A 230,686-nucleotide genomic window follows, 5' to 3' on the forward strand; every position below is an offset into this window, starting at 1 on the left:
ACGACCCCGCCCACGGGGCCGGGCGTCGCGCGACGCCCGCGGCGGCTGCGCCGATCGCCGCGACCGACACCACGACGACGAGATCCGCGATGCCGATGCCGCCCCGGTCGACGGAGCGGACGAGCTGCGCGACCGTGAGCAGCACGAGCGCGAGCGCCCCGGCGGCGGCGACCGCGACGGGGAGTTCGTCGGGGGTCCGCGGCGGACGTACCCAGGCCCCGACCACCAGGACCGCGGCCGAGAGGACCGCAACCGCCAGCACGTGGACGAGATCTCCCGGGGCCGAGAGGGCGCTGGGAGCGAGCGCGACGGTGGTTCCCGCGGCGGCGATCACCGCGGGCGTGACCGCGGAACGATCCCCTCCCAGCCGCCGAGCGCGCTCGTGACCGGCCGCGATGCCGAGCAGCGCGATGCCGACCGGCACGGTGAAGAGCTCGACGGTCTCGGTCTGCTGCCAGAACAGTCGCGTCCACAGCGCGAGGGTGCCCAGCACGAGCGCGAGCCAGATGAGGTGCCGGCGCGGACCGCGAGAGCGGAAGAGACCGTCGCCGTCGGTCGCCCACAGCACAGCGGTCACCGCCGCGAGCAGGAGCGGAAGCCACCGGACTCCCTGCGAGGGGACGACGACGATCGACAGGGCGACCACGAGCGCGGCCCCCGCGTCGAGGCAGGCACGGGTGGACGTGTCCGCGCGGAGGAGGCGCAGGGCCGCCGCGGCGCTGACGAGGGCGATCGCCGCATAGACGATCGCCGGCACCAGCGGCAGCGGCTCGATCAGCCGGAGCGCAGAACCGGCCGCGCCCGCGACGAGCAGGGGCGTCATGACCGCCGCGAAGGGCCGCGCGACGCGCCACGGCCGGTACGGCGTCGTGAGGACAGCCGCCGACGCGACCGCGGCGACCAGCGCGCACACGAGCATCCAGCCGTCGGCCGCGGTGCCCGTGCGGAACCACAGCGCGGGGGCGGCGACCACCACGATCGCCGACAGGGCGGCGACGACGCCGGCGCTGCGTTGCGCGACGTCGAGACCCCGCCGTCGCCAGAGCGGGGCGACGACGGCGACGAGACACAGGGATGCCATCGCGAGAGGAACCGTGGTCGGCGTGGCGCCGGCGATGACGAGGTCGGCTCCGGCGCGCAGCGCCCCGGGAACGAGGACGGCGCTCCCCGACAGGAACAGGACGACCCCGACCGTGGACGGCACCCGGATACCGGGATGCGCGCCGGCGACCGCGGCGAGCACGGCGGCGACCACGACGCTGGACAGCCCCCACGCGAGCGGAGAGGAGAACGACGACAACCACCCCGCGCCGAGGGCGAGGAAACCCCCGACCGCGGCGAGGGAGATGTCGCCGCGACGGCGGCGGAGGACGATGACGGCGACCACGGCGAGCGCCAGGTACCAGGCGACCACGAGGATCACGACACGCAGCTGAGGTCCCGCGAGCAGAGCGACGGCCGCCCCGGCGATCAGCGCGGGAGTGCGGCGCTGCGCCCACGATCCCGACAGACGCCAGACCGCGACCGCGAGCAGGACGATTGCCGCGAGTGCGATCACGGCCGCCGTGCTGACGGCATCCGGGGCATCGAGGTCGAGGGCGGACCGCCCGAAGACGACGATCGACCGAACCGCCACGGCTCCGACAGCATTCATCGCGGCGACCAGCGGCAGGATCGCGGCGACGGCGGCGGCGATCGCCGCGGCCAGAGAAGCGACGACGACGGTCGTCCGCCCGAGGCCCGGAGCGGCGCGACGCGCGGCGGCGTCGAGCCCCAGCGCGACGGCCGAGGCGACGAGCACCGGGACGGTGACCGACAGGGTCGCGTCGACCGCACGGACGACCGTGCCCGCGATCTCCACCCCGAGGACGACGACCGCGGCCACCGCGGCCGTCGGCGCCAGGCTCGCGGCACCTCGGCGCGCGAACGACCGGGCGTGGAGGGCGAGACCGAGGGCGAGCACCGCACCGAGGACCGCGGGGGTCGCTGTGCTGCGCGGGTCGACGATCAGGGCGGAGGTCATCGCGACGACCGCACCGACGGCGGCGAGACCCCGGACGACCGCGATCTCGATCGTCAACGCCGGGCGAGGAGCCCGAGCGAGGAGCGGCGCGAACGGTGCCGCGAGGGCCAGAAGCAGCAGCACCAGCCCCCACGCGTACCACCCGAGGGCCGCATCGCGCGTGAAGAGACCGGCGACCAGCATCGCGGGCCCGACCGCGAGGGCCGCGACGGCGACCGAGAGCGGAGCGCGCAGGCGCGACAGACGCGACCAGCCCACGAACGCGGCACCCGCGACCACCGTCGTCGCGCCCCAGTACACGCTCGGTTCGAGGCTCGCCGCCCCGCCCAGGTCATTGGCGCGGACGGCCCAGACATCGAGAGCCACGAAAGCGATCCCGAGCAACGCGATGCCCTCGGAGGTGGCGCCGAGACCGCGTCGGCGCAGGAACGACGCGGTGGCGATGATCGCGGCCGTGACGAGTCCGATGATGACGGAGCGCAGGACGAGGCCGCCGCTGATCCACGCGACGGTGAGGAAGAAGGCCGCGGCCACGGCGAGGAGGACCACGCCGACCGACAGGAGGAAGACCTGGACGCTCGAACGCCGGGGCGCGGACGGCCCCGCGGGAACGGGTGAGGACGGCTCCACGGGGGGAACACCGTCGGGCGGGGGCACGGCCGGGGAGCCTGGTCCCGGCTGGACCCGCGGCCCCGGGGGGATCACCGGCCCCGACGGTGGCGCGAACACCACGTCGGCGGCTGCGACCGGAGCCGATGCCGTCGTCGAGAGTGGTGCGGGCGCAGCCGCGATCGAGTCGCCCGGGGGCGCCGCCACCGGGGATGGCAGCACCGGGTGGAGCTCGGGCGCCGGGGGAGCCGGCATCCGCTCGTCTTCTGCGCGGGCTGCCGCAGCCGCGGCCTCCGCATCACGGTGCACCCGCATGAGGACGTCGGCGCGCTCGTCGACGAGCGCGACGATCCGCTGGGACAGTTCGAGCACACGCGCCGTGCGCGCATCGGTCAGGTCGAGACCGCAGGAGGCACACGGGGATGCGGCGATCGGCGTGAAGCACGACGGGCAGCGCGAGGTGTCGACGAGTGCGCCCGGCCCCGGCGGCCATGCGAACCCGGAGAGTTGTGCCCCAGCGTCGACTTCCGTCATCGTGCCCCCTCGGCGTCGGTCGTCGCCCCAGGCTAGCGAAGTGCGAGGGCGGCGCCGAGGTTGTCCACCGCGTCCCTCCTCCCCAACCGGGGCGGCGAGCTCAGTGGCGCGGCGCGGAGCCCCCTGTCGTCTCCTCGAAGACCGTCTCTCCTGCCCGCACGGTCCGCACGACGCGCGCGCTCAGCAGCGTGGCCGCGCCCTCGGCGAAGGGGTCGGCATCGAGGACGGCGAAATCCGCCACGAAACCGGGGGCCAGCCGCCCGCGCCAGTCGCCGTCGCCCACCGAGGCCGCCGTGTCGCGCGTGGCGTGGGCGATGCTGTCGGCCAGCGGCAGGGCGAACTGGGGATGCACCGCCGGAACCGACGTGTCCAGCGCAGAGGCCCGGGTCGTCGCGACGTACATGTTCGCGAGAGCGTCGTACGGGGCGGTCGGGGCGTCGGTCGAGAAAGCCAGCAGCGTCCCCGCCTGCTCGTACTCCGGCCACGCGAAGGCTCGGTCGGCGCGCTCGTCGCCCAGCATGGCGGCCCAGTTCGGGTAGATCGCCGGGTCGGCGTGCACGGGCTGCATGGATGCCGTGACCCCGAGGCGTGCCATCCGCTCGGCGGTTCCGGGAGCGGCGTACTCGAGGTGCTCGATGCGGTGGCGCCGGGGCAGCTCGCCGTTGGCGGCGTAGGCGCGCTCGAGCGCGGTGAGTGCGTCGTCGCTCGCGGCGTCGCCGATCGCGTGCATGGCGATCTGCAGGCCCGCGGCGTCGGCGGCGCCCACGACCGGCGCGAGGTCGATGAGCGGCCAGATGGGTGCGGCGTTCGATCCGTCGGCGTAGGGCGCGCCCATCGCCGCCGTGCACGCGTCGATCGTGCCGTCGAGGATGAGCTTGATACCCACCACCCGCACCCACGACGATCGGGTGCGCTCCACCAGCTCGATCACGCGGTCGATCTGCGCGAGGTTCTGTTCGCGATCGCCCGTGTTCTCGACGAGCCAGTGCGCGGCGAGCCGGATCGGGAGCGTGCCACCGTGCCGCTCCGCCGCCCGCTCGAAGGCGGCGAGGCCGTGCTCGTTGAACGCCATGTCCACCACGCCGACCACCCCGGCGCGCACGTATGCGTCGATGACGCGATCGACCGCCGCATCGCGCTCGGCGTCGGTCGTCGAGGAGTCGCGGCGAGCCCAGGCGTACCGGATCGCGGCCGTCTCGAACAGCATGCCGTTCGGCTCCCCGTCGACGTCGCGGCCGATCTCGCCCCCGAGCGGATCGGGAGTGTCCCGAGTGATGCCGAGTTCGGCCAGAGCGGCGGAGTTCACCCAGCACGAGTGGTAGTCGTTGGCATCCAGGTACACGGGGACGTCGGAGACGACGGCGTCGATCATCGCCGCGGTCGGAGCCCCGCCGGGGACCGAGTCGAAGAGCCACCCGCGACCCCAGATCGCCGTCGCATCGGGCGCTGCGTCGCGCGCCTCGCGAAGGAGCGCCTGGATCGCATCGAGCGAACGCGCGTCGGTCAGCGGCACCTGCGCGAGGGCCGCGCCCATCATCAGCAGGTGGGTGTGGGCGTCGGTGAAGCCCGGGAGCACCACGGCTCCCTCCAGGTCGACCACCGTGTCTGCGGCGAACGCCAGCGCCTCGGATCCGATGGCGGCGATCGTCTCGCCGTCGACGGCCATGGCATCCGTCCACTGCCGACTCGGATCGGTGTGGGCGGTGAAGATCCGCCCCCCGCGGTAGAGCGTGCGCGTCATGCTGCCTCCTTCGCGGCGCGCTCGAGCCGTCGGGAGAGCACGCCGATGATGCCGGCCGGAACGGCCAGGACGAAGCTCGCCAGGGCGAGCGTGAGGGCGAAGCCCTGGTATCCCAGGAACCCCACCAGGGATGCGCCGATCACCGGCGTGAGCGCCGAGCCGACGAGGTAGGTCGCCAGCAACGGACCGGACCACCGACCGTCGACGTCGAGGGCCGAAGCGGTGGCGACGAAGTACATGAAGGCGACCGCGTAGATCGTGTTCCACGCGATGAAGACCACGACGAAAAGGGTCGGGTCGGACACGGAGCCTTCGACGATCTTCAGGATGCCGCCGGCCACCAGCAGCACGACGAGCGGGATGCCTCGACCCAGGCGATCGCCGACCGCGACGAGGGCGATCGTGCCGAGCAGGCCGCCGGCGGTGGCACCGCTGAGCGCGAGACTGAGCCCCTCGGGCGTCAGACCGGCGTTGTCGGCGCCCATGACCCCGGCCATGGCCCACAGCGAATCCTCGCTCGCGGCCCACAGGGCGAAGACCACGAGGAGCACGAAGCCCGCGATCGTGACCACGCGCGAGGGCGGCGCGGCCGTGCGGAGGGTTCCGGTGGGCGGCACCTCGATGGGGACGGCTTCGCCGACCGCCGCCGCCGCGTGCACGCTGGCGGCCGGGGCTGCCGGCATCCACGAGACCGTCAGCAGGGCGATGAGGCTGAACAGTGCCATCGACCCGAAGACGTCGAGCGGGGCGAGACCGATGAGCGGGACGACGGCGAGGATGATCGTGATCAGGCCGCGATTGGCGAGACCGTTCAGGCCCGCCACGCGATCGGGGTTGCGGAACGCGGCGAGCGCGGCACCCGCGGCGGCGACGGCCCCGCCCGCGCCGACACCGCCGACCAGCAGCCCGGTCACGACGAAGGCGGGGAGGAGCGCCGCAGCACCGAAACCCACGATCGCGAGGATCAGGCCGACCCGCGCGACCAGGCGGCGGCGCGGTCCCGCGCACGCGGGGGCGACGGCGAGGCCGACGAGGGCGGTGAGGAGCAGGGTGGCGGTGACGATCCAGCTGGCGGTGAGCACGTCGGCACCGATACCGGCCTGGACGGCGGCGATCATGTACGGCGACATGTTGACGCCGAGGTAGCCCGCGATACCGACGAGGAACGTCGAGGAGGCGGTGGGGAAACGGATGGGGAGCCGGGCGGCGCCGACGGATGTCGGAGTGGTCTGAACGGGAGTGGACACGGGAACCTCTCGGGGGAGCCGGCGAGCGGCGGACACGGGATGGGCCGGGACGCGTCGTCGTCGAGCGCGTCCGGTGACCCGAGGCTAGGGACCGTGTGTTTCGGTCTCCGTGCTCGTTGTGTTTCCCTGACATTAAACGTTTAAGTACGCGAGCCCGCAAGACTTCGCCGCACGGTCACCCCGATCCCGCGTCCGGTAACGTCACTGCTCGTGACCCCGCGCAAGCCGACGCTCCACGACGTGGCCGCCGGCGCGGGCGTCTCGATCGCCGCCGCGTCCTTCGCACTCCGGGGGAAATCGGGGGTGTCTGCTGAGACACGCGACCGCGTGACGGCCGTCGCCCGCGACCTCGGCTATTCGGTCAACATGCCCGCCCGGAACCTCCGCACCGCCCGATCGGGGGCCGTCGGACTCCACCTCCCGGCGGGAACGACCCACCTCCCGTACTACACCGACTTCGCCTTCGGAGTCGTCGATGCCGCGGATCGCCGCGGACTGTCGGTGATCCTGCTCCCCCATCGCGACGACGCCGCGAGCGGCGCCCCGGCATCGTTCGTCGACGGATATGTCGTGGTCGACGCCTCGATCGAGGATGCCGGCATCCGAGCCCTGCTCGACTCCGGTCGTCCCGTGGTCAGCGGCGAACACGTCTTCGGCGGGATGGGACGCACGAGTGCGAGCGTCGCCATCGATCACGCCGCCGCCCTGCGACGTCTGCTCGCCCACCTGAGCGAGCGCGGGGCGCAGCGCATCGCGGCGGTCCTCCCTCCCGACGGGACCGCATGGAGCCGGGAACTCGCCGAAACCTACGAGAGCTGGGCCCGCGAGCGCGGCCTCGACGGCCTGTCACGAACCGTGTCGTTCGTGCCGACGGCGGCCGAGATCGCCACCGTGGTGACGGAGATCGTCGCCGACCCCACCGTGGACGCCGTCGTCATCGCCCCGAGCGGATCCGCGGCGACCGCACTCGCCGCCGCCGCCCGCGCGGGGCGCCGGGTCGGCGACGACCTGCTCGTCGCTGCCTGCGTCGACGAGCCCGCCCACGCCCTGCTGTCACCGCCGGTCACCTCGATCGACCTCGCCGCGCGCGAGCTCGGTGCGGCATGCCTCGAGCTGCTCGTCGAGGTCTGGGATGCCGAGACCCTCGCCGATCCCGTCCGAGTCGCCCACCCGCGTCTCGTCGTGCGCGACAGCACGGCCGGACACGGGGGCGATCCGGGCGAGACGCTGCACCCCGCGACCTAGGGTGGACATCGTGCGGGTGCGGTTCTTCGGCGGATTGAGCGTCGACACGGGCGAAGGGCACGTCACGGTGCCCGGCCGCGGGCAGCAGTCGCTCCTGCTGCGCCTCGCCGTCGACGCCGGCACCACGGTGGGCTACCGGGCCCTGGTTGAGGACATCTGGGGCCTCGACACCCCCGACGATCCCCGCGCTGCACTGCAATCCCTCGTCTCGCGCCTGCGTCGGGCCCTCCCCACCGGCACGGTCTCATCGGCCCCCGGCGGCTATCGACTCGACCTGCCGCGGACGGCGATCGACATCACCTGCTTCCAGGATCTCGTCGCCCAGGCTCGCTCCACGGGCGATGCCGCACCGGCGCGGGAAGCATTGGCCCTGTGGAGCGGTGAGGTGTGGACCCCGCACGACGGGTTCGACTGGCTCGTCCGCGACCTGCTCGAGGACCGATCGCACGCCGAGCGCGTGGTCGCCACCGCTCCCCCGCCCGTGGCAGGGTCGTTCTCTGCTGCCGATGTCACGCCCGCCGCCCTCACCGCCCTCGTGGGTCGCGGGGTCGAGCTCGATGCCATCCGCGAACGTCTGACGACGGATCGCCTCGTCACCCTCATCGGTCCCGGCGGTGCGGGCAAGACCACCCTCGCCGTCGAGACGGTGCGCGCGGTCACCGACTCGATCGTCGTCGAGCTCGCCCCGGCCGCCGCGGGAGACGTATGGACGGCGATCGCGGGGGCGGTCGGTCGTCGCATACGCCTCCCCGAGTCGGCAGGTGCGTCCCTCACCGCAGCCGAGCGCGTGGCCGAGGCCGTCACCGGTCGACGCGTCGTGATCGTGCTCGACAACTGCGAGCACGTCATCCACGAGGCCGCCGAGGCCGCCCTCGCTCTGCTGCGCATGAGCCCGGGAGTGCGCGTGCTGACCACGAGCCGCGAACCCCTCGGCATCCCGGGAGAAGCCTTCGTCGATCTCGGTCCGCTGCCGCCCGAAGACGCGGCCACGCTCTTCGCCCAGCGCGTGCGGTCGGCGCGGGGACGCGTTCCCGACGACGACGAGCGCGAGACCGCGCAGCGCATCGTGCGACGCCTCGACGGATTACCCCTCGCGATCGAGCTCGCCGCCGCCCGCTCCCGCACCCTGTCGCTCGCCGAGATCGACGCGGGACTCGACGACCGATTCGCGCTGCTGTCGAACGGGCCGCGGCTCAGCTCGCAGCGCCACCGCACCCTGCGTGCCCTCATCGACTGGAGCTGGGACACCCTCGGCGCGGGCGAACGCACCGCCCTGCAGGTCGCCGCGGTGTTCCCCGACGGAATCGGAGCGGCCGACGCTGCCGCCGTGGCTCGCGCCTTCGACAGGGGTGCCGCCGATTTCGACGCCCTCGTCGACCGCTCGCTGCTCGTCCGACGCGAGGGACGTTTCCGCATGCTCGAAACCGTGCGCGAGTACGGCCTCGAACGCCTGCGCGAGGACGGGAACGAGGTGCCGTTCCGCGCGCGGGCGGCCGCAGTCCTGACCCGTCTCGCCGCACAGCGCGAGCAGACCGTGCGCGGACCGGGGCTGCGAGCGGCCCTCGCCTGGTTCGACGCGAACGACGAGAACCTGGCCGCAGCACTGCGCACCTACGTCGACTCGGGCGATCGGAGAGAGGGCATCCCGCTGCTGCGCAACCTGCTGTGGCCCTGGGCGGTGCGCGAGCGCGGCGACGACCTGCGCCGCGCGGTCGGAGAGTTTGCCGACGCCGACGCCCCGCTCGACAGCGAGGCCCGGGTGGTGGTCGAGTCTCTCGCCCTCTTCTCCGCGTCGTTCCCCGAAGCCGGACGAACCGCGACCGTGACCCCCGAAGCATATGCGGTCCGCCGCGCCGAGCTCGAGGCGGCGGCGGCGGCGTACCCCTCCGAGGTGACGGCGCTGGTGGCCCCGCTCCTGCGGCTGGCTGCGACCGTGATTCTCGCCGGAGGCGGCGAGGGCGAGCGCACCTGGCACGTCGAGGTGACCGATGACGAGCTCGCCGAGGCTCCCCCGTGGTCGCGCGCGATTCTGCACGCCCTGCGCGCGGGAGCCGCCCAGAACTCCGGCGACATGGACGCACTCGGGGTCGAGAGCGCGAAGGCGTTGCAGATGTTCGAGATGATCGGCGACCCGTGGGGCACGGGTTTCGCCAGCCAGCTGCGCTCCGAATGGCTCGTGCTCGCCGACCGTCTCGACGAGGCGCTCGCCGTCATCGACCGCTCCGGCGACGCGATCCGCGGCCTCACCTCCGCGCCGGATCTGCTTCAGCAGGAGGCTCAGGCGGTCGGCATCCTCCTCCGCCTCGGCCGCCTCGACCTCGCCCGGCGGCGGGCGGCCGACATCGATCGTGCGGCGGCGGCGGACGGATCCGTTCGCGCGCTGGGGCAGGCGCGCATGACCGCGGCCCAGATCGAGATCGCCGCAGATGACGGCGACGCCGCCCTGCGCCAGATCGAGCGCATCGATCTGGCCGGGCAACCCGGCATCCCGGATCAGTTCCTCGCGTGGATCGACGCACAGCGGGCCCAGGCTCTGCTGCTCCTGGGGCGTTGCGACGAGGCCCGCGACGTCCTGCGCACGGGGCTCACGCGCGCCGCCGACTCGCGGGACCATCCCATCATCGCCATCGTCCTGCTCACGGTGGCGGGATGGAACGCGGCCGTCGACCGCCTCGACCGCGCCGAGGAGGCACTCGCCCGGGCGGACGCCGTCCGCGGAGGCTCCGACGAACGCGCCCCCTTCGCCGTGTGGGTACGTGAGCGCATGACAGCGGGCGCCGAGGTGACCCCGGCGCCCGCTGTCGGCATCCGTCCCGCTCTTTCGAAGGTGGATGCCGAGACCCTTCTCGCGTTGCTCGACTAGGCCTTGCGCATGTAGGCGCGCACCGTGAGCGGGGCGAACACCGCCACGATCACCGCCGCCCCGACGAGCGAGATGATCACGTCGGAGCCCGCCGTGCCGGTGTTGACGAGGTCGCGCACCGCGGTGACGAGGTGCGAGACGGGGTTCACGTCGACGAACCACTGCAGCCACGACGGCATGGTGTTCGAGGGCACGAACGCGTTCGACAGGAACGTCAGCGGGAACAGGATCAGCATCGAGATGCCCTGCACGCTCGACGCGCTGCGCGCGATGACGCCGAAGAACGCGAAGATCCAGCTGATGGCCCACGAGCACGCGATGACGAGCAGGCCCGCGGCGACCACGGCCCAGATGCCGCCGGCCGGTCGCAGGCCCATGATGAAGCCCATCGTGAAGGTCAGCACGGTCGCGATCGCGTACCGCACCGTGTCGGCCAGCAGCGCCCCCGACAGCGGGGCGATACGAGCGATGGGAAGCGAGCGGAACCGGTCGAACACTCCCTTGTCCATGTCTTCGCGCAGCTGCGTGCCGGTGACGACCGAGGTCGTGATGACGGTCTGCACGAGGATGCCGGGAATGATGATCGGCAGGTAGCTCTGCACGTCTCCCGCGATGGCGCCGCCGAAGATGTACGTGAACATCAGGGTGAAAAGGATCGGCTGCACCGTGACATCGATCAGCTGCTCGGGCGTGCGACGGATCTTCAGAAGGCCACGGCCGGCCATGGTGACGGTGTTCTGCAGGGTCTGCGCGAGGCTCGCGGTGCGGGGCAGGTCGCGGGTGGCGGTGAGGGCGCTCATGAGCGGGCTCCTTCCAGGTCGTCGGCGCTCTCGCGCGCGGCGGTGTCGTCGGTCGGCACACCGGTGCCGGTGAGGGTGAGGAAGACCTCGTCGAGGGTGGGCTGCTGCACGCTGAACTCGCTCAGGTGCAGCCCCTCCTCGCGGAACGCCACGAGCAGGTCGGTGACCCGGTCGGGGTCGGACATGGGCACCGTGAGGCGCGCGGCCTCGGGCGAGACGATGGCCGTGGCATCCAGCACTCGTCCGACGGTCGCTCGTGCGGCGTCGAGGTCGGAACCCGGCTGCAACCGCAGGACGAGGGAGGCCTGGCCGACGGAGGCCTTGAGCTCGAGGGCCGTGCCCTCGGCGACGACGCGTCCGCGGTCGATGACGGCGATGCGGTCGGCGAGCTGGTCGGCTTCGTCGAGGTACTGCGTGGTGAGCACGACGGTGGATCCGGATGCCACGAGCCGGCGGATCGTGTCCCACATCTGTCCGCGGGTGCGGGGGTCCAGGCCCGTGGTCGGCTCGTCGAGGAAGATGAGCGGCGGCTGCGCGATGAGAGAAGCCGCGAGGTCGAGCCGGCGACGCATGCCGCCGGAGAACTTCGCCAACGGACGGGATGCGGCCTCGGTGAGCCCGAACTCCTCGAGCAGCTCGCTGGCCTTGCGGCGCGCATCACCGCGGGACAGGCCCAGCAGTCGGCCGAAGATCATCAGGTTCTCGGTCGCGGAGAGCTTCTCGTCGACCGAGGCGAACTGCCCGGTCAGGCCGATGAGCTGACGCACGACGTGCGGCTCGCGGGCCACGTCGTGGCCGAAGATCTCGGCCCGGCCGCCGTCGGGTCGCAGCAGCGTCGTGAGCATGCTGATGGTGGTGGTCTTGCCGGCACCGTTGGGGCCGAGCACGCCGTAGACCGTGCCGGCCTCGACGACGAGATCGACGCCGTCGACGGCCCGGTTGGCGCCGAACGTCTTGACGAGCCCTTCGGCTCGGACCGCGGGAGTGCGGGTGGATGAAGTGGTCATGACGACAGGATGCGCCGGAGGCTCTGCCGCACCGCTGTCACGGCGGCGGGAGCGCTGTCACGGCGCTGTCACGACTCCCCCGAGACGACGAGAGACCGGATGCCACGGCCTCGGGCCACGGCATCCGGTCTCTCGTTCTCGCGGGTCAGGCTCCGCGCAGGCGCTCGGCCAGGTAGCCCTGCAGCGCGTCGAGACCGATGCGCTCCTGGCCCATCGTGTCGCGGTCGCGCACGGTCACGGCGTTGTCGTCGAGCGAGTCGAAGTCGACCGTGACGCAGAACGGGGTACCGATCTCGTCCTGGCGGCGGTAGCGGCGGCCGATGGCGCCGGCGTCGTCGAAGTCGATGTTCCACCCGGCCGAGCGCAGGGTGTCGGCGACCTCGCGGGCCAACGGCGACAGACGCTCGTTGCGCGAGAGCGGCAGCACGGCGACCTTGACGGGCGCGAGGCGCGGGTCGAGCTTGAGCACCGTGCGGGTGTCGGTGCCACCCTTGGCGTTGGGCACCTCTTCTTCGCGGTACGCGTCGACGAGGAAGGCCATCATCGCGCGAGTGAGACCGAAGGAGGGCTCGATCACATAGGGCGTGTACTTCTCGCCCGAGGCCTGGTCGAAGAAGGTGAGTGACTGACCCGAGGCCTCGGAGTGGCTCTTGAGGTCGTAGTCGGTGCGGTTGGCGACTCCCATGAGCTCGCCCCACTCCTTGCCCGGGAAGCCGAAGCGGTACTCGACGTCGATCGTGCCGGCGGAGTAGTGCGCGCGGTCGTCCTCGGGGACGTCGAAGCGCTTCATGTTCTCGGGGTCGATGCCCAGCTCGATGAACCAGTTCCAGCAGGCCTCGACCCAGTGCTCGAACCACTCGTTCGCCTCGGCCGGCGGGGTGAAGTACTCGATCTCCATCTGCTCGAACTCGCGCGTTCGGAAGATGAAGTTTCCGGGGGTGATCTCGTTGCGGAACGCCTTGCCCACCTGGCCGACGCCGAACGGCGGCTTGCGACGGGATGCCGTGAGCACGTTCGAGAAGTTCACGAAAATGCCCTGCGCGGTCTCGGGGCGCAGGAAGTACAGGCCCGACTCGTCGTCGACGACGCCGAGGTAGGTCTTGACCAGGCCCGAGAACGACTTGGGCTCGGTGTACTGGCCCTTCGTGCCGCAGTTCGGGCAGGGCACGTCGGCGAGGCCGTTCTCGGCCTTGCGGTTCTTGCGGGCCTCGAAGTCCTCGATGAGGGTGTCGGCACGGAAGCGCTTGTGGCAGCTCAGGCACTCGACCAACGGGTCGGTGAAGGTGGCGACGTGACCCGAGGCCTCCCACACGCGCTTGGGCAGGATGATGCTCGAGTCCAGGCCCACCATGTCGCCACGACCGCGGACGAAGGTCTGCCACCACTGCCGACGGATGTTCTCCTTCAGCTCGGTCCCGAGGGGGCCGTAGTCCCACGCGGACCGCGAACCGCCGTAGATCTCACCGGCCTGGAAGACGAACCCCCGATGGCGGGCGAGGGCGATGACCTTATCGAGGCGGGATTGTTCGGCCACGGTGGCTCCAATGGTCGGGAAAGTTGTGGGGATCGAGCGCGAGTGCGCGGCATCCAGTTTATCGAAGCGGCCCGTGTTCTTCCGGCCCGCCGGTCAGCGCCCGATCGCGCTCCGCCCGCCAGTTCTGCAGGTACGGCATCGCGGTGTTCGCCGCATGGGCGCCGCGGGTGGCGCGCGCTGCGACCGCCAGGGCCGCGGGGCTCTCCGCCAGCGTCGACGGCATGTGCGCGATCGGGTAGGGGAAGCGGTTGCGGAACATGTCCATCCACAGCAGCACCAGATCGCCCTCGTGCGCCAGAGTCGCTCGGGTGCGGGAGCCGCGCTCGTGCCGCTCGATCGACCATCCGCCGCGGTGGATGGTCGCCCGATAGTCGGGATCGCCGCCCCACGCCCAGCTTCCCCCTCCCCCTCTCGGGGTGAACGGGCCGCGCACGGCGAGGGCTGCGGCGAGGGCCTTCGGCGTCCACGGCGCGGGGAAGAACGTCGACAGACTCACGCCGAGAGCGAGCGGCGACAACAGCGCAGACACCTCGGCATCGTTCCGCGGCATCTCGGCGGCGAGGGCGGCGAGCAGCGCGACGGTCGTGGGCGCCGGCTCTCCCTCGTCGAGCAGGGCGATGAACGTCTGCAACGACAGCACGTACGACCGGTGCGCCGCGGCATCCCGGAACGGGGGAAGGGGGATGCCGTCGACCGCCGGACGACCCCACGGGACGTCCTCGCCCGAGGTCTCGCTGAGCCCCTCACGGCCCGGCCGGGCGCCCCGGCTCATCGCGTGATCCGCTCGCGCCGCACCGTGAACCGCTCCAGCGCCGCGGTGTCGATCTCGACGCCCACTCCCGGCCCGGTCGGCACGCGCACGTATCCGTCGTTGAGCACGGCCGGTTCGGTGACGATGTCGCGGTCGTAGAAGCGGGCGGATGCCGAGATGTCGCCCGGCAGCGTGAAGCCCGGCAGCGCGGCCAGCGCGGCGTTGGCGGCGCGGCCGATCCCCGTCTCGAGCATGCCCCCGCACCAGACCGGAACACCCGCCGCGAGCGCGCGGTCGTGGATCGCGACGGCCTCGAGATAGCCGCCGACCCGCCCGGCCTTGATGTTGAGGATCGCCGCCGACCCCAGGGCGAGCGCGTCAGCCGCCGCCTTGTCGGAGACGATCGACTCGTCGAGGCAGACCGGCGTCGTCAGTCTCTTCGCGAGGGTGGCGTGATCGACCAGGTCGTCTTCCTGCAGGGGCTGCTCGATCAACAGGAGCTCGAAGCGGTCGAGTTCGGCGAGGGTGTCGGCATCCCGAAGCGTGTAGGCCGAGTTCGCGTCGACCTGCAGCGGGATCGGCCCGAACGCCGCGCGGACGGCGGCGGTGTCGTCGATGTCGCGACCGGGCTTGATCTTGATTTTGATGCGCACGTACCCCTCGTCGAGGTACCCGCCGACCGTGTCGACCAGCGCCGCCGGATCGCTCTGGATGCCGACCGAGACGCCCGAGGGCACGCGGGTCTTCTCGGAGCCGAGGTACTGCGCGAAGCTGCGGCCCTCGGCGCGGAGGGCGGCGTCGATGACCGCGAGCTCGAGGCCCGCCTTGGCCATGCGGTGGCCGACGATACGGTGCAGCGCGCCGGCGACCTCCTCGGGCGCGACGATCCGCCGTCCGAGCAGCGCCGGAGCGAGGAACCGGGTCAGCACGTCCCACGCACCCTGCGTGTACTCGCTGGAGTAGGACGGCTCGGACTGTGTCACCACTTCCCCCCAGCCGCGGCCGTCGGGCGTCTCGGCGGTCACGATGATCACCTCGCGCACCGTCTCGGTGCCGAACGAGGTGGTGAAGGGAGACACGAGCGGCATGTGCAGCACACGCAGTTCGACCGCATCGAGGGTCACGGGCGCGGCGGGGCGGATCGATGGCATGACGGCAGGCTAGCGGGCGCGTTCGCGAACCGATCGCGCGGTGGGCCACGCTCCCGAGAAACCGGCTCTGCGGGCGTTGTCGTCGGGATCTGGACGGACGGTGCCGCCCATCTCTCAGGAGTTTCGCTCGGGCCCCGTCGGCGGGCGGGCGACCGTAACGCCCGCGCGCGCACCTGGCAAGGGACCGTGCCCCCGTCCGACGCGCGCGTAGCGTCGGCCGCATGAGCGCTGACTTCACCCCCCGCCACGCGATCGTCACCGGCTCCGACTCGGGCATCGGCGCGGCGACCGCCCTCGCCCTCGCCGACGCCGGCATGGACGTCGCCGTGACCTACCACTCCGATAAGGACGGCGCCGAAGAGACCGCCGCGGCCGTGCGCGAGCGCGGCGTGCGCGCGATCGTCGCGCAGTTCGACGCCACCGAGTTCGACAAGGTCCCGGATGCCGTGAACGCGATGGCCGACGAGCTCGGCGGCCTCGACGTCTTCGTGAACAACGCCGGCGGCGGCATCGGCGGAAGCTTCCTCGACCTCGACTTCGACACCTGGCGCACCGACATCTCGCTCAACCTCGACGGAGCGTTCCTCGCCCTGCACACCGCGGCTCGACGCATGGTGAAGACCGGCAACGGCGGTCGACTGATCGTGGTGTCGAGCGTCCACGAGCACCAGCCGCGCGTCGGCTCCGCCCCGTACGTCGCCGCCAAGCACGGCGTCGGCGGCCTCATCAAAACGATGGCGCTGGAGCTCGGGCAGTACGGCATCACCGCCAACGCCGTCGCCCCCGGCGAGATCGCCACCCCCATCAACGACATGTCGGCCGAAGACGCCGAGCGCACCCACCGCCCCGGCATCCCGCTCGGCCGCCCGGGCAAGCCCGACGAGGTCGCCGACGTTATCCGCTTCCTGGCATCGCCGGCGAGCGCTTACGTCACCGGCGCGAGCTGGGTCGTCGACGGCGGGATGCTGCACATGGGCCCGCAGGCGGGATCACACATGGAGTCGGACGCCTGGCGTTCGGCCGGCGAGGAGTGAGAACGATGAGCGACGAGAAGAGCTTCGAAGAGAACCGTCACGACCAGCTGACGAGCGCACCGAAGGCGACGGAGGAAGACGCGGCCCCGCGTTTCGACGTCTCGGAGCACGACGGCGTGACCCGCATCGACGTGCGCGACGACGCGGCCGTGCGTCCGGGCCCCGGCCCGGGCGACCCGGCCGCCGAGAAGGACACGCCCATCACCGAGCAGTGACGCCTACCCGACGATGAGGTAGCCGCGACGGTCGAAGCCGCCGATCCTGCGACCGGATGCCAGCTGCCCCTGCACCTCGTCGCGCACGCGCCGACGCCATTCGGCGGCTGCCGCCGGGTCGGTCGAGCGCAGAGCCTCGATGTCGTCGGGCACGGGCACGACCGCTGAGATCTCGGCATCCGTCGGGGTGGGCGCGGGAGGTTCGGCGAGCGCCCAGACGGCGAGCAGGCGGTCGGATTCGTCGCCGCGGTTGACGGCGTCGGCCATCTCGCCGTACTGGTTCACGAGGTACTCGGTGGCACGCGCGCCGAGCACCGCGAGATTGAAGTGAGCGTTGCGGCCGACGAGCGGGTCGAAGGTCCAGGTGATGCGGCCGACGCCGCGCTCGAGGGCCCAGTCGCGCTGGTGGTTCTTGAGCTGGCGCCCGAGACCGCGGCCCTGGTAGCCGGGGACGATGCCCGTGATGTGCGAATGCATCGACCGATCGGCTGGGGGGCCGAAGAACGCCGCCGAGGCGCCGATCATCTCGTCGCCGTCGAAGAGTCCCACGACGTAGTTGCCGGCGTGCTCGAGCGCACGCAGGATGTTGGCCGGCATGGTGCCCGACTCACCCCACACGCGGTCGAGCACGTGCGCGGCCTCGTGAATACCCTCGACCGTGTCGAGCGTGCGGATGTCGATGGCACTCATGCTCTCGATCCTTCCACCGTGACCCGTGTGGGTCAGCGCGGGAGGGTCCCACCGACGTGACGGATCGTGCGCCCGCGCTCGATGACGATCGCGATCCCGCCCACGAGCCAGAGCGGCACCTGGGTGAGGAAGGCCAGACGGAACGCGTCGAGAGAGTAGGTCTCGGGGCTGCCGGCTCCCTGCACGTCCATCGCGATGCCGATGAACAGTATGGCGAGCAGCGCCGCGAGGAACCCGCCGCCGTTCACGATGCCCGTCGCCGTGCTCAACCGGTGGCTCGGCGTGAAGGTGCGCGCGTGGTCGAAGGCGATCATCGACGCCGGTCCCCCGGTCGACAGCGCGAACATCAGCACGATCAGGAGCCACACCGGGGCGGGGCCCGGCCACACGATCACGACGATCCACATCACGGCCTGGAACACGACCGTCGGCAGCACGAGCCAGCGGGAGCGGCGGGTGGGGTGTCGACTCGACAGCGCCCCGATCACGGGGCCGCTGAGAATGCTGAACAGCACGAGCGAGGTCATGACGAGCGACGCGGTGGCGGGCTCGAGCCCCTCGCCCGCGGTGAGGAACGGGAAACCCCAGAGCAGCATGAACGCCGTGCCCGCGAAGGGCGTGGCGAAGTGCGACCAGAAGCCGAGGCGCGTACCGGGATGCGCCCACGACTCGCGGAAGCCCTGCCGCAGATCGGGCGACGACCGCACCACGCGGATCGCGCCGGTCTGCGTGTCGACCGACGTGTCGACGGGGTCGGCCCGACGTTCGGGCGGGCGGTTGCGGATGATCAGGAACGTGAGGATCGCGAACAGCAGGCCCAGCCCCGCGACGCTGCCGAAGGCGACGCTCCAGCTGGTGGCGTGCAGCAGGGCGGCCAGCGGAACCACGGCGACGATCTGACCGAGCTGCCCGATGATCCCCGTCAGCTGCACGAGCACGGGTGCCCGCTGTGCGGGGAACCACGTCGCGATCACGCGCAGCACGCTCGGGAAGATCGCCGCGTCTCCCGCGCCGATCAGGACACGGGCCAGGATGCCGATCCCCACGGCATCCGCCGACGCCATGACGAGCTGGCCCGCGGCCATCAGGACCATGCCGATCGCGATCATCGGACGCGCGCCGAAGCGGTCGAGCAGGAGCCCGACGGGGATCTGCATCGCCCCGTAGACGAACAGTTGGATGACGGCGAACATCGACAGCGCCGAGGCATCCGCACCGAAGCGCACCGCCGCATCGACTCCCACGGCGGACAGGGAGGTGCGGTTGATGATCGACACGACGTAGGCGAGCACGCCCACGCCCCACAGCGCCCAGGTGCGCCACCCCGGCCGGTCGAGGCGGAGGGAGCTGATCACGCGTTCCAGGCTATCGCCGCCCACCGACATCGGCGGCGGGGAAATCTCCGTTAGTGTGCCCGAGGGGGGCAAGAAATGACACGACCAGAACGTCTGCCGATCATCGTCGACGCACCGGCTGCGGAACCGAAACTCGATTTTCACAACTACGCGGAGGGGATTGCCGCTGCAGCGCTCGATGGCGAACCGGCGCGGTTCACCATCGGCCTATACGGCCCCTGGGGCACCGGCAAGTCGTCGCTACTTCAAAGCATCCGACTGAACATCAAGAAGGAAAGCGGACGAAACGGCCGCCCGGACGCGACGGTCGTTCATTTCGACGCGTGGCGCTATGAACGCGAGCCACATCTGATCCTTCCCCTCCTCGCGCAGGTCCACGAGGCGGTCAGCGCTAACGATTCGTGGCATATCAAGGTGCGAGCCAGTATCGGCAAAGCGCTCAGGTCGCTCGAGGTTTCGGCCTCAATACCGTTGCTCGCCGACATCACGCTCGCCCGCTCCACGGACAGCGAATCTCGATACGTCAACCCATTTCAAGATCTCAGCGCCATCGGCTCCAGCATCACCGATGGGAACGGCGCCCAGCGCATTGTCGTTATGGTCGACGACCTCGATCGCTGCTCCCCAGCTGCCGTCGTCAACGTCTTGGAGGCCATTCACGTCCTCACCGATATCGATGGATTTGTGTTCATCCTGGCACTCGATTATGAGTACCTCGTCAAGGCGATTCGCAAGCAGTACAAGGGAGCGGACGGACATCGTTTCATAGAGAAAATCGTGCAGATACCTTTTCGAATTCCTCAGCTGGAAATATCGAGCGACCGGCTCGAGGAGCTCATTGGTTCGTGGAGCTCCCTCCGATCCGAATGGTTCACGGGGGTCACGGATACGACCTTGGAAGGCGTCGCCCTCCTCGGACTCCGATCCAATCCTCGCCAGGTCAAGCGTCTACTCAATTCCTTCATGCTCACCCGGTTTATGAAGTGGGACGATACTGCGGGCGACCCGGACCTCCTGCTTCGCATCATCGGCCTGCAACTGGCTTGGCCGTTCTACTTCATTAATCTGCACCGGGACATCGCAGAGACACTTGCGAACTTCGACGACGACGAAGTGGACCCGTCGACAATGACCCTGCAGGTCGTACCCGCCGTGAGCGTCTTCTTGTCGGAGGATGAGGACGTGATTGCACGGAAGCAGTACGCCGCGAGCAGCGACCCCGACGTTCACCGTGATTTAAAACGCTATCTGGAGCGGTTGTTCGATCGAAATCAGAGCGCAGACCACCTCCGCAGGCTCATGGACATGACACGCGAGATAGTCGAGACGGAGAACGACGAACCGGCGACGAGTACCCGTTCGCCTCAATGGGATAATCAGCGAGAGAAGGTCGTCGCCGACCCCGCCGCCGTGGAAGACCTTCTCGAAGAGCTGACACAGGAGGCCGAGCGCGTTGCAGAGGATGTGGAGATTCGTACGCAGCGTACGTACACCGTTGCAAGATTCCTGGGGGGAAATCGCCGCCTTGTATTCGCAACCTTCTTGAAGAAGAAGGGCCGCGTAGACGTTCAGGTGCCACTGGTCGCAGCTGACGTTGACGACATCGACTTCAGCCTGCCGCGGAACATCGATCAAACGGACGTCACCACCCTCGGGTCGGGTGGAGTGCTCGTGCAAGTACGCCCAGGGGACGGTGAAGCACTGCGGGATGCGGTGCGTCTCATGCGCCGAAGTCTTCAGGACCGCGCCAGAAAGGTCGGCGTTCCTGTCCGGTGGCGTGACGACGATGCCCCCAGGCAAATCGAAGAGTAGCTCCTGACATCTTTCGCGCGCGTGTTCAGTGCCGAGCAGAGATACTTGACAGCCCTTTGCCGCATCGGCAGGGGGCGTGAAATGCCTCGCGGCAGTGTAGCGGGTACCGCGCTATTCGTGAGTTAGGTCGGCGCGCAGAGCGGCGCGTCAGGCCAGAACGTCCGCCATCTCGCGGCGGACCCGCTCGAGATGCTCCACGAGCGGGGTGCCCGCCGTGTCGGCCGCCCACTGCTCGAGGGCCGTCTGCAGCAGGTCCACCGCGACCCCCGCGACGACGCGCGCCCGCAGCGCGTCCACACCACGCGCGCGATACCCCTCGGTCAGAACTGCACGCAGATCGGCCTGCTTCTGCAGGTCCCGCTCACGCAGGGCGGGCTCGGACTCGATCACGCGGCGCGCGGCCGCCATCTCGCGGCGGCGGGGCTCGAAGCGCTCGGCGGCGAGGATCTGGAAGCCGCTCCACGCGATCGCGAAGGGCGGCACGTCGGCGGGGGCGGCCGCGAGCATCTGGTCGGCGAGCCGAGGGATCTCGTCGTCGCCGAAGAAGACCTCGCGCTTGTCGCCGAAGTGCCGGAAGAACGTGCGGCGCGTCACGCCGGCGCGCTCGACGATGTCGGGCACCGTCGTCGCCTCGAAGCCGCGCTCGGCGAACAGCTCCATCGCCGCCGCGCGGAGGCGTTCTCGCGTATCGGGTGCCCATCTGGCCATGTCGAAATCCTAAGTGACGACACGTGGTGTCATCACGTCTATAGTGAAGACACTCCGTGTCATCACGCGAAAGGCTCCCCATGCCCGCACACGCCGCCGCAATCCTCCCCGCACCGCGGGCCGCGCTCACCGTCACCACCGTCCAGACCCCCGCTCCCGCCGCCGACGAGGTGCTCGTGCGCGTGCGCGCCGTGGCCATCAACCCCGTCGACTGGGTCATCCAGGGCACCAGCCGCGTCACCTACCGATGGCTGAACACGCCGGCCGTCCTCGGCTCCGACGTGGCGGGCGAGGTCGTCGCGATCGGTTCCGCCGTGACCCGCTTCCGCGTGGGCCAACGCGTGTTCGGCCTGGCCACCGGCACCGACCGCGGGCGTGACCCGCTCCGAGAGGGCGCCTTCCAGGAGTACACGACCCTGGTCGAGCGCCTCACGGCCCCCATCCCCGACGACCTCTCCGACGAAGAGGCCGCGGTCTTCCCCCTGGGTATCTCCACGGCCGCGTGCGCGCTGTTCCAACCCCAGCTCCTCGGACTCCGGATGCCGGGCGACCCGGCGCCGGCCGCCAGCCGAGGCGTCGTGGTGATCTGGGGTGGCTCGACGAGTGTGGGGATGAACGCCGTCCAACTGGCGCACGCCGCCGGATACGACGTGGTGACCACGGCATCCGCGAAGAACGCCGGGACCCTGCGCGGGCTCGGCGCGGACGCCGTCGTCGACCACCGGTCGCCCACGGCGGTGGCCGACCTCGTCGCGGCCATCGGGGGACGACCCGTCGTCGGGGCGGTGGCTCTCGGCGCGGGTTCGACCGACGCGTGCATCGACGTGCTCGCCCGCACCGGCGGGGAACGCCTGGCCATGGCCAGCACGCCGGTCTCACTGGACTCGCTGGTCGGTCGGCGCCGCCTGTTCCCCGCGATGCTGCCGGTCTTCACCCGCATCGGCCTCGGAACGCTCCGCTCGACGCTGCGCGCCCGACGCCGTGGCATCCGGGCCGCCTTCGTCTGGGGCAGCAGCCTGCGCGACGACGACATGGGTCCCCGGCTCTGGGGCGAGGTCGTTCCGCGGATGCTGGCCGAGGGGGCGCTGCGACCGATGCCCGCTCCGCTCGTCGTCGGCGACGGCCTCGCCGCCGTGCAGGATGCCCTCGACCGGCAGCGCGCGGGCGTCTCGGCGCAGAAGGTCGTCGTGCGTCTGTAGCCGGCGTGGGGGCCGGGCGGAGACGCGGTCTGTCGGGCGTTGCGGCCCGTGGCCCCGGGGCGGTAGATGCACCCCCGGGGCCACCAGCGCGCCAACGCCCCCGACGCACGCGCCGTCCCACGCGCCCGCACCCCCACAACGCACCCGCCCCGAAACGCGACGGCACGTGGTCGGCGACGCCACCCGCGCACGGCAGAATGGTCCGATGGTCTCCGCGAGCCCCCACCTGCAGCCCGATCACGCGTGCCTCATCGTCCACGGCAGCGACACCCCCGGCATCATCGCCGCGGTGTCGGCGCTCATCGCCCGTCAGGGCGGCAACATCGTCGCCTTCGACCAGTACTCCGACGACCCCCGCGGCGGTGCGTACTTCCAGCGGGTCGTGTTCCACCGCCCCAACCTGTCGGTGGCCCTTCCCGACATCGAGGCCGATCTCGCCACGACCCTCGGCGAGGGCTTCGAGCTCGAGTGGACCCTGACCGACCTGTCGACGCCGAAGCGCATGGCGATCCTCGCGTCGAAGCAGGACCACTGCCTTCTCGATCTGCTGTGGCGTCACCGCCGCGGCGACCTGCCCGTCAGCATCCCGATGGTCGTGTCGAACCACACCACGGCCGCCGAAGACGTGCGCTCGTTCGGCGTGCCCTTCTTCCACGTGCCCTCGACGCCCGGTCCCGACAAGTCCGAGTCCGAGGCCCGCATTCTCGAACTGCTCGTCGGCAACGTCGACTTCGTCGTGCTCGCGCGCTACATGCAGATCCTCTCGCCCGACTTCCTCGACAAGATCGGGGTGCCGGTGATCAACATCCACCACTCGTTCCTGCCGGCCTTCATCGGCGCCGAGCCGTACAAGAAGGCGAAGCAGCGCGGTGTGAAGCTCATCGGCGCGACCTCGCACTACGTCACGAGCGACCTCGACGAGGGCCCGATCATCGAGCAGGACACCGTGCGCGTGACCCACGCCGACTCGGCCGCCGAACTCGCCCGCCGCGGCGCCGACGTCGAGCGTCAGGTGCTCTCCCGAGCCGTGCTGTGGCACGCCGAAGACCGCATCATCCGCCACGGCAACCACACGATCGTCTTCTAGGGACCGGATGCCGCACCCCTGCGGCCACGCGCGGTGTGGCACGCGCGGTCACGGGCGGTGCGCGTGACGCTGCGCCGACGCGAGGAGCCCCCGCGCACCGCGAGACCGCATCTCGCTGACGTCTCGGTTGCAGGCTGCAACGGTTTCGTCGGCGAAATGCGGTCCCGGCGCGGAGGACCCGCGGGACGACCGGCGCGTGAGAGCTACTCCGGGTCGGTCGCCCGACTGAGCGGACCGGAGCCGCCGCGCGGTGGCTGCCTGCGCTGATTCGAGAGCTCACCGCCCTGGCGCCCCCCGTACGGACGACCGTGGTCGGCGAACTCGGCACGGAAGTACGCCAGTCGCCAATCCCCCAGCTCGATACGCGCGCCCGTGCGCAGGATGCGACCGCCGCCGGAACGCCCCGGACCCTGTTCTCGCGCCCCACCGCCCCCGACCGCGTCGAAGCCGTACAGCACGTACTCGTCGTCGCCCTCGTGTCGGATCTCGGCGTGCACCGGCGCGAGCCCCGGCAGTCGCAGGTCGGCGCCCTCGCCGGACCCGATCACGGTGGTGGTGGGCAACAGGTCGAACTCCCGCGGACGCGAGCCGTCCCACGACGAATCGCCCACCGCGAAGATCAGGCGCGGGCGGCCCGATCCCGGCGTGTAGTGCGTCGTCGTGATGCGGCGGCGCACCGTGCGGTTGACGGTGGGCACGAGCGGCAGGGGGGTCTCGGGCGGGATGGGGAAGGTCAACGCCTGCCCCTTGTTCCGCCGCGTCAGCAGCGGCGCGACAGCGGCGACCGAGCCCAACCGGATGTGCGCCGAGCCGGTGATCGCTCGCTGCAGGGCGCTCTTCTTCACGTCGCCGAGGTGCAGGATCGGTCCGTCCGGCCCCTCGAGCCGCACGGAGATGCCCCGGGATGCCAGCGCATCGGCGACCGTGGACAACTCGGTGAGCGTGCGGCGGCCGTTGCCGGGCAACCGAGAGGGGTCGCTCACGACGATGCGCACCTCGGTGCCCGCGGCCGTGATCGTTCCCTCGAACGGCGGGGTGTCGGCATCCTGGCCCTGCTCGGTTTCCGAGAAGGCGAGGTCGATGTCGAGGCGCACCATGATGGCGCCGCCTCTCAGTTGCCGCGGTACGGGTCGGACCCGGCCGCGGTGTCGTCGCTCGTGGTGACGCGGAGGGTGCCGTTGAGCTTCCAGGTCGCGCGCGGCGCGTCGGGGCCGATGTCGCGGGGCACCTCGACGGTCATGTCGACGAACGAGTAGTTGACGGCGGCGCCGCGGCCGGTCAGGTACGACCACATCTCGCGACCGAGGTCGGTCCAGTCGGTGATGGAGTGACCCTCGGGGCCGCGGGAGTCGGCGAACGGGTCGGTGGGTGAGGAGGAGTCGGACATGGCTTCGGTCCCTTTCTCGGTTCAGAGGAACACCAGCGTCCCAGCGCGTGGGGAGAGCAGAGGAGGGATTGCGCTCGAGCGAGCCGTGCGGGACGATTCTGTCTCCACGCCTCAGTACACGTACTCCATCAGTTCGACGCCGAGCACGCGGAAGGCGTCGTGCGCACGCAGGCGGTGGGCGATCGAGAGGTCGTCGAAGTTCACGATCAGCGCGTACGAGATTCCGGCGCGGGGTCCGCCGAGCACCCCCGCCTCGGCGCGGACACCCGGGGCACGCCCGGTCTTGTTGATGAACAGCAGCCCGTGCTGGTCGTTCTCGTGCGCGAAAGGATCGAGGCCGGTGGCGGATGCCACGAGCGACAGGTCGTGGTTCAGACTCAGCCACTCCGCGACCTGCGCGCTGACCTGCGGCGAGACGATCGTGGAGTTCACGAGCCCCGCGAACACCTGCGCCATCTCGCGAGCCGTCGACAGTGCCAGGTGGGGGGCGTCGTCGGGGCCGCGGTCGTCGCGGAAACGGTCGAGCAGGGCTGTGCGGCGAAGCCCCAGCTGCTCGACGCGCGCCCGCACCGATTGCAGGCCCACCCGGTGCAGCAGGGCGTTGACGGCGAGGGCGTCGCCGGAGGAGGCCGCGAGCATCGCCACGTCGGCCAGGGGCAGCGCCGGAGCCTTCAGGTGCTGCCAGATACCGCCGTGGGCCGCGCCGTGAACGGACGCGCGGTCGACGATCTCGAGCGGGTCGAGACGGCCCGTCTCGAAGGCGGCCGCCGCCTCGATGAGCAGCGGCACGACGCCGAGCCCGCCCACCGGCAGCGTGATGAAGTCGTCGCCCGCAAGAACCTCGGTCGAGCCCCCGTCGAGGTCGTCGATGCGCACCGAGACCCTGGCGCCCGACGCGGCCAGCTCGTCGAGCGAGCGCAGGGTCGCCGTGAACGATCGCCGACCCGCAGCCGCGCGACGGGGCAGGCGTTTCGGCCCCTTCCGTCCCGCTCCGCGGAGGGCCGGGGCGTCGCGTCTCGACGACTCCACCGGCCCGCCGACGGGGTCGGGCGTACTGGGCTCGGGAACCGGGGGCATGCCCACGAGCGTGGCTCCTTCCGCGTCAGCAGAGCAACAAACAGGACCTCACCAAATGGTGACGCGCTGGTCGGCGTCGAGCCAGAGGGCGTCGCCCTCGGTCACCTCGAACGCGTCGTAGAACGCGTCGATGTTACGCACGATCTGGTTGCAGCGGAACTCGTTCGGCGAGTGCGGGTCGATCGTGAGCAGGCGGATCGTCTCGGCATCCCGACCCTTCTGCTGCCAGATCTGCGCCCAGCTGAGCAGGAGCCGCTGAATGCCGGTGTACCCGTCGACGACCGGTCCGTTCAGATCGGTCTCGCCCTGGCTCTCGAGGAAGAGGCGGTAGGCGGCGATCGCGATACCGAGCCCCCCGAGATCGCCGATGTTCTCGCCGATGGTGAGGGCGCCGTTGACGTGGTGCTCCTCGCCGAGTCCCAGGGGAACGAGGGCCTCGTACTGGGCGATCAGGGCCTTGGTGCGCTCCTCGAACGCCGAGCGGTCGGCATCCGTCCACCAGTCGCGAAGCGACCCGTCGGCGTCGAAGCGGCTGCCCTGATCGTCGAAGCCGTGCCCGATCTCGTGCCCGATGACCGCGCCGATGCCGCCGTAGTTGGCCGCGGCGTCGCGGTCGGCGTCGAAGAAGGGGTACTGCAGGATGGCCGCGGGGAACACGATCTCGTTCATGAGCGGGTTGTAGTACGCGTTGACGGTCTGCGGCGTCATGTACCACTCGTCGCGATCGATCGGCTGTCCCACCTTGGCGAGCTGGCGGTCGTGCTCCCACACGTGCGCCCGGCGGACGTTGCCGACAAGGTCGTCGGCGACGATCTCGAGCTCGGAGTAGTCCTTCCAGCGGACCGGGTAACCGATCTTGGGCACGAAGGTGTCGAGCTTGGCGAGGGCGCGCTCGCGCGTCTCGTCGGTCATCCACGACAGGCCCTGGATCGAGCGACGGTAGGCCTCGATGAGGTTCGCGACGAGGCCGTCCATCGCGTCCTTGGCCGCGGGCTGGAAGTGGCGCTCGACGTACACCTTGCCGATCGCCTCGCCCAGGGCCGCCTCGACGAGGCTCACACCGCGCTTCCAGCGCTCGCGGTTGACGGGGACGCCCGTGAGCTGCGTGCCGTAGAACGCGAAGTTCTCGGCGACGAAGGCCTCGGAGAGGAAGGCGGCGGCCGCGTGCACGATCTTGAATCGCAGCCAGGCCTTCCAGTCGTCGAGGCGCTCCTCGACGAGGAGGGCGCCGAGGGATTCGACGAAGCTCGGCTGATAGACGACGACTTCGGCGAGCGCGTCCTCGTGGCCCGGGGCGACCCCCGCACGCCACGGCTCGAGGTCGAGTCCGGCGAGGGCGAGGGTGTCGTCCCACGTCTTCAGGTTGTAGGTCTTCACCGAATCGCGACTGTCTTCGCGCGACCAGTGGTGCGCGGCGATGTCGGTCTCGAGGGCGAAGGTGCGGTCGGCGGATGCCGCGGACTCGGCGACTCCGGCGAGCTCCAGGACGCGCTCGATGTGCGCGCGGTAGGCGGTGCGCGTCTCGTCGAAGTTGTCGAGGCGGTAGTAGCTCTCGTCGGGCAGGGAGATGCCGCCCTGGTAGACGACGGGGACGTAGCGGGTGGGATCGCCCGGATCGGGCTCGACGAAGAGCGTCAGCAGTCCGCTCACCCCGTCGCGCTCGAGCTCGCCGATGAGCCGGAGCAGGGAGGGGATGTCGGTGACGCCGTCGACGCGCTCGAGCTGCGGTGCGAGCGGCTCGCGGCCGGCGGACTCGATGCGGTCGGTGTCCATGAAGCTCGCGAACAGGTCGCCGATCTTGCGGGCTTCGCTGCCCGGCTCGGCATCCTGCGACTCCTGGACGATGGTGCGCACGTCTGCCTCGGCCTGCTCGGCGATGAGGTGGAACGAGCCCCAGCGGGCCTTGTCGTCGGGGATCTCGGTGCGCTCGAGCCAGCTGCCGTTCACGTGGCGGAACAGGTCGTCCTGCGGGCGGATCTCGTCGCTGAGCTCGTCGAGCGCGAGACCGGAGCGGGGGGTGTCGGTCATGCAGACAGGATATGTGCCTCACATCCCTGCGGGCTCCGAACATGGGCGGAGGTAGTGGTGGCAGCTCGGGATCGGTCGCGGCGAGGCTTCGCCGAGTATCCGCCAGCAGGGGACCGCTTTCGGACGCGGGCTCCGCCCTATAGGCGCAGGATGGATCGCCCGTATGCGCGACCAAAGCGTCAAAGTAGCCTCGTGGCGGGTACTGGAAGGTGAAGGCGCCGCGTGAGCTTGGAGGGGCCCTACTCTGAAGCCATGAACAAGGTCTGGATCGTCTACCGCAGTGACCAGGACACAGAGATTCTTGGCGTGTTCGACGATGAACTTGAGGCGTCCCGTTTCAACGAGCAGATGGCGGACCGCTTCGAAGGCGAACGGATCTGGATCGGCGCCTACCCGGTTCCCTACCGAGTGCAGGGCGGCTTCCTCGGATGACAAGTGGGGTCGAACGGGATGTCCGACCCCACTTGTCCGGTCACTCACCTGTGATCAGTTGCATTTGAAGGTGTACGACCCGGTCGAGTCGCGGCCCACGCCCGTCTGGCCTCGGCTGGTCGTCCCCCACGCTGTCGTGATGACTTGAAACCGGTTGTCACGAGTCTTCCCGTTGCACCAGTACGTCACGTCCTTGGACTGCATGCTGCTGGTGCCGTAGCTATTGAAGGGTCCGGCGACTTTCTGCCACCCCCACCATTCTTGGCGAAACACCTCGCTGGCCATCCCTGTCTTCACGACATTCGCGCTGCAATTTCTCAGTGAGGGCTTGGAGCCAACACCCCCGTAGTTCGACGACTTGCGCAACCACATGTTGCCCGGAACCAAGAAGCACTTTGACGACGCCATCGACGCTCGCGTCATGAGCCCAGCGGTCTGGATCTGCGTCGTGCGGAGACCCGCAGTCTTGACCTCGGACGCCTCCGGATCCGGCGACTCGAGGTTCAACGTCTCCAGCTTCGCCTCAGTCTCGGCGCGGGTCTCGTCGAACACGATTTTGTTGGTGTCGGACGAGAGCTCCGCCATCTCTTCGTTAGAGATCGTGTTCGGCAGCGGCGGAACATCGATCGGCGCGATCGACGCCGAGGCCTGCGGTGCGTCGTCAGCTGTGGCTGGCGACGCACACAGCAGCGCCGTGGCGAGCATGAATAGCGTCGGCACCGCGATCAGTTTGGTCGTCATAATTCCCCCTCATTTTGTTGCGCTATCCTCCCAAAGCAAGCGATAGACGTAAAACGCACCAGCCCGAGGTAACTGAAGTTCACCCCTGACCCGACCGGCCCTCACCACGTGACGACTCATGTCCCTCCTCCGAGGCGGCGAGTGTGCGTGAGCGCGCATGAATATAGGCGGGTGAAAGCAACGGAGAGCCGCCCGGGCGGTGTCGGAGGCCCGCCCTAGGCTCGGACCGTGACCGCTCCTGCGCCCGCGACGCTGAACCGCTCGATCCTGCGGCTCGCCCTGCCGGCGCTGGGCGCGCTCATCGCCGAGCCGCTGTTCCTCATCGTCGACGCCGCCATGGTGGGCCACCTGGGCGTCGCTCCCCTCGCGGGGCTCGGTATCGCCGGGGCGGTGCTGCAGACGATCGTCGGGCTCATGGTGTTCCTCGCCTATTCGACGACGCCCGCTGTCGCTCGGCGCTACGGCGCCGGCGAGTACGGCCGGGCCGTGCGGATCGGCATCGACGGCATGTGGCTCGCGCTGTGCCTCGGCGCCCTGCTGGCGGCGGCCGGCTCTCTCGCGGCCCCCGGCATCGTCGACCTCTTCGGCGCTGCTCCCGACGTCGCCGAGAACGCACGCACCTACCTCGCGATCTCGATGTGGGGTCTGCCCGCCATGCTCGTGGTGTTCGCCGCCACCGGCCTGCTGCGCGGGATGCAGAACACGGTGACCCCGCTCTGGATCGCCGGCCTCGGCTTCGGCGCCAACGCGCTGCTCAACGCCCTGTTCATCTACGGCTTCGGCTGGGGGATCGCGGGGTCGGCGATCGGCACGGTCGTGGCGCAGTGGGGAATGGTCGGCGCATACGTCCTGGTCGCGCGGCGCTTGGCGCAGGTGCACACGGCATCCCTCCGCCTCGAGCGCGAGAGTCTGGGCGGCACCGTCCGCTCGGGCGGCTGGCTGTTCCTGCGCACCGTCAGCCTGCGGGCGGCGTTCCTCGCGACGGTCGCCGTGGCGACGGGTCTGGGCTCGGCCGAGCTCGCGGGATGGCAGATCGCCTTCACCATCTTCTCGACGGCGGCATTCGCCCTCGACGCCCTCGCCATCGCGGCGCAGGCGCTGATCGGCCGTGCGCTGGGTGCCGCCGACACCGACACGGTCGGCCGGGTCCTCACGCGCACGAGCGCCTGGGGCGTGTGGTTCGGCGTCGCGGTGGGTGCGGTCATCGCCGCCGGGTCGGGCGTGATCGGCCTGATCTTCACGGGGGATGCCGAGATCGCCGCGCTCATCCAGCCGGCGCTGCTGGTGCTCGCCGTCGCGCAGCCTCTGGCGGGGTTCGTCTTCGTGCTCGACGGCGTGCTGATCGGGGCCGGCGATGCGCGCTACCTCGCCCTCGCGGGGCTGCTCAATTTCGTGCCGTACGCTCCGGCACTCGTTCTCGTGGCGCTCTTCGCCGGCGGCGGTGCCACCGGCCTCGCGTGGCTGGCGGCGGCGTTCTTCGGTGTCTACATGGTGGCGCGCGCGCTCACGCTCGGGCTCCGTGTGCGCGGACAGCGGTGGATGACGGCCGGAGCCTGACGTCCCCCGATCCACCGGTCTGGACGGAGTGCGGGGCGGGACCCTCGTCGGCGCCCCGCCCCGGCGTCTCACGTGTACCAGGTGGGTACCGGCACCTGGCTGAGCAGCACGTACTCCCCCACCTCGCGCTTCTTGTACGCGATGGGATCGTGCAGGCTGTGCGTACGGAGGTTCCGCCAGAAGATGTCGAGCCCGACGGCGTTCGACGTCGCACGTGCTCCGGTCAGCTCGTAGATCTTGGATGCCACCTCGAGGCCGTCGTCGACGATGCGGAGCTTGCCGGCCGCGATTCGCACCGCGATCTCTCCGCGCCGACGCTCGGTCAGCTCCTCGCGCGGGGCGTGCAACACGGCACTGATCTCCGCACCCACGGCATCCAGGAGCGCCTCGTCGGCCCAGAGTTTCGACTGCAGGGTGCCGTAGCCTTCGAGCACGTACCACTCCTCGGTGGCGCGCTGCTTGTCGTCACCGCCGTAGGGCCAGGGCCGGGTGCGCTCACGGGTGTATGCCGACGCGGTCTCCAGCGCGCCCTCGGCGATGCCGAGGTAGAAGTTCGCGAACACGAGCTGGATCGCGGGCACGTTGAGGGTGTTGTAGACCAGCGACTGGAACTGCTTGTCGACGAATCCCGCGGCATCCGACCAGGGAACGCGCACATCGCGGATCTCGACCGAACCCGACTCGGTCAGACGCTGGCCGAGGTTGTCCCAGTCGCCGGCGAAGACGATCCCCTCCTGCGCCGTGGGGACGATCGCGAAGATGTGCGTCTCGGTGCCTTCGAGCACGCCCTCGAGCACCGTCAGGTCGGACACCCGGCCGCCGGTCGAGAACGACTTGCGCCCCGAGAAGATCAGGTCGTCGCCGTCCTCGCGGATCACGAGATCGGAGTCGCGCGGGTTGACTGCGCCACCGAAGAGGAAAGCGTTCGAGGTGTACAACTCCTCGACCGCCGCGATCTGCGCGTCGGTGGCCACGAGGCGCGCCGCCCATGCCCAGAGGTAGTGGTAGCCGAGCACCTGCCCGATCGATCCGTCCCCGCGCGCGACGGCACGGATGACCTTGTACGCGGTGTCCCACGTCTCGCCCGCGCCACCATGCTCGCGAGGACCGAGCAGCGTCACCAGGCCCGATGCCTTCAACAACTCCACCTCGGCGAACGGGGCATCGTTGGCGCGGTCGCGCTCGACGGCGTCCGTCGCGAGGATGTCCGCCACCTCGCGGGCGCGCGCGATCCAGCCGACGCTATCGTGTGGAGCGGGGGCGTCCCGCCAGCGGTCCGCCAAGCCCGTCGTCGCTGAATCCGTGATCGTCATGGTCATTCCTTCCCAGGTGTGTGATTCGGTGTCGCGTCCTCCACCGGCTGCCACCGGCGAAGGACAGGCTGCGCGACTCGCGGCGGGGCGCTTCTTCGCCCCCGGGCCTTGCAACCGGTGCCGTCAGTAAACATCCGCCCGCCCGCTCACCGGCAGCGTGTTACCGACAAAGACCCCGCGTTTCACACGGTGGCGTCACGAGGGCGCAGCTCACGCCCAGCGGCGGCACCACTCGTACATGATCACGGCGGCAGCCGACGCGGCGTTGATCGAGCGCGTGGAACCGTACTGGGTGATCTCGACCACGCCGGTGGCCGCCTCGATCGCCTCGGGCGACAGCCCCGGACCCTCCTGACCGAACAGCAGGACGCACGCCTCGGGGAGCTCGGCACGGTCGACCGGCACCGACCCCTCGACGTTGTCGACGGCGATCACCGGGAGTCCCGCATCCCGCGCCCAGGCGGCGAAGGCGTCGACGTCTTCGTGGTGCCGCACGTGCTGATAGCGGTCGGTCACCATGGCACCGCGCCGGTTCCAGCGGCGCTTGCCGATGATGTGCACCTCGGCCGCGAGGAACGCGTTGGCGCTGCGCACGATCGAGCCGATGTTGAGGTCGTGCTGCCAGTTCTCGATCGCGACGTGGAACGGATGCCGCTTCTCGTCGAGGTCGGCGACGATCGCGTCCATGCTCCAGTAGCGGTAGCCGTCGACGACGTTGCGGGTGTCGCCGTTCTCGAGCAGCTCGCGGTCGTAGCGGGGATCGTCGGGCCAGGCGTCCGGGCCGCCGGGCCAGGGACCGACGCCGTGGGTGGCGGTCGCGGCCGCCTCCCCCTGTCGGGGCTCTGCCCCGTCGGCATCCGTCGGGGGCTGGGCCGCGTCGCCCTGCGACGGCGTGGGGGTCTCGGCATCCGTCACCGTTTCAGGCTACCCGCGCGGCCTGCCGACGCCCGGGCGAGATCGGACGATCGGCTCGAGATCACGGGGCGCACCTTTCGTCGTCTCGTGCCGCCCCGCGACCTGGACGCCTCTGGATTCATCACTTTTCGGTGGACCGAAAAATTGATACGGTTTCGGGATGCCGAAAACAGCCGATCTCGTGGGTCGCCGTCGCACATCGGGGCGGGCGCTCTGGCTCCTCGGCCCGGCGATGGTCGCCGGCGTCGCCTACCTCGACCCCGGCAACGTCGCGAGCAACATGACCGCGGGCGCGACCTTCGGCTACCTGCTCGTGTGGGTCGTGGTGCTCGGCAACGTGATGGCGTGGCTGATCCAGTACCTCTCGGCGAAGCTCGGGATCGTCACGGGTGAGAGCCTCCCCCAGGTGCTCGGCCGCCGCATCCGCCGCCCCTGGGCTCGCCGGGCCTATTGGCTGCAGGCCGAGCTCGTCGCGATGGCCACCGACGTCGCCGAGGTCATCGGCGGCGCCGTCGCGCTGCACCTGCTCTTCGGCATCCCTCTGGTGTGGGGCGGGGTGATCACGGGCGTCGTCTCGATGGGCCTCCTGCTCGTGCAGACGCGGCGCGGGGCGCGGGCGTTCGAGACGGTACTGATCGGATTGCTGCTCGTCATCGCCGTCGGCTTCACCTTCGGGCTGTTGTTCGCTCCACCCGAGCCCGCCGGGGTGATCGGGGGCCTCGTGCCGCGGTTCGAGGGGAGCACCTCCGTGCTCCTCGCGGCCTCCATCCTCGGCGCGACGATCATGCCGCACGCGATCTACGCGCACTCCGCTCTCGCGCGCGATCGGTTCGCGCCGGCGGCGGCGAGCTCAGCCGCACGCGTCGAGACGACGTCCACGCGCCCGGCACCGACTCCCGACCGCGTCACAGCCGCGGGAACAGACATCGCGCCCGGGACGACCGATCGAGCCACGGCGACGCCCTCTCCCGCGCCGAGCGGCCTCGGCGCGAACGCGGGCGAGAACGCGGGCGGGACTCCGGGCGCTCAAAGCCGCGCCGACGCCCTCGCCGACGCCCGCGGCATCTCGACTCCGCGTCTGCTGCGGGCGACGCGGTGGGACGTCACGATCGCGCTCGCTGTGGCGGGCACCGTGAATCTCGCGATCCTTCTGCTCGCCGCCGCCACCCTCGCCGGGGTCGAGGGCACCGACAGCCTCGAGGGCGCGTACGCGGCGCTACGTGAGGGCCTCGGCCCGCTCGTCGCCACCCTCTTCGCGGTGGGCCTGCTCGCCAGCGGTCTCGCGTCGACCTCCGTCGGCGCCTATGCGGGCGCCGAGATCATGCAGGGGCTCCTCCACGCGCGCATCCCCCTGCTCGTCCGCCGCCTCGTCACCCTCGTGCCCGCCCTCGTGATCCTCGGCCTCGGCGTCGACCCCACGCTCGCGCTGGTGCTCAGCCAGGTCGTGCTGTCGTTCGGGATCCCGTTCGCGCTCGTCCCCCTCGTGGCCCTGACCCGTCGACGCGATGTGCTCGGCGACTACCGCAACCGCGGGGCGACCACGGCGGCCGGGGTGCTGGCATCCGTGTTCCTCATCGCCCTCAACGCTCTGCTCCTGTGGTTGGTCTTCACCGGAGGTTAGGCTGACGCTGTGGACTCGCCCGTGGCCGACGACTATCTCAAGGCGATCTATCACCACACCGAGTGGCAGGACAGCCCGATCACGCCCTCGCAGCTCGCGGCCGTGCTGGGCCTCGCCCCCTCGAGCGTGACCGAGATGGTCAAGAAGCTCGCCGCGCAGGGACTCGTCACGCATCGGCCGTACGGACCGGTGTCGCTGACCCCCGCGGGTCGACACCGCGCGGCGGGCGTGATCCGCCGCCACCGCCTCATCGAGACGTGGCTCGTGCGCGAGTTCGCGTACTCCTGGGACGAGGTGCACGACGAAGCCGAGGTCCTCGAGCATTCGCTGAGCGACCGACTGCTCGAGGGCATCGACGAGCGACTCGGTCGCCCGCGTTTCGATCCCCACGGAGACGCCATCCCGGATGCCGACGGCTCGGTGCACCGCGAACCCTTCGTGCTCCTCGCCGAGGCGTCGATCGGCCACGCGGGGCGCGTCCTGCGCGTCAGCGATCGCGATCCTGAGCTGCTGAGGGCGCTCGTCGAGAACGGCATCGACGTCGGGCACGAGCTCGAGGTGCTGAGCGACGATGTCGTGCGCGCGGACGGCACCGAGGTGGCGCTGCCGGCCGGCGCGAGCAGTTCGGTCTGGCTCACGCGCTGAAAGGGAGTCTCCGCCGGCGTGCGCGCCGGAGACCGTTTGCGCGAGCCACTGTCGGTGCACGGGAGGAGACCCGTCGAGGGGAGGGCCCGGGCGAGGTTCTGCTTCCTCCGCTCGCGGATTCTCCTCCGCTCAGCCGTGCCGGGAGACCGGATTCAGGATGCCGCGCGCCGAGCTCGATCGAAGGGCCACCGCACGTGGGTCGCCGTCTCGCACGCGCGCCAGAGGTCGGCGCCGAGTTCGCTGCCCCGTGTGCGGCGGGCGGGGGTCGCCACGCGCGGGACTCCCCGGGCGACGAGCGCCGGTCCGTACATCGTGCCGCCCTCGGCGTGCGGGTCGACGAGCGCGCGGACGAGAGCCCAGGCCCCCTGCTCCTTGGACTGGGTGATCGGCGCCTGGAGATTGTCGAAGAAGCGCGTGAGCCGGCTCGGCTCGTTGACGCCGCGCACCCCGCGCGTGCGACCGCTGGTCGAGTAGCCGGGGTGGGCCACGAGGCTCTGGATCGGAACGCCGTGGGCGAGCAGCCTCTTCTGCGCCTCGAGCGCCAGCGCGGTCGTCGCCGCCTTCGACTGCACGTAGGCGCGCCACGGCGAGTAGCCCTCGCGCAGTTCGGGGTCGGTGGGCACATGTCGCCAGAGCGACGTCGACATACTGCCCACCCAGACCATGCGTCCGCGGGCTGCGGCGAGGGGCTTGAGCAGCTCACCGGCCAGGGCGAAGTGGCCCAGCACGTTGGTGGCGAACACGAGTTCGTGACCGCCGGCGGTCTCGCGCTCCTTGGGCGGGTGGACGATACCGGCGTTCAGCAGGAGCCCGTCGAGCCGTCCGCGCGCACGGGCGGTGGCGGCCGCCGCTCGCACCGAACCCATGTTGCTGGTGTCGAGCAGGAGCGTCTCGATGCTGGCATCCGGGGTCGAGCGCATGATGGCGGCCTTGGCCGCGGACATCTTGTTGGGATTCCGACCGGTGAGCAGCACGTGGGCGCCGGCGGCGGCGAGCTGCTCGCACGCGAAGAAGCCGAGCCCGCGGGTCGCGCCCGTGACGAGATACGACCGCCCGGAGAGGTCCGGCAGGTTCTCGGGATCCCATTCGGTTCGCGTCACCCTTCGACCCTAACGAGATCCGGTGCGTCCGTCACGGGTGCATTCCGGCAGCGGAATACCGTCCGGTAAAAAGTTTTCTACGACTTCGCGTGACGAATCGTGCCCGAGACCCGTCTTCTTCGTGAGCCACCCGCTCCGTCGCGACGAGATACCTTTCGCCGCCGACGCCGACACGAGAAAGAAGGAGTCAGATCATGGGTCTCGACGACAAGATCAAGAACGCCGCTCAGGACATCGTGGGCAAGGCGAAGGAAGCGATCGGCAACGCGACCGACAACGACAAGCTCGCCGCCGAGGGCAAGGCCGACCAGGTCAAGGCCGACGCGAAGAAGGCCGGCGAGAACGTGAAGGACACCTTCAAGTAAGTCGGCATCCGCGGACGGGCGGGCCACGACTCCGGTCGGGCCCGCCCGCGCTCTTTCAAGCCCCCCCCTCTTTTCGAGGCGGTGTCGGGGTCCGGGATTAGGCTGGCCCCATGCGGACCCGAGGCGACATCGAGTGCTGGCTCACCGACATGGACGGTGTGCTCGTTCACGAGAACACCCCCATCGCCGGCGCGTCGGAGCTGCTCGCGCAGTGGCGGTCCGAGGGCACACCGTTCCTGGTGCTGACGAACAACTCGATCTACACGCCCCGCGATCTCAGCGCACGACTGCGGGCCTCCGGCCTGGTGGTCCCCGAGTCCGCGATCTGGACCTCCGCGCTCGCCACCGCCGACTTCCTCCAGTCGCAGATGCCCGGTGGATCCGCCTTCGTCATCGGCGAGGCGGGTCTCACGACCGCCCTTCACGAGGCGGGCTTCATCATGACCGAGACCGCCCCCGACTACGTCGTCGTGGGCGAGACTCGCAACTACTCGTTCGAGGCGATCACCAAGGCGATCCGCTTCATCCGCGGGGGAGCGCGCTTCATCGCCACGAACCCGGATGCCACGGGCCCCTCGACCGAGGGCGTCCTGCCCGCGACGGGAGCCATCGCCGCCCTCATCACCAAGGCCACCGGCAAAGAGCCCTACATCGTCGGCAAGCCGAATCCGATGATGTTCCGCTCCGCCCTCAACCGCATCGGGGCGCACAGCGAGAACACCGGCATGATCGGCGACCGCATGGACACCGACATCGTCGCCGGCATCGAGGCGGGGCTGCACACCGTGCTCGTCATGACCGGCATCAGCGACCAGCGAGAGATCGAGCGCTACCCCTTCCGCCCCGACGAGATCCTCGGCTCGGTCGCCGAGCTCGTGCGCCAGGAACCCCTCGAGTCCGACCTCGCCGACGGCGAAGAGGGCCTCGAAGCGGGTCTCTGACCCGACCCCGACCCCGACGAGGAGACACCGTGGACGACCGTACGCTCTGGCTGATCGTCGCCTTCTTCATCACGGCGGGAACGCTCGTGGCCTTCATCGTGCAGTGGCGCCGCTCGCGGCGCGGCGGCGGGGGGCGTCGCGACCCGTTCGACGGGCCGGGGGACGGGTCGCCCTGAGGTGAGCCCCGCCGCCGCGGGGAGCATCGACGCACCCGGCGGCTGCGCGCTGGCATCCGTCACGCCGTCACCGAAACAGGGGATGCCACCAGAACAGGACGAAACGCCCTGTCCCCGTCGCACCGCCCTGTTCTCGTCACAGCGCGGCGACGCACCGACGCACCCCGGCGGCGCGCGCAGGCCGAGGGTCCGGCAGGGCGGGACTGCTTACTGCGGGGCGAGGCCCAGGTCGTCGAGGTCGATGGATGCCAGCCACTGCAGGCCCGCGGCCTCGATCGCAGCCTGCGCTCCGGTCTTGCGGTCGACGATGACGGCGACAGCGACGACCTCGGCACCCGCGCGGCGCAGCGCCTCGACGGCCTTGAGGGCGGACTGGCCGGTGGTCGAGGTGTCTTCGACGACGACGACGCGCTTGCCCTCGACATCGGCGCCCTCGATCTGGCGACCGCGGCCGTGGTCCTTGGGCTCTTTGCGCACGACGAACGCGTCGAGCGGGGTTCCGGCGTGCACCGACTCGTGCATCACGGCGTTGGCGATGGGGTCGGCCCCCAGCGTGAGGCCGCCGACGGCGACGACGCCGTCGAGGTCTTTCACCAGGTCGAGCACCAGCCGACCGATCGCGGGGGCGGCGCGGTGGTCGAGGGTGAGCTTGCGCATGTCGACGTAGTACGTCGCCTTCTTGCCGCTCGAGAGGGTGAAGTCGCCGTGGAACACCGCCTCGTCCTTGATGAGGCCGATGAGGGCCTGACGGTCGGCTTCGAGCTCGGGCGTGGAGGCGGTGGTCACGGCGTCGAGTTTAGTGCTCCGTCCTGATCACGCCGGGGCTGCTCCGCACGGCGATGTCGACGCACGAAAGTAGGCTGGATGCCATGCGCCTGGCCACCTGGAACGTCAACTCCATCCGCGCCCGCGTCACCCGCACCGTCGAGTTCTGCGTGCGCGAGCACATCGACGTGCTGGCGATGCAGGAGATCAAGTGCAAGACGGAGCAGTTCCCGTACGCCGCCTTCGAGGAGGCGGGGTATCACGTCGCCGCGCACGGTCTCAATCAGTGGAACGGCGTCGCGATCGCCAGCCGCGAGCCGCTCGAGGACGTCGAGATCGGCTTCCCCGGCATGCCCGGCTTCGAGAAGGGCAAAGAGGGGCCCGACCTCCCCCAGGAGGCCCGCGCGATCGGCGCCACCGTCGACGGCGTGCGCGTGTGGAGCCTCTACGTGCCGAACGGTCGCGGGCTCGACGACCCGCATTTCACCTACAAGCTCGACTGGCTCGACAAGCTGCGGCAGTACACGGCCGACGCCCTCGCCGCCGACCCCGATCTGCCCCTCGCGCTGACGGGCGACTTCAACATCGCCCCAACCGATGCCGACAACGGCGACCCCACGATCGTTCAGGGCGCGAGCACGCACGTCTCGCCCGTCGAGCGGGAGGCGTTCGCCGCGTTCGAGACCTCCGGGCTCACCGACGTCGTGCGCCCGCTCATCCCCACCGGTTACACGTACTGGGACTACAAGCAGTTGCGCTTCCCCCGCAACGAGGGCCTGCGCATCGACTTCATCCTCGGCTCGCGCGCCTTCGCCGACGCTGTGCACGGCGCCGAGATCCACCGGAACGAGCGCAAGGGCGAGGTCCCCAGCGACCACGTCCCCGTCGTCGCCGACCTCGACCTGTCGGGGGCCGACGACGATGACGACCTGCCGATGATCTTCGGCTGAGCGCCGAGGACACCGGGCCGGGGCGTCGCGCGGTCGAACGACCTCGTCAGAATCGGATGACCTCGTCGAAATCGGACGCCGTGCGCGCTGCCGTCCGATTCTGGTGCGATTCTCCGATTTCGGCGCCGTTACGCGGGCTCCGGGGCGGCGCGCCGCGATTGAGCGCACGGCATCCCGGGACGTCGGGCCCGCGGCATCCGGACCCGTTCGGGTGACACCTGCGGGCCTCTTCGTACGCGCGCAGCGCAGCAGAATCGGACCGCCGCAACAGAATCGGACCGACTCCGCGGCGGTATCCGGATCCGACGTACCCATCCGGATCCGCGGCCGGGCACCTGCCGTCGCATGCGACCGCGGAGGGGATCGCACGACGGCGGGGCCGAGGCGAACCCCGACCCCGCCGTGCGGGAGCGTCAGACCGCGGGCACCTCGGCCGGTGCGGTGCGCGCGATGAGCGTCACCAGCGCCTCGATGATCGAGCGGAGGAACGCCGCGGTGCCCTCGTCGGTCACGGTTCCGTCGTCCTCGAAGAGGCCGGGGGTCGACTGGATGTAGCCCTCGGGCTGGCCGAGGACGAGAGCGTTGTAGTGCAGGAGCACCGAGCGCAGGTGCTGCTGGCCGGCGGCCGTGGCGATACCGCCCTGCGAGGTGCCGATGACGGCGGTGGGCTTGTCGTTGAACGACGCCTCGCCGTAGGGGCGCGCCGACCAGTCGAGCGCGTTCTTGAGCACGCCCGGGATCGAGCGGCTGTACTCGGGGGTCACGACGAAGACGCCGTCGGCGTCTTCGATGGCCTTCTTGAATTCGGTCGCGACCTCGGGGAAGTTCCCGTCGTAGTCGGGTGAGTAGAAGGGCAGGTCCTTGATCGGGATCTCCTTCAGGGTCACGCCCTCGGGGGCGACCTTCTCGAGTGCCTTCGCCAGACGGCGGTTGATCGAGGTGCTGGAGATGCTGCCGACGATGTAGCCGATCGTGTAGTCGGTCACGATGATCCTCTTTCCGGACGACGGGGGCGCCGGGCGCCCTGGTTCATTCACGTGCAAGCATCGCGGTCGAACCTGTATTCCCCCTCTTCTTGACTCCGCCTCACGGGGGATGCAGGTGTCGGCGGTCGCCTCTAGCGTGGAGGGATGCCACGGATCACGCGCGCGCAGCAGCGGAACGACGCCGTGCTCGCCGTGGTGCTACTGCTCGGGGGGCTGCTGAGCGCGGTGCTGTCGTCTGTCGCGGGGATCTACGGCGAGCAGCAGGGTTCGCTGGCCATCGCCGTGGGGTACGTCGTCGTGCTGGCCGTCCCCGTCGCCTTCCGCCGGCGCTGGCCCTCGGTCGCCGCCGTTCTCGTCTCGCTCGCGTACTTCCTCGCCGTGACGTTCCGCATCCCCGAGATCTACGCCGGCAACATCGCCATGTTCATCGCGCTGTACACGGTCGGAGCATGGGAGCCGAACCGTCGCCGGGCGACGATCGTGCGCGTCGCGCTGATCGCGGGCATGTTCGTGTGGCTGTTCGTCGTGATGTTCCAGGCGGCGACCCAGCCGGTGGATCCGGACGTCGGGGGCGCCTTCTCTCGCGCCGGCGCTTTCTCACCGTTCGTCGCTTCCCAGCTCCTGGCGCTCGGCCTCAACGCCCTCTTCTTCGGGGGCGCCTACTACTTCGGCGACCGCTCGCACCAGCAGATGCGCGAACGCGCGGCCCTCGAGGAACGCACCGCAGAACTCGAGTCCGAGCGCGAGGTGACCGCGGCGCAGGCCGTCGCTCTCGACCGCGTCCGCATCGCGCGCGAGCTGCACGACGTGGTCGCCCACCACGTCTCGCTCATGGGCGTTCAAGCGGGTGTCGCCCGCTCGCTCCTCACTCGCGACCCCGACGCCGCTCGCGAGACGCTGTCGAGTGTCGAGAGCTCCGCGCGCACCTCGCTGCACGAGCTGCGCCAGCTGCTCGAGACCCTGCGTACGCCGGACGCCGACGCGGCCCCCGACACCGCGCCCACCACCCACGGACTCAGCACGATCCAGGCCCTCGTCGACGACGCCACCGCCGCAGGCCTCCCTGCGACCTTCACCGTCATCGGAGACCCCGCGTGCGATCCCCCGCCCCTCGTGCAGGTGAACCTGTACCGCATCGCGCAGGAGGCGTTGACGAACGCGCGCCGCCACGCGGGACCGGGCGCCACCGCCGACGTGCGCCTGCGGTTCGAGACGGATGCTGTCGAGCTCGAGATCTCGAACACGGGACGCCGGGGCTCGTCGACGCCGGGGCTCGGACAGCTCGGCATGCGCGAACGCGCGGCCGTGTCGGGCGGAACGATCGAGATCGGACCGCGCCCGCGCGGCGGCTACCTCGTGCGTGTGCGCGTACCGCTGATCACCGCGGAGGGGGCGCATGTCTGAGCTGCGTGTCCTGCTGGTCGACGACCACGCCATGATGCGGGCGGGGTTCCGCACGATCCTCTCGCTGGAGCCCGACATCGAGGTCGTGGGAGAGGCGGCATCCGGACTCGAAGCCCTCTCCGCGGCGGCGAGCTTGCGGCCCGACGTGATCTGCATGGACGTGCAGATGCCCGACATGGACGGCCTCGAAGCCACCCGCCGGTTGACCGCCGACCCCGCATCCGACGCGGCCGTGCTCATCGTCACGACCTTCGACCGCGACGACTACCTCTTCTCGGCGCTGGCGGCCGGAGCCAGCGGGTTCCTCCTCAAGAACGCGGGACCCGAAGAACTCGTCTCGGCCGTCCGCGTCGTCGGGGCCGGAGACGCGCTGCTCGCCCCCGAGGTCACGCGCCGGGTCATCGAACGTTTCGCATCGCCGGGTGCCGAGATGGCGGCATCCGCCCCCTCCGCCACGATCGAGCCGCTGCGCCTGACCGAGCCCCTCACCGAGCGCGAGGGCGAAGTGCTGCGGCTGGTGGCCGAGGCGCTCAGCAACGCCGAGATCGCCGCGCGCCTGTTCATCGGCGAGGCGACGGTCAAGACGCACGTGTCGAACCTGCTGCAGAAGCTCGGGGCGCGCGACCGCGTGCAGGCCGTGGTGCTCGCCCACCGGCACGGCCTGGCCTGACGGCGACGAGGGCCGCGCACCGGCCCGGGCAGCGCCCGAGACGACCGGACGGTCACGAGGTACCCCGCGATTCGGCACCGTTGCGTGTCCTTTCGAGCATCGAGGGCGATGTCGACGACGCGCGGCGCCCCGCCCGGGAGCCCCCGCCGCGACCCCTCGGCCGTAGCGCCCTCCCCCGTGCGGTGGAGACGCAGAACCGTCCCGGGGCGGAGGTGGTGCGGCATCCGGGTCCCTAGCGTGGGAGGCATCGAGAAGAAGGGATGCATCGTGCTCCATCTGGACGGCATCACCAAGAGCTACGGCGGACGCCGCGTGCTCGACGGCGTGGGCTTCGACGTCGCCCCCGGGCGCCTCACGGGCTTCGTCGGCGGCAACGGGGCCGGGAAGACGACGACGATGCGCATCGCGCTGGGTGTGCTCGGCAAGGACGCGGGCACGGTCGAGCTGAACGGCGCCGCGGTCACCACCGCCGACCGCCGTCGATTCGGCTACATGCCCGAGGAGCGGGGGCTGTACCCCAAGATGAAGGTGGCCGAGCACATCGCCTACCTCGCACGGCTGCACGGCTTCGGCAAGGCCGACGCGACCGCCAAGGCCGCGGCCCTGCTCGAGCGGCTCGGACTCGGCGAGCGCCTCGGCGACCTTATCGAGACCCTCTCGCTCGGCAATCAGCAGCGCGCGCAGATCGCCGCCTCGCTGGTCCACGAGCCCGAGGTGCTCATCCTCGACGAGCCGTTCTCGGGGCTCGACCCCCTGGCGGTCGACGTGGTCGCGGGCGTGCTGCAAGAGAAGGCCGCCGAGGGCGCCGCCGTGCTGTTCTCGTCGCACCAGCTCGACGTGGTCGAGCGTCTCTGCGACGACCTCGTCATCATCGCCGACGGCACGATCCGCGCGGCCGGCAGTCGCGAGGGCCTTCGCGCCGAGCACGCGACCCACCGTTACGAGTTGGTCTCGCGCGGCGACACCGGGTGGCTCCGCGACGAACCCGGCGTTCGCGTGATCGATTTCGACGGCGGCTACGCCCTCTTCGACGCCGACGACGACGGCACCGCCCAACGTGTGCTGCGCGAGGCCACCGGCCGCGGCGACGTCACCAGCTTCTCCCCCCAGCGTCCGACCCTGGCCGAGATCTTCAAGGAGGTCATCCAGTGAGCACCCCGATCACCGCTCCGGTCCCGGCCCGTACGACGACACCGCACCGCGCGCCGAGCGAGCTGCAGAGCATCTGGCTGGTCGCCGAGCGCGAGATCGGCTCGAAGCTGCGCAGCAAGGCCTTCGTCATCTCCACCGCGATCCTCATCGTCGCGGCCCTCGCGTCGGTGCTGTGGGGCGGTTTCACGGCCGCGAACACCACCGCCAGCGGCATCCCGGTCGCCGTCACCGCTCAGACGCAGGGCGAAGTCTCGGGGCTGGACGGCCTCGAGGTGACCGTCGTCGACAGCGACGACGCCGCCCGCGCTCTCGTGGCGGACGGGACGGCGGATGCCGCCCTGGTCTCGGGTGCGTCGGACTCGGCGTTCGACTTCACCGTCGTGGTGAAGGACAGCGTCCCCTCGACCCTGCTGCAGATGCTCAGCGACACTCCACCGGTGGACCGGCTCGAGCCGGGCTCGAGCGCCGCCGACGTGCTGCGCTACTTCATCGCGTTGGCATTCGGGATCGTGTTCCTCATCGCCGCGACGACCTTCGGCGGCACCATCGCGCAGAGCGTGGTCGAAGAGAAGCAGACGCGCGTGGTCGAGATCCTCATCTCGGCGATCCCGGTGCGGGCGCTGCTCGCGGGCAAGGTACTCGGCAACACGATCCTCGCGATGGCCCAGATCGTGCTGCTCGCGGCCGTCGCGGTGGTGGGGCTCGCCGTCACCGGTCAGGCCGGCGTGCTCGACGCACTCGGTGCACCGATCACCTGGTTCGCGATCTTCTTCCTCTTCGGCTTCGTGCTGCTCGCCGCCCTGTTCGCCGCGGCCGCCGCGATGGTCTCCCGCCAGGAGGACATCGGGGCGACCACGACCCCGATCACGATGCTGATCATGGCGCCGTACTTCCTGGTGATCTTCTTCAACGACAACCCCGTCGTGCTGACGATCATGTCGTACGTGCCGTTCTCGGCTCCGGTGGGGATGCCGCTGCGCCTGTACCTCGGCGACGCGCAGTGGTGGGAGCCCGTACTCTCCCTCCTCGTGCTGCTCGCCTCGTGCGTGCTCGCGATCGGTGTCGCCGCTCGCATCTACCGCAACTCGCTGCTGCGCATGGGGGCGCGTGTGAAGCTCGGCGAGGCTCTGCGGGGCTGATCGGTTCGGGTCCGGTCAGCGGGCGGGTGGATGCCGGGGGCACCGGCATCCACCCGCCCCTTCTCTTCGCCTTCGCCAGACGCGTCTAGGCTTTTCGGGTGCTTCGCCTTCTCGCCTCCGCCGCCTTCGGAGTGGTGATCGGCAGCCTGCTCGTCACCCTGCTCGGAAACCCGGACACGGGGATGCCGATCTTCGGTGTCTCGATCACGGTGTTCGTCATCGCGGTGACCGTCACCCGATTGGCGAGCGGACTCTCCGCCTCGATCCCCTCGCCCGCCGCTGTGCAGGAGGCGCGTGACGCCCGCCGTCTCGGGCGTGCGCGCATCGACTCGGTGAGACAGACCGGCACGTTCATCAACGAGCAGCCGGTCTGCGACGTCGACGTGACGGTGATGGCGCTCACGGGAGAGGCGTGGGCGACCACCGTCCGCAAGATCGTCCCGCTGACCGAGCTGCCGGCGTACCAGTCCGGCATCGAGCGCGATGTCGTCATCCTGCTCGACGGCGGCCCCGAGGTCGCCTTCGCCGACGGGGAGCTCTCGCCTGCCGAGATCGAGAGCCTCGTCGTCCCCCCGCGTTCCGAGGTCGAGATGCGGCCGATCCCCCCGGGGACACGCGTCGACAAAGGGCGCCGCCGCGGTCCCCTCATCGGCATCGGCCGCCGCGGACGCCCCCTGCGTCTGCTGGTGTTCGCTCTGGTCGCGGTCCTCGCGGCGGGCGCCGTCGTGCTGCCGTTTCGAGAGGCGGCCGGCCTGAGCCTCGCAGCGTGGTCGGAGGGCCGGTGGAGCGTCGATATGCGCCGACCCGACGCGCTCCTCACGGCCGAGAGGTCGCTCGAGGAGGCGATCGGCCACGACCGGGTGGTATCGATCACCGTCATTCCGGATGCCGTGATCGTGAACGCCCCGATCCGCGTCGGGGCCATCGAGACCGACGAATGGACCTATCGCGCGGGCCGCGTCAGCCACGACGGCCCGGCCAGCGGCCAGCCCCAGGTCGCGGAGGAGCAGTTCTCGTGGTCAGACGTGGCGCTCGAGCGGATCTGGCCGGCCATCGAGAAGGCGTCGGCCCAGAGCGGGCTGCCGGCAGACGGGGCGACGGTGTCCATCCGCCGCACGACCGACACCGACCTGGACAGCCCGACCTTCAACCGCAGCGTCGAGGCGCCGGAGATGTCGTTCGGACTGCGCGATGACTACCGCGACCAGTTCTTCCGCCTCGATGCCACCGGAACCGACCTTCGCGCGACGGGCTGAGCGATCTACTGCGCCACGTACGCGGTGACGCTCGGGGACAGACGGATCGGGATGCCGGTGACGTCGGAATCATCCGGGTCGCCGATCGCGACGGTCAGGGTGTCGTCGACGCCGAAGATCGCGGCCCCGTCCTGTGCTCCGCTCGCGCAGCCGGCCGACCAGGGCCGGTTGTCGGTCGAGGTGAACGTCACGATGCAGCGTCCGTCGCCGTCGTCGGGCTGGGCGAGGTAGATGCGGAAGTCGCTCACCGTCGCGATGTACCGCGTGCTCGCCGCGTCGATGCCGCTGTCGCGCAGGATCTCGGCCGAGATGACGTCCTCGACGGTCTGCGGGAACGTGAGCTCGGGGTAGGCCGCCGCCGCGGGATCGGGGGTCGCGGCCATCGTCGGCGCCGTGCTCGCGCCGATCGCGATGCCGATGCCGAGCAGGGCCAGAGCGCCGACGACGGCCGCCACGATACGCAGCGCGCGCCGGGGCGTGAGGCGAGTGGCATCCGGGAGACGGGAAGTCTCGGGAGGGAGCTGCTCTCCGGCGGTGGGGACCGGGGCGACGGCGGCGGGAGGCGGCGCTGGTGCGGCGAGGACGGGCATCGGACGGTCGGAGCGACGGGCCTGGTCCTCGAGTTCGGCGAGACGCTCGATCATCGCCGGCGTCGCGGACGCCCCCTCGGCCCCGTACACGCGTTCGCGCAGCCGGCGCAGCTCGACGTCGTCGTCCATGCGTCGACTCTAGGGCCGCGCCGGTGCGTCGAGGCGGACTCAGGACTCTGCGGGGGACGCCGTGGCGTCGAGCGCGTCGGCCGCGCCGACCAGGGCGAGGTGCGAGAGCGCCTGCGGGGTGTTGCCCGCCTGACGACCGGTGGTGGGGTCGTACTCCTCCGACAGCAGACCGAGATCGTTGGCGACGGCCGTCAGACGCTGCATGAGCGCGACGGCCTCGTCGCGACGACCGCTGTGGGCGTACTGCCCCACGAGCCAGAACGAGCACGCGAGGAAGGGATGTTCGTCTCCGGTCAGGCCGTCGACGCCCGTCGTGCGGTAGCGCAACAGCCACCCGTCGGGCATGAGTGTCTCTTCCATACGGGCGACGGTGGCGAGCATGCGCGGGTCGTCGTAGGCGCAGAAACCGACCTGCGGCAGGACGAGAAGGGACGCATCGACCTCGTCGGTGTCGAAATGCTGGGTGAACCACCCGCCCGCGTGCACGCCGCGGGCGTCGATGTCGGCCCGAACGCGATCACGAAGGGCGCGCCACGTGGAGACGTCGCCGTCGCGCCCGCCCTCTTCGACGGCCCGGATCCCGCGATCGAAAGCCGCCCACACCATCGCTCGCGAGTGCGTGAAGAAGTGGGGTTCGCCGCGCATCTCCCAGATGCCGAGGTCGGGGCGGTCGACCTCGCTCGCCAGCTGGTCGAGGAGTGCGCGCTGCAGCGACCACGAGAAGGTCGTCTCTTCGACACCCGCGGTGCGCGCCGCTTCGAGAGCGACCATCACCTCGCCGATGACATCGGCCTGGTACTGGTCGACCGCGCCGTTGCCGATGCGCACCGGCGCCGCGCCGCCGTAGCCGGGGAGGCTGGGGATCTCGCGTTCGGGGAGGTCGCGCTCCCCCGCGATGCCGTACATGATCTGCACGTCGGCAGGGTCGCCGGCGATCGCGCGCAGAAGCCAGTCGCGCCAGCGGTGCGCGGCGTCGAGGTAGCCGTGGTCGATGTAGGCGCTGAGGGTGAGCGCGGCGTCGCGGAGCCAGACGTAGCGGTAGTCCCAGTTTCGGGATCCGCCGAAGGCCTCGGGGAGCGAGGTGGTCGCCGCCGCGACGATGCCGCCCGTCTCGGAGTGCGTGAGAGCGCGCAGCACCATGAGCGAGCGGGTGACGAGGGCCGCGTGCGTTCCCGCGGACTGCACGCGGTCCGCCCACGCGGCCCACCACTCGCGGGTGCGTTCGAGCGCCGCCTCGACATCGAACGCGGCCGGAGGGTCCTGCCAGGACGGTCCCCAGGCCAGGACCGAGTCGACGCTCCGGCCCGCTTGCGTCGTCCACCGCGCACGGTGGGCGGTGTCGACGGCGATGAGACGCGGCCCGCGGATCGTCACGGCATCGGGGCCGGCCGCGGCGAGGATGACGTGCTCGTCACCATGACCGATCTGCTGCACCCATGGCACCGCTCGGGCGTAGTCGAACCGCAGACGCACCTCACTGACGAAATCGACCGCACCCGAGACCCCGACCACACGGCGGATGAGGGCCTCGACGCCCTCGTCGACGGGCATGGCGTCGTAGACGTCGGCGATGCCGGTCGAGGTCTCCCACCGCGTGACCAGCACGAAGGTGTCTCCGTCGTAGCGCCGGATCGCGCGCGCCTCGGGGTCGGCCGGGCGCAGCGACCACGCGCCGTGCGACTCGTCGCCGAGCAGAGCGCCGAACATCGACCCGCTGTCGTACCGCGGCAGGCACAACCAGTCGACGCTCCCCGCGGAGGAGACGAGGGCGGCGGATCGGCAGTTGCTGAGGACCGCGTAGTCCTCGATCGGAGTCGTCACCCTCGGATTGTGGCAGGTGCCGCCGACATCGGGGCTATCGATCTCGCTAGTGACTCCCCCGTGCCCGCTGCAAGCGTCCCGGCGATGTCGGAAGCGGGCGCTACGGTGGCCACATGGCGGCGGACACCACCCTGATCATCCTGGGCGCTTCGGGCGACCTCACCTCGCGACTGCTCCTCCCGGCCCTCGGCCAGTTGCTCTCGCGCGAGCCGAACCGGTCTGTGCGCCTGCACGGCGCGGGCATGGAGGACTGGACCGACGAGCATTGGCGCGAGGTCGTGCGAAAGGCCTTCCAGACGATGGATGCCGACGACGCCTTCGCCTCCGTCTCCGAGACGACGTACTCGCAGGCCGACATCACGAAGGCGGCCGATCTGCAGAAGCTGCTCGACGACGCCGAGGGCCGTCCGGCCCTGTACTTCGCGGTGCCTCCGGCGGTCACCGAGAAAGCGTGTCTCGCGCTCAGCGACGTGACCATCCCCGAGCACACGATCCTCGCCCTCGAGAAGCCGTTCGGCACCGACGAGGCGAGCGCCCACACGCTCAATACGCAGCTGGCGACCCTCGTGCCCGAAGACCAGGTCTTCCGCATCGACCACTTCCTCGGCCGGTCGACGGTGCTGAACCTCCTCGGCACGCGTTTCGCGAATCGCATCGTCGAGAGCGTCTGGTCGGCCGACGACATCGCCTCGATTCGCATCGACTTCCCCGAGGCCCTGGGCCTGGAGGGGCGTGCCGGGTACTACGACGCCGCCGGCGCCCTGGTCGACATGATCCAGAGCCACCTGCTGCAGGTCATGGCCTTCGTCACGATGGAGCCCCCGGCATCCCTCGATCAACTCGATCTGCGCGACGCGACGTCCGCGGTACTCCGCGCAACGCACGTGAAAGACGACGACCCGGTCGCAAACTCGCGCCGCGCGCGCTACACCGTCGGCGACGTGGGCGATCGCCACTTCTCGTCGTACGTCGACGAGCCCGGCGTCGACGCCTCGCGCGGCACCGAGACGCTCGCCGAGATGACCGTCGAGGTGCGCACCGCCCGTTGGCAGGGGGTTCCGATCCTGCTGCGCTCGGGCAAGGCGCTCGGCGCCGGAGACCCGGCCGTCACCGTGACCTTCAAGCCCGTGCGCCACCTTCCCGACGGGTTCATCGGCGAGAACGAGCCGTCCGAGATGGTGTTCTCGCTCGGGCCCGACACGATCAGCCTGGGCCTGAACATCAACGGCGCCGACGACCCGCTCGATCTCGAGCGGGTGAACCTCTCCGCCCATCTCGGCGAAGGCGCGCTCAAGGCCTACGGCGAAGTGCTCTCCGGCATCCTCGATGGGGACGCCATGCTCGCCGTCCGCGGTGATGCCGCCGAGCAGTGCTGGCGCATCGTGCAGCCGGTCATCGACGCGTGGCGCAAGAACGAGGTGCCGCTCGACGAGTATCCGGCGGGTACCGCGGGCCCCGCGTCGTGGAAGGCGTGATCGACGCCGCGACAAGGGGCGGTTCTGCGGCCCGGCGTGACGCGGGACGGCGTCTCATCACAGACGCATAAGTTCATACGGGAACACTCGGCCCATCGATGGCGTTGAGTGGTGCGGGTCAACGGCGTCCCGCATCAGTCCCCGTTCTCAGGAGTACCCATGTCTCTCGCGCTCGACCGCACCGCCCCCACCGACGCCCCCATCCTCGACGTGCTCGCCGAGCGATGGAGCACCCGCGTCTTCGACCCCGAGACGCCGATCGACGAGTCGGCCCTCCGCTCCGCCCTCGAGGCCGCCCGTTGGGCTCCCTCGGGCATGAACTTCCAGCCGTGGCGCTTCATCGTCGCGCGCCGGGGTACGGCCGCGCACGAGCGTGTCGTCGCCTCGCTGATGGGCTTCAACCAGGCCTGGGCCCCCGCGGCCGGCGCTCTGCTCGTCGTTCTCGCCGAGACCGAGACCGAAGACGGCGAAGCGCGCGCCTGGGCGATGTACGACAGCGGTCAGGCCGCCGCCCACTTCACGATCCAGGCCCACGCCGGGGGCCTCGCGACCCACCAGATGGGCGGATTCGTCGCCGACGACCTTCGCGCGGCGTTCGACATCGACCCCCGCTTCACCCCCGTCACCGTCATCGCGGTCGGCACCCTGGGCAATGTCGACGCGGCCGAAGAGGGCCTGCGTCAGCGCGAGCTCGCCCCGCGTGAGCGCCGTACGGTCGAGGAGTCGCTGCTCGTCGACGACTGAGTCACGGCATCCGGCCCCGTCTGCCGCGCCCACGCCGTCCGCCCGCACCACGCTGCGCAACAGCCGCGGGACGGGCGGCGTTCCTCTTGTCTTGACCACGCATAAACGCGATCCGCGCGTATAAACGCTCTCTCCTCGCGTTTATGCGCGGAAAGAGCGTTTATGCGTGACCGGAGCCGGCCGGGGCCCACGAAACGGCGGGCCGAACGCGGAGAAGGGATGCCACGCACCCGACGTGGCACCCTCGTCCGCGGAACTACTCGACGATCTCGGCCTCGATCACGTCGTCGTCGCCCGCCTCCGGTTGCGCGGGGCCGGTGCTGACGAGCGCGAGCGAGTCGCCGTCGCTCGCCACATCGACCCGCACGACGTCGCCGTCGCGCACCGTTCCGGCCAGGATGGCCATCGCGAGGCGGTTCTGGATCTCGGTCTGGATGAGGCGACGCAGCGGCCGCGCCCCGTACACCGGGTCGTACCCGCGCTCGGCGAGCCATGATCGGGCGTCGGGAGTGACCGCGAGGCTCAGCCGGCGCTCGCGTAGGCGCTGGTGGAGCGCGTCGACCGAGAGTTCGACGATCTGCGCGAGGTCGTCCTGGCTGAGAGCCTGGAAGATCACGATGTCGTCGAGGCGGTTCACGAACTCCGGCTTGAAGGCCTGGCGCACGAGTGCCTGCACCTGCTCGCGCTTGGTCTCCATCGACAGGGTCGGGTCGATGAGGATCGGCGACCCCAGGTTCGACGTCAGCACCAGGATGACGTTCGTGAAGTCGACCGTACGGCCCTGGCCGTCGGTCAGGCGGCCGTCGTCCATGACCTGCAGCAGCACGTCGAACACCTCGGGGTGCGCCTTCTCGACCTCGTCGAGCAACACGACACTGTAGGGGCGCCGGCGCACGGCCTCGGTCAGCTGGCCGCCCTGCTCGTACCCGATGTACCCCGGAGGGGCACCGACCAGCCGCGAGACGGAGTGCTTCTCGCCGTACTCCGACATGTCGATGCGCACCATGGCGTGCTCGTCGTCGAAGAGGAAGTCGGCGAGCGACTTCGCCAGCTCGGTCTTGCCGACACCGGTCGGACCGAGGAACAGGAACGAACCGACCGGCCGGTGCGGGTCGCTGATGCCCGCGCGCGAGCGACGGACGGCGTCGGACACCGCTTTCACGGCATCCCGCTGTCCGATCAGGCGCCGACCGAGCTCGCGCTCGAGGTGCAGAAGCTTCTCGGTCTCGCCCTGCAGGAGGCGACCCACCGGAATACCCGTCCACGCCGCGATCACGGACGCGATGTCCTCATCGGTGACCTGGTCGTTGACCATGCGGTCGCCCGCCGGTTCTTCGCGCTCGGCGACCATGAGCTCGCGCTCGAGAGCGGGGATCTCGGCGTACAGCAGACGCGACGCCCGCTCGAGGTTGCCCTCGCGCTGAGCGCGTTCGGCGTCGACGCGAGCGGCATCCAGTCGGGTCTTCAGATCGCCGACGCGGTTGAGCGAGGCCCGCTCCCGCTCCCAGCGAGCCTGCAGGTCGTCGAGCTTGGCCTGCTCGGCCGCGAGGGTCTCGCGAAGGGTGGCGAGGCGCTCCTTCGAGGCGTCGTCCTTCTCCTTCTTCAGAGCGAGTTCCTCGAGCTTGAGGCGGTCGACGTGTCGTCGCAGTTCGTCGATCTCGAGCGGTGCGGAGTCGATCTCCATTCGCAGGCGCGATGCGGCTTCGTCGATGAGGTCGATCGCCTTGTCGGGGAGCTGACGCGCGGGGATGTAGCGGTTGGAGAGGGATGCCGCGGCCACCAGCGCCGTATCGGCGATCGCGACCTTGTGGTGGGCTTCGTACCGCTCCTTGAGACCGCGCAGGATCGCCACGGTGTCTTCGACCGTGGGCTCACCGACGTAGACCTGCTGGAAGCGCCGTTCGAGGGCGGCGTCCTTCTCGATGAACTCGCGGTACTCGTCGAGCGTGGTCGCTCCGATCAGGCGCAGTTCTCCGCGCGCGAGCATGGGCTTGAGCATGTTGCTCGCCGCCACCGAGCCCTCACCGCCACCCGCGCCCATGAGCACGTGCAGTTCGTCGATGAAGGTGATGATGCGCCCGTCGGACTCGGTGATCTCTTTGAGGACGCTCTTGAGGCGCTCCTCGAACTGGCCGCGGTACATCGCACCGGCGACGAGCGCCGAGATGTCGAGAGAGACCAGCTCTTTGTTCTTGAGGCTCTCGGCGACGTCGCCCGCGACGATGCGCTGAGCGAGGCCCTCGACGACGGCGGTCTTGCCGACACCGGGTTCGCCGATGAGAACGGGGTTGTTCTTGGTGCGCCGAGTGAGCACCTGGCTGACGCGGCGGATCTCGCCGTCGCGCCCGATCACGGGGTCGAGCTTGCCCTGGCGGGCCCGGTCGGTGAGGTTGATGCCGAACTGCTCGAGGGCGCTACGCGCGTCCTCCTGCCCCGGCTGTTGTGTGGCGTTCATGTGCTCTCCCGGAAGTCTGTTCGCCGCTGCAAAAAGTTGAGCGGAATTGGCTCAAGTTTAGCAGCGAGGAGTGCGCGGGACAATGGGGGTCCAGTCGCCCCGATCAGGGGCCGCGGCACGGGGGCGACCCGGTCGACGTCGAGGCGGGCCGCCATTCGGAGCAGTGCCGCGACGCGCCGGTGGGTGCGGCGTCGACACGGCGCGTCGGCGTCGTTCTCCGTACGACGGTCGCGCTCCGCGGCTCGGCGTCGGGCACGACCCGCCTTCCGCCGCGCACGGCACCTTGGACCGTCACGCGGAGCTCCGGCCCGACACGCCGTGACCACGACCGCCTGAGCAGCGCATCGGCCGGGAACTCCGCACGACGGCAGGGGATGCCGGGCCGTGGGGCCGGGCCATAGGGCCGAGGTGCCGGGGCGTAGGGCCGAGGCGCCGGGGCGTAGGGCCGAGGCGCCGGGCCGGGGTGCCGGGCCGGGGTGCCCGGCCGTGGCGCCGGGCCGGGGCGCCGGGTGCCGGACCACCGGGACGGAACCCGTGGTGGCCGGAACCCCGAACGGCGGGGTCAGGCCGGGATCGGCTCCGCGTCTCGTGCGGCAATATCGGCCCCGGACGCCGCGGGCTCACTGCACGAGAAGCGCGCACGGTACGCCGTGGGGGTCAGCCCCATCGTGCGGGCGAAGTTCTGCCGAAGCACGGCCGCGGATCCGAAGCCGCACTCCGCGGCGATCCGGTCGAGGCCGAGGTCGGTCTCCTCGAGCAGCCGCTGGGCGTGGAGCAGGCGCTGCCGCGCGAGCCACGCGGCAGGGGTCGCGCCGAGGTCCGCTTTGAAACGGCGGGCGAAGGTGCGCGGCGACATGTGGGCGCGCGCCGCGAGTCGTTCGACCGAGAGCTCGGCATCCAGGTTCTGCAGCATCCACTCGGTCACCGGGGCGAGCGAGAGCGAGGAATCGATCGGGATCGGCGAGGCGATGAACTGCGCCTGACCGCCGTCGCGCTGGGGGGCGACGACCATGCGGCGAGCGATGCGGTTGGCGAGTTCGGAACCCAGCTCCTGACGCAACAGGTGAAGGCTGGCGTCCAGCCCGGCCGCGGTGCCGGCGCTGGTGATGATGTTCCCGGACTGCACGTAGAGCACGTCGGGGTCCACCTCGATCTCGGGGTACATCCGCGCCATGACGTCGGCGTAGCGCCAGTGCGTCGTTCCGCGCTTGCCGTTGAGGACTCCGGAGGCCGCGATCACGAACGACCCGCTGCACACGCTCAGCAGCCAGGCACCCCGGGCGTGCGCCGCGCGCACGACGTCGAGCACACGCGGGTCGACGGCTCCCCACGTCTCCCGGGGGATCGGCGCGAGCACGAGGATGTCGACGTCGGCGGCGGCCTCTAGACCACGTTCGACGTTGATCGAGAACCCGATGTTCGACGGCACGACGCCCGGGTCGGGCGCGACGATCCGGAAGTCGAAGTTCGGGATGCCGTCGTCGCTACGGTCCAACCCGAACGCCTCGCAGGCGAGACCGAATTCGAAGGGGGCGAACCCGGGCTGGATGACGACGGCGACCGAGCGCATGCGAACCTCCGGTGTGGCAGAAATCTTTTGGCAGGCGTCCATCATGCCACTCGTGGGCACCATTCCTCTACCCGTAGCTTTTCTGCCATGGCTTACTTCATCGCTCTCGGCATCCTGTCCCTCGCCGGCATCGTCGGAACCGTGTGGCTCATCCGCACCGACGGATACGGACGCATCCCCACCGACCCTCGACGCGCGGCACCGCGGGAGCCCCGCGAGAAACAGACGGAGGCTCCGCGCGAGACGCGGCGAGCGGCGAGTCCCGATGTCCCTCGCACCGCCACCAGCCCCATCGTCGTGCAGACGCCGTGACGGCCCTGCCGCGTGCGCGACGGCGGGCGCGGCAAGAGGCCTCACCCCCGGATGCCGGCATCCCGACGCGGCACGAACCCTCGGCCGTCGCACCCCGGCTTCCGTGGAACCGGGAGCCGGGTCATCGCCCTGCGGCGACCGCGCGGGCGTACACGTCGACCATCGCGGCCGTGCGGGAGGACTGGCGGAACCGCTCGGCGATCGAGGGATCCGGCGCGACCGGAGTGCCCGCGGCGATGTCGGTTGCGGCATGGCGGAGAGCCTGCGCGAGCGCCGGGACCGTGGCATCCGCGACGGCCCAGATCCCCGACCCCAGCTCGGCCGCGATGTCCGGGTCGCTCACCACGGCGGGGGTTCCGAGCGAGGCCGCTTCGAACACCGTCATGCCCTGCGTCTCGAATCCGATCGAGGTCTGCACGACGGCATCCGCGTCGGCGAGGCGACGCAGCGTCTCGGCATAGGGCAGGCGCCCCGCGAAGATCACCGACGCCGTCGGCGACGACCGCTCGATCAGACGTCGCGCGGCGCGAAGCTGGGCCCCGCCGCCGACGATCTCGACCTCGGCATCGATGCCCGAGGCCACGACCGCCTCGAGGAACGGCAACAGGCGCTTCTCGGGGCTCATGCGCCCGAGCCAGATGAACCGCGGGCGGCCGGGTCGACGCTCCGAGGCCTCAGCGCCGAGCGCGGCGTCGAGTACGTCGTCGTCGATGCCGTTCCAGATCACGTCGACCGCATCGGCGACGCCGTGGTTCTCGAGGCGGCCGGCGAAGTGGCTCGAGGGTGCCGTGACCGCTCGAGAGAGACGGGCCAGCTGGCGCAGGAACGCCCAGCCGTCGGCAGGACCGGCGGCCGCAGACCTCGCGATCGCGCGCCGATCTCGGGGCGACGCCCCCGAACGCTCCGCGTTCGGTGCACTGCCGTGCAGGGGGGCACCGCTCGGCAGCACCTTCCTCGCCCAGGCGTTCAGCGCGCGCAGCACGAGCCCGGGGAACGGCGCCGTCGCCTCGATCCCCACGTCGACGCGGTTGTGCATGGTGTGAACCACGGGCAGGCCGTGGCGCGCGGCGTAGCGGTGGCCGATGAACGCACCCCAGAAGTCGGCCTGCACGTGCACGACGTCGACCGGGAGTCGCGCGCCCATCTCGGCATCCAGGAATCTGTCCGTCCGAACACCCGGCCAGCTCAGCGCGTACTCGCGGTCGGGGGTGATCGGGATCGACGGGAGGTCGAGGTACGCCGCATCGTCGCGTGCCGGCCGGTGCAGGCGCGGCGCCACCACCGTGACGACATGACCCGCGCGCTCGAGGAAACGTTTCTGCAGACGCATCGACACCTGCGCGCCGCCGAGCGACTCGAGGTGCTGGTCGGCGAACATCACGACGTGCACGGGACTACTCCGGCAGGGGGCGACCGCGGTAGAGCGCCTCGAAGGTGTCGAGCGTGCGATTGATGTCGTGCACGGCGACCGCGTCGAGGGAGGCCTGCTGCATGCGCGTGCGCTCCTCGGGAGAGGCGGTGAGCACGTCGGTCAGGCGTGCGGCGAGCTCGTCGGCGTTTCCCGGCTCGAAGAGGTAGCCGTTCTCGCCGTCGTGCACGAGATGGGGCAGCGCCACCGCGTTCGCGGCGACGATCGGCAGACCGGATGCCATGGCCTCCATCGTGGCGATCGACTGCAGCTCCGCGATCGAAGCGATGGCGAAGACGCTGGCGCGCGAGTACAGCGTGCGGAGGTCTTCTTCGGAGGCGTGTCCGTGGAACGTGACGCGTGAGGAGACCCCGAGCTGCTGCGCGAGGGTTTCGAGCTTCGCTCGCTGGTCGCCTCCGCCGACGATGTCGAAGGTGACATCGAGGGCGGGGTCGAGCTGCGACAGCGCCGTGAGCACGACGTCGATGTGCTTCTCGGTCGTGAGACGCCCCACGAACAGGAGGCGATTCGCGTCGCGCGGCGTGAGGTCGGGCCGGTAGTTGGAGCGGTCGATGCCGCACGAGATGGGGATGACGCCCGAGATGTCGATCGTCGACTCGAGGAAGTCGGCGGCCTTGCGGGTGGGGGTCGTGACGGCGCGCGTCATCTTGAACGTGCGCTCGGCGTCGGCCCACGCCAGCTTCACGAAGAGGCGGTCGAGCGCGTCGGGCAGGGTCGTGAAATCGAGGATGTTCTCGGCCATCACGTGGTTCGTCGCGATCACCGGGATGCCGCGCTTGCGCGCCTCGCGAGCGAGACCGCGACCGATGATGATGTGCGACTGGATGTGCACGACATCGGGCTTGATCTCGTCGAGCAGGATGCGGGCGTAGTGCTTCGCGCGCCACGGGAACACGAAGGTGAGCCAGTCGTGCGGCAGGAAACGGTGGGAAGGCAGCCGGTGCACCGTCATCGGCTGGTCTTCGATGACCTCGGTGCCGGTGCCGACGGTGCCGTGTTGCGCGCTGGGGGCCGCGACGTGCACCTCGTGTGCGCGGGCGACGAGACCCGCCGCAAGACGTTCGGCGAAGCGCGCGGCGCCGTTGACGTGCGGGAGGAACGTGTCGGCGCCGATGAGGATCCGCAGCGGTCGGTCGGGGGTGGACGGCACATCGGGCGCGGCCGGGGATTCGGTCGTGGCGTCGGGCACGGAAGGATCGGCGGGCGTCGCAGGAGTGGTCACGAGGGGTGAGGCCTATCTATGCGGCGGTCGTAGCGAGGGCAAGGTGCAAGCGCCCGTCCACTGTACCCGAGCGGGTTTTGCGGCCCTGGGGCGCCGCACAGGTGTCGCCGAGGCTCCCCGGGCACCTACCCGCGCGGGCGGGTGCGGCGGCCCGGCGACGGCCCGGGGCGCAGCCGAGGGTCCGGGCCGGCCACGGTTCGCCGCGATGCGCCGAGTCCGCCCCCCACCCGAGCGGAAGCCCCGCGCGACGAAGCCCGCGCGGTGCGGGACCGAGCGGGCTTCGCGGGTGACGCGAGGCGGCGTTACTCGCCGGGTCGCGAACCGGGCGCAGGGACGCCCTGTGCCGGACGCGGCGGACCGTCGGTGCCCGCGGCGGCGGGAACCTCGGATGCCGCGGCCGCCATCGCCGACACGACCACGGCGTCGTCCGTAGCAGGAGCGTGCCGCGGGTCGTCCTCGCGCTGCGCCTCGACCCAGGCCGGGTCGAGGTCGGTCGAAGCCTGCTCGAACTGCGAGCGGTACAGGCGGTAGTACGCGCCCTCGACCGCGATGAGTTCGTCGTGCGTGCCCTTCTCGACGATGTCGCCGTGCTCCATCACCAGGATGAGGTCCGCATCGCGGATGGTCGACAGGCGGTGCGCGATGACGAACGACGTCCGGCCCTCGCGGAGAGCGGCCATCGCCTGCTGCAGCAACAGCTCGGTGCGCGTGTCGACCGACGAGGTCGCTTCGTCGAGGATCAGCACCGACGGGCGGGCCACGAAGGCGCGCGCGATGGTGATGAGCTGTTTCTCGCCCGCCGAGACGTTGGCGGCATCCTCGTCGAGCACGGTGTCGTACCCCTCGGGAAGAGAGTGCACGAATTGGTCGACGCGGGTCGCCACGGCGGCTTCGACGATCTCGTCGTCGGTCGCGCTCTCGCGGCCGTAACGGATGTTGTCGCGGATCGAGCCGGCGAACAGCCACGGATCCTGCAGCACCATGCCCGTGCGCGAGCGGACGTCGTCTCGCCGGAGCTCGGCGATGTCCTGTCCATCGAGGAGGATGCGCCCGCCGTCGAGCTCGTAGAACCGCATGATGAGGTTCACGAGGGTGGTCTTGCCGGCACCGGTCGGGCCGACGATCGCCACGGTCTGTCCGGGCTCGACGCGGAACGACAGGTCGGTGATCAGCGGCTGCTCGGGCGTGTACGAGAACCGGACGTTCTGGAACTCGATGACTCCGCGCCCATCGACCTGGGCCGGGGCGTCTGCGGCATCCGGGTCTTGCTCCTCCGCGTCGAGCAGCGCGAAGACCCGCTCGGCCGAGGCGGTGCCCGACTGCACGACCGCGGCCATGCCGCCCAACTGCGACAGCGGCTGCGTGAACTGCTGCGAGTACTGGATGAAGGCCTGCACGTCGCCGAGGCGGATCTGCCCACCGGCCACCATGAGTCCACCGAGCACGGCGATGCCGACGTAGGTGAGGTTTCCGACGAACATCATGCCCGGCATGATCATGCCCGAGAGGAACTGGGCCTTGAAGCTCGCCTGGAACAGTTCCTCGTTCTCGGCCTCGAACTTCTCGCGGGCGTCCTTCTCTCGCCCGTAGACCTTGACGAGGGCGTGACCCGAGAACGATTCCTCGACGCGGGCGTTGAGGCGACCGACCTTCTTCCACTGCTCGCCGAACGCCTTCTGCGACTTCGGTCCGATGACGCCGAAGATGACCGCCATGAGGGGGAGCGACACGAGAGCGACGAGCGCGAGCTGCCACGAGATCGTGAACATCATGATGAGCACGCCCACCACGGTCAGCACCGAGGTCAGGGCGCTCGAGAGCGACTGCTGCATCGTCTGGGTGATGTTGTCGATGTCGTTGGTGACGCGGGAGATGAGTTCGCCGCGCTGGACCTTGTCGAAGTACGACAGCGGCAGGCGGTTGATCTTCGCCTCGACGTCTTCGCGCAGACGCCACATCGTGCGCACCATGATGACGTTGATCACGTAGCCCTGGATCCACGACAGCAGCGACGAGCCGACGTAGATCGCGAGCACCGTCACGATCACGAGGCGGAGCGCGTCGAAGTCGACCCCGGCGCCCACCGAGAAGTTGCTCATCGCACCGACGATGTTGGCGATGTCGTTCTGACCGGCCGACCGCAATGCCGCGACGACCTCGGCCTGCGAGGTTCCGGCGGGGAACTGCTGAGCGAGACCCTTCGAGACGACCCCCTCGAAGATGATGTTCGTCGCATCGCCCAGGACGCGCGGGGCCAAGACGGCCAGCACGACGCCGAGAGCACCGAGGATCGAGACGAAGACGAAGGCCGCGGCATACGGCCGCAGGAGCCCGATGAGGCGACGGAAGCTGGGGCCGAAGTCCGACGCCTTGCCGGGTGCGACGCTGTCCCAGCTGCCGGAGTTCAGCCGCGCCTGCTCGGCGAGCTCGGCCTCGGCGCGCTCTTCTTCGGTGAGGGTGTCGGGAGTGCTCATGCTTCGACCCCCAGCTGCGACTCGACGATCTCGCGGTAGGTGGCGCTCGTGGCCAGCAGCTCGTCGTGTGTGCCGAGGCCGGCCATGCGACCGTCTTCGAGCACGACGATGCGGTCGGCGCCCGTGATGGTCGACACGCGCTGCGCGACGACGATCTTGGTCACCTCCGGCAGCTCTTTCCAGAGCGCTTGTCGCAATCGCGCGTCGGTGCTGAGGTCGAGCGCCGAGAACGAGTCGTCGAAGACCAGCACCGCGGGGCGGTGCACGATGGCCCGCGCGATCGCCAGGCGCTGGCGCTGACCGCCCGACACGTTCGTGCCGCCCTGTGCGATGCGCCCCTCGAGCCGGCCCTCCATCGCCTCGACGAAGTCCCGCCCCTGAGCGATCTCGAGGGCGTGCCAGAGCTCGTCGTCGGTGGCGTCCTCACGCCCGAACCGCAGGTTCGATGCGACCGTGCCGCTGAAGAGGAACGGCCGTTGCGGGACGAGCCCGATGCTCTTCCACAGCACATCGAGGTCGGCCTCGCGGACATCCACGCCGCCGACGCGCACGGCACCCGACGTGACGTCGAACAGACGGGGGATGAGCGAGACGAGCGTCGTCTTTCCCGCGCCGGTGGAGCCGACGATGGCGACGGTCTCACCGGGTCGAGCCGCGAAGCTGATCCCCGAGACCACCGGTGACTCGGCGCCCGGATAGGCGAACGCGACGTCGTCGAACACGATCGCGCCCGGTTCGGGCAGGCGCTCGACCGGGTCGGCCGGACGCTCGAGCGTCGACCGACTGTCGAGCACCTCGCCGATGCGCTCGGCCGAGACGGCGGCGCGCGGGATCATCACGGTCATGAAGCTCGCCATGAGCACGCCGCCCAGGATCTGCGCCACGTATTGGATGAAGGCGAACAGCGTTCCGATCTCGACCCCACCGGCGTCGACCTGGATACCGCCGAACCAGATGACGCCGACCACCGTGACGTTGAGGACCAGCATCGCCAGGGGAAACAGCAGCACGAAGAGGGAGCCGACCTTGCGGCCGACGACCAGAATGTCGGTGTTGGCCTCGCGGAAGCGCTCTTCTTCGATGCGCTCGCGGACGAACGCCCGCACGACGCGCACGCCGGTGAGCTGCTCGCGCATGACGCGGTTCACGCCGTCGAGCTTGGTCTGATAGCTGCGGAACAGCGGCACCATGCGCGCGATGATCAGCCCGGCCGCCACGAGCAGCGTGGGCACCGCGACGGCGATCAGCCAGCTGAGGCCGACGTCTTGCTGCAGGGCCATGACGATGCCGCCGATCGCGAGCAGCGGGGCGCTGACCAGCATGGTCGCGCCCATCATCGCGAGCATCTGCACCTGCTGGACGTCGTTGGTGTTGCGGGTGATGAGGGAGCCCGCGCCGAAGTGCGACAGCTCGCGCTCGGAGAACCCGCTCACGCGCTCGAACACGTCGAGGCGGATGTCGCGGCCCGCGGCCATCGCCGCCCGTGCGGCGAAGTACGTCGCGATGACGGACGCCACGATCTGGCCCAGCGAGATCACGAGCATGAGCCCGCCCTGCGTCCAGATGAAGCCGGTGTCACCGCGGGCGACGCCGAGGTTGATGATGTCGGCGTTCAGGCGCGGGAGGTAGAGCGTCGCGATCGCGGACGCGGCCTGGAAGACGAGGATCGCGACGAGCAGCCAGCGATAGCGCGAAAGATAGCGGACGAGGAGTTTGCCGAGCACGAAGCCCTCCGAGGAGATCGACGCGGTCGCGATGACCGCTGGTCTCAGCCTGGCACCGACCTCCGACATCGGCCACCCCGAGCCGAGACGGGCTCGCTCCTCGCGGTGCGGACCGGACCCGGCATCCCCGAACGTGTACCGGAGGAGAACGAATCGCCGTCAGCGGATGCCCTCGATCCATCGGGCGACCATCCCGCCGAAGACCTCCCAGTTGGCCGCGCGGCCGAGACCACCGTGGTCGAGATCGACCGGCTCGATGCGAAGCCGACCGTCGATGCGCGACCGCCAATCGGCGTCGCGGCGGGCCGCCGTCTCGGCGGTGACCCCCTGCGTCGCCGCCACCAGCAGCGTGTCGGCGTGCGCCGAGGCGGTGACCGCGGGAATCGACAGCCGGAGGTGACGCTCGAACGTCGACACGAGCCTCTCCCGCGCTTCGCCATCGAGATCGGCGAGGACCGGGTCGTCGGCCATGCTCCGCACGAAACCCGCGACCTGCTCGTCGACGGGGGCCCCGAGCTCGTCGTCCGCGCCGTCGGCGTACGCGTCGAGCAGGACGACGGATGCCACCTCGTCGCCGAGTCGAGCGGCGATCTCGTGCGCAAGCTGCCCCCCGAACGACCAGCCGAGCAGGTGATACGGGCCGTGGGGCCGGACTTCGCGGATGCGCGCGATCTGATCGTCGACGATCGCATCGACCGAGGTGAGCTCGGGGCCGCCCGACAGCGCCGGGTCCTGCAGCGCGAAGACCGCGAAAGCCGGGTCGAGGTGGCGACACAGACCCGCGTACGCCCACCCGAGCCCGCCGGCGGGCTGCAGGCAGAAGACGGCGGGGCCGTCGGCATCGCGCAGGCGGAGGACGGGGGCGAACATCGTCTCGCTGCGCTCGCCCGCCGCCGCGCGCGCGAGACCCGCCACGGTCGGCGCCCCGTACAGGTCGCGCACGCTCAGGTCGAGGCCCGACGACGTCCGCAGCCGCGAGACGACCCGCACGGCGAGCAGCGAATGGCCCCCGAGCAGGAAGAAGTCGTCGTCGCGGCCCACCTCGTCGACGCCGAGCACCTCGGCCATCGCCTCGGCGACGAGGTACTCGACATCGCCGATCGGGCGCTGCCGCTCCACCGACTCGCGCACGGGCTCGGGCAGGGCGCGCACATCGAGCTTTCCGTTGACCGTCAGCGGCAGCTCGTCGACGACGGTCACCGTGGCCGGCACGAGATAGTCGGGCAGCTGCGACCGCAGGGCGGCGGTGACGTCGGCGGTCCGCAGCGGCGAGACGTCGGCCACGACATAGGCCGCGAGCTCGGTTCCCCGGGGGCCTCGCAGCGGCACGACGGCGGCGCGACGGATGCCGTCGAGGGCGACGAGGGCCGACGAGACCTCGGCGGGCTCCACGCGGTGACCGCGGATCTTGACCTGGTCGTCGCTGCGTCCGAGGTAGCTGATGAGGCCGTCGCCACCGACCATCGCGAGGTCGCCCGTGCGGTACATACGCTCTCCCGGCATCCCGAACGGATCGGCGACGAACCGCTCGGCGGTGAGGTCGCTGCGGCCGAGGTAGCCGCGGGCGAGGCCCACCCCCGAGAGGTAGAGCTCCCCCGCGACCCCGGGCCGCGCGGGGCGGAGCGCATCGTCGAGAACTCGCGCGACGGTTGCGGTGATGGGTCGACCGATCGTCGAAGTGGGGCGTTCCTCGACATCGGCGCCGAGGGCGTTGATCGTGTACTCGGTCGGGCCGTAGAGGTTGTAGCCGCGGACACCGGGCGCGTCGCGCAGCGCCCGCCAGAGGTCGTCGGGCACCGCCTCTCCCCCCAGCGACACGAAGACCACACCCGGGCCGTCGGCGGTCGGGTCGGTGCAGCGCGGGCGGGCGAGGAGCCCCTCGTCGACGAGGATGCGGCCGTAGCTCGGCGTCACGTCGAAGCCGTCGATGCGGTGGTCGTCGAAGTAGGCCAGCAGCGCGCGCGGATCACGCCGCATGTCGTCGTCGATGACGTGCACACTGTGCCCTTCGAGCAGCCAGAGCAGCTGCTCCCACGAGGCGTCGAACGCGAACGACGTGGTGTGCGCGATCGCCAGGCGCCGGCCGCCCGCCGCCGTCACGACGGGCGTGAAGATCTCGACGCAATGATTCACGAACATGTTCGTCAGTCCCCGGTACGGCACGGCCACGCCCTTGGGCCGACCCGTCGACCCCGACGTGAAGATGACATAGGCGAGGGCATCGAGGGATCGACGGGGCTCGATGAACGATCCGTCTCCCGACGCATCGGGCGACAGCACGGGGATGCCGGCCGGAACGGCGGCGGAGAGCACGTCGTCGCTGACGACGACCGCCGGCGCCGCCTCGCGGAGGATGTCGGCGACGCGGGTGGCGGGCAGGGTGGGGTCGACGGGGACGTACGCCGCGTGCGCGGCGAAGACGGCGAACAGCGCGACGATCATGCGCGCATCGCGCGGCAGATAGAGCGCCACGCGCGACTCCGGCCCGATCCCGCGCTCCTGGAGGGCGGTCGCGAGCTGCGTCGCCCGGTGCACCAGGTCGGAGAAGGTCCAGCGAACCGGGCCGGCCACGACGGCGAGACCGTCGGGATCGACGCGGGCGCGTCGCACGAGCAGTTCCCAGACCGTCGCGTCGAGCAGTGCCGCGTCGTCGCCGCTCGGGGTCGCCCCGACGAGCGCACCCGCCCCGGCCTCGCCCGGGTCGCCGACGTCGAGCGCGGCGAGCGCGCCGGTGTGCGCGGCGATGCCCTCGAGCGCCCGCACGAAGGCGGCGACGATCCGGTCGGTCGCACGAAGGCCCTCGTCGTCGGGCCAGGCGCCGGGGCGCGTCATGACGCGCACGCGCGCGCCGGCGCCCTCACCGCCGGGGTTCACCACGACGGTGACCGGGTAGTGGGTGGCGTCGCGGACGGTCTGCGCGCGCTGGCGCAGGCCCCCGTCGGGGCCGAGCGCCTCGGTCGACGGCGTGACGGGGATGTTCTGGAACACGAACAGGGTGTCGAACAGTTCGCGATGCCCCGAACTCGCGAGGATCTCCGGCAGGGGCACCTCGGGGTGGGCCAGCATCACGCGGCGGAACCGGGTGAGATCGTCGAGGTGACCCTGCAGGTCGCCGCCGGGGCGGACCCGCACGCGGACCGGAACGGTGTTGAAGAGCAACCCGAGCAGGTCGTCGATGCCGGGGATCTCGGGGGGCCGCCCCGAGGTCACGGTGCCGAACGCGACGTCGCTACGGCCCGTCTCGTGCCGCAGCGCCAGGGCCCACGCGAGCTCGTACACCGCGCTGAGCGGCGCCCGCGCGGCGGTGCCGGCCTGCCGCAGCCGTGCCGTCAGGGTCGGGTCGAGGGTCAGGACGCGTTCGAGGGAACGCCCGTCGTCGCCGCGGTCCCGGACCGACGCGGAGGGGGCGACGAGGGTCGGCGCCTCGATGCCCCCGAGTGCGCCGCCCCACGCCGCGCGTGCCGCCTCCCGGTCGCGAGCAGCGAGCCACGAGACGTACCTCGCGTACGGCGGCCCGCAGCGTTCGGCTGCCGAGCCGTGCCGGGTGTACTCGTCGAGGATGCCGCGGAGGAACCGCCAGATCGACCAGCCGTCGAGGATCGCGTGCTCGACGGTGAGCACCCACGTGTGCTGCGAGCCGTCCGGCGTGCTCAGCAGCCCGAACCGCAGAAGCGGCCCCTCGCCGTCGAACCCGCGCCGGCGCTGCTCCGCGAGGAAGCGCTCGCGGTCATCGCCCACGCGCACATCCCATTCGATGCGCGGCGACCGCGGCACGATCAGCACCGTGCGCTCGCCGACGCGCCGGAAGTGGCCCGCCACGTGGGGATGCTGCGCGATCATCCGCGCGGCGGCCGCGCGGAGCGCCGGGATGTCGAGCGTTCCGACCAGGTCGGTGACGGTCTGCGACAGGTAGACATCGGTATCGCCGGAGAGGTCGCGATGAAACAGCAGGCCCTCCTGCAGGGCCGTCGCCGGGTGCACCGCTCGGAGCGATCCGGCCGTGCGCTCGAGGTCGCGGATCGCCGCGGTCCCGATTCCCGCCGTGTCGAGCACGCGCGTGTCGGCGGGGCGCACGATCGCGGTGAGTGTGCTCACCCCGGCGCCGGGGGTGACGCGGCGGGCGATGGCCGCCGCGATCTCCGCGGCATCCCGATGCCCCGACACCGTCACCCGCCACCGGTCGGCGACCAGGCTCGCGGTCACGGTGACACGGTCCGAGACGGGAGCGACGGGCTGATCGGACACGTGGATGTCGACCAGCACGTCGGCGTTCACGAGACCGTCGAAGACCCCCGGTGTGTGCGGACTCGCCTCGCGGGCGATCTCGTAGTCGCGCGCAGCCTCCGCGGTCGGCTCGACGATGGTGCCGTCGCCTCGAAGGAAGACGGGGAAGGCGCGACGCCGCACACCGACGGCGGAGGCCTGAGCGGGGTCGTCGCGGTCGGGCTCACCGACCATCGCGACGGCGGGTCCGGCGCAGAGGTCGCCGAGGCCCGACAACACGGCGGTGCGCAGGGCGGTCGTGGTGGTGGGCGGCGCGGGCAGCTCGGCGTGCGCCGACACCCCGGGGTCGAGGGCGGCCCACGACGGATCGACGGCCGACGCGGGAACCGACTCGATCACGTCGAGCCAGGCCTCGGCCGCATCGACGATCCCGAGGTCTTCTCCCCGGCGGGTGCGGGCCTCGACGTACTCGGCGGCATCGCGGATGCCGAGCGCCGAGCCCGTCGAGAGCGCAGCGAGCAGCGCGGGCCAGGACTCTTCGTCGATCGCTTCCGACGCCGCCGCGAGAAGGATGCCGTCGTGTCCGGCCGATGCGGCGACCGGCCGCCCGGCCACCGTATCGGGATCGCGGGGTTCATCCGTGATCGCGGCCGCATCGAGCACCTCGTCGAGGGTGAGCGGGACGAACTCGTCGCCGCTCCGACGGGTGCCGATCGCGTCGCTCGAGGCATAGACACCCACCAGCGCCGCGGCGGCCCGGTGCCGGGGCAGGGCGATGCGCCGCTCGGTGACCGCGGTGCCCGGCGGCCGTAGCGCGGGGCGGGGACCGGTCGTCCGACTCAGCGCGAGGCCGTCGACGGGCGCGGCGGCATCGCCGGTGAGGGCGACGAGCGCGAGAACGACCGACTCCAGCAGGGCGGACGTCGTCTCGGGGCGGAAGATCTCGGCGCGCGAGACGACGTCGACCACGAGGCCGTCGTCGCCCTCGCCGATCGCGAAGGTGAGGTCGAATTTCGCCGAAGGCTCGGCGTCGTGGCGCACCTCGGCGGAGACGTCCCCGAGCCCGACCCGGCGGGTGCGGCGGTCGACCTCCGCGATCATGACCTGAAACAGAGGGTGGACGCCCGCGGCGCGGGCGGGAGCGACCTCGGCGACGAGCTCGTCGAACGGCACGGCCCGGCGCTCCCACGCGTCGAGCGCGCACGAACGCACGCGGCCGATCACCTCGCCGACGGTCGTCGTACCGGTGAGATCGGTGAGACCGACGACGGTGTTCAGGAACAGACCGACCCCCTCCGCGTCGGAACCCTCCCGCAGATCGGCGGCCATGCCGAGCGGGATGCGGTCGCCCGCTCCCCTCGATCGCAGGACGAGAGCGACGGCCGCGTGCAGGAGCATGAGCCGGGATGCCGCGACCCGGCCCGACAGGTCGGTGAGCGCCCGCGAGACCCACGCGGGCAAAGGACGCTCCTCGCGATTGGCGACCGAGCTCGGCGCGGGGCTGCGCGGCCGGTCGAGGGGCAGCGGGACGACGCTCGGCATGTCGGCGAACAGCGGCCCGAGCCCGTTCGCCGACGCGCTCGGCGGCTCGGCGTCGGACGCGGGGCCTGCCGGCCAGGTGGGCGCACCGCCCGCGAGCCGTTGCGTGTAGGCGTGCTCGAGGTCGTCGAGGATCGTGGGGATCGACTGCCCGTCAGCCGCCACGTGATGGATGACGATCACGACGTGCTCGGCGTACACGGCCGCGGCGGCGGGGACCTCGCGACGGGGATCGGGAGTGAAGGGCAACCGCCCGTCCCATGTTTCACGCGACCGATCGCGGACGGGGACCTCGGCGGCATCCCGCATGCTCTCGGTCCAGCCGCCGTCGATCTTCTCGAAGGCGGTACGCAGACTCGCGTGGCGTTCCACGACGTCGCGGAACGCCGCGGCGAAGACCGAGACGTCGACGCGTCCGTCGACGATCCGCAGGACGAGGGGCATCGCGTATGCGCCCGGCGAGTCCTCGAACTCGGCGAGGAAGAGCATGCGCTCCCGCGCGCCCTGCACCCGGACCGTCTCGATCACGTTCTCGCTCATGCTCTTCCCTCTCCTGCACGTACTGCATCTGCACGCACGGCATCCGCCCCCGCCGTGCCCGTGCGCGCCACGTCACAGACCTCGGCGGCGAGACGACGCGCTCCCTGCTCCGCATCGGCGGGCAGCGCCATGCGGTGGACGACGAGACGCGGCGCACCGTCCGCGATCTCGACGGCGACGAGCCTTCCCTGCGCCAGGTCGACGCCGTCGCCGGGCGGGACGCGATCGACCTGGAACGCCCGCCACAGCCGCGCGCGGCTCCGGTCGAGGCGCACGCGCAACTCGGGTCGTGCCGCGACCACCGAGGTGAGCGCGCGGCGGGCGGCCTCGGCCTCCACGGTCTGCAGGGGCACGGAGACCGTCATCGTGTCGACGTCGAGAGCGTCGGTGCGAGCGGCGGCGAGCGACGGCGGCAGCGGAACGGGTCGCGCGGTCACGCTTTCGGTCGGCGGGGCGCACCGCGCCGCCAGTCCCTCGACGGTGCGGGTCTCGAAGAGATCGACGACCGACACCGGGATGCCACGGCGCTGAGCCGCGGTGACGACGGCGATCGCCGAGATGCTGTCGCCCCCGAGGGCGAAGAAATCGGCATCGGCCGGTACCGTCGAGGCCCCGAGCGCCGCGGCGAACGCCGCGGCCAGCGCGACTTCGGTCGTCCCCGCGGGCGCTCGACCACCGACTGTCACGGGGGCGCGGTCGAGCTGCGGCAGCGCCGCGCGGTCGAGCTTCCCGTGCGGGGTGAGGGGGAGGCCGCCCACCGCCGTGAGGCGCGCCGGGACCAGAGCGCCCGGGACGACACCGCCCGCGTGTGCGCGCACCGCCTCGGGGGCCGCCGTCCCCACGTACACGGCGACCAACGTGCTCCCGACGACGAATGCCGCAGCCGCCTCGACGCCGGGCGCCGACACCAGCGCCGCCTCGACGTCGCCGAGCTCGATCCGCTGGCCGCCGACCTTGACCTGCTGGTCGCGCCGGCCGAGGTAATCGATCGTGCCGTCGGGTCGCTGACGCACGCGGTCGCCGGTGTCGTACATGCGCGCGCCGGCGGCGAACGGATCGGCGACGAACCGCTCGGCGGTCAGCGAGGGCCGGTTCGCGTACCCGCGAGCGAGCTGCACGCCGCACAGATAGAGGTCGCCCACCGCACCCGGCACGACCGGCTGGAGCGTGGCATCCAGGATGCGGCACGCCACCCCGACCAGGGGCAGCCCGATGCCGATCGGTCGGTCGACCGTGACATCGAGTGCGGCAGTGACGTCGACGGCCGCCTCGGTCGGGCCGTACAGGTTGTCGACGCGCACGCCGGGCAGCAGCTCGGCAAGCCCGCGCAGGTGGTGCGCGGTCAGCGCCTCGCCGCTGCAGACGATCACGCGGAGGCTCCGCGCCACGGCGGCGGCCGTCTCGCGCGCACCCGACAGGTGCTCGAGGAACGCGGCCAGCACCGACGGCACGAAGTGCACGACGCTGGCGCGCTCCGCCACGATCGCGGTGGCGATCGCGGCAGGATCGCGGTGCGCATCGGGCGGGGCGACCGCCTGACGGACGCCCACGACGGCCGGGAGGAACAGCTCCCAGACCGACACGTCGAACGTGAAGGGGGTCTTGTAGAGGATGACGTCGTCGGGCCCGATCCCGTGCAGGCCGGGGGCCGCCAGCAGACGGTTCACGATCGCGCGATGACTGACGACGACGCCCTTGGGTCGTCCGGTCGAGCCCGAGGTGAACAACACATAGGCGGCGTCGTCGGGTCTCGGCGCGAGCGGCGGGGCGGTGGGAGCGGCGCGGTCGGGGACCGCCTCGAGCACGAGGTCGGCGCCCGCGTCGGCGACGACGGCCTCGCGTCGCGCGGCCGGCCACGCGGGGTCGATGGGCACGTAGGCCGCGCCCGCGAGCACGATGCCGTACACGAGGTCCACCTGGGCGGATCCGCGCACCGCGCACACACCGACCACCGACCCCGGGCCGATCCCCCGGGCCGCGAGCGTTCCCGCGATGCGGCGGGCCTCGTCGGAGACGCCTCGCGCGATGAGGTCGACGAGCGTGCGGTCGCGCCCGGCGTCGATCGCCCGCCCTCCGTCGAGAAGCGCCGGCGACACGGTGTCGACCGCGTCGACGCCCTCCAGGGCCGCGCGCACCTGGCGGAGGAAGCGCTCGGCCTCGTCGCCGGCGAGGGCATCCGTCGCGTATTCGAGCTCGACGGCGAGATCGTCACCAACCTCGGCGACGGTGATCGTCGCGTCGAACTTCGCCGTGCCCGTCGAGATCGGCATCCGCGACCCCTCGACCCCGCCCAGTTCGAGCCGGTCGAGACGCCGGGACTGGTGCACGACCATGATGCGCGGGGCGGCCCGGTCGCGCAGCTCCGGAGCCGCGGCCACCAGGTCGGCGACGTCGGCGCGGGTGTCGAGCGCAGCGACGATCTGCGGCCGCAGGTCGGTGCCACGCCGCGCGGCGAAGAGGGTCGTGGTGATGTGGCATCCCACGATCCCGTCGTCGGGCGTCGTGCGCGCCACCGGCGATGCGATGAGCAGATCCGCAGGGCCGCCGAGCCGCTCGACCGCCGTGGCGACCGCGCGGACGGCGAGTTCGAAGACGGTCCCCCCGCGCGCGCGATCGCGGACGGCCGCCGCCGACGTCCCCGTCAGCACGCAGGCCCGGGTCGCCCCGGCGCGACCGAAGCCGGCGGTGGTGACGGACCATCCCGGCACGTCGGCGCGGTCCGGCAGCGGGGCGAGACGTGCCAACGCCTCGGCGGCGCTCTCGCCGCTCGGCTCCTCGACCGCTGCGTCGACCTCGGCCCAGACCGGGACGGTGCCCGCGCAGCGGGCGCGCATGGACTCCGACAGCGTCTGCAGGAGCACGGGCTCGGACGCCTCGTCGACGGCGCTGTGATGCAGGGCGATGACCAGCAGCCAGCCATCGTCGCGCGGACTCAGACCGACACGGATCGGGATCGCGGATGCCAGGTCGAACGGCCGGCGAAGAAAAGCGTCGACGTCTGCCACGTCTTCGACCCCGGGGTGCGCTCGGGGGTCGTCTGCAGCGAGCCGGTCGGCGACCAGGGCATCGGGCCCGGGCGACAGCAGCGTCCGCAGCGCCGGATGCCGCCGCGTCGTGTCGGCCAGCGCCCCGCACAGCGCCGAACGGTCGGGCTCGCGGGGGAAGAGGAAGGCCAGGGGGACGGTGTAGGTCGCCGAGGTCGTGTCGAGCTGCGATGCGAGCCACATGCGCCGCTGTCCCGGGGTCGCCGGGAGGCGAGCCGCCCGGTCGGCGGCACCGGTCTCGCGCGGGCGAGCTGCCGCGGCGTCGGCGTTCTCGACGAACCGGGTGAGCTCCGCGACCGTGGGGTGGTCGAACACCGCCCGCGTCGGCACGGTGCGCATTGCGGCGCGCGACAGCCGGTTCGCCAGCCGCACCGCGGCGAGCGAGTCACCGCCGAGGGCGAAGAACCCGGTGTCGGGGCCGATCTGAGCCGGGTCGACTCCGAGCACCGCGGCCATCTGCTCGGCGACGGGCCGCTGGGCGGCATCGAGGGCATCCCGGCTGACCGCCTGCGAAACCGGCTCGGGGAGAGCGGCGCGGTCGACCTTGCCGTTCGCCGTCGTCGGCAGCGCGTCGAGTGCCGTCACCCACGCGGGCACCATGTGCCGGGGCAGGGTGGCGATCGCGCGCTCCCTGGCCGACACCTCGACGCGCTCCGGCGCGGCGCCCGCCTCGGGCACGACGTAGGCGTGCACGCGCGCTCCGCGCACGACGACGACGCAGGCGCGAACGCCCGGCGCTGCCGCGATCGCCCTCTCGATCTCCTCGAGTTCGACGCGCATGCCGCCGATCTTGACCTGGTTGTCGGTGCGTCCGAGGAATTCCAGTTCGTCGCGGTTCCACCGCGCGCGGTCGCCCGTGCGGTACAGCCGCGGCGTGGATGCCGGGTCGCGGGGATCGTGGAAAGGGTTCGCGACGAAACGCGACGCCGTCAGCGCGGCGGCGTTCACGTAGCCGCGGCCCAGGAGGTCGCCGGCGACGTAGAGCTCGCCGCCCATCCCCGCCGGGACGGGGCGCAGGGCCCGATCGAGCACGTACAACCGGCATCCGGGGTTCGGCCGGCCGATCGAGGTCGTGCTGCGCACGCCGTCTCCGCGGTAGACGATGTGCGAGACGCCGATCGTCGCCTCGGCGGGGCCGTAGCCGTGGTACATCGTGGCGTGCGGCAGGTGCCGGCGGAATCTGGCGAACAGCTCGGGGGTGAGCAGCTCGCCGCCGCACCACACGTGCCGCAGGCCCTCGAGGCGCGGGGCCGTCGTCAGCGCATCGCTGTCGAGCAGCGCGTCGAGCATCGAGGCGACGAGGTACGTGAAGGTGACACCGTGCTGCGAGATCAGCTGCAGCAGCCGCTCGGGCTCGCGCTCCTCCCCGTCGCGCGCGACGACGACGGTGCCGCCCGAGCAGAGCGGGAGGAGCACCTCGTTGATCGAGATATCGAACGACAGCGGCGCCTTGAACAGGCTCGCATCGTCGGCGCCGAACCCCAGCACGCGCTCGATCTGCCACCGCATGCGGCTCGCGATGGCGCCATGGCGGATCATCGCCCCCTTCGGGGTGCCGGTGGAGCCCGACGTGAAGATCACGTACGCGAGCGACTCGGGGTCGCGCGGCACGAGGTCGGCGGCGGGCTCGATCTGCGCGAGATCGACCGCGTGCGTGCGAAGACCGGTCGGCTCGCCCGCTCCGGGTCCGACGAGCACGGCCCGCGCCCCCGCGTCGGCGACGACGCTCGCGCGGCGCCGGTGCGGCCACGCGGGGTCGAGCGGCACGAACGCCGCCCCCGAGAGGAGGATGCCGAGGATCGCCGCGACCATCTCGGCGCTGCGGTGCATGTCGATGGCGAAGATCGTCTCGGGGGCCGCGCCGAAGTCGTCGCGCAGAGTCCGCGCGATGCGCGTCGCCGCCCCCAGCAGCGTGCGGTAGTCGATGTGACGGTCACCGTCGGCGACGGCGACCGCCGACGGCGCGTTCCGCGCCCGCGCGAAGACCATGTCGACGACGTCCGCGTCCGACAGGCAGCGCCCCGTGTCGTTGCGCGTGGCCAGCAGGAGCGCGCGCTCGGGCTCGTCGACGATCCGGTGCGCACTCAACGCCCGGTCGGGAGCGGCGACGGCGGATGCCAGGAACGCGGCGAGCCCGGAGGCATGGGCCGCGAGCTCGAGATCGTCGGCCCGGCCGCGCACGACGAGCCGCAGAGCGCGGCGAGCGATCTCGCCCTCCGCCACGATGTCGAGGTCGGTCGAGGGCCCCACCCAGGTCGACCGCGCGATGCCGTCGCCCGGGTCGGGGCCGAGCATGACGTTGATTCCCGGCACGACGAGCGTGGGGCTGCCGAAGCGGGTGCGCAGAGCGTCGGCGACGGCACCGGGGTCGGCGCCCAGGTGCGGGCGCTGCGCGCTCAGCGCCTCGTCGAACGATCGCAGGTACGCCTCGATCGTCGCGTCGCCGTCGGCGGCCGGCTGCAGGGGCACGACGGCCGAGCGCATCTCGACGACGTGCGGGTCGCCCGGGGCCGCGACGGCCAGGCGCACCGCGTGCGCCCCCGGTCCGCGCACCGTTGCCGTGTACGCCGCGATGAGTCCCGCCACCGTGCGACCGACGCTCAACCCGCACCGGTCGGCGAGACCGGGGAGCGAATCGACCAGGTCGGGGTCGAGCTCGACGGCGATGCTCCGGATGCCGCGTGCCGGGCGCTCGATCAGGCTCTCGGCGCGGCTCACCGCGGCGACCACCGCCTCCGCGTCCGACCGAGGCGTGTCCGCCGGACGCGCCCCCGACCTACCGGCATCCCCCGCCCGAAGCGACTCGGGCGCCTCCGCGGATCTCGACGCCGGGGGTGCGGCATCCGGATCTCGGAGAACCGCGAGTACTCGACGCGTCAACTCGCGAATCGATCGGCCGTCGACGAGCACGTGGTGGTACGCCTGCGCCCACACGTACCCGTCCGGGACCATGAGGATCTCGTGGCGGTGCAGAAGTCGTCCCGCGCCGAGAGCGACCTCGACGCGCAAGCCGTCGACGCGGGCGGCGACCGCCGCATCGGGCTGGTTCTCGCCGCGCAGGTCGACCACGGCGGGCGCCTCGAACGGGTCGCACGCGACCCATCGCGGCTCGTCTCCGTCGGCGACGACCGTTCGCGACAGCCGCGGTTCCCCGCGCAGCACACGGGCGACCGCCTGAGCGAGACGACCGGGGTCGTGCGCCGAGGAGAAGCGCGTCGTCCACCCGAGGTGGAAGTCGGTGGCGCTGTCGGGATCGACCTCCGATGCCACCCACACGGCGCGCTGCGCGGGGGTCAGGGCGACGGCGTCGTCGGGTCGATCGAGGGAGGGGCGCGCGGGGGCGTCGACGGTCACGGTTCAGGCGCTCCGCACCAGCTCACGCTCGCGGGCGTGCAGTCCCGCGGCGATCGAGTCGACGATCTCTGCCGAGCGCACGGCGATGTTCGACAGCAGCGAGGAGGTGAGCCCGTGCGTGTCCTCGGTGCCGCCCTGCAGGTAGAGGCCTCCCGCCGTCGGTCGCGTCGTCCGCAACCGGTAGTCGCGCGTCACCCGCGCATCGCCCGGCCCCTGGGGTGCGTAGAGGTCGCCGAGAATCGCGTCCAGCGGCATGGAGGTGAAGCCGGTCGCGTACACGACGGCATCCGCCGCGACCTGCTCGACCGCACCGGTGAGGCGGTTCTCGATCAGCACGGAGACCCCGTCGGCCCGCTCACGCGCCTCGGCGATCGCGCTGCCGCCGTGCACGAACAGGCGCCGGGCGCCGACGACGCGCTCCGCGTACTCGATCTCGTAGAGCCGCTCGATGAGCGAGAGGTCGACGGCCGAATAGTTGGTGCCGCGGTGGTAGGACAGCAGGCGGGCCTTCATCTCGGCGCTGCTGCCGTAGTAGTCGTCGACGGCCTCCGCGTCGAAGATGCGGTTGGCGTAGGGGCTGTCGTCGGCGGGGGTGTAGCCGTACTTGCCGAAGACGGCGTGCACGCGTGCGCCGGGGTACTGCTCGTGGAGGTAGTGGGCCACCTCGGCGGCGCTCTGCCCGGCCCCGACGACCACGAATGCGTCGTGCGTCGTCTCGGGCAACGCGGCGAGGCTGCTGAGCAGCGCGTGGTTGTGGAACTGGCGTGCGCTGGCCCTCACCCCCTCGGGGAGGCGCGCGGTCAGTCCGCCCGCCAGGACCACGTTGCGGGCGCGGACCGATCCGGCGTGGGCGCCCTCGAGCACGACCTCGAAGTGGTCGGGGTGGTCGATGATCCTCGTCCCGCGCGTGCCGTAGAGCACCTCGGCGTCGACCCGGTCGGCCGCCCACTCGAGGTACTGGTGGAACTCGATCCGGGTCGGGAAGAACGTCTGGCGGTTGATGAAGTGGGGCAGTCGTCCGCTGTCGTGCAGGAAGGAGAGGAAGCTGTAGTCGCTCGCCGCGTTGCGCTGGGTCACGAGGTCTTTGAGGAACGAGATCTGCATCGTCGCCCCGGGCAGGAGCATGTCGGGGTGCCACGCGAAGCGGGGCTTCGACTCGACGAATGTCGACGTGATCGGCGAATTGCCCGGGATGGCGTTGCGTTCCCGCAGCGCGATGGCGAGTCCGAGGTTCGACGGGCCGAACCCGATGCCGACGATGTCGACGACCCCGTCCTGCGTGCTGGTATTGCGCGGTTTCTCTGCCGAAACGCGGGCGTGCGTCATCCGTCACTCCTGTTCGTCACCGCCCTCGCGAGTCCGCGGGGGCGTTGTGCTAGCTTAGGCAAGCCTTACATAAGTAAGGGCAGGCTAACTGATCTACCGGCCAGCCGAAACCATCGAGGAGGGAAACGCATGCGGGTTGCGATGTTCGGGTACCAGACATGGGGACACCGCACGCTGGACGCCCTGCTCGGATCGACGCACGACATCGTCGGCGTCGTCACGCACCCGGCCAGCGACCACGCCTACGAGAAGATCTGGGACGACTCCGTCGAGCAGCTCGCGCAGGAACACGGCATCCCCGTCCACCTCGCGCGACGCCCCGACGACGCGATGATCGCCCGGCTCACCGAGTGGCGTCCGGACATCATCGTCGCCAACAACTGGCGCACCTGGCTCCCTCCCGAGGTCTATGACCGCCCCCCGCACGGCACTCTCAACCTGCACGACTCGCTCCTGCCCGCGTTCACCGGCTTCTCGCCCGTGCCCTGGGCCCTCATCAGCGGGGCGGAGCAGGTCGGCATCACGGCCCACCGTATGGACGGCGGGCTCGACACCGGCGACATCGCCGTGCAGCGTGCCGTTCCCATCGGTCCACGCTCGACCGGCACCGAGCTCGTGCGGGCGACGATCGACCTCATTCCCGAGGTGCTGCTCGACGCTCTGCAACAGATCGAGACAGGCACGGTCGAGTGGCGCCCACAGGACCTCGACCAGCGCGTCTTCTTCCACCGCCGCACCGAGCTCGACAGCCTCATCGACTGGACATGGCCCGCCGAAGACATCGACCGGCTCGTGCGGGCCATGTCGGACCCGTACCCGAGCGCACACACGTACTGCCGCGGCGAACGCCTCGAGATCCTCGAGGCGCACGTCTCGACGTTCCGCTACGGCGGCACACCGGGGCGCATCTTCATCAGGGAAGGCGACGGCATGGCCGTCGTCGCCGGCGGCGACGCCTACCGGGGCGACCGGCGCGCGCTCGTGATCGACCGCGTCCGCACGCCCGACGGGGTCGAGCACACGGCGAACGCCTACTTCCCGACCGGCGGCGGTTACCTGAGCCGCGAGCCGTGACCGCACGCGCGATCCGCTCGGGCAAGGACGTCATCCGGCGGACGATCGCCCGCAACCGCTCGGCGATCCTGATCGGCACGGTGCTGCTGTGCGTGCATCAGCTCGCCGAGACCTCGGTGGCGGTCGTGATCGGTGTCCTCATCGACGCCGGCATCGCTCCGGGACGCGTTCCCGGGATCATCACCGCCATCACCGCCCTCGCGGGGGTGTTCCTCGTGCTCACGGTGTCGTACCGGGCGGGCATGCGCGTCCTCAACATCGCCCTCCAGAAGGAGGCGCACCTGTTGCGCCTGGAGGTGTCCGAGAAGGCGCTCTCGCCGCGCGGCCTGCGCACCGATGTGACCCCCGGCGAGCTCGTCACCGTGTCGGGCAGCGACGCCGACCAAACCGCCTGGTTCCTCGACCTGCTCCCCCGCATGATCGCGGCGGCCGCTGCCGTGGTCGCGACCGCGATCGCCCTCCTCGTCGTCGACGCCGCGCTCGGCGTGGTCGCCCTCGTCGCCATGCCCGTGTTCTTCGCGCTGGCTCACGCAGCCGGACCGCGCATCACGGCGAGAGCCGTGCAGCAGCAGTCACGCGTGGCCGCGGCGACCGCTCTCGCCGGCGACCTCATCTCGGGCCTGCGGTCGATCGCCGGTATCGGGGCACAGGATGCCGCTGCCCGGCGATACCGTGCCGCGAGCCGCGTCGCCCTCTCGGCCGCGATGTCGACCAACCGGTGGATCGCGGTGCAACGCGGCGTCACGGCGGCGCTGAGCGGCGTCGCGGCCGCCGTGATCGCCTCGGTCGCCGGATGGTACGCCCTCACCGGGCACATCACGACCGGCGAACTGGTCACCGTCGTGGGGCTCGCGCAGTTCCTCATCGACCCCCTCACCACGCTGTCGGGTCTGCCTGCCACGGCAGCCAAAGCCCGGGGATCCGCCGAGCGGGTGGCCACCGTCCTCGCGGCGCAGCCGCTCCTCCCGGCGGTCGCACCGTCATCGCCCTCCACCGCGACCCCGGGGCTGCGTCTGCGCGGCGTGCACCACGGGTCGCTCGACGGCGTCGATCTCACGGCGCGGTCGGCCGAGATCACGGCGGTCTTCGCCCACGACACCGCGGACGGCGATGCCGTGGCATCCCTCCTCGCGGGGCGGGTCGCGCCCGAGTCGTATCGCGGCAGCATCGAGGTCTGCGGACTCGGGCCCGGCGAGACCGAGGCGTGGCTGGTCGCCGAACCCCACGAGGCGCACCTGTTCAGCGGCAGCATCCGCGCCAACGTCGTCGCGAGCAGCGACACCGTCGACTCCGTCCGCCTGACGCGCGCCCTGCAGTCCTCCGGGGCCGATGACGTCGTCGCCCTCTTCGAGCACGGACTCGACCACCACCTGGTCGACCGGGGCCACAACCTCTCCGGCGGCCAGCGCCAACGCCTTGCACTGGCGCGCGCCCTGTATGCCGATGCCCTCGTGCTCGTGCTGCACGAGCCCACGACGGCTGTCGATTCGGTGACCGAGCAGCAGATCGCGGTCGGCATCGCCGCGCTCCGCCGTCGCTCCGACGCGTCGACGGTCGTGATCACCGGCTCGCCCGCGCTGCTCGCGGTGGCCGACCGGGTCGCGGTTCTCCGGCACGGCCGGGTGATCGCCGAGGGCACGCACCGCGAGCTGCTCGAGAGCGACCCGCTCTACGCCGAGGCGGTGGCGAGATGACGACGCCGCGCCCGGTCTCCCTGCCGATCGCCCGCTATCGCGCCTCCCTGCGGTGGCTCGCCCGCACGACGCTGCGGCATCCGCTCCTCCTCGTCGCGGCCCTCGGAACGGGCGTGCTCGCTGCCGCCACCGCGCTGGTGCCGGTCTACGCCATGGGCTGGCTCGTCGACGCCGCCGTCGCCGGCAGAGCGGCATCCGACATCGTCGTCCTGGTCGTCGTGCTGGTGACGGCCGCCATCGTCGCCGGTGCACTCTCGGGGCTCAGCACGTACGTCATCGTGCGGCTCGGCGAGACCGCCGTGGCGGTCTTGCGCGAAGACGTCGTCGCGGGCGTGCTCGACCTGCCGTCGGGGGTCGCCGAGCGCGGCGGGCGCGGCGACGTGCTCTCGCGCGTCGGCGACGACATCGCCCGCATCACCCGCGCCAGCGGCGAGGTCGTTCCGGCTGTGCTGTCCGCGGGCCTGCTGGTGGCCGTGTCGCTGGGCTCGCTGTTCGGCGTCGATCCGGTCCTCGGGGCCGCCGGGCTGCTCACCCTCCCCCTCTACGGCGCCGCACTGCTGTGGTACCTCCCCCGTAGCGCTCACCTGTACGCGGAGGAGCGCGTCGCGGCCGGAGAGCGCACCGAGGCTCTCGCATCGAGCCTGCACGGCCGCGAGACGGTGCGTGCGTACCGGATGGAGGAGGCACGACTCGACGAGATCCGCACCGCGTCCGACCGTATGCGAGCTCTGTCGGTCTCGGTCTTCCGCCTGCTGCTGGGGCTCGTCGGTCGCGTGAATCTCGCGGAGTTCTGCGGCTTGGCCGTGCTGTTCGTCGTCGGATTCGTTCGGTACACCGACGGGGACGTCACGATCGGCGCGGTGACGACCGCGATCCTGCTCTTCCACCGCCTGTTCACTCCGCTCGGCACGGTGCTGTTCCTCTTCGACGAGATGCAGTCCGCCGGCGCGGCGATGAACCGCCTGGTCGGGGTCGTCGCGACGCCCTCCGTCCGAGTCCCCTCGCGGTCGACCCCGTCCGACGGCGCTCTGCGGGTCGACGACGTCCGTTTCGCCTACGGACCGGGCGACGACGTGCTGCACGGGGTGTCGTTCAGCGTTCCCGCCGGAACCCGGCTCGCACTCGTGGGCGCCTCGGGGGCCGGCAAGACCACGGCGGCGCTCATCGCGGCGGGCGCTCTCACTCCCGATTCCGGCGGCGTCCGGCTGGGCGGGGCGGCCCTATCCGACATCGGTACCGACGCGATGCGGTCACGCGTCGCGGTCCTCAGCCAAGACGTCCACGTGGTGGCCGGCCCCGTGATCGACGATCTCCGGCTGGCCGACGAGAACGCGGACGAGGACACCGTCTGGCGTGCCCTCCAGACCGTCGGTGCCGACGCCTGGGTGCGGGCCCTGCCCGAAGGCGTGCACACCGAGGTCGGCGCGCACCGTCACCGGCTCACCGCCGCACAGCAGCAGCAGATCGCCCTCGCGCGTCTCGTGCTGAAGGACCCCGACGTCGCGATCCTCGACGAGGCGACCGCCGAAGCCGGCAGTGCGGGGGCCGCCGCACTCGAACGCGCCGCCCTCGCGGCGACCGCGGGACGCACGACGCTCATCGTCGCGCACCGACTCACCCAGGCGGCATCCGCCGACGCCATCGCCGTCATGGAGGCGGGGCAGATCGTCGAGTTCGGCTCGCACGACGACCTCCTCGCCCGGGGCGGCGCGTACGCGCGGCAATGGGCCGCCTGGCGGGGGGATGCCGGGCCCGCGAGCACCCCTTCCGCACCCCGATGAAGAACCTCGACCCTCCACCGACACCACGCACACAGCAAAGGCGGTACCCATGAAAATCCGACCCAAGGTCACGGCTCGCGCGCTCGCGGTCCTCGGACTCGGCGCACTCGTGCTCTCGCAGGCGGCCTGCGCCTCCCCCACCGAACCCGGTGCCGCCACCACCGCGTCGGCGGAGGGCGGGTTCGACTACACCGACGCGCGCGGCGACACCGTCACGCTCGACACCGTCCCGCACAACATCGTCATGAGCGAACAGGCCGCGGCCGCGCTCATCCCCTACGGCATCCGTCCCGTCGGGATCTGGGGGTCGAGCACCCCCGACACGAGTGGTGTCCTCGCCGGGCTCGACGTGTCGGGCATCGAGTCTCTCGGCGTCTCGTACGGTGACGTCGACGTCGACAAGCTCGCGTCCCTCGAGCCCGACCTCGTCATCACGGGCTGGTACGCGGGCGGATACCTGGGCGGGCTGGGCGCCGAAGACGCAGAGGTGTCGAAGCAGATCGAGCAGGTCGCCCCCCTGATCACGGTCTCGGCGCAGAAGAGCGCCTCGGCGTCGCTCGACGACTGGCGAGGCCTCGCGCAGACGCTCGGCGCCGACGTCGACTCGGGCACGATCGCCGAGGAGAAGTCGACGTACGACGACGCCGTCTCGCAGCTGAAGAGCGCCCTGGCCGCGCGCCCGGGCACCACCGCCTACGCCGTCGCTCCCTCGACGCAGTTCTACGTCGCGATCCCGGGTGAGTTCGCCGAGCTGATCGATTACGCCGAGTGGGGCCTCGACGTGCGCGAGTCCCCGGTCGCCCGTGACAGCACCTCGGGCTCGTTCAGCCCCGTGAGCTGGGAGAACGCCGGCGACTACACCTCCGACCTGCTCCTCTACGACACGCGGGCGTGGACGACGCCGCTGGCACAGGTCGAGCGCGATCACCCCACGGTGGCGACGCTGAACGCCGTCGCGCGCGGGCACGTGGTCGACTGGACCACCGATGCGACGTTCAACTACGCGAGCTACACGAAGCAGATCGCGCTGCTGACGGATGCCGTGAAGGCCCTGCCCGCGAGCGAGTGACGTCCGAGCGAATGACACGCAATCGAGGAGTGCGATGACCCTGACCGATCTGGTGCCCGCGGCCCCGGATCGGCCGGGTCCCGCTCCCGGTCCGCCGAGGACAGCCCCGCGGGCGGCGGCACGTCTGGTCGACGTGCTGCTGCCCGCGGTGCCCGCCGCGATGACGCTCACGCTGATCCTCGCGATCCCCGACGAGCGCGGCGCCTGGCAGAGCGACCGGATCGTCGTCGCCGTCGTGGGTCTCGTGCTCGTCGTCGCCCTGGTCGGCGTGAACGTCTCGCGCGGCCGACGCGGCCAGAGCATCGGCATGGCGGCGCTCGGGCTCGTTCGCGTCCCCGGGCTCGGTGTGCGGTCGGTGGCGGCGCTCCGCCGAGCCCGGATCGACGTCGATGCGCTCATCGTCCGACCCCGTCGAACCGCCGGGGTCGTCGTGGTGCTCGCGGTGGTCGTCGTCGGAGTTGCGATGATCGCGATCGCCGTCGGGGCACGGAACGTGACGCTCCCCGAGGTCGCCCATGCCTTCGTCGGGGGTTCCCCCACCTACAACGACATCGTGATTCGCGAGCGGGCGCCTCGCGCGATCGTCGCGATCGCCGCGGGTCTGGCACTCGGCGCCGCGGGCGCCGTCGTGCAAGCGCAGACGCGAAACCCGCTGGCCGACCCCGACCTCATGGGGATCACGCGCGGCGCGACGCTGGCGACCGTGCTCGCGATCGCGCTGGGCGGTCTGACCACTCCCGCCGAGTACACGGCGTACGCGCTGCTGGGGGCGCTGGCCGTGACGGCTCTCGTGATCGTGCTGGCCGAGACGATGGGCGAGTCGATCATCGCGCTGCCCCTCGTCGGAGCCGCGGTCTCGTCGGTGCTCGGCAGCGCGACGGCCATCCTGCTGCTGCTCGATCAGACCGTCCAGCAGTCGTTCCGACGCTGGATGATCGGAGGCCTGTCCGACGGGCCGTTGTCGACGTACGCCGTGCCCCTCGTCGCGATCGGCGGGGGCCTCGCGCTCGCCCTGATGTGTGCGCCGTCGCTGAACGCGCTGAGCTTCGGTGCCGAGATGGCGACGTCGCTGGGTACGGACGTGCGCCGCGCCCGCATCGCCGGGCTGCTCGCCGTCGGGCTGCTCGCGGGTGCGGCGACGGCGGCCTGCGGCCCCCTCGCCTTTCTCGGGCTCATTGCGCCGCACACCGCTCGCCTCCTGGTCGGCACGGACCACAGGACGCTGCTCCCCGCGTCGGCGCTGATCGGTGCTGTCGCTCTGCTGTTCGCCGACGTCGTCGGACGCAGCGTCGCCCGCCCGGCCGAGATCCCGGCCGGGATCGTCTTCCTGCTCGTCGGTGCTCCCCTGTTCGTCGCGCTTGCGCGCCGGAGATCGGGGGCGCGATGAGCACGCGCGTCCCCGTCGTGCGGCTGGGCGGTCTCTCCCTCCCGGTGCGCACCCGGCCCCTCGTCACGTTCGTGGCGCTGTCGGTCGTCGCCGCGCTCCTGTTGTGCCTGTCGATCAGCGCCGGAAGCACGTGGGTGAATCCCACGACCGTCGTCGAGACACTCGGCGGGGGCGGAGGGCAGGCCGTCCGTTACCAAGTGCTCGGACTACGCCTGCCCCGCACGGTCATCGGAGCGCTCGCGGGCGCCGCCCTGGCCCTCGCCGGAGCGTTCCTGCAATCGGTCGCCCGCAATCCCCTCTCGAGCCCCGACGTCCTCGGCATCACCAGCGGCGCCAGCGTCGGCGCCGCCGCCGTCTTCGTGCTCGGATGGCGTGTCTTCGGTGCCCCCCTGACGCTCTCACTCCCCCTCGCCGCACTGATCGGCGGCTCGATCGCGGCGGCCGTGGTGTTCTCGTTCTCACGGGGAGCGGCCGGGGGGATGCGACTGATCCTCGTCGGCGTCGGAATCAACGCCGCCCTGCTGGGCGTGCTGCACGCGATGCTCATCGCGGGCGGCACCTACGACGTGCTCCAGGTGCAGGTGTGGCTCACCGGCGACCTGTCGTCCGACGCCACGCGCATCGCCCCGCTCGCCGCAGTGCTCGTCGTCGCCGCCCTCATCGCCGTGGCCACCTCCCGGTCGGTCGCCGCGATGCACCTCGGCGACGACGTCGCGCACGGGCTCGGCGTCGCCGTCGGACGCACCCGCGTCGTGCTGCTGACCGGGTCGGTGCTCTCCTCCTCGGCCGCCGTCGGCGCGGCCGGACCGCTCGGCTTCGTCGCCCTGTCGGCGCCGCAGATCGCACGGTTCCTGACGAGCGAGTCCCGCGCTCCGCTGGGGTGCACGGCCGCGTGCGGTACGATCCTGGTGCTCGCGGCCGACCTCGCCGCCCGAACACTGTTTTCGAGCGCCGTGTCGGTGGGACTGCTCACCGCGCTCGTGGGCGGCCCGATCCTGATCTCCGTGATGCTGCGACGGCTGAGGAGCTGGGCATGACCGACCCCGCGGCACACGCACTGACGACCTCCGGCCTCCGGGTCGGCTACGGCGGCCGCGAGATCCTGAACGGTGTCGACCTCGCGCTCCGAGCGGGCGCGGTCACCGCGATCATCGGGCCGAACGGCAGCGGAAAATCGACGCTGCTCCGCACGCTCTGCCGGCTCCTGGCCCCTGACGAGGGTTCCGTTGCGGTGCGAGGTCGGGCGCTCTCCACGCTGCGCACCCGCGATCTCGCGAGAGAGCTGTCGTTCCTCCCCCAAGCACCCACCGCTCCCGAGGGGATGACGGTGCGCGAGCTCGTCGCCCGCGGGCGCCACCCGCACCAGTCACTGCTGCGCCAGTGGAGCAGGCTCGACGCCACAGCGGTCGAGGCGGCCCTGCAGCTCACCGGGCTCACCGAGCTGGCCGATCGCGACGTGCAGACCCTCTCGGGCGGGCAACGGCAGCGGTCGTGGATCGCCCTGAGCCTTGCTCAAGACACCGGCATCCTGCTTCTCGACGAACCGACGACCTACCTCGACATCGCCCACTCCGTGGAAGTGCTCGACCTCGTCGACCATCTGTGCGTCGACCTCGGCCGGACGGTCGTGATGGTCATCCACGATCTCAACCTCGCCGCACGCTATGCCGACGACCTCGTGGTCGTGCACGAGGGCGGCATCGCCGCGCAAGGCCCGCCCGACGCCGTCATCACCGCGCGTCTCCTCGAGACCGTCTTCGGCCTGACGGCCCGGGTCGTCGCCGATCCGGCGTCGGGCCGCCCCCTCGTCGTCCCGGTCGGACGACGACGGGTCCACCGATCTGACCACCCCCACCCAGAAGAGACAGGAGACACCCATGTCGCATAACCCCTTCGACGACGAGTCCGGCCGCTTCCTCGTGCTGATCAACGACGAGGAGCAGCATTCGCTGTGGCCCGTCTTCGCCCCCGTGCCGGAGGGCTGGAGCATCGCCTACGGCGGCCCCGCCGGCGCCGAGCGCGCGGAATGCCTGGCGTTCGTGGAGACGAACTGGACCGACCTGCGACCCCTGAGCCTTCGCGAGGCGCAGGGCACGGCGGCGCCCTGAGCGGTTCATGATCGAAACGATCCTGCCGGCCGCCGCTCATGCCGTCGAGGAGTTCGGCGACACACGCGCGGGTCCGCTCTTCCCCGACGAAGAAGCGGTCGTCGCGAACGCCGTGCCGCAGCGCCGCAACGAGTTCAGCGCCGTGCGGCGCTGCGCCCGCCGCGCCCTCGCCGAACGGGGCCACCCGCCGGTCGCCCTTCTCCCCGGACCGGGCGGAGCTCCGGCGTGGCCCGAGGGCATCGTGGGCAGCATGACCCACTGCGCGGGCTACCGTGCGGCGGTGATCGCCGACCGCGCGCACCTGTCGAGCATCGGGATCGACGCGGAGCCCGATGAACCGCTGCCTCGTGATGTGCTGGGGATCGTCGCCCGACCCGATGAGATCGAGCGCTTCCGCGCGGGCATCCCCGTCCCCTCGAGGAACTGGGACCGCCTCCTCTTCAGCGCGAAGGAAGCCGTCTACAAGGCCTGGTATCCGTTGACCGGGCGATGGCTGGACTTCACCGACGTGTCGGTGACGCCCACGTCCGATCCGCGGGGCTTCACGGCCGACGTCCTCGTGCCGGCCCCCGGCCGCGCCCGCCTCTTCCGAGGTACCTGGACGACGGGGGACGGCCTGATCCTCACCGCGAGTGTGCCGGTCGAGCCCCACCGCCGATGACCGCCCGTTCGTCGGAGGCGGGCGCGCGATGCCCGTCCTTCCACACCGCCGCGGTCAGCGGCATCCCGGGCCGGTAGGCCAGGTGCGTCGCCGAGGGAGCATCGAGCAGGTGCAGGTCGGCGCGGTGGCCTACCGCGATCGAGCCCACCGCCCCCTCGCCGGTGGCGCGGCCGAGGGCGATCGCACCGCCGCGCGTCGCCGCGCGCACCGCTTCGGCGACGCTCAACCCCATCTGCAGCACGGCGGTCGCGACGCAGAACGGCATCGAACTCGTGTACGAGGTGCCGGGGTTGCAGTTCGAGGCGATCGCGACCTCCACGCGCGCGTCGAGCAGCCGCCGTGCGGGGGCGAGCGGCGCGCGGGTCGACAGATCGCAGGCCGGGAGCACCGTCGCCACCGTCGACCCCTCGGCGAGCGCGTCCAGGTCGGCGTCCGAGACGAAGTTGCAGTGGTCGACGCTCGCGGCCCCCAGCTCGACCGCCAGCCGGATGCCCTCGCCGTGCCCCAGTTGATTGCCATGCACGCGCAGTCCCAACCCCGACGTCCGGGCGGCCAGAAGCACCTCGCGCGACTGTTCCGGGCTGAAGGCCCCGCGCTCGCAGAACACGTCGGCCCACGACACGAAGGGCCGTACCGCCTCGAGCATCGGGCCGCACACCTCGCGGACATAATCGTCGGCGTCTCGGCCCGCGGGCACGAGGTGCGCCCCGAGGAAGGTCGCGTCATCGACCCCCGCCGCGGCGATCCGCGCGCTGCGCTCCTCGCTGGCGAGATCGAGCCCGTAGCCCGTCTTGGTCTCGATCCACGTCGTGCCCTGCGCGCGGGCCTCGCGGACGCGGGCGGTGAGAAGCGCGGCGAGACGGTCGTCGGAGGCGGTCCGGGTGGCATCCCGCGTCACCGCGATCCCGCCCGCGGCGTAGCTCTGTCCTGCCATACGGGCCTCGAACTCGGCCGTACGGTCACCGTCGAAGACAAGGTGGGTGTGCGAATCGACCCAGCCCGGCAGCAGCGCCCGGCCGGCGGCATCCACCCGCTCGTCTGCCGCGGGAGCCTCGGACGCCGCACCGATCCAGGCGATGCGGTCTGCGTCGATGACCACGGCGGCGTCGTGGAGCACGCGCTCCTCGTCGTCGACGGTCATGAGCTCTCCGATGCGGGTGATCACGGTCGAGGTCATGCGCTCATCGCCTTTCGCAGCAGATCTCCGATGGGTCCGAGGTCGGTGTGCGTGCCGCCCACGGCGCGCTCGCGTCCCCCGATGATCACACGGGTGACGTCGTGCGCGGTGGCGCTCAGCACGAGTTGACCGGGGTCGCTTCCGGCCGTGCGGGCGCTCGTCTCGTCGACGACGAGGAGGTCGCAGGGCTGCCCCACGGCGATCTCGCCGAGCGAGCGTCCCACCGCCGAGGCTCCACCCCGTGTGAGCGCCGCCACGAGCTCGGCGGGCGAGAAGCGCCCGCGACGCCGCGACGCGAGCCGCTCGCCGTGTTCGAGCGCGCGGGCCTCGAGCAGAGGATCGACCACGGCGTGCTGATCGGTGCCGAGCGCGAGACGCGCCCCCGCGTCGGCGAGGCGGCGGGCGGGACCGATGCCGTCCCCCAGGTCGGCCTCGGTGGTCGGGCACATCACGATGCTCGCGCGAGCGGCGCCGAGCGCGTCGATGTCGTCGTCGGTGAGGTGGGTGGCGTGCACGACCGACAGGCGCGACGACAGCAGGCCGCTGCGGGCGAGGAGCCCGGTGGGCGTGAGGCCCGTGGCCTCGATGCACGCCGCGTTCTCGGCGGGTTGCTCCGACAGGTGTACGTGCAGCGGGATCGCCGGGTCCAGCTCCGCGCCGATCCGCTCCAACGCGGCGACGGGCACGGCACGCACCGAGTGCACGGCCGCCCCGACCACGACCTCGGGGTGCTCGTCGGCGAACGCCCCGCGCAGCGCCGACAGACGCGTGAGCCAGGTCTCGGCATCCGCGTCCCCGAAGCGCCGCTGGGCGGGTTCGAGCGGTGAACCGAAGCCGCTGGAGAGGTAGCACGTGTCGAGCAGGGTGAGACGGATGCCACTGGCCCGGGCCGCGCGCGCGAGCGCGCGCTCCATGGCGTGCGCGGGGGCGTAGGGCGAGGCGTCGGGCGCGTGATGCACGTAGTGGAACTCGGCGACCGAGGTCCATCCCGCGGCGACCATCTCGGCGTAGACCGCCGTGGCCACACGCTCGTAGGAGTCCGGATCGAGTCGACCGGCCTCGCGGTACATCAGCTCGCGCCAGGTCCAGAAGCTTCCGCCGTCGCCGTGCGTGCGGCCGCGAAGCAGCCGGTGGAAGGCGTGCGAGTGCGCGTTGATCGCGCCCGGCAGGGCGAGTCCGTCGAGGCGATGGTCGGCGGCATCCGGGGTCGCCCCCGTCTCGACGGAGGCGATGAGACCCTCGGATGCCGTCACCCGCACGTCGTTCGCCACGGCGTCGCCGATCCACGCCCGCGGTGCCCAGAAGCGCGTCATGCCAGCAGATCCTGCAGCACGTCGGCGAGCGCCGCGGCGGAGGCATCCGCATCGGTGTCGACGACGTGCTCCTCGGGGGAGTGCGAGATGCCCGAGGGATTGCGGACGAAGAGCATGCCGGTGGGCACGGCGCTCGCGAGGATGCCGGCGTCGTGTCCGGCGCCCGTGCGCAGGTACGGAGCGTCGGGCAGCGTCGAGCCCAGGCGACGGGCGAGGCTCGGGTCGAAGCCGACCGTGGGGCTCCACGACTCCTCGACCAGGACGGCCTCGCACCCGCGGGCGGCGGCGAGCTCGACGCACATGCGGTCGATGTCGGCGACGAGACGGCGGGTGACGGCGTCGTCGGGATGCCGGGCGTCGATCCAGAAGTCGACCGACGACGCGATGACGTTGGTGCCGCCGGGCACGGGCTCGAAGCGGCCGACGGTGGCTCGGGCGTCGTCGACGGCGCCGGCGAGCTCGGCGATGCGCCCGACCATGCCGGCGGCGGCGACCAGGGGGTCGCGGCGATCGGCCATGAGCGTGGTGCCGGCGTGATTGCCCTCGCCGCGCACCGACACCTTGAACCGGCCGTGGCCGAGGATCGACTCCGCCACGGCGAAGGGGCGATCGAGGTCGATGAGCCCGCGCCCCTGCTCGACGTGCAGCTCGACGAAGACACCGATGCGCCCGAGCGTCTCGGGGTCGGGGCCGATCCTCGCCGGGTCGATACCGCCCGCGGCGAAGACCTCGGCGAGCGTGTCGCCCTCGCGGTCGGTGAGCCGCCGCGCAGCGTCGGGAGACAAGGCTCCCGTGAGCAGCCGTGAGCCGAGGCACGCGACGCCGAAGCGCGAACCCTCCTCCTCGGGGAACACCGCGATCGCGAGGGGCTTCGCGGGCGTGAACCCGCGCTCGCGCAGCACGTCGACCGCAGCGAGCGCCGCCGCGACCCCCAGCGGGCCGTCGAACGCCCCGCCGCCGGGCACCGAGTCGAGGTGGCTGCCGGTCACGACGGCGCCGGGTCCCGGCATCCCCCACCACGCCCACAGGATGCCGTTGCGGTCGACCTCGACGTCGAGCCCACGCGCCTCGGCCTCGGCGACGAACCACGCGCGCAGGTCGCGCTCGGCGGTCGAGAACACCGGGCGGGCGTACCCGCCGCTGCGGGGCTCGCGGCCGATGCCCGAGATGGCGTCGAGGAGAGCGGTGACGGAGGTCATGAATCGAGCATGGGTACGCGCACCCCGCGCTCTCGGGCGACCTCGATCGCGCGGTCGTATCCGGCATCCACGTGACGGATGACGCCCATGCCGGGGTCGTTCGTCAGCAGACGCTGCAGCTTCTCGGCGGCGAGCTCCGTGCCGTCGGCGACCGAGACCTGGCCCGCGTGAATGGAGCGGCCGATGCCGACGCCGCCACCGTGGTGCAGCGACACCCAGGTCGCACCCGAGGCCGTGTTGATGAGTGCGTTCAGAATCGGCCAGTCGGCGATGGCATCCGATCCGTCCGCCATCGCCTCCGTCTCCCGGTAGGGCGAGGCCACCGAGCCGGAGTCGAGGTGGTCACGACCGATGACGATCGGCGCCGAGATCTTGCCCTCGGCGACGAGCTCGTTGAAGCGGACAGCCGCCTTGGCGCGGTCGCCGTAGCCGAGCCAGCAGATGCGGGCCGGAAGACCCTCGAACTCGACGTGCTCCTGCGCCGCGGTGATCCAGCGCTTGAGTCCCTCGTTCTCGGGGAAGAGCTCGAGGATCGCCTGGTCGGTGACGGCGATGTCGGCCGGGTCGCCCGACAGCGCCACCCAGCGGAACGGACCGAGGCCCTCGCAGAACAGCGGGCGGATGTAGGCCGGCACGAAGCCGGGGAAGGCGAACGCGTCGGCGTAGCCGCCCTGGCGGGCCTCGTCGCGGATCGAGTTGCCGTAGTCGAATACCTCGGCACCGCGCTTCTGGAACTCCACCATCGCCTCGACGTGGCGGGCCATCGACTCGCGCGAGCGCACGGTGAAGCCCTCGGGGTCGCGGGCCGACTCGGTGCGCCAGTCCTCGAACGCGATGCCCGCGGGGAGGTAGGCCAGCGGGTCGTGGGCCGAGGTCTGGTCGGTGACGATGTCGACCGGCACCTCGCGGCGCAGCAACTCGGGCAGCACCTCGGCACTGTTGCCGACGAGGCCGACAGAGAGCGCACGGCCCTCGGCCTTCGCGGCGAGCACGCGCTCGAGCGCGTCGTCGAGGTCGGTCGTGACCTCGTCGAGGTAGCGCTTGCCCTGGCGGCGGCGGAGCCGCGTCTCATCGACGTCGACGATGAGCACGACGCCGCCGTTGAGGGTGACCGACAGGGGCTGAGCACCGCCCATGCCGCCGCAGCCGCCCGTGACGGTGAGGGTCCCGGCGAGCGTGCCGCCGAAACGCTTGCGCGCCACGGCGCCGAACGTCTCGTACGTGCCCTGCAGGATGCCCTGCGTGCCGATGTAGATCCACGAGCCGGCCGTCATCTGGCCGTACATCATGAGCCCCTCGGCCTCGAGGCGGCGGAACTCCGGCCAGGTGGCCCAGTCGCCGACGAGGTTGGAGTTGGCCAGAAGCACGCGCGGTGCCCACACGTTCGTGCGGAACACCCCCACGGGCTTGCCCGACTGCACCAGCAGTGTCTCGTCGTCGTCGAGGTCGGCGAGGGTCGCGACGATCGCGTCGTAGCTCGCCCAGTTGCGGGCGGCCTTTCCCGTTCCGCCGTAGACGATGAGGTCTTCGGGCCGTTCCGCGACCTCGGGGTCGAGGTTGTTCATGAGCATCCGCAGCGGGGCCTCGGTCTGCCAGCTCTTCGCTGTCAGCGTCGTCCCTCGCGGCGCGCGGATCTCCCGTGGTCCAGTCATGTCGTTCTCTCTCCCTCGAGGTCGGATACCGCACCGATCGAGCGGCTCTCCACGAGGAGCAAGCGCCCGATCTCGGCGGTCTTGGCTGCGGTGGTGCGGTAACTGGGGACAACGACGGAGAGGGATGCCACGACCCGCCCACCCACGACGACCGGTGCGGCGATCGCGGTGATGTCGTCTTCGACGCCCTGGGTGACGACGACGTAGCCTTCGAGGCCGGTCTCTCCGGCGAGCACCGCTCCGGCGGCGGAGCCGTGCAGCGGAATGGTGCGTCCGACCCAACTCGCGTGCCGGATCGAGTGGGTGCCCTCGACGATCGCGACGTAGAGCGCGGTGTCGCCCGCGCCGCGCACGGCGAGGTAGGTCGATTCGCCGGTCTGGGCCACGACCCGCGCCAGGGCGGACTCGGCGAGGGAGACGAGCGAGTCATTCGATAGGGCTCGCGCGCCCAGCTGAATCATGCGCGCGCCGGCCGCGTAGCGACCGTCGTCGGAGCGCCGGACGAACTCCTGCGCTTCGAGAGTGCGCAGGAGGCGCAGGGCGGTGCTGGCCGACAGCCCCGCCGCCCGCGCGGCATCCGCCAGAGTCAGCGGCCCGTCATTGCAGACGGTCGCGAGCAGCGACAGAGCCCGATCGACGGTGCGGGTGGGGTTCTCGGCCATGACCCTCCTTAATGCCGTCCAGTAAAATACATGTTTCACCAGATGACAAGCATGGATGCCTTCTAGGCTGGACCCATGTCCCGACTGCAGGCCGACGCCCCCGCCGACCTCTGGGTTCCCGTGACGGGTTCCCTCGGATTCCGTGGCCGCCGCCACCGGAAGGCCGCCATCGGCATGCTGCTGAGCCAGGCCAATCAGGCCACCGGCGCCACGCCGAAGCCGGGCGGCGGCGCCTTCGCCTGGATCCTCAGTCAGGCGGCGCCCCTGCTCATGCGCCGCGCGGCCGGGCGCGTGCTCGTGTGGGTCTGGAAGAGCGACCCCGAGCTGCTCGTCGTCATGGCGCAGCTGCAAGAGGCCACGCCCCAGCTGCGCACGGCGCGCGCCATGATGCCGATGGAGTACGACGACACCGAGTCGTTCCGAAACCCGCACCTCGGCGTGGGCGAGAAGCTCGCGATGCCGCTCCCGAGCGATCCGAAGACCCCGCCCTTCGCCACCTACACGTGGGACACGGGTTCGCACTTCGTCACGGTGACGGCCGTGTGCGCGGACCGCGAGCGCTTCGGCACGATCATCTCGTCGGTCGACGAGGTGGCGCGCACAATCCGCGTGGTCGACGACCTGAAGCTCGGCGAATCCCCGACGGTGCTGCGGCTCGACCCGGCCTGAGGCACGGCGCTGTCACCGGGAAGAGGCGTTGGATCCGCGACACGGACGCGCGCGGAGATCGGCGCGCAAGTCGACGCGGAACGGGCTCTCTGAAGCCCGGACGAAAAGACGACGTCTCAGTCGTCGTGCGGGCCACGCGGGCGCCAGAGCACGATGTCGGTGGCGCGGCGCACGCGGGCTCCGTGGCGGAGCGTGACGACCGATCCCGTCGCACCGGCCGCGAAGACACGGGCCCCGGGGCGGGATTGCCGCTCGACCGTGAGCTGACGTTCGAGGTCGTTCACGCGGCGGGCGAGCTCGTGCACCCGCTCCTCGAGGGCGAGCAGGCGGGCGATCGCCGGCAGGCTCATCCCCTCGCCGGAAAGACGGGCGACCTCGCGCAACTGTTGCACGTGTCGGCTGGAGTACCGGCGCGACCCGCCCTGGGTGCGCGCGGGCACGACGAGACCGAGCCGGTCGTACTGTCGCAGAGTCTGCGGGTGCATGTTCGACAGCTCGGCGGCCGCGGCGATGGCGAAGATCGGGGCGTCTTCGTCGATCTCTCTCTCGGACACGTCTTCACCTCTTTCGTCGTGCCGGACGGCGTGCCGGGTTCTCGGCATCCTGTCGTATCGGATGCCGAGAACCGCGGCGACGCGCGCGGTGTTATCGCGCCTTGGCCATCAGGTCGGCGCGGGGGTTCTCTTTGGGCTCGAGCTCGTGGAACCGCTCGAGGGCCTCGCGGGCGGCGTCGTCGAGATGAGTGGGAACCGCGACCTGGACCTCGGCGAGCAGGTCGCCGGAGCCCTTCGCGGTCTCGATCCCCCGTCCCTTGACGCGGAGCACGCGGCCGGACGGTGTTCCGGGGGCGACGCGCAGGCGGACGGGGTCGCCCCCCAGCGTCGGCACCTCGATGGTCGCGCCCAGCGCCGCCTCGGTGAAAGTGACCGGCACGGTGAGGCGGAGGTTGAGTCCGTCTCTCGTGAACACCGGGTGCGGACGCACCGCGACGGTCACGACGATGTCGCCGCTCTCGCCGCCGTCGGGCGACTTGCGCCCCCGTCCGCGCAGACGGATCTTCTGCCCGTCCGAGACGCCCGCCGGGATCTTCACTTTGAACGGCACGTTGTCTTCACCCGCGAGGGTGATGGTCTCGCCCTTGGCCGCGGTGACGAAGTCGAGCGTCGTCCGCGCGGTGACGTCGGCGCCCTTCTGCGGGCCGCCGAAGCCGCGGAACCCTCCGGTCGTCTGACCGAACCGGCCGGAGCCGAAGCCGCCGCCCTGCTGGTCGAACATCGTGAAGAAGTCGTCGAAGCCGCCCGACGGCGCCTGCCGCCCCTGGCCGAAACGGCTGAAGACGTCGTCGAAGCCGCCCCCGCCCCCGGCCCCGGGAGCCGAGAAGCGCGCCCCCGAGCCCATGGCCCGGATCTGGTCGTACTCCTCGCGCTGCTCGGGGTCGTTGAGCACCGAATAGGCCTCGCTGATCTCTTTGAACTTCGCCTCGGCCTTCGCGTCTCCCGGGTTCGAGTCGGGGTGGTACTGGCGCGCGAGCTTGCGGTACGTCTTCTTCAGATCGGCAGCGCTGACGCTCTTGTCGACACCGAGGACCTTGTAGAAGTCCTTGTCGAACCAGTCCTGACTCGCCATTCGTCCTCCTCCTAGGCCGGCACGGCGACGACGACCTTCGCCGGTCGCAGTTCGACCGAACCGAGGCGGTACCCGACCTCGACGACCTCGAGGATCGTCGTCTCGGTCACGCCCGGAGTCGGGGCCTGGAAGATCGCCTCGTGCTGCTGCGGGTCGAACACGTCGCCGACGGCGCCGTACGAGACCACGCCGAGGCGCTCGGCCACGGCCCGCACCTTGTCACCGATGGCCGCGAGCGGGGTGCCCTCGACCAGATCGCCGTGCTTGGCGGCGCGGTCGAGGTCGTCCATGACGGGTAGCAGGCCCTTCACGGCCTCACCCTTGGCGCGCTCGATCTCGCGCTCGCGCTGCTCCTCGGTGCGCCGACGGTAGTTGGCGTACTCGGCCTGCAGGCGCTTGAGGTCGATCAGCAGCGAGGCCTCCTTGTCGGAGGAAGCCCCCTCTGCGGCGGCCTCGGGCGTCTGCTCGGCCCCGAGGATGTCGTCGATGGTCAGGCCCTCGGCATCCGGTTCCTGCGTCTCGGACTGCTCGCCCGACGGCGCGGGGCCGGAGGTGTTCTCCTCCGGCCCCGTCTCGTCAGGACCGGCGCCCGAGCCCGTGGGCTGTTCGTCGTCCTTGTGTGCCATGTTCTATCGCTTACTTCTTGTTCTCGTCGGTCGGTTCGTCGTCGACGACCTCGGCGTCGATGACGTCTTCCTCGGGGTTCGGCGTCTCACCGTTGCCGGGCTGACCCACGTTGGGGTCGGCCTGCTCGCCCGCGGCCTGCGAGGAGGCGTAGATGGCCTCGCCGAGCTTGCCCTGGCTGGCGTTCAACTTGTCGAACGCGGTCTTGACCGCGTCGTCGTCGTCGTCGGCGAGAGCCGTCTTGAGTGCGTCGACATCGCCCTGCACCTCGGTCTTGACCTCGGCGGGGAGCTTGTCCTCGTTCTCCTTGATCAGCTTCTCGATCGAGTACGACAGGGTCTCGGCCTGGTTGCGGGTCTCGGCGGACTCGCGGCGCTTCTTGTCGTCGGCCGCGTTCTCTTCGGCCTCGCGCACCATGCGCTCGATGTCTTCCTTCGGCAGCGACGAACCGCCGGTGATGGTCATCGACTGCTCCTTGCCGGTGCCCTTGTCCTTCGCCGAGACGTGCACGATGCCGTTCGCGTCGATGTCGAAGGTGACCTCCACCTGCGGAATGCCGCGGGGAGCCGGGGCGATGCCGGTGAGCTCGAAGGTGCCCAGCGGCTTGTTGTCGCGGGTGAACTCGCGCTCGCCCTGGAAGACCTGGATCGCGACCGACGGCTGGTTGTCGTCGGCGGTGGTGAAGGTCTCGCTGCGCTTGGTCGGGATGGCCGTGTTGCGCTCGATGAGCTTGGTCATGATGCCGCCCTTGGTCTCGATGCCGAGGCTCAGGGGGGTGACGTCGATGAGCAGGACGTCCTTGCGCTCGCCCTTGAGGACACCGGCCTGCAGGGCTGCACCCACGGCCACGACCTCGTCGGGGTTCACGCCCTTGTTGGCATCCTTGCCCGTCTCCTTCTTGACGAGCTCGGCGACCGCGGGCATGCGGGTCGAGCCGCCGACGAGCACCACGTGGGCGATGTCGTCGACCTTGACACCGGCCTCGCGGATGACGTCGGAGAAGGGCTTGCGGGTGCGGTCGAGGAGGTCCTTGGTGAGGTCCTCGAACTTCGCGCGCGTGAGGGTCTCGCTGAGCGAGACGGGGCCCGAGTCGGTGAGCGACAGGTACGGCAGGTTGATGCTGGTCGAGGTCGAGCTCGACAGCTCCTTCTTGGCCTGCTCGGCCGCTTCCTTCAGGCGCTGCAGGGCGATCTTGTCACCCGAGACGTCGACGCCCGTGGTGTCCTTGAACTGCTTGATGAGGTAGTCGACGACGCGCTGGTCCCAGTCGTCTCCACCGAGGCGGTTGTCGCCGGAGGTGGCGCGCACCTGGATGGTCGAGAAGTCGTCGTCCTTGCCCACTTCGAGCAGCGAGACGTCGAACGTTCCGCCACCGAGGTCGAAGACGAGGATGAGCTCGTCTTCCTTGCCCTTGTCGAGGCCGTACGCGAGGGCCGCGGCGGTGGGCTCGTTGATGATGCGCAGCACGTTGAGGCCCGCGATCTCACCGGCCTCCTTGGTGGCCTGACGCTCGGCGTCGTTGAAGTACGCGGGGACCGTGATGACGGCATCGGTGACGCTGTCACCGAGGTACTCCTCGGCGTCGCGCTTGAGCTTCTGCAGGATGCGGGCCGAGATCTCCTGCGGCGTCCACTTCTTGCCGTCGACGTCGAAGGTCCAGGTGGTGCCCATGTGGCGCTTCACGCTGGAGATCGTGCGGTCGACGTTGGTGACGGCCTGGCGCTTGGCGGTCTCGCCGACGAGCACCTCGCCGTCCTTCGTGAAGGCGACGACCGAGGGGGTCGTGCGGAAACCCTCGGCGTTGGCGATGACCTTGGGCTCGCCACCCTCGAGCACGCTCACGACGGAGTTGGTCGTACCGAGGTCGATTCCCACTGCACGGGGCATATGTGTCTCCTTGCTTGTGAGCACGGCCGTTGCCGCGCTCGGGGTTCTGGATGAAAGTCTCTGCGCGGGTTGAGCCGCGATGACTCAAGGCTAACGCACGCCCGTCGACCCGTCAAGAAGAGTTGATATGAATCGGCTCAACTTCGGGATACCACGAGCGCGGAGACCCTGCGCCCAGCCCCGCGCGTCCCCGGCCCGCCCCGCGTATCCCCGGTGTTCCGGCATCCCTCCACCCCTGTCCCGATCTGCGCAGACCATGTCCCGAAATGGGCGGCCTAAGCGGGCCGCCGGCAACCAAAAGCGGGACATGGTCGGAAGAGACCGGGGCGGCCATCTCTCGCCCACCCATGTCCCGATCTGTGCAAACCATGTCCCGAAAAGGGCGGCCCGAGCGGGCCTCAGGCAACCAGGAGTGGGACACGGCTCGCGCGAACGCGCCCGCACCCCCACCACGCACGACGCCCCCGCACCCTCAACGGGATACGGGGGCGTCGAACGGATGCCGTGACTCAGTCGCGGTCGCGGTCGCGGCGCTGGGGACGGTCGCTGCGCTTGGCGGAGCGACCGCCCTGGTCGAGGCGCAGATCGATCAGCTGACCCGAGATCCGCGTGTCGGCGAGGCGGCCGATCGTGTCGCTCGACAGGTCGGCGGGGAGCTCGACGAGCGAGAAGTCCTGGCGGATCTGGATCGCGCCGAAATCGCCCCGGCGCAGACCCCCCTCGTTGGCGAGGGCGCCGACGATCTGGCGGGGCTCGACGCGCTGGCGACGACCGACCGCGATGCGGTAGGTGGCGAAGCGGCCGGAGGTGTCGCGGCGCGGGCCGCCGTCGCGCGACGCGCCGTCGCGCGAGTCGCGCGCGGGCCGGTCGTTGTCGAAGCGCTGCTGACGGAACGCCTCGGCCTCGAGCAGCAGCGGGGTGTCGCCCTGGGCGACCACGGCGAGAGCTGCGGCCACGTCGGCCTCGGGGACGTCGTGATGCGCCACGTAGTGGGCCACCACGTCGCGGAAGGTCGCGATCGCGGCGGTGTCCTCGAGGGCGGCGGTGATGGCGTCGTCGAAGCGGGTGAGGCGCGTCGCGTTGACGTCGTCGACGCTCGGCAGCGACATCTCGGTCAGCGGCTGGCGCGTGGCCTTCTCGATCGCGGTGAGCATGCGGCGCTCGCGCGGGGTGACGAAGCTGATCGCGTCGCCGGTGCGACCCGCGCGGCCGGTGCGACCGATGCGGTGCACGTACGACTCGGTGTCGATCGGCAGGTCGTAGTTGACGACGTGGCTGATGCGGTCGACGTCGAGACCGCGCGCGGCGACGTCGGTGGCGACGAGGATGTCGAGCTTGCCCGACTTCAGCTGGTTGACCGTGCGCTCGCGCTGCACCTGGGCGACGTCGCCGTTGATCGCCGCCGCGGTGTAGCCGCGGGCGCGCAGTTTCTCGGCGACCGTCTCGGTCTCGTTCTTCGTGCGGGTGAAGACGATCATGCCCTCGAAGTTCTCGACCTCGAGGATGCGCGTGAGGGCGTCGATCTTCTGCTGGTACGACACGATCAGGTAGCGCTGGGCGATGTTCGTCGAGGTCGCGGTCTTGGTCTTGACCGTGATCTCTTCGGGATCGTTGAGGTACTGCGCCGAGATGCGGCGGATCTGCGCCGGCATGGTCGCCGAGAACAGCGCGACCTGCTTGGTCGACGGGGTGTCGGCGAGGATCGTCTCGACGTCTTCGGCGAAGCCCATCTTGAGCATCTCGTCGGCCTCGTCGAGCACGAGGTACTTGAGCTCGCTCAGGTCGAGGGTGCCCTTGTCGAGATGGTCCATGATGCGACCGGGGGTGCCCACGACGATGTCGACACCGCGGCGCAGGGCCGACAGCTGCTGACCGTAGCCCTGGCCGCCGTAGACGGGCAGCACCGAGACGCCCTTGATGTGCGCGGCGTACTTCTCGAACGCCTCGCACACCTGCAGGGCGAGCTCACGGGTGGGTGCCAGCACGAGGGCCTGGGGGTTCTTGTGGCCGGTCTCCATCTGCGAGAGCACCGGCAGTGCGAAGGCGGCGGTCTTGCCGGTTCCGGTCTGAGCGAGGCCGACGACGTCGCGCCCCTGCAGCAGCACGGGGATCGTGGCGGCCTGGATCGCGGACGGGGTCTCGTACCCCACATCCTTCAGGGCCTTGAGCACAGCGGCATCCAGTCCCAGATCGGCGAAGGTGAGCTTCTCGGGGGCGGTCTCGGCTTCAGCGGAGTCGACGGGGGTTTCGGATGCCATGACTCCACGGTAGTCTCCTCCGCGCTCTCGCGCGGGCCGGGGTCTAACCTGAACCCGCGCGCCGACGACGGCGCGGCTGCCTCCCCGGCCGTACCGGGCGTTCACCGAAGGACCCTAGCGTGACCGACATGTCCTCCCCCGGCACCACCGCAGCTCCCGCCACCGACCGCCGACAGGTGATCGCCTGGGCCCTCTGGGACTGGGGGTCCGCGGCCTTCAACGCCGTCGTGACGACCTTCGTCTTCAGCACCTATCTGGCCAGCCAGCTCTTCGTCGATCCGCGGATCGTGGCGGCCGCGAACGGCGACGACAAAGACCCCGCCCTCGTGCGCGCCCTCGCCGACAACGCGACCCTCGTCGGGGTCGCGCTGATGATCGCGGGGATCGTGGTGGCCCTCGTCGCCCCCGTCCTGGGCCAACGATCCGACGGCACCGGCCGCCGCAAGCTCTGGCTCGGCATCAACACCGGTCTCGTGGTGCTCGCCATGGCGGCGATGGTGTTCGTGGAGGGCACTCCCCGGTTCCTCGTGCTGGGCGCGACACTGATCGCGGTCGGCAACGTCTTCTTCGAGTTCGCCAGCGTCAACTACTACGCGATGCTCACCCAGGTCTCGACCCGCGAGAACATCGGCCGCGTCTCCGGCTTCGGCTGGGGCATGGGGTACGTCGGCGGCATCGTTCTGCTGATCCTGCTGCTCGTGCTGTTCATCCAGAGCTTCGGGACTGCGGATGCCGGTGGGCTCCTCGCCGTGACCAAGGACGACGGGTGGAACATCCGCCTGGCGGTGGTGGCATCCGCCCTCTGGTACGCCGTCTTCGCGATTCCGGTGCTGCTGCGCGTGCCGGAGATCCCGGCCCGGGAGCGTCGGGTGAAGGTCAGCTTCTTCCGCTCCTACGTTCTGCTGTGGGCCACGTTGCGATCGCTGTGGAGCGACAGCCGACAGGTCCTGGTGTTCCTCGTCGCCAGCGCGGTGTTCCGCGACGGGCTGACGGGCGTCTTCACCTTCGGGGCGATCATCGCCGCGCAGGTCTTCGGCTTCAGCTCGACGCAGGTGCTGTACTTCGCCGTCGCGGCGAACGTCGTCGCCGGCATCAGCACCTTCGCGGCCGGACGCCTGGACGACCGGTTCGGACCCAAGCGCGTCATCATGGCCTCGCTCGTCGGCCTCATCGTGCTCGGCAGCGCGGTGCTGTTCATCGGCACCTCGCAGACGGCGTTCTGGATCGTGGGCCTGGGCCTGTGCGCCTTCGTCGGCCCGGTGCAGTCGGCGAGCAGATCGTTCCTGGCGCGCGTCGCTCCGGAGGGTCGCGAGGGCGAGATCTTCGGCCTCTACGCCACGACCGGTCGCGCCGTGTCGTTCCTGGCCCCGGGCCTGTTCGCGCTGTTCGTCGGACTGACGGGTGACACGCGCCTCGGCATCCTGGGCATCGTGCTGATCCTCGGCGCGGGGCTGCTGCTGATGATCCCGGTGAAGGCGAAGCCCGCCGTCATCGCCTGACACGCGCCGGCACGGAGCTTCGCCAGATCACACGGTGCGCGTGGTCCCGGTCGGGTGATCTCGCGCGGACCGCGTGGTCCACCGTCGAGAATCCGGATGCCGCGACCTCAGTCGCGCGGCCAGGAGTCGGCGAACTTCGCCAAGAGGCGGGCGAACTCCACGCGCTCGGCGTCGCTGAAGGACTCGAGCGCGGAGCGCACGGCATCCCGTCTGCGCCCCCGGAAGCCCGACACGAGCCCCTCGCCCTCGGGGGTGAGGCGCACGCGCGTGCGGCGGGCGTCGTCGGGATCGGGTTCGCGCGCGACCAGCCCCATCTGCGCGGCCTGCTGCACGAGGCGCGAGGCACGGGGCTGATCGACGCCCACGACCTCGCCGATCTCGCTGACCGAGAGGGATCCGGATGCCGCGACCAGCGCGTCGAGCATGCGGAGCCGCGCGGGTCCACCGAAGCGCCCGTGCGAAGGATCGGCGACCCACGGCGGAGCGCCGCGGCCCCACGGCCCCCCGTGCCCACCGCCGTGGTCGCCGTGCGGGTGATGGTGCGCCTCGGCCGGGAACGGCGGCCGCGGGCGACGACCGCGCAGACGCCCGAGGGCGGCGGCGATCTCGTCGGCGGGGTCGGTGGACATGAGGAGATTTTACATGTCGCTTGACAAGCATCGGGAATGCATGTCACAGTACATTCGTTGTCACATGACATGCAATGGCGGATCGACCGCCCACGAAAGGACTCCCCATGAACACCCCCACACCTCACGACCCCCGCATCCTCGCCCACCGCCTCACGACGGTCGGCCACGCGCTGCACCACCGTCTGCTCACCCCGTTGCGCGACGGCGACCTGCACCCGAAGACCGTCCTGGTCCTCTCCGTGATCGACGGGCGCCTCGACGCCCCGTGGATCAGCGACCGCATCGCCCGCGGCGGCAAGCGCATCAGCGCCCTCGCCGACCGGGGATGGATCGCCCCCGCCGGCGACGGCTGGACGCTCACCGACGAGGGTCGTCAGACGCTCGATCGAGTGGATGCCGACCGCCAGGCGCTTCTGTCCCAGGTCCCGGCCGACGAGATCGAGCGCCTCACCGCCGCTCTCGACACGATCTCCGAGGCCCTCGGGCTCGAGGAAGACGCCGGCTCGCGCGGTCCGCGCGGGTTCGGCTTCGGTCCCGGCCCGTTCGGCCCCGGCTCGGGCCGCGGATTCGGCCCCGGCATGCGCGGCGGCCCCCGCTTCGGCGGCGGCGAGCGCGATCACCGACGCGGCGACGGCGGCAATGCCCACCACGGCTTCGGACCCCGCCACGGCGGGCACACCGACGGGCACCGGCCCGACGGCGACGGCACATCCGACGGCTCCCCGCAGGGCGGTGACCCCCGCCACGGCGACCACGGCCACCGGCACGAGCGCGGGCACCGGGCGGCCGAGCGCGCCTACGAGCGCGGTTTCGACGCCGGGTTCATCCGTGGGCGCGAGTCCGCGGCATCCGAGTGATCATCGAGAACACGACGCGGCGGGACCTCCCTCGGGAGCCCGCCGCGTCGTCGTTCGGTCAGCGTCCCGCAGACCCCTCGTCGGTGGAACCGACGTCGGTGCGGTGGAAGTTCAGCGACGAGCGCGAGGCCGTCGGGCCGCGCTGACCCTGGTAGCGGTTGCCGTAGGGACCGGATCCGTAGGGGTTCTCGGCCGGCGACGTGAGCCGGAAGTAACAGACCTGCCCGATCTTCATCCCGGGCCACAGCTTGATGGGCAGCGTCGCGACGTTCGAGAGCTCGAGGGTGACGTGGCCCGAGAACCCGGGGTCGATGAACCCCGCGGTCGAGTGGGTGAGCAGCCCGAGACGCCCGAGCGACGACTTGCCCTCGAGGCGCGCGGCGACGTCGTCGGGCAGGCTCACGCGCTCGAACGTCGATCCGAGCGCGAACTCGCCCGGGTGAAGGATGAACGGCTCGTCGGGCTCGACCTCGATGAGACGCGTGAGCTCGGGCTGATCCTCGGCGGGATCGATGAAGGGGTACTTGTGGTTGTCGAACAACCGGAAGTACCGGTCGAGACGCACGTCGACGCTCGAGGGCTGGACCATGGCCGGGTCGAAGGGCTCGAGGCCGAGGCGCTTCGCGTCGAGTTCGGCCCGGATATCGCGATCGGAGAGCAGCACGGCCCCAGCCTAGAGGCGAGGGCCGCGGCGCGTCTGACTGATCTCAGGGCCAGGGAGGTGTCGGGGGCCGCCTCGGGCGGGGTGGCCCGGCGTCGAGATCACCCGCGTTTCCCGACATGACTCGGGATGCCATCGCATGCCCCGTCATCTCGACGTGGGGCGGGGTGGCGCCGCGTCGAGGACGCACGCGTTCATCGAGGCCGCATGCGATCGGCGGCAAATGCGTGCGTCCTCGCGAATCTCCTGCGGTTTGGATGGCACCGGCCCGTCGCACGGACCGCGGGATCATCGCGGATGCCGCGGGGTCCCGCGCAGACGCTGTTATGCTGGCCGGGCTGCCGTAAGGCGCACGGGGCTGTAGTTCAATGGCAGAACATCTGCTTCCCAAGCAGATAGCGCGGGTTCGATTCCCGTCAGCCCCTCAAAGCCCTCACGGGCGGCCCATGGCCGTCTGGGAGGGCTTTCGTGTTGTTGTCAATCGAACCCTCGGGTGGGCCCCCACCGCCAGAGGCTCCGCGCGCTGCGAAGCGGCGCGTGGAGGGGCGGTGGGGACGATTCCCGTCAGCCCCTCAAAGCCCTCACGGGCGGCCGATGGCCGCTCGGGAGGGCTTTCGTGTTTCCCCGTCAACCCCTCCCCCTTCCCTTCCTGCCGCACGGGCAGACTAGGGGCCGACGAGGGGGGGAAACGTCATGACAGAGGTGGTTCAGCAGAATCCGGATGCCGCAGACAAGCCGGGGCTGCCATTCTGGGTCAAAGCGCTCGGGTGGCTGCAGGTGGTCGTCATCGGGTTGGCCATCGTCGCGTTCCTGCTCCTGCAGGGCATGCAGGCGGCCTCGAGCGGCGTCAACTACGACGCGGCGGCGTTCGCGGTCATCCTCTTCCTGCCGCTGCTCATCGTCTGGCAGCAGCCGATCGCCGCTCTGGTCGTCGCGGCCGTGTTGATCGTCGGGATCGTGCTGGGCGTCCGCTTCCGACGAGGTCGGATGAGCGTGGGCGAGGCTGTCTGGGGCTACACCCTGCTCGCGTGGACGCTGTTCTGGATCGTGATGTGCGCGTGGGGGTTCGTCCGGCTGTTGTTCGCCTTCCTCGGCTGACAGCCGAGCAGGATTCTCCACAGGGTCGGAGACGCCAGAACCCGACGACCACCGCGGAATTACGCGCGTGTAGTTTCGAACACGTTAACGAATAAGGGCGTTATCCACATGCCTTTACACAGGCTGGCCGCGTTTCCACACACGCATTCCACAAAGTTATCCACAGCTGTGGAGACAGCTGTTCGCCGGTGTGCACGACGTGGACGCGCGGTGCCCCCGCATGGGTATCGTGAGGATCCTCGCGGGGCGGATCCGGCGAGCGCACCATCGTCCCGTGCGATCGAACACCGGCTTCCCCTTTCACGTCAGCGGCACCTGGGGCTCCTACGAACGTCGATGGAGCGGACACGGGCTCATCGTCGAGCACCTGCGGGTCCTCCCCCCGGACGGCACCCCCGAGGAGCGGCTCGCCTGGAACGCCGCCGTCATCTGGCCCACCATCGGTTCCTTCTGCGGCATCGCCGCAGCCGTCGTCGCACACCACGCCGCCTCCGTCTCGTGGAGCGTGGCGCTCGGCGCGGCCGTATGGCTCGGGCCGTGGGCATGGCTGGTGTGGAGGAGCCGACCGTTCGCGCGGCGCGTACGCGAGTCCTGGCAGATCAGCGGCGCGGGCGTATGGATGACGGACGCCTCACCGCTCCGCGATCACGCGGATCGGCTGGACGAGGCCGGGCGGTGGACGGCCGTCACGGGGAGCCGCGCGCACCTGATGCTCACCTGGGGCGATGTCTATGCGGCGCTGTCCCCCGCGCCGGGGCACACTCCCGCCGCCCTCGTGGAGCACATGACCGACGTGCGGCCCGCGGGGTCCTGACTCGTGCTGCCGGCGGTCACGTACGCAGGTGCGAGGCGCCGTTCAGATCGAGGATCGTTCCCGACGCCCACTGCGACCCTGGCGCGCTGAGATACACCACGGCATCCGCCACCTCCTCGGGGGTAGCGACGCGGCCGAAGGGACTCTGATCCCGGATGCCGTCACCCGTCGGCCCGGACAGCTTCTCCTGCTGCCGATCGGTGCCGACGAACCCCGGCGCGACGCTCGTGACGGCGATGCCGTGCGGCGCCAGGGCCACGGCGAGGGACTGGCCCATGGCGTGCAGGCCCGCCTTGGCCGCGCCGTAGGCCGGGAACTCCGGCTCGCCGCGGAAGGCGCCGCGGGAGCCCACGTTCACGATCGCCCCGGGCAGCCCCCTCTCGATCAGGGAGCGGGCGACGAGGAAGCTCAGGTTGGCAGGCGCCTGCAGATCGACCTGGACCATGCGTTCCCAGGTGCGGTGCCAGGTGGCATAGTCGACCGTCGCGACCGGGTGCGAGGTCGAGGGGTTCGGGGCGAGGGCCGCGTTGTTGACGAGGACGTCGATGCGTCCGAACGTGTGGAGGACGTCGTCGACGATCCGTTCCGCGGTCGCGGGGTCCGAGACGTCCCCCTCGACCAGGACGTGCCCCTCACCGTGCAGAAGGGCGAGGGTCTCTTCGGCGGCCGATCGATCCTGACCGTAGTGGACGGCGACCCGATCGCCGCGTGCGCTGAGGGCGACGGCGATGGCGCGTCCGATTCCGCGCGACGCGCCGGTGACGAGGGAGTGCAGCATGTGCCCATCCTCCCGGTGCCGAGCGTTCGGGCGGCTCCACGAAACGGCGGGCCGCCCGAACTGTCCGGGGCTCACGCATCGGGGCGATGAACCGGTCGCGTCCGATGCGGATCACCCACGCTACGTCTGAGCGCGGGCGGCGAGGCGGGCTTGACGAGCTCCCCCCGCGGGTGCGGGGCCGGTCGTGCGGGCTCAGGCGCGGGTGAAGCCGTCGAGGTCGGGATCCCAGAAGGCGTCGGGGTTCGCGTCGTCGCTCGACTGCTCGACGGCGACGGCGGGCGCCTGCGGAAAACGCTTGTGCTGGCGCAGCTCCTCGGCCGCCCACGAGAAGTCGGGCTCCTGACCTTCCCAGTCGGCCGGGGCGCTGAGCACGTCGTTGCCGACGCCGATGACGAGCTCGGCCTCGTCTTCCTGTCCGCCGCCGGTGACGATGGGGATGCTCACGGCCTCGGCCTGCCCCTCGGCAGCGATCGACGCGGTGAGCTGCACGAGCGCCTCGGCCACATCGTCGGTCGTGGTCACGGTCTCACCGGCATAAGTCACACTGCGCATTCAGCGATGTTCTCCTCTCGAGCGCATCGGAGGGGGCCGGTTGCCCCGGGGCGCGCGCTCCGATAGGGCGCTCGTGTCGGGGGTCCGCGCTAGGGTCCGATGAGCCGGCCGAGAGGATCACGATCATGACCGAAGCCCCCGAACTGATCGTGGCCGACGCCGCGCGCTGGCGATCCTGGCTCGACGCCCACGAAGACACCAGCGACGGCGTCTGGCTCGTCCTCGCGAAGAAGGGCACCACCTCGCCCACGTCTCTCACCTACGCCCAGGCCCTCGACGAGGCCCTCTGCAGCGGGTGGATCGACGGGCGAAAGCAGTCTCGGGATGCCGACACCTTCCGGCAGCACTTCACTCCGCGCCGCGCCCGCTCGATGTGGTCGAAGCGGAACGTGGATCACGTCGCCCGTCTGACGGACGAGGGTCGCCTGCGGCCCCGCGGGGCCGACGAGATCGCACGCGCTCAGGCCGACGGGCGGTGGGAGCGCGCCTACGAGGGATCCGCGGCGATCGAGGTCCCGGCGGATCTGCGCGAAGCCCTGGATGCCGAGCCCGTCGCGGCGCGCGCCTTCGAGGCGCTGACCAAGGCCGAGCGCTACTCGGTGCTGCATCCCGTCGTCACCGCGACGACGCCCGCGACCCGGGCGACGAGGATCGCGCGCCACGTGCAACGTCTCGCCGCCGATCCGGCTCCCCCGGCCCGGGGGGACTGATCGCCACCGAGAATGGGCTCATGCGTGCGCGACGACTCCTCGGCCTGATCGCCGCGGCATCCCTTGTTCTCGGCGTGTCCGCGTGCACGGCCCCCACCGCAGAACCCGCACCCGCCGTCACCGGGCCCGTCGTGTCGTTCTACGGCGACTCGTACACGCGCGGCACGGGCGCGAGTTCGAACGACAAGCGCTGGTCGACGATCGTGTCGGCCGAGCGGGGCTGGCAAGAGATCAACCGCAGCGAGAACGGCCTCGGCTTCGTCAACCGCCGCGCGTCGATGGGGCCGGGACTCGACGACATCCCCGCCCAGGTCATCGCCGACGACCCCGATCTGGTGTTCGTCACCATGGGTCTCAACGACAACTTCAGTTACGACCGCGCGGCCGAGCGCATCCGCGAGACCATCGAGAGCGACCTGCAGCGCCTGCGCGAGGGATTGCCCGACGCACGGATCGTCGTCGTCGAGCCCTTCTGGTACACCGCCGACCGCCCGGCGTCGGTCGACGTCATCGCGGGCTGGGTCGAAGACGCCGCCGCGCGGATCGGCGCCGACCACATCGACGGTGCCAGCCACTGGCTCGACGGTCATTACGCCGACTCCGCCGACAGCTGGATGGCCGGCGACGGCCTTCACCCCAACGACACCGGGTACGCCTCCATGGCGGAGAAGATGGATGCCGCGCTGGGCGCCCTCGACCCGCCCCTATGACGGCAGGGCTCGCGACGACCGTCGTCGACCGAGCGCCCAGACGCCCGTCGCCGCGACGAGAAGCAGGGCCAGGATGCCGACGACGTGCAGCAGGAGCGACGCGAGGCCGCGCTCAGGGAGGAGGAACCCGTAGGGAACCCACCCGTCGGTCGCGCCGCGCACGAGGACGACGGTGATCCAGAACAGCGGATACGGGAACACCCACCACAGGCGCCGCCACGCGAGCCGGGGTCGGTCGCGAGCCGTCGCGACGTCCGCGACGACGAGCACGGGAAAGACGACGTGCAGCACCACACTCACCCAGGGCGGGGCCGACCCCGTTCCGGGCACCAGAGCGTTGTAGACGACGGCGACCACGATGAGACAGGCGGCGCCGATCGCCCACGCGAGCGTGAGCGCGGAGGGAACGGGGCGGTCCCTCAGGCCGAACGTTCCCACGGCGATCAGCACGAGCGCCGTGAGGATGCTGGTCTGATTCGTGAAGTATCCGAAGAAGTCGAAGGGGTTGGCATCTCCGGCCGCGATCCGCAACACGTAGGCGAAAAGCACCACCGCGATCACGACCGCGCCGACGGTGACGCGCAGCACGGCGCGCGCACGTCGAGGGGGGCCGGGGGACGGGGAGATCACACCGTGACGCTACCGCGAGAGACCCGGACGACCGCTCCGTCAGGCGCCGTTCGCGGTCCGCGCGCGGAACCACACGGTGAGCTCGCGCACGGCGCGGATGCTCGCGTTCTCGTCGTCCGCCTCGAGGTCGTCGAAGGTGTCGCGGAAGCCCTCGGGAGCGGGAGCGGTGGGCACGCCGATCGGCTCGTACCCCATCGTCCACTCCGTGAAGCGGCGCTCATCGATGCGCTCCGAGAGCAGCACACGGACGCCCGTGTGTCGCGGGTCGCGGCGGATCTTCGTCATGAGCTCGTCGACGGCATCCTGCGGCCCCTCGAGGACCTGGAAGAAGCGGCCGCGGCGATACAGCAGCATGCCGGTGAGGTCGTGCTCGTGATTGGACCGACGGCTCCACGAGAGGAGGTCGTTCAAGCGGTCGTCGTCGAAGGGCTCGGAGGCCGCGCTGACGTACGAAACGGAGACGAGGTCGGAGCTCATGAGGCCTTCCCGCCCTCGATCGAGCGAGGAGCGGGCACACGCACCTCTCGGAGGGTGATCTCGGAATCCTGCGGGGGCTGATCGTTGGTGACCGCAGCCATGGCGGCCGTCAGGGCTTCGAAACGACCGACGAGGCGCGAACGACCGTTGTAGGCGAGGAACGTCCCGCCGGGCTGGCGGTCGATGTAACCGAGGAACACGCCACTCTTACTGCCGACGTGGAAGCCGTCTTCGACGCGAGCCCACACGACTCCGGCGCCGGGGCGGTCATGAGACACCATGGTCGCCGCTCTTTCTGCCCGGGATGGAAACGGGCGAGATCGAAAGTACCCGGCCCCTCCGACATGCAGGCGCCCTTGACAGACCGCGCCCACGGAGCACGCCCCGGCCGCGCGATAGGCGGGGAGCCCCTTCTCCTCAGAGCAGCGCGGTGCGGATCTGCGCGGCATCGTCGGTGCCGCTCGCCTCGACGATCCGACCGCCCTCGATGCGGTACATCGCGAATGAGGCGATGTTCACGCGCCGACGGGTCGGGCCCGCGTGCGCGAACGCCCCCGTGTGCGCTCCCCCGCCCCGGAGGTGCACGGCCAGACGGTCGTCTTCGACGATCAGCTGAATGCGCTTCCACTGCCAATCGGGGAAGCCGTGCAGCAGCTCCGCCAGATCGGCGATCCACGCCTCGGCCCCCGCGGGCAGGTGCGCGCGGCGCACCGCGGGATGCAAGAATCCGCGGACGGCTTCGAGATCGTGCCGGTTGAGGGCGTCGAGGTAGTCGGCGAACCACTCGCGCGTCTCCCAGACCTCCACTCCCCCATTATCGGCGGGATGCCGGAGACCCGACCCGTTCGCCCGGAGCCCCGGCGATGTCGCTGAGGCGGCGGCGGCCGCGACGTCGGCTGGCCGGGGTGCCTCCCGAGCCCGTCGAGTGTCCACAACACTCGGGCGCTGCGAGAAATCGTCCGGGTGTTGTGGACAGTCGAGCGGGGGTCTTCGGCGCGGACGGCGCGGGGGCGACGCGCGCGGCGACTCCGGCCCGAGGTGTCAGGCGTGCGGCACGCTGTGCACCGCGCTCAGCTGGTCGGCGAGACGCCGAGCCCCGCGCACCGCGATCGCGACGCTCGTCAGGGTCGGGTTCATCGTGTTGGCCGTGGGGATCAGCGCGTTGCCGCCCACGACCAGGTTGTCGAAGCCCCAGACGCGCGAGTACGGATCGGCGACCGAGGTGGCCGGGTCGGTGCCCGTGCGCATCGTCCCCATGAAGTGCAGGCTCGAGCCGAACGGCAGCAGGCGCGGCTCGGCGATGAAGGTTCCGAGCGCGCTCCCCGCCCGGCGCAGCCGCGCGGTGGCCTCGTCGATCTCGCGCTCCTCGTCGGCGTCGAGCGCGTAGTCGATCGTGAAGTTGGGGAGCCCGCGGTAATCGAGTTCGTCGTCGCTGAAGGTCGCTCCGTCCTCGACCCGGGGGACCTTGCGCACGCCGTAGCCCATGTTCACGTACCCCCAGCGGTTGCCCGCGGCCGGGTGGTCGGTCGGCAGGGGAAACGGCGGGGTCTCGGCGTACATGATCTGAGCCGAGTACGGGTGGTCGGGCTCCGAGAAGGGGATGCGGTTGACCGCCGCGACCGGATCGGTGGGGTTCTTGGCTCGCCGCGCCAGCTCGCTGCGCAGCTCGTCGTCTGAGACGAGCTCGGCCATGCGGTCTCCGTCGAGCGCGACCGTGCTGATGACGACGTGATGCTCGGTGAGGTACCGGCCGAGGGCGGCGGGACGGATGCCGGAGGCGAAGAGCAACTGCGGCGATCGGAACGCGTCGGCCGCGACCACGACGGCATCCGCTTCGACGAACGTCTGCTCCCGGGTTCGCAGATCCTCGACGACGAGCCCGCGCACGTGCGCTCCGTCGTGCTCGATGCGGCGGACGAGCGTGAGATCGCGCAACTCGAAACGGGCCGCGGTGTCGGTGCCCTCGTCGAGGAGCGGTCCGAGAACCGTGTCGGCACCGGCCCACCGCATCGTGCCGTCGGGCTGGGGATCGCCCGCGACGGGCAGGGTGCTCACGCCGTACCCCTCGGGCAGCTCGTCGCCGAACTCACGCGAGAGGAGTTCGCGGATCGCGGCCCCCACGGGCGAGTCCGAGAACGCGGCGCTCTGCTTGTGCAGCAGCCCCTCGGCGGTGGAGATGAGATCCTCCCATTCGTCGTCGGGGATGAAGCCGAGTTTCTCGGTGAAGGCGGGGCGCGGGATCGCACAGGTCCAGTGGGCCCCCTGGCCGCCGACGTTCGTCGCGGCTGCGGCTGCCGGGAAGCTCGCGGCGTGGGCTGAACCCTCGCCGCCGAAGTCCAGCAGGTGCGTGCCCTGGCGCGCGGTGAACATCCCCTCGACGACCGCCCCCGCCGGGATCCCGAGCGACGCGCGGAACTCCCCGGCCTGGGGCCCCTGAGAGCGCTCACGAGCGCGCGCCTTCTCGTCGGGGTCGACGATGTTGCGGACGCTCTCGCCGGGACGTTCGGTGACCTGCGGGCCCGCCTCGAACATGACGACGCGGGCGCCGGGGAGCGCCTCCAGCAGCAGACGCGCATAGGCGGAGCCGATCGGGCCGCTACCGACGATCGCGACGGTGGGGGTGCCGCTCATGATTTCTCCTTCGTGCTTCACAGCGAGGGGCGGGTACTCAGGCAGGTTGGCGGTCGACCGGCTCGGCGACCGCCGGCGCCATCTCGTCCGACAGGCGCTCCGCGGGCAGGAACAGTGCGACGACCACGCCGCACGCGTAGACGAGCGCGAGCCCCAGGAAGATGGGCGCGAACACGTCGTGGTAGACGAGGCCGATCTCGTCCTGGACGGCTCCGGGGGTCGATCGCACCACCGCAGGTGTGAGGGTGGCGGCATCCAATCCCGCCGGAAGAGCGGCCGCGACCGAGAAGCCGATCACGCCTCCGACGAGCGCGGTTCCGACGGCGGCCCCGACCTGGCGCACGAGGTTCGTCGTCGCGGTGACCGCCCCGAGGTCGTCGAGAGACGCCGCGTTCTGCACGACCGCGAAGATCAGATTCGTGAAGGCCCCCGTGCCGATGCCGACCGCGGCCATGACCGCCATCGGCGCCCACAGCGGCACGCCCGCGGGAAGCACGGCCATCGTGAGCAGGCCGACCGCGGCGAGCGCGGTGCCCGCCACCGGGTAGAGCCGGTATCGACCCGACCGGCTGACGAGCCACCCCGTCAGCAGACTGCTGACGAGCATGCCGAGAACGGTCGCTATCGGGACGAGTCCCGAGACCGTCGCGGTGGTCCGGTACGCCATCTGCACGTAGGTCGGCATGTAGGCGACCACCGAGAACAGGCCGGCGCCGACGACGAGCGAGAGGCCGAGGCATACGAGGATCGTGCGGTTGCGCAGGATCCTCGGCGGCAGGATGGGGGCCTCGGCCCGGCGCTCGATGAGGACGAGGGCCAGGATGCCGGCAGCCGCCGCGACCGCGCACGCGATCGCCGCGGGGCGCAGGGCGTCGTCGCCGATCCACGTGACCGCGAGGATGAGAGCCAGGAGCGAGCCGGTGAACACGAGCGAGCCCGGCACGTCGAAACGGGGGTGGGCGCCGCCCGGGAGGCCCGGAACCGCCGTGAGCGCCAGGACGAGCGCCACGACGCCCACCGGGATGTTGATCCAGAACACCCAGGGCCAACTCGCGTAGTCGGTGATGAGGCCGCCGACCACCGGACCGACGACGATCGCGACGGGGAAGGCCGCACCGATCACGGCCATGTAGCGCGGTCTCTGACGCGGGGTGGTGACCCGGGCGACGATGGTCTGCGACATGAGCTGCAGCCCGGCGGAGCCGAGCCCCTGCAAGACCCGCGCGGCGAGGAGCCAGCCGAGGTCGGGTGCGAATCCGCACGCGAGCGAAGCGACGAGGAAGAGGACCAGCGAGACGACGAAGACGCGTCTGGGGCCCAAGACGTCTCCGAGCTTGCCGAGGACGGGGAGCATCACGGTGGCGGCGAGGGTGTAGCCGACCATGATCCAGCTCATGTGCTCGAGCGCGCCGAGGTCGCCGGCGATCGTGGCCAGAGAGGTGGAGACGACCGTGTGATCGAGGGCACCGAGGAACGACACCGCGAGCAGGGCCGCGACGAGAACGCGCAAGCGCGTGGGGGAGAGAGTCATGCGTGGGGCGCCGTACGACCGGGCGATCGACGCGACCGTATGTGCCGCTCCGGCTCCCTCACCGGGCGAACGGACCCGAAGGGCCCCGACGTCGTGCCCATCATAGCCCACTTATGTCGAAAATCAACATTAGAGCAGGGCGCGACTGAGCACCGTGGCGGCGCCGGAAAGCGCCTGCCCACCGTCGACACCGATCTCGGCTCCGGTGATGAAAGCCGCGGCACCCGAGAGCAGGAAAACCACGACCCCCGCGAGCTCGTCGACCTCGCCCGCGCGACCGAGCGGGATGATTCGCTCGTTCGCCGCGCGGAAGGCGGGTGGAGCGCTGGCGGTCATGGCCGTGTCGACGAATCCGGGGTGCACGAGATTGACGCGGATCCCGCGCGGCCCGAGCTCCGTCACGCACGCGTGCGTGAGGCCGCGGAGCGCCCACTTGCTCGCGGTGTACGCCGCCGTGTAGTGCCCCGTGAGTCCGGCGACCGAGCCGATGTTGACGATCGAGGAGCCGGCATCCATCGACGGCAGCAGAGCCTGGACGCCGAGCATGGCGCCCGTCACGTTCACCGCGAAGACGCGGTCCCAGTCGGCGCGCACGAGCGAGCCGATGCGGGCGCGATGGGTGATGCCCGCGTTGTTGACGAGACCGCGCACCCGGCGGCCCTCCAGTGAGGCGGCGAGCGCTGCCCAGCCCGCCTCGGACGACACGTCGAGACGGCGGTAGGCGATCGACCCCTCGGGGGCTGCCGCGAGAAGGTCGGCGGCCCCGTCGGCCAGGTCGACCGCGATGACCTCGGCACCCTGGCGGGCGAGGGCGAGGGCTTCGGCCGCCCCCTGGCCGCCCGCCGCGCCCGTGACGACGAAGAGGTTGCCGGTGACGCCGGACGTGCTCATCGCGACCGTGCCCGCGACCGCTCCCGCGCCCGGGCGACGGGCGGCGCCGCTACCCGCTCCCCTACGACGTTGACGACCTCGCCGACGCCCTCGATCGCCAGGCGCACCTCATCGCCCGGTTCGAGCGGGCGCGGGTCGAGGCCGCCGCGACGACCCCACAGCTCGCCGAGACAGCCGCCGTTGCCGACGGTCCCCGAGCCGAGCACGTCGCCCGGCACGACCACGGAATTGCGCGCGGCGTAGGCCACGAGCTCGGCGAACGGCCAGCCCATGTTCGACACGAGGTCGTGGCCGATCAGCTCGCCGTTGACGAACAGCTCCGCGCGCACGGCGAGGAAGCCGTCTTCGTCGACGAAGGGCTCCATCTCATCGGCCGTGACGATCCACGGCCCGAGGGTCATGGCGAAGTCCTTGCCCTTGGCGGGCCCCAGGCGCACCTTCATCTCGCGGGACTGCAGGTCGCGCGCCGACCAGTCGTTCATCACGGTGTAGCCGAAGATATGGGATGCCGCCGTCGTGGCATCCAGGTTCTCGCCGTCGGAACCCGGTACCGCTCCGATCACGACCGCCAGCTCGAGCTCGACGTCGAGGCGCTGTGTCTCGGGGATCGCGATGACGTCCCCCGTCGCCCGCACGGTGTGCGGGTTGGTGAAGTAGAACGTCGGCGCCTCGTACCACTCGGGCACGACCTCGCTCCTGCCGTCGACCGAGGCGCTCACGCCCTCGACGTGCTCCTCGAAGGCCACGAAATCGCGTATCGAGGCCGGCACGAGAGGGGCGAGCAGGTGCACCTCGGACAGCGACCTCGCGGCGGCGCGATCCCGACGTTCGAAGAGCGCCGACACCACCGACAGCCCCTGCGCCAAGACCTCGGCGACCCGCAGTCCGTCCGGGAACGGCACGACCGCGTCACCGTCGACGAAGCCCTCGCCCACGTCGGCGCCGTCTGTCCAGCGCGCGATCCTCACGCGTGCACCCGCGTGCGCAGCAGTTCGGCGGCGTTCCCGCCCAGGATGCCGGTCGTGTCGGCATCCGTCAGCCCCGCCCCGCGTACGAAGGCGACGGGCTCGTCCAGGCCCATGTCGAAGGGGAAGTCGCTCCCCAGCAGTACCCGGTCCGCTCCCGCCGCCTCGACGAGCCAGCGCAGCGCCCGCTCGTCGTGCACGACGGTGTCGAACCAGATCTTCGAAAGGTACGTCGACGGCGCATGCGCGCAGCCGTGCGCCTCGGGGCGCACCCTCCAGGCCCGGTCGCTCCGCCCGATCGCGGTCGGCAGATATCCGCCCCCGTGCGCGGCGATCAGACGGAGTCCCGGATGCCGGTCCAGCACGCCCGCGAAGATCAGGTGCGACAACGCGACGGCGTTCTCGGTGGGCTGGCCGACCGTGTTGGAGAGGTAGAACCGGTCGAGCCGCTCGTCGAGTGAGCAGCCGAAGGGGTGGAGGAACACCACGGCACGCAATTCGGCCGCCCGCGCCCAGAAGGGCTCGAGACGCTCGTCGCTGAGTTCGACCTCGCCCGCGAACGAGGAGATCTCCACGCCCGCGAGGCCCCGGCCGAGCACGGCGTCGTCGAGAGCGTCGACCACGAGGTGCGGGTGCTGCAGGGGCACGGTGCCCAAGCCCACGAGCCGGTCGGGCGCCTGCGCGACGTGCTCCGCGATGAGACGGTTCGCCTCGCCGGTCGCCCAGGTCGCGAGTCCTTCGTTCGCCCACGGGTAGAAGTGGTTCGGAGAGGGGCTTACCCATTGCCGGTCGACGCCCTGCGCGTCCATCGCGGCCAGGCGAGCCTCGACCGAGGTCAGCTTCGGGAAGCGCTCGCCGATCATGCGCCCCGAGGCCTGCAGGCTCGGCAAGCCGTTCCGGCGCAGCTCCAGGTCGGCCGCGGCCTGCACGTCCTCGGGCACCCGACGCTCGACCTCGGCGTGCAGGCCGGGCATCAGGAGGTGGGCGTGGACGTCGGTGACCTCGGGCGCACCCTGCTGCGGGACGCTCATGCGCGGGCCGCCGTCAGCTGCGCGACACCGAACATCAGGCCGCCCATGTCGGCGTCGCGGACGCCGTCGAGCTGCCACTGACCGAGCTGCACCGAGGCGTCGACGATGGCTTTCGCCCGCGCCACTCGGCGTTCGTGGAACTCGTCCCACAGCGTCTGGTCCACGGCATCCCGGTTCACGAGCAGCTCGCTGAGGACCGCCGCGTCTTCCAGTCCCTGGGCCGCGCCCTGAGCGATCGTGGGAGGGCAGCTGTGGGCGGCATCGCCGATGACGACGGCGCGACCGCGATTCCACGGGGCATCGACGAGGTGGCGCGTGAACCACGTGTAGTTGGCGTCGGCACCGGCCTCGATGTCGGCGCGGATGTGGTTCCACGGGCCGTCGTAGGCGCGCGACTGCTCGACCATGATGCGCCGCGCCTCCTCGGGCGAGGCGCTCGAGCGGTCCTGCGCCGCCTCGACGAGGAACGCGTACATGGTGTCGTCACCCGTGGGGGTGTAGCCCGCGATGTACATCGGCCCGCCGTAGTACAGCTCGCTGCGGTCGACCTCGGGAGGCAGCGAGACGAACGTGCGCCAGATTCCCATGCCCGTCTGCTCGGGAGAGACGTGGATGCCGATCATCTCGCGCACCGCCGAGTGCAGGCCATCGGCGCCGACGAGCACATCGAAGGTGCCCGTGGGCCGACCGTCGACCTCGACGGCGACGGCGTCGTCGGTCTGCGAGACGCCCGTCACACGGGTGCCGAAGTGCACGCGCGCGCCGGAGCGCTCGGCCTCGGCGAGCAGGATGCGGGCGAGGTCGGGGCGGGACATGCCCATGGTGGAGGGGTAGTCGGGGCCTCCGGTCTTGAGGTCGGGGAGAGCCGCGACGACGGGCGCCCCGGGGCCGGGGGCGCGGAGGTTCAAGCCCTCGAATGCCTTTCCGGCGGCGGCGATCTCGTCCCAGACGCCGAGCTCGTCGAAAACGCGCAGGGCGTTGCCCTGCAGCGTGATGCCCGAGCCGTGCGTGGACAGCGCGGGCTGGGCGTCGTAGAGGTCGACCTCGACACCGGCCTTGGCGAGGAAGATGGCGGTGGCAAGGCCAGCGACGCCGGCTCCGGCGATCGCGACTTTCTGAACGGCGGTCATGTCAGAACCTCTCTGTTCTGGGACGGGTGAAGGAATTACAGCAGAGCGACGGGGTTCACCGGCGACCCGACGGCCCCGGTGATCGGCAACGGCGGGGCCGAGAGCAGGAACTGCCACCGACCCGCGGCCGCGCAGTACGAGGCGAGCGCGTCGAGGTTCCACATCTCGCCGATCGTCAGACCCATGTTCGGGATGACGACCTGGTGCAGCGGTTGGAAGGCCGGCACGTCGAACTCGTTCGGACGCACCTCGAAGCCCCAGGTGTCGGTCGCGATCGCGGCGATCTCGGTGCGGTGCAGCCACCCGGCCGTGGTGAGCGAGAGTCCCGGTGCGGGGCCGCCCGCGTAGTCGCCCCAGCCCTCGCGGTGCGCGCGCGTGTAGTGGCCGGTGCGCACGAGCACGATGTCGCCTCGCTCGATCTCGACGCCCTCGGCGTCGGCGCAGGCCTCGAGGTCACCGACCGTGATCGCGTAGCCGTCAGCGAGTTCTCGGGTGTCGGGGGCGAGGTGACGGCCCAGGTCCAGCAGGACGCCCCGCGAGACGATCACGTCGGCCGCGTGTTCGATGCCGGTGACGAGATCGCCGTCGCTCGTCACGACGTCGCCCGCCCGGCGCCCGTTCCAGGCGTACCCGTGGTCGAAGATGTGACCGAGGCCGTCCCACTGCGTCGAGCACTGCAGGGGCATCGCGATGACGTCGTCGGCGCCGCCGATGCCGTGTGGGAAGCCCTGGTTGCCTCGCTCGGCATCCGTGCCCGTGTCGGTCATCGTGTGCACCGGGTTGGTGCGCCGGCGCCAGCCCTTCTGCGGCCCGTCGGTGTCGAAGCGCTGCGAGAGCGAGATCGAGACGCCGTCGCGCACGAGGGCCGCGGCCCGGCGACGCTTGTCGGCGTCGATGAAGTTGAGCGTGCCGAGCACGTCGTCCTCGCCCCAGCGGCCCCAGTTGCGGAACGCCTCGGCGCGCGCGGCGATCTCGGTCTCGGGATTCTGCCGGTCGAGGTCGGCCGGGTCCTCGGACGGGAGGGCCCCCGGAGCCGCGCCCGGTCCTCGCGCCGCGTCCGGTCCCTGAGCTGGTCGGAGGGTCACGACGCCGCCTCCCCCACGCACCGCACGACCTGGGTGCCGAGCGCACCGATGGTCCCCGTCATGACGTCGCCGTCGCGCAGGAACCTCTTCCAGTGCTGGCCGTTGCCGGCGGGGCTGCCCGTCAGCAGCAGGTCGCCCGGGAGCAGGGGGTGCGTCTGCGAGGCCGCCGAGACGAGCGCCGGGACGTCGAAGAGAAGGTCGGAGGTGTTGGCATCCTGCATCACCTGCCCGTTCAGTTCGAGACGTACGGGGGTGTCGGTCGAGTCGACGAAACGCGCGGGCACGAGCAGAGGCCCGGTCGGCAGGAACCCGGGGGCGTTCTTCGCCCGGTACCAGTCCGTGCCGATCTCCTTCATGTCCTTTCGGAACACGAGATCGCGCGTCGTGATGTCGTTGACGATCGTGTACCCGGCGACGTGATCGAGGGCCTCCTCACGCGAGACGCGGAACGCCTCGCGGCCGATCACGACGGCGAGCTCGAGCTCCCAGTCGTGCACCTCGCTGTAGCCCGGCAGCACCAGCGGCACGTCGTCGCCGACGACGCACGCGGTGAGCCCGATGAAGAAGTACGGCTCGCCGCTGCGGGCGCGCTCGTCCATCATCTCGGCGGCGAAGGAGTGCGCCTCTTCGGGCGTGCGGTCGGTGTTCTGCGTCAGGCCCGCGGCCACGAGCTGAATGACGTGCTCGCGGTAGTTGGCGCCGGTCTGCAGCACCTGCCGCGGCTCGACGGGCGCCGTGAGAGTGACAGCCGAAAGCGGATGCCACTCCCCCGGCGCTTCGGTCAGGCCTTCGATTCGATCCCAGTCGGGGTCGGCGAGGAACGCGTTCAGACCGCCTCCCAGCTCGGCGTCGCTGAGCGGGCGGATGCGGTCGCCGACCACGAGGCCGACGCGCACGGCACCCCCGTCTCGGAAGCGCGCGAGCGCGAACGGTGCAGTCGTCATGATGGTTCTCACTTTCCCCGACCGGGATCGACCCTCAGCCCCGACCCTCGACGGCGTAGGGGTTGAGCAGGGCGTCCTTGATCTCGTCGGGCACGCCCTCTTCGGTGGCGCTGGGGCCGTCGGCCGGCGGGAACGACTCGGTCATCGACATGGGCATGCGGCCGTTGCGGTAGAAGTTGTTCGACCCCTGCGACGGCTTCCAGGTGTTGGCCTCCCAGTCGGGCACGTAGTTGCGGTAGCCGCCGGTGTTCAGCTCGATGCGCAGGCTCGAGGGCTCGCGGTAGTAGAGGAACGTCTGCTCGCCGATCCCGTGAATGTTGGGGCCGTACTCGATGGGGATGCCGTTCTCCATGAGCGTGTCGGCCGCGATGAGCAGTTCTTCGCGGGTGTCGACCCAGAAGGCGTAGTGGTTGATGCGGCCGGCGCGGCTCGAGCCGTCGAGCACGACGCCGAGGTCGTGCGACTTCTCGTTGGTCGTGAGCACCGAGAACACCGAGATGGGGGCTTCGTCGAGCACGGTGCGCGCCATGAAGCGGAACCCGAGCGTGTCGACGTACCACTGCACGAACGCGTCGACGTCCTGCGTGGCGACGGTGACGTGGTCGAGCTGGCGCGGGGCTCCGGCGACGGGGCTGCGCTTCTCGGGGCGGTCGGGGAAGATCGAAGCCGTGTGCGGCTCGGCGCGGTGACGCTCGACGTCCCAGTGCAGGGTCATGTTGTGGCCGAACGGCCCGGTGAAGCGGAAGGCGCGGCCGATGCCGCGGCCCTCGAACCACTCGCCCTCGATACCGGCGGCCTGCACGCGCTTCGCGGCCTCCTCGAGGGCCTCGGCCGACGAGGTCCGCCACGCCATGGTCTCGAGCGAGGGCTCGTCGCCCTGGGCGACGACGACGGAGTACGCGTAGTAGTCGCCCCAGCAGCGGAGGTAGACACGGCCGTCTTCGCGGGCGACCTCGGTCAGCCCCACCTGATGGACGTAGAAGTCCACCGAGGCCTCGACATCAGGAGTCGTGATCGCGACGAACGACAGATGAGAGAGAAGCTTGATCATCTTCGATCCTTTCGGTGAATCGGGTCGTTCCGACTCTTCTTCCACTATCCGACCGAAGTCGATATCAGGGAATCCGATTCTGTGGATGCCGGGCATCGGCGTGAGTTATCCGCTGCCGTAGCGAGCGCGGACGGCTGGGGTGCCCTTCCGCGGACAGTCGGCCCCGCGTCCCACTTATGACGGTGCATGTCCCAGTTGTGGTCACTTGCGGAGCCGGCAACCGACCAAAAGTGGGACATGCTCCGGCGGGAGCGGGACATGACAGGCTCCGGCGGGAGCGGTCGCGCTCATCCGGGGAAGTGCGAGATGGCGGCATCGTCGGCCGCCAGCTCCGCGAGGTCGCTCAGCGCCGTGCCCGACTCGACGGCCTCCAGAACCCGGCGCAGCGCGAGACGCTCGGGGGATTCCCGCCGAACGGGCCGGATGCGGCGACCGTCCTCGTCATCGAAGGCCACCTCGCACAGCGGCGATGTGCTGTCGACGCGCACCTCGACCCGTCGCGGCCCGAGCGCCGTGGCGACCAGAGCGCCGCCCACCCCGCCGCCGATCGCGCGGGTGACACTCAGGCCGACGCCGTCCGGACCGCGCAGGGACATCGTCGTCGCCGCCGCTGTGTCGGCGCGACCGACGACGCTCAGCGGGCCGCCGGCGAGCACCCGCGCCCACCCGATCGCGTCGCGGAGGAGGGCCGTGGCATCCGTTCGCCCTCCCCACGCGTCGACCACGATGTGACGAGGGGCGACCGCCTGCGCCGTCGCGTCGGCGAACACGTCGGGCCGCAGGCGTCGACGGACGACCGCGACTGGAACGCCGATCACCCAGAGCCGCCCGAGGACGGCGGCCGGCAGCGGCTCGGGCTCGTCGACGATGAACGCGGTCGCATCGACCAGCCGTTCCCACCACGCGCCGCGCCCCGCGACGACGCGGACACCGTCGACGCCGACGCCGAGTCGCACGCGGGGCGCGAGCTCGGCCACCGCGGCGCGGTAGGCGGGGATATCCGTGCGCACCTCGATCGCATTCACCGTCCGACCTCCGCTCGCTCGGCGCCATCCGGCCCGGCCTCCTCGCGCACCGCCCCCGCCCGAACGGCCGCGGCCGCTCCGTCGGCGATCGCCAGCACGAAGACCGCGTCCGCGCGCAACTCGTCGTACTCCATCGCGGCCTCTCCGCGCAGCAGCGCGGCGAGCGCGCGCCACTCCACCTCGTAGCCGTCGCGACGGTCGATCGGGTATACCGTGTGCACCCCCTGGGCATCGCGAACCGTCGTGCGCGCCCCGCCGACGTGCACGAACGGCGGGGGGAATTCGACCTCGACTCGGGCACCCGCGGTGACGACGCTGACGCGCCAGAGCGAATCGGCACCCTCGGGGAGCATCACGGTCGTGAACCGGACGAGCGCGCCGTTCGCGCGCAGCGCCAGATCGAACCCCACGGGCGCCACCGGCCGAGCCCACACCAGGTCGGGCGCGGCTGGCACGAGGTCGCGGACGAGCGGCAGGTCGTGCACCCCGAGCCCGGCCACGAGCTGTCGCACGATCGCCGCGCTCTGCTCGGGATCGTCGCGGTCGAGCGGCGGGCGGTGCACGGGCGCACCAGCGGGAAGCGGCTCGCCCATCGTCACCGCGTGATACCGGTCGTTCGGCGACAGGCAGAGCGTCACCGTCACCGCCGCGATCCGCCCGTCGAGCGCACTCAGGTGGTGCGTCGCCCGCGTCCATGCAGGGTCGAAGAGGTGGTTCGTGCCGACGACGAGCAGCGCACCGACCGCGGCGCACTCGGCGACGAGACGGTCGGCCTCGTCGGCGGTGTCGGCCAGGGGCTTCTCGCAGAAGATCGCCCGTCGCCCCGCAGCCAGAGCAGCACGCACGTGCTCGGTGTGCCGTGCGGGCGGGCTGCAGATCGCCACGACGTCGACCTCGGGATCGGCGAGCAGCTCTTCGACCCCCGACGACGCCCGCGCTCCGAAGCGCTCCGCGATCAGGGCGGCTCGACCGCTACCCGCGTCGCTGACGTGGACGAGCCGGAAGTCACCGTCGGTGCGGGCGAGGGTGGGGGCGTGCAGAGCCGCCACTCCCGGCCCCGCGCCGATGATGCCCACGCCCCACGTCATCCTGGCCCCCTCGCCACTTCGGTGTGAATCACGCTGAAGTTAGAGACAAATGAACCATAGATCTCGCGTTTCCGGCAGTGGGCGGCTTGTCCTGTGTGAGGATCGACCCATGGCGAACGTGTCCACCCTCCGCTTCGGCGCACAGACCGACGAAGTCACGAGCCTGTTGCGCATCGTCAACATGGTGCGATCGGGCGACGCGGTCACCCGACCCGAGATCGGCCGCGTGACCGGGCTCGGTCGAGGAGTCGTCGCGCAGCGCGTTGACCGGGCCGTCGAGATGGGCTTCCTCGAAGATGCGGAATACGCCCCGTCGTCGGGCGGACGTGCTCCGCGCACCCTGCGCTTCCGCGCCGAGCGGGGGCGCATCGTCGTCTGCGCCCTGGGCGGCCAGCACATCCACGTCGGCGTGACCGATCTCGACGGCACGATCCTCGACGAGGCCCACCGCGCCTGGAACATCGCCAGCGGCCCCGAAGAGACCCTCGACACGGCGACCGCCATGGTCGACGACCTGCTCGCGTCCGGTGACGGGACCCCCGTCTGGGCCATCGTGGTCGGCCTCCCCGGCCCCGTCGACTTCGAGACCGGAAGACCGGTCGCCCCGCCGATCATGCCCGGGTGGAACGGCTTCGACGTGCGCGGGGCGTTCGAGCAGCGCTACGGCGCGCCCGTCTGGGTCGACAACGACGTCAACCTGCTCGCCGCGGGCGAGCGCGCGCGGCATCGCGACGAGGGCATCGATCTGATCTACTGCAAGGTCGGCACGGGCATCGGCGCGGGCCTCGTCTCGCACGGACGCCTGCACCGCGGCGCGAACGGCGCAGCGGGCGACATGGGCCACGTGCGCGTCCCCGGCGCCGAGCAGGTGTGCCGGTGCGGCAAGATCGGATGCCTCGAGGCCGTGGCCGGCGGGTGGGCCCTCGTGCGTGACGCGCACGAGGCGATCGAGCGGGGCGCCACCGGCGTCCTCGCCGACAGTGCGGCATCCGGGACCGACCTCACTCTCGAGAGCATCACTATCGCGGCCACCCGGGGCGACGCCCTGGCCACCTCCCTCGTGCAGACTTCGGCTCGACAGGTCGGCGAGGCGATCGCCGCCCTCGTGAACATGTTCAACCCGAGTCTCATCGTCATCGGTGGAGCCGTCGCCTCGACAGGCGAGCTGTTCCTCGCCGAGGTCCGCCACCGCGTCTACGAGCTCTCGCTCCCGCTCGCCACACGCGATCTGGTCATCCGCACCAGCGAGAGCGACGCCCGCGAACCGGTGCGCGGCGGCGTCGACCTCGCCCAGGAGCAGCTGTTCGAGGTGAGCCTGCCGCGCTGGTTCGCCGACGGCCGTCCGACGGTGGCGGCGGTGCACGGCCTCTTCGACTAACTTCTTTCTATTTCCGACATTAGTCGGTAGGTTGTGCGCGGAAGCGCTTCGTCCGAGGCGCCGCGACACGAGGACGTGTGCCCGCCATGACCCTTTCGGCTCTCCGCGACGATGCCCTGCGCGGCGTCGACGGCGCGACCCGACTGCGCCTCTCGCTGCCGTGGATCCGCTCGCTGCCCCTGTCGAGTCTGCTCGACCCGATCGTGCAGCTCGACGGCAGGGAGTTCGAGCCCGCGATCATCCTCGGCGAGCGTCGCCTCTCCCCCGATGCCCTGCCGCAGGAGGACGGCTGGTGGTACCTCCAAGACCGCGTCGTCCTCGAGATCCCGGGTGCCGTGAGCCCCGGCATCCATCAGGTCTCGGTCTCGTTCCGCCTGGAGATCCCCTACCTGCCCGGCGGGCCCGATGCACCCCTGCGCCTGCCCTTCGCGTTCACCCGCACGCTCGACACGGACGCCGTCGCCGCCGGTGTCGCGCGTGCCGTCGGAGGGACCACATGAGCCTCCCCGTCGGCTGGCAGCTCACCGCCAGCGCCTTCAACCTCACCCCCGAGGTGATCCGCGCCGAGCGGACCGCCCCCGACCTCGCCCTCACCTTGGTCGAGCGGGGCGTGGCCACGGGCATCGAGATCGAGCTCGGCCAGATGTGGCGCGGGTTCCCCGACCCTCCGCACCCCGACGCCCGCGCCTTCCGCGACCGGCTCGCCGCGGCGGGCGGACGCGTCAGCATCGTGGGCGTCAGCATCGACGAGTTCGACCGCGGCCGTCGACGCGCGGATGCCGAGCGCCGGGCGTTCCTCGAGCCGCAGCTGCGCGCCGCAGCCGCGGTCGGCGCCACGGGCGTCCGTCTGCCGATCGGCCAGGCCGGGGCCATCCTCGACAATCTCGTCCCCCTGCTCGAAGAGCTCGACCTCGTGCTCTACGAGGAGGCGCAGGGCCACGAGACGCCCACCGCGCGCCCGGCGGCCTATGACCGGATCGCCCAGCTCGACACCCCGCACGTGCGGCTGCTGCTCGACATCAGCATGCTCATGCCCGCGCTCCCCGTGACCTACCTCGATCGGCTCGAGCGCGGTGGCATCCGCCCCGATCTGCTCCGACGACTGCGCGACGAGTGGCGCGACCCCGCGACCCAGGACGCGGTCGTCGACCTCCTGCGCTCCGGGCAGGTGCCCGGGCCCGTGCACACCCTCTTCATGAACCTGCTCGTGCGCTTCGGACGCGCGCGGGCTTCCGATCTGGCATCCGTCCTCCCTCTTCTCGGTGCGGTGCACCTGAAGTTCTGGGACCTCGACGATGCCGACGACCGGATCTCCGACCCCCTTCGCGACGTGGGCGACGCCCTCGCCGCGACGGGCTTCACCGGCACGCTCTGCAGCGAGTGGGGCGGCCAGGAGTGGCTCGACGACGACCCGTGGGAGATGACGTCGCGTCATCTCTCGTTGGCCGCCGGCGCCCTCTCCGACCGTCACCCATCCGCACCCCTTCAGAGAGCGAGCACGCAATGACCGACCGACCCATCAAGTGGAGCTACATGGACCACTGGCGGGCCCAGGGCCCCGCCGGACCCTACGACCAGTGGCAGTCCAAGCTGGCGATGAAGCGCTTCCTCCAGCAGATCGCCGCCGTCGGCTTCGACGCGATCGACACCTTCGACTTCCGCATCTGGCAGATCTTCGAGCAGTACGGCTCGGTCGCGAACTACCAGGAGTTCGTGCAGGAGCAGGGCCTCGAGCGCATCGTCAACACGTTCCACGGCGTGTACTACTCCCCCGACCGTTACGCCCCCGAGGTGCCGGCCACCCACGGCACGATCCTCGAGGACTTCCAGCGCACGCTCGACATGTGGTCGGGCATCCAGCTCGACAACATCATCGTCATGCCCGGATCCCGCTACTTCGACGAGGCGGGGGTCCCCGACGACGGCCTCAAGCACGCGGCCGACATCTGGGGCAAGGTCGGCGAGCTCACGCAGCAGTACGGCGTCAACCTCACCTGCCACCACGAGTTCTACGCCGGCATCCGCACGCGTGATCAGATCGACCGCTTCTATTCGTACGCCGATCCCCGCTACGTGAAGTTCTTCGTCGACACCGCCCAGCACTGCATCGCCGACGTCGACCCGGTCGACGTATACGAGAAGCACCACGAGCGCGTGACGGGCTTCCACTTCAAGGACACCCGCCACAAAGACGTCAACGACGACTATCGGATGTTCCCGGATGCCGAGGTGTCGGCGAAGACGACCGAGAAATGGTTCTACGAGATGGGCACCGACGAGGGGCTGGTCGACTTCGAGGCCATGATGCGCTCGGTACGCGACAACGGCTACACCGGCTGGATCAGCGTTGAGCACGACAAGGCCGACAAGCTCGGCGGCGACTACGCCGAGAGCACCGCGATCTCGCGGTGGTACGCCAAGAACGTGCTCGACGGCATCTACAACGAGGAGGTCGCGCGATGAGCGACGTGCGCTGGGCCTACGCCATCAACCAGTGGGACACCAATATCGACTCGTTCGTGCGCACGCGCGAGCACGAGAGGGCCTTCAAGACGGCATCCATCAGCGGATTCCCGGGCGTCGAGCTGACCGCCGAGAGCTTCGGCGCGTGGGAACCGCTCGGCACTCCGCAGCAGCTCGCCGACCTCTACGGCTCGGTCGAGAAGTTCGGGGAGTTCCTCTCCTCGTGCGCGATCGAGGCCGTGAGCAGCTACGTCTACGACCCCGCCGTCGGGTTCGAGGTCGAGATGGGCCGCGGGCCCGACCCGCTCGACCCCGCCTCGGTCGAGCAGATCGTCCGCACCGCCCGGTGGTTCGCCGATGCTCTTCGCCGTCTCGGGGGCAGCGTGCTGGTCGTGCGCGCGGCGCCGTCGGCATGGCAGACGGGGGCCCTGTCCGCCGAGCAGATCGACGTGCTCGCGCGCCTGTGGAACGCCGTCGGAGAAGCGATCGCGGCGGACGGCATCGCGCTGGGCCTGCACGTCGACTTCCTCTCGGCGCTGCGGCTCGACGACGGCATCTCGCGCCTCCTCGAGGCGACGGATGCCGAGAAGGTCGGCCTCGCGATCGACACCGCCGAGCTCGCGATCGCGGGCATCGACCCGGTGGCTCTCTACCGCCGTCACGCCGACCGCGTCGTGCACGTGCAGCTGAAGGACGCCCGCGAGACGGTGGACGACGCCGAGGCGTCGACACCCCACGCGGAGCAGTTCATCCGCACCGAGGGCGGCGCGCGCAAGATCCTGCGCTGGTTCTACGAGCCGAGCGACGAACGCGCGCTGGTCGACTTCGAGGGCTTCGTGGGCGCCCTGGCCGAACACGGCTACCGCGGCTGGATCGTCGTCGAATCCGACCAGAGCCCTCACCCCGCCGAGAGCACGATGGTCGCTGGCTGGTACGTGCAAAAGGTGCTGCGGCCGATCCTGGAGGGCGCCCGCGTCGCCGGCTGACCGGCGATACCCCACCGTCCGTGGATCCCGCACGCCAGGCGTGCCGTCAGACGGAGTTCGCCCCCGACACGCCGCCGCGCTCGGCGGCAGGGCAGCGTGTCGGTCCTGCACTTCGCCTGACGGCACCCCGCCCGGGCGCACGGCACACGGGCGGCCGCAGTCGACGACGTGCGGGGGCTCTGCGACGAGACGCGGATCGGTCTGCCCCGTGGCATCCCCCGTTCTCGCGCACCCCGCCCGACGACACGTGCGTCAGCGCGGCTCCAGCCCTGCCGCGCGGTAGATCGCGTCGACCACCCGCATCGTTCCCACACCCCGACGCGCGTCGATGAGACTCTCCGACCCGTCGCCGAGCACCACCGCGAGGTGCTCGAGCTGGCGCGCATAGCTGTTCTCGGCGGGATCGGCGGACGACTGGCGCAGCACGGTGCCCTCGGTCGCTGTGACGGTGAGCGTCGCGCCCCACTGCGGAACGATCACACTCGTCGCAAGCAGCGATGCCTCGCTGCCGTCCACGCGCACCCACATCGCGCCGGTGTCGTCACCGAGGAACGAGGCGCGAAGGAGGGCCGGGATGCCACCGGGCAGCCGCAGTTCCGCGTCGGTCTGCAGGTCGATGCGCGGGTCGGCGTCGTACGGCTGCGCGACGGCCGACACGACTTGGGGCTCTCCGAACGCCGCGCGCAGCAGGTCGACGGCATAACAGCCGACGTCCATCACGGCGCCCCCGGCGAGGTCGCCGTCGAGGCGGATGTTGCCGGGCTGGACGACGAAGTGCGGGATGCTGAAGTCGATCTCGACGAGTCTCACCTCGCCGAGAATCCCCGACGCGATGGTCTCGAGAAGGTCGCGGATGAAGCCGTGCAGGCGGAAGTGGAACCCGACGAAGGCGCGGAGCCCCGCGGCATCCGCGGCATCGGCGATGGCCGCCGCGGTGGTGCCGTTGGCCGACAGCGGTTTCTCGCACAGCACATGCTTGCCGGCCGCAAGAGCACGAGAAGCCCACTCGGCGTGCACGATCGGCGGCAGCGCCAGGTAGATCAGGTCGATCCGCGAATCGGACAGCACCGCGTCGTAGTCGCCCCAGGCGGGCACGTCGAGTCGCTCGGCGAACGTGCGCGCCCGCTCGGGGTCACGCGCGCCGATGGCGACGACCTCGACGCCGTCGACACCGTGCGCCGGCTCGACCATCGCGCGCTCGGCGATGCCGCCCGCCCCGAGTATCCCGATCCCGATCATGCCTCGTCTCCCCTCACGCATAAACGCGATCCGCGCGCATAAACGCGGTGTGCCCGCGTTTCCGCGAGCGGATCGCGTTTATGCGTGTCGTGACCCCGGCCGGCGCCCCGCTCCCGGCCCGACCCGCGCGTGAGCCGCACCCGCGAGCGGGCCACCGGCGGGACGGGCATCGGTTCCGCGCCTCAGCCCTCGCCGTTGTAGTACGGCCAGGGGTTGATGCGACGGTCGCCACGGCGGTCGGGTCCGGTCAGCGTCACTTCGCCGGTCGCGGCCCACTCCACGCCCCGCGGGAACATGCGGATGAACTCGATGCGTCGGAACGTGTCGATGTCGTGGCCGATCGTGATCGTGAACGACCGCCCGGCGCCGTACTCGTTGATCCACGCGAGCGGCTGCTCGGTGTTGATCCCGGGCAGCGCTGCGATGCCCTCGGGCGGGATGTCGACCGGGTAGTGCGACATCGGCCACACCGGCGCCTTCTCGTACGCCTCGAGGTCGTCGAAGGTCGTCAGCAACACCTGGGCGCCCTCGTACATCTGCACGCCGACCAGGATGTCGTCGCCGGTGACGGTCCACGTCGCGTTGATGCCCTCGGTGATCGGATGCCGTGGCTCGGTCGTGTGCAGCTGCGCCTCGCCCCACGGGCGGGGGCGGAGGCCCGTCTCCCACGCGCTGAGCTTGGCGCCGCGCATGACGTTGTACTCCTCGGGGTAGCCCCAGCGGTCCTCTTGAGCTGCGGAACCGTGGAACCAGACGATGCCCTTGCCCTCGTCGTGCACGAACCGCAGGATCGCGGCATCCGTCTCCTCGCCGAAGCCGGTCGCCATGTCGTGGTACCCGTCGCGGCCCTCGAAGATGACGATGAGCACGTCGTACCTGTCGATGACGCTGGCCGGCAGCCCCCGCGGGTCCTCGACGACGCGGACCTTGAAGCGCCCGGTGTCTTCGAGGAGCGTCGTGATCCACTGGTTGTGGAGGCGGAAGCTGCGGTGGGCGTTGTCGTGCTCGACGGTCATGTGACCCGAGAGGATCAGGACATTGATCACCGGATCAGCCCTTGTGCGAGAACGCCGCGTCGAACAGCTGATGCGGCGGGGTGATCTCGCCGAGCGTGCGCACGAAGGCGAGGGCCTCGGGGCCGCCGACGAGGCGGTCCATGCCGGCGTCCTCCCACTCCACGCTCGTGGGCCCGTCGTAGCCGATCGCGTTCAGCGCGCGGAACAGCGGCTCCCACGGCACATCGCCGTGGCCGGTCGAGACGAACGTCCACCCGCGGCGCGGGTTGTCCCACGACAGGTGCGAGCCGAGCACGCCGTTGCGGCCGTCGAGGTTCGTCGTCGATTCCTTGCAGTGCACGTGGAAGATGTGCTCGGCGAAGTCGAGCACGAACGCCACCGCGTCCAGCTGCTGCCAGACGAAGTGCGAGGGGTCGAAGTTGAACCCGAAGCTCCCCCGGTGCCCGATGGCCTCGAGCGTCTTCTTCGCCGTCCAGTAGTCGTACGCGATCTCGGAGGGGTGCACCTCGAGGGCGAAGCGCACCCCGACCTCTTCGAAGACGTCGAGGATCGGATGCCACCGCTCGGCGAAGTCCGCGTAGCCTCGCTCGATCATGGCGTCGGAGGCCGGCGGGAACATCGCCACGTACTTCCAGATGCTCGACCCCGTGAAGCCGGTCACGGTCTTCACCCCGAGCTTGGCGGCGAAGCGCGCCGTGTTCTTGAGGTCTTCGGCCGCACGCTGGCGCACGCCCTCGGCATCCCCGTCTCCCCATACCCGGGGCGGCACGATGTCGTGGTGGCGCTCGTCGATGGGGTCGTCGCAGACCGCCTGGCCGACGAGGTGGTTCGAGATCGTCCACACCTTCAGGCCGTTGCGCTCGAGGATGTCGAGGCGCGACTGCACGTAGTCGGCGTCGTCCCAGCGCGCGACGTCGATGTGGTCGCCCCAGCAGGCGATCTCGAGGCCGTCGTAGCCCCACTCCCCCGCGAGGCGCGCGACCTCTTCGAAGGGCAGGTCGGCCCACTGGCCGGTGAACAGGGTGATCGGGCGAGCCATGACGGCGGTCCTTTCCGGGCGAGGAGCGGGAGTCAGAGAGCGGGGATGGGTGCGCCGACGCGGGTCCAGGCGGACTCGGCGGCGCTGCTGCGCTCGACGGCGTCGAGGACGCGCTGCACGCACAGGCCCTCATCGAACGAGGAGTGCGGGTCGGAACCGTCGGCGATCGCGTTGACGAGGTCGACGACCTGGTGGCTGAAGCCGTGCTCGTAACCGAGCAGGTGCCCCGCGGGCCACCACGCCGAGACGTAGGGATGCTGCGACTCGGTGACGAGGATCTGCGTGAACCCCTGCCGGCCCTCGGGCGCCGTGCGGTCGTAGAAGCGCAGGCTGTTGAGGTCTTCGAGGTCGAATGCGAGCGCGCCACGATCGCCCGACACCTCGATGGTCAGAGCGTTCTTGCGGCCGGTCGCGAAGCGGGTGGCTTCGAACGAGGCCAGGGCGCCGTTCGCCAGGCGGCCGGTGAAGATCGCGACGTCATCGACGGTCACCGCGCCCTTCTCTGCGGCACCGGCACCGTTCGACAGCCCCATCGATCCGTCGGCGGGAAGGGGTCTCTCCTTCACGATCGTGTCGATCGTGCCCGAGACCCGCTCCACGCCCAGACCGGTGACGAACTGGGTCATGTCGATGATGTGCGCCCCGATGTCGCCGAGCGCGCCCGACCCGGCTTGCTCCTTCTGCAGGCGCCACGCGAGCGGCGTCTCGGGGTCGACGAGCCAGTCCTGCCGATAGGCCGCGCGCACCTGCTGCACCGTGCCGACCGCCCCCTCGGCGATCATGTCGCGCAGCAGCGTGACCGCGGGCACCCGACGGTAGGTGAACCCCACCATCGATCGGATGCCGCGGACCCGAGCCCGCGCGGCGGCTTCGGCCATCGCCTCGGCCTCGGCCACGGTGTTGGCCAGGGGCTTCTCGCACAGGACGTGCTTACCCGCGTCGAGGGCGGCGATCGCGATCTCGGCGTGGGATTCGCCGGGCGTCACGATGTCGACGATGTCGATGTCGTCACGCCCGACGATCTCGCGCCAATCGGTGGCCGACTCGGCCCAGCCCCATTTCGCGGCGGCGGAGGCCACGGCATCCGGGTTCCGCCCGACGACCACCGCCATCTCGATCTCGCGCGGCAGGTCGAACATGCGCGGCGCCTGACGCCAGCCGACGGAGTGGGCGGCACCCATGAAGCCGTAGCCGATCATGGCGACGCGCAGAGGACGGGTCATGACAGCACCAGCTCTCGCTCGACCGGAACCCGGTTCGTGACGTACCGCCCGGGGCCGCCGTCGACCCCCGGCATGATCTGCATGTAGAGCAGCCGCATGGTCAGCACGACCTCGACGGTCACCGCCTCGCCCGCCGCGAGCGGGGCCTCGAGGTGGATCAGGACGTCGGGCCGGTCGGCGACGAACCACAGCGTCTCGGACTGCTCGGGCAGTTCCTCGACGCGGTACTCGCGACCCCCGAGCGAGAACCGCAGGTCGTCCTTCGGCACGGCGACACCGTTCACCGTCGCGGCGACGTCGTCGACGGCAGACAGCCAGAGGCTGCGGTACCAGGGCAGCTGCACCGAGACGGCGAGGCCGTCGTCGGTGCGACGGACGTCCTTCTCGGCGAAGAGCGAGTTGTGGGTGGCCATGGGGCTTGCCTCTCAGGCGTAGTTGTCGGAGAAGGTCTGGTGCGCGACGGGAGGCGCGGGCTCGAGCTTCTGCGTGGTCTCGGGGCTGTAGGGGTGGTTCGTGGAGGGCACCGGCTCGTCGGCCTTCGGCATGAAGACGGGCTTGCCGTCGTCGCCGAAGTACATGAGGTCGAGGTCGAACGCGCCCTGGTTCTTCAGGCCGAAGGCGACCCAGTTCTCCTCGAAGGGCGCCCGGGCGAGCTCGTAGCAGCGGAACTTCCAGAACTTCCACTCGCCGTCCTGCTTGAGGAAGTCGATCGCGTACTTGCACCACACCCAGTGGGCCCAGACCTTCTTGCCGAGCACTTCCTCGGGCGAGTACATGTCGGGGAACTCCTCCGCGACCTTCGGGTCGGTCAGCCCCGATTCGGTGCCCGCCATCATCCACACGCCGGTGGCGGTCTTGCCGTCGCCGGCGACCTCGATCACCGGGGTGTTGGTGGCGTGCAGGATGAGCTTGCCCTCGGGGTGGGGACGACCGCGGTGGTAGTCGGTGACGCTCTGCCAGGTCGTGTACTGACCGGCGTTGGTGTAGCGCGCGCGGATGCCCTCGGTGCCCTCCTTCACCCACAGCGGGATGATCTGCTCGTCCTCGAAGGCGTTGTGCAGGTACATGTAGCGGTTGAAGAGGTTCTCGACCTGCCCGCGGTCCTCGGCGCGCTGCGCGAGGGCGTGGGCGGCCTCGACCTGCTCGCGCAGGCGGGTGACCTCGGCGATGAGGTCGGAGACGGATGCCTCGGTGGTGGTGTTCGACATGGTCATTCCTTCGTTGTGGTGGTGGATTACGCGGGCTGGCGCGCCGCGACGGTGTTCTCGATGGCTGTGCGCATGAGCGCGTGCTGCTTCTTCACGAGATCGACAGGATCGCTCTCGCCGAGGTCGCTGAAGGCGTGGCCCTCCCACTCGCTGGAGAGGTAGCCCTCGTATCCCCCGTCGACGAACTGCGTGACGATGCGGGGGATGTCCATGGCCGGTTCTTCGCCGTCGGCGCCGATGTCGTAGAACTTCGCGTGCACGTGGAAGATCTGCGGCATAATGTCGAGCCACTCCTCCGGCGGCACGAGACCGTGCATGTTGAAGGCCAGACGCGTGAACGGCCCGAAGCGCAGGGGGTCGACGCCCTCGCCCGTGAGGTAGTCCTCGAATCTCTGGTTGCGCACGTGCATGGGCGCGGGCTCGCGCCAGATCTCGTCCATGACCGGGAAGTGCTTCTCGTCCATGCCCATCTGGCCGAGCGTGCGCAGCAGGGTCGGGGAGAGCGAGTGCATGGTCGACGAGAAGTCGGCGGTGAAGCCGAGGCGGTCGCTCCCGAGTTCGTCGTAGACCTCGCGGATCTCGAGCACCTTGGAGTCGTTCGGCCCTGAGGGCGCGTGGATCTCGTACGCGAGTCTCTGGTCGTACTTCTCGGCGAGGGGCAGCAGACGGCGCAGCAGCTCCTTGCCGGCCGAGCGGATGACGACCGTCGTGAAGCCGAGGGTGTGCGCCGACTTCAGCTGACGGGCGAAGAAGTCGTGCTCCTCGTCGGGGGTCATGTCTCGGTCTGCGCGGCGGCCCATGTCGAGGTTGGTCCCCACGGCGCTCGCCTCGAGGCCGTACTTCTCGAGCGAGTCGAACCAGAGCTTCGTGAACTCGGCGTCGACGTCGGGGTACGAGCGCAGGAGCTGCGCGAAGTTGAACTCCACGCCCGGACCGATCCCCTGGTCGTGCACCTCGCGGATCAGCGTCTCGGGGGTGTAGACCCCCGCGGCGAACTCGCTCGTCATCGAGTAGAGGGTGGTACCGAGGCGGATGCCGGTTCCGGCGATGCCGTTCTGCATGACGGAGGTCCTTTCAGGCCCGCACGGCGTGCGACAGGTGGGCATCGAGGGCGCGGCGGGCCTCGACGGCATCCGTGATCATCCGGGAGCCGGCGGCCTCGGCGGCGGTGCGCTGGATGGCCTGCTCGCCGCGGATGATCTCGAAGGGGTTCTGCCAGTGGTTCCAGTGCCAGCCCTCGTACTCGCTCGACACCGCGCCGCTGTAGCCGTTCTCGACCAGCAGGGTGATGAGCTCGGCGACGGGAACCGACGGCTCGTTCCCGTTCTCGTCGATGCCGAAGAACTTGCCGTGCACGTGTCGGATCCACGGGAAGATCTCGAGCCAGTCGTCCACGCGCGCGGGCCCGAACAGGCCCGTGCCGTTGATGCCGAAGTCGATGCCGAGGTCGGGGCGGCCGTGCTGGTGGGCCAGACCGATGAAGCGGCCGAAGCGCTGCCCGTGGTCGGTCTGATCGGCGGGCGGACCTTGTTCGTAGAAGTCGTCCCACAGCTGCACGACAGCGGTGAGCAGCTCCTCCGAGGCGCCGCGGCGGCGGTACGCCTCGATGAGGGACGGGGCGAAGCCCGACACCGTGGCGCCCCAGTCCATCGTGAACCCGAGGAAGGGCGAGCCGACCTTCTCGTACCGGTCACGGAGCGCGAGGATGCGCGGGTGCGAGGCGTACTGGTCGGCGTGCACCTCGAGGGCGAGCGTGACGCCGTACTCCTCGGCGATCGGGGCGAGAGCCTCCATCGAGTCGGGCGTGAGCGAGATCTGCACCCGCGCGATGGGGAACCCGAGCTTCGCGGCCGCTGCGATCTGCTTGCGCATGTAGGCGATCAGCTCGTCCTGGTCCATCAGCCGTTCGGGGCGCAGACCGATGTCTGCGTTCACCGCGAGAGAGGTGCGCACCAGGCCCACCTCGTCGATCAGATCGGAGAAGCGCCCGGCGAAGTGGTCGTCGATCTCGGGGAATCCGCGGAAGCTCGAGAAACCGATGATCTCGAGCCCCGGACCGAAGCCCTCGGCCGCGGTCTTGCGGATCAGCTGGTCGAGGTCGTACTCGCGGCCGTGGAACGCACGGGTGAAGCTGTAGAGCGTGACGCCCTGGATGGGCGTGCCGAGCTCGGTCATGCGCGGGCCTCCTCGACCTGGCGGACGGTCATGGTCTTGGTGTCGTGCTCCTCGATGTGGAGCACCTGGTCGTCGGCGATGATGATGTAGGGGATGAAGAGCTCGAGGTCGACGCGCACCTCGTGCTCCCCGGCATCCACCGTCAGATCTCCCGACAGCACGGCCGAGTCGGTGGGGAACCACCACTGCTCGGTGTTCGTCTTCATATCGACGAACGTGAACTCCTCGCCGTTCATCTGCCAGCGGAGCGAGGCAGCTGGGGCCTCGACGCCGTCGATGGTGAGCCTCGCGCCCGAGATGCACGATGCCGGCAGGGCGCGGTACCAGGGCAGCCGCACGTCCACCGATGTCCGCCCGTCGCGGGCGCTGAGGGTGCCCTGCTCGATGATGCGATCCGGGATCACGATGACCTCCTCGTCGGCGCGACAGGAGTCGCAGACCACTTTGTCATGATTTCTACACTCTAATGTCTGTTTCCTGCATAAGCAAGAGAGCTCAGGCGGATGCCGACTTCGTCGCGACCTGCTCGCGAGCGAGAACGGCAGCGATCTTGCGTGCACCCCGCACGGCGAGCGCCACCGACGTCAACGTCGGGTTGCACGCCGTCGCGGTCGGGATCACTCCGTTGCCCGCGACGAAGAGATCGGGCACGCCCCACACCTCGCTGTCGATGTCGCACACGCTCGTGCCGTCGTCGTCGACGCCCATGCGCGTCGAGCCCTGGTAGTGCAGAGACGACCCGAGCGGAAGGGTGAAGGGGCGATCGCCGACCGGGTCGCCGACGGCCTCGGCCAGACGCACGATCTCCTGACGAGCCCGTTCCACCACCTCGCGATCGTGATCGGTGAGGCGGTAGTGGATGCGGGGAGCCGGCATCCCGTAGCCGTCGACGTGCTCCGCATCGAAGGCGACGCGGTCGTCGGCCCGCAGGTCTTTCGCGCAGAACAACCCGAGTCCCACGATCGAGCCCGGAACCACCGGGTCGTCGTCGGCCAGGGGGATCGGCGAGGCGTCGAGCTGCATGATCTGCCCGTGGAACGGCATGTCGTCGGTGAACGGGACCCAGCTCACCCCGCTGTACTCCGCCAGCCCCCCGGTGGGGTCGTGGGTGTCGAGCAGGGGCATGTTCCGCAGCCGCGAGGCGAACACCACCTGCGCCTGGTCGTTCAGGTACCGCCCGAGAGCCTCCGGGCGCACGCCCGACGCCCACAGCAGCTGCGGGGTGCGCAGCGCGTCGGCCGCGACCACCACGAAGCGCGCCGCGATGGTGTGCTCGTCGCCCGAACGTAGGTCGCGCGCGACGACGCCCGATGCGCGGCCGCCCTCCACGAGTACCCGCACAGCCAGGGTCTCGTCGAAGAGCGCGAAGCGCGGGTTCTCGCGCGTGACCTCTCCCAGCACGACATCCGACCCCGACCAGACCAGGCGACCGTCGTCGCGCCGGTGGGCGGCCAGCGGCATCCGCTGCACCTTCGTCGCATCGACGCGGCCTTCGTCGACCGCGGCCGAGAGGCGCTCGCGCACGATCGCCCCGAAGGGCGCGGAGTCGAAGGCGTTCGTCGTGACACCCAGCAGACGATCGGCCTCGTCGAGGAGCTCGTCGAGGTCGGGAACGAAGGCGATGCGCTCGCTGTCGTTCGGACGCGGGCACGCGCCCGTCCAGTGCGCGGCCATGCCGCCCACGTTGCTCGACATCGCGACGACCGGGAGACCGTCCTCCCCCTCGAACGCGTAACCCTCCTCGAGCAGGAACGTGCCGGGGCGCGCCCCGCGCACGCCGGCCTTGGCGGCGCCGGGGCTGGCGACCTTCTCGCCGCGCTCGCCCGGGCCCTCCGAGGCCACCTGCGCGCGAGCCCGCTCGACCGGGTCGGCGATGTTCTTCACGTGCGCACCGGGAGGATTCGACACCGTCGGGCCGACCTCGAGCATCGCGATCGTCGCCTCCGGCGCGCGCTCAGACAGGATGCGCGCGTAGGCCGAGCCGGTCGGCCCGCTCCCGACGATGACGACGTCGACCGAGGTGGGGTACTGCCGGGCGCTCATGCGGCGCGCGCAGTCTCGACGACGTGGGCGACGGATGCCGCCGACGCGGTGGTCGGGTAGTACTCGAGACCCACGGGGCCGTCGTAACCGCTGTCGCGCAGCAGTCGGAAGCGCTCGTTCCAGTCGAGCTCTCCCGTGCCGGGCTCGCCGCGACCGGGGGCGTCGGCCAGCTGCACATAGTGGATGAGGTCGCCGGCGTTCGCCAGCTCGGCCTCCATGTCCTCACCCTCGACGGCCGAGTGATAGATGTCGTAGAGCACGCCGAACTGCGGCGAGGCGACGCCACGGGCGACGTAGACCCCCTCGGCCGTGCGATCCAGCAACGAACCGGGGTGGTCGACCCGGACGTTCACGGGCTCGAGCACGAGACCGACGCCCGACCCCTCGATCTGGGCGATCGCCGTGGTGTAGATCTCGATGAGCTTGTCGAGCTGCACCTGCCGCTTCCACCCGCCGAAGCCGGTGCCGCTGCCCACGACGATGCGGGGGCATCCGAGGTCGTGGGCGATCGCCACGCCCTCGTCGAGCTTGCGGAAGAACTCGCTGTGGTCCCACGGCGGGATCATGAACTGCGTGCGGGGCTCCGCCAGCTGCGCCGTGAGCTGCACGCCGGTCTCTTCGAGCGCCGCCTTCAGTGCCGGCAGGTCCTTGGGCGTCGCCGGAGCGTCGACCCCCGTGGGACCCCACATCTCGACGGCGTCGAAGCCCGCGGCCGCCGCCGCGCGCACGCGGTCGTGATAACCGCCGGCCTCGGTGAAGAGGAGTTCGATGTTGGGAGCGAGTTGATACATGGGGTGTGTCCTTTCGACTGCGCGGCGCGACGATCGACGGATGCCGCGCTTCGCGGCATCCATCTGGGCAGGCTCAGCCCGGGAGAAGAGGGGCTCAGCCCTTCAGGCCGCCGGCGAAGCCCTGGATGAAGCGCTTCTGGGCGAAGAGGTAGAAGGCGAGGATCGGCACCATCGAGACGATGACGATCGCGAAGATCTGGTTCCACGCCGAGACCAGCGAGCCGATGTAGTAGTACATGGCGACCGGGAGGGTCTGGTTCGCGGAGCCGCCGAGGAAGATGAGCGATGTGAAGAAGTCGTTCCACACGATGAGTCCGGCGAGGATCGCCACGGTCCCGGTCGCGGGCGACATCAGCGGGAGCACGATCCGGAAGAAGATCTGGGTGCGGCTGGCGCCGTCGATCGTCGCGGCCTCCTCGTACTCGGTGCCGAGCCCGCGGAAAAAGCCCGCGTACAGGAAGATCGCGAGCGGCAGCAACATGCCGGTGTAGAGGACGATCATGCCCCAGGCCGAGCCGGTGAGCCCGAGCGAGCGCGCCCCGATGTACAGCGGCACGGTGCCCAGCTGCGTGGGCAGAACGATCGCCACGAGGAAGAGGTAGTAGACCACGCGGCTCCATCGACGCGTGCTGCGGGCGATCACGTAGCCGGTGAGCGAGCCGAGTAGAACCAGGAGCACGATGCTGCCTGCGGTGATGATGATGCTGTTGATCAGCCCCACCACGACGTTCGAGTTGCCGGTGGCGGTCAGCACCTTGAGGAAGTTGCCGAAGTCGGGTGCGGTCGGCGGCGCCAGTGTCGACGAGGTGATGACCTCGCGGTCCGATTTCAGCGAGGTTGTGACCAAGAAGTAGAACGGCAGCAGGAAGACGAGCGCGGCGACCCAGAAGAGGAACTCGCGGAGCCCCGTGAGCTTGGTGTAGCGGAACATGTCAGTTCTCCTCCGAACGGTCGGCGGTGACGCGCTGCTGGATGACCGCGAAGACCAGGATGATGAGGGTCAGCAGCAGCGCCAGGGCGGCGCCGTAGCCGAAGTTGCCGAGGGCGAACGACTGCTTGTAGACCTGCGTTGCGAGCGTCTCGGTCGCCGCGGCCGGACCGCCGCCGGTCAGCGCCATGATCTGATCGAACACGCGCAATCCGTTCACCAGCCCGAGGGTGGTCGCGATCGCGACGGCGGGGCGGATCGACGGGAGCGTCACGTGCCAGAAGCGCTGCCACAGGTTGGCGCCGTCGATGGCCGCGGCCTCTTCGATCTCGACCGGGACGGCGGCGAGGCCCGCCATGTAGATCACCATCGAGAAGCCGATGTTCTGCCACACCAGCACGATGAGGATCGTCCAGATCGCCCACGTGGGGTCGGCGATCCAGGCGCGGGCCATCGAGTCCAGGCCGATCCCCCGCAGCACGAGGTTGAGCGGTCCGTTGAAGTCGAAGATGAACTTCCAGATGTACGACGTCGCCAGCGGGCTGAGCACGACAGGCATGAAGAAGAGCGTGCGCAGGATGTACCGGCTCTTCAGCCCGCGATTGAGGCCGAGAGCGATCCCCAGCCCCAGGATGTTGCTGAGGATCACCGATCCGAAGGCGAGGAACAGCGTGTTCCACAGCGCCCCGATCTTCGTGGGGTCCTGGAAGATCCGCGTGAAGTTGTCGAGACCGATGAGCTGGAAGGCCCCGATGCCGGTCCAGTTCGTGAAGGCGAAGAAGCCACCGACACTCGTGGCGACGTAGTGGATGCCGACGACGAAGAGGATGCCGGGCAGAGCCCACCACCAGTAGCCGAACTTCAGCAGGCCCTTGCGGCGCGGGCGGGGCGCGGAGCGGCGGCGTCCGCCGCGACGTGGCAAGACCACGCGCTCGGTCTCGGTGGCGGCGATTTCGCCGGCTCGGAAGGTGGTGCTCATCGCGTCCTCGTCATCCTCGATGGGGTGCGGCTCCGCCGCCCGGGTCCAGGGGCCCGGGCGGCGGATTCACTCAGTTGCCCCAGGCCGCATCCATGTTCTTCAGCACCTGGTCGATGCTGCTCTGGCCCGTCAGCAGGCCCTGGACACCCGTCGACAGCGCGTCGTACACGGCCGGGTTCGGCCAGACGTTCGAGGGCAGGGTGGTGTAGGAACCGTTCGAGATGTCATCGACGACCTCGGAGTAGATCGTCTTGCTCAGGTCGAGGTTCTTGTACTCCGAGATGGGGAGCAGACCCGAGGCCTCGTAGAACTTCTCCTGCGCGTCCGGGGTGGCGAGCCACTCGAGGAACTTCTTCGCCGCGTCCTTCTTCTGGGACTTCGCGTTGATGGATGCCGCGTAGTTCGAGCTGGCGAGCACGAAGGGCTTGCCACCGGTTGCGGGCGGGAAGGGCTGCACCTTGAAGTCGGCCTCCGCGGGAGCCGCGGCGGCGATCTCGACCGCCGAGCCCGAGGGGATGAAGCTGCCGACCGAGGTGCCCTGCGCGAGTCCGTTGGTGATGGCATCGAAGCCGCCGCCCTCGGCACCGGCCTGGAAGCAGCCCTTGTCCTTGAGGTCGATGATGGTCTGCAGCGTGTCCGCCCAGCCCTTGCTCTGGGCGAAGGTGGTCTTGCCCTCGGCGCGCTCGGTGTTGAAGTTCGGGTCCGATGCGTAGACGCGGGTCGCCGCGATGCCCTGAGCGGTGAGACCGGCGTTCGGGGCGGCGGCACCGGCGATGGCGATCATCGACTTGCCGTCGCCCGCGAGCTTCCCGCACTCGGCGTAAAAGTCGTTCATGGTGGTGGGCCAGCTCGTGATCCCGTTCATGCCGGCTGTGCCCATGCTGGCGACGACGGCACCGATGGTGAAGTCCAAGGGCTGGCCGTATGTCTTGCCGTCGAGCTCGAAGAGCGTGTCGCTCCCGGTCGGCACGAGCGAGGTCGCGGTGTCGCCGAGCGGTTCGAAGAACCCGGCCTGGGCGAGGGGGATCAGACCGCGCGAGTCACCGGCACCGGGTGCGGTGATGATGACGTCGGAAGCATTGCCCGCTTGCAGCTGCGTGCGGATGGTCTCCCCGTACTTGTCGTTCGGGGTCGGGTTCGAGGTGATGGTGACGCCGGGATTCGCCGCCATGTACTCCTTGGCGAGCGTCTCGTATGGGCTCTCGAGGTTGTTGGAGGTGGCGAAGGTGAATGTGAAGGAGTTCGAATCGCCCCCGGCGTCTCCCGAACCCGAGCCGGAGCACCCGGCGAGGACGAGAACGGCGGTGACGGGAAGAGCGAGGAGACCTGCGATCCGCGTGACGCGGCGATGCTGAGTCATGGCCAGCCTTTCTGACGACGTTGTCGGCGAGCCCTTCGGTGGGAGCGCCTGTGCTGTGCGACTCAGTATCGGCGCGTTGCGCCTAAAACGCACATAAGTCTTCGCGATACAGCGCATAAGGCGCGGAAGACCGTGATCATCGTTCGGGAGTATGGCGCCTAGCTGCGACATAGACGGCATTGATACGATCCGCGGACAGCTTTCCCGAGCGAAGGATCACGCCGTGGTGACCGATCATTCGGCGCTTTCGCGCCTCGACCTCAACCTCCTGGTGGCGCTCGACGCGCTGCTCACCGAGCGCAGCGTCACGCGCGCCGCCGAGAGTCTGCACCTGAGCCAGCCCGCGCTCAGCGCCTCTCTCGCGCGTCTTCGCACGCACTTCAACGACCAGATCCTCGCGCGTCGCGGCAACACCTACGAGCTCACGCCGTTCGCCGTCCGCCTGACCGATCACACGAGCACGGCCCTCGAAGCAGCCCGACGCGTCTTCGACAGCCAGGCATCGTGGTCTCCGGCGGAGTCGACGCGCGAGTTCTCGATCTACGGGTCCGACTACGGCTTCGTCACCGTCGGAACCGTCGTGTCGCAGCTCGCAGCGGAGCAAGCGCCGGGTGTTCGCTTCCGCTACATGCTGCACAACCCCGGGATCGTGGAAGACGCCGCGAACCGCCTGCGCTCGGCCGACGCCATGGTCATCCCCCACGGTCCCGTGTCGGAGCTGCCCTACCTCGACCTCTGGCAGGACGACTGGCTGGCGGTCGTGGCCGACGACAACGACGAGGTGGGCGAGTCGCTCACGATGCAGAACCTCGCCGACCTGCCGTGGGTGCTCACCTTCCAATCGCGGTCAGCCTTCACCTCGGCCGCGCGCCAGATCCAGCAGCTCGGGGTCGAACCGCACATCGAGGTGGTGCTGGAGAGCTTCCTCTCGGTGGGGCACTTCGTCAGCGGAACGCGGCGCGTGGGACTCGTGCAGTCCGCCCTCGCCCCCCACCTGCTGCGCATCGGCGGCATCCGCGTGGTGCCCCTGCCGTTCGCGGCGACGCCGATCGTCAGCGCCCTGTGGTGGCACCCTTCGCACAACCGCGATCCCGAGCACGAGTGGATGCGCGGCCTCTTCGCCGAGGCCGGTCGCGTGATCGCCGCGGGTCACGCTCCGCAGTGAGACGCGCGGATGCCGCCCGCATCACCGATCGTGATGGACGCCATCCACGGCGGTCGGGGTGCGATCGTTGTGCGCGCGCCCGGCCCGTCCCTAGCCTGAAATCAGAATCAACGTTCTGATTCGGTGAGGCGCGCACCCCCGCGGGCCCGGCCGTCCGCTCGAGGAGGAGCACCCATGTCGAACCCGTTGAGAATCCTGATCGTCGGCGCCGGCATCGGCGGCCTCACCACGGCATCCGCCCTCGCCCGGATCGGTGCGCACGTCGACGTCATCGACGACAAGCCCGAGATCAGCGTCGCCGGCGTCGGATTCGGCCTCCGCATCAACGGCCTGCGCGCGGTGCGCGAGATCGGACTGCTCGACGACGTCCTCGAGATCGGCCACCCCGCCCCGGGCATCGACAACTACGACGCCGACGGCACCCTGCTGAGCACCATGAGCTACGGCACCCGCGACGAGGGCCTGCCGGGATGCGTGACGATGTCGCGCATGGGGTTCCTCGAGATGGCCGCGCGCCACGCCCTCGCCAACGGCGCCACGTTCCACATGAGCACGACCGTCGCCGACATCGCCCAGGATGCCGACAGGGCGACCGTGACGTTCAGCACCGGGGACAACGCCGACTACGACCTCGTGCTCGGCTTCGATGGTCTGAACTCCCAGATCCGCCGCGAGTACTTCGGCGAGAAGTACGCTCCGCGCCCGGTGGGCGGGGTCGCCTGGCGCGCGGGGCTCCCCAACCGCCGCAAGATCATGCAGCCGATCATCTGCCAGGGCTACGGCGGCAAGATCATGCTCACGCCCCTGTCGGAAGACACCATGTACATGGTGCTCACCGTGGCCGAGGAGGGCCGCCCGCGCTACGACGCGAGCAAGATGGCCGAGATCATGCACGATCGCGCCGCCTCGCTCACGCGCGGATCGGCCTTCCTCGCCGACGCCCTCGACGACGTCCGTCACGCCGAGAACGTCGCCTACACCCCGTACTCGACGGTGTGGGTGCCGTACCCGTGGTTCCGCGGGCGCATCATGATTCTGGGCGACGCCGCCCACACGATGACGCCCTACCTGGGATCGGGAGCGGCGATGAGCATCGAGGACGGCGTCGTGCTCGCCCAGGAGCTCGCGAAGGACCAGTCGCTGCTCGACGCCCAGCTCGAGTTCATGAAGCGCCGGCTGCCCCGGGTGCGCGCGGTGCACGAGCGTTCGATCGAGTCGATGCTCGAGGAGTTCGACTCGGTCACCGACGAGACCTACCGCGCGCGCATCGAGCACCTCCGTCACGACGAGCCGATCGCGAACGAGTACGCGAACCGCCTCCTGCGGATGCCCTACTGAGACCCCGAGGAGACACCCGTGTCGCACACCCCCGCCCGCACCCTCGTCGTGGACGCCGGCCGCGAGAGCACCTTCCGCTCGCTCAACGGCGTCGGCGGCGTGCCCGGCCCCGTCGCGGCCTACCCCGACTTCCCCGACATGACGCCCCTGTGGCGCGAGGCGGGGGTGACCCTCGTGCGCTCGTTCGACTGGATCTCGCGCCTCGACACCCGCGACGAACCCACGAGCCTCTTCCCCGACTGGAGCGCCGACCCCGACGACCCGGCCAGCTACAACTTCGCGGCGACCGACGCGTGGGTCGACGCGGTTCACTCCATCGGCGCCGAGGTGCTGTTCACCGTGGCCAGCTCGATCCCGAAGAACAAGCTGCCCGCCGCCGACGTCGAGGTGTACGGCCGGGTCGTCGAGCACATCGTCCGGCACTACTCCCAGGGGTGGGCGGGCGGCCCGGCGACGCCCGTGCGCCTCTACGAGTTCGGCGATCAGCCCGACTTCGGGCCGCTGCACTTCGCCGGGCGACCGGAGGAGTTCTACGCGATGTACCGCGCCTTCTGCGAGGCGGTGCACCGCGTCGACCCGTCCCTGACCGTCGGGGGCCCCTCGGTCGCCTTCTCGCTGGAGGCCGACTCGCCCTACCGCGAGGGCTTCCTGAAGTTCGTGCGTGAGAACGATCTGCCGCTGCACTTCTTCTCGTTCCTGTGGTTCACCGATGGCAGCCGCGATCCGATGGACTACCGCTACGTGGCGCGCGAGCTGCGCGCAGTGCTCGATGGTCACGGGTTCACCGACACCGACCTGACGCTCAGCTACTGGAACTACCTCGCGGTGCCCAGCAGCACCGCACCGGCGCCGGAGAAGGGCGCGTTCATGGCGGCCACGGCGATCGCGCTGCAGGACACGGTCATCGACCACGCGTTCTTCTTCCGCGCCGACACCGGCCGCGATCCGCACTACGGTTTCGTCGACCCGGGCGGGGTCGGCGACGTCGACGGGCGGCCCGACGAGCGCTCGCGCGCGCTCGTCCTCGCGGGTCGGGCGCTCACCGGGCGGCGGTTGGAGGCCACCGGGGGCGACGAGTCGGGGCTGGCGGTCGCCGCCGGGCGCGACGGTGACACCGTCCGCGTCCTCGTGACGAACTACGTCGCCCCCGACAGCGCCCTCGCGCCACGCGCCGAGGACCGTTTCACCTTTCGCATCCCCATCGGCGAGCAGCGCATCGAACTGGGGCTCACCCTCCCGCCGCAGCGCCTGGACCTGGCATCCGCGGGGGTGGAACGGGTGAGCCTCGACCTCCGAAACCTGCCCTGGGCGGATGCCACCGTGCAGGCCACCGTCACGTCGCTGTCCGGCGCAATCGAGGGCCCCTCCCCTGTCGCGGTGTCGGAGGAGGGGAGCCTGCGGATGGACCTCGCCCTGGAGCCGCAGTCCGTGTTCCTCGTGGAACTGACCGCCTGAGCCCGGAACCGGGGAGAGCGATGGCCACGAGGGACGGAGCGAGCGGGGTGTCCGAGCCCAAGCAGCAGCGAAGTCGCGACTCGTTCGCGAAGGTGCGCGCCGCCGTCCTCGCGCTGCTGCACGAGCGCGGCACCGGTCAGTTCTCGCTCGCCGAGGTCAGCGCGCGTGCCGAGGTGTCGATCGGCTCGATCTACGGCCGGGTCTCGGGCAAGGCCGAACTGCTGCGCCTGATCCAGGCGCAGGAGTTCGACCGCCTCGATGTCGAGACCGCCGAACGCGTCGCGGCCGCCGGCATCGGCGCGACGGACTTCGAGACGGCGACGGCCGAGATCGTCGCGGTCTACGCCGGCATACTGCGCGAGAACCGCGACTTGCTCTCCCCCTTCTTCGTGATGGGGGTGGACGATGTCGAGATCCTCGCGCGCGGTCGACGCTCCGGCGACGCCGGGCAGGCCGTGTTCGTCCGCGCCCTTCTGGCCGCGGCCTCCGCGCACGGCGTCCGGCTGACGGATGACGACGCCGTCTGGGCGTTCGAGGTCTTCTACAGCCTGTGCGTGCGATATCTCGGCCTCGGTGTGACGGCGACCGCGACGCCGCACGACGCCTATCGCTGGTCTGAGCTGCTCGAGCGGCTGATGCGCACGGTGTTCCTGACGCTGTCGACTGCCTGACCCTCGACTGCCCGACGAGCTGGGGGCGTCCGCATCCGGTCGCTCCGAATGAGAACGTCCCCAGATCCTCTCGAGGGGAGGGTCAGCCCACGGGCACCGTCCGCATCGCCGACCGGATGAGGTCGTGCTGACGACGCACGAGCAGCAGCGGGTCGACCTCGCCGAGCTCGGCGAACGCGTGCCCCTCCCACTCGCTCGACCAGAATCCGCGGTACCCGCTCTCGACGAACACGCGCACGAGCTCGGGATAGTCGATCGCGGGCTCCTGGCCGGCGTCGTCGATGTCGTAAAACTTCGCGTGCACGTGCAGGATCTGCGGCATGATGTCGGCCCACTCCCGGGGGTCGACGTGCCCGTGCATGTTGAAGGCCAGGTGCGCGAAGGCGCCCAGCCGGCCCGGGTCGAAGTCCCGCCCGCGGAGGTACGTGATGAACTCCTGCTGACGCGCCTGCATCGTGGCATCCGTCGCCCAGATGTCCTGCAGACGCTGGACCGCCTCGTCGTCGAGACCCGCCCGGCGAACGGCCCGCAGCAGCGTCGGCGACATCGCGTGCATGGTCGACGAGAAGTCGGCGACGAAGCCCAGCAGCGGGGAGTCGAGCTCGGCGTACGTCTCGCGCACGCGCAGGATCGGCTCGGCGTTCGGGCCCATCGGCGCGTGGATCTCGTAGGCGAGCTTCAACTCGAGCCGCTCCGCGATCGGCAGCAGACGGCGCAGCAGCTCGGGCTTCGCGCTCTGGATGCGCACGAGCGGAAAGCCGAGCTTCTTCGCCCCCTCGAACATCAGCGTCGAAAAGGCGAACTCCTCGTCGGGCGTCATGTCGCGATCGCGACGGCGGCCCATGTCGAGGTTGGCGCCGAACGAGCTCTCCACGAAGCCGTGCCGGTCGAACGCCGCGCGCCACGTGCGCACGAACTCGTCGCCCACGACGGGGTAGGTCGGCACCATCTGGGATGCCACGATCTCGATGCCCGGACCGATGCCGAGTTCGGCGACCCGGTCGAGCAGGCCGTCGAAGCCGAAGTACCCCGCGCGGAACTCCGCGCTGGCCGAGTACAGCGTCAGCCCCAACTGGAACGGGGCGTCCTCGGCCGCCGGCGGCGCGGGCGTGACATCCGATACGAGCGCTGGGATTTCGGCATCCGCGCCGACGACCGTGAGGGTCTTCACGTCGTGCACGACGTTCGGCACGTACAGGCCGGGCCCGCCGTCCTGGCCGGGCGCGATCTGCATGTAGGGCAGTCGCAGCTCACCGTGCAACACGACGTCGTGCGTCTCACCGAGCGCCACGGGGTGGTCACGGCGAGCGACGAGAAGCGGGTGCTCCTGCAGGAACCACAGGCGCTCGCTCTGCTCGGGTAGCTCGTCGAGGCGGTAGGAGGTGTCGCCGAACTCGACGCGGAGGTCGGCGGCATCCACCTCCTCCCCGTCGACGGTGAGCGCGAGAGTCGTCACTGATGAGAGCCACAGGCTGCGATACCAGGGGATCGTCAGCCGCAGCGCGAGCCCGTCGGGGTGCGCGCGGAGGCTGTCGTCGTGGATGAGTCCGTTGGGCATGGCGGGTTCCTCAGAGCCCGTCGGCGAGCTGGCGGATCAGCGAGTGCTGGCGGCGCACCTGCTCGATCGAGCGCCACGGTTCGCGCTCGCCCTCGTACTCGCTCGAGAGGTACCCGGTGTAGCCGGCGTCCTTGAGCGCCCGGAGCACGGGCTCCCACGGGATCTGCTTGTCGTCGAGGTTCTCGTCGATGTCGTGGAATTTCGCCTGGATGAAGACCACGTTCTCGATCACGTCGAACACGTCGTTCGGGTCGACGTGGATGCCGTCGAGGAACGCCGGGCGCTGGCCGGGCAGCTCGCCGGGCTTGAGCGGGATCGGTCGGTCCTGGAAGATGCCCGTGTCGAGCAGGAGGCCGAAGTGCTTCGTGCCGGTGCGGCGGATGAGCGCGATGTAGTCGTCGACGACCTCGTGCTTGATGGGGGTCGGCGAGTGGATCTCGGGGCAGATGATCACGTCGAGCTCTTCGGCGAGCGGAAGGGATGCCTCGACGACCTCGGTCCAGATCGGGTGCGGAATCAGGTCGCTCGAGACGACGCCGATCTTGGGTCGCACGAAGCGGAAGCCGAGGCGCTTGGCCAGGCGCAGGTCGCGCTGCAGAGCCGCGGCGCCCTCCTCGACGGTCATGTCGCGACCGTTCGGGCCGCTGGAGTGCAGGCGGGTGTCGATCCACGAGCCCATGTTGGTCGGCTCCAGGCCGTACTTCTGCAGGAGCGCGAACCACTGCTCGACCCACTCGTCCGAGGGGTGCGGGTAGTTCGGCACGTGCGCCTCGCCGAGGATCTCGATCCCCGTCGCGCCGAGGTCGGCGATCGAGGCCATGGCGGTCTCGAGGTCCATGACCGTGCCGTAGTCGGTCATGTAGCTGTAGAGCGAGACGCCGTAGCGGAAGGGGGCACCGGATGCCTCGGGGGCGAGCGTGACGTGCTTGGTGACCCGATAGGTGCTCGGCTGGTGCTCCTGGGGGATGTACGACATCCGCAGCCGCAGCTCGATCGACAGCTCGTGCACGCCGTCGGGGAGACCGCCGGCCAGGGGCACGAAGATCACGGCCGCGTCCTCGAGCGGCCAGCGGACGCCGTCGCCGTCCCACAGCTCGGCGAGCGAGTACTGCTGTCCTTGGAGCGTCCACAGCGGTACGTCGGGGCCGACGTCGACCAGGCCCGGGATGCTGACGCCGATCCCGTCGATCAGCGAGGCCGCCATGCCGCGGTACGACGGCATCCTGACGCGGAACTGGAAGCCGGTGATCTCGCCGCCCTCGCGGACGTTACGGAATCCGACGGACTGGATGAGGTCTCTTTCGAGAAGCATCGTCGCTCACTCTCTGTGGGGTTCGCCTTCGACGCTACCCGCTTATGCCGGATTCAGACATAAGCGTTTCTGATGCCCCGCATCAGGTCCGCGTGCCACCAGAACGAGATGCGACGAGAACAGGCCGATCAGTCCCCGGCGGCGTCGCCCGTCTCCGCGGCGAACACCTCCGACGCGATGCGGAAGGCCGAATTGGCCGCCGGCACACCGGAGTAGATCGCCGACTGCAGGATGACCTCGCGGATCTCGTCGATCGTCAGGCCGTTGCGCAGCGCCGCGCGCAGGTGCATCGCGAGCTCCTCGTGATGACCGTGCGCGATGAGCGAGCTGAGCACCGCGATCGAGCGCGAGCGGCGGTCGAGGCCGGGCCGTGACCAGACGTCTCCCCACGCGACGCGCGTGATGAAGTCCTGCCAGTCGGCGGTGAGGTCGGTGGTCGCCGCGATGGAGCGGTCGACGTGCGCGTCGCTGAGCACGGCGCGGCGCACGGTCATGCCCTGGTCGTGGCGTTCCTGATCGGTGGGCATCAGGCGTCCTTTCGGGAGAGGGAGGCGAAGAACGACCGCAGCAGAGCCGCGACGGCTTCGGGTTGCTCTGCGGGAGGGAGGTGCCCGGCGTCGTCGACGCGCGCGACACGGCCGTCAGCGACGCCCTCGGCGATCTCGACCGCCTTGGCCTCGGGGGCGACCTGGTCGAAGGCTCCCCACGCGGCGAGCACCGGCACCGTGATCTCGCCCAGCGTCGCGCGCACGTCGTACGCGGCGAGCGCCTCGCAGCAGCGGGCGTAGCTGTCGTCGTCGGCATCCTGGAGCGCGTGCAGCAGGCGCCCGCTCAGTTCGGGGCGGCGGGCCATCGACTCGGGGGCGAACCAGCGCTGGGCCGAGCCGACGATGAGGCTCGACGTGCTCTGCGAGCGCGCCTGGGCGGCGCGATCCGTCCACGATGCGGGGTCGCCGAGGACGGCTCCGGATGCCACGATCGCGGCGCCGGCCAGGCGGGTGCCATGACGCCGCGCGAGTTCGAGGCCGGTCGCCCCGCCGAGGGACACCCCGGCGTAGAGGAACGTGTCATCGGGGACGGCGGTGGCCACGGCATCCGCGAGATCCGCGACGGTGAACGGCTCGCGCGCGATCGGCCCCGCTCCATGCCCGGGGAGGTCCCACGCGGCGACGCGGTAGTCGTCGGCGAGCAGGGGCACGACGTCGTCCCAGAGGATGGTCGAGGTGCCGAGTGAGGGCCCGAGCACCACGAGGGGCGCGTCGGCGGGTCCGACCGGCTCGGTCAGCGAAACGAGGCTCATGCGTCGACCCCCCTGCTCTGTGCCGTGCCGCCGCCCGCGTGGCCCGTGCCGCGCGCGAGGCGGGGGGCGAGGCCGAGGTAACGAGCCGGGTCGAGCAGCGCGTCGACGTCGAGACCGGCCGCCTCGGGCAGCGCGCGCAGACGCGGGGCGAGGTCGTCGTCGCCATCGAGCAGGGCCGCGAAGCGCTCGGCACCGATGAGCGGCACGAGCACTCCCCGCAGGCGCTCGCTGACGATGCGCCCGCCGGTCAGGCCGACGGTGGCGGCGGCCACGGCCGCGTCGACGCGCAGGTGCGCGAGCAGGGACGATCCGTGCGCCGACGCACCGACCGCGAGGCGGAGCAGCTCGCGCAGCGTCGGCCACTCGGAGTGCCAGGCGCCGTCGGGGCGCTCGTCGACCGCGAGGGCCGAGGCCAGGTGCAGGGTCGCACCCAGGTGCGGTGCGCGCAGGGCGGCCGAGCGGATGAGCACCGCCTCGGCGGGGTTCTGCTTCTGGGGCATCGCCGACGATCCCCCGCCCACGCCCTCCGAGACCTCTCCGATCTCGCTGCGGCTGAGCGTCGCGACGTCGGCGGCCATCTTGCCGAGCGCGTCGATGGCCTGGACGAGGGCGTCTCCGATCTCCGTCACGGGCCAGCGCGCCACGTGCCAGGGTGCGTCGGGGGCGTCGAGTTCGAGGGCCCGGGCGAAGGCCGCGGGAAGGGCGTCGGCGGCATCCGTCGATCCGGTGATCTCGACGAACGACGCGAGCGTCCCTCCCGCACCCGCGAGCTGCGCGGGGAAGACGAGGGCATCCAGCCGCACGACGGCGCGCTCGAGTCCGCGCGCCCAGGTCGCGGCGCGCGCACCGATCGTGGTGGGCACGGCGTGCTGGGTGAGGGTACGGGCCGCGGACACCTCGTCGGCGTGCGCGGTGGCGAGCTGTCGGGCCCAGACGGCCGCGTTCGCGACCGAACGACGCGTCTGCTCGACCGCGCGCCGCGCGACCACCATCAGCGCGGTGTCGAGGATGTCCTGGCTCGTCGCCCCGCGGTGGATCCACGCTCGATGCTCCGCGGGCACCTGCGCCTTCAGCGCGCCGACGAGCGGGATCACGGGATTGCCCCCGGCGACCGCGTCGCGCACGAGGGCGTCGACGTCGATCCCGCGCGCGGACGCGCCGCCCTTCTCGTCGATCCCGAAGACGTGGTCGATCTCGACCCGCGCCCCGCGCGGGGCGGCCCCCACCTCGACGTACGCCGCGACCAGCGCGCACTCGACGCGGATCATCGTGGACAGCACGAACCCGTCCGACAGCAGCGCGTCGTGACCGACGCTCACCGGCGAGAGCAGCCCGAAGTCGATGCGCGGAAGAGGGTCAGAAGGCAAGGAACACCGTCTCGTTCTCGCCCTGCAGTCGGATGTCGTGCGACAGGTACCCGTCGGGCGTCCGGGTCGCGACGAGGCTAGCGCGCTCCGCCTCGTCGAGCGACGACAGCAGCGGATCCGCGGCGAGAGCGTCCGGGTCGGCGGGCGAATAGATGCGGGTGTGCAGCTTGTCGGGCAGGCCGCGCGCGAACACGATCGCGGCGAAGAATCCCGCGCGCCCCCGGATGCCGCCCGGCTCCCGCGTCCAGAACGTGTAGTGCCCCTCGTCGTCGGTGAAGGCGCGGCCGAACCCGGTGAAGGTGTGGTCGTCTCGGCGGAAAGCGCCTCGTGCGCGCGGCACCGAGCCGTCGGCATCCGCTCCGAAGATCTCGATGAGGGCGTCGGGGATCGGCGCTCCCGCTCCGTCGAGGATGGTGCCGCTCAGCACGATCGCCCCGGGCGAGTGCGGGAAGACGACCTGATGCTGCTTGTCGAACTCGAGGCCGTAGGCGAAGAACGGCCCGACCGTCTGGCCGGGGGTGGCGCGGTGCGTCTTGGCGGGGATCACTCGTCGCCCTCCTGCTCGAAGTAGGTCTGATCCGGCCCGTCGACCACGATGTCGAAGCGGTAGCCCGTCGCCCACTCGGGCGAGGTCAGGTCGTGGTCGTAGACGCCCACGAGCGCGTCACGGTCCTTCTGCCGGTGGATGGAGTTGTAGATCGGGTCGAGCGCGAAGAGCGGGTCGCCCGGGAAATACATCTGCGTCACCAGCCGCTGCGTGAACGACGACCCGAACACCGAGAAGTGGATGTGCGCCGGACGCCACGCATTGCGGTGGTTCTTCCACGGGTACGGGCCGGGCTTGATCGTCGTGAAGCGGTACTCGCCGTTCTCGTTCGTGACCGTGCGGCCCGCTCCCGTGAAGTTCGGGTCGAGGGGGGCGGGGTGCTGGTCGCGCTGGTGGATGTAGCGACCGGCCGAGTTCGCCTGCCAGATCTCGATGAGCTGGTTCGCCACCGGGCGCCCCCACGAGTCGATCAGGCGGCCCTGCACCGTCATGCGCTCGCCCAGCGGCTCTCCCGCGTGCTGCAGCGTGAGGTCGGACTCGATCGCCGCGACGTCGCGCTGGCCGAACGCGGGCGAGAACAGCTCGACGGTCTCGGGGTCGACGAGCTTCGGATTCTTCGTCGGATGCCGCAGCACGCTCGACCGGTACGCCGGGAAGTCGTGCGCGGTCGCTGCGACGCGCTCCCCCGCGGCATCGAGCGCGTCGAGCTCGGCGTGACGGGCGTGGATCTCGCGGACGATCTCGTCTTGCGTGGCCTGGTCGGGTGCGGCCAGCAGCGATTCGGGGGCGGCGGCGGGAGGGTTCGACATGGGTCTCCTTCGACGAGACAATGCTCCGCCACCGGCCCCCGCGGTGGCGCGCGGTTCCCGCTGAATGGGAATCATGGCATCCTGACCTCATGGCGAACTCCCCCTCGGGCGACTCGGTCACCGACCGCCTGGTGCGGATCCTCGAGACCTTCACCCCCACGCGCACCGCGCAGACCACGTCCGACATCGGACGCCGGGCGGGTCTGCCGAGCTCGTCGGCGCACCGGATCGTGAACGAGCTGGTGGATGCCGGTTTGCTCGAGCGCGACGAGGAGCGCCGCGTCCGCGTGGGCATGCGCCTCTGGGAGCTGGCGACGCGTTCCTCGCACGCCCTGCGTCTGCGCCAGGCGGCCCTGCCGTCGATGGAGCGCGTGCAGATGCGCGTGCGCGAGCACACCCAGCTGGCGATCCTCGAGCAGGAGGAAGCCCTCTTCCTCGAGCGACTCAGCGCCCCCGACTCGGGCGCGAACGTCACGCGCGTGGCCGGGCGCCTTCCCCTGCACGCCTCCTCGTCCGGGCTCGTCCTGCTCGCCTTCGGCCCCCACGATCTGCAGGAGCGCGTGCTCGCCGGCCCCCTGCGCGCCGTCACCCCCGAGACGATCGTCGACCCGGCCGCCCTGCGCCGCGTGCTCGCCGAGATCCGCGGCCTCGGGCGGGTCATCGCCCCCGGCTCCGTCGACAGCGTCTCCACGGGGGTGGCCGTGCCCGTGCGCGACGAGACGGGTGCGGTGATCGCGGCCCTGTCGGTGGTGCTCCCCCGTGACGCCGAGACGCAGTTCGCCCTGGTCGAGCTCCACCGCGCCGCCCGCGACACCGAGCGCGCACTGGGCTACCGCCGCTGAACGTCGCCGTTCTTCTCCCGCGGAGTCGTCCTCCGACGCCGACGGGGGGCGCGCGGCGAGATCGACCCCGCATCCCTGCGCCACATCCCGTTCAACGGGAACCGAACGGCGAGCGAGCCGGGCGGCGGGCACCATCGACACAACCACCGTCGAAGGAGACGCCATGACCACCACCGTCCGCACCCGCGTCGCCATCGTCGGCGCCGGCCCCGCGGGGCTCCTGCTCTCGCACCTGCTCGACCGGGCGGGCATCGAGTCCGTCGTCGTCGACCAGCGTTCGCGCGACGACATCGAGAGCACGATCCGGGCCGGCATCCTCGAGCAGGGCACCGTCGAACTGCTCGACACCCTCGGTCCTGTCTCGCGCGCGCGCACGGCGGGCCACCGACACGACGGCATCGAACTGCGGTTCGAGGGCGAGGGGCACCGCATCGACTTCGCGGCATCCGTCGGTCGAGCCGTCTGGCTCTATCCCCAGCACGAGGTGTTGAAAGACCTCATCGCCGCGCGGGTCGATCGGGGGCAGGATCTGCGCTTCGGCGTCACGGCCGAGCGCATCGACGACGCCGGCACCGACCGCCCGCGCGTCATCGCCCGCGACGCCGACGGGCAGCCCCTCGAGATCGAGGCCGACGTCGTCGTGGGCTCCGACGGTTCACGCAGCGTCGCGCGCGCCACCGTCACCGGGTCGAGCAAGGGCGGCTACTTCCGCGAGTACCCCTTCGCCTGGTTCGGCATCCTCTGCGAGGCCCCGCCGAGCAGCGAGGAGCTCATCTACAGCAACTCCCCCGACGGCTTCGCCCTCGTCAGCCAGCGTTCCGACACCGTGCAGCGCATGTACTTCCAGTGCGACCCCGACACCGACACCGCCGCCTACAGCGAGGCGCAACTGTGGGACGAGCTGCAGAAGCGCGTGCCCGGCACGGAGCTGAAGCAGGGTCCGATCTTCCAGCGCGACGTGCTGCGCTTCCGCAGTTTCGTCGCGCACGAGCTGCGCCGCGGCCGCGTCGCCCTCGTCGGCGATGCTGCGCACACCGTGCCGCCCACCGGCGCCAAGGGCATGAACCTCGCGATCGCCGACGTGCGCCTGCTCGCCGCCGCCCTGGAGGCGCTGCTGCTCGAGGACGACGAGCGTCTGCTCGACGCGTACCCCGCCACCGCCAGCCGCCGCATCTGGAAGGCCCAGCACTTCTCGTGGTGGATGACCAGCCTGCTGCACGTGGCCCCGGATGCCACCGACTTCGACCGCCGACGCCAGATCGGCGAACTGCGCACCGTCGTGGAGTCGGAGCACGGCCGCGCTTACCTCGCCGAGGCCTACTGCGGCTGGCCCTCCGACGCCTGACCCGCCGCCCGAGCCGAACCCCGAACCCCGCCCCGCGCCCGGGCGCCCCACCCCCTCGCGAGTGTCCAAAACACCCGGACCAGAATCGAAAACGTCCGGGTGTTTCGGACACTCAACGTGTCGTGCCCGAGGCGCGGGCTGGCGACCCCCGCGCCGGAACACGAGCGACGGGATGCCGGCATCCGGCGCCCCACCCCCTCGCGAGTGTCCAAAACACCCGGACCAGAATCGAAAACGTCCGGGTGTTTCGGACACTCAACGAAGGTGAACACGCCCCCATGAACGAGCGCGGCGTCCGAGCCGGAGCCCGAACGCCGCGCGGAGCCCGCGGGCTCAGTCCTTTGTGCCGCGTGCCTTCTTCTCGCGCGGCTGCGGGAACGGGCTCGGAACCACCGGCACCGTGCCCGTGTAGCCCTCGCGCTCGGCGGCGAGTTCCGCGATGCGCTTACGGCAGGCGAACCAGCCGATCGTGATGGCGAGGCTCGCCAGCACCGCCACCAGCAGCGTCGCCGGAGAGTCGACGAACACCAGCACGAGGACGACCGCGAGGAAGACGAGCGTGGCGTACCCCGTATAGGGCGCCCAGAACAGCCGGAACTTCGGGCGCACGAGCTCGCCGCGGTCGGCGAGGCGCTTGAACTTCATCTGGCAGAGGATGATCGTCGCCCAGGTGACCAGGATGCCGACGGCCGCGACGTTCAGCACGGTCTCGAACGCGTCGCTGGGGTTGACGTAGTTGATGGCGACGCCGAGCAATGCGACGACCGCGGTGATCGCGATACCGCCGTAGGGGACGCCCGCCTTGTTCATGCGCGCGGCGAACTTCGGCGCCGATCCCGCGACCGCCATCGAGCGCAGGATGCGGCCCGTGGAATACAACCCCGCGTTCAGCGACGACAGCGCAGCGGTGAGCACCACGAGATTCATGATCACGTCGACGCCCGGCACGCCGATCGACCCGAAGAAGGTGACGAACGGGCTCTCGTCCTTCGTGTACGCCGTGTACGGCAGCAGCAGGGCGAGCAACAGCACCGAGCCGACGTAGAAGATCGCGACGCGGAAGATGACCGAGTTGATCGCCCGCGGCATGACCTTCTCGGGGTTCTTCGTCTCGCCGGCGGCGGTGCCGACCAGCTCGATCGAGGCGTACGCGAACACCACGCCCTGCATGAGGATGATCGCGGGCAGGATGCCGTTGGGGAAGAACCCGCCGTTGTCGGCGATCAGCGAGAACCCGGTGGGGGCGCCCGTGGGGGTGCCGAAGACGACGAAGTAGATGCCCACGAGCAGGAACGCCACGAGGGCGGCGACCTTGATGAGAGCGAACCAGAACTCCAGCTCGCCGAACACCTTCACCGACACCAGGTTGACGGCCAGCACGGTGACGAGCGCGGCGAGCGCCCACACCCACTGCGGAACCGCGGCGATCCACGGCACGTACTTGCCGAAGAAGTTCATGTAGAGCGCGGCGGCGGTGATGTCGACCATCGTGGTCGTCGCCCAGTTGATCCAGTAGAACCAGCCCGAGACGAAGGCCGCCTTCTCGCCGAAGAATTCGCGCGCGTACGACACGAACGACCCCGAGGTCGGCCGGTGGAGCACCAGCTCGCCGAGCGCGCGCAGGATGAAGAAGGCGAACACACCGCAGACGGCGTATGAGAGCACGATCGCGGGGCCGGCCTGGGCCAGTCGACCGCCGGCACCCAGGAACAGGCCCGTTCCGATCGCACCGCCGATCGCGATCATCTGAACCTGACGCGACGTGAGCCGCTTGTGGTACCCGCTGTCCTCGAGCTGAACGGTCGAGGTGGTGCGGGGAGGCTCTGCGGCGTCGCTCGAGCGGGGGGAGGAGTCGGTCACGTTCCCATCGTGCGAATTGCGCAGCGTCTGTCCAGCAAGCGCGCCGCAGTGTCGGCATCCCGGAGCGGATGCCGCGCCCCTGCGGAACGGCTCAGAGCCAGTGCTTGCGCTTGAACGCGAACCACAGACCGACCGAGGTGGCCGCCATGAGCGCGAGGGCCATGGGGTATCCGAAGGTCCAGTCGAGTTCGGGCATGTTCTTGAAGTTCATGCCGTAGATGCCGCCCACGAGCGACGGTGCGAAGAGGATCGCCGCCCAGCCCGAGATCTTCTTGACCTCTTCGTTCTGCTTCAACGAGGTCTCGGTCTGACGCTGCGTCACGAGCGTCGCGTTGACGGTGAGGGCGTTGTCGAGGATCGCCCGGAGGGCGTTCAGCTTCTCGCACTGGCGCAGCACGTGGTCGAGCACGTCGCGCAACGACCGCTGGAGCTCGATGTCGACGCCGTACTTGTCGGCGCCGCGGAGCAGCGCCTCGAGCATGTCGCGCAGGGGCTCGGCCGCCCGCTGGAAGTGGATGACCTCTCGAGCGAGTTCGTAGATGCGCTGCGTCAGATCGGCGCCGCCCTCGCCGAAGAGCTGATCCTCGATCTCGTCGACATCGTTCTGCAGGCCGCGGGCGACGGGGTCGTATTGGTCGACGACCTCGTCGAGGATCGCGTAGAGCACCGCCTCGGGCCCCCGCGCGAGCAGGTCGGGGTTCTTCTCGAGCCGCTTGCGCACGGCCGCCAGATCGGGGACCTCCGCGTGCCGCACCGTGACGACGTAGTCGGGGCCGATGAACACGTGCAGCTCGCCGAACTCGACGGTCTCGGTCTCGTCGATGTAGCGCGCGGGGCGCAGCACCGCGAAGAGGTTGCCCCCGTACCGCTCGAGCTTCGCGCGCTGGTGCCCGGCGAGGGCGTCCTCGACGGCGAGGGGGTGCAGCGAGAACTCGGCGGCGACGCGCTCGAGCTCCTCGGGCTCGGGGCGCAGCAGCCCGATCCACGCCATCCCGCCGTGCGCCTCCATGTACTCGAAGGTCTGGTCGAGGCTCGCGGGGTTCTCGATCCGGTGTCCGTCGACGTACACGGCGCTGTCGATGATGGGCATGGTTCCGTTGTACCCCGCCTGGCTATGACGCGAGCCCCGGCGACGCGCGATCCTTACGCGATGTATACGGCCCGTTCCTCGGCCCGCTCATTTCTTGGGGTCGTTGCCCCAGTTCATCAGCGAGTACCGCCAGTCGGTGTCGGTGATGTCGCCCTTCGGCTTCTGCGCGCTGTGCCGCTTGATGTACCCCACGACCTTCCGCATGTGCGCGTAGTCGTCGTCGGTGAGATCCGCCTTCTTCTTCTCGAGGATGCGCACGATGTGGCGCCCGCTCTCGTGCCCGGTCGACTCGCCGCCGTCCTTCTTCTGCCCGACGGATTTCGACTCGTCGGTGTCGAGCCACTTCTTCAGCTCGCTGGCGGTCATGGTGACCGCCTCGTCGAAGTCCTTCTTGGTCTTCTCCTGGTCGTCGCTCATGCCGTCATCCTCACGGCCGCGGCCCGGCGGGACCGACCCCTTGCGTCCGTGCCGGGGTCGTGGCATCCGCTCAGCCGACGGGCTCGCTCAGGGGTTCTTCGGAATCCGGTCCCGGATGCCGTGCCCCGGCGCTGCGACGCGCCGCGGCGAGCACCGCGCCGATGCTCGCCGTGATGACCAGGGCGATCCCCGCGAGCTCGAGCAGCGAGAGGTGCTGGCCGAGCAGGAGGAACCCGGCGATCGAGGCGGTGGCGGGGCCCAGGCTCATGAGGATCGCGAACGCCGAGGCCGCGAGTCGGCGGAGCGCGATGAGTTCGAGGGCGTACGGGATCGTCGACGACAGCAGCGCGACCGCGGCACCGAGGGCGAGGATGTCGAGGCGCAGCAGCGCGGATCCTGCCTGGGCGATTCCGAACGGCAGGGCGATGACGGCCCCCACGGCCATGGCGAGCGCGAGGCCGTCGAGCCGCGGGAACTCCCGACCCACTCGCGCCGAGGCGAGGATGTACAGCGCCCAGCTCACCGCGGCACCCAGGGCGAAGAGCACCCCGAGGGCGTCGAGGCGATCCCACCCGCCCGCGCCGAGCGCGACGACGCCGCCGAGCGCGAGACCCGCCCACACCCACCGAGCCGCCCCGGTCGCGGTGAGGATCGACAGCGTGAGCGGCCCCAACACCTCGATGGTCACCGTCACGCCGAGGGGCAGCCGTTCGAGGGCGAGATAGAAGAGCCCGTTCATGGATGCCAGTACGAGGCCGAACCCCACGACGGAGCGCCATGCGGAGCCGGTGTGCCCGCGCAGGCGCGGGCGGGCGATGATCAACAGCAGCACGGCCGAGAACAGCAGCCGCAGCATGACGATGCCGAGCGGCCCGGTGTGCGGGAACAGCATCACCGCGAACGAGGCGCCGACCTCTTGGCAGGCCAGGCCGACGAGCACGAGCGAGGCGGCAGACCCCTGCCCGCCGCGCGCGGTCATCGCCGGGTCATCCGGCGGGAGCGGCGCAGATGGCCTTGCTGTTGATGTTGTCGCGCATCTGCTCGGCGGTCCACGGCAGCCCCGCCTGGGGTGCGGTCTGTCCCTGGGCGGCGGGGGCCTTCGAGGCGATGGCCGCGAGCTCCCATGCCAGCCACGCACCGGTGGTCTTGTCACCGCCGGAGTTGTTCAGGACGACGGCGACCGACATCCCGGTCGTGGGGTCGGCGAACGCGCCCACCAGGTATCCGGGCATCGATCCGTATTGCCCGATCAGCGAACCGGCCTGGAAGGCACCGCCCGCGGAGGTGAACCACGTGGGCTGATCCCCCCCGACGGGCACGGGGGCGGCGAAACGGTCGTTCCCGGCGGGAAGGAGCGCGCCGGTGGCGAGCGCCTGGGCGTACCGCCCGAGATCGGTGATGTTCGTCACAGCTCCCGCGGCGGCGCCGCCGTAGCTCGACGACATCTCGGTGTAGTCGCGCGGCTCGGTGCAGTTCCACGCACCCTCGGCGTTCTGCTGCGACCAGTAGCCCTGCAGCGAGGCGTCGGCGGGATCGGCGGGGGCGGAATCGGGGAGCCCGGTCGCATCGAGTCCGAGCGGCTCGGTCACCCGCTCCGCGATGAGCTGCGCGATCGGTTCATTGGCCGCACGCTCGGCGGCGAGACCGGCGATCACGAAATCGGTCGCCGAATCCGCGAACGCGACACCCGGGGCGTTGGTGCGCGGGCTGGCGATGCCGTAGGTCATCAGCTCGCGCGGGTTCCAGACGCGCTCGGGGTTGTTCGCCACCTGGCCGTCGAGCACCGAGGTGTAGGACGCGAGACCGGACGTCCCGTCGCAGAGCTGGCGCAGGGTGATCTTGTCGTACCCGGGGAGGTTGCTGACCCAGGTGGTGACGGGATCGCTCATCGAGAGCGTGCCGTCGGCCGCGAGGCGGTACAGCACATCGCACGTCATCGCGCCGGTCACGTCGCCCGCGCGGAACCCGAGGTCTGCGGTGACCTCTGCGCCGCCGGGACCCTGCGTTCCCAGACCCGATACCCACGTACCGCTCCAGGGCGCCCACACGCCGACGATCGCGCCGGTGGACCCGGTCGCGGTCATGGCCGAGGTGACGGCCTCTTGCAGTTCGGTCACGGTCGCCTCGGGCAGCGGCGCGTCGACCTGGGCCGGGATGTTGATCGACACCGAGCCCTGCGGCGAGCAGCCGCTCAGCGTGACGGCGAGAACGCTCGCTCCCGCGATCGCGATGGCCGCGGAACGACGCCATGCCCGCATGTGAAACCCCCAGCATTTCCGCGCGCGACGAAGCGCCCGCTTCAAAGATTCAAACACATGGCACCTGAACGAAAGCGGCGCTTGCATCCTCGTCACCATCACGTCTGCATCACGGCGGACCCGACGACAGCACTTTCCCGGGAAATGAGGGTTAGGTAAACCTAACTCTGTGCGTATGATGGCGGCATGAACGCCGTCGTCCCGTTCTCGACCGCTCTGCGCGAGCGTTCCAGCGACGCGCACTCGCCCCACGAGTGCGACGGGTTCATGACCGACCTCCTCACCGGAGCCGGCACGCGCGATGACTACATCGCCCTCATCGCCCAGCATTGGTTCATCTACGCCGCGCTCGAAGAGGCGGCGGGTCGCATGCGCAGCGACCCCGTGGCATCCGTGTTCCTCCAGGGGCGCCACTCCCGCCTTCCCGCCCTCGAGGCAGACCTCGCCTTCCTCCTCGGCGACGATTGGCGCGCGCGGATCACCCCGCTGCCGACCACGCAGGCCTACGTCTCGCGCATCCGCCGCGTGGCCGCCACCTGGCCCGGCGGCTTCGTGGCCCACCACTACACGCGCCTGCTCGGCGACCTGTCGGGCGGCCCCTCGATCGGCCGGCTCATGAAACGGCGGTTCGGCTTCGAAACGAACGGCATCGGTTTCCTGCTGTTCGGCGACATCGCCGACCCGAAGGCGTTCAAGACCGTGTACCGCGAGCAGCTCGACGCCGCCCCCTGGGACGATCGCGAGAAGGAGCGCGTGATCGCCGAGGTGCTCGTGGCCTACCGTTTCACCACCGAGCTGTTCGCCGACCTCACTCGCGCCAAGGCCCACCAGGTCGCGTGATCCGGGGCGGCACCCGCCCCGCTCAGGCCTGCGCGGCCGCCTGTCGGCTCATCCACGCCTGTTTCATGAACCGGCGCACGTCCTCGTCGACGCGGATGTCGCTCGGCTTGAGCGCGCGCGTGAGGTACAGCCCGTCGAGCGAGGTCAAGCGGCTGAGCGCGACGTAGGTCTGCCCGGGGGCGAAGGCTCCCGCGCCCAGGTCGACGACCGCACGATCGTAGGTCTTGCCCTGCGACTTGTGGATGGTCACGGCCCACGCCAGCCGCAGGGGGAACTGCGTGAACTCGGCGACGATCTCGCGCGAGAGGTTCTTCGTCCCCGGATCGTAGGCGTAACGGTACCTCTCCCAGACGGCCGGTTCGACGTCGTGCTGGATGCCGTCGACCTCGACGCGCACGCTGTCACCGGCGATGCGGGTCACGGTGCCGATCGTGCCGTTGACCCAGCGCGGAGCCTCGCCGAACTGCGCCGCGTCGTTGCGGAGGAACATCACCTGCGCGCCGACCTTGAGCGTGAGTTCCATCTCGGCGGGGTAGTTGGCCTCGCCGCGACCGAAGTCGCCCGAGATCTCGGCGTTGGCCGTCTGCGTGCGGCCGATCAACTCGTCGAGGTGCTTGCGGTTGATGGTGTTGACGCGGTCGTTGCGGGTGGCGAGCGTGATGATCGGGTGCTCCCCGTCGGCAGGATGCGGGGGCGTTCGCGCACCGGCGGCGTTCAGGATGCCGGCCATCTCGGCCGTCACGCGCCCGTACCGCACGGCGTTGAGCAGCTGCTTGAACCCCGGGTCGGACTGCCGATGGATCTCGACGAGCTCGTTGACGTGCAGGTCGGCGCCGTGCCGCCCGATGTCGATGAGACCGTCACTGGCCGCCTCCCCCGACCACACCTTCGCGTCGAAGAACCAGAACGAGCGGTAGTGGTCGCGGATGTACCGCATCTCATCGCCCCGCGGCGGCACCGGAGCGAGCTGGTACGGGTCGCCGAACATCACGATCTGCGTGCCGCCGAACGCCTCTGCCCGCCGGCCGCGGGCTTGTCGGAGCGAGCGGTCGATGGCATCCATGAGATCCGCGTTCACCATCGAGATCTCGTCGATGACGAGCGTGTCGATGGCGTTGAGGAGCTTTCGCGTGGCGTCGTTCTGGTCGATGTCGCCGCTCGCGATGAGCCCGATCGGCAGCCGGAACAGCGAGTGGATCGTCTGCCCCTCGACGTTGAGCGCCGCGACCCCCGTGGGAGCGCACACGGCGATCTGCTTCTTCGTGTTCCACGCCAGGTGCTGCAACAGCGTCGACTTCCCCGTGCCGGCGCGGCCGGTGACGAAGACGTGCTCCCGGGTGTCCTCGATCAGCCGGAACAGCGCCTGCTGCTCGGCGGAAAGGGGCGGCGTGGTCACCGGCCCATGCTAGTTCGCACACGTCGTCTCGGGTGGCGAGCTGGGGACAGGACCGCCCGTCGGCTCGGTGTGGACGAGCAGCCAACGAGCCTCTCCCGACAGCACGTCGGCGACGTGGCTGCGAAAGCGCGGGCACTCGGTGATGTCGTGCGAACGGCAGCGCAGGGCGTGCTCGGTCATGGCACGGGCCTGGGCGATGTCGGCCGCCCGACGGTCGAGCTCGGCGACGTGCGCCTCGAGCACCCGGTGGCGGTCGGGGGCTCCGTCGTCGAGCAGCACGCGGATCTGATCGAGCGAGAGCCCCGCCGCCTTGTTGCGCAGGATGACCGCGATCCGCACGTTGTCGCCCTCGTCATAGCGGCGGCGGCCCGCGGCATCCCGAGCCGGGCGGAGCAGCCCCTCGTCCTCCCAGTGCCGCAGCACGTGCGTCTCGAGCCCGAACCGCACCGCGGCCTCGCCGATCGACTCGCCGTTCACCCTCGCACTTGACTTCATGTCGACATGAAGTCACAGGATGGACCAGAACGCAAACGACGAAGGAGCTCACCGTGTACGACGCGATCATCATCGGCGGCGGATCCGCCGGCCTGCAGGCCGCCCTCACCCTCGGGCGCATGCACCGCCGCACACTGCTGCTCGACTCGGGCGACTACCGCAACGGCACCGTCCGTCACGCGCACAACCTGCTGACCAACGACGGCCGCGATCCCGCCGAGCTCCGCCGCATCGGCCGTGACGAGGTCGCCGCCTACCCCGACGTCGAGATCCGGGATGCCGCCGCCTCCGCCGTCGTGAGAGATGACTCCGCCCTGACCGTCAGTGTCGGTGCCGAGCGTCTCCGCGCCCACGCCGTGATCCTCGCCACCGGCGTCGTCGACCAGCTCCCCGCCATTCCCGGTCTTGACGAGCAGTGGGGCGACCGCGTCGCGAGCTGCCCGTTCTGCCACGGTCACGAGTTCGCCGGCCGCCCCGTCGCCATCGTCAACGGCAGCGATCATGCCGCAGCGCTGGGGCGGATGCTCGCGCCCGTGGCATCCGAGGTCCATCTCGTCGATCCCGCGTCGGTGGTCCGCGTCGACGGGACGGCCGACGGGCTGGCCCTGGCGCGCACCGACGACTCGGTGCTCGAGGTGGCCGGGGCCTTCGTCGCTCCCACCTGGCGTTCGCGCGCCGGCTTCCTCGGTGGGCTCGGCGTGGAGCTGCAGGAGTCAGGGGCCGTGCGCACCGATCCGTTCGGTCGGACGAGCGTCGAGAACGTCTACGCCGTGGGCGATCTTGCGCACCCCGATCATCTGCCGGGGCCGATGTTCTCGCTCGCCGCGGCCCTCGCGAGCGGGCAGCTCGCCGCGGTGGCCGTGGTGCAGTCGCTCGTCATGGGCTGACGCGCGCGGCGCCTCCACAGGAGGTTTTCCTACACTGGGGGCGTGGACACCGCAGGCGGGGGCCCCGCGACGCCCGAGGGCGTTCGCGGCGCGCGCGCACGCCCGGGACGCGTCGTCGCCGCGATCACGCTCGTCGGAGTGCTGCTGATCGCGGCCCTCGGGGCGGGAGCGGCCTCGCTCTACCGTGAGTTCTACAGCCCCCGCGCGTTCGTTCAGCACTACCTCGAGCTGCTCCAGGACCGCCGCACGGCCGAGGCGCTCGCGATTCCCGGCGTAGCCGTCGATTCCGCCGAGCTGCAGTCCGCCGGTCTCCCGGCCACCGCCTCCGAGGCCCTGCTGCGGCCCGACGCCCTCGCCGCCTTGACGGACGCCGAGATCACCGGCGAAAGCACGAACGGCGATCAGACGCAGATCACGGTCGGCTACACCGCCGGCGGCTACCACGGCGAGACCACCTTCTCGATCCAGCACGACACGAACGAGGGCCTCCTCCCCCGCTGGCGGTTCGCCCGCAGCCCCCTGTCGGTGATGAAGCTCACGGTCGACGGATCGATGCGGTTCGCCGTCAACGGGTTCGAGGTCGACAAACGTCAGGTCTCGGTCGACGGCGCCGACGTCGATCCCACGGCTGCGGTCCCCCTGCTGGTGTTCTCGCCCGGGCTGTACTCGGTCGACGTCGACACGGCGATCTCGGCGACCCCCGGCGTCGCCGTACTGGCCGACGCGCCGCTCGCCGGCATCCCGGTCGATGTGCAGGCCCAGCCGACCGACGAGTTCATCTCGGTCGTCCAGTCACGCGTCGAGGACTTCCTGACCGCCTGCGCCCAGCAGAAGGTGTTGCAGCCCACCGGCTGCCCCTTCGGCTTCACCGTGCGCAATCGCATCGACGACGCCCCCACCTGGTCGATCGTCGAGCAGCCGGTGGTCACCGTCGTTCCCGACGGCGCCGGGTGGCGCATCCCCTCGGCCAAGGCCGTGGCCCATATCGTCGTCGACGTCCGCTCGATCTTCGACGGAAGCGTGCGCACCGTCGAAGAGGACATCGCCTTCCGGGTCGACGGTGAGATCACGGTGCTCCCCGACGGCACCGCGTCGATCCTCGTCGGCGGCTCGTCCGACTGAGCCCCGGCGCGCGGACTAGGCGCCGCGCGACGCGACCCGCGCGTCGCGCTCGGCCAACCGCTGCAGCTCTTCGTTGTACGCGTCGAGCTCGAGGTCGCCGACGCGGTCGACGTGGCGGTCGCGTCGGCGCTGCTGACGCTCGTCGCTCCGACTCCACTGGATGGCCACCGCGATCGCGAGGACGAGGGTCGGGATCTCGCCGACCGACCAGGCCACGCCGCCTCCGACGTACTGGTCCTGCAGCGGGGTCGCGCCCCAGGTACGACCCATCGCGCCGAACCACTCCGCCACCATCAGGCCCGAGTTCATCATGATCGCGATGCCGAAGAAGGCGTGCATCGCCATGATCGCGATGAGCACCAGCAGACGCATCGGGTAGGGCAGGCGATACGGCACGGGGTCGATGCCGATCAGGCTCAGCACGAAGAGGTAGCCGGTCACCAGGAAGTGCGCGACCATCCAGATGTGCCCGACGTGGTCGTACAGCGACCAGCGGAACAGATCGGTGTAGTAGAACGCCCAGAGCGATCCGATGAACAGCCCCGCCGCCACGTAGGGGTTGGTAAGCACCTTCGCGACGGGGTTGTGCACCGCCCACAGGATCCACTCGCGGCCGCCGCGCGAGCCGTCGGTGCGCTTGCGGATCGCGCGTGCCGCGAGCGACACCGGCGCACCGGCGACCAGCAGCAGCGGGATCGCCATCGACAGCAGCATGTGTCCGATCATGTGCATGCTGAACAGGTAATCCTGGTACACGTTGATCGGACCCGACGTGACCCAGAAGACCCCCAGCATGCCGAGGCACCAGAGCACCGTGCGGTAGACGGGCCAGGCGTCGCCGCGGCGCAGCAGGCGGTAGACCCCCGCCAGGTAGAAGAACACGCCGAAGGCCACGACGAGCGTCCAGAGCAGGTCGATGTCCCACGCGGTGAACCAGCGCTCGATGGTCAGGTCGGGAGGCAGCGGCGCGCCGGTCAGCACCTCGGCCGGGGTCTGCCCCACGAGCGGGGGCTGCACGGGCGGTGGCGTGCGCGCGAGAGCAGCGGCGACTCCGCTGGCGATGCCCATGAAGGCGAGCTCGAGCGTGACGACGCCCCAGAAGCGGCGCGATCCGGGCTCGTCGGCCATACGCGAGATGAGTCGCCGGCGGTACCAGGCGCCGAGCACGCCCATCGCGATCAGGGCGCCCACCTTGACCAGCACGAGGATGCCGTAGGCCGACCAGAGGTTCTGCAGACCCAGGAGGCCGATCGATGCGCGCACCGTCCCCGAGATCGCGACGACGATGAAGGCGACGAGGGCGATCGAGGAGTAGCGCAGGAGAGTCGTCTGCAGTTGTCCGCGCGACATCGCGGGGCGGACGATCACGAGCAGGATCAGCCCGCCGAGCCACACAGCCGCCGCCATGATGTGCAGCACGAGCGAGGTCACGGCCGCGTTGTGGCTGGCCTCTTCGCCCGCGTGCCCCTGCGTTCCCATCGGGATCAGCGAGGCGAGGGCGAGGATGGCGACGACGAGCGTGGGAATCCACGAACGGACAGCGAACGTCAGCACGGTCAGCACGGCGCCGGCGATCGTGGTGATCAACCACGCCTGCCCGATCGAGCTCTCGACGAGGAAGCGCCCGAGCTGCTGACCGAAGACCGCGTCGAGCGTCGGTTTGGCGTTCAGAACGTTCAGGAAGGTCAGATAGCCCGTGGTGGCCGCCGAGACGGTGAAGATGGCGGCGCCGATGGATGCCGTGTCGAGGGCGATCTCGAACGGTCGCTCCCCCGCGGGAAGGGCGAAGAGCGCCAGCACCAGCGAGCCGACCATCGTGGCGGCGGCGAGGTTGACGACGACCGTGGCGATCGGCAGACCCCAGCGGACGACCGGGCCGGGGTCGGCGAGTTGCGTGGGAGCCGCTCCCCCGCCGTAGGCGAGTCCCACGGCGACGGCGATCAGCGAGACCACGACCAGGATGACGGGTCCCGCGACGCGGAGCAGGCGGGGATTCACCCCCTCAGCCTACGTCGCGCGGGAACGACAGAGGGGGGATGCCGTGTGGCAACCCCCCTCTGTGATTCGACGTCGTCTTACTTGACGGCGGCCTTCAGCTTGGAGCCCGCGGTCACCTTGACGCGCTTGCCGGCGGGGATCGAGATCTCCTCGCCCGTCTGGGGGTTGCGGCCCGTGCGAGCCGACGTCGCGACCTGCTCGAAGGCGATCCAGCCGGGGATCGAGACCTTGCTGCCCTTGGCGACCGCCTCGGAGACGGTGGAGAAGAGGGAGTCGAGCACGCCCGACACGGCGGACTGGCTCTGCCCGGTCGCGCTGGCGATGCTCGCGACGAGCTCGGTCTTGGTGATGGACTTGTCAGCCATGTGGTTGTCCTCCAGGCGACGACGAGGTCGCCTCTCGTTACGCGGACGAGGGGAAAATCCTCCTCGGTGGTCGGGAGACCGCCTCGACAGTATCAACCGAACCGCGGAATCACGCGGATTTTGACGGATTTCGCCCCTTTCGCGCCGGCGTGTCGCGGCACGGACGGGGCAGAGGGGCGTCTGAGGCGCGTGGGCGGTGCTCCCCCGGCGCGGCAGCGAGCCACTTCCCCGGACCGCGGACTCGACCGTGCGATCCCGCCGCGCCACCTCGCTCGAGCGGCGCTCTGCCAGAAACCTCGCGACACCGGGAGACCCGGGGCCGACGTTATGAACGAAACGGTGCGAAACTACGTGGAACGGTTTGAAACTGCTTTATGAATTCGCGACGTGGAGGTGTGATGACAGGGGTCTCCCCTTCGATCGACGCACGCGCCGCCTTGCGCGCCGCCGTCGTCACGACAGCGGCGCGGCTGGCACCGGGCCACGGCATCCCGATTCCCCGCCATCTCGCCCTCCTGGCCGAAGCCGAACTCCCTCCGCCTCCCGCCGTGTGGACCGATGCCATGGCGCAGACGGTCAGCGCGCTGCTGTCAGCGAGAGCGCAGCGCGACGCACTCGTCGACGGCTCCGACGTCATCCGTCGGTATTTCGATGGCGTGCGTCTCAAACGCCCCGCCGCCATGTCGTACAGCGGGCGGGCTCTGCTCCTGGCCAGCGTCGGCGAGTACTGCGCCGCGATCGGCTCCGCACAGCACGCGGCCCGATTCGGTGCCGAGTCGCTCCTGTTCGCCGACACACCCGCCCTGCGGTACCGGGCCTTCTCCGTCATGGCACTGGGACACGCGATCAACGGCGAGTACGTCGCGGCGGAGAGTGCGCTCGCGGCGGCTCAGACGATCTTCGTGTCGGCGGGATGGCCGGTCGACGAGACCGCGTACCTCGTGTTCCTCGCCGAGATCCTCACCGCGGCGGCGCGCTGCGATATCGAGCGGCTCGCCGCCGTCCCCGAGGCGATGGCGCTCGCCCACCGTGACGACGCGTACGGGACGTATACGGCGCGAGCGGCCGGCGTGATGGTCAAGCTCCTCCGGCACAGGTTCGCCGACGGTCGCGCCGAGGCGCGCGAGCTGCTCCACGGCAGTCTGCGAAGCGCCAGCCACCGCATGGTGCGCCACTTCCTGCTGTGCATCCTCTCCGACCTGTACATCGCGCAGGGCGACGACATGCAGGCTCTGGCCGTCCTCGCGCCCTACGAGAACCCCGAGGGTCACGGCATCTGCTTCTCCATGCAGCGAGCCACGGCCCTGCTGCGTCTCGGCCGGGAGCGCGAGCTCCTGCTCGAGACCGATGCGTGCGTGGCGTCCGGGACCGGGCACTGCCTGCGCACCTTCACGCCGGTGCTGCTGCGTCGCGCGCTCGCCCAGCACCGGCTCGGCCACACCCGCCGCGCACGTCAGAGCATGGAGGCGGCCCTGCTGATCATGGAGCGCACGGGAACATGGGCGACGCCGTTCCTCATGCTCCCGCACGACGAGACACGCCGGCTCATGGAAGATGTCGTCGCCCGCAACCCCGAGTTACGGCACCTCCTGACCGCTCTCGAGGCGATCCTGCTCCGCGTGGCGGCACCGGAGAACGAGACCGCGCCGGCATATGCCGCTCAAGGGCTCACACCGGCGGAGCGCACCCTGGCATCCCTGCTCGAAAGCCCCCTCAGCCTGGCCGAGATCGCGCGGGAGCGCGGGGTCTCGCTCAACACCGTGAAAAGCCAGGTGCGGTCGATCTACCTGAAGCTCGGCGTCAGCGGGCGCGCAGAGGCGATCGAGCAGTGGAACTCGGTCGACGCCTGAGCCCCACGCGGCGACCCCGGAAACGCCGAAGGGCGAGGGCTCCTCTCGGAAACCCTCGCCCTTCGAACGATGTCTGGTGCTTACCAGGACGACTTGGTCACACCGGGCAGCTCGCCACGGTGGGCCATGTCACGGAAGCGGACGCGCGAGACGCCGAACTTCGTGAGGACACCACGGGGGCGACCGTCGATGACGTCGCGGCTGCGCACGCGCGCGGGCGACGCGTTGCGGGGCAGCTTCTGCAGACCCACGCGGGCGGCCTCACGGGCCTCGTCGGTGGCGGTGGGGTCGACCAGGGTCTTCTTCAGCTCGGCGCGCTTCGCGGCGTAGCGCTCGACGACGACCTTGCGCTGCTCGTTGCGCGCGATCTTGCTCTTCTTAGCCATGTGCTTAGCGCTCCTCTCGGAAGTCGACGTGCTTGCGGACCACGGGGTCGTACTTCTTGAGCACGATGCGGTCGGGGTTGTTGCGGCGGTTCTTGCGCGTCACGTAGGTGTAGCCCGTGCCGGCGGTCGAACGCAGCTTGATGATCGGACGAACGTCCTGAGCCTTCTTCGCCATTACAGCTTCACGCCCTTCGCCTGCAGGTCACGGACGACGGACTCGATGCCGCGAGCGTCGATGACCTTGATGCCCTTCGCCGAAACGTTGAGCTTGATGTTGCGACCCAGCGACGGAACGAAGTAGGTCTTCTTCTGCACGTTCGGGTCGAAGCGGCGCTTCGTCCGGCGGTGCGAGTGCGAGATGTTGTGACCGAAGCCGGGAACCGCTCCAGTCACCTGGCACACTGCTGCCATGGTGATGTCTCCTTCTGTACCGTGACACCGGACGGTGCCACCCAAGATCCCTTGTCTGCACCCCGTCCGAGCGCGGCCGATGGCCACGTTCGAGAGTGAGGGATGCGAACTGCGTGCTGGAGTGCGCGCAGACAAGGGGTCAGTCTAGCACGGGCGGCGTGTCGCCTTGACGGGCAGTCGCCTCCGCCGCACCGCGCCCCCATCGGAACGTCGAGACCGTGGCATCCCCCTCGATCCAGAAGCGCCAGGGGAAGGCGTCGGTGCCCGCGATGCCCGCGACGCCCACACGCGGCCCGGTCGCCACGGCCGGTGGCGGCGCCCCGGGCAGGAGCAACCGCGCTCGCGCGCCCGCGCGCATCTCGCCGGTGACCGCGTCGATGCCGTCGTGGATCGGATGCCGAAGGCCCACCGCGTCTCCGAAGCGCCCGGGACCGCGGGCGAGATCGCGCGCCGCCCGTACGGCGCCGCGACGTTCCAGACGACGGCGTTCGGCGATGTCCGCCCCCTCGACGATCTCGCCGCCGCGCAGCAGCACTCCCCCGGCAATGCCGTCGGGTCCGCACACGACGTTGACGCACGAATGGATGCCGTGACTCAGGTACACATACAGGTGACCGGGCTCGCCCCACATGGTGGCGTTTCGCGCGGTCGGTCCCATGCGGGCGTGCGAGCCCGGATCGGGCTGATCTCCGGTGCCGCGGCCGTGGTACGCCTCGACCTCGGTCAGACGCGCGACCACCCTCTCTCCGCCGACCTCGGTCTCGAGCAGGGCCCCGAGCAACCGCGGTGCGACCTCGACCGGCAGGTCGGCGAGGTCGGCACGGGTGGCGGGACGCATCACTGCGGGGGCACCTGGCACCAGGACAGATCGAAACCCTGCAGCGCCACGACCTCCTGACCGGTGTCGACCTCGACGAGGTGCGTGAGCAGGCGTTGCGGCAGCGGCAACTGGTACCTGTCGAAGGGGTTGTCGACCGCGCGGGGAGCGACGAGCACGGCGGCGTAGCGCCCGCTCGGGGACACGCAGGTCTGCAGCACGGTGTCGGAGCCCGGGACGCTCAGTAGTTGCCGCACGGTGCCGTCGGTGCCGACGTGCGAGACGATCGTCGAGCGCGAGACACCGTCGGTACTGATGTCGGCGAACGAACGGATCGTGCCCGCTCCCGCCCCGGGCAGAGGGGTTGCCCGGCCCGCCATCCCCGGGGGATCGACCGGTTCGACGAGCCCCTGCTCCGACCCGTCGGTGAGGTTGATCTCGCGGATGCCCTCGAGGCGCTCCACGATCGCGATCGACGATCCGCGCGCGATGCCGTCGATCGAGACGGCACTTCCCAGGGGAGCGGCGTTGCCGCCCTGCGCGTCGGTGAGCAGGAGTCGCGAGTCGAAGGTCAGCACCAGCATGCTGTCGGTGTCGGGCACGAAGCGGTAGTCGGCGATGCGCACGTCGCCGCCGTTCAGGCCCACCTCGACGGGCGGCGAGTCGTCGGCGGCCGACGCCGTGAACAGGCGGCTCTCGCGCCCCCCGGCGGCGCCCAGGTCGGCATCCGAGAAGGTGAACCCGATGCGCTCACCGCGGTCGGCCGACTGCAGGTTGGTGACGTAACCGGGCCCGGGCAGGGGGATGTCGCGCGGGTTCTTGCCGTCGGGGTCGGTCACGATGACCCGCGGGGTGTCGCCGTCGCGCACCGAGATGACGAGATGGTTGGCGGTGGCGCGGAAGTCCTCGATGTGCGGGTGCACGAAGACGGGCAGGCCCGCCTGTCCCTGCAGATCGGTGCGGAAGATGGTGTCGCCCTCGGGGGTGCCGCGCTGCATCAGATACGCCTGCAGAGCCGGGGTGCGGAACGTCTCGGTGAGCGTCGAGGCCGGGCCCGCGCCGAGTCCGTTCACCCCGTTCACGGTGATGGTGTAGTCGGTGTCGTCGCGCAGCGGAAGCGTGAAACGCACGCCCACACTGCGACCCGAGGTGTCGACCGTGAACGGGGTCGCCGGGTCGACCTGCACCTGCGACGGGTCGACCTTCTCGAGCGACTGGGTCGTGGTGAGGATCACGCGGGAGCCGGATGCCGCGACGGCGGCCGCCGGGTCGACCTGCACGTCCGTGACGCGGGGGCCCTGCGCCACCGCCACCACTCCACCGAGGCCGCCGACGACGACGAGACCGACGAGGACCGTGGCGAAAGCGATCGCGAAGCCGCGCCCGCGCCGACGACGGGCGCGCGAACGACGGGAGTCGCCGCCGCGACGGGTATCAGTACTCATACGGGTCCGAAGGCTCGGCGATCGCGGCGACCTGGTCGGCGTGCACCGTGAGCTTGCCGTCTCCGCTCGAGCGGACCGTGCCCGTGACGGTCACCCACTGACCGGTCGAGGGAGCATCGGCGGTGGCCGCGATCGGCAAGCGGGCCGTCTGCGCGTCGATCACGCAGTGCGTGATGACGAGCCGGGTGAGATCGAAGCTCGAGCCGTCGTTCGCCGGGGTGATGAACCCGGTGAGGGTCACGGGCTTGCCGTCGAAGGTCTCGGGATTGGTGGCGTGCGCGAAGACCGCCGACCAGTCGCCGATGCCGAACTTCGACGTGTCTCCCGAGGCGGCGAGGGTCACGACGTCGGATCCTGCGAACAGCGGTGGGGCTCCCACGTCGCGCGACACCGCGAGTTCGGTCGACAGCGAGGCGGCGGGGGTGAGCAGCACGGCGATTACCGCACCCGACGCGAGCACGCCGCCGGTGAACGCCGCGATCCCGCCGGGGGTCAGGCGCGGGCGGGCCGCGAGGTGCTCGTGGGCCGCGTGATCGTGCGCGTCGAGCGGGTCGGCGTGCGCGTGGTCGGCGTGCGCGAACGCCTCGCGCCGGGCCGAGGCGGCGGCGGGGGCATGGCCGTGCGCGTGATCGTGTCCGTGGTCGGCCTCGGCGCCGAGCGGGAGGGCGAACGAGGCGATCGAGCCGACCAGCGCCAGGAAGGCCATGCCGACGGCGAACCACGCCGAATCGGGGTTGATGTACAGCGCCATCCGCCCGGTCGCCCACAGCGTGATCGTCGTGATCGACAGGCACGCGGTCAGGCCCACCCCGAGCCAGCGCGTGGCGAGAGCACCCGTTCTAGACAAGGAGGTTCACCACCGTTCCGAGCGTGAAGGCGAAGAGCACCACGACGACCGTCATCCCGACGAGCACGCGGGTCGAGAAGGTCGTGCGCAGCAGGGCCATCATCTTGAGGTCGATGATCGGTCCCACCACGAGGAACGCCACGATCGAGCCGGGCGTGAACGTCGAGGCGAACGACAGGGCGAAGAACGCGTCGACGTTCGAGCACAGCGACACCACGATCGCGAGGGCCATCATCGCGGCGATCGACAGCGCAGGGTCGGACCCGATGGCCAGCAGGGCGCTGCGCGGGATGAGAACCTGCACGGCGCCGGCCAGCAGGGAGCCGATGATGAGGGCGGGCATGACCGAACGCAGCTCGACGACGAACTGGGCGAGGGTGCGCCGACCACGGTCGCCGCGCTCCTGCACCACGATCTCGCACGTCTCGAGGAAGCGTTCGGTGAGCAGCTTGTCGGGATCGGGATGCCGGCTGTACAGCCAGCCGATCAGGTTGGCGACCAGGTAGCCGCCGATCAGGCGCGCCACCAGGATGCCGTCGCTGAAGCCGAAGGCCGCGTGGGTGCTGATGATGACGATCGGGTTCACGATCGGGGCCGCCACCAGGAAGGTCAGCGTGTCGCTCACCCCGAAACCGCGCATGAGCAGACCGCGGGCGAAGGGCACGTTGCCGCACTCGCAGACCGGGATGAACATGCCCAGCAGCGACAGGACCGCCCGGCGCGCCCACGGCGCGCGCGGCATCCATCTCTCGATCGCTCCCGGGGGAACCCACACCTGCACGATGATCGACAGCACCACGCCGAGGACCACGAACGGCAGCGACTCGATGAGCACGCTCAGGGCGAGCGTCAGCCCGTCTTGCGCGCGCGTGGGCAGCGACTGCGCGAAGAACGTGGGGGCGATGGCGTCGACGAGGAACAGCGCCGTGACCACGACGACGCCCAGGCCGAGCGCGACGAGGGTGCGGGAGGCGCCCGAGCGTTGCGGCGTGGGAGCCGTGGTGCGACTACTCGTCGCCACGCTCACGAGCCCGGGCACGGGCGCAATCGGTGCAGATGCCGAAGATGTCGACGACGTGCTCGGCCTCGCTGAAGCCGTGCTGCGCGGCCGTGCGCTGCGCCCACTCCTCGACGTCGGTCGCGGCGATCTCGACGGCCTTGCCGCAGGATCTGCAGATCAGATGATGATGATGCCCGCGCGTCTCGCAGGCGCGGAAGAGGTTCTCCCCGTCGGGGCTCTGCAGCGAGTCGGCGTCGCCGCGGGCGGCGAGACCCGCGAGCGTGCGGTAGACCGTCGCCAGCCCGATACCGGTGTTCTCGTCGCGCAAGGTCGCGTGCAGCGACTGGGCGCTGACGAAGCCGGGAGCTCCGGACAGAGCCTCCCGCACGCGTTCGCGCTGCCACGTATTGCGCTGGACCATGGCCGCGAGTCTAGCGAGGGGATCGGTGAATCGGCTGGGCGTGACCGATGTGGCCCCCGCCGGAATCCCGCGCGGCGGGCGGGCGACTCAGAGAGCGCGGGTCGTGCGGTCTCGTCGCGCGCCCACGAGGCGGCACACGAGATAGATCGCGAACGAGATGGTCGTGATGTACGGGCTCACCGGCAGAGTCCCCGCCACCGCGAGCAGCACCCCGCCCACGGCCGAGACGAAGCCGAACAGCGCCGCGAGCAGCGGCACCGAGAGGGGACCGGATGCCACGCGCATGGCCGCCGCGGCCGGGGTCACCAGCAGCGCCATGACGAGCAGGGCGCCGATGATGTGCACCGCGACCGCCACGATCAGCCCGAGCAGCAGCATGAACGCGAGCGACACCGCCGTGGTCGGCACGCCGCGGGCCGCGGCCGACTGGGGGTCGAGAGAGTCGAAGCGCAGCGGTCGCCAGATGAGCAGGAGGACGACCAGCACCGCGATGCCGATCACGACGAGCCACCCCAGCTGCTCGCTCTGCACCGACACGATCTGCCCGGTGAGCAGGCTGAAGCGCGTGGCGCTGCGTCCGTTGTAGAGAGACAGGCACAGGATGCCGACACCCAGCCCGAACGGCATGAGCACGCCGATGATCGAATTGCGATCGCGCGCGCGGGCGCCCAGCACCCCGATGAGAGCCGCCGCGATGAGCGAGCCGACGATCGACCCCGAGACGACGTCGACGCCGATGAGCAGGGCCACTGCGGCGCCGGCGAACGACAGCTCACTGATGCCGTGCACGGCGAAGGCCATGTCGCGCTGCATGACGAAGACGCCGATGAGTCCGCCCACGAGGCCGAGCACGGCCCCCGCGTAGACGGAGTTCTGCACGAGCTCGAGGATCGCGCCGTACTGACTCACCCCGCCGAAGAGGGCGGTGCCGACGTCGGACCAGTTCATGCGTCGTCCTCGTCGTGGTGATGGTGGTGGGCGTCCTCGGCATCCGGGGCTCCGACGACGATGAGCTGATCGCCGGCGCGGACGACGAACACGGGGGCGCCGTACAGGGCCGACAGGGTCTCGGTCGTGAGCACCTCGTCGGGAGTGCCGAGGGTGAAACGGCCGTTGGCGATGTAGAGGATGCGGTCGACGCGGGACAGCACGGGATTGATGTCGTGCGTCACCAGCAGCACGGCCGCGTCGCGCTCACGACGGTGGCGGTCGATCAGCCGTACGACGGCCTGCTGGTTGGCGAGGTCGAGGCTCGTCAGCGGCTCGTCGCAGAGCAGGAGCGCGGGGTCGTCGGCGAGGGCTTGACCGACGCGCAGACGCTGCTGCTCTCCGCCGGAAAGGAGCCCCACGGGGCGGTCGCCGAACGCCGTGGCCCCCACGGCCTCGAGCAGCTCGTCGATGCGCGCGCGATCCTTCTTGCGAGAGAGGGGCAGACCGACGCGATGCCCGTCGACCCCGAGACCGATGATGTCGCGGCCGCGCAGGGGCGTCTCGCGCGGCAGGGGTCGCTGCTGGGGGATGTAGCCGATGCGCCGGTTGCCGGCGCGTCGCACCGGGGCTCCGAGCGCCTCGATCGATCCCCCGCTGAGGCGCTCGAGCCCGAGGATCGCCCGCAGCAGAGTGGTCTTGCCCGAGCCGCTGGGACCGAGCACGGCGACGAGCTCGCCGGGCTCGACCTCGAGGTCGAGCCCGGCCCAGAGCTCCCGGCCCCCTCGTTCGAGGGCGGCTCCGCGGATGCGCAGCGGTGCGGTCGCGCTCACGCCGCCAGCGCGTCGGACAGCGCCGTGATGTTGCTCTGCATCCACGAGATGTAAGTCTGTCCCTCGGGGAGCGTTTCCGTGAACTCGATCACGGGGATGTTCTTGGACTTCGCTTCGTTCTGCACCTGCGTGACCTCGGCGCCCCCGGTCTGCGGGTTGACGATCATGACGCTGATCTGACCCGAGTCCAGCAGCTGGAGCGACTCGAGCAGGGTCGCGGGCGGAACATCCTGACCCTCTTCGACCGCCTCGCTGAACTCGTTCGGAGTCGCGTTGTCGAGGCCCGCGGTGGTGGTCAGGTACACGGGCACCGGCTCGGTCACGAAGATCTTCTTGCCGGCATCCTTCGCCTTGATCGCGTCGAGGGAGTCCTCGAGACCGGCGATCTGCTGGGCGAAGGCCTCGGCGTTGGCGTTGAAGTCGGACACGTGCTCGGGGGCGATCTTTCCGAGCTGTTCAGCGATGGCCTCGGTGAGATCCTCGATCGTGTGCGGGTCGTACCAGACGTGCTCGTTGAAGCCCTCGATGTGCGCGTGGCCGTCGTCGTCGGAGTGCCCGTGATCATCCGCGCTCTCGCTGGGCGCGGGGCTCGCGTCGTCGGCGTGGTCCGTCGAACCCGGGTAGTCGTGGTTGTACTCGACCGCGGTGAGCACCGGAGCCGAGGTGCCGCTGGCCTCGATGAGCGATTCCATGAACGCGTCGTAGCCCGCGCCGTTCTCGATCACGAGGCCGGCGTTCTTCAGCGTCAACTGGTCCTGCGCGCTCGCCTCGTACTCGTGCGGGTCCTGGCTGGGCGAGGTGATGATCGAGGCGACCTCGACGTAGTCCCCGCCGACCGCCTGCGCGATCGAGCCGTACACATCGGTGGACGCCACGACCTTGACCTTTCCGGTCGAGTCCGACGATGCGGGTGAGGCGGTGCCTCCGGCGCAACCGGCGAGAGCGAGAACGGAGACGGCCCCGAGGATGACGGGGGCGAGGAAGCGACGGGTCATGGGGAAACTCTATCGCCGTTGATAATCGTTCTCAAAATCGCGGGGAGCGGCCAAAGTATTTCGCAGGGGGAACCGAGGACCCTGCCAGATCGTCCAGGAGAGAAGCCTCCCCTGTGCACATCGGCAGGAGTCGAATCGTCGCCGACGTCCTTTACTGGGTGCCATGACCGACCACGATCTCCCCGTCATCGCGCACTGGATCGACGGTGCCGCCTCGCCCTCGACCAGCGGCCGCACCGCTCCCGTGTACAACCCGGCCACCGGCGCCGTGCAGGCCCACGTCGCCCTCGCCGACGAGGCGGAGGTCGACGCGGCCATCGCTTCGGCGCAACGCGGTTTCGCCGTCTGGAGCGGGTACTCCATCGCCAAGCGGCAGAGCGTGCTGTTCGCCTTCCGCGAGCTCTTGAACGCTCGCAAGACCGAGCTGGCCGAGATCCTCACCTCCGAGCACGGCAAGGTGCTCTCCGACGCCATGGGCGAGATCGCCCGCGGGCAAGAGGTCGTCGAGCTCGCGACGGGTTTCCCGCACCTCCTCAAGGGAGCGTTCAGCGAGAACGCCTCCAACGGCATCGACGTCTACTCGCTCAAGCAGCCGCTCGGGGTCGTCGGGGTGATCAGCCCGTTCAACTTCCCCGCGATGGTACCGATGTGGTTCTTCCCCATCGCCCTCGCCGCGGGCAACGCGGTCGTGCTCAAGCCGAGCGAGAAAGACCCCTCGGCATCCCTCTGGCTCGCGCAGTTGTGGGCGGAGGCGGGTCTGCCCGCCGGGGCGTTTACCGTCCTGCAGGGCGACAAGGTCGCCGTCGACGGGCTCTTGAACAGCCCCGTGGTGCAGTCGATCTCGTTCGTCGGCTCCACCCCCATCGCGCAGTACATCTACGAGACGGCCGCGAAGAACGGCAAACGCGTCCAGGCGCTCGGCGGCGCGAAGAACCACATGCTGGTCCTTCCCGACGCCGACCTCGATCTCGTGGCCGATCAGGCGGTCAACGCCGGCTTCGGCGCGGCGGGCGAACGATGCATGGCCGTCTCCGTCGTGCTGGCGGTCGACCCGGTCGCCGATGAGCTGATCGCCAAGGTGACCGAACGAATCGGCCGACTGCGCATCGGCAACGGTGCGGCGGGACGAGACGGCGGCAGCGAACCCGACATGGGCCCGCTCATCAGCGAAGCCCATCGCGACAAGGTGTCGTCCTACGTCGACATCGCCGAGGCCGATGGCGCGAAGATCGTCGTCGACGGGCGAGGATTCACCGTCGACGGTCATGAGAACGGGTTCTTCTTCGGCCCGACGCTGCTCGACGAGGTGCCCACCACCTCGCGCGCGTACACCGAGGAGATCTTCGGCCCCGTGCTCTCGGTCGTGCGCGTGAAGAGCTACGAAGAGGGTCTCGAGCTCATCAACAGCGGCGATTTCGGCAACGGAACCGCGATCTTCACGAACGACGGCGGGGCGGCACGGCGCTTCCAGAACGAGGTCCACGTCGGCATGATCGGCATCAACGTGCCGATCCCGGTGCCCGTCGCTTACCACTCCTTCGGTGGATGGAAGAAGTCGCTCTTCGGCGACGCCAAGGCCTACGGCGTGCACGGCTTCGACTTCTTCACCCGAGAGAAGGCCGTGACCAGCCGCTGGCTCGACCCCGCCACGCACGGCGGCATCAACCTCGGTTTCCCCCAGAACAGCTGAGCCTCCTGCGCCGGATGCCGCGACCCCGGGTTCTTCGGAGCCTCGGGGTCGCGGCATCCGTCGTTCTCCGCGGGTCTTCCGCCACCCCGCCTCCCGCGGGCGGTGCCGTCACGCGGACCGCACCACCGCCCCGCCACCCGACGGCTGCGGGCACCGGCATGTCGTCCACGAGATCCGCCGGTCGGTCCCGCGGCAACGGGATCGACCGGCGGAACGCTCAGCCCTCGAGCTCGAGCGCGGCCCACAGCTCGGCCCGCGCGGCGAAGCTCGACAGGTCGATCCCGAGCACCTGCTCCAGCTGCGCGATGCGCGCCCTCAGGGTGTGCCGATGGATGCCGAGACTCCGCGCCGCGGGATCCCAGGCACCGTTGGCGTCGAGCCAGACCCGCGCCGAATCTCGGAGGCGCCCCCGTTCGACGGCCGGCAGCGCGTCGAGCGGCTGCAAGAGGGAACGCGCGAGCACCTCGCCCCCGTGGTCGCGGAGCGCGCCGACCAGGCCGCGTCCGGCGAGCTCGTCATAGGCGCGCAGGGCGCCGACCCCGGCGTCACGGGCCGCGTGCGCTGCGCGTCGCAGAGCCTCGGCGAGGTCGTCGCCCGTGTCGTGACGGGCGGTGCCGACGCTCAGACCCCGGCGCTCGGCGAGCGCCGCGAGCGCCGACGCCGCCCCGTCGGCCGCGAGCACGACGACATCGTCGTCACGCTCCGCCGAGAACAGGCGCGAGGGGTCGCTCGAGACGAGGTCGAGCTCGTCGAGCAGACCCGGCCGCGCCCCGGCTCCGCGCACCACCCCGACGAGGTAGGGCTCGACCGGCAGGCCGCCGAGCGCCGACTCCGCCACGCGCCGCGCCGTGTCGCCCTGCCCGTCGAGCAGAAGGTCGATCACACCGGCACGCACGCCGCGGAGGGCGGACTGTACGCTGCGCTGCTGCTCGAGCGCGATGCTCGCCAGTGCCACCACCGAAGCCACGAGGTCGCGGCCGGCCGGGTCGAGCGGCTCGGGCCCACCCACCGCGAGCACGCCACGCAGCCGCCCGCTCTGCCCGATCGTCTGCACGAGCGCATGACCGGCCGACGGCACGACGAGGCTCGCCGCGGTGCGTCGCTCCAGCAGGCGCCGCACGTCGCGACCGACCTCCGCCTCGACCTCGGCCGGCGCCGCGCGCAGGCCCGGAGACGACAGGCGCCCGCCGACCGCGTCGTACAGCTCGACCCACGCGTCGAGCAGCAAAGAGAGCGTGGCGAGGATCTCGCGCAGGCCGTCGTCGCGCACCGCGGCACGCGCCACCTGGCGCTGGGCGTCGAGCAGCCACGACAGGCGCGCGGCCCCGTCGGCGGCGATGATGTCGGCGACGAAGCGGATGATCCGGATGAACGGCGCCCGATCGGAGATCTCGACGATCGGCAGGTCGGCGGCCTCCCCCGCGCGCACGACGGCCTCGGGCACGCGGTCGTGGATGATGTCGGTCGCGAAGCCGAGGCCCGCGACCCCGTGCGCCCGCAGGCGTCGACAGTAGGCCACGGCGTCGGCGGCATCCGGATCGGCGGAGAACTGCGCCCCGTTGGTCAACAGGAGGTTGCCCGCCTCGAGGTACGGGGTGGGGTCGAGCAGGTCGGAACTGTGCACCCACGACAGCGGGCGGTCGAGCGCCTCGTCGTCCCGCCGGCTCAGCACGCGCAGGGGGAACGAGCGGTCGTCGAGGAGAGTGCGGAGGGTCGCGGGCATGGCGGGCCAAACTGTCGATCGTCCGACGAGATTACCGACATATCGGCGCTCCCCGGTGTGGCGCGGCGCGCTCACACTGGTGGCATGTCGACTCCCCTCACCACGACCCGCAACGCCGAGATCAGCGACCGCGACCGCACGAGCGTCTTCCATTCGTGGTCGGCCCAGCGCGCCCTCGCCCCGCTCCCCCTCGCGGGCGGCTCCGGCGTGGAGGTGTGGGATGCCGACGGCCGGCGCTACCTCGACTTCTCGAGCATGTTGGTCAACGTCAACATCGGGCACCAGCATCCCAAGGTCGTCGCGGCCATCCAGGAGCAGGCCGCGCAGCTGACCACCGTCGCCCCCGCCCACGCCAGCGAGGTGCGCGCGCACGCGGCCGAGCTCATCCTCGAGCGGACCCCCGAGGGGTTCTCGAAGGTCTTCTTCACCAATGGCGGGGCGGATGCCAACGAGAACGCCATCCGCATGGCCCGCCTGACCACGGGCCGCGACAAGATCGTGTCGCACTACCGCTCGTACCACGGCAACACCGGGTCGGCGATCGTGGCGACCGGCGACTGGCGCCGCATGCCGAACGAGTACTCGCGCGGACACGTTCACGTGTTCGGCCCCTACCTCTACCGGTCGGAGTTCTGGGCCGAGACCCCCGAGCAGGAGTGCGAGCGCGCCCTTCGCCACCTCGAGCGCACCGTGCAGGCCGAGGGGCCGGACACGATCGCGGCGTTCCTGTTCGAGACGATCCCCGGCACCGCGGGCGTGCTCGTTCCGCCGCCCGGATACCTCGAGGGCGTCCGCGCGATCGCCGACCGCTACGGCATCCTGCTGATCCTCGACGAGGTCATGGCCGGCTTCGCCCGCACGGGCGAGTGGTTCGCGTTCGACGCGTTCGGCGTGCGGCCCGATCTCATCACCTTCGCGAAGGGCGTGAACTCCGGGTACGTTCCCGTGGGTGGAGTGGCGATCTCGGATGCCGTGGCCTCGGTGTTCGACGACCGCGTCTTCCCCGGTGGCTTGACGTACTCGGGTCATCCGCTCGCCGCGGCATCCATCGTCGCGGCCCAGCAGGCGATGGCCGATGAGGGCGTGATCGAGAACGCTCGCCGCATCGGCGAGAAGGTCATCGGCCCGCGCCTGCGCCAGCTGGCCGAGGACTCGCCGCTCGTCGGAGAGGTGCGCGGCCGCGGCGTGTTCTGGGCCGTCGAACTCGTATCCGACCAGGCCACGCGCGAGCCCCTGGCCGCCGCACGCATCGGCGCGATCAAGGCCGCGATGCTCGAGAAGGGCCTGCTCGGCTTCACCGCCGACAACCGCGTGCACGTGGTGCCGCCCGCCGTGATCGGCGATGCCGACGCCCATCGCGGCCTCGACGTGCTGGTCGAGGTTCTGCAGGCCGAGGCCGCGCGCGACTGACGCCCCGCGCGGGGGCCAGTCGCGCACCCGCGCACCCACGCACCCACGCACCCACGCACCCACGCACCCACGCACCCACGCACCCACGCACCCGCGCACCCGCGCACCCGCGCACCCGCGCACCCGCGTGAGTGTCCAAAACACCCGGACGATTCTGAAATCCGTCCGGGTGTTTTGGACGCTCACGCGGGAAAAGGCGGCACCGCCCTGACTCCGGCGGCGCCCCCACTGACGTCGAGCGTCCACGGAGGGGCGCGCGGCGACGCGGGTCAGGCGGCGGCCGCGGCGGCCTTCTCGCTGTAGTCGTAGAAGCCGCGTCCCGACTTCACGCCGAGGTTCCCGGCATCCACGTAGCTCTTCAGCAGCTCGCGCGGCCCCTCGGGCAGGTGCGGGTTCTCGTCGGCGTAGTGCTGCTCGATGTCGAGCACGACGTCGAGGCCGACCTGATCCATCATCTGGAAAGGGCCCGCCGGGGCGCCGGAGTTGACCCGCCACATGGCGTCGACATCTTCGGGGGTCGAGACGCCGTCGGCGACGACAGCGAGGGCCTCGCGCTTGATGGCCGCCCAGATGCGGTTGAAGATGAAGCCCGTCGACTCCTGGCGGGCGACGAAGGGGAAGACCCCGAAGCGGGGCAGCTGCTGCTGCAGGAAGGCGATGACCTGCGGGTCGGTCCGCCCGTCGCTCATGAGGTCGACCGCGTTCTGCTGCGGCGGCATGTAGAAGTGCATGTTGAGCACGCGCTCGGGCGCCGAGACCCGGTCGATCATCAGGCGTGACGCGAACGACGACGAGTTGCTGGCGAGGATGGCGTCCGCCGGCGCGAGGCGGTCGAGGTCGCCGAACACCGAGGTCTTGAGTTCGATGCGCTCGGGCACGGCCTCGACGACGAGCCAGGCGTCCACGACGGCGGATGCCAACTCATCGGCGCCCTGCACGGTGCCGGCGACGGCACCCTCGCGGGCGGCCACCACCGAGGGCAGCGTCTGCTCGACGTAGGCGACGGCGGCGGAGCGCACGGCATCCGCGAGATCGAAGATGCGCACGTCGGCCCCTCCGCTGGCGAACATCAGCGCGATGCGACGACCGAGCGTGCCACCCCCGATCACGGTGACGGGTCGGGTGTCGATGTTCTGGGGCAGCTGGACGCTCATGTCATTTCCTCTCGTGGAGCAGAGGGTCGCCTTGCGGATGCGAATCGCTCGATACACACTGTACTCAATACACTTCGTACTGAACAGGTGATGACGATGAACCCCCTCGAGATCCTCCGCCGCGGCACCACGCCGCTGACCGCCCCCGTCTACCCGCTGGGGGTCACGCGCTTCCTCGACCGCGAGTACTTCAATGTCGTCTATCGAACGGATGCAGACGCGTTGCGCGCCGTGGTTCCGGAGCCCCTCGAGATCGACGAGCCGCTCGTGCGCTTCGAGGTCATGAAGATGGGCGAGGTCGACGGCTACGGCCCGTACGTGGAATCGGGCCAGGCGATCCCCGTCACCCTCGACGGTGAGCGCGGGGAGTACCTGCACGCGATGTACCTGGACAACTTCGCGGCCACCGTGTCGGGGCGCGAGCTCAGCGCCTACCCGAAGGTGACCGGCACTCCCGACCTGCGCGTCGACCAGGGCGCCCTGGTCGGCACCCTCGACCGCGGCAGCGAGCGCGTGGCCACGGCCACCATGGGCTACAAGTGGGAGCCGCTCGACCTCGACGAGGCGAAGGCGCAGATCACCGTGCCGACCTTCATGGTCAAGCTCGTGCCCGACGTGTTCACGCAGGGCATGCGCGCGGCCCACCTCGTGCGCACCGAGATCACCGACATCGTCGTGAAGGAGGCGTGGACCGGGCCCGCCCGCCTGCAGCTCTTCGAGCACGCCCTCGCACCGATGGCCGACCTCCCCGTGCGCGAGATCGTCAGCGCCTCGCACATCGTCACCGATCTGACGCTCGCCCCCGTCCGCCCGGTCTTCGACTACCTCGACGAGGTGAACCGCGCCGCCGCTGCGTAACGTGGAGCCCGTGACGACCACCCCCGCAGAGGCGCCGAAGCCCGTGCGACGCCGCAGCAGCACCCGTACGGCGCTGATCGCGGCCGCCGAGGCGATCTTCGACGAGACCGGCAGCACCTCGGTGAGCGTCGAGGCCATCACGCGGCGCGCGGGATACACGCGCGGGGCGTTCTACTCCAATTTCCGCTCGGTCGACGAGGTGTTCTTCGCGGTATACGAGCAACAGGCGGAGCTGGTCTTCGAACTGCTCAGCGACATGCTCGGCGACGCCCGCAGCAGCGACGAGCCGACCCTCGACGACATCGTGCGCGGCGTCGTCGAGGGGCTCCCGCCCGAGGAGAAGTGGTACGCGATCCGCTCCGTGCTGATCACGCGCGCGCGCCACGACGAGGAGGTCCGGATGCTGCTCACCGCGCACACCGACCACTTCCACGACACGCTGCAGCCGCTGCTGGTGGAGTGCCTCGCGCGCATCGGCCTGCACCCGGTGATCGACCCCGCCCTCTTCACGCGCGCGGTCGTCGCCGCCCACATCGGGGCGGTGAGCCAGAGCGTGCTGCACGCCGACACCCAGCGAGTGCGCGTCGCCGCGGTCGAGGGATGCATCCTCGGGCTGACGCGCGGGGCCGCCTCCGCCTGAGCGCGGGGCCGCACCGCGGCCGGTCTCGCCCTGCCCGGACGATCGCGCGGGCCCGGGGCCACGGCAGCCGGCCTCCCGCCGGCTCTCCGAGACGCGCCGCCTCCCGATGACGGAGCGGCGCGACTCGGGTGCTCAGCGGGTGAGCGGCGCGCTCGTCACTCGCAGGCCACTCCGTCGCCGTCGCGGTCCAGCTTCGACCGGTAACCCGGCTGGTCCCGATAGAGGGGCGCCTTGCCGGCCGCGCGAACGGCGTCGCAGTTGGCGTAGTACGCGCTCTCCGCGGGCGGCGCGGGCGCGGGCGCGGGCTCGGCGGGAGCGGGCTGAGGCTGCGCCGGAGCGGGATCGGGTTCGACGACCGGAGCGACGACCGGCTCGGGTTCGACGACCGGGACCGGCGCCGGAGCGGCGAAGGCCGAGGTCGGCACGAGCTGATCGGGGCACGCCTCGAGCACGCGCTTCATCGCGTCGCGCTCCGCCTCGGTCACCCAGAGCGCGTAAGTGGCCTTGACCGCGATCTGCGCGGCGACGTAGGTGCAGCGGTAACTCTTCTGAGCGGGGAGCCAGGTGGCGGCATCGCCGTCGCTCTTCTGCGCGTTGGCCGCACCGTCGACGGCGAGCAGGTTCAGGGGGTCGTTCGCAAAGCTCGCCCGCTGGTCGGCAGTCAGCTGCTGCGCGCCCTTCTGCCAGGCGTCGGACAGCGCGACGACGTGGTCGATCTGCACGAGTTCCGAGGTGCCCTGACCGCGGACGAAGGCGATGCTCCGCCCCGTGTACGGGTCGGAGAGCGTGCCGCCGGTCACCCGGCACGTTCCGGAGCGCACGGCATCCTTCAGGTCGCGGCCGAGGATGTCGTTGCGGGTGTCGCATCCGTTGCGGTCGACGTCGAGCCAGCGCTGGCCGAACTGGGCGCGGTCGTACCCGGTCTTGGGCGCGCGCCCCTTCACGGCGAGGGTGTCGAGCACCGCGAGCGCGGTCTTGTTGGTCGTCGCTGAGGCGTCGGCGACGGTGCCCGGCTGCCCCGCGAAGGCGGCGAGGGCAGCCTGATCGTCGGCGAAGGGAGTGGCGGATGCCGTGGGCGCCGGCGATGGGGTGAGGGATGCCGTGGCGACGGGCACCGCCTGGGCGACCGGAGTCGCCTTCTTAGGCGAGGTGGCCGTGGTGATGCCTCCCGCAACCGCGAAGGCGACGACGGCGGCGACCGTCCAGAGCGCGGCACTCGATCGCGAGCGGAATCGCAGCCAGGTCGGAGTGTTGCGCGCCAGCGAGACGATGCCGGTGATGAGCACCACGAGGGCGACCATCGCGACGAACGGGGCGAGCAGCCACAGCACGACGAGCAGGACGAGGCCGGCCACGACCCGGCCCCACATCGGGATCCGCGAGAACCAGGTGCGCGCCCCGCGTGGTGCGGCCGGCGGAGGGGCGGTCGTCACGGTGGGGGCGGGCGGCAGCGGCGTGAAGTCGTTCGTCCACCGGCGGCCGTCCCACCAGCGCAGGCGGCCGGGAGTCTCGGTGTCGGGGTACCACCCCGGCGTCGCATTCGTCACGCGGCCACCGCCGCCTTCGTTCGGACCATTGCATTCCGGAATCGCATGGATCCCCCTTCCCCCGTTTGGACAACCTCGCGAGTCTATTCAGGGGAATGCAGGCCGCCCGGCCGCGATGAATGCACCTGGACGAATTGCGAATGCGGGACGCGCGGGCGGGAAATGTCGAGACGAAATCGATACCGGGCGCGCCCCGCGGTCCGGGGTCGACCACGCTGAGTGTCCACAACACCCGGACGGTTTCGAGAATCGTCCGGGTGTTGTGGACACTCAACAGGGGGTACCCGGGGGCGCGGGGCGCGCTTCCAGCGGGCGGGGATGCGGTTTGCGCGCCTCAGCGGGCTCGTCTTCGCGTGCGCCAGGCCTTCCACGCTTCGGTCGACCAGAGGGCCCAGGCGATTAGCACGGGCTGGAAGAGCAGACGGATGCCGCGAGCGAGGTCGGTGTCGAGGCCGAAGGCGTCGGTGCCCCGGACGAACTGCTCGATGTTGCCGGGGAAGATCGCGACGAAGAAGGCCGCGACGATCCAGCCGACGGCGACGCGCCTGCGGCGGAGGACGAGGAGAGCGAGCCCGAGCGTGATCTCGACGACTCCGGACGCCACCACCGTGACATCGACCGGGAGCGGGAGCCATGACGGCACCTGAGCGACGAAGTCGTCGCGGGCAAACGTCAGGTGCGCGGTGCCGGTGAAGACGAGTGCGGCACCGAGCAGCCAGCGGGCGAGGGTGCGGGTGAGGCTCATCCTCTGAGGGTAGGCGGGCTGCGCGAGACGCGCGAAGGGACCGCGCCGCACACGGGCGGGTCAGGGCCAGCGACTCGATGATGAAGTGGTTGTGGATCGAGTGCCCGCCACGGTTGTGTGTGGAGTCGTGCGGCGCGATGTCCGCAAATGGCACGTTGCCGATCGCGGCGTCGAACGATGCCCGCGGGAGCCGAGTGTCCGCGAACGACTCGGTCCGCACGTCCGCGGCCGGGTACAGCGCCCGCGAGATCGCCGCGGTGAGCGGGTCCAACTCGACACCCGTCATCTGCGCGCCGTCCGGGGCCATGCCCATGAACGTGCCCGCACCGCTTCCCGGTTCCAGCACCCGCCCGCCCGAGACGCGCGTGTCGCCGCGACGGCGTTTGAGTCGGTCCGCAGCTGGCCGCCCGGGTCAGAGCCGGGCGGCGAGGCGGAGCGCGTTTACGGAGCGGAGGTGTTGGTCGGCGCGGTGACGTCCGTTCGCGGGTGAGGGGTGCGGTGCGGCGAGGACGGGAACGACGCGGGGATCTTCGCGCAGGGTGAGATGACGCATGGCTCCGTCCAGGGCCACGGCTCCGTAGGTGACAACGGCCCTGAGCGTGGGCAGCAGCTCCAGCAGCTCACCAAGCGCGAGCCGGCCCTGCTCGACGTCCACGGGTCGGACGCGTCCAGAGATTTCCCACGGGACGAGGTTCCATCGGAGGTAATGGGTGCGGGAGAGTCCGGACTCGATACGGGCCGCCCGGAGCGCGGTGGCGGTGGGCCCGGGGTTGTCTTCGCTGCAGATCGCCGCGGATCCTGCGGCGATGGTCTGAGGTCCGGGCGACTGCATCAGAACGAGGACTCGGCTGACGGTGCCGCCGGAAAGGGGATCGAAGCCCGGAACGAAACGTCTCGTCCCGTCCTCGCTAGTCCGCCATGTCTCGGCGAGGGCGTTCAACGCACGGACGTCTGCGGGTTCGTCGGTGCCGGTCATGCCGGTTGCGGGGGTGCCAGCAAGGTGCCGCGGATCACGGAACCGTGGAACGTGCGGGAAGCGACGATTACCCATGCAGCGACCAGGCCGACGTAGTAGAGGACGGCGAGGCCGGCGACGACGGTGAGACCGGAGTGCAGCGCGAGACCGTTCAGGCCCGTGACGCAGGTGCCGACGGGGAACGTGAACGACCACCACGTCAGACTGAACGGCAGGTGCTCCTTCGCGGTTCGAATGGTGACCGCGAGCGCGATCACGGTCCACAGCAGCGCGAAGCCGAGCATAGCGAAGCCGTACACGAGAGCCACGACCAGCAGCGCCCGCGCGGTGCTCGCGTCCACGACGGTCGGCGCGTTCGAGGCGAGGAGGTTGACGGCGGTGATGGACTGCCCGACCGGGCCGAGGACGATCCACAACGTCGGCACCATCCCGGCCGCGCCGACCTTGTGCTGCGCAAGCCGGTTCCAGATCAGCGTGATCACCACGAGCGATGCGATCAGGCTGAGACCGAAGAAGCCGTAGCAGGACCACAGCAGCGTCTCCCGCGCTTGCCCGGCGGGCGTGTAGGGCAGCAGCAGTGCACCAGTGGAGGCGGACACCATCGGCGGGACGATCGGCATCAGCCAGCCGCCGAACGCGGAATCGGGCTTGTTCTCGTGTCGGGTGAACGCGAGGTAGGGCACGAGTACCGCCGTCACCAGCCCGCCCAGGGTTCCGATGCTCCACAGCACCCAGTCGATGGCGACGGCGGCGGGCACGCCGATCCAGTCCTTGCCGAGTAGGAGGGTGCCGGCGCCGACGGTGAGCAACGCCATCGGCGGTGCGCCGTAGAAGTGCGAGAGGACCGGATTCAGGTGGTGCCTCGCCGCCGTCGAGCGGTAGCGGACCCAGTGCAGTCCGGTCGCGACGGTGAGCGCGACGAGCAGCAGCGCGGCGACGGCCCAGACGACGGTGGCCCCGGTGCGCAGGCCCGGGAACTGCACGGGCAACGACGCGGCGGCGACCGCGACGATGCCGGTCCCCATGATCGACGCGAACCAGTTCGGGGTCAGGTTCGACACGATCAGCCCCGGACGCTCCAGCTCCCGGAACAGGCGCCTCGACGACGGCGCGGGATCCCCAGTCGTGGACGAGGTGCGGGCGGCGAGGGAAACGGTCATGACTCCAGCCTGAACATCACCACCGCCAGCCGATACGGCGATCGTGTTGGCGCGGCACAATGATTGTTTGTGGCGACGCGACGATTGACGGACCGGATCCTGGATCTCGACACACTGGAGGTGCTCCAACGCATAGCCGAGGCCGGTTCGCTCTCCCGCGCAGCCGAAGCGCTCGGTGTCACCCAGCAGGCCGTCTCGGCGCGCCTGCGGGTCGCGGAGCGCGCCATCGGGCAGCCGCTGGTGCACCGCTCCACGGCAGGATCCCTCATGACCGACACGGGCCGGATCTTGCTCGAGCTGGCGAGCCCGGTCCTCGAGGCGTCCCGCCACCTCGAGGCAGGCGTGGCAGCACTGCGCGAGCCGACCGGCTCGCTGGTGGTCGCCGCATCGCAGACCATCGCCGAACTGCTGCTCCCACGCTGGCTGCTCGGATTCCGACAGCGAACACCCGACGTGCGTGTGCGCCTGATCGCCGGCAACTCAGCCACAGCCTTAGAGCTCGTTCGATCCGGTGTCGCGCAGCTCGGATTCATCGAAACACCGACGGCCGCGGCCGAGCTCTCCTCCAGCGTGATCACGGAGGATGAACTCGCCATCGTCGTGGCACCAGACCACCCCTGGGCGCGTACAGCGAGCATCAGCGCCGAGGAAGTGGCCCGGACACCATTGCTGACACGAGAAGAAGGTTCCGGCACCCGAGCCACCCTCGAAGCGTGGCTCCGCGACGTCGGCCTCACGCTCGCGACTCCCGCCGCGGTCCTCGAGACGACGGCGATCATCCGGGCGAACGCCCGCGCCGGCATCGCGCCCGCAGTCATGAGCATCCGCACCGTCGAAGCAGATCTCGCCGCGCGCTTCCTGGTCCGGGTACCGGTACACGGACCAGCACTGGTGCGACCGCTGCGCGCGATCTGGTCCGGTCGCGCCGGGCCGACCGCGGCAGCTTTCCTGGAGATCGCGCACGAGCTGCGCTGACCGATACACGGCTCGTCGCGGCGCCGACTCCCGCTACGCGCCGCTATTCGCTACGCCGTCAACGAAAGGCCGCCGCCCGCCCCGTCAGCGGCGCAGGATGCGGTGCGCGAGCGCGTTGCCGATGAGCTGCCCTGCCTGCACGATGACGACGATGATCGCCACCGTCACCCACGTCGCCTGCTGATTGAACTGCTGGTAGCCGTAGATGATCGCGAAGTTTCCGAGGCCGCCGCCGCCGATGTATCCGGCCATCGCCGACATGTCGACGACCGCGATGAACATGAACGTGTAGCCGAGGATCAGCGGGGCCAGCGCCTCGGGGATGACGACGCCGAACAGCACGCCGATGCGGCGCGCGCCCACGGCCCGAGCGGCCTCGACGGTGCCCGGGTCGACGGCCACGAGGTTCTGTTCGACGACGCGGGCGATCACGACCGTGGCCATGATCGTGATGGGGACGATCGCGGCATCCGTGCCCAGGGTCGTCCCCGTCACCGCGCGCGTGACCGGAGCCACGGCGGTGAGGAAGATGATGAAGGGAATCGGGCGAATGAGGTTGATCACGAGGTTCGCGACGGCGAAGACCACGCGATTCTCGAACAGGTTGCCCGGCCGCGTGGCGTACAGCAGCGCGCCGATGACCAGGCCCGCGACGCCCGAGATGAGCAGCGAGACGGCGACCATGTAGACGGTCTCGCCGATCGACTGGATCAGCACCGGGGTGAGGGTGTCCCACTTGTTCACGAGCGCACCCCCTGCGCGGGGAGGACGACGTCGGTGTGGGCGCGCAGCTCAGTCACGACGGCGTCGAGATCATCCCCGTGCACGCGGTACGTCAGCGTGCCGAGCTGGCGCCCGAGCACGTCGGTCACCCCGCCGTAGACGACGGAATGTCGCACACCGTGGCGATGGAACACGTTCGAGACGTCTTCGCTCGAGAACTCGTTCACCTCGACGCTCACCAGTTCTCCCCCGCCCGCGGCGAGCGCCGCCAGCGCCTCACCCGAGGGCACGCCCTGCGTCACCGCCGCGACGAAGCGCTTGGTGAGCTCGGCGCGCGGGTGGGCGAACACGCGGTAGGTGTCGCCGCTGTCAACGACGCGGCCGCCGTCCATCACGATCACCTGGTCGCACAGCTCGTGCACGATCGAGATCTGGTGCGTGATGACGACGATCGTGATGCCCAGGCGCCGGTTGATCTCGCGCAGCAGGTCGAGCACCTCGGCCGTGGTCTGCGGGTCGAGGGCACTGGTGGCTTCGTCGGCGAGCAGGATGCGAGGGTCCGTGGCGATCGCACGGGCGATGCCGACGCGCTGCTTCTGCCCGCCCGACAGGCGCCGCGGGTACTGCTTCGCCTTATCGCCGATCCCGACGAAGTCGAGCAGCTCGGCGACGCGCTTGTCGCGGTCGGCCTTCTTCCATCCCGCCACCTTGAGCGGGTACGCGACGTTGGCCGCCACGGTCCGCGAGGTGAAGAGATTGAACTGCTGGAAGATCATGCCCACGCGGCGTCGGAGGTCGCGCAGCCTCGCCTCGGTGGCATCCCCCACATTCACTCCGAGCACCTCGACGGTGCCGGACGTGGGCTGCTCGAGACCGTTGAGCAGCCGCACGAGGGTCGACTTGCCGGCACCGGAGTAACCGATCACCCCGACGATCGACCCCTCCTCCACCGTGAGCGACACGTCGTCGACGGCGGTGGTGGAGGTGCGGCGATCGGTGCGGAAGCTCTTGGTGACGCCCCGCAGCTCGATGACCGCGGTCATCCCTTCTGAGCCTTGAGGGCGTCTTCGAGGCTCGTCAGCTCGTCCTGCAGCTGCGCGCCGGTCCACTCGGTCTTGAACTGCAGGTTGCCCTGGTTCAGCTCGGTGACCGCGGCCTCGACCTCGGTGGAGTGGTACGCGGCGACGACCTTGGCCCAGCGCGGGTCGTCCTTCTTGTCGTCGCGCGTGACGAAGGCGTTGATGTACGGGGCGAGCTGCGGGTTGTTCAGGTCTTCCTTGAAGATGATGAGCTCGTCGCCGAGCCCGCCCTTCTGCGCCTGCGTGTTGTTGACGATCGCGGCCTGGGCGCTGCCGTCTTTGAGCGCGGTGACGGTCTGGTTGGTGTCGACGGGCAGCAGCTCGACCTTCGTCGAGACGATGTCGGCCGGCGTCGAGAAGGCGTTGCCGCCGTCCTTGAGTGTGAGCAGCCCCGCCGTCTGCAGGTTGAGCAGGCCGCGGGCGAGGTTCGTCGGGTTGTTGGGGATCGCGACCTTCGCCCCCTCGGGCAGGTCTTTCACGTCGGTGTACTTCTCGGAGTACAGCGCGAGCGGGTACACGGCGGTCGCGCCGACCGGCACGAGCGAGCCGTTGTTCTCGACGTTGAACTGCGACAGGTAGATGAGGTGCTGGAAGAGGTTGCCGTCGAGCTCGCCGTCCTGCACGCCCTGGTTGAGCTGAACGCCATCGTTGATGGTGCGCACCTCAAGGTCGATGCCCTCGTCGGCGAGCTTCTGCTTCAGCACCGTCCAGTGCGTCTCGTTGCCGTCGTCGGCTCCGAGCACGAGGCGGGACTCGTCACCGCCCTGGGCACCGCCGGAGCAGCCGGTGAGCGTCAGCATCAGGGCAGTGGCGGAAGCACTGAGGATCGTGGCCAGGCGTGCGGTGCGTCGAGAGGTCATGAGACCACGTCAGCACGCGGCATCCGGGATCGGAATTCGAGGCGTTACGGCCGGTAACGGGCTGTCACGCGGAGTAATGGATTGGGTGGATGCCGAGGCATCGGCGATGATCGCGCGCCTCATCGACCCGCGGGCTCACAGCGGAGGCGTAGCCTCGACAGTGATGTCACGGGATGAGAACGCGCGTAAAAGGTTGTCCCGGAACAGCCCGCAGGGTCTGGTCGTCGCGATCCTGGCCCTCGCGGGCCTGTGCTCGTCGTTCATGTTCACCCTCGTGGTGCCCATCCAGTCGCAGTTGCCGCAGCTGCTGAACGCCTCGCGCGACGACACCGCCTGGGTCGTGACCTCGACGCTGCTGGCTGCGGCTGTCATCACCCCGATCGCCGGCCGCCTGGGCGATATGTACGGAAAGCGCCGCATCGTGCTGGTGCTGCTGGTCGTGATGATGCTCGGTTCGGTGGTCGCCGCACTGTCGACCGGGATCATCGGCATGATCGTCGGTCGCGCCCTGCAGGGGGCGGTCGTCGGCGTGGTGCCGCTGGGCATCTCGATCATGCGCGACGTTCTGCACGAGAACCGCGTCGACAGCGCGATCGCGCTCATGAGCGCGACCCTCGGCGTCGGTGGCGCCCTGGGTCTGCCGATCAGTGCCCTCGTGGCCGAGAACACCGACTGGCACTGGTTGTTCTGGATCGCCGGCGCCCTCGGCGCGCTCGTCTTCGTCCTGATCCTCTGGATCGTCCCCGTCAGCGTGCTCCGCACCGCGGGGCGCTTCGACTACCTCGGCGCCGTGGGCCTCGCGATCGGCCTGATCGGCGTGCTGCTGGCCGTCTCGCGCGGTAACTCGTGGGGCTGGACGTCGCCGCTGACGCTGAGCCTCGCCATCGGCGGTGTCGCCGTGCTGCTGCTGTGGGGCTGGTACGAGTTGCGCGTCGAGAACCCGTTGCTCGACCTTCGGGTCGCGGCCCGCCGCCCCGTGCTGCTCACCAATCTGGCATCCGTCGCGATGGGCTTCGCCCTGTTCACCTCGAACGTCGCGTACCCGCAGATGCTCGAGCTGCCGGTGGCGACCGGCGTCGGCCTCGGCCTGTCGCTGCTCGCCGCGAGCCTCGTCGTCATGCCGTCGGGCCTGGTGATGATGGTGCTTTCGCCGATCTCGGGCACCCTCGCCCGCACGATCGGGCCCCGGGTGCTGCTGGTCGCGGGGTCGATCTCGCTGATCCTCGCCTACGGCTTCAGTCTGATGTTCTCGACCGAGGTGTGGCACTTCGTCGTGGCGAACATCCTCATCGGCTTCGGGATCGGCTTCGGCTACGCTGCCATGCCCATGCTCATCATGCGGGCGGTGCCGCCGAGCGAGACCGGCGCCTCGAACGGCCTGAATGCCCTCGCGCGATCGCTCGGGACGAGCACGGCCGCGGCGATCGTCGGCGTCGTGCTCGCGACCCTGTCGACCGGCAGCGGCGACACCCGCGTGCCGACCTCGCAGGCGTTCCAGGTGTCGTTCCTGATGGGCATCGGGGCGGCCGCGATCGCCCTGGTGCTGGCGCTGCTGATTCCCACGCGATCGACGCCGATCGACAAGCGGCCTTCCCTGCCCTGAGCCCTCCGCCCTCTTGTCACGGAATGCACGCGGGACGATCATGGTCCCGTAGAGCAAAGGAGCTGACATGGCGGGCAAATTCGAGCTGTACAAATCCCCCAACGGCCAATTCCGCTTTCGCCTGAAAGCCGGGAATGGCGAGATCATCGCCGTTTCCGAGGCCTACACGACCAAAGCTGCGGCGACGAACGGCATTCAATCCGTGAAGAACAATGCGGATTCGCCGGTCGTCGATCTGACCTGACGGGGCGTCGCCGGCGGGCCGACAGGACGGTCCCCGCTCAGTCCAGCAGCAGCGCCGGCTCCTCGAGCACGGATGCCACGTCCGCGATGAACCGCGAGATCCCGTCGCCGTCGACCACGCGGTGATCGAACGAGCCCGACACCGTGGTCACCCAGCGGGGGCGCACCTCGCCGTCGACGACCCACGGCTTCTGGCGGATCGCGCCGAGCGCGATGATGCCCGCCTCACCGGGGTTGATGATCGGGGTCCCGGCATCCACTCCGAAGACGCCGATGTTCGTGATCGTGAACGTGCCGCCGGTCTGGTCTGCGGGGCTCGTCTTGCCCTCGCGCGCGGTGAGGGTGAGGGTCTCGAGCGCCTTGGCCAGCTCGCGCGTGTTCATCGACTGCGCGTCCTTGATGTTCGGAACCAGCAGGCCGCGCGGGGTCGCCGCGGCGATGCCGAGGTTCACGTAGTGGCGCACCGAGATCTGCGCGCCGTCCTCGGTGTCGACCCAGGCGGCATTGATCATCGGCGTGCGACGCAGGGCCCAGATCACGGCGCGCGCCATGATCAGCAGCGGCGAGATCTTCACGTCGGCGAAGTCGGGTGAGGCCTTGAGGCGCTTGACGAGCTCCATCGTGCGCGAGGCGTCGACGTCGACCCACACCGACACGTGCGGCGCCGAGTACGCGCTCGAGGTCATCGCGTTGGCGGTCGCCTTGCGCACGCCGCGGACGGGGATCGACTCCTCGCGGGCGTCGGAGGCGGGGGCGGATGCCGTGGGCGCGGGCGTCGCGGGAGCAGCCACCGGGATCGTCTCCTCGCGCACGGCGCCCCACGCGGGCGTCTCGATGTTGCGGAAGACGCTCGCCTGCTCGGCGTGCTTGACGACGTCGTCGCGGGTCACCTCTCCGGCGGGGCCGCTGGGCGTCACCGCCGAGAGATCGACGCCGAGGTCGCGCGCGAGCTTGCGGATCGGGGGCTTGGCGACCACGCCGACCGAGGCCTTCACGGGGCGCTCGGCGGGCTTGCGGCGACGCGACGACACCGCACCGCCCGTGCCGTAACCGACGAGGACCGCTCCGCCGGGGTCGCTGGGCTCGGGGACGCTGACCGGGGCCGCGGGCGCCGGGGCGGCGGCATCCGTCGATCCGATCGTGATGATCGGGGCGCCGACCTCCACGGTCGACCCCTCGGATGCCAGCAGCTCGCCGACCGTACCGGAGTAGGGCGACGGCAGCTCGACGAGCGACTTGGCCGTCTCGATCTCGACGATCACGTCGTTGACGGCGACCGTGTCACCGGGCGCGACGCGCCATTGCACGATCTCGGCCTCGGTGAGGCCTTCTCCGACGTCGGGGAGAACGAAGGTCTGCTCGGTCACGGTGTGTCCTTTGCTCGAAAGCCAGCTTGTCACCGGCGGCGCCGCAACGGAATGCAGACGCGGTCGGCGGGTGTCGGCGGGCGCGGGGCGGAAAGGGTCAGTACGCCAGAGACCGGTCGACGGCCTCGAGGATGCGGTCGGCGTCGGGCAGGTACGTGCCCTCGAGCTTCGCGGGCGGGAACGGCACGTCGAAGCCCGACACGCGCAGCACCGGGGCCTCGAGCGCGAAGAACGCCTTCTCCATCACGGTCGCGGCGATCTCGGAGCCGAGCGAGGTGAAGCCCGGGGCCTCCTGCGCGTAGACCATGCGGCCGGTGCGACGCACCGAGTCGAGCAGCGGGCCGTAGTCGACGGGCGACAGGGAGCGCAGGTCGATGACCTCGCAGCTCGTGCCCTCGCTCTCGGCGAGTGCGGCCGCCTGCAGCAGGGTCGTGACCATCGCGCCGTGACCGACGAGCGTCACGTCGGTGCCGCGGCGCACGATGCGGCTCGCGTGCAGCGGCAGAGCGGGCGCATCGAGGTCGACCTCGCCCTTCTGCCAGTACTTCGCCTTCGGCTCGAGGAACACGACCGGGTCGGGCGAGTCGATCGCCTGCTGGATCATCCAGTACGCGTCGTTCGCGTTCGAGGGGCTGACCACGCGCAGACCCGCCGTGTGCGTGAAGTACGCCTCGGGGCTCTCCTGGTGGTGCTCGACGGCGCCGATGTGCCCGCCGTAGGGGATGCGGATGACGACGGGCATGCGCACCGCACCCTCGTGGCGGTTCGTGATCTTCGCCAGCTGCGAGGTGATCTGGTCGAAGGCGGGGAAGACGAATCCGTCGAACTGGATCTCGAGGACGGGCTTGAACCCGCCCATCGCGAGACCGATCGCGGTGCCGACGATGCCCGACTCGGCCAGCGGCGAGTCGATGACGCGACGCGGACCGAAGTCCTTCTGCAGGCCCTCGGTCACGCGGAAGACGCCGCCGAGCGGGCCGATGTCCTCGCCCATGAGCAGGACGCGGTCGTCCGTCTCGAGCGCGCGACGGAGGCCCGCGTTGAGCGCGCGGCTGATCGGAAGGTTCTCGGTCACTTCGCGCCCCCGTCCATCGACGCCTCGTAGTCGTCGAGCCAGCGCTGCTCCTCCTGGATGAGCGCGTGCGCCTCGGAGTAGACGCTCTCGAACATGTGCGCGCGCGGGATCGAACCGAGTTCGTTCGTGCGCACGCGCACGTCGTCGGCGAGGGCGGCACCCTCGGCATCCGCGTCGTCGAAGAACTGCTGCGAGGCGCCGCGCCCCTCGAGGAACGCGCGCATGCGGGCGATCGGGTCGCGCCCGGCCCACGACTTCTCTTCGTCGGAGGTGCGGTACTTCGTGGGGTCGTCGCTCGTGGTGTGCGCGCCCATGCGGTACGTCATCGCCTCGATCGCGCGGGGGCCACCGCCGGCGCGGGCTTCCTCGAGGGCGACCTTCGACACGGCGTAGCTGGCGAGCACGTCGTTTCCGTCGACCTGGAGGCTCGGGATGCCGTACCCCTCACCGCGCTTGTACAGCGGCGAGCGCGACTGCGTCGCGACGGGGACCGAGATGGCCCACTGGTTGTTCTGCAGGAAGAAGACCTCGGGGGTCTGGAAGCTCGCGGCGAAGACCATCGCCTCGTGCACGTCGCCCTGGCTGGAGGCACCGTCGCCGTAGTAGACGATGACGGCCTCGTCGCGCTCGGGGTCGCCCGTGCCGCTCTTTCCGTCGAACACCAGGCCCATCGCAAGACCCGTGGCGTGCAGCGTCTGCGCGCCGAGCACGAGCGTGTAGATGTGCGTGTTGCCGTTCTTCGGGTCGGTCGGGTCCCACCCGCCGTGCGTGAGTCCGCGCATGAGCCGGATGATGTCGAGCGGGTCGACGCCGCGGATGCGCGTGACCACGTGCTCGCGGTACGAGGGGAAGATGTGGTCCTGCGCGCGGGCCGCGCGGGCCGAGCCGACCTGGGCCGCCTCCTGCCCGAAAGACGGCGGCCACAGAGCCAGTTGTCCCTGACGCTGCAGGTTGGTGGCCTGCACGTCGAAGGCGCGGATCGACACCATGTCGCGGTAGAAGGTCTCGAGGTCGGCGTCGCTGAGGGCGTCGATGAGCGGCAGGTAGCGCTCGGCCGCGGGCGTGGGCGCCAGGGTGCCGTCGGCTGCCAGAACGCGCACGAGAGCGGGATCGTCGAGCGGGGTCATGGTCCCACGCTAACGCGCGACCCATGCGTGAGACCGCATGAGGTGCACAACGGATGCCGGAATCCGACGTGCCTGATCGACAAAGACGCCGCGCGGGTCAGCGCACGGCGGTGGCTGCGGCGACCTCGACCACGCGGTCGAGCGATTCTTCTTCGCCGATCGAGATGCGGATGCCGTCGCCCGGGAACGGGCGCACGATGAGCCCCGCCTCCTCGAAGGCGGCGGCGACCTCGACCGTCCGGTCTCCGGCGGCGAGCCACACGAAGTTGCCCTGCGCGTCGGGGACGTCCCACCCGGCCTCGCGGAGGCGGTCGACCAGGCGGTCGCGACGCTCGGCGATGACCTTCACACGGTGGAGCAGCTCGCTCTCGGCATCCAGGCTCGCGATGGCCGCGGCCTCTCCGGCCGCGGTGACCGAGAGCGGAATCGCGGTGCTGCGCGCGGCGTCCAGCACGCCGGTGTGGCCGATCGCGTAGCCGATCCGCAGACCCGCGAGACCGTAGGCCTTCGAGAAGGTGCGGAGCACGACCACGTTCGGCCGGTTGAGCACGGCGCGCACGCGACTTCCCTCGACCGAATCGGGATCGGTGACGAACTCGGCGTAGGCCTCGTCGAGCACGACGAGCACGTCGCGCGGCACGGCGTCGACGAACGCGGCGAACTCGTCGTAGCCGACGGTGGGCCCGGTGGGGTTGTTGGGGCTGCACACGATCACGAGGCGCGTGCGCTCGGTGACGGCGGCGGCCATCGCGGGAAGGTCGTGACGGGAGTCGGCCGTGAGCGGCACCTGCACACTCTTGGCCCCCGCGACCGCGACGAGCGAGGGGTACGCCTCGAACGAGCGCCACGCGTAGACGACCTCGTCGCCGGGGCCCGAGGTCGCGAGCAGCAGCTGCGCGAGCACCGAGACGCTGCCGGCGCCGACGTGCACCTCGTCGGGCGAGACGCCGTACCGCGCGGCGAGACGCTCGCGCAGGCGCGCGGCCGTGGCATCCGGGTATCTGTTGAACGCTCCCGCGGCCACGACCGCCTCGAGGACGCCGGGGAGGGGCTCGAAGGGGTTCTCGTTGCTCGAGAGCTTGAAGGCGTCGGGGCTGGCCTGCCGACCCTGGCGGTACGCGGGCAGGGCGGCGATCTCGGGGCGGATACGGGGCAGGACCGGCTCTTCACTCACCCCGCGAGCCTAACCGGGGGCTCGCCGCGCGCGTCAGCCCCTCTTTCCGAATCCCCTCCTTCCCACGGTGGAGAGGACCGCGAGCTCTCCACAAGCCCGTGGTGCTGCACCGACTGCGTGCCACGATGGGGGCATGCGCTTCGTCGTCCGCGTCGCCGTCAACGCCTTCGCCATCTGGATCGTCACCCTGCTGCCCGCCCTGCAGGTGCGGCTCATCCCCTTCGCACCGGGCGAGTGGTTCCAGGTGCTGCTCACGCTCCTGGTGGTGGGGCTGATCTTCGCCCTGGTGAACACGATCATCGGCACCGTGGTGAAGGTCGTCGCGATCCCGCTCTACATCCTCACGCTCGGGCTCATCTCGCTCATCATCAACGGCTTCCTGCTGTGGCTGACGGCGATCATCACCGAGAACTGGGACTGGGGACTGCGCACGGGCGAGTTCTGGCTCACGGTCGTCGCGGCGCTGCTGATCGGCATCATCAACGCCGTGCTCGGCGGCGTGTTCCGGCCGCGCCGCGAAGAACGCGAACGACGCTGATGCGCTGGGGGTGCATCACCGCCATGATGGAGGGATGACGACGACCCCCGACGCGCCGTTCCGCGTCGTGTTCGTATGCAGCGGCAACATCTGCCGCTCACCCATGGCCGACGTGGTGTTCCGCCGCATGATCCACACGTCCGGCCTCGGAGCGCACGTCGCATCGAGTTCGGCCGGCACCGGCGACTGGCACGTCGGTGAACGCGCCGACCACCGCACCCTCGCCGCCCTCGACCGACTGGGCTACGACGGCTCGTCGCACCGTGCCCGGCAGTTCCAGTACACCGACTTCGAACGCAACGACCTCGTGGTCGCCCTCGACCGCAGCCACGAGCGTGTGCTCCGCGGCTGGGCGCGACACGACGACGACGCCGACAAGATCGCGTTGCTGCAGTCCTTCCTTCCGGATGCCGAGACCCTCGACGTCCCCGACCCGTACTACGCCGGGCCCCCGATGTTCGACGAGGTGCTCGGTATGATCGAACGCGCCAGCAGGGCCCTGTTCCGACAGCTCGAGCCCGCCATCCGTTCCGCGGGCTGACCCGTTCGCGCGATCCCCGGGAGACCCGTGTCCTCTCTGCCCCCGCAGCCCCTCAGCCCGCTCGACGGCCGCTACTTCGCCACCGTCGCAGAACTCGGCGACTACCTGTCGGAGGCCGGGCTCAACCGTGCCCGCGTCGAGGTAGAGGTCGAATGGCTGCTCGCCCTGACCGATCGCTCGCTGTTCGGCACCGCACCCGTCTCCGACGACGACCGGGCCCGCCTGCGCGCGCTGTACGAGGAGTTCGGCGCCGACGAGATCGCCTGGCTCAAAGAGAAAGAGGCGGTCACCCGCCACGACGTGAAGGCCGTCGAGTACCTCGTGCGCGACCGCCTCGACGCCCTCGGTCTCACCGCCCTCGCCGAGCTCACGCACTTCGCCTGCACGAGCGAGGACATCAACTCCACCGCCTACGCCCTCACCGTGCAGCGCGCGGTCGAGCGCGTGTGGCTGCCCAAGCTCCGCTCGGTCACGGCCGCCCTCGCCGAGCTCGCGACGCAGCACCGCGACGCAGCCATGCTCTCTCGCACGCACGGCCAGCCCGCCACGCCCACCACCATGGGCAAAGAGATCGGGGTGTTCGCGTGGCGCCTCGAGCGCGTCATCCGCCAGTTGGATGCCGGAGAGTACCTCGCGAAGTTCTCGGGAGCCACCGGCACCTGGTCGGCGCACGTCGCCGCAGAACCGGACGTCGACTGGCCGTCGCTGACGCGCGCGTTCATCGAGTCGCTGGGCCTGGGCTTCAACCCGGTCACCACCCAGATCGAGTCGCACGACTGGCAGGTCGAGCTCTACGACCGGGCGCGTCACGCCGGCGGCATCCTGCACAACCTCGCCACAGACATCTGGACCTACATCTCGCTCGGGTACTTCACCCAGATCCCCGTCGCGGGGGCCACCGGGTCGTCGACCATGCCGCACAAGATCAACCCGATCCGGTTCGAGAACGCCGAGGCGAACCTCGAGATCGCGGGCGGATTGTTCGGCACTCTGGCATCCACTCTCGTGACGAGCCGCATGCAGCGCGACCTCACCGACTCCACGACGCAGCGCAACATCGGTGTCGCCTTCGGTCACTCGCTGCTCGCGCTCGACAACCTGCAGCGCGGCCTCACCGAGATCTCGCTCGCCGAGGACGTTCTGCTGGCCGACCTCGACACGAACTGGGAGGTTCTCGCCGAGGCGATCCAGACGGTCGTTCGCGCCGAGATCGCCGCCGGCCGTTCGCAGATCACCGACCCCTACGCCCTGCTCAAGGACCTGACGCGCGGACGCCGCGTCGGCGCGCCCGAGCTGGCCGAGTTCGTGCGCGGCCTCGACATCGGCGATGCCGCGAAGGAGCGCCTGCTCGCGCTCACGCCCGCTGCCTACGCCGGGCTGGCGTCGCAGGTGGTCGACGCGCTCTAACGCGTTGCGGGGTCGCGCCCTGCCCTCCCGCCGCGTGTCCAGAGCACCCCGCACCGTCCCGCGCCGACGGCGCGTCTGGGACACTCACGCCGTGAGGTGGGGCGGGGCGCGCGTTCGGGTGCTCCTCGCCATGCCGCGCTCGTCGCGTCGCGTTGCGTCACCCCCGGCCTGTTGAGTGTCCAAGACACCCGGACGAAATTAGAAAACGTCCGGGTGTTCTGGACACTCGACGGGGTTGCGCCGGCGGCGGACGACCACCCATCCCCGGCCCGCGTCAGAGAAAAGTCCCCCTGGACGCCGCGCACCGCCGACCCATAGTGTTGACGTCAACATCCCCCACCGCGACCCTTGGGTCGCCATGCGCCGCACCGTCGCGGCGCAGAACGGAACAGACGCGATGACGCCTCGACGCCCGCTCATCCCCCGCTTGCTGGCCACCGCCATGGCCGCCCTGCTCGCCGGAGCTCTGGCATTCCCCCTCACGGCGAACGCCGCCACCGGCGTTCCGACCGACCCGAACGACGGCGTTCCGCGGGTCGACCCGCCCGTCACGTACACGAACTTCCAGCCGCTCGCCGATCCCGGTCTCGGAGCCGCCGACTACTTCCAGCCGAAGTGGTTCGACACCGACGGCCGGCACATCCAGGCGCACGGCGGCCAGATCGTCACCACCACCGAGAACGGCCAGACCGTCTACTACTGGTACGGCGAAGACCGCACGAACGGCTACTGGAACAGCCCCGGTGTCGCGGTCTACCGATCGACGGATGCCAAGAACTGGACGAACCTCGGAGACGCGCTGCGCAGCATCTCGACGCGCGACGACCTGCTCACGCCCTACTTCGAGGACCTCTACGACACCGTCGACGAGAACGGCCAGCCGCGCACCGAGAAGATCGATGCCCTGGCGTACCACCTCAACTCGACGCAGAACTCGGACTACACCGCGATCTTCGAGCGCCCCAAGGTGCTGCACAACGCCAAGACCGGAAAGTGGGTCATGTGGTGGCACGCCGACGGGCGCACCGAACCCGGCGGCAGCACCTACGCCCGGTCGATGGCCGCGGTGGCCGTGTCGGACTCCCCCGCGGGGCCGTTCCGCATGACGGGCGCCTTCCGCATGCCCAACCGCACCGACTATCAGGCCTGCACGCAGTACGCCGTTCCCGGCCAGGCACGCGACATGACGGTGTTCCAGGACGACGACGGCACGGCCTACATCTCGTACTCGTCGGAGGAGAACTACAGCCTCTACGTCGCGGAGCTCGACGACAGCTACACGAACGTCACCCACACCACCGACCGCGACACCTTGAACGTCCGCCAGTACTCGGAGGACGGACGGTTCCCGTACATCTTCGACGACGGCTCCCCGGCCGCACCCGAGCGCGGCAAGGACTTCCAGATCGTCAAGGAGTGCGGCCATCTCGAGGCCCCTGCGATCTTCGAGCGCGACGGCACGTACAGCGTCGTCACTTCCGGGGCGACCGGCTGGGCGCCCAACCCGCAGACGTACTACACCGCGGGCGACCTCATGGGCACGTGGATCCGTGGCGTCGACAAGGACGACGCGAACGAGACCGTGTCGTACAACGCCATCCCCGATGGGGGCGACGGCCTGCTCTCGATCGGCGACGTGCGCCGCTCGACGTTCGGCTCGCAGACCACCAACGTCTTCGAGCTCGAACCCGGGAAGTTCGTCTACATGGGCGACCGTTGGAACGAGGGCAAGTCCGACTCGACCTACGTGTGGCTCCCGCTCACGGTGGGCGAGAACGGGCGCCTCGAGATGCACAACCCCGCCGCCGAAGACCCCGCCCGCTACGGCACCGGGTGGGACGCCTCGTACTGGGACGACAAGGGCTTCGGCCACGGCACGTGGAAGGCCGTGACCACCGGCCTCCCCGAGACCGTCCGCCGCGGCGCCGCACCGCAGCTGCCGACGAGCGTCCCCGTCGACACGGCCGCCGGCACCGCCCCGGTCGCCGTCACCTGGTCGTCGATCGACACGAGCGTGCTCGGCCCGCAGACGATCACCGGCACCCTCGCCGCCGACGCCGACTTCACCGCCGGCCGCTCGTTCCAGCGCACGATCACCGTGGCCGAACCCGGCATCGCCGACATCGCCCCCGAGGCGACCGTCACCGCGTCGAGCCGCAACGACCTCGTCGCCACCCTCACCGACGGCAATGCCACGGCCAAGGGCTGGGACGACTGGACCGGCAACGGCTATCCGCGCGACAGCTGGCTGCAGTTCGACTGGGGCACCGACCGCACCTTCGACTCGATCGTCGTGCACACCTACAAGGACGGGGCGACCGCGACCTGGCCCTCCCGCATCCAGGTGCAGTACCGCGACGCGACCGGCGCATGGAGAGACACCGCGGTCGAGGCGACCCTCGCTCAGGATGCCAGCACCCCGGCCCCCGTGGCTGTGATCGACGCCAAGACGCTCCCGGCCACCAGCGCTCTGCGCCTGCGGTTGACGAGCCAGGCGAACACCTGGCAGTCGATCGCCGAGGTCGACGTGTGGGGCAACGCCTCGGCGGCGAACGTGTGCCGCGGCGGTGACGCCTCGGTGTCGGCATCCTTCCACCAGACGAAGTGGGCCACGATGCCCGCCTCCAACGCATGCGACGGCCGGGTCGGCACGGCGTGGTCGACCTGGACCGACGCCGGCTACCAGGACTCCGCGACCTTCACGATCGAGACCTCCGAGATCCACCGCCTGAACGAGGTGCGCTTCACGAACACCGAAGGCACCATCGCGGGCGTCTCTCTCGAGTACAGGGACGACCACGGGAACGAGTGGAAGCCCCTGCCGCTGACGGGGGACACCCCGACCGTGACGAACGGCAGCGAGACGACGTTGTCGTTCCCGAAGCTCCTCGCCACCGGGCTGCGGCTGACCTTCTCGACGCCCGGGTCGTACCTGAAGATCCCCGAGATCTTCGTGCCCGAGGCGGGCGGCATCGCGCACATCGAGCCGCTCCTGCCGACACAGCCGAATGCCGACGGCTGGTACACCGCCGCTCCCGGACCGATCTCGCTCTCGCACGACGGCAACACCGACGTCGAGGTGCAGTACCGCATCGACGGCGGGGCGTGGCAGACGGGAACGACCTTCGACATCACCGCCGACGGAGACCACCGCGTCGACTACCGCGCGCTGCGGAACGGCGCCGAAGTGCCCGAGGTCGCGGGGTCGCTGCCCGTCCGCATCGACACCGCCGCCCCGACCACCGAGGCCAGGGTTGCGAAACCCTCGACCCTGCTGCGCATGATGCAGCCGGCAGCGGTGTTCCAGGCGCTGGCCCCCGCCGAGGCCACGGTGGTGTTCACGGCGACGGATGCCACCTCCGGCGTCGCCCTGACCGAGTACTCGCTCGACGGGACGACGTGGACCGCAGGTTCGAGCGTCGCGCTGACCGGCGCCGGCGATCACGTCGTGCGGTTCCGCTCCACCGACGTCGCGGGCAACGTCGAGCAGGCGCAGTCGGCGACCGTCACTGTCGTGGCGGGCACCGCCCCGGGCGACGGCGACGGTCCTGGGACGGGCTCCGGCACGCCCGGTGCTCCCGGCGCTCCCGCCGGAACGGTCGGCGGATCGGGGAGCTCGAGCGGCGGCACCGCCGGTGGTCTCGCCGTCACCGGCTCGGAGACGCCCGTGGTTCTCGGCATCCTGGCCCTGGTCCTCGCGGGTCTCGGCGCCGCGCTGCTCGGGGCACGCCGCCGCCGCGCCTGACCGCGCGCGCGCGTTCCCGCGCCGCGCACCTCGCGAGTGTTCAAAACACCCGGACGAAATTTCGGAACGTCCGGGTGTTCTGGACACTCAACGGGCAGACGACGCGTCACCGACCGCCCAGCGGAGGCAGCGCGCGCCGCGCAGGCCGCCGACTGTTCGAGGCACACCCCCGCCCACCGCACACCGGGCACCGGGCACCGGGCACCAGGCACCAGGCACCAGGCACCGGGGCACCGGGGCACCAGGCACCAGGCACCAGGCACCGTATACCGCACACCGGGCACCGGGCACCGGGCACCGGGCACCGCCCATCGCCCACCGCCCACCGGGCACCACACACCGGGCACCACCCATCGGGCACCGCCCACCCACTTGAGTGTCCAAAACACCCGGACGAAATTTCGGAACGTCCGGGTGTTTTGGACGCTCAACGGGCGAACGCGGCGTCACCGCCCGCCGCGCGACGACTCACCCAGAGGTGAGCGACCGCGCGGAGCGCGGGAGCGCCGAGCGCACGCGGGAGAATGGATGCCATGCGCGCGATGATCATGGATGCCCTGGCCGAAGCCCTCGAGGTGCGCGAGGTCGAGGCGCCGTCCGCTCCCGCGGGCGGGGTCGTGGTCGAGGTGCACGCGACAGGCCTGTGCAAGAGCGACTGGCACGCGTGGGTCGGGCACGATGACGTCGCGCTCCCCCATGTTCCGGGCCACGAGCTGGCCGGCGTGATCGTCGAAGTCGGGGCGGGTGTTCAGCGCTGGGGCGTGGGCGACCGCGTCACCGTGCCCTTCGTCATGGGGTGCGGGGCGTGCGAGTGGTGCCTCGGCGGTAACGCCCAGGTGTGCCCCGACCAGCAGCAGCCGGGCTTCACCCAGTGGGGTAGCTTCGCCGAACACGTGGTGCTCCGCGCGGCGGACACCAACGTCGTGCGCATCCCCGATGACGTGTCGTTCGAGGCGGCCGCGGCCCTGGGCTGCCGCTTCGCCACCGCCTACCGCGCCCTGACGAGTCGTGCGGGGGTGAAGGCCGGTGAGTGGATCACCGTGGTCGGCGCGGGCGGGGTGGGCCTCAGCGCCGTGATGATCGGGGCCGCCCTCGGCGCTCGCGTCATCGCGGTCGACCGCACCCCCGCGGCCCTCGACGCCGCTCGCCGCCTCGGCGCCGAGCACACGCTGGTCGCCGACGGTTCCGACATCGCCGCCGCCGTGCACGAGCTCACCGGCGGCGGCAGCCACGTCTCGGTCGACGCCGTCGGCAGCTCGCAGACGGCGCGCGACGCCGTGCTGAGCCTGCGCCGTCGCGGTCGGCACGTGCAGATCGGCCTGCTGCCCACCGCCGACGGTGAGACCCCGATGCCCATGGCGCGCGTGATCGCATGGGAGCTCGATCTGCTGGGCAGCCACGGCATGGCCGCGGCCGACTACCCCGAGATGCTGTCGCTCATCGAGAGCGGCGCCCTCCGTCCGCAGGAGCTGATCGAGCGGATCGTCGGACTCGACGAAGCCGCGGAGCTGCTGCCCAGGATGGACTCGGCCTCGCCCGCGGGCATGACGATGATCGACCCGCGTCGGTAGGGACCGAGGCGTTACGCCCGGGGAGCGGCGGGGCCGTCGTCGGTGCGCGGAGCGTCGGACGCGGCGCCGGGGGTCGTGGCATCCGGTGCATCCTTCGGCAGGAGCAGCGGGCGATCCACCGTCGCGGTGACCTTGGTGGGGTCGACGACCAGCAGCAAGAGCGCGAGCGAGACGAGAGTGACGATGAACGTCGCCCCGGCCGCGACCAGTCCCACGATCAACGCACGCTGGATCTCGTCGGCCGGACGCGTCTGGAAGAAGCCCATCGACATGAGCGTGACGAAACCGGCGAACAGCGCGGCGATGAAGGCCAGCCCGAGGAGCTGGACGGGCTTCATGAGGTCGCGGCGGGTGGTGGGCTTATCGGTCATGACGCGGCCTCCTCGGAGGGTACGGCCGGAACGGGCTCGGGGCGGCGCGGAGAGAAGCCCGCGATCGCGAGGAACACGGCGACGACCGCCGCGTACCCGCCGAAAAGTCCCACGGCGATGGTGATACCGGTCAGCGTGAACGAACCCGCCCCGGCGATGCTGTAGTCGAGCGCGTACTGCTGGATCGGGAGCATCAGCACGACTCCGAGCACGAGACTCAGGATGCCGATGAGCACGCCGTCGCGCGCGCCCGCGGCCCCGACCGTCTTTCGTTGGCGCAGGGCGCCGACCAGCTCGACGGCGCCCGAGAGCAGCGCCCAGGCGATGACGACCCCGAAGAACACGCCCGTCGTGCGCCAGCTGCCGACGCTGCCGACCATGCCCGCGACGAGCGAGACGACCGCGAGCAGGGCGGGCGTCAGGCGCTCACCCCGCGGGTGGACGAGCCACACCGACAGCGCGAAGACGAGTCCGGTCGCAAGGGCGAATCCGCTGAACACGCCGAGCCCGAGGGGCGCGGAATGGTCGGACGAGAACGTGACCATCACGGCGGCGAGCGCCGCGAAAAGGGCGCGCGCGAGCTGCACGTGGCGAACGTCGAAGGCTCGCTCGGAAGAAGGAGTGGTCACGGAGGGTCCCGGAGAGACGGTGTCGATGTCGCCCAGTCTATTCCTCGACGCCTGAGCGGACTTTGTGGACGCTCGATGTCGAGACGCTTCCGGCCGACCGTCATACCCCTCGCGCGGGCACCGCGTGCCGGGCGGGAGCGGGCGGTCGCAGCATGGCCGTCGGAGTGGCCCCGCGGATGCCGCGGATCGGGGCGATCTCTTCGAAACCGAGACGGCTGTACAGGCGACGGTTGTCGGGAGTCGACGATTCGAGGTAGGCGGTCGCGCGCGTGACGTCGAGAGTGTCGAGCCGGGAGCGCAGCAGCGCACCGCCGACACCGAGCCCGCGTGCGGCGGGCGAGACGCCGATCTGCGCGAGATACCAGTGCGGCGATCGGGGGCGGTGGCGCGCCAGGCGCGACGACAGGACGGCGGCGCGGACGAGGCCCGGGAGGCCGAGCGCTGCCAGATACTCGGGGAGCCGCCGCCACGGGAGGGATGCCGCGCCGGGACCCTCCCACGCGGCGACACCGAGGATCTCGTCGCGGTCGGAGCGGCGCGCGAGGTCGACACTGCCGGTTTCGAAGGCGGCACCGCGGAGCATGGCGGTGAACAGGGTCGTGAGCCGCTCGAGGCGGCGGCTTCCGGGCAGGATCGCGGCCATCACCGGGTCGTCACGGAAGGCGCGCGCGAGCACAGCCGCGGCGGCGGGGAGGTCGGCCTCGCGGGCGGGGGTGATGTGCAGTTCGGTCATCGCTTCCTCCAATTGGTCCAAGTGGATATATTCAGTATGCGAGACTCGACCGGCCCGATCACTTGGAGAACGCCGTGAACCCCGAGGCCCCCACTCGTGACTACCTCCCTCTCGAGGAGCGCCGAGAGCGCCTGCTCGACGCCGCGCTCTCGGTCGTCGCCGAATCAGGGGTGGCCGCCCTCAGCCTGCGGCGGGTGGCCGAGCGCGCCGACGTCGCGCACCGCGTGGTCACCTACGCCTTCGGATCCAAAACCGCCCTGGTCGAGGCCGTGCTCCACCGGGCCTCGCAGCGCGCGCTCGACGCGGTCTGGGCCGGCGACCTCCCCCTCGACGACTTCGCCGAGTCGGTGCGTCTCTCGCTGCACGGCCTGGCTCGCGATCTCCGCCGCCACGAGAGCGAGTACCGCGTGGTGAGCGAGCTCACGGCATCCGCCCGCGCTCATCCCCAGCTCCGCGCGGCGGCGCAGAGCGAGATCGCCGCGAGCACCCGGGCCATCGCCGAGAGCATCGAGCGGTGGTCGAGCATGACGGGGCGCGCTCTGACCACCCCCACGCCGGTCGTCGCGGCGGCCCTGCGCGCGAGCGTCGACGGGTTGGTCGAGTGGTGGTTGAGCAGCCACGACGAACGCGTCCTCGACGACGTCGTGGAGGTGCTGGCATCCGCCTTCATCGGTCGGGAGGCCGATCAGGAGCGACCGCACACGGCCGAGGAGCAGGGGCGATAGCCTCTCGACGATCCCTCGCGCGGCCCGGGTCCTGCCGACGGCCGCGATCCGAGGGCATCGTTTCCGACACCAGAGGAGAACATCGTGACCACGCAGCCCGCACCCGCCGGAACGACCTACCCGGGCAAGACGCTCGGAATCATCGGCCTGATCGTCGCCTTCCCGTTCAACCTGATCGGCCTGATCATCTCGATCGTCGCTCTCGTCCAGTCGAAGAAGGCCGGGTACAAGAACACCCCCGCGCTGATCGGCATCATCGTCGGTGCTGTTCTCGTCGTCGTGGGCATCGTTGTCGCCATCATCCTCGTCAGCGTCTTCGCGGGGATCCTCGCCGCGTGCGGCGACCTGGGTCCGGGGCAGCACTACGTCGACGGGGTGACGTACACCTGCTCCTGAATCACGCTCGAATGTGCAGAGGGACCGGGCCGCACGGCTCGGTCCCTCTGCACGTTCTGCGGACCGCCTCCGCTCGCCGATCTCGATGATCGGCGACACCGGCAGCCACGCCGCTCACTCGACGAGCTGACGATCCTTCTCGGCCAGCGTGCGCTCGACGGCCTCGGCCACGCGCGCGTCCTCCGCCTGCTGCGCGCGACGACGTCGCTCGCGCAGCAGGCGCGGCCCGAACACCGCCCCCGCGACGACCAGCACGACCAGGAGCAGCAGCGGCCAGGGAACAGCCCAGCCGAAGGTCGAGACCTCGATCGGATCGAGCGTCGAGATGGAGCCGGCGGCATCCGTCACGATCGGGGTCGCCGACACCGACGCGATGAGCACGCCCATCGCAGCCACCGCCGGAACACGCACGTCGCGCTCCCAGCTCTCCCCGGGCAGCAGCGTGGGGGCGGCGGCGTCCGGCGCGGACTCGAGGCGCGCGAGGCCGAAGGGACCGGTGACGGCGTCGGTCTCGTCGGCGCTGAGCGAGACGTTGCCGACGTTGTGCAGGCGGTAGTGAACGGTGGCGTCGCCGAACAGGAACGGCACGAAACCGCCGTCCCACCCGACACGCAGATCGTCGACGGCGAGGGCCGGGGAGAGGTCTCCCCCGACGCGGATGCCGGTGCGGATGCCGAGGCGACGGTCGACGTTGACGTTCGCGGAGGCGTCGGCCACCGTGAGGGAGGTGACGACCCCGCCCGCGTAGTCGCCGGGGGTGGCGTTCGAGGGGACGTCGACGACGAACGGCACCTCGACGGTCTGGCCCGCGGGAACGGAGACATGACGCTGCGGCACGGTGACCCAGGCGCCGACGCCGACCGGCTGCTCGTTCGCGACGCGCAGATCGAGGGCGCCCGTCGAGGTCGTGTAGCCGTCGGCCGCGTATACGTCGAGTTCGACCGTCTCGGCACCGCGGTTTGCGATGACCAGGGCATCGTCGAGGTGGGCACCGGGGTTCAGCGCGTAGCTGTAGTTCGTGCGGTCGGCGCCGAGGGCGTTCGAGGCGGTGCGCACGGTCCAGGTCACGTCGTCGGTCGCGGCCAGGGCGGGTGACGCGCTGGAGGCGCCCCCGGCGATCAGCGCCGCGGCGAGAGCGAGGGCGGCGACCCGCGAGGGGGAGGGCAGTCGAGTCATGGGAGGTCCTTCGGGAGGGGCACCGGCGGGGAGGAGAGCTCCCCGCCGGTGCTGTTCGCTGGTCAGCCGGCCAGCGCGGTGAGGGTCAGGGTGGCGCGGTAGCTTCCCTTTTCGACGGTGTTGGGGATCTTCAGGTCGAGATCGGCACCGACGACTCCGGCGCTGCGGTCGTGGCCCACGGGGGCTGCACCGAGCAGACGCGAGACCGACAGACCGTCGCCGCCGTCGTAGCCCGACTTCACCGCGGCACCCGCGACGGCCCCGGCCCCCGCGGTGACGACCTTCGGCGACCACCCGAGGAACGAGCCCTTGAAGGTCTTGCCGTCGTCGACGAAGTCGCCCACCGACGCCGACACCGACCACGGCGACGTGTTCGCGCGGGTGTCGGTCACGGTGATCGGGTTGATCTGACCGGTCGCCTCGAAGTACTGCAGGTTCTTCTCCTGCGCGGTCCCCATGTCGACCAGGCCGTTGTGGCCGTTGATCGTCCAGCCGAACTCACCGGGCGCGCTGGTGGGGACATCCACCTGGATGTCCTGGCCGTCGCCGTGGTTCGGGTGGATGGTCACCTCGTCCTGAATGGTGCCCACGGCCTCGGCCGGCTTCGAGCCGTTCTCGGGGCCGCACCACAGCACCTTCTTGAGCTCGACCGCAGCGTTGGGTGCGTCGCAGGTTCCGGAGCGGATGTTCTGGACGATCAGCTGGTCCTTCTTGACCTGCACCTTGACGTACGAGCGCACGTGCTCCTGGTTCTGCACGGAGTTGTACCAGTAGTTCGCCGGGTTCAGCGGGTCGGCGCCGTTACCGGCACCGCTCGTGCCGCTGTTGTCGGGCGAGGTGATGTCGTAGTACTTCGAGCCGGATGCCGAGTTGGCGGTGACGTAGACGACGCCACCGGGTCCCTCGAAGACTTCGTCCTGACCGGGCTTCTCGTCGGCGTTCGCCTTGGAGCCGTTCTTGATCTCGTACGAGCGCGAGTAGCTGTGGTCGTGACCCTGGAGCACCAGGTCGACGCCGAGCTTCGAGAACGCCGTCGGGAAGTCGGTGCGACGGATCTTGTTGTCGGCGTCCTTGGCGTGATCGGCCGGCGAGTAGATCGCGTGGTGGTACACGAGCACCGTGTACTTGGCATCCGCTCCGTGCTTGTTGACGACGTCGGTGACGTACGAGATGTGCGCGTCGTCGCCGCCGCCGCCCTGCGAGGTGGCGTAGCTGTTGCTGTTCAGGTCGATGTAGAGCACGTCCTTGTACATGAACCAGTAGTCGCCGCCCGACTCGGTGCCGATGCTGCCCGAGCCCTTGCGGTAGTAGGCGCCGGAGCGGTCGGTGTTGGGCGTGTACAGGTGCTGCTCGTACGCCTTGCCACCCACGTCGTGGTTACCGATCGTGGCGACCCACGGGTACTGGCGCAGCTGGTCGGGAGCGAGGAACGAGTCCCAGTGCGACTCCGTGTTCGCAGTCTCGACCTGGTCGCCGCCCGAGACGAGAAGCTCGGCGTTGGGGTTGGCGCCCACCGCGACGTTCATCGTGTCCTGCCAGCCGGCCTGGTCCTTCGCGAGGTTGCCGGACGAGCCGATCTGCGGGTCTCCGAAGAAGAGGAAGTCGTAGTCGCCCTCGAACGACTGCGTCTTGAAGGAGTAGGTGTTCGACCAGTTGCCGTCGGAGCCGACGCGGTACGAGTACGCCGTGTTCTCGGCGAGGCCCGTGATCGTCGCGTGACGGTTGAAGCCTCCGCTCGAGGCGATGTTGGCGGTCCCGGATGCCGAGAACGTCGTGGCCGACGCCGGGAACTGGCCGCCCGTCACCGCCGAGGTGGGCGCGAGCTGCACCGTCTGGGCGGTGTCGGCCGAGGAGTACCAGGTCACGATGCGCTGCGACTGGTCGGCACCGACGCCGAGGATGATGCCGGTGAGGGTGGCCGGGGTGTCGGCCACCGCCGCCGGGACGCTCGCCACGCCCGTGAGGACGAGTGACGCGCCGACCGCGGCGGTTGCGATCCACGAGACACGGCGACGCGTGCGCGTCCCGTGCGACGTCGATGCGGTGAGGAACATGGCTGTCCGTTTCTTTCGGTGGGGGTCTCTGGTGCGCGCCCGCCGATGGCGAGCTCGCTCCACGCTCCGCCCGCCAGGTGACGCCGGGGTGAATTGTTGACTCAGCACACGCATCGGCTGCGACAACTCCCGTCATTCGATGCCGAGAATGCGCTGCACGAACCAGACGAGACCGGCCACGGTGACCACGACCGCGATCGCGGCGCTCACCCACATCCCCACGCGCGGTGCCCGGCGGCGCAGCAGCACGAGCAGTGGGAAGACGATCACGATGATGCCGATCTGCACGGCCTCGATGCCCACGTTGAACACCAGCAGTGACCAGAGCAGGGTCCACGACCAGGGCTCGTCGATGCCGAGCGCCGAGGCGAAGCCGAGACCGTGCACGAGGCCGAACACGAACACCACGGCGACGCGGAGCCAGCCGGCGCGGTCGAGGCGGAGGAAGCCGTGCGCGTGCGACAGGTCTTGGTCGGCCTGATCGCGGCGGAGCAGGCGCCAGAGGTACCAGGCCGCGACGACCGCGATCGAGAGGGCGATGGTCGGCTCCACCACCTCGGGAGGCGCGGCGATCACCCCGGTCGCGGCCAGGATGAACGTCACCGAGTGCGCGAGCGTGAACGTCGTCGCCGCGATCACGATCTCGCGCAGTCGCCGCGACCCGACGATGAGCGCGAGCAGGAAGAGGATGTGGTCGATCCCGGTGAGCAGGTGCTCGGCGCCGAGACGGAAGAACTCCCAGAAGCGCTCGAGGGTCGACTGCGCGGTCGTGAACGACGGGTGCTCGGCATCGAGGACCGTGCTTCCCTCGTGCAGGTCGAGGTCGTAGGTGAGGATCGTCTTGGTGTCGGTGACGAAGCCCTCCGCGTCGGGGAAGAGCGACGCCGTGATCTCGTGGCCGTTCTCCGAGGGCGGGCAGGTGTCGTCGAGGGTGACGACGGCGTAGGGGACGCCGTCCTGTTGGGTCATCGAGATGTCGTCATCCATGCGCGGGGTGCACGCCTCTCCGGCGGCCGTGATCTGGAAGCGCTCGGTGACGTAGCGGGCGATCGTGTCGCGGTGCGCGGTCAGGACGGCGGCCTGCTCGGAGGCATCGCCGCCCTGGAACGCCGCCATCCCCGTGCGGTAGAGCGGGTCGTCCTTCTCGGCGTCGGCGGCCGACACCACCAGCAGGTCGTACTCGAGCTGCAGCTCGGCGCGGACGACGCCCGTCCCGCCGCTCTCGAGATGCGCGTAGACGACCGACAGGATGCCGTGGGCCGAGGCCGGCGCAGCCATCGAGAGCAGAGCCGCAATCCCCGCGGCGACGAACAGGACGCGCGAGAGGACGCTTCGAACAGAGACAGACATGTGCACCTTTCCGCCGGGAATGGTGCGCGCTCGTCGTGAACGGTTGCCCGCGGTGCGGAGAACGGAAACGAAACGTGCGGACGTCGTTCTCTCGCGCGCCACCTGCGCCGTCCAGGGTGAGGGGGTGAAGCGAAAGGTCCTGGCCGCGATGGCGGCGGCGGCGATGGCGGCTGTGCTGTCGGGCTGCGCGAGCGACGAGGGATGGTCGGCGATGCGCCCCGCTCCCGCGGCGGTGGGGTCCCCCGCCCCGGGGTTCGCGCCGGCCACGGCCCCGGCGCCCGAGTCGACGCACACCCCCGCCCCCGGCTCGTGGAGCGGCGTGAGCGCCCCCGCCGGCTACCGCGTGGTGCTGCTGACCGTGGGCGACGACGCCCCCACCGCGACGCTCGTCGCCGCGGTGCGGGACTGGGTCGCCGAGACGCGCGCCGACCTGCGTGTCGTGCACGCCGACGACGACATGATCGACGGGGCCGTGCGCGCGATGGACCTCAATCCCGACCTCATCATCAGTGCGGGCGACGCGCTCGTCGACCCGCTCGCCACCGTGACGGCGAACCACCTCGACCGGCAGTTCCTCATCGTGGGTGCCGAGCTCGCCGAGCCGACCGAGAACGTCACGGCCGCCGACTGGACCGGTGCCGCCTACCGCGGAGAGGGCCTCGGCACCGCCGCCGCATACGACCCGGCGACGTTCACGCCCGAGCGCGCGGGGGCCGCGGTGCGCGCGGGGGTCGCGGCCGTGCTCACGGGGCTGCGGGGCGTCGTGCTCTGGATCGACTAGGCGCGACGACGGCGCCGAACGACACGCACGACCGCGCCGGTCGCCACGGCCGCGGCAGCCAGGGCGGCGCCCCACAGGGCCACCTCGACCCCCGTGGCGGGGAGCGTTCCGGCGCGCGGGGTGCCGGCATCCGGGACCGCGGCCGAGGTGGGCGTCGACGAGGGAGAGGCCGGGGCGCCCGTTCGTGCGGGCACCTGCACCTGGATGACCATCGAGTCGTCGGTCGAATCGGCGCTGCCGGCAGCAAGGGGCACCCACAGGACGGATGCCACGAGCACCGCCGCCGTCACCTTCACGGAGATCACGACGCCGAGTCTGTCGGGTAGAGGTGAAAACGCGGCCACCGGAGAGTGAACTACAGATCGATCCCGAGGAGGACCCGGATACGCCCCACGGCCGACGATCACGCGGCGCTCGGTCGCTGAGATGGAATCATGACCTCCTCACCTGTGCTCACCGCCTCCGGCCTCGTCAAGCAGTACGGCGAGCTGCGCGCCCTCGACGGCGTCTCGCTCACGATCCGCACCGGGGAGTCCGTCGCCGTGATGGGCGCCTCGGGCTCGGGCAAGACCACGTTGCTGCACTGCCTCGCGGCCGTCATCGCCCCCGACGCGGGCTCGATCGTCCTGAGCGCTCCCGGCGCCGCTCCGCGCGAGCTCGTCGGCCTGAGCGAGAGCGAACGCTCCCGCGTACGTCGCGAGGCGCTCGGATTCGTCTTCCAGGAGCACCTGCTGCTACCCGAACTCACCGCCGTCGAGAACGCGGCGCTGCCCCTGCTGCTCACGGGCATGCGCCGACAGGATGCCGAGCGGCACGCCGCCGTCTGGCTCGCCGCCCTCGGTCTCGCGGGGATGGAGGGTCGTCGCATCGGTCAGCTCTCGGGCGGTCAGGCGCAGCGCGTCGCCATCGCCCGGGCACAGGTGACGGGGGCTCCCGTCGTGTTCGCCGACGAGCCCACCGGCGCCCTGGACTCGGCGACCTCGTCCGACGTGCTCGACGCCCTGCTTCTCGCCACGACCGGTCAGGGCCGCACTCTCGTCATGGTCACGCACGATGCCGACGTCGCCCGCCGGTGCTCGCGGATCGTGCGGGTGCGCGACGGTCGGATCGTCGGGGATTCGGCGATGGATGCCGCGGCATCGGTGTCACCGGCGAGCTCGGCACCGCGGTCCGTTGCGGTGCAGCCGGCCCCCGCGTCCGTCCCGACCTCGACCTCGACCTCGACGGAGGTGAACCGATGAGCACCGTCCTCCCCCTCGCGCGTCTGCTCTCGCGCCCCGCGCGCCAGGGCCGGGCGGCGATCGCCCTCCCCGTCGTCGCGTTCGCCGTCACCACCGCGCTGCTGCTCGTCGTCGCGGGCGGTGCGCGCATGTTCCTGGTGGATCCGCGAGCCGGGGCCGAGGGCGGGCTTTACGGCATCCTGGCCGTGCTCGCTCTGGTGCTGCTCGCCGTGCCCCTCGTCACCCTCGGCGCGGCGGCCGCGCGGCTGACGAGCCGGCGCCGCAACGATCGCCTCGCGACCCTCCGCCTGCTCGGCGCGAGCACGCGAGAGCTGTGGTCGCTGACCGTGTTCGAGGCGACCGCCATCGCCGCTGCGGGAGCAGCGACCGGAGTGCTGCTGTACGCCGGGCTCCTCCCGGCGGTCGGATTACTGCCGTTCTTCGGCGGACCGGTCGGCGTCGGTGCGGTGATCGTCGATCCGCTGCTGGGCGCGGGGGTGCTGGCATCCGTGGTGCTCATCGGCGCGGTGAGCGCCGCCGCGAGCCTGCGCAAGGTCGCCGTCACCCCGCTCGGCGTACGCACACGCAGCGAGGCCCCCGCGAAGAAGACCACGGCGTTCGTCGTCGGCGCGGTGCTCATCGCCGGGGTCGTGGCCCTCGTGGCGAACTTCGGCTCCCTGGCCCCGATGCTGGGGCCGGCCGTGACGATCGCCGTGCTGCTCGGCCTGTTCGCCGGAGCCCTCGCCCTGCTCAATCTCATCGGCGCGCCGATCGTGGCGGCCCGCGGGCGCACCATGGCCCGCCACGCGCGATCGGCGGCCGCCCTCGTCGCGGGCCGAGAGCTCGCCGCCCACGCCGGACCCGCGTGGCGCCGGGTCTCGGGCATGGCGCTGGTGTCGTTCATCGCGGTCGTCGCCGGGTGCGGTCTCGCGATCGCCGACATCGCCGGTGAGGCCGGACCGCTCATGGCCGACATCCGCACGGGAGTGCTCGTGACCCTCGGCATCGCCTTCGTGCTGCTCGCGTGCGCGGTGGGGGTGACGCAGGCGGCGTCGGTGCTCGAGGAGCGCGAGCTGATCGTGGGCCTGGACCGCCTCGGCATCCCGGATGCCGAACTCCGCCGCGCCCGCCGCATCACCGTCATGGTGCCGCTGCGGTGGGCCGCCGTGGGAGGCGCAGCGCTCGGCCTGATGCTCGCGTTCCCGATCGTCGGGATCAGCCTGATCGTCGCCCCGCTGTCGGTGCTGACGATCGCGCTGACCTTCGCCGCGGGCTTCGCCCTGGTCGCCGCGGCCCTGGCCTCGACGCGGCCGATCGTGACCGGCATCCGTCGCGGCGCTCTCTGAGGCCCGGGCCCGTCGCCCGGCGCACGGCGCCGGGCGCACGGCGCCCGTCGAGTGTCGCCCGTCGAGTGTTAAGTGTCCAAAACACCCGGACGATTCCGCAAAACGTCCGGGTGTCTTGGACACTCAACGCCCACGCCCCCACGCCCACTCAACGTCCACGCCCCCAACGCCCCCTCTTGAGTGTCCAAAACACCCGGACGATTCCGCAGAACGTCCGGGTTTCTTGGACACTCACGCCCACGCCCACGCCGACGCCGACTCAACGCCCACGCCCCCACGCCCACTCCCCGCGCCGGGAGGGCGGCTCCCGGGTGCTACCGTGCCGAGGTGATCCCGGATGCCACTCCCCCGCGCCGTATCCACGTCTCGGCCGCGGTCATCACCGACGCCGACGGACGCCTGCTGCTCGTGCGCAAGGCCGGCACGACGGCGTTCATGCAGCCCGGCGGCAAGCCCGAGGCCGGCGAGACGCCCGCCGAGACGCTCGCGCGGGAGCTGGCCGAAGAGGTCGGCCTGCGCGTCGACCCCGCGCTGCTCGAACCCCTCGGCTCGTACGCGGCGAGCGCGGCGAACGAACCGGGCTTCGAGGTCGTGGCCGAGGTCTTCCGCGTCGACATCGGCGACCAGAAGCCGGCCCCGGATGCCGAGATCGCCGAGCTCCGCTGGGTCACCGCCGCCACGGCATCCGGTCTCGAGATCGCGCCTCTCGCCCGCGAGTATTTCCTACCCGCCTGAGGCCCCTGCGCTTCGCGCCCCGAAACGCGCGTTGAGTGTCCACAACACCCGGACGGATCCGAAAATCGTCCGGGTGTTGTGGACACTCAACGGGCAGGGCGGGGGCGGGCGGGGCAGGGCCGGGCACGGCAGGCGCCAGGGCGGGACGAGCCGCGGCGACCCCCGCGGCGGCCTACCAGCTGCCCTTGCTGTAGTCCTTCAAGAAGATCCCGAACAGGTCCTCGCCGGCCTCGCCGCGCACGATCGGGTCGTACACGCGGGCGGCGCCGTCGACGAGGTCGAGCGGGGCGTGGAAGCCCTCTTCGGCCAGGCGCACCTTGGTGAAGTGGGGGCGCTCGTCGGTGATCCAGCCGGTGTCGACCGCGGTCATGAGGATGCCGTCCGACTCGAACATCTCGCGCGCGCTCGTGCGCGTCAGCATGTTCAGCGCGGCCTTGGCCATGTTGGTGTGCGGATGGCCGGGGCCCTTGTAGCCGCGGCCGAACACGCCCTCCATCGCCGACACGTTGACGATGTACTTGCGACGCGCGGTCGATGCGGCCATCGCGGGGCGCAGTCGGCTGACGAGCAGGAACGGCGCGGTCATGTTGGCGAGCTGCACCTCGAGCATCTCGAGGGGCTCGACCTGATCGACGTGCTGCGTCCAGCTGTTGATGCGGTCCTCGTCGGGAACGAGTCCGCCCGCGTCGATCGCCGTGCCGGCGGCCAGACGCTCGAGCGACGACGAGCCCGCGGCCATCGCCTCGGCGGTCAATTCGTCGGCGGTGCGCGCGGCCGACGCGAGGATGGGGTGCGCCGACACCGACTGCGCGAGGGCGAGCGGGTGGGCGTCGTTCGTGTGGCCGAAGGTGACCAGTTCGGGCAGCGGTCCGTCGGGGAGCGGTGCGAGCTCGGCATCCACCAGGGGTTTGTACGCCCCCGGAGACCGCCGCACCGTTTGAGCTGCGTTGTTGATGAGGATGTCGAGAGGGCCTTCGGATGCCACCGACTCCGCCAACCCGATCACCTGGGCGGGGTCGCGCAGGTCGATGCCGACGACCTTGAGGCGGTGGATCCATTCGGCACTGTCGGGCAGCGACGAGAAGCGGCGCACGGCATCGCGCGGGAAGCGCGTGGTGATGGTGGTGTGAGCGCCGTCGCGCAGCAGCCGCAGCGCGATGTACATGCCGATCTTCGCGCGGCCGCCGGTGAGCAGGGCCCGCTTGCCGGTGAGGTCGGTGCGGGCGTCGCGCTTGGCGTGGCTCATGGCCGCGCAGTCGGGGCAGAGCTGGTGGTAGAACGCGTCGACCAGCGTGTAGTCCTGCTTGCAGATGTAGCAGGCGCGCGCCTTGATCAGCTCACCCGCGAACGGCATCTCGGTGCGGGCCTGCAGCGGGATGCCGCGCGTCTCGTCGTCGATGCGGTCGGCGGCGCCCGTGGCGGTCGCGGCCACGACCGCGCGATCGGCCTCGGCGATGCGCTGACGCTTCTCTTTGCGCGACTGGCGCTTGACGTCTTTGTAGAGCTTTCCGGTCTGGCGGCGCAGGGCGATGTACGCGGGATCTTCCGGGTCGAGCGACGAGGCGGCGTCGATGACGCGCAGCGCGATCTCGAGCTCGGTCGGATCGATGGATACCGCCCGCGCGGCATCGCGGTCGGGGTTCAGCTGTGTTTCGGGCACAGGGAAGTGTACCGAGGCGAATCTGGACGATCGGTGGGCCGGGCGTGTCGCGGCCCAGACCGCCGCGTCACGAAAACAGGGGATGCCACCAGAACCAGGACGACTCCCCGCGAAACGGCCTGATCTCAGCGAATCGCCTGTTCTCGACACAGGCCCTCGGGAGCGGTCGGGCGCCGCGTCAGCGCTGCCCGGACTCGACCCAGCGGGTGTGCGCCTTCAGCGCGTGCAGCACGGCCAGACGCACCGCGAAGTACAGCACCGCGCCGATCGCGACCAGGGCCACGCCCCAGGTGAGCAGAAGGATGAAGATATGCGCCCCGAACATCCCGCGAGCCTAACGGGCGGCGGGGGAACCGGCCGCCGAGGCGTGCGTCTCTCCCCCGACCGCAGCGCCCGTGCCCTCGGACACGTGCCGCGACCGGTCGTACCGCAGCAGCCACTTCTGCGCCGGGATCTCGACGGCCCGGTGCAGCACCCACGCGATCGCGAGCGCGATGGCGAAGGCGGCGAGCGCGAGCAGCAGCGCGTGCCGCCACGGCAGTTGCGAGTGGCCGTCGGGCCACGACGACGACACCGACGCGATCACGAGCAGGTGCACGAGGTAGAAGGCGAACGACACGCGTCCGAGCTCCTGCCAGAGCGGACGGGCGAGGAACGTCGACCCGCCGTGCGCGTCGGCCGCGGCGAGCGAGGCGACGAGCAGCGCGAACGACCCCACGGTCGCGGCGAGCCCCGGGTGGATGTCGGTGCCGGGGATCGGTGGCGCCTCCGACAGGGCGTAGCCCACGACGGCGAGAGGGAGCGTGTAGCGCAGCTTCCACGGCATCCAGGCTCCGCTCTTCAGGAGCAGCGCGAGGGTGACGCCCAGCACGAACTCGGGCAGGCGGAGCAGCGGAGTGGATGCCGCCGACATCGGCAACGGCGAGATCGCAGCGATCTGCGGGGCCAGGGCGACGAGCACGAGGGATGCCACGACCACGCCGCCCCGCGCGCGGTTCGAGAGGCGCACGAGCGGACGGATGAGGAACGGGAAGCTCAGGTAGAAGAACGCCTCGCACACGAGCGACCAGCTGGCGGGGTTTCCGGCCTGCCACCAGTCGGGCACCCAGCCGTTGACGAGGAGGACGTTCGCGACCAGGGGCGCCCGTCCCGCGGTCCGGATCTCGGGGACGAGGGTCGCCGCGGCGACCAGAGCCAGTCCCACGCCGACGAGATGCAGGGGGTAGATGCGGGCGAAGCGGTGCCAGTAGAACGACCCGGCGCTCTGCTGCGGCTTGTGGCCCCAGGCGAGCACGAAGCCCGAGAGAATGAAGAAGAGCGTCACGCCGGTCTTGCCTGCTTCGAAGACGAAGGCCCAGACGGTTCCGGCGGTGCCGCCGAAGTACTCGACCGCCATGAGGTGGTGACCGAAGATCAGCATTGCCGTCGCCCAGCGGAGCCCTGTCAGAGAGGGCAGGTGGCGCGCGGGGTTCGCGGGGCGGGATGCCGTCGCCGGAGCCGTCACGCGAGGAGCGGGTGCCGTCAAGGTACTGATCGTCGTCGCCTCCGTGTCGTCTCGCTCGCCGGCGATCAGCGACCCGTGCGGGGCGCACGAGTCCACACCGACGCGAGAGAAAATACCGGTCGAGTGCCAAGAAAAGCCTGAAAGGCCCGGGGGTTGACGGCGACAGCCTCCCTTCTCCTGGACGAGGAGCGGACCCGGTGGATAGCCTGGCGACTCCGCGCCACGCAGGGGGAAGAGGTCAGATGGCCTCGCGTTCGATCGACCCGGTTCCGCCCGAGAAGCTCGCCCGCCGCGCGCGGGTTCTCGCGTTCGTGCTGGCGCCGATCTTCGCCGTCGTCGCGGTCATGTACCTGTGGATCGGTCTGGACGAGCCCACCCTCCTGGCGGGCGGGGTGACAGTCGGGCTGCTCAGCGTGCTGTGGCTGCTGGCCGCCGTTCGCCCGTCGCCGAACGTGCACCTCGCGGCCCTGGCGGTGGCAGGAGGCGGGGGCGTCATCGCCGCCGTGGTGGCGTTCGCTTCGATCTCGGCGACGAACGGCCTCTCGGTCACGTATCTGATCGGGGTGGTCATCAACATCGCCATCGGCTACTTCTTCGTGCGCCTGACCGTGCGGGCCCTCAGCGCCCCCTGAGCCCGCGCGCGGGAAGCCCCGACCGGCAATCCGAACCGAGCACGCCTCCGAAATGATCTCGGCGGTCCCCCACCCGAGGACCGCGCACTCGCCCGGAGGAATGATGTTCGAGACGCACACGCCCGCTTTGGCGCGCCTGGACGCGTTCACCAACGTGACCGATCTGCTCGTCCGCCGTGCGGAGGAAGCCCCCGATCACATCGCCTTCGAGGTGCCGACCGACAGCGGGTGGAAACCGGTGACCACCGCGGCCTTCCTCGATGCCGTCCGCGCGCTCGCGAAGGGAATGGTCGGCGTCGGCCTGCAGCCCGGCGACACCGTGGCCATCATGGCGCCGACGCGCTACGAGTGGGCCGTCGCCGATCTCGCCACCTGGTTCGCCGGGGGCGTGGTCGTTCCCGTGTACGACTCGTCGTCGGCCTCGCAGGTCGATGCGATCGTGCGCGACGCCGGCGTGCGCCTCGCGGTGGCCGGAACCCGCGCGCACGCCGACCTCCTCACCGACGCGCTCGCGCAGGCCGGGGATGAGACGCTCGGCACCTGGGCGATGGCGGGCGTCGAGAACGTCCCCTCGCTCGACGAGCTCAGCGCGCGGGGTGCCAATGTCTCCGAGGCCGAGCTCGAGAGCCGCCGCATCCGTGCCGGCCACGACGATCCGGCGACCATCGTCTACACCTCGGGAACGACCGGCGAGCCCAAGGGCGCCGTGCTCACGCACGCGAACTTCCTCGGTCAAGTGCTCAACATCGCCGCCGCGTACCGCGAAGTGGTGAACCCGCAGGGCAACACGATCATCTTCCTCCCGCTCGCCCATGTGCTCGCGCGCGGCCTGCAGCTCATCTGCATCGCGAGCGGCATGCGCATCGCGCACCTCTCCGAGCCGGCGCAGGTCGTGCCCGCCCTCGCCGTGCTGCGTCCGACCTTCCTCGTGGCGGTTCCCCGCGTCCTGCAGAAGATTCAGTCCGCCGCGGGCGAGAAAGCCGCCGAGAAGCACCTCGGCCGGCTGTGGGCTCGCGCCGTCGCCACCGCGATCCTCGGCGGGCGGTTCGAAGAGTTCCGGGATGGCGGCCACCCGCGCCGCGCTCCCCTCGGCTTCCGGGTGCGAAAGGCCGTCTTCGACGCGCTTTTCTACGCGCGGCTCCGTTCCGTGATGGGTGGGCGGGTCGGGTACATCCTGTCGGGAGGGGCGACCCTCGATCGCGATCTGTCGCTGTTCTTCCGGGGCATCGGGGTCCCGGTCATCGAGGGCTACGGCCTCACCGAGACGACCGCGCCGCTGACCGGAAACCTGCCCGGGCGCATCGCCTCGGGCACGGTGGGACTCCCCCTTCCCGGATCGACCGTGCGCATCAGCCCGCAGGGAGAGGTGCTCGCCCGCGGTGTGGGCGTGTTCTCGGGGTACCGCGACCCCCGTCACGACGCCGATGCATTCGTGGACGGTTTCTTCCGCACGGGCGACCTCGGTCGCATCGACGACTCGGGGCGGGTCATCCTCGAGGGCCGCCTGAAAGACGTCATCGTCACCTCGAACGGCAAGACGGTGGTGCCCGCCCGCTGGGAGGGCGCGGTCGAGGCGAGTCCGCTCGTGCAGCACGCCGTCATGGTCGGCGAGGGCAAGCCCTACCTCTCGGCCCTGTTGATCCTCGATCCCGAGCAGTCGGCCGCCTGGGTGGCCGCGAACGGTTCTACGCTCGAGCCCGGCATTCCGGGCGCCGTACGCGCGATCGACGACCCCCGCCTCACCGCCCACCTGCAGACCGCCGTCGACGCGGCGAATGCCCTCGTGTCGCGCAGTGAGCAGGTGCGCCGTTTCACCGTCGTGCTGGCCGATCTCGACGATCGCGAGCTCGTCACCCCGACTCTCAAGATCAAGCGCCGCGAGGTACTGCACCGCGCCGCCGACACGATCGACACCCTGTACAGAGGAGCCGCATCATGACCGCACCCGTTCCCCCCACCTCGGAACGGTCCCCCGCGACCCGGAACCTCACGGCGCTCGTCGCCGTGGTGGTGGCCCTCGTCATCGGCGCGGGGCTCGCCGTCGCCGGAAGCTTCCGCGGTGCGCAGGTCGGCGGCATCCCGGTGTTCGCGATCGCTGTGACGGCGGCCTTCGTCATCCAGTTCGTCGTCTTCCTTCCCTCGGCCCTGCGCCGCACCGAGCGGTTCTTCGACCTGACAGGCAGCCTCACCTTCATCGCCGTCTCGATCGCCCTCGCCCTGCTCGCCCCCGCGCAGGACGCCCGCGGGTGGATCCTCGCCGCGATGGTCGTCGTGTGGGCCGCGCGTCTCGGTTCGTTCCTCTTCGCGCGCGTGCACCGGGCGGGTACCGACGGACGCTTCGACGAGATCAAGACGAACCCGCTGCGCTTCTTCCAGGTCTGGTGCATCCAGGGGCTCTGGGTGGCTCTCACCGCGTCAGCCGCCTGGATCGCCATGAGCGCGGATGCCGCCGACCGGGCGCCCCTCGACGGGTTCGCGGTCGCGGGGATCGTCGTGTGGCTCGCCGGGATGGTGTTCGAGGTCGTCGCCGACCTGCAGAAGCAGGCTTTCCGCGCCGACCCCGCGAACAGGGGGGAGTTCATCCGCACGGGCCTGTGGTCGCGGTCCCGGCATCCCAACTACTTCGGCGAGATCCTCGTGTGGGTCGGTGTCTTCCTCGTCGCCGTGCCCGTGCTGCAGGGCTGGCAGTGGGTCGCCGTCCTGTCGCCGCTGTTCGTGGTGCTGTTGCTGACGCGGGTCAGCGGCATCCCTCTGCTCGAGAAGCGCGCCGACGAGCGCTGGGGCGACCGGTCCGACTACCTCGCCTACCGTGACCGCACTCCGGTGCTAATCCCGGCGCTGACCGCGCGGTCGTGAGGTGCCCGACGCTCACGCCCCGACGAGCTGCGCCGCAACCCGCGCGATCCGCGCACGCAGCTCCGAGACGGTGCGGTCGAACGCCTCCACGCTGCCGCTGTTCGCGGGGTCGCGGATCGACCAGTGCACGTCGTCGCGGCCCTTCATCTGCTCGTGCGCCTGGTCGCACACGCTGATCAAGAAGTCGCCGGGGCGCGCCACCTGGTCGAGCGCTCGGGGCCTGGCATCCGGGTCCAGAGAAATGCCGTGGCGGGTCGCTGCGTCGATCGTTCCGGGATTCACGCGATCGGCCGGGTGCATTCCCGCGGAGGCGGCGGGAATGCCGCTGTGGTCCACCCAGATCGCCTGGGCGAGCTGAGATCGGGCGGAATTGGCGGTGCAGACGAAGACGACGCGACCGCCCACCGACGTGGGGTCGGCGGCGAGCGCCGAGAATGCGTCGGGGATCAGTTGCAGGTAGGTGCGGCGGCCGTCGAATTCGGAGCGCACCCGCCGCACGATTCCCCGTTCGTGCAGCACATTGGTGTGGAAGGCCACGAGGTTCGACTTCATTCCGAGGGCGGCCGCGATCTCGCTCGACGACATGTCTCCGACCGCCAGAAGGTCGACGATCCGCAGACGACCGCGGTCTCCGAGCGCCGCGAAAGCGTTCGCCCTGCGCTGAAGGTCGTCCATTATGCACCCCAAGAATGCGCCGCGCCATCGGTCGCAGCAAAGTCTTTTCACTCAGTAGCGTTTGAGCGATCGCGACCGGCACAGGTCCATGTCACCGGCGCGATCACTAGACAATCACAGCAACGAGGGAGTTTCCCATGGGTATCGGCAGCGGCATCGCACTCTTCGTGATCGGTGCCATCCTGGCCTTCGCGGTCAACCTCGACCTCGGTGGCGTCGCGAATCTTCAGACCATCGGGTACATCCTGATGGCCGCGGGCGTCGTCGTCTTCGTGATCAGCCTGGTCTTCATGTTCCGTCGTCGCTCGGTCGAGTCCACCACCCGCTCGACCATCGATCCGGCCAGCGGCCAGAGCGTCACCACCCGTCGCACCAGCGACAACGGCGACCCCCTGGTGTGACGACCCTGTCCGAGCTCCACCCGCACGGCGACCGGCCCCTCGACGAGGATCCGATGGGCACCCCCCACGCGACGCTCCCGTCGCTCGGCGGTGCCTTCGCCGGACGCTACCGGCTGGTCGAACCGCTCGGCTCCGACCGCGAGGGCACCGTCTATCGTGCGCGCGACGACGTGCTCGCGCGCGATGTCGCGGTGAAGGTGTTTCCACTCGACCCCGACGAGGTCACCCACCCCCGGCGGCGACTGGCGGCCGCGCGCATCCTCACCGCCCTCGATCACCCGTCGCTCGTGACGCTGTACGACGCGCACCTCACGCGCGAGGGGCACGGGTACCTGGTCATGGAGCTCATCCCCGGTCCGACCCTGCGCCGGCATCTCGACGATCACGGGGCGCTGGCGCCCGACCTCGCCGCGGGGCTGCTGCAAGACGTGGCCGAGGGTCTCGCCGCGATCCACGAGGTGGGCATCGTCCACCAGCACCTCGAGTCGTCGAACGTGCTGTTGCGCCCCGAGCGCGCCGCGCCCCGTCCCTTCACCGCCGTCCTCGCGGACTTCGGCGTGACGCAGGTGCTCGGCGCCCGTCCCGCCACCGCGCAGACGCATCCGGATGCCGCATACCTCCCGCCCGAGCGACTGCACGGTGAGACGGCGACCCCGGCATCCGACATCTACGCGCTGGGGCTGTTGGCGCAGGAGATGCTCACGGCCGAGGGTCCGTTGAGCGGCGGCGCGATGCAGGAGCTCGTGCTCGGGCCCCTCGATTACGACCCCGAGGTGCCTCAGGGCTTCGGGTACGGCTGGGAAGTGCTGCTCACGGCAATGACCGACCCGAACCCCGAGGGGCGCCCGAGCGCGGGCGAGGTGGCCGATCTCGCGCGCGAGTTGCGGAGCGGGCCCGTGCCGGCGGATTCCGCGGTCGTCGCCGCGGTGCCGGCGGACTCCGCCGCCGTGGCCGTCGTCGGCGCGGACGCCGAGCCCGTCACCGCGCTCCGCGCCGTGAACCAAGCCCGCGAGACGTCTGCGCGTCGACGACGGCCGCCGCTCTGGGCGTGGGTCACGCACTACCACTGAGCCCGCGGGTCACTCCTCGACCGGCAGAGCGCGCTGAGCCACCACACGCCGGGCCTCGACCGCGGCGGCGGCGAAGTCGGCATCCGGGTCGTCCATGATGATCGCCGTGGCCCGCGCGTGCGCGCTGACGACGTCGTACGGCGAGTCCGCGGCGCGTTCGACGGTCGGCTCGGCGCGCAAGCCGATCGCGGCGAACGCCCGACTCAGGCTCCGCTGGGTGTCGTGATCGCCCCGACCGAACTGGGTCGAGAGCTCGTCGGCGAGGCTCTCGTGCTGGTCGTCGGGAACGAGACCGGATGCCGTCCGCCAGGCCGCCCGCGCCACCTCGGGGTGCCTGTCACGCAGGACCGCGGGCGTGATCGCGGTGAACGCGACCGGGTCGCCGATCTTCGACAGCGTGTGCAGGGCCTGGCTCCGCGCCTGAGGGATGTCGGACCCGACCTCGGGAAGCAGCGCCGGCACGGTACGCGCGGGGTCGTGCCGCGTGAGCGCCCACGTCAGCATGTCGCGCACGAAGAAATCGGACTCGACCGCGCACCGCTCGACCAGGACGTCGATGTAACGATCGTCCGGCCGCGTCCCCGCGGCGAGCGCCGCCTGGAGCCGTGCCGAGGCGTCGGAGTGCTCGAGGGCCGTGCGCAGCCGGTCGGCGGGTGTGGGGTCGGTCATCGCGATCCCTCCTTCGGACCCAGCGTGTCACGATGCGGGGCGGGTAGGGCCGTTCTGCCTGCTCCGCGCCGTCGTGGGCGACAGCTGCGACGCGTCATGCGTAGAGGTGGCGGACCTCTACGCCGCCCGGCGTCCACGGCAGGACCGTCGGCGAACATGTCGAAGAACTGGGTCACGTAGATGCTGGCCCGGGGAAGCGCCGGCAGGGTCAGCAACACGAGAAGCAGCATGCGGGCTTCCTCTGCACGCAGAACGGAACGAAACGGAATGAACTGGATGTAAAGTGACGCCTGCGGATGTGGACTCGTAATCAGCGGCATCCCGCCAGCAACAGCCTCCTTGCACCGCTCTCGCACCGACCACCGTCTTTCGTTCCCGATGAGGAGTACCACCATGCGAACCGCCCCATCGCCTCTTGTTCGTCGTGTCGTAGCGGGGGGTGTGGGCGTTGTGGTGACCGCAGCGATCACATTCGCCGGGGCGACCACTGCCGAGGCTGTCAACACGTCGTGCGATTCCGGCCTCTGCAGGGCCGTCTTCGTGTACAGCGGCCTGCCCGAGTCGTGGGAAGTGCCAGCTGGCGTCACGAGCATCACCGCGGTGGTCGAGGGCGGTTCCGGCGGGCATGCAATGAATGACGGCACCTTCTTCGGAGGGAGCCACGGGGCCGGTGGCCTCGGCGGCACCGTGCGCGCCACCCTTCCCGTTCAGCCTGGCGATGAGCTCGCCCTGGTCGTTGGCGGTGCTGGCCAAGACGGCGTCAGTGACGCCAACACTTATGCACCCGGGGGATACGGAGGCGGCGGATTCGCCGGAAAAAGGTCTGCCTCCAGCACGTACGCGAGCGGTGGCGGCGGTGGCGGCAGCTTCCTCTTCTCCGATGCAGGTGCACTGCTGATCGCAGCCGGCGGCGGTGGCGGCGCGAGCATTGCCGGAGGGACGCCCGTCCCTGGCGGCGCCGGGGGAACAACCGGCGACGGATCATCCGGGCACGGTCCGGATGGCACTGGTTCGTACGCATACTCCGGTGGCGGTGCGACAGCCTCCGGCCCGGGCCCCGGCGGAACAGGCTCCGTCGAGGGGGCTCCGGGAAGCAGCTACCACACAAGCTCAACCGCATTCGCGCTCGGCGGCAGCGGGGCGAACAACTCAGGCTCTTCGGCTCGCTACGCGGGCGGCGGAGGCGGAGGCGGAGGCGGCTACTTCGCCGGCGGTGGTGGCGGGACCGACGGCGGCGAAACGGAAGACGATAACGCGGGTGCGGGTGGCGGCGGGTCGGGTTTCGTTGCCGCGACCGCCACGAATGCAACCGCCCTGGACGGCAACTTCGGCAACGGCAAGATTGTCATCACCTATGACGACCCGAGCTACGCCACCACACTTGAATTGAAAGCAAGCGATAAGCCCAACGACGCGACAGCGACAACGCTGACCGCCGTCATCTCCCCGGCTACCGCCGCCGGGACCGTGACCTTCAAGGAAGGAGACACCGTCCTGGGGTCCACCACTTTCACGGACGGCACCGCGACACTGTTGAGGAATTTCGCCGTCGGCTCGCACACCGTCACCGCGTCCTATTCCGGTGACTCCTCGCACAGCCCCTCCACCACAAGCACGACGTTCACGGTGGTCCCGTACACGAAATCGCCCTCCTTCCAGACCGACTCCGCCGCCTCCGCTCCGATCGAGAAGAACGTCGTCGCCGGACAGTCGTTCTCCTTCGACGACCTAGTCGCGACCGGCGTCCCCACCCCGACCTACACCGTCGAAAACGACGACACCGACAGCACCGTCCTCCCCGACGGTGTCACCTTCACGAACGGTATCCTCGCCGGATCCTCCACCCGCGCCGGTACCTGGAAAGTCAAGGTCACCGCCACCAACAGCGTGGGCACCGCCACCGAATACGTGAAACTCACCATCGCCCCCGGCACCGCCACCGCCCTGGAAGCCGCCGTCTCCCCCGGCGACAGCAGCAGCACCACCCTCTGGGCCGTCGCCCCCGACGGCACCGTCACCGAACCCTCCAACAGCACGGCCACCCACACGACCATCACCGCCAACCAGGGCGACTCGATCGTGTTCGAGACAATGCCGGTCGACCAATACGGCAACCCCACCACCAAGGCGAACGTCCAACCGGTGACCACCTCCAGCATCGACACCGACACCATCACCTACGACCCCACCACCAACCTCACCACCGTCACCTTCAACCACGCCAGCCCCCACGTCATCACCTTCACGATCGGAGGTCTCACCAACTCCTTCGCCGTCCAGGTCACCCCCACCCCCACCCCCAGCACCAGCGCCAGCGCCACCACCAGCACCAGCGCCAGCGCCAGCACGGGAACCCCCGCCAGCTCGAGCGGCAGCACCTCCACCTCGAATCACCTCGCCATCACCGGATCCGCACCCCTCGCCCCACTGGGCTGGGCACTCTGCATCCTCGCCGCCGGGGTTGCGGTGATGCTGCTTCAGCGCCACCGAACGACACGTAGACCGAACTAACGGATAGAACGAGAACCCCAGCGGCCCATGCGCACGGCGGGCCGCTGGGGTTCTGGCATTCCAGGACGCCTCAGCATCTCGCACAGGCCTCCGAGCAAATCGTCACTCCGCGTGAGAATCCCCTGCAATCACGCATAGCGGCGACCGGACACCACCATGCGCCGCCCGCATCACCCGAGAACCTCGCGCTCCATCCGCCGGAAGCTCTGCTCCATCCCCTCGACCATGCCGGTGGC

General features: G+C 70.6%; 206 protein-coding genes and 1 tRNA gene (2 of these 207 running past the window's edge). 79 read left to right on the forward strand and 128 right to left on the reverse strand.

What is annotated here, in order from left to right:
• The 3 genes from DEU35_RS10700 to DEU35_RS10710 form a co-directional block, all read right to left on the reverse strand.
• Positions 1–3,166, reverse strand: partial view of an SCO7613 C-terminal domain-containing membrane protein gene (locus DEU35_RS10700; protein WP_116239499.1) — the 5' portion only. The gene continues 1,304 nt to the left of window position 1, outside the view; only the first 3,166 of its 4,470 coding nucleotides appear in the window; the start codon lies at positions 3,164–3,166; its stop codon lies beyond the left edge, outside the window.
• Positions 3,167–3,266: 100 nt separating this feature from the next.
• Positions 3,267–4,907 (reverse strand): amidohydrolase, encoded by a 1,641-nt coding sequence (locus tag DEU35_RS10705; RefSeq protein ID WP_116239500.1) that lies wholly within the window; start codon positions 4,905–4,907, stop codon positions 3,267–3,269.
• Positions 4,904–6,154, reverse strand: a complete 1,251-nt coding sequence (locus DEU35_RS10710; protein ID WP_116239501.1) for an MFS transporter — start codon at positions 6,152–6,154, stop codon at positions 4,904–4,906. The genes DEU35_RS10705 and DEU35_RS10710 overlap by 4 nt, the downstream gene beginning before the upstream one ends.
• A gap of 210 nt (positions 6,155–6,364) precedes the next feature.
• On the opposite strand from DEU35_RS10710, the gene DEU35_RS10715 reads away from it, so the two are divergent.
• Both DEU35_RS10715 and DEU35_RS10720 read left to right on the forward strand, forming a co-directional pair.
• Entirely contained in the window at positions 6,365–7,399 is a 1,035-nt protein-coding gene (locus DEU35_RS10715) for a LacI family DNA-binding transcriptional regulator (RefSeq protein ID WP_116239502.1), read from the forward strand.
• 10 nt (positions 7,400–7,409) lie between these two features.
• Positions 7,410–10,262, forward strand: a complete 2,853-nt coding sequence (locus DEU35_RS10720; RefSeq protein WP_116239713.1) for an NB-ARC domain-containing protein — start codon at positions 7,410–7,412, stop codon at positions 10,260–10,262.
• Here the strand turns inward: DEU35_RS10720 and DEU35_RS10725 are convergent.
• From DEU35_RS10725 to menC, 5 genes are all read right to left on the reverse strand, one after another.
• Positions 10,259–11,062, reverse strand: coding sequence for an ABC transporter permease (locus tag DEU35_RS10725; protein WP_116239503.1), 804 nt, complete (start codon positions 11,060–11,062; stop codon positions 10,259–10,261). The two genes, DEU35_RS10720 and DEU35_RS10725, sit on opposite strands and share 4 nt — an antisense overlap.
• Positions 11,059–12,069, reverse strand: a complete 1,011-nt coding sequence (locus tag DEU35_RS10730; RefSeq protein WP_116239504.1) for an ATP-binding cassette domain-containing protein — start codon at positions 12,067–12,069, stop codon at positions 11,059–11,061. The genes DEU35_RS10725 and DEU35_RS10730 overlap by 4 nt, the downstream gene beginning before the upstream one ends.
• 145 nt (positions 12,070–12,214) lie before the next feature.
• Positions 12,215–13,603: a glycine--tRNA ligase gene (locus DEU35_RS10735; protein ID WP_103208019.1), complete on the reverse strand. Its 1,389-nt coding sequence runs from the start codon at positions 13,601–13,603 to the stop codon at positions 12,215–12,217.
• Positions 13,604–13,661: 58 nt separating this feature from the next.
• Positions 13,662–14,375 (reverse strand): hypothetical protein, encoded by a 714-nt coding sequence (locus DEU35_RS10740; protein WP_116239505.1) that lies wholly within the window; start codon positions 14,373–14,375, stop codon positions 13,662–13,664.
• Positions 14,372–15,505: an o-succinylbenzoate synthase gene (gene menC, locus DEU35_RS10745; RefSeq protein WP_116239506.1), complete on the reverse strand. Its 1,134-nt coding sequence runs from the start codon at positions 15,503–15,505 to the stop codon at positions 14,372–14,374. The genes DEU35_RS10740 and menC overlap by 4 nt, the downstream gene beginning before the upstream one ends.
• Positions 15,506–15,726: 221 nt before the next feature.
• Here menC and DEU35_RS10750 point away from each other — a divergent pair, with 221 nt between their 5' ends.
• Complete coding sequence (locus tag DEU35_RS10750) at positions 15,727–16,539, forward strand: SDR family oxidoreductase (protein ID WP_116239507.1); 813 nt, start codon at positions 15,727–15,729, stop codon at positions 16,537–16,539.
• 5 nt (positions 16,540–16,544) lie between these two features.
• Positions 16,545–16,754: a multidrug transporter gene (locus DEU35_RS10755; protein ID WP_103208010.1), complete on the forward strand. Its 210-nt coding sequence runs from the start codon at positions 16,545–16,547 to the stop codon at positions 16,752–16,754.
• Positions 16,755–16,757: 3 nt separating this feature from the next.
• Here DEU35_RS10755 and DEU35_RS10760 read toward each other — a convergent pair whose 3' ends face one another.
• On the reverse strand, positions 16,758–17,444 hold the full coding sequence (locus DEU35_RS10760) for a GNAT family N-acetyltransferase (protein WP_116239508.1): 687 nt from the start codon (positions 17,442–17,444) through the stop codon (positions 16,758–16,760).
• A gap of 32 nt (positions 17,445–17,476) precedes the next feature.
• On the reverse strand, positions 17,477–18,799 hold the full coding sequence (locus tag DEU35_RS10765) for an MFS transporter (protein WP_116239714.1): 1,323 nt from the start codon (positions 18,797–18,799) through the stop codon (positions 17,477–17,479).
• Between the two features lie 75 nt (positions 18,800–18,874).
• Here DEU35_RS10765 and DEU35_RS10770 point away from each other — a divergent pair, with 75 nt between their 5' ends.
• Complete coding sequence (locus tag DEU35_RS10770) at positions 18,875–20,611, forward strand: P-loop NTPase fold protein (RefSeq protein WP_116239509.1); 1,737 nt, start codon at positions 18,875–18,877, stop codon at positions 20,609–20,611.
• A gap of 147 nt (positions 20,612–20,758) precedes the next feature.
• Here DEU35_RS10770 and DEU35_RS10775 read toward each other — a convergent pair whose 3' ends face one another.
• The gene (locus DEU35_RS10775) at positions 20,759–21,319 is read right to left on the reverse strand and encodes a TetR family transcriptional regulator (protein WP_116239510.1); all 561 of its coding nucleotides are present in this window, start codon (positions 21,317–21,319) and stop codon (positions 20,759–20,761) included.
• 80 nt (positions 21,320–21,399) lie between these two features.
• Here DEU35_RS10775 and DEU35_RS10780 point away from each other — a divergent pair, with 80 nt between their 5' ends.
• Together DEU35_RS10780 and purU are read left to right on the forward strand one after the other, a co-directional pair.
• The gene (locus tag DEU35_RS10780; RefSeq protein ID WP_116239511.1) at positions 21,400–22,518 is read left to right on the forward strand and encodes a zinc-binding alcohol dehydrogenase family protein; all 1,119 of its coding nucleotides are present in this window, start codon (positions 21,400–21,402) and stop codon (positions 22,516–22,518) included.
• Between the two features lie 205 nt (positions 22,519–22,723).
• Positions 22,724–23,605 (forward strand): formyltetrahydrofolate deformylase, encoded by an 882-nt coding sequence (purU, locus tag DEU35_RS10785; RefSeq protein ID WP_103208587.1) that lies wholly within the window; start codon positions 22,724–22,726, stop codon positions 23,603–23,605.
• Between the two features lie 203 nt (positions 23,606–23,808).
• Here purU and DEU35_RS10790 read toward each other — a convergent pair whose 3' ends face one another.
• From DEU35_RS10790 to DEU35_RS10805, 4 genes are all read right to left on the reverse strand, one after another.
• Positions 23,809–24,702: an FHA domain-containing protein gene (locus tag DEU35_RS10790; protein ID WP_258873519.1), complete on the reverse strand. Its 894-nt coding sequence runs from the start codon at positions 24,700–24,702 to the stop codon at positions 23,809–23,811.
• A gap of 14 nt (positions 24,703–24,716) precedes the next feature.
• Positions 24,717–24,992 carry a hypothetical protein gene (locus DEU35_RS10795; protein ID WP_094734402.1) on the reverse strand — a complete coding sequence of 92 codons (276 nt, stop codon included), beginning with the start codon at positions 24,990–24,992 and terminating at the stop codon, positions 24,717–24,719.
• A gap of 111 nt (positions 24,993–25,103) precedes the next feature.
• Positions 25,104–26,069, reverse strand: coding sequence for a serine hydrolase (locus DEU35_RS10800; RefSeq protein WP_103208584.1), 966 nt, complete (start codon positions 26,067–26,069; stop codon positions 25,104–25,106).
• A 48-nt stretch (positions 26,070–26,117) separates the two neighbouring features.
• Positions 26,118–28,097: a M13 family metallopeptidase gene (locus DEU35_RS10805; protein WP_103207996.1), complete on the reverse strand. Its 1,980-nt coding sequence runs from the start codon at positions 28,095–28,097 to the stop codon at positions 26,118–26,120.
• Positions 28,098–28,349: 252 nt separating this feature from the next.
• Here DEU35_RS10805 and DEU35_RS10810 point away from each other — a divergent pair, with 252 nt between their 5' ends.
• Complete coding sequence (locus DEU35_RS10810) at positions 28,350–28,529, forward strand: hypothetical protein (protein WP_103207994.1); 180 nt, start codon at positions 28,350–28,352, stop codon at positions 28,527–28,529.
• Positions 28,530–28,583: 54 nt separating this feature from the next.
• Here DEU35_RS10810 and DEU35_RS10815 read toward each other — a convergent pair whose 3' ends face one another.
• Complete coding sequence (locus DEU35_RS10815) at positions 28,584–29,270, reverse strand: hypothetical protein (protein ID WP_103207992.1); 687 nt, start codon at positions 29,268–29,270, stop codon at positions 28,584–28,586.
• 228 nt (positions 29,271–29,498) lie between these two features.
• Here DEU35_RS10815 and DEU35_RS10820 point away from each other — a divergent pair, with 228 nt between their 5' ends.
• Entirely contained in the window at positions 29,499–30,827 is a 1,329-nt protein-coding gene (locus tag DEU35_RS10820; protein WP_103207990.1) for an MATE family efflux transporter, read from the forward strand.
• A gap of 68 nt (positions 30,828–30,895) precedes the next feature.
• Here DEU35_RS10820 and DEU35_RS10825 read toward each other — a convergent pair whose 3' ends face one another.
• Positions 30,896–32,140, reverse strand: coding sequence for an acyl-CoA dehydrogenase family protein (locus tag DEU35_RS10825; RefSeq protein ID WP_219728514.1), 1,245 nt, complete (start codon positions 32,138–32,140; stop codon positions 30,896–30,898).
• Positions 32,141–32,350: 210 nt separating this feature from the next.
• The gene (locus DEU35_RS10830; RefSeq protein WP_103207986.1) at positions 32,351–33,055 is read right to left on the reverse strand and encodes an RNA methyltransferase; all 705 of its coding nucleotides are present in this window, start codon (positions 33,053–33,055) and stop codon (positions 32,351–32,353) included.
• A 160-nt stretch (positions 33,056–33,215) separates the two neighbouring features.
• Here DEU35_RS10830 and DEU35_RS10835 point away from each other — a divergent pair, with 160 nt between their 5' ends.
• The gene (locus DEU35_RS10835; RefSeq protein WP_103207984.1) at positions 33,216–34,676 is read left to right on the forward strand and encodes an Nramp family divalent metal transporter; all 1,461 of its coding nucleotides are present in this window, start codon (positions 33,216–33,218) and stop codon (positions 34,674–34,676) included.
• Positions 34,677–34,685: 9 nt separating this feature from the next.
• Entirely contained in the window at positions 34,686–35,321 is a 636-nt protein-coding gene (locus DEU35_RS10840) for a metal-dependent transcriptional regulator (protein WP_116239512.1), read from the forward strand.
• Positions 35,322–35,473: 152 nt separating this feature from the next.
• Here DEU35_RS10840 and DEU35_RS10845 read toward each other — a convergent pair whose 3' ends face one another.
• Positions 35,474–36,421, reverse strand: a complete 948-nt coding sequence (locus DEU35_RS10845) for an SDR family NAD(P)-dependent oxidoreductase (RefSeq protein WP_103207978.1) — start codon at positions 36,419–36,421, stop codon at positions 35,474–35,476.
• A 194-nt stretch (positions 36,422–36,615) separates the two neighbouring features.
• Between DEU35_RS10845 and DEU35_RS10850 the strand changes: the two genes are divergently transcribed.
• The 3 genes from DEU35_RS10850 (at position 36,616) to DEU35_RS17170 (ending at position 37,903) form a co-directional block, all read left to right on the forward strand.
• Entirely contained in the window at positions 36,616–36,786 is a 171-nt protein-coding gene (locus tag DEU35_RS10850; RefSeq protein ID WP_055832729.1) for a CsbD family protein, read from the forward strand.
• A gap of 110 nt (positions 36,787–36,896) precedes the next feature.
• Complete coding sequence (locus DEU35_RS10855; RefSeq protein ID WP_103207976.1) at positions 36,897–37,727, forward strand: HAD-IIA family hydrolase; 831 nt, start codon at positions 36,897–36,899, stop codon at positions 37,725–37,727.
• Between the two features lie 29 nt (positions 37,728–37,756).
• Positions 37,757–37,903, forward strand: coding sequence for a hypothetical protein (locus DEU35_RS17170; RefSeq protein WP_170210734.1), 147 nt, complete (start codon positions 37,757–37,759; stop codon positions 37,901–37,903).
• Positions 37,904–38,110: 207 nt separating this feature from the next.
• Here the strand turns inward: DEU35_RS17170 and pyrE are convergent, their stop codons facing one another.
• Entirely contained in the window at positions 38,111–38,689 is a 579-nt protein-coding gene (gene pyrE, locus DEU35_RS10860; protein WP_103207974.1) for an orotate phosphoribosyltransferase, read from the reverse strand.
• Positions 38,690–38,772: 83 nt separating this feature from the next.
• On the opposite strand from pyrE, the gene DEU35_RS10865 reads away from it, so the two are divergent.
• Positions 38,773–39,618: an exodeoxyribonuclease III gene (locus DEU35_RS10865; RefSeq protein WP_116239513.1), complete on the forward strand. Its 846-nt coding sequence runs from the start codon at positions 38,773–38,775 to the stop codon at positions 39,616–39,618.
• A gap of 413 nt (positions 39,619–40,031) precedes the next feature.
• On the opposite strand, the gene DEU35_RS10870 is transcribed toward DEU35_RS10865, so the two are convergent.
• The gene (locus DEU35_RS10870) at positions 40,032–40,604 is read right to left on the reverse strand and encodes an NADPH-dependent FMN reductase (RefSeq protein ID WP_103207969.1); all 573 of its coding nucleotides are present in this window, start codon (positions 40,602–40,604) and stop codon (positions 40,032–40,034) included.
• A gap of 144 nt (positions 40,605–40,748) precedes the next feature.
• On the opposite strand from DEU35_RS10870, the gene DEU35_RS10875 reads away from it, so the two are divergent.
• The 5 genes from DEU35_RS10875 to DEU35_RS10895 all read left to right on the forward strand — a co-directional run bounded on the left by DEU35_RS10875 (position 40,749) and on the right by DEU35_RS10895 (position 46,225).
• The gene (locus DEU35_RS10875) at positions 40,749–42,008 is read left to right on the forward strand and encodes a sensor histidine kinase (RefSeq protein WP_116239514.1); all 1,260 of its coding nucleotides are present in this window, start codon (positions 40,749–40,751) and stop codon (positions 42,006–42,008) included.
• A complete protein-coding gene (locus DEU35_RS10880; RefSeq protein WP_103207964.1) occupies positions 42,001–42,678 on the forward strand; it encodes a response regulator transcription factor in 678 nt (225 codons plus the stop codon). The genes DEU35_RS10875 and DEU35_RS10880 overlap by 8 nt, the downstream gene beginning before the upstream one ends.
• 267 nt (positions 42,679–42,945) lie before the next feature.
• Entirely contained in the window at positions 42,946–43,830 is an 885-nt protein-coding gene (locus DEU35_RS10885) for an ABC transporter ATP-binding protein (RefSeq protein ID WP_103208582.1), read from the forward strand.
• Positions 43,827–44,969 (forward strand): ABC transporter permease, encoded by a 1,143-nt coding sequence (locus tag DEU35_RS10890; protein WP_258027905.1) that lies wholly within the window; start codon positions 43,827–43,829, stop codon positions 44,967–44,969. Before DEU35_RS10885 ends, DEU35_RS10890 begins: the two co-directional genes overlap by 4 nt.
• Positions 44,970–45,067: 98 nt before the next feature.
• Complete coding sequence (locus DEU35_RS10895) at positions 45,068–46,225, forward strand: hypothetical protein (RefSeq protein WP_116239515.1); 1,158 nt, start codon at positions 45,068–45,070, stop codon at positions 46,223–46,225.
• Between the two features lie 5 nt (positions 46,226–46,230).
• Here the strand turns inward: DEU35_RS10895 and DEU35_RS10900 are convergent, their stop codons facing one another.
• Both DEU35_RS10900 and DEU35_RS10905 read right to left on the reverse strand, forming a co-directional pair.
• Positions 46,231–46,944 carry a hypothetical protein gene (locus tag DEU35_RS10900; protein WP_116239516.1) on the reverse strand — a complete coding sequence of 238 codons (714 nt, stop codon included), beginning with the start codon at positions 46,942–46,944 and terminating at the stop codon, positions 46,231–46,233.
• A gap of 39 nt (positions 46,945–46,983) precedes the next feature.
• Positions 46,984–48,765, reverse strand: coding sequence for a glycoside hydrolase family 15 protein (locus DEU35_RS10905; protein ID WP_116239517.1), 1,782 nt, complete (start codon positions 48,763–48,765; stop codon positions 46,984–46,986).
• Between the two features lie 113 nt (positions 48,766–48,878).
• Between DEU35_RS10905 and DEU35_RS10910 the strand changes: the two genes are divergently transcribed.
• Both DEU35_RS10910 and DEU35_RS10915 read left to right on the forward strand, forming a co-directional pair.
• Positions 48,879–50,240: a glucose-6-phosphate dehydrogenase gene (locus DEU35_RS10910; RefSeq protein WP_116239518.1), complete on the forward strand. Its 1,362-nt coding sequence runs from the start codon at positions 48,879–48,881 to the stop codon at positions 50,238–50,240.
• A gap of 159 nt (positions 50,241–50,399) precedes the next feature.
• Positions 50,400–50,984, forward strand: a complete 585-nt coding sequence (locus DEU35_RS10915; RefSeq protein WP_116239519.1) for a nitroreductase family protein — start codon at positions 50,400–50,402, stop codon at positions 50,982–50,984.
• A 256-nt stretch (positions 50,985–51,240) separates the two neighbouring features.
• On the opposite strand, the gene DEU35_RS10920 is transcribed toward DEU35_RS10915, so the two are convergent.
• Together DEU35_RS10920 and DEU35_RS10925 are read right to left on the reverse strand one after the other, a co-directional pair.
• On the reverse strand, positions 51,241–53,439 hold the full coding sequence (locus DEU35_RS10920; RefSeq protein ID WP_103207952.1) for an ATP-dependent Clp protease ATP-binding subunit: 2,199 nt from the start codon (positions 53,437–53,439) through the stop codon (positions 51,241–51,243).
• Between the two features lie 562 nt (positions 53,440–54,001).
• Entirely contained in the window at positions 54,002–55,009 is a 1,008-nt protein-coding gene (locus DEU35_RS10925) for a GlxA family transcriptional regulator (RefSeq protein ID WP_116239520.1), read from the reverse strand.
• Positions 55,010–55,096: 87 nt separating this feature from the next.
• Here DEU35_RS10925 and DEU35_RS10930 point away from each other — a divergent pair, with 87 nt between their 5' ends.
• Positions 55,097–55,321: a hypothetical protein gene (locus DEU35_RS10930; protein WP_103207945.1), complete on the forward strand. Its 225-nt coding sequence runs from the start codon at positions 55,097–55,099 to the stop codon at positions 55,319–55,321.
• Positions 55,322–55,442: 121 nt separating this feature from the next.
• Here DEU35_RS10930 and DEU35_RS10935 read toward each other — a convergent pair whose 3' ends face one another.
• The 7 genes from DEU35_RS10935 to DEU35_RS10965 form a co-directional block, all read right to left on the reverse strand.
• Positions 55,443–56,711: a glycosyltransferase gene (locus DEU35_RS10935; RefSeq protein WP_116239521.1), complete on the reverse strand. Its 1,269-nt coding sequence runs from the start codon at positions 56,709–56,711 to the stop codon at positions 55,443–55,445.
• Positions 56,712–56,715: 4 nt separating this feature from the next.
• Complete coding sequence (locus DEU35_RS10940) at positions 56,716–57,972, reverse strand: glycosyltransferase (protein WP_174799700.1); 1,257 nt, start codon at positions 57,970–57,972, stop codon at positions 56,716–56,718.
• Positions 57,973–58,274: 302 nt separating this feature from the next.
• Complete coding sequence (locus DEU35_RS10945; RefSeq protein WP_258873523.1) at positions 58,275–60,446, reverse strand: ABC transporter ATP-binding protein; 2,172 nt, start codon at positions 60,444–60,446, stop codon at positions 58,275–58,277.
• A complete protein-coding gene (locus DEU35_RS10950) occupies positions 60,443–62,170 on the reverse strand; it encodes an ABC transporter ATP-binding protein (RefSeq protein ID WP_103208579.1) in 1,728 nt (575 codons plus the stop codon). Before DEU35_RS10950 ends, DEU35_RS10945 begins: the two co-directional genes overlap by 4 nt.
• A 159-nt stretch (positions 62,171–62,329) precedes the next feature.
• Positions 62,330–68,473: a non-ribosomal peptide synthetase gene (locus tag DEU35_RS10955; protein ID WP_116239522.1), complete on the reverse strand. Its 6,144-nt coding sequence runs from the start codon at positions 68,471–68,473 to the stop codon at positions 62,330–62,332.
• A complete protein-coding gene (locus DEU35_RS10960) occupies positions 68,470–74,871 on the reverse strand; it encodes a non-ribosomal peptide synthetase (protein WP_116239523.1) in 6,402 nt (2,133 codons plus the stop codon). The genes DEU35_RS10955 and DEU35_RS10960 overlap by 4 nt, the downstream gene beginning before the upstream one ends.
• Positions 74,872–74,874: 3 nt before the next feature.
• Entirely contained in the window at positions 74,875–76,197 is a 1,323-nt protein-coding gene (locus tag DEU35_RS10965; RefSeq protein WP_116239524.1) for a lysine N(6)-hydroxylase/L-ornithine N(5)-oxygenase family protein, read from the reverse strand.
• A gap of 129 nt (positions 76,198–76,326) precedes the next feature.
• On the opposite strand from DEU35_RS10965, the gene DEU35_RS10970 reads away from it, so the two are divergent.
• The 9 genes from DEU35_RS10970 to DEU35_RS11010 are packed head-to-tail and all read left to right on the forward strand — an operon-like array spanning position 76,327 to position 85,971.
• The gene (locus DEU35_RS10970; RefSeq protein ID WP_103207928.1) at positions 76,327–77,271 is read left to right on the forward strand and encodes a methionyl-tRNA formyltransferase; all 945 of its coding nucleotides are present in this window, start codon (positions 76,327–76,329) and stop codon (positions 77,269–77,271) included.
• Positions 77,268–78,965 (forward strand): ABC transporter ATP-binding protein, encoded by a 1,698-nt coding sequence (locus DEU35_RS10975; protein ID WP_220340851.1) that lies wholly within the window; start codon positions 77,268–77,270, stop codon positions 78,963–78,965. Before DEU35_RS10970 ends, DEU35_RS10975 begins: the two co-directional genes overlap by 4 nt.
• Positions 78,962–80,746, forward strand: coding sequence for an ABC transporter ATP-binding protein (locus tag DEU35_RS10980; protein WP_116239525.1), 1,785 nt, complete (start codon positions 78,962–78,964; stop codon positions 80,744–80,746). The genes DEU35_RS10975 and DEU35_RS10980 overlap by 4 nt, the downstream gene beginning before the upstream one ends.
• Before the next feature lie 49 nt (positions 80,747–80,795).
• Positions 80,796–81,815, forward strand: a complete 1,020-nt coding sequence (locus DEU35_RS10985) for an ABC transporter substrate-binding protein (protein ID WP_181904633.1) — start codon at positions 80,796–80,798, stop codon at positions 81,813–81,815.
• Between the two features lie 34 nt (positions 81,816–81,849).
• Positions 81,850–83,202, forward strand: coding sequence for an iron ABC transporter permease (locus tag DEU35_RS10990; protein ID WP_116239527.1), 1,353 nt, complete (start codon positions 81,850–81,852; stop codon positions 83,200–83,202).
• Complete coding sequence (locus DEU35_RS10995) at positions 83,199–84,239, forward strand: iron chelate uptake ABC transporter family permease subunit (protein ID WP_116239528.1); 1,041 nt, start codon at positions 83,199–83,201, stop codon at positions 84,237–84,239. Before DEU35_RS10990 ends, DEU35_RS10995 begins: the two co-directional genes overlap by 4 nt.
• On the forward strand, positions 84,236–85,090 hold the full coding sequence (locus tag DEU35_RS11000) for an ABC transporter ATP-binding protein (protein WP_116239529.1): 855 nt from the start codon (positions 84,236–84,238) through the stop codon (positions 85,088–85,090). Before DEU35_RS10995 ends, DEU35_RS11000 begins: the two co-directional genes overlap by 4 nt.
• On the forward strand, positions 85,080–85,310 hold the full coding sequence (locus DEU35_RS11005; RefSeq protein WP_116239530.1) for an MbtH family protein: 231 nt from the start codon (positions 85,080–85,082) through the stop codon (positions 85,308–85,310). The genes DEU35_RS11000 and DEU35_RS11005 overlap by 11 nt, the downstream gene beginning before the upstream one ends.
• Positions 85,311–85,317: 7 nt before the next feature.
• Entirely contained in the window at positions 85,318–85,971 is a 654-nt protein-coding gene (locus DEU35_RS11010) for a 4'-phosphopantetheinyl transferase (RefSeq protein ID WP_116239531.1), read from the forward strand.
• On the opposite strand, the gene hutI is transcribed toward DEU35_RS11010, so the two are convergent.
• Genes hutI through DEU35_RS11035 form a run of 5 tightly spaced genes read right to left on the reverse strand, consistent with a single transcriptional unit; the run spans position 85,934 to position 91,974 of the window.
• A complete protein-coding gene (hutI, locus tag DEU35_RS11015; RefSeq protein ID WP_116239532.1) occupies positions 85,934–87,148 on the reverse strand; it encodes an imidazolonepropionase in 1,215 nt (404 codons plus the stop codon). The genes DEU35_RS11010 and hutI overlap by 38 nt on opposite strands.
• A complete protein-coding gene (locus DEU35_RS11020; protein WP_116239533.1) occupies positions 87,145–88,461 on the reverse strand; it encodes a formimidoylglutamate deiminase in 1,317 nt (438 codons plus the stop codon). The genes hutI and DEU35_RS11020 overlap by 4 nt, the downstream gene beginning before the upstream one ends.
• On the reverse strand, positions 88,458–89,660 hold the full coding sequence (locus DEU35_RS11025) for an allantoate amidohydrolase (protein ID WP_103207898.1): 1,203 nt from the start codon (positions 89,658–89,660) through the stop codon (positions 88,458–88,460). The genes DEU35_RS11020 and DEU35_RS11025 overlap by 4 nt, the downstream gene beginning before the upstream one ends.
• Complete coding sequence (gene hutU / locus DEU35_RS11030) at positions 89,657–91,312, reverse strand: urocanate hydratase (RefSeq protein WP_103207895.1); 1,656 nt, start codon at positions 91,310–91,312, stop codon at positions 89,657–89,659. The genes DEU35_RS11025 and hutU overlap by 4 nt, the downstream gene beginning before the upstream one ends.
• Positions 91,309–91,974 (reverse strand): IclR family transcriptional regulator, encoded by a 666-nt coding sequence (locus DEU35_RS11035; protein ID WP_103207892.1) that lies wholly within the window; start codon positions 91,972–91,974, stop codon positions 91,309–91,311. Before DEU35_RS11035 ends, hutU begins: the two co-directional genes overlap by 4 nt.
• Positions 91,975–92,049: 75 nt before the next feature.
• Between DEU35_RS11035 and DEU35_RS11040 the strand changes: the two genes are divergently transcribed.
• The gene (locus DEU35_RS11040; RefSeq protein ID WP_103207889.1) at positions 92,050–92,643 is read left to right on the forward strand and encodes a hypothetical protein; all 594 of its coding nucleotides are present in this window, start codon (positions 92,050–92,052) and stop codon (positions 92,641–92,643) included.
• A 116-nt stretch (positions 92,644–92,759) separates the two neighbouring features.
• Here DEU35_RS11040 and DEU35_RS11045 read toward each other — a convergent pair whose 3' ends face one another.
• The 5 genes from DEU35_RS11045 to DEU35_RS11065 form a co-directional block, all read right to left on the reverse strand.
• Positions 92,760–93,197 (reverse strand): heat shock protein transcriptional repressor HspR, encoded by a 438-nt coding sequence (locus DEU35_RS11045; protein ID WP_103207887.1) that lies wholly within the window; start codon positions 93,195–93,197, stop codon positions 92,760–92,762.
• A 91-nt stretch (positions 93,198–93,288) separates the two neighbouring features.
• Positions 93,289–94,269: a DnaJ C-terminal domain-containing protein gene (locus DEU35_RS11050; RefSeq protein ID WP_116239534.1), complete on the reverse strand. Its 981-nt coding sequence runs from the start codon at positions 94,267–94,269 to the stop codon at positions 93,289–93,291.
• An 11-nt stretch (positions 94,270–94,280) separates the two neighbouring features.
• Complete coding sequence (locus DEU35_RS11055; protein ID WP_116239535.1) at positions 94,281–94,895, reverse strand: nucleotide exchange factor GrpE; 615 nt, start codon at positions 94,893–94,895, stop codon at positions 94,281–94,283.
• A gap of 10 nt (positions 94,896–94,905) precedes the next feature.
• Positions 94,906–96,780, reverse strand: coding sequence for a molecular chaperone DnaK (gene dnaK, locus DEU35_RS11060; RefSeq protein WP_116239536.1), 1,875 nt, complete (start codon positions 96,778–96,780; stop codon positions 94,906–94,908).
• A gap of 509 nt (positions 96,781–97,289) precedes the next feature.
• Positions 97,290–99,038, reverse strand: coding sequence for a DEAD/DEAH box helicase (locus tag DEU35_RS11065; protein WP_103207879.1), 1,749 nt, complete (start codon positions 99,036–99,038; stop codon positions 97,290–97,292).
• 128 nt (positions 99,039–99,166) lie between these two features.
• Between DEU35_RS11065 and DEU35_RS11070 the strand changes: the two genes are divergently transcribed.
• Entirely contained in the window at positions 99,167–100,537 is a 1,371-nt protein-coding gene (locus DEU35_RS11070) for an MFS transporter (RefSeq protein WP_103208575.1), read from the forward strand.
• Positions 100,538–100,644: 107 nt separating this feature from the next.
• Here the strand turns inward: DEU35_RS11070 and DEU35_RS11075 are convergent, their stop codons facing one another.
• Positions 100,645–101,166 carry a MarR family winged helix-turn-helix transcriptional regulator gene (locus DEU35_RS11075; RefSeq protein ID WP_116239537.1) on the reverse strand — a complete coding sequence of 174 codons (522 nt, stop codon included), beginning with the start codon at positions 101,164–101,166 and terminating at the stop codon, positions 100,645–100,647.
• Between the two features lie 107 nt (positions 101,167–101,273).
• On the opposite strand from DEU35_RS11075, the gene DEU35_RS17175 reads away from it, so the two are divergent.
• Complete coding sequence (locus DEU35_RS17175; RefSeq protein ID WP_181904634.1) at positions 101,274–102,026, forward strand: hypothetical protein; 753 nt, start codon at positions 101,274–101,276, stop codon at positions 102,024–102,026.
• A 58-nt stretch (positions 102,027–102,084) separates the two neighbouring features.
• Here DEU35_RS17175 and dcd read toward each other — a convergent pair whose 3' ends face one another.
• Positions 102,085–102,690 (reverse strand): dCTP deaminase, encoded by a 606-nt coding sequence (gene dcd, locus DEU35_RS11085; protein ID WP_103207874.1) that lies wholly within the window; start codon positions 102,688–102,690, stop codon positions 102,085–102,087.
• A 351-nt stretch (positions 102,691–103,041) separates the two neighbouring features.
• On the opposite strand from dcd, the gene DEU35_RS11090 reads away from it, so the two are divergent.
• From DEU35_RS11090 to DEU35_RS11100, 3 genes are all read left to right on the forward strand, one after another.
• Positions 103,042–103,112: transfer RNA gene (locus DEU35_RS11090), tRNA-Gly, on the forward strand.
• A 268-nt stretch (positions 103,113–103,380) separates the two neighbouring features.
• A complete protein-coding gene (locus DEU35_RS11095) occupies positions 103,381–103,785 on the forward strand; it encodes a hypothetical protein (protein ID WP_116239538.1) in 405 nt (134 codons plus the stop codon).
• Between the two features lie 274 nt (positions 103,786–104,059).
• On the forward strand, positions 104,060–104,599 hold the full coding sequence (locus DEU35_RS11100) for a DUF6611 family protein (RefSeq protein WP_147301861.1): 540 nt from the start codon (positions 104,060–104,062) through the stop codon (positions 104,597–104,599).
• 16 nt (positions 104,600–104,615) lie between these two features.
• On the opposite strand, the gene DEU35_RS11105 is transcribed toward DEU35_RS11100, so the two are convergent.
• Together DEU35_RS11105 and DEU35_RS11110 are read right to left on the reverse strand one after the other, a co-directional pair.
• On the reverse strand, positions 104,616–105,377 hold the full coding sequence (locus DEU35_RS11105) for an SDR family NAD(P)-dependent oxidoreductase (RefSeq protein ID WP_116239540.1): 762 nt from the start codon (positions 105,375–105,377) through the stop codon (positions 104,616–104,618).
• Positions 105,378–105,569: 192 nt separating this feature from the next.
• On the reverse strand, positions 105,570–105,929 hold the full coding sequence (locus DEU35_RS11110; protein WP_103207864.1) for a hypothetical protein: 360 nt from the start codon (positions 105,927–105,929) through the stop codon (positions 105,570–105,572).
• A 125-nt stretch (positions 105,930–106,054) separates the two neighbouring features.
• Here DEU35_RS11110 and DEU35_RS11115 point away from each other — a divergent pair, with 125 nt between their 5' ends.
• Together DEU35_RS11115 and DEU35_RS11120 are read left to right on the forward strand one after the other, a co-directional pair.
• A complete protein-coding gene (locus DEU35_RS11115) occupies positions 106,055–106,639 on the forward strand; it encodes a YdeI family protein (RefSeq protein WP_116239541.1) in 585 nt (194 codons plus the stop codon).
• Between the two features lie 20 nt (positions 106,640–106,659).
• A complete protein-coding gene (locus DEU35_RS11120; RefSeq protein ID WP_116239542.1) occupies positions 106,660–107,349 on the forward strand; it encodes an SGNH/GDSL hydrolase family protein in 690 nt (229 codons plus the stop codon).
• Here the strand turns inward: DEU35_RS11120 and DEU35_RS11125 are convergent.
• The 15 genes from DEU35_RS11125 to DEU35_RS11195 all read right to left on the reverse strand — a co-directional run bounded on the left by DEU35_RS11125 (position 107,344) and on the right by DEU35_RS11195 (position 121,828).
• On the reverse strand, positions 107,344–107,979 hold the full coding sequence (locus DEU35_RS11125; RefSeq protein WP_116239543.1) for a Pr6Pr family membrane protein: 636 nt from the start codon (positions 107,977–107,979) through the stop codon (positions 107,344–107,346). The two genes, DEU35_RS11120 and DEU35_RS11125, sit on opposite strands and share 6 nt — an antisense overlap.
• Before the next feature lie 39 nt (positions 107,980–108,018).
• Positions 108,019–108,456, reverse strand: coding sequence for a BLUF domain-containing protein (locus tag DEU35_RS11130; RefSeq protein ID WP_103207855.1), 438 nt, complete (start codon positions 108,454–108,456; stop codon positions 108,019–108,021).
• A complete protein-coding gene (locus tag DEU35_RS11135) occupies positions 108,453–108,737 on the reverse strand; it encodes a hypothetical protein (protein ID WP_174799699.1) in 285 nt (94 codons plus the stop codon). Before DEU35_RS11135 ends, DEU35_RS11130 begins: the two co-directional genes overlap by 4 nt.
• A gap of 136 nt (positions 108,738–108,873) precedes the next feature.
• Positions 108,874–109,263, reverse strand: coding sequence for an ester cyclase (locus DEU35_RS11140; protein WP_103207853.1), 390 nt, complete (start codon positions 109,261–109,263; stop codon positions 108,874–108,876).
• A 234-nt stretch (positions 109,264–109,497) separates the two neighbouring features.
• Positions 109,498–111,087, reverse strand: coding sequence for a GMC oxidoreductase (locus DEU35_RS11145; RefSeq protein ID WP_116239544.1), 1,590 nt, complete (start codon positions 111,085–111,087; stop codon positions 109,498–109,500).
• A gap of 37 nt (positions 111,088–111,124) precedes the next feature.
• On the reverse strand, positions 111,125–112,618 hold the full coding sequence (locus DEU35_RS11150; RefSeq protein ID WP_116239545.1) for an MDR family MFS transporter: 1,494 nt from the start codon (positions 112,616–112,618) through the stop codon (positions 111,125–111,127).
• A 129-nt stretch (positions 112,619–112,747) separates the two neighbouring features.
• The gene (locus DEU35_RS11155) at positions 112,748–113,509 is read right to left on the reverse strand and encodes an SDR family NAD(P)-dependent oxidoreductase (protein ID WP_116239546.1); all 762 of its coding nucleotides are present in this window, start codon (positions 113,507–113,509) and stop codon (positions 112,748–112,750) included.
• A complete protein-coding gene (locus tag DEU35_RS11160) occupies positions 113,506–114,477 on the reverse strand; it encodes a fumarylacetoacetate hydrolase family protein (RefSeq protein WP_103207845.1) in 972 nt (323 codons plus the stop codon). Before DEU35_RS11160 ends, DEU35_RS11155 begins: the two co-directional genes overlap by 4 nt.
• The gene (locus DEU35_RS11165; RefSeq protein ID WP_103207843.1) at positions 114,474–115,505 is read right to left on the reverse strand and encodes an amidohydrolase family protein; all 1,032 of its coding nucleotides are present in this window, start codon (positions 115,503–115,505) and stop codon (positions 114,474–114,476) included. Before DEU35_RS11165 ends, DEU35_RS11160 begins: the two co-directional genes overlap by 4 nt.
• On the reverse strand, positions 115,502–116,635 hold the full coding sequence (locus tag DEU35_RS11170; protein WP_116239547.1) for an FAD-dependent monooxygenase: 1,134 nt from the start codon (positions 116,633–116,635) through the stop codon (positions 115,502–115,504). The genes DEU35_RS11165 and DEU35_RS11170 overlap by 4 nt, the downstream gene beginning before the upstream one ends.
• 35 nt (positions 116,636–116,670) lie before the next feature.
• Positions 116,671–117,720 carry a cyclase family protein gene (locus tag DEU35_RS11175; protein WP_396652088.1) on the reverse strand — a complete coding sequence of 350 codons (1,050 nt, stop codon included), beginning with the start codon at positions 117,718–117,720 and terminating at the stop codon, positions 116,671–116,673.
• Positions 117,717–118,664, reverse strand: coding sequence for a fumarylacetoacetate hydrolase family protein (locus tag DEU35_RS11180; RefSeq protein WP_116239548.1), 948 nt, complete (start codon positions 118,662–118,664; stop codon positions 117,717–117,719). Before DEU35_RS11180 ends, DEU35_RS11175 begins: the two co-directional genes overlap by 4 nt.
• A 34-nt stretch (positions 118,665–118,698) precedes the next feature.
• Entirely contained in the window at positions 118,699–119,715 is a 1,017-nt protein-coding gene (locus DEU35_RS11185; RefSeq protein ID WP_116239549.1) for a VOC family protein, read from the reverse strand.
• A gap of 287 nt (positions 119,716–120,002) precedes the next feature.
• On the reverse strand, positions 120,003–120,740 hold the full coding sequence (locus DEU35_RS17180) for a hypothetical protein (protein ID WP_141378042.1): 738 nt from the start codon (positions 120,738–120,740) through the stop codon (positions 120,003–120,005).
• On the reverse strand, positions 120,737–121,828 hold the full coding sequence (locus DEU35_RS11195) for a Gfo/Idh/MocA family protein (RefSeq protein WP_103207832.1): 1,092 nt from the start codon (positions 121,826–121,828) through the stop codon (positions 120,737–120,739). Before DEU35_RS11195 ends, DEU35_RS17180 begins: the two co-directional genes overlap by 4 nt.
• A 109-nt stretch (positions 121,829–121,937) precedes the next feature.
• Here DEU35_RS11195 and DEU35_RS11200 point away from each other — a divergent pair, with 109 nt between their 5' ends.
• The 5 genes from DEU35_RS11200 to DEU35_RS11220 all read left to right on the forward strand — a co-directional run bounded on the left by DEU35_RS11200 (position 121,938) and on the right by DEU35_RS11220 (position 126,655).
• Positions 121,938–123,206: an ROK family protein gene (locus DEU35_RS11200; protein WP_103207830.1), complete on the forward strand. Its 1,269-nt coding sequence runs from the start codon at positions 121,938–121,940 to the stop codon at positions 123,204–123,206.
• Positions 123,207–123,292: 86 nt separating this feature from the next.
• Positions 123,293–123,706, forward strand: a complete 414-nt coding sequence (locus tag DEU35_RS11205) for a hypothetical protein (protein ID WP_116239551.1) — start codon at positions 123,293–123,295, stop codon at positions 123,704–123,706.
• Positions 123,703–124,713 (forward strand): restriction endonuclease subunit R, encoded by a 1,011-nt coding sequence (locus DEU35_RS11210; protein ID WP_116239552.1) that lies wholly within the window; start codon positions 123,703–123,705, stop codon positions 124,711–124,713. Before DEU35_RS11205 ends, DEU35_RS11210 begins: the two co-directional genes overlap by 4 nt.
• Positions 124,710–125,669: a sugar phosphate isomerase/epimerase gene (locus DEU35_RS11215; protein ID WP_116239553.1), complete on the forward strand. Its 960-nt coding sequence runs from the start codon at positions 124,710–124,712 to the stop codon at positions 125,667–125,669. The genes DEU35_RS11210 and DEU35_RS11215 overlap by 4 nt, the downstream gene beginning before the upstream one ends.
• Positions 125,666–126,655, forward strand: coding sequence for a sugar phosphate isomerase/epimerase (locus tag DEU35_RS11220; protein WP_116239554.1), 990 nt, complete (start codon positions 125,666–125,668; stop codon positions 126,653–126,655). Before DEU35_RS11215 ends, DEU35_RS11220 begins: the two co-directional genes overlap by 4 nt.
• 252 nt (positions 126,656–126,907) lie before the next feature.
• On the opposite strand, the gene DEU35_RS11225 is transcribed toward DEU35_RS11220, so the two are convergent.
• The 14 genes from DEU35_RS11225 to DEU35_RS11290 form a co-directional block, all read right to left on the reverse strand.
• Positions 126,908–127,894: a Gfo/Idh/MocA family protein gene (locus DEU35_RS11225; RefSeq protein WP_116239555.1), complete on the reverse strand. Its 987-nt coding sequence runs from the start codon at positions 127,892–127,894 to the stop codon at positions 126,908–126,910.
• A 182-nt stretch (positions 127,895–128,076) separates the two neighbouring features.
• Positions 128,077–128,940, reverse strand: coding sequence for a ThuA domain-containing protein (locus tag DEU35_RS11230; protein WP_258027903.1), 864 nt, complete (start codon positions 128,938–128,940; stop codon positions 128,077–128,079).
• Between the two features lie 4 nt (positions 128,941–128,944).
• Entirely contained in the window at positions 128,945–129,949 is a 1,005-nt protein-coding gene (locus tag DEU35_RS11235; RefSeq protein WP_103207818.1) for a sugar phosphate isomerase/epimerase, read from the reverse strand.
• 32 nt (positions 129,950–129,981) lie between these two features.
• Positions 129,982–131,172 (reverse strand): Gfo/Idh/MocA family protein, encoded by a 1,191-nt coding sequence (locus DEU35_RS11240; protein ID WP_174799698.1) that lies wholly within the window; start codon positions 131,170–131,172, stop codon positions 129,982–129,984.
• A complete protein-coding gene (locus DEU35_RS11245; RefSeq protein WP_116239556.1) occupies positions 131,169–131,585 on the reverse strand; it encodes a DUF6379 domain-containing protein in 417 nt (138 codons plus the stop codon). The genes DEU35_RS11240 and DEU35_RS11245 overlap by 4 nt, the downstream gene beginning before the upstream one ends.
• A 12-nt stretch (positions 131,586–131,597) precedes the next feature.
• Positions 131,598–132,380, reverse strand: coding sequence for a nuclear transport factor 2 family protein (locus DEU35_RS11250; protein ID WP_103208568.1), 783 nt, complete (start codon positions 132,378–132,380; stop codon positions 131,598–131,600).
• A 26-nt stretch (positions 132,381–132,406) separates the two neighbouring features.
• The gene (locus tag DEU35_RS11255; protein WP_103207814.1) at positions 132,407–133,441 is read right to left on the reverse strand and encodes a sugar phosphate isomerase/epimerase; all 1,035 of its coding nucleotides are present in this window, start codon (positions 133,439–133,441) and stop codon (positions 132,407–132,409) included.
• A 13-nt stretch (positions 133,442–133,454) separates the two neighbouring features.
• Complete coding sequence (locus DEU35_RS11260; RefSeq protein ID WP_116239557.1) at positions 133,455–134,555, reverse strand: sugar phosphate isomerase/epimerase; 1,101 nt, start codon at positions 134,553–134,555, stop codon at positions 133,455–133,457.
• The gene (locus DEU35_RS11265; RefSeq protein WP_116239719.1) at positions 134,552–134,959 is read right to left on the reverse strand and encodes a DUF6379 domain-containing protein; all 408 of its coding nucleotides are present in this window, start codon (positions 134,957–134,959) and stop codon (positions 134,552–134,554) included. The genes DEU35_RS11260 and DEU35_RS11265 overlap by 4 nt, the downstream gene beginning before the upstream one ends.
• A 91-nt stretch (positions 134,960–135,050) precedes the next feature.
• Positions 135,051–136,598: a GMC oxidoreductase gene (locus DEU35_RS11270; protein WP_116239558.1), complete on the reverse strand. Its 1,548-nt coding sequence runs from the start codon at positions 136,596–136,598 to the stop codon at positions 135,051–135,053.
• Complete coding sequence (locus DEU35_RS11275; protein WP_116239559.1) at positions 136,595–137,389, reverse strand: TIM barrel protein; 795 nt, start codon at positions 137,387–137,389, stop codon at positions 136,595–136,597. The genes DEU35_RS11270 and DEU35_RS11275 overlap by 4 nt, the downstream gene beginning before the upstream one ends.
• A gap of 94 nt (positions 137,390–137,483) precedes the next feature.
• Positions 137,484–138,320: a carbohydrate ABC transporter permease gene (locus DEU35_RS11280; RefSeq protein WP_103207805.1), complete on the reverse strand. Its 837-nt coding sequence runs from the start codon at positions 138,318–138,320 to the stop codon at positions 137,484–137,486.
• 1 nt (position 138,321) lies between these two features.
• Positions 138,322–139,296 (reverse strand): carbohydrate ABC transporter permease, encoded by a 975-nt coding sequence (locus DEU35_RS11285; RefSeq protein ID WP_103207803.1) that lies wholly within the window; start codon positions 139,294–139,296, stop codon positions 138,322–138,324.
• A 70-nt stretch (positions 139,297–139,366) separates the two neighbouring features.
• On the reverse strand, positions 139,367–140,656 hold the full coding sequence (locus DEU35_RS11290; RefSeq protein ID WP_103207801.1) for an ABC transporter substrate-binding protein: 1,290 nt from the start codon (positions 140,654–140,656) through the stop codon (positions 139,367–139,369).
• A 226-nt stretch (positions 140,657–140,882) separates the two neighbouring features.
• Between DEU35_RS11290 and DEU35_RS11295 the strand changes: the two genes are divergently transcribed.
• From DEU35_RS11295 to DEU35_RS11310, 4 genes are all read left to right on the forward strand, one after another.
• Positions 140,883–141,821: a LysR family transcriptional regulator gene (locus DEU35_RS11295; protein ID WP_103208565.1), complete on the forward strand. Its 939-nt coding sequence runs from the start codon at positions 140,883–140,885 to the stop codon at positions 141,819–141,821.
• 174 nt (positions 141,822–141,995) lie between these two features.
• Positions 141,996–143,159 carry an FAD-dependent monooxygenase gene (locus tag DEU35_RS11300; protein ID WP_116239560.1) on the forward strand — a complete coding sequence of 388 codons (1,164 nt, stop codon included), beginning with the start codon at positions 141,996–141,998 and terminating at the stop codon, positions 143,157–143,159.
• Positions 143,160–143,177: 18 nt separating this feature from the next.
• On the forward strand, positions 143,178–144,614 hold the full coding sequence (locus DEU35_RS11305) for a GH39 family glycosyl hydrolase (RefSeq protein ID WP_116239561.1): 1,437 nt from the start codon (positions 143,178–143,180) through the stop codon (positions 144,612–144,614).
• A gap of 20 nt (positions 144,615–144,634) precedes the next feature.
• Positions 144,635–145,285, forward strand: coding sequence for a TetR/AcrR family transcriptional regulator (locus tag DEU35_RS11310; protein ID WP_103207794.1), 651 nt, complete (start codon positions 144,635–144,637; stop codon positions 145,283–145,285).
• An 82-nt stretch (positions 145,286–145,367) separates the two neighbouring features.
• Here DEU35_RS11310 and DEU35_RS11315 read toward each other — a convergent pair whose 3' ends face one another.
• From DEU35_RS11315 to pcaH, 7 genes are all read right to left on the reverse strand, one after another.
• Entirely contained in the window at positions 145,368–146,843 is a 1,476-nt protein-coding gene (locus DEU35_RS11315) for a DUF6379 domain-containing protein (RefSeq protein ID WP_116239562.1), read from the reverse strand.
• A gap of 10 nt (positions 146,844–146,853) precedes the next feature.
• Positions 146,854–148,155: a DUF6379 domain-containing protein gene (locus DEU35_RS11320; protein ID WP_116239563.1), complete on the reverse strand. Its 1,302-nt coding sequence runs from the start codon at positions 148,153–148,155 to the stop codon at positions 146,854–146,856.
• A gap of 128 nt (positions 148,156–148,283) precedes the next feature.
• Positions 148,284–148,682 carry a 4-carboxymuconolactone decarboxylase gene (pcaC, locus tag DEU35_RS11325; RefSeq protein WP_103207787.1) on the reverse strand — a complete coding sequence of 133 codons (399 nt, stop codon included), beginning with the start codon at positions 148,680–148,682 and terminating at the stop codon, positions 148,284–148,286.
• Positions 148,682–149,455 (reverse strand): alpha/beta fold hydrolase, encoded by a 774-nt coding sequence (locus tag DEU35_RS11330; protein ID WP_116239564.1) that lies wholly within the window; start codon positions 149,453–149,455, stop codon positions 148,682–148,684. Before DEU35_RS11330 ends, pcaC begins: the two co-directional genes overlap by 1 nt.
• Complete coding sequence (locus DEU35_RS11335; protein WP_116239565.1) at positions 149,452–150,822, reverse strand: lyase family protein; 1,371 nt, start codon at positions 150,820–150,822, stop codon at positions 149,452–149,454. Before DEU35_RS11335 ends, DEU35_RS11330 begins: the two co-directional genes overlap by 4 nt.
• On the reverse strand, positions 150,812–151,369 hold the full coding sequence (gene pcaG, locus DEU35_RS11340; RefSeq protein ID WP_181904635.1) for a protocatechuate 3,4-dioxygenase subunit alpha: 558 nt from the start codon (positions 151,367–151,369) through the stop codon (positions 150,812–150,814). Before pcaG ends, DEU35_RS11335 begins: the two co-directional genes overlap by 11 nt.
• Positions 151,366–152,178, reverse strand: a complete 813-nt coding sequence (pcaH, locus tag DEU35_RS11345; RefSeq protein ID WP_116239566.1) for a protocatechuate 3,4-dioxygenase subunit beta — start codon at positions 152,176–152,178, stop codon at positions 151,366–151,368. The genes pcaG and pcaH overlap by 4 nt, the downstream gene beginning before the upstream one ends.
• A gap of 89 nt (positions 152,179–152,267) precedes the next feature.
• On the opposite strand from pcaH, the gene DEU35_RS11350 reads away from it, so the two are divergent.
• Both DEU35_RS11350 and DEU35_RS11355 read left to right on the forward strand, forming a co-directional pair.
• Positions 152,268–153,020: an IclR family transcriptional regulator gene (locus DEU35_RS11350; RefSeq protein WP_103207777.1), complete on the forward strand. Its 753-nt coding sequence runs from the start codon at positions 152,268–152,270 to the stop codon at positions 153,018–153,020.
• A gap of 163 nt (positions 153,021–153,183) precedes the next feature.
• Entirely contained in the window at positions 153,184–154,365 is a 1,182-nt protein-coding gene (locus DEU35_RS11355; RefSeq protein ID WP_116239567.1) for a 4-hydroxybenzoate 3-monooxygenase, read from the forward strand.
• 333 nt (positions 154,366–154,698) lie between these two features.
• Here DEU35_RS11355 and DEU35_RS11360 read toward each other — a convergent pair whose 3' ends face one another.
• The 5 genes from DEU35_RS11360 to DEU35_RS11380 form a co-directional block, all read right to left on the reverse strand.
• A complete protein-coding gene (locus DEU35_RS11360) occupies positions 154,699–156,225 on the reverse strand; it encodes an amino acid permease (protein ID WP_116239568.1) in 1,527 nt (508 codons plus the stop codon).
• Between the two features lie 91 nt (positions 156,226–156,316).
• Positions 156,317–157,315, reverse strand: coding sequence for a magnesium/cobalt transporter CorA (gene corA / locus DEU35_RS11365; RefSeq protein ID WP_103207771.1), 999 nt, complete (start codon positions 157,313–157,315; stop codon positions 156,317–156,319).
• 87 nt (positions 157,316–157,402) lie between these two features.
• Entirely contained in the window at positions 157,403–157,732 is a 330-nt protein-coding gene (locus DEU35_RS11370) for a DUF3140 domain-containing protein (RefSeq protein ID WP_116239569.1), read from the reverse strand.
• A 70-nt stretch (positions 157,733–157,802) separates the two neighbouring features.
• Positions 157,803–158,711, reverse strand: a complete 909-nt coding sequence (locus tag DEU35_RS11375; RefSeq protein ID WP_116239570.1) for a DMT family transporter — start codon at positions 158,709–158,711, stop codon at positions 157,803–157,805.
• Positions 158,712–158,718: 7 nt separating this feature from the next.
• Positions 158,719–159,990, reverse strand: a complete 1,272-nt coding sequence (locus DEU35_RS11380; protein WP_116239571.1) for a serine hydrolase — start codon at positions 159,988–159,990, stop codon at positions 158,719–158,721.
• A 186-nt stretch (positions 159,991–160,176) separates the two neighbouring features.
• Here DEU35_RS11380 and DEU35_RS11385 point away from each other — a divergent pair, with 186 nt between their 5' ends.
• The gene (locus DEU35_RS11385; protein ID WP_103207760.1) at positions 160,177–160,830 is read left to right on the forward strand and encodes a heme oxygenase (biliverdin-producing); all 654 of its coding nucleotides are present in this window, start codon (positions 160,177–160,179) and stop codon (positions 160,828–160,830) included.
• Between the two features lie 22 nt (positions 160,831–160,852).
• On the opposite strand, the gene DEU35_RS11390 is transcribed toward DEU35_RS11385, so the two are convergent.
• The gene (locus DEU35_RS11390) at positions 160,853–162,226 is read right to left on the reverse strand and encodes an ATP-dependent RecD-like DNA helicase (RefSeq protein WP_103207758.1); all 1,374 of its coding nucleotides are present in this window, start codon (positions 162,224–162,226) and stop codon (positions 160,853–160,855) included.
• 9 nt (positions 162,227–162,235) lie between these two features.
• A complete protein-coding gene (locus DEU35_RS11395; RefSeq protein ID WP_246078312.1) occupies positions 162,236–162,703 on the reverse strand; it encodes a MerR family transcriptional regulator in 468 nt (155 codons plus the stop codon).
• Between the two features lie 71 nt (positions 162,704–162,774).
• On the opposite strand from DEU35_RS11395, the gene DEU35_RS11400 reads away from it, so the two are divergent.
• Together DEU35_RS11400 and DEU35_RS11405 are read left to right on the forward strand one after the other, a co-directional pair.
• Entirely contained in the window at positions 162,775–163,608 is an 834-nt protein-coding gene (locus DEU35_RS11400; protein ID WP_116239572.1) for an NAD(P)/FAD-dependent oxidoreductase, read from the forward strand.
• Positions 163,609–163,650: 42 nt separating this feature from the next.
• Positions 163,651–164,730 (forward strand): hypothetical protein, encoded by a 1,080-nt coding sequence (locus tag DEU35_RS11405; RefSeq protein WP_116239573.1) that lies wholly within the window; start codon positions 163,651–163,653, stop codon positions 164,728–164,730.
• Between the two features lie 15 nt (positions 164,731–164,745).
• On the opposite strand, the gene DEU35_RS11410 is transcribed toward DEU35_RS11405, so the two are convergent.
• The gene (locus tag DEU35_RS11410) at positions 164,746–166,728 is read right to left on the reverse strand and encodes a cytochrome c oxidase assembly protein (RefSeq protein WP_103207749.1); all 1,983 of its coding nucleotides are present in this window, start codon (positions 166,726–166,728) and stop codon (positions 164,746–164,748) included.
• A gap of 77 nt (positions 166,729–166,805) precedes the next feature.
• A complete protein-coding gene (locus DEU35_RS11415) occupies positions 166,806–167,093 on the reverse strand; it encodes an HU family DNA-binding protein (RefSeq protein WP_013584778.1) in 288 nt (95 codons plus the stop codon).
• A 398-nt stretch (positions 167,094–167,491) separates the two neighbouring features.
• Here DEU35_RS11415 and DEU35_RS11420 point away from each other — a divergent pair, with 398 nt between their 5' ends.
• Positions 167,492–168,943: a LuxR family transcriptional regulator gene (locus tag DEU35_RS11420; protein ID WP_181904636.1), complete on the forward strand. Its 1,452-nt coding sequence runs from the start codon at positions 167,492–167,494 to the stop codon at positions 168,941–168,943.
• An 80-nt stretch (positions 168,944–169,023) separates the two neighbouring features.
• Here the strand turns inward: DEU35_RS11420 and rpsN are convergent, their stop codons facing one another.
• The 11 genes from rpsN to DEU35_RS11475 all read right to left on the reverse strand — a co-directional run bounded on the left by rpsN (position 169,024) and on the right by DEU35_RS11475 (position 177,025).
• Positions 169,024–169,329, reverse strand: a complete 306-nt coding sequence (rpsN, locus tag DEU35_RS11425) for a 30S ribosomal protein S14 (protein WP_013584776.1) — start codon at positions 169,327–169,329, stop codon at positions 169,024–169,026.
• Between the two features lie 4 nt (positions 169,330–169,333).
• Complete coding sequence (gene rpmG, locus DEU35_RS11430) at positions 169,334–169,504, reverse strand: 50S ribosomal protein L33 (protein ID WP_013584775.1); 171 nt, start codon at positions 169,502–169,504, stop codon at positions 169,334–169,336.
• A complete protein-coding gene (gene rpmB, locus DEU35_RS11435) occupies positions 169,504–169,740 on the reverse strand; it encodes a 50S ribosomal protein L28 (protein ID WP_055832508.1) in 237 nt (78 codons plus the stop codon). The genes rpmG and rpmB overlap by 1 nt, the downstream gene beginning before the upstream one ends.
• Before the next feature lie 139 nt (positions 169,741–169,879).
• Positions 169,880–170,578 (reverse strand): DNA-3-methyladenine glycosylase, encoded by a 699-nt coding sequence (locus DEU35_RS11440; protein ID WP_116239575.1) that lies wholly within the window; start codon positions 170,576–170,578, stop codon positions 169,880–169,882.
• A complete protein-coding gene (locus tag DEU35_RS11445) occupies positions 170,578–172,002 on the reverse strand; it encodes a hypothetical protein (RefSeq protein ID WP_103207743.1) in 1,425 nt (474 codons plus the stop codon). The genes DEU35_RS11440 and DEU35_RS11445 overlap by 1 nt, the downstream gene beginning before the upstream one ends.
• On the reverse strand, positions 171,992–172,849 hold the full coding sequence (locus DEU35_RS11450) for a TIGR03943 family putative permease subunit (protein WP_103207741.1): 858 nt from the start codon (positions 172,847–172,849) through the stop codon (positions 171,992–171,994). Before DEU35_RS11450 ends, DEU35_RS11445 begins: the two co-directional genes overlap by 11 nt.
• Positions 172,842–173,876 (reverse strand): permease, encoded by a 1,035-nt coding sequence (locus DEU35_RS11455; protein WP_103207739.1) that lies wholly within the window; start codon positions 173,874–173,876, stop codon positions 172,842–172,844. The genes DEU35_RS11450 and DEU35_RS11455 overlap by 8 nt, the downstream gene beginning before the upstream one ends.
• On the reverse strand, positions 173,857–174,270 hold the full coding sequence (locus DEU35_RS11460; protein WP_103207737.1) for a Fur family transcriptional regulator: 414 nt from the start codon (positions 174,268–174,270) through the stop codon (positions 173,857–173,859). Before DEU35_RS11460 ends, DEU35_RS11455 begins: the two co-directional genes overlap by 20 nt.
• A gap of 87 nt (positions 174,271–174,357) precedes the next feature.
• Positions 174,358–175,218: a metal ABC transporter permease gene (locus DEU35_RS11465; RefSeq protein ID WP_103207735.1), complete on the reverse strand. Its 861-nt coding sequence runs from the start codon at positions 175,216–175,218 to the stop codon at positions 174,358–174,360.
• Positions 175,215–176,030 (reverse strand): metal ABC transporter ATP-binding protein, encoded by an 816-nt coding sequence (locus DEU35_RS11470; protein WP_103207733.1) that lies wholly within the window; start codon positions 176,028–176,030, stop codon positions 175,215–175,217. The genes DEU35_RS11465 and DEU35_RS11470 overlap by 4 nt, the downstream gene beginning before the upstream one ends.
• Positions 176,027–177,025: a metal ABC transporter solute-binding protein, Zn/Mn family gene (locus tag DEU35_RS11475; RefSeq protein ID WP_116239576.1), complete on the reverse strand. Its 999-nt coding sequence runs from the start codon at positions 177,023–177,025 to the stop codon at positions 176,027–176,029. The genes DEU35_RS11470 and DEU35_RS11475 overlap by 4 nt, the downstream gene beginning before the upstream one ends.
• A gap of 163 nt (positions 177,026–177,188) precedes the next feature.
• Between DEU35_RS11475 and DEU35_RS11480 the strand changes: the two genes are divergently transcribed.
• On the forward strand, positions 177,189–178,715 hold the full coding sequence (locus DEU35_RS11480; RefSeq protein WP_116239577.1) for a CoA-acylating methylmalonate-semialdehyde dehydrogenase: 1,527 nt from the start codon (positions 177,189–177,191) through the stop codon (positions 178,713–178,715).
• Positions 178,716–178,932: 217 nt separating this feature from the next.
• On the opposite strand, the gene DEU35_RS11485 is transcribed toward DEU35_RS11480, so the two are convergent.
• Positions 178,933–180,438, reverse strand: a complete 1,506-nt coding sequence (locus DEU35_RS11485) for a PucR family transcriptional regulator (protein ID WP_181904637.1) — start codon at positions 180,436–180,438, stop codon at positions 178,933–178,935.
• An 84-nt stretch (positions 180,439–180,522) separates the two neighbouring features.
• Between DEU35_RS11485 and DEU35_RS11490 the strand changes: the two genes are divergently transcribed.
• A complete protein-coding gene (locus DEU35_RS11490) occupies positions 180,523–181,848 on the forward strand; it encodes an aspartate aminotransferase family protein (protein ID WP_116239579.1) in 1,326 nt (441 codons plus the stop codon).
• Positions 181,849–182,117: 269 nt separating this feature from the next.
• Here the strand turns inward: DEU35_RS11490 and DEU35_RS11495 are convergent, their stop codons facing one another.
• A complete protein-coding gene (locus DEU35_RS11495) occupies positions 182,118–183,002 on the reverse strand; it encodes a 3-hydroxyacyl-CoA dehydrogenase family protein (protein ID WP_116239580.1) in 885 nt (294 codons plus the stop codon).
• A 90-nt stretch (positions 183,003–183,092) separates the two neighbouring features.
• Here DEU35_RS11495 and DEU35_RS11500 point away from each other — a divergent pair, with 90 nt between their 5' ends.
• A complete protein-coding gene (locus DEU35_RS11500; RefSeq protein WP_258873536.1) occupies positions 183,093–183,860 on the forward strand; it encodes an acetoacetate decarboxylase in 768 nt (255 codons plus the stop codon).
• 10 nt (positions 183,861–183,870) lie between these two features.
• On the forward strand, positions 183,871–184,500 hold the full coding sequence (locus tag DEU35_RS11505) for a TetR/AcrR family transcriptional regulator (protein ID WP_180993421.1): 630 nt from the start codon (positions 183,871–183,873) through the stop codon (positions 184,498–184,500).
• Positions 184,501–184,655: 155 nt separating this feature from the next.
• On the opposite strand, the gene DEU35_RS11510 is transcribed toward DEU35_RS11505, so the two are convergent.
• The 4 genes from DEU35_RS11510 to DEU35_RS11530 all read right to left on the reverse strand — a co-directional run bounded on the left by DEU35_RS11510 (position 184,656) and on the right by DEU35_RS11530 (position 188,928).
• A complete protein-coding gene (locus DEU35_RS11510; RefSeq protein WP_116239581.1) occupies positions 184,656–186,047 on the reverse strand; it encodes a DUF1524 domain-containing protein in 1,392 nt (463 codons plus the stop codon).
• A 334-nt stretch (positions 186,048–186,381) separates the two neighbouring features.
• On the reverse strand, positions 186,382–186,792 hold the full coding sequence (locus DEU35_RS11515) for a hypothetical protein (protein ID WP_116239722.1): 411 nt from the start codon (positions 186,790–186,792) through the stop codon (positions 186,382–186,384).
• A 412-nt stretch (positions 186,793–187,204) separates the two neighbouring features.
• Positions 187,205–187,768, reverse strand: coding sequence for a uracil-DNA glycosylase (locus DEU35_RS11525; protein WP_181904638.1), 564 nt, complete (start codon positions 187,766–187,768; stop codon positions 187,205–187,207).
• Positions 187,765–188,928, reverse strand: a complete 1,164-nt coding sequence (locus DEU35_RS11530; protein WP_116239583.1) for a TDT family transporter — start codon at positions 188,926–188,928, stop codon at positions 187,765–187,767. The genes DEU35_RS11525 and DEU35_RS11530 overlap by 4 nt, the downstream gene beginning before the upstream one ends.
• Positions 188,929–188,997: 69 nt before the next feature.
• Between DEU35_RS11530 and DEU35_RS11535 the strand changes: the two genes are divergently transcribed.
• Positions 188,998–189,903: a LysR family transcriptional regulator gene (locus DEU35_RS11535; protein ID WP_116239584.1), complete on the forward strand. Its 906-nt coding sequence runs from the start codon at positions 188,998–189,000 to the stop codon at positions 189,901–189,903.
• Between the two features lie 84 nt (positions 189,904–189,987).
• Here the strand turns inward: DEU35_RS11535 and DEU35_RS11540 are convergent, their stop codons facing one another.
• The 3 genes from DEU35_RS11540 to DEU35_RS11550 are packed head-to-tail and all read right to left on the reverse strand — an operon-like array spanning position 189,988 to position 192,565.
• On the reverse strand, positions 189,988–190,647 hold the full coding sequence (locus DEU35_RS11540) for a methionine ABC transporter permease (protein WP_103207710.1): 660 nt from the start codon (positions 190,645–190,647) through the stop codon (positions 189,988–189,990).
• Positions 190,644–191,669 carry a methionine ABC transporter ATP-binding protein gene (locus DEU35_RS11545; RefSeq protein ID WP_103207708.1) on the reverse strand — a complete coding sequence of 342 codons (1,026 nt, stop codon included), beginning with the start codon at positions 191,667–191,669 and terminating at the stop codon, positions 190,644–190,646. The genes DEU35_RS11540 and DEU35_RS11545 overlap by 4 nt, the downstream gene beginning before the upstream one ends.
• Positions 191,666–192,565: a MetQ/NlpA family ABC transporter substrate-binding protein gene (locus DEU35_RS11550; protein ID WP_116239585.1), complete on the reverse strand. Its 900-nt coding sequence runs from the start codon at positions 192,563–192,565 to the stop codon at positions 191,666–191,668. The genes DEU35_RS11545 and DEU35_RS11550 overlap by 4 nt, the downstream gene beginning before the upstream one ends.
• A 163-nt stretch (positions 192,566–192,728) precedes the next feature.
• Between DEU35_RS11550 and DEU35_RS11555 the strand changes: the two genes are divergently transcribed.
• Positions 192,729–194,168 (forward strand): MFS transporter, encoded by a 1,440-nt coding sequence (locus DEU35_RS11555; RefSeq protein WP_116239723.1) that lies wholly within the window; start codon positions 192,729–192,731, stop codon positions 194,166–194,168.
• Between the two features lie 67 nt (positions 194,169–194,235).
• Positions 194,236–194,412 (forward strand): YegP family protein, encoded by a 177-nt coding sequence (locus DEU35_RS11560; RefSeq protein WP_094734354.1) that lies wholly within the window; start codon positions 194,236–194,238, stop codon positions 194,410–194,412.
• A gap of 37 nt (positions 194,413–194,449) precedes the next feature.
• Here the strand turns inward: DEU35_RS11560 and DEU35_RS11565 are convergent, their stop codons facing one another.
• The 4 genes from DEU35_RS11565 to DEU35_RS11580 all read right to left on the reverse strand — a co-directional run bounded on the left by DEU35_RS11565 (position 194,450) and on the right by DEU35_RS11580 (position 199,154).
• The gene (locus DEU35_RS11565) at positions 194,450–195,778 is read right to left on the reverse strand and encodes a dihydrolipoamide acetyltransferase family protein (RefSeq protein ID WP_116239586.1); all 1,329 of its coding nucleotides are present in this window, start codon (positions 195,776–195,778) and stop codon (positions 194,450–194,452) included.
• 97 nt (positions 195,779–195,875) lie between these two features.
• Positions 195,876–196,853, reverse strand: coding sequence for an alpha-ketoacid dehydrogenase subunit beta (locus DEU35_RS11570; protein WP_116239587.1), 978 nt, complete (start codon positions 196,851–196,853; stop codon positions 195,876–195,878).
• The gene (locus DEU35_RS11575; protein WP_116239588.1) at positions 196,850–197,980 is read right to left on the reverse strand and encodes a thiamine pyrophosphate-dependent dehydrogenase E1 component subunit alpha; all 1,131 of its coding nucleotides are present in this window, start codon (positions 197,978–197,980) and stop codon (positions 196,850–196,852) included. Before DEU35_RS11575 ends, DEU35_RS11570 begins: the two co-directional genes overlap by 4 nt.
• 97 nt (positions 197,981–198,077) lie before the next feature.
• Positions 198,078–199,154, reverse strand: coding sequence for a histidinol-phosphate transaminase (locus tag DEU35_RS11580; protein WP_116239589.1), 1,077 nt, complete (start codon positions 199,152–199,154; stop codon positions 198,078–198,080).
• Positions 199,155–199,287: 133 nt separating this feature from the next.
• Between DEU35_RS11580 and DEU35_RS11585 the strand changes: the two genes are divergently transcribed.
• From DEU35_RS11585 to DEU35_RS11610, 5 genes are all read left to right on the forward strand, one after another.
• Positions 199,288–199,692 carry a phage holin family protein gene (locus DEU35_RS11585; RefSeq protein WP_103207696.1) on the forward strand — a complete coding sequence of 135 codons (405 nt, stop codon included), beginning with the start codon at positions 199,288–199,290 and terminating at the stop codon, positions 199,690–199,692.
• Between the two features lie 34 nt (positions 199,693–199,726).
• Positions 199,727–200,233, forward strand: a complete 507-nt coding sequence (locus DEU35_RS11590) for a low molecular weight protein-tyrosine-phosphatase (RefSeq protein WP_103207694.1) — start codon at positions 199,727–199,729, stop codon at positions 200,231–200,233.
• 27 nt (positions 200,234–200,260) lie between these two features.
• Entirely contained in the window at positions 200,261–201,640 is a 1,380-nt protein-coding gene (gene purB, locus DEU35_RS11595) for an adenylosuccinate lyase (protein ID WP_103207693.1), read from the forward strand.
• A gap of 358 nt (positions 201,641–201,998) precedes the next feature.
• On the forward strand, positions 201,999–205,385 hold the full coding sequence (locus DEU35_RS11600; RefSeq protein WP_258873538.1) for an OmpL47-type beta-barrel domain-containing protein: 3,387 nt from the start codon (positions 201,999–202,001) through the stop codon (positions 205,383–205,385).
• Between the two features lie 533 nt (positions 205,386–205,918).
• On the forward strand, positions 205,919–206,956 hold the full coding sequence (locus tag DEU35_RS11610; protein WP_116239591.1) for a zinc-dependent alcohol dehydrogenase family protein: 1,038 nt from the start codon (positions 205,919–205,921) through the stop codon (positions 206,954–206,956).
• Positions 206,957–206,967: 11 nt separating this feature from the next.
• Here the strand turns inward: DEU35_RS11610 and DEU35_RS11615 are convergent, their stop codons facing one another.
• The 3 genes from DEU35_RS11615 to DEU35_RS11625 form a co-directional block, all read right to left on the reverse strand.
• Entirely contained in the window at positions 206,968–207,327 is a 360-nt protein-coding gene (locus DEU35_RS11615) for an amino acid transporter (protein ID WP_116239592.1), read from the reverse strand.
• On the reverse strand, positions 207,324–207,956 hold the full coding sequence (locus tag DEU35_RS11620; protein WP_116239593.1) for an acyl-CoA synthetase: 633 nt from the start codon (positions 207,954–207,956) through the stop codon (positions 207,324–207,326). The genes DEU35_RS11615 and DEU35_RS11620 overlap by 4 nt, the downstream gene beginning before the upstream one ends.
• Before the next feature lie 100 nt (positions 207,957–208,056).
• Positions 208,057–208,689, reverse strand: coding sequence for an N-acetyltransferase (locus DEU35_RS11625; protein ID WP_103207682.1), 633 nt, complete (start codon positions 208,687–208,689; stop codon positions 208,057–208,059).
• Between the two features lie 74 nt (positions 208,690–208,763).
• On the opposite strand from DEU35_RS11625, the gene DEU35_RS11630 reads away from it, so the two are divergent.
• Together DEU35_RS11630 and DEU35_RS11635 are read left to right on the forward strand one after the other, a co-directional pair.
• Entirely contained in the window at positions 208,764–209,414 is a 651-nt protein-coding gene (locus DEU35_RS11630) for a TetR/AcrR family transcriptional regulator (RefSeq protein WP_180993420.1), read from the forward strand.
• A gap of 84 nt (positions 209,415–209,498) precedes the next feature.
• Positions 209,499–209,810, forward strand: a complete 312-nt coding sequence (locus tag DEU35_RS11635) for a hypothetical protein (RefSeq protein ID WP_116239594.1) — start codon at positions 209,499–209,501, stop codon at positions 209,808–209,810.
• A gap of 114 nt (positions 209,811–209,924) precedes the next feature.
• On the opposite strand, the gene DEU35_RS11640 is transcribed toward DEU35_RS11635, so the two are convergent.
• From DEU35_RS11640 to DEU35_RS11650, 3 genes are all read right to left on the reverse strand, one after another.
• Positions 209,925–210,986: a WxL protein peptidoglycan domain-containing protein gene (locus DEU35_RS11640; RefSeq protein ID WP_103207675.1), complete on the reverse strand. Its 1,062-nt coding sequence runs from the start codon at positions 210,984–210,986 to the stop codon at positions 209,925–209,927.
• Positions 210,987–211,048: 62 nt separating this feature from the next.
• On the reverse strand, positions 211,049–213,040 hold the full coding sequence (locus tag DEU35_RS11645) for a metallophosphoesterase family protein (RefSeq protein WP_116239595.1): 1,992 nt from the start codon (positions 213,038–213,040) through the stop codon (positions 211,049–211,051).
• Between the two features lie 132 nt (positions 213,041–213,172).
• Positions 213,173–214,390 (reverse strand): HupE/UreJ family protein, encoded by a 1,218-nt coding sequence (locus DEU35_RS11650; RefSeq protein WP_103207671.1) that lies wholly within the window; start codon positions 214,388–214,390, stop codon positions 213,173–213,175.
• Between the two features lie 124 nt (positions 214,391–214,514).
• Here DEU35_RS11650 and DEU35_RS11655 point away from each other — a divergent pair, with 124 nt between their 5' ends.
• Positions 214,515–215,171: a hypothetical protein gene (locus DEU35_RS11655; protein ID WP_258873539.1), complete on the forward strand. Its 657-nt coding sequence runs from the start codon at positions 214,515–214,517 to the stop codon at positions 215,169–215,171.
• On the opposite strand, the gene DEU35_RS11660 is transcribed toward DEU35_RS11655, so the two are convergent.
• A complete protein-coding gene (locus DEU35_RS11660; protein ID WP_116239597.1) occupies positions 215,168–215,476 on the reverse strand; it encodes an LPXTG cell wall anchor domain-containing protein in 309 nt (102 codons plus the stop codon). The genes DEU35_RS11655 and DEU35_RS11660 overlap by 4 nt on opposite strands.
• A gap of 129 nt (positions 215,477–215,605) precedes the next feature.
• Here DEU35_RS11660 and DEU35_RS11665 point away from each other — a divergent pair, with 129 nt between their 5' ends.
• From DEU35_RS11665 to DEU35_RS11675, 3 genes are all read left to right on the forward strand, one after another.
• Entirely contained in the window at positions 215,606–216,412 is an 807-nt protein-coding gene (locus DEU35_RS11665; protein ID WP_116239598.1) for an ABC transporter ATP-binding protein, read from the forward strand.
• Positions 216,409–217,737, forward strand: a complete 1,329-nt coding sequence (locus DEU35_RS11670) for an FtsX-like permease family protein (RefSeq protein ID WP_116239599.1) — start codon at positions 216,409–216,411, stop codon at positions 217,735–217,737. The genes DEU35_RS11665 and DEU35_RS11670 overlap by 4 nt, the downstream gene beginning before the upstream one ends.
• A 327-nt stretch (positions 217,738–218,064) precedes the next feature.
• Entirely contained in the window at positions 218,065–218,472 is a 408-nt protein-coding gene (locus DEU35_RS11675; protein ID WP_103207663.1) for an NUDIX domain-containing protein, read from the forward strand.
• 172 nt (positions 218,473–218,644) lie between these two features.
• Here DEU35_RS11675 and DEU35_RS11680 read toward each other — a convergent pair whose 3' ends face one another.
• The 3 genes from DEU35_RS11680 to DEU35_RS11685 all read right to left on the reverse strand — a co-directional run bounded on the left by DEU35_RS11680 (position 218,645) and on the right by DEU35_RS11685 (position 221,657).
• Entirely contained in the window at positions 218,645–220,132 is a 1,488-nt protein-coding gene (locus tag DEU35_RS11680; RefSeq protein ID WP_174799696.1) for an SDR family oxidoreductase, read from the reverse strand.
• Between the two features lie 178 nt (positions 220,133–220,310).
• Complete coding sequence (locus DEU35_RS17185; RefSeq protein WP_170210699.1) at positions 220,311–220,457, reverse strand: hypothetical protein; 147 nt, start codon at positions 220,455–220,457, stop codon at positions 220,311–220,313.
• A gap of 9 nt (positions 220,458–220,466) precedes the next feature.
• Complete coding sequence (locus tag DEU35_RS11685; protein ID WP_147301862.1) at positions 220,467–221,657, reverse strand: acyltransferase; 1,191 nt, start codon at positions 221,655–221,657, stop codon at positions 220,467–220,469.
• Between the two features lie 221 nt (positions 221,658–221,878).
• Here DEU35_RS11685 and DEU35_RS11690 point away from each other — a divergent pair, with 221 nt between their 5' ends.
• From DEU35_RS11690 to DEU35_RS11700, 3 genes are all read left to right on the forward strand, one after another.
• Positions 221,879–222,268, forward strand: coding sequence for a hypothetical protein (locus DEU35_RS11690; RefSeq protein WP_103207659.1), 390 nt, complete (start codon positions 221,879–221,881; stop codon positions 222,266–222,268).
• A 103-nt stretch (positions 222,269–222,371) separates the two neighbouring features.
• Positions 222,372–224,207: a long-chain fatty acid--CoA ligase gene (locus DEU35_RS11695; protein WP_116239724.1), complete on the forward strand. Its 1,836-nt coding sequence runs from the start codon at positions 222,372–222,374 to the stop codon at positions 224,205–224,207.
• A complete protein-coding gene (locus DEU35_RS11700; protein WP_116239601.1) occupies positions 224,204–225,124 on the forward strand; it encodes a DUF1295 domain-containing protein in 921 nt (306 codons plus the stop codon). The genes DEU35_RS11695 and DEU35_RS11700 overlap by 4 nt, the downstream gene beginning before the upstream one ends.
• 12 nt (positions 225,125–225,136) lie before the next feature.
• Here the strand turns inward: DEU35_RS11700 and DEU35_RS11705 are convergent, their stop codons facing one another.
• Positions 225,137–225,799, reverse strand: a complete 663-nt coding sequence (locus DEU35_RS11705; protein ID WP_116239602.1) for an ArsR family transcriptional regulator — start codon at positions 225,797–225,799, stop codon at positions 225,137–225,139.
• A 137-nt stretch (positions 225,800–225,936) separates the two neighbouring features.
• Between DEU35_RS11705 and DEU35_RS11710 the strand changes: the two genes are divergently transcribed.
• Together DEU35_RS11710 and DEU35_RS11715 are read left to right on the forward strand one after the other, a co-directional pair.
• Positions 225,937–226,200, forward strand: coding sequence for a DUF6458 family protein (locus tag DEU35_RS11710; RefSeq protein ID WP_103207649.1), 264 nt, complete (start codon positions 225,937–225,939; stop codon positions 226,198–226,200).
• A 53-nt stretch (positions 226,201–226,253) separates the two neighbouring features.
• A complete protein-coding gene (locus DEU35_RS11715) occupies positions 226,254–227,270 on the forward strand; it encodes a serine/threonine-protein kinase (protein ID WP_146035542.1) in 1,017 nt (338 codons plus the stop codon).
• 9 nt (positions 227,271–227,279) lie between these two features.
• On the opposite strand, the gene DEU35_RS11720 is transcribed toward DEU35_RS11715, so the two are convergent.
• Positions 227,280–227,939, reverse strand: coding sequence for a HEAT repeat domain-containing protein (locus tag DEU35_RS11720; RefSeq protein WP_116239603.1), 660 nt, complete (start codon positions 227,937–227,939; stop codon positions 227,280–227,282).
• Positions 227,940–228,392: 453 nt separating this feature from the next.
• On the opposite strand from DEU35_RS11720, the gene DEU35_RS11725 reads away from it, so the two are divergent.
• A complete protein-coding gene (locus DEU35_RS11725) occupies positions 228,393–230,450 on the forward strand; it encodes an Ig-like domain-containing protein (protein ID WP_147301863.1) in 2,058 nt (685 codons plus the stop codon).
• 170 nt (positions 230,451–230,620) lie between these two features.
• Here DEU35_RS11725 and DEU35_RS11730 read toward each other — a convergent pair whose 3' ends face one another.
• A protein-coding gene (locus tag DEU35_RS11730) for an SRPBCC family protein (RefSeq protein WP_116239605.1) crosses the window boundary here: on the reverse strand, positions 230,621–230,686 show its end. The gene runs 912 nt beyond the window's last position; only the last 66 of its 978 coding nucleotides appear in the window; its start codon lies beyond the right edge, outside the window; the stop codon is at positions 230,621–230,623.

This window comes from Microbacterium sp. AG157, assembly GCF_003385695.1.
Classification (GTDB): domain Bacteria; phylum Actinomycetota; class Actinomycetes; order Actinomycetales; family Microbacteriaceae; genus Microbacterium; species Microbacterium testaceum.

Excerpts from the sequence above, each read along its gene's own strand:
- DEU35_RS11215 (WP_116239553.1), top strand. The coding sequence starts at position 124,710 with ATGACCGACCGACCCATCAAGTGGAGCTACATGGACCACTGGCGGGCC.
- menC (WP_116239506.1), bottom strand. The coding sequence starts at position 15,505 with ATGCCATCGATCCGCCCCGCCGCGCCCGTGACCCTCGATGCGGTCGAA.
- corA (WP_103207771.1), bottom strand. The coding sequence starts at position 157,315 with ATGCCCATCATCGACAGCGCCGTGTACGTCGACGGACACCGGATCGAG.
- DEU35_RS10875 (WP_116239514.1), top strand. The coding sequence starts at position 40,749 with ATGCCACGGATCACGCGCGCGCAGCAGCGGAACGACGCCGTGCTCGCC.
- DEU35_RS11330 (WP_116239564.1), bottom strand. The coding sequence starts at position 149,455 with ATGAGCCTCGTTTCGCTGACCGAGCCGGTCGGACCCGCCGACGCGCCC.
- DEU35_RS10790 (WP_258873519.1), bottom strand. The coding sequence starts at position 24,702 with ATGGTGCGCCTCGACATCGACCTCGCCTTCTCGGAAACCGAGCAGGGC.
- DEU35_RS11415 (WP_013584778.1), bottom strand. The coding sequence starts at position 167,093 with ATGGCTGACAAGTCCATCACCAAGACCGAGCTCGTCGCGAGCATCGCC.
- DEU35_RS11650 (WP_103207671.1), bottom strand. The coding sequence starts at position 214,390 with ATGTCTGTCTCTGTTCGAAGCGTCCTCTCGCGCGTCCTGTTCGTCGCC.
- DEU35_RS10760 (WP_116239508.1), bottom strand. The coding sequence starts at position 17,444 with ATGAGTGCCATCGACATCCGCACGCTCGACACGGTCGAGGGTATTCAC.
- DEU35_RS10955 (WP_116239522.1), bottom strand. The coding sequence starts at position 68,473 with ATGAGCGAGAACGTGATCGAGACGGTCCGGGTGCAGGGCGCGCGGGAG.
- DEU35_RS11180 (WP_116239548.1), bottom strand. The coding sequence starts at position 118,664 with ATGACGACTGCACCGTTCGCGCTCGCGCGCTTCCGAGACGGGGGTGCC.
- DEU35_RS10780 (WP_116239511.1), top strand. The coding sequence starts at position 21,400 with ATGCCCGCACACGCCGCCGCAATCCTCCCCGCACCGCGGGCCGCGCTC.
- DEU35_RS11120 (WP_116239542.1), top strand. The coding sequence starts at position 106,660 with ATGCGTGCGCGACGACTCCTCGGCCTGATCGCCGCGGCATCCCTTGTT.
- DEU35_RS11590 (WP_103207694.1), top strand. The coding sequence starts at position 199,727 with ATGACGACGACCCCCGACGCGCCGTTCCGCGTCGTGTTCGTATGCAGC.
- DEU35_RS11700 (WP_116239601.1), top strand. The coding sequence starts at position 224,204 with ATGACCGCACCCGTTCCCCCCACCTCGGAACGGTCCCCCGCGACCCGG.
- DEU35_RS11020 (WP_116239533.1), bottom strand. The coding sequence starts at position 88,461 with ATGACGCGCTTCTGGGCACCGCGGGCGTGGATCGGCGACGCCGTGGCG.
- DEU35_RS17185 (WP_170210699.1), bottom strand. The coding sequence starts at position 220,457 with ATGTTCGGGGCGCATATCTTCATCCTTCTGCTCACCTGGGGCGTGGCC.
- DEU35_RS11105 (WP_116239540.1), bottom strand. The coding sequence starts at position 105,377 with ATGCTGCACTCCCTCGTCACCGGCGCGTCGCGCGGAATCGGACGCGCC.
- DEU35_RS10835 (WP_103207984.1), top strand. The coding sequence starts at position 33,216 with ATGCCGAAAACAGCCGATCTCGTGGGTCGCCGTCGCACATCGGGGCGG.
- DEU35_RS11385 (WP_103207760.1), top strand. The coding sequence starts at position 160,177 with ATGAACGCCGTCGTCCCGTTCTCGACCGCTCTGCGCGAGCGTTCCAGC.
- DEU35_RS11065 (WP_103207879.1), bottom strand. The coding sequence starts at position 99,038 with ATGGCATCCGAAACCCCCGTCGACTCCGCTGAAGCCGAGACCGCCCCC.
- DEU35_RS11285 (WP_103207803.1), bottom strand. The coding sequence starts at position 139,296 with ATGAGCACCACCTTCCGAGCCGGCGAAATCGCCGCCACCGAGACCGAG.
- DEU35_RS11055 (WP_116239535.1), bottom strand. The coding sequence starts at position 94,895 with ATGGCACACAAGGACGACGAACAGCCCACGGGCTCGGGCGCCGGTCCT.
- DEU35_RS10855 (WP_103207976.1), top strand. The coding sequence starts at position 36,897 with ATGCGGACCCGAGGCGACATCGAGTGCTGGCTCACCGACATGGACGGT.
- DEU35_RS17175 (WP_181904634.1), top strand. The coding sequence starts at position 101,274 with ATGAACACCCCCACACCTCACGACCCCCGCATCCTCGCCCACCGCCTC.
- DEU35_RS11465 (WP_103207735.1), bottom strand. The coding sequence starts at position 175,218 with ATGAACTGGTCCGACGTCGGCACCGCCCTCTTCGGCGGGGTGAGTCAG.
- DEU35_RS11515 (WP_116239722.1), bottom strand. The coding sequence starts at position 186,792 with ATGAGCCTCACCCGCACCCTCGCCCGCTGGCTGCTCGGTGCCGCACTC.
- DEU35_RS11245 (WP_116239556.1), bottom strand. The coding sequence starts at position 131,585 with ATGGCCACCCACAACTCGCTCTTCGCCGAGAAGGACGTCCGTCGCACC.
- pcaC (WP_103207787.1), bottom strand. The coding sequence starts at position 148,682 with ATGCCCACCGATCAGGAACGCCACGACCAGGGCATGACCGTGCGCCGC.
- DEU35_RS11280 (WP_103207805.1), bottom strand. The coding sequence starts at position 138,320 with ATGTTCCGCTACACCAAGCTCACGGGGCTCCGCGAGTTCCTCTTCTGG.
- DEU35_RS10800 (WP_103208584.1), bottom strand. The coding sequence starts at position 26,069 with ATGCCCCCGGTTCCCGAGCCCAGTACGCCCGACCCCGTCGGCGGGCCG.
- DEU35_RS11715 (WP_146035542.1), top strand. The coding sequence starts at position 226,254 with ATGGGCACCCCCCACGCGACGCTCCCGTCGCTCGGCGGTGCCTTCGCC.
- dnaK (WP_116239536.1), bottom strand. The coding sequence starts at position 96,780 with ATGCCCCGTGCAGTGGGAATCGACCTCGGTACGACCAACTCCGTCGTG.
- rpsN (WP_013584776.1), bottom strand. The coding sequence starts at position 169,329 with ATGGCTAAGAAGAGCAAGATCGCGCGCAACGAGCAGCGCAAGGTCGTC.
- DEU35_RS10965 (WP_116239524.1), bottom strand. The coding sequence starts at position 76,197 with ATGACGCACGCCCGCGTTTCGGCAGAGAAACCGCGCAATACCAGCACG.
- DEU35_RS11075 (WP_116239537.1), bottom strand. The coding sequence starts at position 101,166 with ATGTCCACCGACCCCGCCGACGAGATCGCCGCCGCCCTCGGGCGTCTG.
- DEU35_RS11670 (WP_116239599.1), top strand. The coding sequence starts at position 216,409 with ATGAGCACCGTCCTCCCCCTCGCGCGTCTGCTCTCGCGCCCCGCGCGC.
- DEU35_RS11000 (WP_116239529.1), top strand. The coding sequence starts at position 84,236 with ATGACCGACCCCGCGGCACACGCACTGACGACCTCCGGCCTCCGGGTC.
- DEU35_RS11460 (WP_103207737.1), bottom strand. The coding sequence starts at position 174,270 with ATGGTCCAGCGCAATACGTGGCAGCGCGAACGCGTGCGGGAGGCTCTG.
- DEU35_RS11640 (WP_103207675.1), bottom strand. The coding sequence starts at position 210,986 with ATGACTCGACTGCCCTCCCCCTCGCGGGTCGCCGCCCTCGCTCTCGCC.
- DEU35_RS11495 (WP_116239580.1), bottom strand. The coding sequence starts at position 183,002 with ATGAGCGTCCAGCTGCCCCAGAACATCGACACCCGACCCGTCACCGTG.
- DEU35_RS10805 (WP_103207996.1), bottom strand. The coding sequence starts at position 28,097 with ATGACCGACACCCCCCGCTCCGGTCTCGCGCTCGACGAGCTCAGCGAC.
- pcaH (WP_116239566.1), bottom strand. The coding sequence starts at position 152,178 with ATGTCGAACCCTCCCGCCGCCGCCCCCGAATCGCTGCTGGCCGCACCC.
- DEU35_RS11705 (WP_116239602.1), bottom strand. The coding sequence starts at position 225,799 with ATGGACGACCTTCAGCGCAGGGCGAACGCTTTCGCGGCGCTCGGAGAC.
- DEU35_RS11145 (WP_116239544.1), bottom strand. The coding sequence starts at position 111,087 with ATGAGCGGCACCCCCACCGTCGCGATCGTCGGTAGCGGCCCGATCGGC.
- DEU35_RS11010 (WP_116239531.1), top strand. The coding sequence starts at position 85,318 with ATGATCGAAACGATCCTGCCGGCCGCCGCTCATGCCGTCGAGGAGTTC.
- DEU35_RS11600 (WP_258873538.1), top strand. The coding sequence starts at position 201,999 with ATGCGCCGCACCGTCGCGGCGCAGAACGGAACAGACGCGATGACGCCT.
- DEU35_RS11500 (WP_258873536.1), top strand. The coding sequence starts at position 183,093 with ATGACGATGAACCCCCTCGAGATCCTCCGCCGCGGCACCACGCCGCTG.
- DEU35_RS10770 (WP_116239509.1), top strand. The coding sequence starts at position 18,875 with ATGACACGACCAGAACGTCTGCCGATCATCGTCGACGCACCGGCTGCG.
- DEU35_RS11135 (WP_174799699.1), bottom strand. The coding sequence starts at position 108,737 with ATGGTGTCTCATGACCGCCCCGGCGCCGGAGTCGTGTGGGCTCGCGTC.
- DEU35_RS11240 (WP_174799698.1), bottom strand. The coding sequence starts at position 131,172 with ATGACCCGTCCTCTGCGCGTCGCCATGATCGGCTACGGCTTCATGGGT.
- DEU35_RS11165 (WP_103207843.1), bottom strand. The coding sequence starts at position 115,505 with ATGAGCGTCCCGCAGCAGGGTGCGCCCGAGGTCACCGACGTCCACGCC.
- DEU35_RS11155 (WP_116239546.1), bottom strand. The coding sequence starts at position 113,509 with ATGAGCACGTCCGGCGTCACCGGCAACCTCTTCGTCGTCACGGGCGCG.
- DEU35_RS10705 (WP_116239500.1), bottom strand. The coding sequence starts at position 4,907 with ATGACGCGCACGCTCTACCGCGGGGGGCGGATCTTCACCGCCCACACC.
- DEU35_RS10880 (WP_103207964.1), top strand. The coding sequence starts at position 42,001 with ATGTCTGAGCTGCGTGTCCTGCTGGTCGACGACCACGCCATGATGCGG.
- DEU35_RS11200 (WP_103207830.1), top strand. The coding sequence starts at position 121,938 with ATGGCGAACGTGTCCACCCTCCGCTTCGGCGCACAGACCGACGAAGTC.
- DEU35_RS11300 (WP_116239560.1), top strand. The coding sequence starts at position 141,996 with ATGTCGAACCCGTTGAGAATCCTGATCGTCGGCGCCGGCATCGGCGGC.
- DEU35_RS11695 (WP_116239724.1), top strand. The coding sequence starts at position 222,372 with ATGTTCGAGACGCACACGCCCGCTTTGGCGCGCCTGGACGCGTTCACC.
- DEU35_RS11665 (WP_116239598.1), top strand. The coding sequence starts at position 215,606 with ATGACCTCCTCACCTGTGCTCACCGCCTCCGGCCTCGTCAAGCAGTAC.
- DEU35_RS11445 (WP_103207743.1), bottom strand. The coding sequence starts at position 172,002 with ATGAGTACTGATACCCGTCGCGGCGGCGACTCCCGTCGTTCGCGCGCC.
- DEU35_RS11025 (WP_103207898.1), bottom strand. The coding sequence starts at position 89,660 with ATGACCTCCGTCACCGCTCTCCTCGACGCCATCTCGGGCATCGGCCGC.
- DEU35_RS11380 (WP_116239571.1), bottom strand. The coding sequence starts at position 159,990 with ATGCGGGCATGGCGTCGTTCCGCGGCCATCGCGATCGCGGGAGCGAGC.
- DEU35_RS11615 (WP_116239592.1), bottom strand. The coding sequence starts at position 207,327 with ATGACCGATAAGCCCACCACCCGCCGCGACCTCATGAAGCCCGTCCAG.
- DEU35_RS10925 (WP_116239520.1), bottom strand. The coding sequence starts at position 55,009 with ATGCGCTCGGTCGCCGTCGTCATCCAGCCCGGGTTCGCCCCCTTCGAA.
- DEU35_RS10775 (WP_116239510.1), bottom strand. The coding sequence starts at position 21,319 with ATGGCCAGATGGGCACCCGATACGCGAGAACGCCTCCGCGCGGCGGCG.
- DEU35_RS10750 (WP_116239507.1), top strand. The coding sequence starts at position 15,727 with ATGAGCGCTGACTTCACCCCCCGCCACGCGATCGTCACCGGCTCCGAC.
- hutU (WP_103207895.1), bottom strand. The coding sequence starts at position 91,312 with ATGACTGGACCACGGGAGATCCGCGCGCCGCGAGGGACGACGCTGACA.
- DEU35_RS11195 (WP_103207832.1), bottom strand. The coding sequence starts at position 121,828 with ATGACGTGGGGCGTGGGCATCATCGGCGCGGGGCCGGGAGTGGCGGCT.
- DEU35_RS11260 (WP_116239557.1), bottom strand. The coding sequence starts at position 134,555 with ATGACCGAGCTCGGCACGCCCATCCAGGGCGTCACGCTCTACAGCTTC.
- DEU35_RS11250 (WP_103208568.1), bottom strand. The coding sequence starts at position 132,380 with ATGTCGAACACCACCACCGAGGCATCCGTCTCCGACCTCATCGCCGAG.
- DEU35_RS10990 (WP_116239527.1), top strand. The coding sequence starts at position 81,850 with ATGACCCTGACCGATCTGGTGCCCGCGGCCCCGGATCGGCCGGGTCCC.
- DEU35_RS11310 (WP_103207794.1), top strand. The coding sequence starts at position 144,635 with ATGGCCACGAGGGACGGAGCGAGCGGGGTGTCCGAGCCCAAGCAGCAG.
- DEU35_RS11555 (WP_116239723.1), top strand. The coding sequence starts at position 192,729 with ATGTCACGGGATGAGAACGCGCGTAAAAGGTTGTCCCGGAACAGCCCG.
- DEU35_RS10995 (WP_116239528.1), top strand. The coding sequence starts at position 83,199 with ATGAGCACGCGCGTCCCCGTCGTGCGGCTGGGCGGTCTCTCCCTCCCG.
- DEU35_RS11610 (WP_116239591.1), top strand. The coding sequence starts at position 205,919 with ATGCGCGCGATGATCATGGATGCCCTGGCCGAAGCCCTCGAGGTGCGC.
- DEU35_RS10810 (WP_103207994.1), top strand. The coding sequence starts at position 28,350 with ATGAACAAGGTCTGGATCGTCTACCGCAGTGACCAGGACACAGAGATT.
- DEU35_RS11070 (WP_103208575.1), top strand. The coding sequence starts at position 99,167 with ATGTCCTCCCCCGGCACCACCGCAGCTCCCGCCACCGACCGCCGACAG.
- DEU35_RS10725 (WP_116239503.1), bottom strand. The coding sequence starts at position 11,062 with ATGAGCGCCCTCACCGCCACCCGCGACCTGCCCCGCACCGCGAGCCTC.
- DEU35_RS11170 (WP_116239547.1), bottom strand. The coding sequence starts at position 116,635 with ATGACCGCCGTTCAGAAAGTCGCGATCGCCGGAGCCGGCGTCGCTGGC.
- DEU35_RS10945 (WP_258873523.1), bottom strand. The coding sequence starts at position 60,446 with ATGAGCACTCCCGACACCCTCACCGAAGAAGAGCGCGCCGAGGCCGAG.
- DEU35_RS10740 (WP_116239505.1), bottom strand. The coding sequence starts at position 14,375 with ATGAGCCGGGGCGCCCGGCCGGGCCGTGAGGGGCTCAGCGAGACCTCG.
- DEU35_RS11560 (WP_094734354.1), top strand. The coding sequence starts at position 194,236 with ATGGCGGGCAAATTCGAGCTGTACAAATCCCCCAACGGCCAATTCCGC.
- DEU35_RS11350 (WP_103207777.1), top strand. The coding sequence starts at position 152,268 with ATGGCGAACTCCCCCTCGGGCGACTCGGTCACCGACCGCCTGGTGCGG.
- DEU35_RS11720 (WP_116239603.1), bottom strand. The coding sequence starts at position 227,939 with ATGACCGACCCCACACCCGCCGACCGGCTGCGCACGGCCCTCGAGCAC.
- DEU35_RS11525 (WP_181904638.1), bottom strand. The coding sequence starts at position 187,768 with ATGACCGGCACCGACGAACCCGCAGACGTCCGTGCGTTGAACGCCCTC.
- DEU35_RS11320 (WP_116239563.1), bottom strand. The coding sequence starts at position 148,155 with ATGCTTCTCGAAAGAGACCTCATCCAGTCCGTCGGATTCCGTAACGTC.
- DEU35_RS10755 (WP_103208010.1), top strand. The coding sequence starts at position 16,545 with ATGAGCGACGAGAAGAGCTTCGAAGAGAACCGTCACGACCAGCTGACG.
- DEU35_RS11130 (WP_103207855.1), bottom strand. The coding sequence starts at position 108,456 with ATGAGCTCCGACCTCGTCTCCGTTTCGTACGTCAGCGCGGCCTCCGAG.
- DEU35_RS11575 (WP_116239588.1), bottom strand. The coding sequence starts at position 197,980 with ATGACCCCGCTCGACGATCCCGCTCTCGTGCGCGTTCTGGCAGCCGAC.
- DEU35_RS11370 (WP_116239569.1), bottom strand. The coding sequence starts at position 157,732 with ATGAGCGACGACCAGGAGAAGACCAAGAAGGACTTCGACGAGGCGGTC.
- DEU35_RS11315 (WP_116239562.1), bottom strand. The coding sequence starts at position 146,843 with ATGCCCAACGGACTCATCCACGACGACAGCCTCCGCGCGCACCCCGAC.
- DEU35_RS11270 (WP_116239558.1), bottom strand. The coding sequence starts at position 136,598 with ATGAGCGCCCGGCAGTACCCCACCTCGGTCGACGTCGTCATCGTCGGG.
- DEU35_RS11110 (WP_103207864.1), bottom strand. The coding sequence starts at position 105,929 with ATGCGCAGTGTGACTTATGCCGGTGAGACCGTGACCACGACCGACGAT.
- DEU35_RS11545 (WP_103207708.1), bottom strand. The coding sequence starts at position 191,669 with ATGACCGCGGTCATCGAGCTGCGGGGCGTCACCAAGAGCTTCCGCACC.
- DEU35_RS11275 (WP_116239559.1), bottom strand. The coding sequence starts at position 137,389 with ATGTATCAACTCGCTCCCAACATCGAACTCCTCTTCACCGAGGCCGGC.
- DEU35_RS10920 (WP_103207952.1), bottom strand. The coding sequence starts at position 53,439 with ATGAACGCCACACAACAGCCGGGGCAGGAGGACGCGCGTAGCGCCCTC.
- DEU35_RS11235 (WP_103207818.1), bottom strand. The coding sequence starts at position 129,949 with ATGGCTCGCCCGATCACCCTGTTCACCGGCCAGTGGGCCGACCTGCCC.
- DEU35_RS10815 (WP_103207992.1), bottom strand. The coding sequence starts at position 29,270 with ATGACGACCAAACTGATCGCGGTGCCGACGCTATTCATGCTCGCCACG.
- DEU35_RS10850 (WP_055832729.1), top strand. The coding sequence starts at position 36,616 with ATGGGTCTCGACGACAAGATCAAGAACGCCGCTCAGGACATCGTGGGC.
- DEU35_RS11095 (WP_116239538.1), top strand. The coding sequence starts at position 103,381 with ATGACAGAGGTGGTTCAGCAGAATCCGGATGCCGCAGACAAGCCGGGG.
- DEU35_RS11710 (WP_103207649.1), top strand. The coding sequence starts at position 225,937 with ATGGGTATCGGCAGCGGCATCGCACTCTTCGTGATCGGTGCCATCCTG.
- DEU35_RS11205 (WP_116239551.1), top strand. The coding sequence starts at position 123,293 with ATGACCCTTTCGGCTCTCCGCGACGATGCCCTGCGCGGCGTCGACGGC.
- DEU35_RS11475 (WP_116239576.1), bottom strand. The coding sequence starts at position 177,025 with ATGACCCGTCGCTTCCTCGCCCCCGTCATCCTCGGGGCCGTCTCCGTT.
- purU (WP_103208587.1), top strand. The coding sequence starts at position 22,724 with ATGGTCTCCGCGAGCCCCCACCTGCAGCCCGATCACGCGTGCCTCATC.
- DEU35_RS10970 (WP_103207928.1), top strand. The coding sequence starts at position 76,327 with ATGCGGGTTGCGATGTTCGGGTACCAGACATGGGGACACCGCACGCTG.
- DEU35_RS11355 (WP_116239567.1), top strand. The coding sequence starts at position 153,184 with ATGACCACCACCGTCCGCACCCGCGTCGCCATCGTCGGCGCCGGCCCC.
- DEU35_RS11480 (WP_116239577.1), top strand. The coding sequence starts at position 177,189 with ATGACCGACCACGATCTCCCCGTCATCGCGCACTGGATCGACGGTGCC.
- DEU35_RS11185 (WP_116239549.1), bottom strand. The coding sequence starts at position 119,715 with ATGATCAAGCTTCTCTCTCATCTGTCGTTCGTCGCGATCACGACTCCT.
- DEU35_RS11625 (WP_103207682.1), bottom strand. The coding sequence starts at position 208,689 with ATGACCGAACTGCACATCACCCCCGCCCGCGAGGCCGACCTCCCCGCC.
- DEU35_RS11040 (WP_103207889.1), top strand. The coding sequence starts at position 92,050 with ATGTCCCGACTGCAGGCCGACGCCCCCGCCGACCTCTGGGTTCCCGTG.
- DEU35_RS10985 (WP_181904633.1), top strand. The coding sequence starts at position 80,796 with ATGAAAATCCGACCCAAGGTCACGGCTCGCGCGCTCGCGGTCCTCGGA.
- DEU35_RS11440 (WP_116239575.1), bottom strand. The coding sequence starts at position 170,578 with ATGCGTCCCGCCACCCGTGCCGACCTCGCCGACCTGCCGGTCGAGGTC.
- DEU35_RS10795 (WP_094734402.1), bottom strand. The coding sequence starts at position 24,992 with ATGTCCGACTCCTCCTCACCCACCGACCCGTTCGCCGACTCCCGCGGC.
- DEU35_RS10980 (WP_116239525.1), top strand. The coding sequence starts at position 78,962 with ATGACGACGCCGCGCCCGGTCTCCCTGCCGATCGCCCGCTATCGCGCC.
- DEU35_RS10900 (WP_116239516.1), bottom strand. The coding sequence starts at position 46,944 with ATGGACGACGACGTCGAGCTGCGCCGGCTGCGCGAACGCGTGTACGGG.
- DEU35_RS11420 (WP_181904636.1), top strand. The coding sequence starts at position 167,492 with ATGACAGGGGTCTCCCCTTCGATCGACGCACGCGCCGCCTTGCGCGCC.
- DEU35_RS11255 (WP_103207814.1), bottom strand. The coding sequence starts at position 133,441 with ATGCAGAACGGCATCGCCGGAACCGGCATCCGCCTCGGTACCACCCTC.
- DEU35_RS11645 (WP_116239595.1), bottom strand. The coding sequence starts at position 213,040 with ATGTTCCTCACCGCATCGACGTCGCACGGGACGCGCACGCGTCGCCGT.
- rpmB (WP_055832508.1), bottom strand. The coding sequence starts at position 169,740 with ATGGCAGCAGTGTGCCAGGTGACTGGAGCGGTTCCCGGCTTCGGTCAC.
- DEU35_RS11485 (WP_181904637.1), bottom strand. The coding sequence starts at position 180,438 with ATGCCCGCGACCCTCCGCACTCTCCTCGACGACCGCTCGTTCCCCCTG.
- DEU35_RS11375 (WP_116239570.1), bottom strand. The coding sequence starts at position 158,711 with ATGACCGCGCGCGGCGGGCAGGGGTCTGCCGCCTCGCTCGTGCTCGTC.
- DEU35_RS11490 (WP_116239579.1), top strand. The coding sequence starts at position 180,523 with ATGTCGACTCCCCTCACCACGACCCGCAACGCCGAGATCAGCGACCGC.
- DEU35_RS11690 (WP_103207659.1), top strand. The coding sequence starts at position 221,879 with ATGGCCTCGCGTTCGATCGACCCGGTTCCGCCCGAGAAGCTCGCCCGC.
- DEU35_RS10865 (WP_116239513.1), top strand. The coding sequence starts at position 38,773 with ATGCGCCTGGCCACCTGGAACGTCAACTCCATCCGCGCCCGCGTCACC.
- DEU35_RS11210 (WP_116239552.1), top strand. The coding sequence starts at position 123,703 with ATGAGCCTCCCCGTCGGCTGGCAGCTCACCGCCAGCGCCTTCAACCTC.
- DEU35_RS11550 (WP_116239585.1), bottom strand. The coding sequence starts at position 192,565 with ATGACCTCTCGACGCACCGCACGCCTGGCCACGATCCTCAGTGCTTCC.
- DEU35_RS11115 (WP_116239541.1), top strand. The coding sequence starts at position 106,055 with ATGACCGAAGCCCCCGAACTGATCGTGGCCGACGCCGCGCGCTGGCGA.
- DEU35_RS11035 (WP_103207892.1), bottom strand. The coding sequence starts at position 91,974 with ATGGCCGAGAACCCCACCCGCACCGTCGATCGGGCTCTGTCGCTGCTC.
- DEU35_RS10825 (WP_219728514.1), bottom strand. The coding sequence starts at position 32,140 with ATGACGATCACGGATTCAGCGACGACGGGCTTGGCGGACCGCTGGCGG.
- DEU35_RS10910 (WP_116239518.1), top strand. The coding sequence starts at position 48,879 with ATGGCGGCGGACACCACCCTGATCATCCTGGGCGCTTCGGGCGACCTC.
- DEU35_RS11220 (WP_116239554.1), top strand. The coding sequence starts at position 125,666 with ATGAGCGACGTGCGCTGGGCCTACGCCATCAACCAGTGGGACACCAAT.
- DEU35_RS11150 (WP_116239545.1), bottom strand. The coding sequence starts at position 112,618 with ATGACTCTCTCCCCCACGCGCTTGCGCGTTCTCGTCGCGGCCCTGCTC.
- DEU35_RS11005 (WP_116239530.1), top strand. The coding sequence starts at position 85,080 with ATGTCGCATAACCCCTTCGACGACGAGTCCGGCCGCTTCCTCGTGCTG.
- hutI (WP_116239532.1), bottom strand. The coding sequence starts at position 87,148 with ATGACCTCGACCGTGATCACCCGCATCGGAGAGCTCATGACCGTCGAC.
- DEU35_RS10730 (WP_116239504.1), bottom strand. The coding sequence starts at position 12,069 with ATGACCACTTCATCCACCCGCACTCCCGCGGTCCGAGCCGAAGGGCTC.
- DEU35_RS10930 (WP_103207945.1), top strand. The coding sequence starts at position 55,097 with ATGGCTTACTTCATCGCTCTCGGCATCCTGTCCCTCGCCGGCATCGTC.
- DEU35_RS11050 (WP_116239534.1), bottom strand. The coding sequence starts at position 94,269 with ATGGCGAGTCAGGACTGGTTCGACAAGGACTTCTACAAGGTCCTCGGT.
- DEU35_RS11225 (WP_116239555.1), bottom strand. The coding sequence starts at position 127,894 with ATGATCGGGATCGGGATACTCGGGGCGGGCGGCATCGCCGAGCGCGCG.
- DEU35_RS10915 (WP_116239519.1), top strand. The coding sequence starts at position 50,400 with ATGTCTCTCGCGCTCGACCGCACCGCCCCCACCGACGCCCCCATCCTC.
- DEU35_RS11530 (WP_116239583.1), bottom strand. The coding sequence starts at position 188,928 with ATGACCGTTTCCCTCGCCGCCCGCACCTCGTCCACGACTGGGGATCCC.
- DEU35_RS11290 (WP_103207801.1), bottom strand. The coding sequence starts at position 140,656 with ATGACTCAGCATCGCCGCGTCACGCGGATCGCAGGTCTCCTCGCTCTT.
- rpmG (WP_013584775.1), bottom strand. The coding sequence starts at position 169,504 with ATGGCGAAGAAGGCTCAGGACGTTCGTCCGATCATCAAGCTGCGTTCG.
- DEU35_RS11585 (WP_103207696.1), top strand. The coding sequence starts at position 199,288 with ATGCGCTTCGTCGTCCGCGTCGCCGTCAACGCCTTCGCCATCTGGATC.